At 64.6% G+C, this 171451-nt stretch carries 125 protein-coding genes and 9 tRNA genes; 92 read left to right on the top strand and 42 right to left on the bottom strand.

Annotation, left to right across the window (positions count from 1 at the left end; genetic code table 11):
* Positions 1 to 77: 77 nt before the first annotated feature.
* The 5 genes from tgt to ACTQ1Z_RS04265 all read left to right on the top strand — a co-directional run bounded on the left by tgt (position 78) and on the right by ACTQ1Z_RS04265 (position 9454).
* Positions 78 to 1223 carry a tRNA guanosine(34) transglycosylase Tgt gene (gene tgt / locus ACTQ1Z_RS04285; protein WP_441859004.1) on the top strand — a complete coding sequence of 382 codons (1146 nt, stop codon included), beginning with the start codon at positions 78 to 80 and terminating at the stop codon, positions 1221 to 1223.
* A gap of 248 nt (positions 1224 to 1471) precedes the next feature.
* Complete coding sequence (locus ACTQ1Z_RS04280; protein WP_441858995.1) at positions 1472 to 3025, top strand: SecDF P1 head subdomain-containing protein; 1554 nt, start codon at positions 1472 to 1474, stop codon at positions 3023 to 3025.
* 2 nt (positions 3026 to 3027) lie between these two features.
* Positions 3028 to 6354: a single-stranded-DNA-specific exonuclease RecJ gene (gene recJ / locus ACTQ1Z_RS04275; RefSeq protein WP_441858993.1), complete on the top strand. Its 3327-nt coding sequence runs from the start codon at positions 3028 to 3030 to the stop codon at positions 6352 to 6354.
* A gap of 5 nt (positions 6355 to 6359) precedes the next feature.
* On the top strand, positions 6360 to 8753 hold the full coding sequence (locus tag ACTQ1Z_RS04270) for a RelA/SpoT family protein (RefSeq protein WP_441858991.1): 2394 nt from the start codon (positions 6360 to 6362) through the stop codon (positions 8751 to 8753).
* Between the two features lie 5 nt (positions 8754 to 8758).
* On the top strand, positions 8759 to 9454 hold the full coding sequence (locus ACTQ1Z_RS04265) for an MBL fold metallo-hydrolase (protein WP_441858989.1): 696 nt from the start codon (positions 8759 to 8761) through the stop codon (positions 9452 to 9454).
* 166 nt (positions 9455 to 9620) lie between these two features.
* On the opposite strand, the gene ACTQ1Z_RS04260 is transcribed toward ACTQ1Z_RS04265, so the two are convergent.
* Positions 9621 to 9706: transfer RNA gene (locus ACTQ1Z_RS04260), tRNA-Leu, on the bottom strand.
* Between the two features lie 947 nt (positions 9707 to 10653).
* Between ACTQ1Z_RS04260 and ACTQ1Z_RS04255 the strand changes: the two genes are divergently transcribed.
* Positions 10654 to 11151: a CarD family transcriptional regulator gene (locus ACTQ1Z_RS04255; RefSeq protein WP_320678925.1), complete on the top strand. Its 498-nt coding sequence runs from the start codon at positions 10654 to 10656 to the stop codon at positions 11149 to 11151.
* A 46-nt stretch (positions 11152 to 11197) separates the two neighbouring features.
* Here the strand turns inward: ACTQ1Z_RS04255 and ACTQ1Z_RS04250 are convergent, their stop codons facing one another.
* Positions 11198 to 12283 (bottom strand): methyltransferase domain-containing protein, encoded by a 1086-nt coding sequence (locus ACTQ1Z_RS04250; RefSeq protein ID WP_441858986.1) that lies wholly within the window; start codon positions 12281 to 12283, stop codon positions 11198 to 11200.
* Between the two features lie 552 nt (positions 12284 to 12835).
* On the opposite strand from ACTQ1Z_RS04250, the gene infC reads away from it, so the two are divergent.
* Genes infC through rplT form a run of 3 tightly spaced genes read left to right on the top strand, consistent with a single transcriptional unit; the run spans position 12836 to position 14021 of the window.
* Positions 12836 to 13414 carry a translation initiation factor IF-3 gene (gene infC / locus ACTQ1Z_RS04245; protein WP_320678927.1) on the top strand — a complete coding sequence of 193 codons (579 nt, stop codon included), beginning with the start codon at positions 12836 to 12838 and terminating at the stop codon, positions 13412 to 13414.
* Between the two features lies 1 nt (position 13415).
* On the top strand, positions 13416 to 13610 hold the full coding sequence (gene rpmI, locus ACTQ1Z_RS04240) for a 50S ribosomal protein L35 (protein WP_293813885.1): 195 nt from the start codon (positions 13416 to 13418) through the stop codon (positions 13608 to 13610).
* A gap of 45 nt (positions 13611 to 13655) precedes the next feature.
* Positions 13656 to 14021: a 50S ribosomal protein L20 gene (rplT, locus tag ACTQ1Z_RS04235; RefSeq protein ID WP_320678928.1), complete on the top strand. Its 366-nt coding sequence runs from the start codon at positions 13656 to 13658 to the stop codon at positions 14019 to 14021.
* 518 nt (positions 14022 to 14539) lie between these two features.
* Here rplT and ACTQ1Z_RS04230 read toward each other — a convergent pair.
* Positions 14540 to 15721 (bottom strand): glycosyltransferase family 4 protein, encoded by a 1182-nt coding sequence (locus ACTQ1Z_RS04230; protein ID WP_441858983.1) that lies wholly within the window; start codon positions 15719 to 15721, stop codon positions 14540 to 14542.
* Between the two features lie 709 nt (positions 15722 to 16430).
* On the opposite strand from ACTQ1Z_RS04230, the gene ACTQ1Z_RS04225 reads away from it, so the two are divergent.
* The 8 genes from ACTQ1Z_RS04225 to ACTQ1Z_RS04190 all read left to right on the top strand — a co-directional run bounded on the left by ACTQ1Z_RS04225 (position 16431) and on the right by ACTQ1Z_RS04190 (position 26502).
* Positions 16431 to 16506: transfer RNA gene (locus tag ACTQ1Z_RS04225), tRNA-Ala, on the top strand.
* A gap of 165 nt (positions 16507 to 16671) precedes the next feature.
* Positions 16672 to 17613, top strand: a complete 942-nt coding sequence (locus tag ACTQ1Z_RS04220) for a radical SAM protein (RefSeq protein ID WP_441858981.1) — start codon at positions 16672 to 16674, stop codon at positions 17611 to 17613.
* Positions 17614 to 17772: 159 nt separating this feature from the next.
* A complete protein-coding gene (locus ACTQ1Z_RS04215) occupies positions 17773 to 18087 on the top strand; it encodes a hypothetical protein (protein WP_293813889.1) in 315 nt (104 codons plus the stop codon).
* 75 nt (positions 18088 to 18162) lie between these two features.
* Positions 18163 to 19647, top strand: coding sequence for a nicotinate phosphoribosyltransferase (locus ACTQ1Z_RS04210; RefSeq protein ID WP_320678931.1), 1485 nt, complete (start codon positions 18163 to 18165; stop codon positions 19645 to 19647).
* 146 nt (positions 19648 to 19793) lie between these two features.
* Positions 19794 to 21635: an arginine--tRNA ligase gene (argS, locus tag ACTQ1Z_RS04205; protein WP_441858979.1), complete on the top strand. Its 1842-nt coding sequence runs from the start codon at positions 19794 to 19796 to the stop codon at positions 21633 to 21635.
* A 386-nt stretch (positions 21636 to 22021) separates the two neighbouring features.
* Positions 22022 to 23980 (top strand): transcription termination factor Rho, encoded by a 1959-nt coding sequence (gene rho / locus ACTQ1Z_RS04200; RefSeq protein WP_441858977.1) that lies wholly within the window; start codon positions 22022 to 22024, stop codon positions 23978 to 23980.
* Between the two features lie 423 nt (positions 23981 to 24403).
* Positions 24404 to 25993 (top strand): hypothetical protein, encoded by a 1590-nt coding sequence (locus ACTQ1Z_RS04195; RefSeq protein WP_320678935.1) that lies wholly within the window; start codon positions 24404 to 24406, stop codon positions 25991 to 25993.
* Between the two features lie 125 nt (positions 25994 to 26118).
* A complete protein-coding gene (locus ACTQ1Z_RS04190) occupies positions 26119 to 26502 on the top strand; it encodes a VanZ family protein (protein WP_441858975.1) in 384 nt (127 codons plus the stop codon).
* On the opposite strand, the gene thrB is transcribed toward ACTQ1Z_RS04190, so the two are convergent.
* A complete protein-coding gene (gene thrB, locus ACTQ1Z_RS04185) occupies positions 26462 to 27343 on the bottom strand; it encodes a homoserine kinase (RefSeq protein WP_320678936.1) in 882 nt (293 codons plus the stop codon). The two genes, ACTQ1Z_RS04190 and thrB, sit on opposite strands and share 41 nt — an antisense overlap.
* Entirely contained in the window at positions 27340 to 28824 is a 1485-nt protein-coding gene (gene thrC / locus ACTQ1Z_RS04180; protein ID WP_441858973.1) for a threonine synthase, read from the bottom strand. Before thrC ends, thrB begins: the two co-directional genes overlap by 4 nt.
* A gap of 203 nt (positions 28825 to 29027) precedes the next feature.
* On the opposite strand from thrC, the gene ACTQ1Z_RS04175 reads away from it, so the two are divergent.
* From ACTQ1Z_RS04175 to ptsP, 10 genes are all read left to right on the top strand, one after another.
* Positions 29028 to 30344, top strand: coding sequence for an aspartate kinase (locus ACTQ1Z_RS04175; RefSeq protein WP_320678940.1), 1317 nt, complete (start codon positions 29028 to 29030; stop codon positions 30342 to 30344).
* 3 nt (positions 30345 to 30347) lie between these two features.
* Positions 30348 to 31373, top strand: a complete 1026-nt coding sequence (locus tag ACTQ1Z_RS04170) for an aspartate-semialdehyde dehydrogenase (RefSeq protein WP_441858971.1) — start codon at positions 30348 to 30350, stop codon at positions 31371 to 31373.
* A gap of 217 nt (positions 31374 to 31590) precedes the next feature.
* Positions 31591 to 31667, top strand: a tRNA-Arg gene (locus ACTQ1Z_RS04165).
* A gap of 204 nt (positions 31668 to 31871) precedes the next feature.
* A tRNA-His gene (locus ACTQ1Z_RS04160) sits at positions 31872 to 31947 on the top strand.
* Between the two features lie 14 nt (positions 31948 to 31961).
* Positions 31962 to 32037, top strand: a tRNA-Lys gene (locus ACTQ1Z_RS04155).
* Positions 32038 to 32080: 43 nt separating this feature from the next.
* A tRNA-Lys gene (locus tag ACTQ1Z_RS04150) sits at positions 32081 to 32156 on the top strand.
* A gap of 378 nt (positions 32157 to 32534) precedes the next feature.
* Positions 32535 to 32987, top strand: a complete 453-nt coding sequence (locus ACTQ1Z_RS04145; protein WP_320679774.1) for a PTS sugar transporter subunit IIA — start codon at positions 32535 to 32537, stop codon at positions 32985 to 32987.
* Between the two features lie 231 nt (positions 32988 to 33218).
* Positions 33219 to 34235: a 1-phosphofructokinase family hexose kinase gene (locus ACTQ1Z_RS04140; protein WP_441858968.1), complete on the top strand. Its 1017-nt coding sequence runs from the start codon at positions 33219 to 33221 to the stop codon at positions 34233 to 34235.
* A gap of 186 nt (positions 34236 to 34421) precedes the next feature.
* Entirely contained in the window at positions 34422 to 34685 is a 264-nt protein-coding gene (locus ACTQ1Z_RS04135; RefSeq protein ID WP_293813900.1) for an HPr family phosphocarrier protein, read from the top strand.
* A gap of 114 nt (positions 34686 to 34799) precedes the next feature.
* Positions 34800 to 36506, top strand: coding sequence for a phosphoenolpyruvate--protein phosphotransferase (gene ptsP, locus ACTQ1Z_RS04130; protein WP_441858966.1), 1707 nt, complete (start codon positions 34800 to 34802; stop codon positions 36504 to 36506).
* A 264-nt stretch (positions 36507 to 36770) separates the two neighbouring features.
* Here the strand turns inward: ptsP and ACTQ1Z_RS04125 are convergent.
* Positions 36771 to 36844, bottom strand: a tRNA-Gly gene (locus tag ACTQ1Z_RS04125).
* 6 nt (positions 36845 to 36850) lie between these two features.
* Positions 36851 to 36927, bottom strand: a tRNA-Pro gene (locus ACTQ1Z_RS04120).
* Positions 36928 to 37291: 364 nt separating this feature from the next.
* On the opposite strand from ACTQ1Z_RS04120, the gene ACTQ1Z_RS04115 reads away from it, so the two are divergent.
* The 10 genes from ACTQ1Z_RS04115 (at position 37292) to ACTQ1Z_RS04070 (ending at position 48925) form a co-directional block, all read left to right on the top strand.
* Positions 37292 to 38221: a diacylglycerol/lipid kinase family protein gene (locus tag ACTQ1Z_RS04115; RefSeq protein WP_441858964.1), complete on the top strand. Its 930-nt coding sequence runs from the start codon at positions 37292 to 37294 to the stop codon at positions 38219 to 38221.
* A gap of 329 nt (positions 38222 to 38550) precedes the next feature.
* Positions 38551 to 39906 carry an NADP-specific glutamate dehydrogenase gene (gene gdhA / locus ACTQ1Z_RS04110; RefSeq protein ID WP_441858962.1) on the top strand — a complete coding sequence of 452 codons (1356 nt, stop codon included), beginning with the start codon at positions 38551 to 38553 and terminating at the stop codon, positions 39904 to 39906.
* A 203-nt stretch (positions 39907 to 40109) separates the two neighbouring features.
* Positions 40110 to 40196: transfer RNA gene (locus tag ACTQ1Z_RS04105), tRNA-Leu, on the top strand.
* Between the two features lie 139 nt (positions 40197 to 40335).
* Positions 40336 to 41658 (top strand): trigger factor, encoded by a 1323-nt coding sequence (gene tig / locus ACTQ1Z_RS04100; RefSeq protein WP_441858960.1) that lies wholly within the window; start codon positions 40336 to 40338, stop codon positions 41656 to 41658.
* 175 nt (positions 41659 to 41833) lie between these two features.
* On the top strand, positions 41834 to 42457 hold the full coding sequence (locus ACTQ1Z_RS04095) for an ATP-dependent Clp protease proteolytic subunit (protein WP_293813905.1): 624 nt from the start codon (positions 41834 to 41836) through the stop codon (positions 42455 to 42457).
* Between the two features lie 24 nt (positions 42458 to 42481).
* Positions 42482 to 43837, top strand: a complete 1356-nt coding sequence (gene clpX, locus ACTQ1Z_RS04090; RefSeq protein WP_441859002.1) for an ATP-dependent Clp protease ATP-binding subunit ClpX — start codon at positions 42482 to 42484, stop codon at positions 43835 to 43837.
* A gap of 3 nt (positions 43838 to 43840) precedes the next feature.
* Positions 43841 to 44569: a trimeric intracellular cation channel family protein gene (locus ACTQ1Z_RS04085; RefSeq protein WP_330027537.1), complete on the top strand. Its 729-nt coding sequence runs from the start codon at positions 43841 to 43843 to the stop codon at positions 44567 to 44569.
* 9 nt (positions 44570 to 44578) lie between these two features.
* Positions 44579 to 46213 carry an L-serine ammonia-lyase, iron-sulfur-dependent, subunit alpha gene (gene sdaAA / locus ACTQ1Z_RS04080; RefSeq protein WP_441858957.1) on the top strand — a complete coding sequence of 545 codons (1635 nt, stop codon included), beginning with the start codon at positions 44579 to 44581 and terminating at the stop codon, positions 46211 to 46213.
* Positions 46214 to 46354: 141 nt separating this feature from the next.
* Complete coding sequence (locus tag ACTQ1Z_RS04075) at positions 46355 to 47254, top strand: YitT family protein (RefSeq protein WP_441858955.1); 900 nt, start codon at positions 46355 to 46357, stop codon at positions 47252 to 47254.
* A gap of 264 nt (positions 47255 to 47518) precedes the next feature.
* Positions 47519 to 48925 (top strand): aminopeptidase, encoded by a 1407-nt coding sequence (locus ACTQ1Z_RS04070; protein ID WP_441858953.1) that lies wholly within the window; start codon positions 47519 to 47521, stop codon positions 48923 to 48925.
* Positions 48926 to 49080: 155 nt separating this feature from the next.
* Here the strand turns inward: ACTQ1Z_RS04070 and ACTQ1Z_RS04065 are convergent, their stop codons facing one another.
* Positions 49081 to 49758: an HAD family hydrolase gene (locus tag ACTQ1Z_RS04065; protein ID WP_441858951.1), complete on the bottom strand. Its 678-nt coding sequence runs from the start codon at positions 49756 to 49758 to the stop codon at positions 49081 to 49083.
* Positions 49759 to 49971: 213 nt separating this feature from the next.
* Between ACTQ1Z_RS04065 and ACTQ1Z_RS04060 the strand changes: the two genes are divergently transcribed.
* The 4 genes from ACTQ1Z_RS04060 to ACTQ1Z_RS04045 all read left to right on the top strand — a co-directional run bounded on the left by ACTQ1Z_RS04060 (position 49972) and on the right by ACTQ1Z_RS04045 (position 56650).
* A complete protein-coding gene (locus tag ACTQ1Z_RS04060; protein ID WP_441859000.1) occupies positions 49972 to 52740 on the top strand; it encodes a phosphoenolpyruvate carboxylase in 2769 nt (922 codons plus the stop codon).
* A gap of 298 nt (positions 52741 to 53038) precedes the next feature.
* Complete coding sequence (locus ACTQ1Z_RS04055; RefSeq protein WP_441858949.1) at positions 53039 to 54316, top strand: hypothetical protein; 1278 nt, start codon at positions 53039 to 53041, stop codon at positions 54314 to 54316.
* 115 nt (positions 54317 to 54431) lie between these two features.
* On the top strand, positions 54432 to 55703 hold the full coding sequence (locus tag ACTQ1Z_RS04050; RefSeq protein ID WP_441858947.1) for an SPFH domain-containing protein: 1272 nt from the start codon (positions 54432 to 54434) through the stop codon (positions 55701 to 55703).
* Positions 55704 to 55813: 110 nt separating this feature from the next.
* Positions 55814 to 56650 carry a hypothetical protein gene (locus tag ACTQ1Z_RS04045; protein ID WP_441858945.1) on the top strand — a complete coding sequence of 279 codons (837 nt, stop codon included), beginning with the start codon at positions 55814 to 55816 and terminating at the stop codon, positions 56648 to 56650.
* A 124-nt stretch (positions 56651 to 56774) separates the two neighbouring features.
* Here ACTQ1Z_RS04045 and ACTQ1Z_RS04040 read toward each other — a convergent pair whose 3' ends face one another.
* The 4 genes from ACTQ1Z_RS04040 to ACTQ1Z_RS04025 form a co-directional block, all read right to left on the bottom strand.
* Complete coding sequence (locus tag ACTQ1Z_RS04040) at positions 56775 to 57404, bottom strand: response regulator transcription factor (protein ID WP_441858943.1); 630 nt, start codon at positions 57402 to 57404, stop codon at positions 56775 to 56777.
* Between the two features lie 4 nt (positions 57405 to 57408).
* Positions 57409 to 58878 (bottom strand): sensor histidine kinase, encoded by a 1470-nt coding sequence (locus ACTQ1Z_RS04035; protein WP_441858941.1) that lies wholly within the window; start codon positions 58876 to 58878, stop codon positions 57409 to 57411.
* Entirely contained in the window at positions 58875 to 60653 is a 1779-nt protein-coding gene (locus ACTQ1Z_RS04030) for a histidine kinase N-terminal 7TM domain-containing protein (RefSeq protein ID WP_441858939.1), read from the bottom strand. Before ACTQ1Z_RS04030 ends, ACTQ1Z_RS04035 begins: the two co-directional genes overlap by 4 nt.
* 196 nt (positions 60654 to 60849) lie before the next feature.
* Positions 60850 to 61965, bottom strand: a complete 1116-nt coding sequence (locus ACTQ1Z_RS04025; RefSeq protein ID WP_320679598.1) for an ATP-binding protein — start codon at positions 61963 to 61965, stop codon at positions 60850 to 60852.
* 390 nt (positions 61966 to 62355) lie between these two features.
* Between ACTQ1Z_RS04025 and hypB the strand changes: the two genes are divergently transcribed.
* The 3 genes from hypB (at position 62356) to ACTQ1Z_RS04010 (ending at position 66504) form a co-directional block, all read left to right on the top strand.
* Complete coding sequence (gene hypB / locus ACTQ1Z_RS04020) at positions 62356 to 63129, top strand: hydrogenase nickel incorporation protein HypB (RefSeq protein ID WP_441858937.1); 774 nt, start codon at positions 62356 to 62358, stop codon at positions 63127 to 63129.
* A 174-nt stretch (positions 63130 to 63303) separates the two neighbouring features.
* Entirely contained in the window at positions 63304 to 66093 is a 2790-nt protein-coding gene (locus ACTQ1Z_RS04015; RefSeq protein WP_441858935.1) for an FAD-dependent oxidoreductase, read from the top strand.
* 66 nt (positions 66094 to 66159) lie between these two features.
* Positions 66160 to 66504 (top strand): hydrogenase maturation nickel metallochaperone HypA/HybF, encoded by a 345-nt coding sequence (locus ACTQ1Z_RS04010; protein WP_293813920.1) that lies wholly within the window; start codon positions 66160 to 66162, stop codon positions 66502 to 66504.
* Here the strand turns inward: ACTQ1Z_RS04010 and ACTQ1Z_RS04005 are convergent.
* Both ACTQ1Z_RS04005 and ACTQ1Z_RS04000 read right to left on the bottom strand, forming a co-directional pair.
* Positions 66501 to 67925, bottom strand: coding sequence for an MATE family efflux transporter (locus ACTQ1Z_RS04005; protein WP_441858932.1), 1425 nt, complete (start codon positions 67923 to 67925; stop codon positions 66501 to 66503). The genes ACTQ1Z_RS04010 and ACTQ1Z_RS04005 overlap by 4 nt on opposite strands.
* Positions 67926 to 68103: 178 nt before the next feature.
* Positions 68104 to 69018 carry a LysR family transcriptional regulator gene (locus ACTQ1Z_RS04000; RefSeq protein ID WP_441858930.1) on the bottom strand — a complete coding sequence of 305 codons (915 nt, stop codon included), beginning with the start codon at positions 69016 to 69018 and terminating at the stop codon, positions 68104 to 68106.
* Between the two features lie 216 nt (positions 69019 to 69234).
* Between ACTQ1Z_RS04000 and ACTQ1Z_RS03995 the strand changes: the two genes are divergently transcribed.
* On the top strand, positions 69235 to 70569 hold the full coding sequence (locus ACTQ1Z_RS03995; protein ID WP_441858928.1) for a Na+/H+ antiporter NhaC family protein: 1335 nt from the start codon (positions 69235 to 69237) through the stop codon (positions 70567 to 70569).
* Between the two features lie 289 nt (positions 70570 to 70858).
* Here ACTQ1Z_RS03995 and ACTQ1Z_RS03990 read toward each other — a convergent pair whose 3' ends face one another.
* Together ACTQ1Z_RS03990 and ACTQ1Z_RS03985 are read right to left on the bottom strand one after the other, a co-directional pair.
* Positions 70859 to 73525: an NTP transferase domain-containing protein gene (locus ACTQ1Z_RS03990; protein ID WP_441858926.1), complete on the bottom strand. Its 2667-nt coding sequence runs from the start codon at positions 73523 to 73525 to the stop codon at positions 70859 to 70861.
* An 82-nt stretch (positions 73526 to 73607) separates the two neighbouring features.
* Entirely contained in the window at positions 73608 to 75173 is a 1566-nt protein-coding gene (locus tag ACTQ1Z_RS03985; RefSeq protein ID WP_441858924.1) for an amidohydrolase, read from the bottom strand.
* Between the two features lie 426 nt (positions 75174 to 75599).
* On the opposite strand from ACTQ1Z_RS03985, the gene ACTQ1Z_RS03980 reads away from it, so the two are divergent.
* The 9 genes from ACTQ1Z_RS03980 (at position 75600) to ACTQ1Z_RS03940 (ending at position 88099) form a co-directional block, all read left to right on the top strand.
* A complete protein-coding gene (locus ACTQ1Z_RS03980) occupies positions 75600 to 75947 on the top strand; it encodes an Asp23/Gls24 family envelope stress response protein (protein ID WP_293813926.1) in 348 nt (115 codons plus the stop codon).
* A gap of 124 nt (positions 75948 to 76071) precedes the next feature.
* Positions 76072 to 77736, top strand: coding sequence for a DAK2 domain-containing protein (locus ACTQ1Z_RS03975; protein WP_441858922.1), 1665 nt, complete (start codon positions 76072 to 76074; stop codon positions 77734 to 77736).
* 15 nt (positions 77737 to 77751) lie between these two features.
* Positions 77752 to 79962 carry an ATP-dependent DNA helicase RecG gene (locus tag ACTQ1Z_RS03970; RefSeq protein WP_441858920.1) on the top strand — a complete coding sequence of 737 codons (2211 nt, stop codon included), beginning with the start codon at positions 77752 to 77754 and terminating at the stop codon, positions 79960 to 79962.
* The gene (gene rsmD, locus ACTQ1Z_RS03965; protein WP_343004931.1) at positions 79959 to 80534 is read left to right on the top strand and encodes a 16S rRNA (guanine(966)-N(2))-methyltransferase RsmD; all 576 of its coding nucleotides are present in this window, start codon (positions 79959 to 79961) and stop codon (positions 80532 to 80534) included. The genes ACTQ1Z_RS03970 and rsmD overlap by 4 nt, the downstream gene beginning before the upstream one ends.
* A 3-nt stretch (positions 80535 to 80537) precedes the next feature.
* Positions 80538 to 81053, top strand: a complete 516-nt coding sequence (coaD, locus tag ACTQ1Z_RS03960) for a pantetheine-phosphate adenylyltransferase (protein WP_320679838.1) — start codon at positions 80538 to 80540, stop codon at positions 81051 to 81053.
* A gap of 747 nt (positions 81054 to 81800) precedes the next feature.
* Positions 81801 to 82412 (top strand): MarR family winged helix-turn-helix transcriptional regulator, encoded by a 612-nt coding sequence (locus ACTQ1Z_RS03955; RefSeq protein WP_441858917.1) that lies wholly within the window; start codon positions 81801 to 81803, stop codon positions 82410 to 82412.
* A complete protein-coding gene (locus ACTQ1Z_RS03950) occupies positions 82409 to 84412 on the top strand; it encodes an ABC transporter ATP-binding protein (protein ID WP_441858915.1) in 2004 nt (667 codons plus the stop codon). The genes ACTQ1Z_RS03955 and ACTQ1Z_RS03950 overlap by 4 nt, the downstream gene beginning before the upstream one ends.
* Complete coding sequence (locus ACTQ1Z_RS03945) at positions 84405 to 86267, top strand: ABC transporter ATP-binding protein (RefSeq protein WP_441858913.1); 1863 nt, start codon at positions 84405 to 84407, stop codon at positions 86265 to 86267. The genes ACTQ1Z_RS03950 and ACTQ1Z_RS03945 overlap by 8 nt, the downstream gene beginning before the upstream one ends.
* Before the next feature lie 260 nt (positions 86268 to 86527).
* Positions 86528 to 88099, top strand: a complete 1572-nt coding sequence (locus tag ACTQ1Z_RS03940; protein WP_441858911.1) for a C69 family dipeptidase — start codon at positions 86528 to 86530, stop codon at positions 88097 to 88099.
* A gap of 274 nt (positions 88100 to 88373) precedes the next feature.
* On the opposite strand, the gene mnmA is transcribed toward ACTQ1Z_RS03940, so the two are convergent.
* Genes mnmA through ACTQ1Z_RS03925 form a run of 3 tightly spaced genes read right to left on the bottom strand, consistent with a single transcriptional unit; the run spans position 88374 to position 91401 of the window.
* On the bottom strand, positions 88374 to 89453 hold the full coding sequence (gene mnmA / locus ACTQ1Z_RS03935; RefSeq protein ID WP_441858909.1) for a tRNA 2-thiouridine(34) synthase MnmA: 1080 nt from the start codon (positions 89451 to 89453) through the stop codon (positions 88374 to 88376).
* A complete protein-coding gene (locus tag ACTQ1Z_RS03930; RefSeq protein ID WP_441858907.1) occupies positions 89450 to 90697 on the bottom strand; it encodes a cysteine desulfurase family protein in 1248 nt (415 codons plus the stop codon). The genes mnmA and ACTQ1Z_RS03930 overlap by 4 nt, the downstream gene beginning before the upstream one ends.
* 17 nt (positions 90698 to 90714) lie before the next feature.
* On the bottom strand, positions 90715 to 91401 hold the full coding sequence (locus tag ACTQ1Z_RS03925; protein ID WP_441858906.1) for an HD family phosphohydrolase: 687 nt from the start codon (positions 91399 to 91401) through the stop codon (positions 90715 to 90717).
* Between the two features lie 301 nt (positions 91402 to 91702).
* On the opposite strand from ACTQ1Z_RS03925, the gene ACTQ1Z_RS03920 reads away from it, so the two are divergent.
* Complete coding sequence (locus tag ACTQ1Z_RS03920; protein ID WP_441858904.1) at positions 91703 to 92128, top strand: RrF2 family transcriptional regulator; 426 nt, start codon at positions 91703 to 91705, stop codon at positions 92126 to 92128.
* Positions 92129 to 92142: 14 nt separating this feature from the next.
* On the opposite strand, the gene ACTQ1Z_RS03915 is transcribed toward ACTQ1Z_RS03920, so the two are convergent.
* The 8 genes from ACTQ1Z_RS03915 to ACTQ1Z_RS03880 all read right to left on the bottom strand — a co-directional run bounded on the left by ACTQ1Z_RS03915 (position 92143) and on the right by ACTQ1Z_RS03880 (position 101368).
* Complete coding sequence (locus ACTQ1Z_RS03915) at positions 92143 to 92682, bottom strand: hypothetical protein (RefSeq protein WP_441858902.1); 540 nt, start codon at positions 92680 to 92682, stop codon at positions 92143 to 92145.
* A gap of 466 nt (positions 92683 to 93148) precedes the next feature.
* Entirely contained in the window at positions 93149 to 94081 is a 933-nt protein-coding gene (locus tag ACTQ1Z_RS03910; protein WP_441858900.1) for a DUF4268 domain-containing protein, read from the bottom strand.
* A gap of 4 nt (positions 94082 to 94085) precedes the next feature.
* Positions 94086 to 97235: a type III restriction-modification system endonuclease gene (locus tag ACTQ1Z_RS03905; RefSeq protein WP_441858898.1), complete on the bottom strand. Its 3150-nt coding sequence runs from the start codon at positions 97233 to 97235 to the stop codon at positions 94086 to 94088.
* A gap of 179 nt (positions 97236 to 97414) precedes the next feature.
* On the bottom strand, positions 97415 to 97864 hold the full coding sequence (locus ACTQ1Z_RS03900; protein WP_441858896.1) for a hypothetical protein: 450 nt from the start codon (positions 97862 to 97864) through the stop codon (positions 97415 to 97417).
* Positions 97865 to 97875: 11 nt separating this feature from the next.
* Positions 97876 to 98292 carry a helix-turn-helix transcriptional regulator gene (locus ACTQ1Z_RS03895; RefSeq protein WP_441858894.1) on the bottom strand — a complete coding sequence of 139 codons (417 nt, stop codon included), beginning with the start codon at positions 98290 to 98292 and terminating at the stop codon, positions 97876 to 97878.
* Positions 98293 to 98303: 11 nt separating this feature from the next.
* On the bottom strand, positions 98304 to 98729 hold the full coding sequence (locus tag ACTQ1Z_RS03890; protein ID WP_441858892.1) for a hypothetical protein: 426 nt from the start codon (positions 98727 to 98729) through the stop codon (positions 98304 to 98306).
* A gap of 268 nt (positions 98730 to 98997) precedes the next feature.
* Positions 98998 to 100794 (bottom strand): site-specific DNA-methyltransferase, encoded by a 1797-nt coding sequence (locus ACTQ1Z_RS03885; RefSeq protein WP_441858890.1) that lies wholly within the window; start codon positions 100792 to 100794, stop codon positions 98998 to 99000.
* Between the two features lie 313 nt (positions 100795 to 101107).
* On the bottom strand, positions 101108 to 101368 hold the full coding sequence (locus ACTQ1Z_RS03880; protein ID WP_441858997.1) for a DUF4391 domain-containing protein: 261 nt from the start codon (positions 101366 to 101368) through the stop codon (positions 101108 to 101110).
* A gap of 183 nt (positions 101369 to 101551) precedes the next feature.
* Between ACTQ1Z_RS03880 and ACTQ1Z_RS03875 the strand changes: the two genes are divergently transcribed.
* The 4 genes from ACTQ1Z_RS03875 (at position 101552) to ACTQ1Z_RS03860 (ending at position 106855) form a co-directional block, all read left to right on the top strand.
* Entirely contained in the window at positions 101552 to 102805 is a 1254-nt protein-coding gene (locus ACTQ1Z_RS03875; RefSeq protein ID WP_441858888.1) for a hypothetical protein, read from the top strand.
* Positions 102806 to 102973: 168 nt separating this feature from the next.
* On the top strand, positions 102974 to 104425 hold the full coding sequence (locus tag ACTQ1Z_RS03870) for a cation:proton antiporter (protein ID WP_441858886.1): 1452 nt from the start codon (positions 102974 to 102976) through the stop codon (positions 104423 to 104425).
* Positions 104426 to 104637: 212 nt separating this feature from the next.
* Positions 104638 to 106083, top strand: a complete 1446-nt coding sequence (locus ACTQ1Z_RS03865; protein WP_320678629.1) for a Sapep family Mn(2+)-dependent dipeptidase — start codon at positions 104638 to 104640, stop codon at positions 106081 to 106083.
* Positions 106084 to 106189: 106 nt separating this feature from the next.
* Positions 106190 to 106855 carry a YoaK family protein gene (locus tag ACTQ1Z_RS03860; protein ID WP_441858884.1) on the top strand — a complete coding sequence of 222 codons (666 nt, stop codon included), beginning with the start codon at positions 106190 to 106192 and terminating at the stop codon, positions 106853 to 106855.
* A gap of 155 nt (positions 106856 to 107010) precedes the next feature.
* Here the strand turns inward: ACTQ1Z_RS03860 and ACTQ1Z_RS03855 are convergent, their stop codons facing one another.
* Positions 107011 to 109416: a tetratricopeptide repeat protein gene (locus tag ACTQ1Z_RS03855; protein WP_441858882.1), complete on the bottom strand. Its 2406-nt coding sequence runs from the start codon at positions 109414 to 109416 to the stop codon at positions 107011 to 107013.
* Positions 109417 to 109617: 201 nt separating this feature from the next.
* On the opposite strand from ACTQ1Z_RS03855, the gene ACTQ1Z_RS03850 reads away from it, so the two are divergent.
* Positions 109618 to 109992, top strand: a complete 375-nt coding sequence (locus ACTQ1Z_RS03850; protein WP_441858880.1) for a hypothetical protein — start codon at positions 109618 to 109620, stop codon at positions 109990 to 109992.
* Positions 109993 to 110243: 251 nt separating this feature from the next.
* Here the strand turns inward: ACTQ1Z_RS03850 and ACTQ1Z_RS03845 are convergent, their stop codons facing one another.
* The 4 genes from ACTQ1Z_RS03845 to ACTQ1Z_RS03830 form a co-directional block, all read right to left on the bottom strand.
* Positions 110244 to 110921: a DUF1015 family protein gene (locus tag ACTQ1Z_RS03845; protein WP_441858878.1), complete on the bottom strand. Its 678-nt coding sequence runs from the start codon at positions 110919 to 110921 to the stop codon at positions 110244 to 110246.
* Between the two features lie 81 nt (positions 110922 to 111002).
* Positions 111003 to 112166 (bottom strand): phosphoglycerate dehydrogenase, encoded by a 1164-nt coding sequence (locus ACTQ1Z_RS03840; protein WP_441858877.1) that lies wholly within the window; start codon positions 112164 to 112166, stop codon positions 111003 to 111005.
* A complete protein-coding gene (gene serC, locus ACTQ1Z_RS03835; RefSeq protein ID WP_441858875.1) occupies positions 112166 to 113260 on the bottom strand; it encodes a 3-phosphoserine/phosphohydroxythreonine transaminase in 1095 nt (364 codons plus the stop codon). Before serC ends, ACTQ1Z_RS03840 begins: the two co-directional genes overlap by 1 nt.
* Positions 113261 to 113472: 212 nt before the next feature.
* The gene (locus tag ACTQ1Z_RS03830; protein ID WP_441858873.1) at positions 113473 to 114132 is read right to left on the bottom strand and encodes a helix-turn-helix transcriptional regulator; all 660 of its coding nucleotides are present in this window, start codon (positions 114130 to 114132) and stop codon (positions 113473 to 113475) included.
* Positions 114133 to 114358: 226 nt separating this feature from the next.
* Here ACTQ1Z_RS03830 and ACTQ1Z_RS03825 point away from each other — a divergent pair, with 226 nt between their 5' ends.
* The 12 genes from ACTQ1Z_RS03825 (at position 114359) to xdhC (ending at position 133937) form a co-directional block, all read left to right on the top strand.
* Positions 114359 to 115636, top strand: coding sequence for an amidohydrolase family protein (locus tag ACTQ1Z_RS03825; RefSeq protein ID WP_441858871.1), 1278 nt, complete (start codon positions 114359 to 114361; stop codon positions 115634 to 115636).
* Between the two features lie 884 nt (positions 115637 to 116520).
* Positions 116521 to 117873 carry a putative aminohydrolase SsnA gene (ssnA, locus tag ACTQ1Z_RS03820; RefSeq protein WP_441858869.1) on the top strand — a complete coding sequence of 451 codons (1353 nt, stop codon included), beginning with the start codon at positions 116521 to 116523 and terminating at the stop codon, positions 117871 to 117873.
* A 202-nt stretch (positions 117874 to 118075) separates the two neighbouring features.
* Complete coding sequence (ygfK, locus tag ACTQ1Z_RS03815) at positions 118076 to 121075, top strand: putative selenate reductase subunit YgfK (protein WP_441858867.1); 3000 nt, start codon at positions 118076 to 118078, stop codon at positions 121073 to 121075.
* A gap of 117 nt (positions 121076 to 121192) precedes the next feature.
* Positions 121193 to 121717, top strand: coding sequence for a 4Fe-4S binding protein (locus tag ACTQ1Z_RS03810; RefSeq protein WP_441858865.1), 525 nt, complete (start codon positions 121193 to 121195; stop codon positions 121715 to 121717).
* Between the two features lie 10 nt (positions 121718 to 121727).
* Complete coding sequence (gene xdh / locus ACTQ1Z_RS03805; protein ID WP_441858863.1) at positions 121728 to 124547, top strand: selenium-dependent xanthine dehydrogenase; 2820 nt, start codon at positions 121728 to 121730, stop codon at positions 124545 to 124547.
* A 104-nt stretch (positions 124548 to 124651) separates the two neighbouring features.
* Positions 124652 to 126163 (top strand): ABC transporter ATP-binding protein, encoded by a 1512-nt coding sequence (locus ACTQ1Z_RS03800; RefSeq protein WP_441858861.1) that lies wholly within the window; start codon positions 124652 to 124654, stop codon positions 126161 to 126163.
* 13 nt (positions 126164 to 126176) lie between these two features.
* Positions 126177 to 127292 (top strand): ABC transporter permease, encoded by a 1116-nt coding sequence (locus tag ACTQ1Z_RS03795; RefSeq protein WP_441858859.1) that lies wholly within the window; start codon positions 126177 to 126179, stop codon positions 127290 to 127292.
* Positions 127292 to 128224 (top strand): ABC transporter permease, encoded by a 933-nt coding sequence (locus ACTQ1Z_RS03790; RefSeq protein ID WP_441858857.1) that lies wholly within the window; start codon positions 127292 to 127294, stop codon positions 128222 to 128224. Before ACTQ1Z_RS03795 ends, ACTQ1Z_RS03790 begins: the two co-directional genes overlap by 1 nt.
* Before the next feature lie 258 nt (positions 128225 to 128482).
* Positions 128483 to 129568 carry a BMP family lipoprotein gene (locus ACTQ1Z_RS03785; RefSeq protein WP_441858855.1) on the top strand — a complete coding sequence of 362 codons (1086 nt, stop codon included), beginning with the start codon at positions 128483 to 128485 and terminating at the stop codon, positions 129566 to 129568.
* A 656-nt stretch (positions 129569 to 130224) separates the two neighbouring features.
* Complete coding sequence (gene xdhA / locus ACTQ1Z_RS03780; RefSeq protein ID WP_441858853.1) at positions 130225 to 132567, top strand: xanthine dehydrogenase subunit XdhA; 2343 nt, start codon at positions 130225 to 130227, stop codon at positions 132565 to 132567.
* Positions 132568 to 133449 carry a xanthine dehydrogenase subunit XdhB gene (xdhB, locus tag ACTQ1Z_RS03775; protein ID WP_441858851.1) on the top strand — a complete coding sequence of 294 codons (882 nt, stop codon included), beginning with the start codon at positions 132568 to 132570 and terminating at the stop codon, positions 133447 to 133449.
* Positions 133449 to 133937 carry a xanthine dehydrogenase subunit XdhC gene (xdhC, locus tag ACTQ1Z_RS03770; RefSeq protein ID WP_293835186.1) on the top strand — a complete coding sequence of 163 codons (489 nt, stop codon included), beginning with the start codon at positions 133449 to 133451 and terminating at the stop codon, positions 133935 to 133937. The genes xdhB and xdhC overlap by 1 nt, the downstream gene beginning before the upstream one ends.
* A gap of 289 nt (positions 133938 to 134226) precedes the next feature.
* On the opposite strand, the gene ACTQ1Z_RS03765 is transcribed toward xdhC, so the two are convergent.
* Positions 134227 to 134706 (bottom strand): hypothetical protein, encoded by a 480-nt coding sequence (locus tag ACTQ1Z_RS03765; RefSeq protein ID WP_343004967.1) that lies wholly within the window; start codon positions 134704 to 134706, stop codon positions 134227 to 134229.
* A gap of 207 nt (positions 134707 to 134913) precedes the next feature.
* Between ACTQ1Z_RS03765 and ACTQ1Z_RS03760 the strand changes: the two genes are divergently transcribed.
* Entirely contained in the window at positions 134914 to 136326 is a 1413-nt protein-coding gene (locus ACTQ1Z_RS03760; protein WP_441858848.1) for a uracil-xanthine permease family protein, read from the top strand.
* Between the two features lie 345 nt (positions 136327 to 136671).
* Here ACTQ1Z_RS03760 and metK read toward each other — a convergent pair whose 3' ends face one another.
* Entirely contained in the window at positions 136672 to 137928 is a 1257-nt protein-coding gene (metK, locus tag ACTQ1Z_RS03755; RefSeq protein ID WP_441858846.1) for a methionine adenosyltransferase, read from the bottom strand.
* 595 nt (positions 137929 to 138523) lie between these two features.
* Between metK and ACTQ1Z_RS03750 the strand changes: the two genes are divergently transcribed.
* The 6 genes from ACTQ1Z_RS03750 to ACTQ1Z_RS03725 all read left to right on the top strand — a co-directional run bounded on the left by ACTQ1Z_RS03750 (position 138524) and on the right by ACTQ1Z_RS03725 (position 149108).
* A complete protein-coding gene (locus ACTQ1Z_RS03750) occupies positions 138524 to 141223 on the top strand; it encodes a YhgE/Pip family protein (RefSeq protein WP_441858844.1) in 2700 nt (899 codons plus the stop codon).
* On the top strand, positions 141223 to 143505 hold the full coding sequence (locus ACTQ1Z_RS03745; protein WP_441858842.1) for a YhgE/Pip family protein: 2283 nt from the start codon (positions 141223 to 141225) through the stop codon (positions 143503 to 143505). Before ACTQ1Z_RS03750 ends, ACTQ1Z_RS03745 begins: the two co-directional genes overlap by 1 nt.
* Positions 143506 to 143672: 167 nt before the next feature.
* On the top strand, positions 143673 to 145982 hold the full coding sequence (gene priA / locus ACTQ1Z_RS03740; RefSeq protein ID WP_441858840.1) for a replication restart helicase PriA: 2310 nt from the start codon (positions 143673 to 143675) through the stop codon (positions 145980 to 145982).
* Between the two features lie 158 nt (positions 145983 to 146140).
* Positions 146141 to 146692, top strand: coding sequence for a peptide deformylase (gene def, locus ACTQ1Z_RS03735; RefSeq protein WP_441858838.1), 552 nt, complete (start codon positions 146141 to 146143; stop codon positions 146690 to 146692).
* Between the two features lie 58 nt (positions 146693 to 146750).
* Positions 146751 to 147668 carry a methionyl-tRNA formyltransferase gene (gene fmt, locus ACTQ1Z_RS03730; protein WP_441858836.1) on the top strand — a complete coding sequence of 306 codons (918 nt, stop codon included), beginning with the start codon at positions 146751 to 146753 and terminating at the stop codon, positions 147666 to 147668.
* Positions 147669 to 149108, top strand: coding sequence for an RsmB/NOP family class I SAM-dependent RNA methyltransferase (locus ACTQ1Z_RS03725; protein ID WP_441858834.1), 1440 nt, complete (start codon positions 147669 to 147671; stop codon positions 149106 to 149108). It abuts the gene before it with no gap.
* A gap of 146 nt (positions 149109 to 149254) precedes the next feature.
* Here ACTQ1Z_RS03725 and ACTQ1Z_RS03720 read toward each other — a convergent pair whose 3' ends face one another.
* Positions 149255 to 149509, bottom strand: a complete 255-nt coding sequence (locus tag ACTQ1Z_RS03720) for an FmdB family zinc ribbon protein (RefSeq protein WP_343004976.1) — start codon at positions 149507 to 149509, stop codon at positions 149255 to 149257.
* 246 nt (positions 149510 to 149755) lie between these two features.
* Between ACTQ1Z_RS03720 and ACTQ1Z_RS03715 the strand changes: the two genes are divergently transcribed.
* Both ACTQ1Z_RS03715 and ACTQ1Z_RS03710 read left to right on the top strand, forming a co-directional pair.
* Positions 149756 to 150460 carry an HAD family hydrolase gene (locus ACTQ1Z_RS03715; RefSeq protein WP_441858831.1) on the top strand — a complete coding sequence of 235 codons (705 nt, stop codon included), beginning with the start codon at positions 149756 to 149758 and terminating at the stop codon, positions 150458 to 150460.
* A 5-nt stretch (positions 150461 to 150465) separates the two neighbouring features.
* A complete protein-coding gene (locus ACTQ1Z_RS03710) occupies positions 150466 to 151146 on the top strand; it encodes a thiamine diphosphokinase (RefSeq protein WP_441858829.1) in 681 nt (226 codons plus the stop codon).
* Between the two features lie 213 nt (positions 151147 to 151359).
* Here ACTQ1Z_RS03710 and rpmB read toward each other — a convergent pair whose 3' ends face one another.
* Positions 151360 to 151548, bottom strand: coding sequence for a 50S ribosomal protein L28 (gene rpmB, locus ACTQ1Z_RS03705; RefSeq protein ID WP_293813977.1), 189 nt, complete (start codon positions 151546 to 151548; stop codon positions 151360 to 151362).
* Positions 151549 to 151770: 222 nt separating this feature from the next.
* Here rpmB and ACTQ1Z_RS03700 point away from each other — a divergent pair, with 222 nt between their 5' ends.
* The 11 genes from ACTQ1Z_RS03700 to ffh all read left to right on the top strand — a co-directional run bounded on the left by ACTQ1Z_RS03700 (position 151771) and on the right by ffh (position 165946).
* Positions 151771 to 152262, top strand: coding sequence for a MarR family winged helix-turn-helix transcriptional regulator (locus ACTQ1Z_RS03700; RefSeq protein WP_441858826.1), 492 nt, complete (start codon positions 151771 to 151773; stop codon positions 152260 to 152262).
* Between the two features lie 13 nt (positions 152263 to 152275).
* Complete coding sequence (locus ACTQ1Z_RS03695; protein WP_441858824.1) at positions 152276 to 154498, top strand: ABC transporter ATP-binding protein; 2223 nt, start codon at positions 152276 to 152278, stop codon at positions 154496 to 154498.
* The gene (locus tag ACTQ1Z_RS03690) at positions 154498 to 156348 is read left to right on the top strand and encodes an ABC transporter ATP-binding protein (RefSeq protein ID WP_441858822.1); all 1851 of its coding nucleotides are present in this window, start codon (positions 154498 to 154500) and stop codon (positions 156346 to 156348) included. The genes ACTQ1Z_RS03695 and ACTQ1Z_RS03690 overlap by 1 nt, the downstream gene beginning before the upstream one ends.
* Before the next feature lie 306 nt (positions 156349 to 156654).
* Positions 156655 to 157134: an ATPase gene (locus tag ACTQ1Z_RS03685; protein ID WP_293813981.1), complete on the top strand. Its 480-nt coding sequence runs from the start codon at positions 156655 to 156657 to the stop codon at positions 157132 to 157134.
* 5 nt (positions 157135 to 157139) lie between these two features.
* The gene (locus ACTQ1Z_RS03680) at positions 157140 to 157703 is read left to right on the top strand and encodes a YceD family protein (protein ID WP_441858819.1); all 564 of its coding nucleotides are present in this window, start codon (positions 157140 to 157142) and stop codon (positions 157701 to 157703) included.
* 142 nt (positions 157704 to 157845) lie between these two features.
* Positions 157846 to 158025 (top strand): 50S ribosomal protein L32, encoded by a 180-nt coding sequence (gene rpmF / locus ACTQ1Z_RS03675; protein WP_293813983.1) that lies wholly within the window; start codon positions 157846 to 157848, stop codon positions 158023 to 158025.
* A 153-nt stretch (positions 158026 to 158178) separates the two neighbouring features.
* On the top strand, positions 158179 to 159171 hold the full coding sequence (gene plsX / locus ACTQ1Z_RS03670; RefSeq protein WP_441858817.1) for a phosphate acyltransferase PlsX: 993 nt from the start codon (positions 158179 to 158181) through the stop codon (positions 159169 to 159171).
* A gap of 106 nt (positions 159172 to 159277) precedes the next feature.
* Positions 159278 to 159994: a ribonuclease III gene (rnc, locus tag ACTQ1Z_RS03665; protein ID WP_441858815.1), complete on the top strand. Its 717-nt coding sequence runs from the start codon at positions 159278 to 159280 to the stop codon at positions 159992 to 159994.
* Positions 159985 to 163572 carry a chromosome segregation protein SMC gene (gene smc, locus ACTQ1Z_RS03660; RefSeq protein WP_441858813.1) on the top strand — a complete coding sequence of 1196 codons (3588 nt, stop codon included), beginning with the start codon at positions 159985 to 159987 and terminating at the stop codon, positions 163570 to 163572. The genes rnc and smc overlap by 10 nt, the downstream gene beginning before the upstream one ends.
* Positions 163572 to 164471 carry a signal recognition particle-docking protein FtsY gene (gene ftsY, locus ACTQ1Z_RS03655; protein WP_441858811.1) on the top strand — a complete coding sequence of 300 codons (900 nt, stop codon included), beginning with the start codon at positions 163572 to 163574 and terminating at the stop codon, positions 164469 to 164471. The genes smc and ftsY overlap by 1 nt, the downstream gene beginning before the upstream one ends.
* 71 nt (positions 164472 to 164542) lie before the next feature.
* Positions 164543 to 165946 (top strand): signal recognition particle protein, encoded by a 1404-nt coding sequence (gene ffh, locus ACTQ1Z_RS03650; protein ID WP_441858809.1) that lies wholly within the window; start codon positions 164543 to 164545, stop codon positions 165944 to 165946.
* A gap of 710 nt (positions 165947 to 166656) precedes the next feature.
* Here ffh and ACTQ1Z_RS03645 read toward each other — a convergent pair.
* The 6 genes from ACTQ1Z_RS03645 to ACTQ1Z_RS03620 form a co-directional block, all read right to left on the bottom strand.
* The gene (locus tag ACTQ1Z_RS03645) at positions 166657 to 167481 is read right to left on the bottom strand and encodes an HAD family hydrolase (RefSeq protein WP_441858807.1); all 825 of its coding nucleotides are present in this window, start codon (positions 167479 to 167481) and stop codon (positions 166657 to 166659) included.
* Between the two features lie 54 nt (positions 167482 to 167535).
* Positions 167536 to 168627 carry a P1 family peptidase gene (locus ACTQ1Z_RS03640; RefSeq protein ID WP_441858805.1) on the bottom strand — a complete coding sequence of 364 codons (1092 nt, stop codon included), beginning with the start codon at positions 168625 to 168627 and terminating at the stop codon, positions 167536 to 167538.
* Positions 168627 to 169295 carry a Maf family protein gene (locus ACTQ1Z_RS03635; protein WP_441858803.1) on the bottom strand — a complete coding sequence of 223 codons (669 nt, stop codon included), beginning with the start codon at positions 169293 to 169295 and terminating at the stop codon, positions 168627 to 168629. The genes ACTQ1Z_RS03640 and ACTQ1Z_RS03635 overlap by 1 nt, the downstream gene beginning before the upstream one ends.
* 9 nt (positions 169296 to 169304) lie before the next feature.
* Positions 169305 to 169856 carry a DJ-1 family glyoxalase III gene (locus tag ACTQ1Z_RS03630; protein WP_441858801.1) on the bottom strand — a complete coding sequence of 184 codons (552 nt, stop codon included), beginning with the start codon at positions 169854 to 169856 and terminating at the stop codon, positions 169305 to 169307.
* Between the two features lie 36 nt (positions 169857 to 169892).
* Positions 169893 to 171209, bottom strand: a complete 1317-nt coding sequence (gene rlmD / locus ACTQ1Z_RS03625; protein ID WP_441858799.1) for a 23S rRNA (uracil(1939)-C(5))-methyltransferase RlmD — start codon at positions 171207 to 171209, stop codon at positions 169893 to 169895.
* 7 nt (positions 171210 to 171216) lie between these two features.
* Positions 171217 to 171451, bottom strand: a 235-nt coding sequence (locus ACTQ1Z_RS03620) for a hypothetical protein (RefSeq protein ID WP_441858797.1), incomplete at its 5' end; no start/stop codon positions are given.

Here is a 171451-nt window from a genome sequence, read left to right as displayed (position 1 = left end):
GTGCCGGCCAGCCCGGCGCCGCCCCGCCCAGCCGCGCCCCGACCAGCCGCGCGCCCGCGCCAGACGAGAAGGAACGTATGGATCTGCCTGAGAACCTCTTTAAGTTCGACATCATCGCGAACGACCCGAACACCCACGCACGCTGCGGCGTCTTTCACACCGCCCATGGCGACATCCCCACTCCCATCTTCATGCCGGTGGGCACCAAGGCCACGGTGAAGGGGCTCATGCCCTTCCAGATCCGTGACCTCGGGGCGAAGATCATCCTCAACAACACCTACCACCTCGCGATGCGCCCCGGCGCGGACCTCGTGGAGGAGATGGGCGGCGTGCACGAGTTCATGCGCTGGGACGGCCCCATCCTCACGGATTCCGGCGGATTCCAGGTCTTCTCCCACAACGAGTTCATGAAGCTCACGAACGACGGCGTGCGCTTCCGCGCCGTCGACTACGACGGCCGCTGGGTCAGTTGGACGCCCGAGGACAACATGGCCATCGCCGAGAAGCTCGGTAGCGACATCTGCATGCAGCTCGACCAGTGCCCGGGCTATCCGGCCACGAAGGACTACGTCGCCCGTGCCGTCGAGCTCTCGAGCATGTGGGGGGAGCGCTGTTGGAACGCTCATACGCGCCCTGACCAGGCGCTCTTTGGCATCGTCCAGGGCGGCATGCACATGGACCTGCGCCTGAGGAGCCTCGCTCACCTCGAGGAGTGCGGCGACTTCCCGGGCTATGGCATCGGCGGCTACTCCGTGGGCGAGGACCACGAGACGATGTACGAGACGCTCGAGCCGCTCGTGGCGGAGCACATGCCTAAGAACAAGCCGCGCTACCTGATGGGCGTGGGCAACCCCACCACGCTCGTGCGTGCCGTCGCCTCGGGCGTCGACATGTTCGACTGCGTGCTGCCTACGCGCACTGCGCGCATGGGCACGGCGTTCTCCAGCGAGGGGCGCCTCAACCTCAAGAACGCGCGCTTCGCCCATGACCACGGGGTGCTGGACGAGTACTGCGATTGCCCGGCGTGCCGCGGCGGCTTCACGCGCGCCTACATCCACCACCTCGTGCGCCAGAAGGAGATGCTGGGTGGCATCCTGCTCTCGCAGCACAACATTCGCTATCTCCTCGCCCTCATGGAGCGCGTGCGCGCCGCCATCGCCGAGGGCCGCTACGCCGAGTTCTATCGTGACTGGATGAACTCGCCCGCCGCGAACGACTTCTAGGGCGTTTCGCTTGGCGGCTTGCTGGGGCCAGACCTGCCGTAAGTGACTGCGGGGGGGCGACGTGGAAGCGATTCCGCGTCGCCCCTTTGCGTGATTGGCGATGCCGCCGTCACATGACCTTCCCCGAAGGCCGAGAGGTAACCCTCCTGCAACTGTGCGGCCCTCCTATTAGGTACAATCGAGGGGTTAAACAGACTACGGCCGGGTTTGGCGACGCGTTTTGCCGCTCGGCCACACAAGGGGGACCTATGAAGCGTGACGCCGACGAGGCTCGCGACGATGCCGCGGTATCGAGCGACGAGACTTCCAATTCCGAGAAGGACATGAAGGCGGAGGAGTCCGCGAATGCCGCCGAGCCCGAGGGTGACGCCGAGAAGGATGAGCCCGGCGAGGCCGAGAAGGACGCCGAACCGGACGCCGAGCCCGAGGAGCCCACGGCCAAGGCGGACACCCCGGCGAGTCGCACCGCCCAGGAGCGTAGCCGCCACTCGGGTGTGATGTTTGCGACCCTTGCGCTCACGATTCTGGCGCTCGTGGGCCTGCTCCTGCCCGCGTGGGGCATTCCGCTGGGTTGTGACCTCGGCGGCGCCTCCGTCGTGACCCTCACGGCGAGCGACTACGAGGACGGCACCACTGCAGCGGATGCCCTCGCCGTCCTCAAGAACCGTGCCGCGCTCCTCAGCGAGCGTGACATCCAGGTCACCCAGACCGGCGACGACACCTTCGAGCTGCGCGTGCCTGCGGGCTATGATGCGAGCTCCGTCGCCTCCGCCCTCACGTGCAAGGGACACCTCGAGTTCGCCCGCCTCGACTCCGTGTCTGACGCGGACGCCCTCCAGCAGCTCCAGGCTGGTGCCTCGGGCGTTACCCTCGACGAGGGCACCTACGAGCCCTTCCTGACCTCTGACGAGGTGAAGGGCGCCACCGTGGTCTCCCAGAGCTACTACGGCATGACCTACTACGCGCTTTCCGTCTCGCTCGACTCCGACGGCGCCTCCGCGCTCGCCTCCACGACCGAGGACCTCGCCTCCTCCTCCGGCCAGATTGCCGTGCTGCTCGACGGCGCGGTCATCGCCGAGCCCTCCGTGAAGAACAAGATCGAGGGCAGCAAGATCAGCATTTCCGGTGGCTATACCGAGGACCAGGCCACGGCGTATGCCGCCGCGCTCTCGGGCGGCGAGCTGCCCTGCTCCCTCTCCCAGACCGAGCCCGTCTCCGTCGGCGCTCGCGCTCGTGGACATGCGCGCGAGCTTGCGGCCGTGGCGGCGATTGTGCTCGCGATTGTTGCCGGTGCCGTCGCCTCCGCCAAGCTTGGCCGCGCGGGCTTCCTCGCGGCGAAGCTCTCCGTCGTGGTTGTTGCCATCACGCTTGGCGTGCTGACCATCCTCTATCGCTTCGAGCTCGTCATCCTCGGCCGCGCCGAGCTTCTCGGCCTGGCTACCACCGAGGTCATCTCCATCATCTGCGGCGTGCGCATGGCCGCCCGCTACCGCGCGGCTCGCAACGAGGGCTCCTCGGTGCGGAAGAGCCAGCAGCAGGCGACGGGTCCTGAGCTCGCCCTTCTCGTCAAGGCGGCTGTTGCCGTTCTCGTGCTTTCCGTCGCGGCCGCCTTCTTCGCGCACGGCTTTGCCCGCGAGCTTGCGGTGACCCTTGCTGCCGGCATGGCGTCCCTGCTCGTCACGCTCGGCCTCTTCGCGCCCGCCGCCCTTTGCGTCCGCACGGCTGCGGACGTGTTCGAGACCGTCGGTGACGAGTTCACGGCCGCACAGGACGGCACCGCTGGCGTTACGGACGGCGAGTAGAGATGAGTGGCCTGCGAGAGAGCGGGCGTTGGCATCTGCTGCCCGGCGACGTTGCCGCCGAGCACGAGATTTGCATCGCCTGCGGCGTGTCACCGCTTGTGGCGCGCGTCATGGTGGCGCGCGGCATTCGCGACGCCAAGAGCGCCCAAGAGTTCCTCACCCCGTCGCTTGACAGAGACTGGCATGACCCGCTCGAGCTTCCCGGCCTGCCCGCCGCGGCCGACCGCGTCGAGCGAGCCGTGCGCGGCGGTGAGACCATTGCCGTCTTTGGCGACTTCGACGTGGACGGCATGAGCTCGACCTGCCTTCTTACGCTCGCGCTTCGTGACCTTGGCGCCGAGGTGCACCCCTACATCCCCAGGCGCTTCGGCGAGGGCTACGGCCTTTCCTCCGAGGCGCTCCAGCGCGTGGTCGAGGGCTGCAACCCCGATCTCATCATCACGGTCGACAACGGCGTTGCCGCCGCGGTCGAGGTCGAGATGGTGCGCTCCGAGGGGATCGACGTCGTCGTGACGGACCACCACGAGCCGGCTGACCTCGTGCCCCAAGGCGTCCCCGTCTGTGATCCCAAGCTCGACCATAGCTGTCCCAGCTGCGACCTCGCCGGTGCTGGAGTCGCACTCAAGCTCGTTCACGAGCTGGGTCGCCGCTTTGGCAGATCGGACCTCTGGCGCGAGTACACGGACGTGGCGACGCTCGGCACCATCTCTGACATGATGACCCTCACGCGCGAGAACCGCGCCCTCGTCACGGAGGGCATCGCGCTCATGCGTCACACCAAGCGCGTCGGCCTGGTTGCGCTCGCCGCGGCCGCTGGCTGCGACCTCACCCAGATCGAGGCGAGCGGCCTGCCCTTCTCCCTCGTCCCACGCCTTAACGCTGCGGGTCGCATGGGCGACGTCGACGTGGCGTTTGACCTACTCATCTCCAACGATCCGGACGAGGCGGCCCGTCTCGCCGCCGAGCTCGAGACCATCAACCAGAACCGTCGCGACATAGAGTGCGAGCTCGCCGACGCCGCCATGGCGATGGTGGAGGAGACCTATGACGGCGGCCGTGCCATCGTCGTGGGCGGCGAGGGTTGGCACGAGGGCGTGAAGGGCATCGTCGCCTCGCGCGTCGTGAACCGCTATCACGTGCCTGCGATTCTGTTCTCCATCTCGGACGGCGTGGCGCACGGCTCCGGTCGCTCGGTCGGCTCCGTGAACCTCTTCGAGGCGGTCGAGAAGTGCGCTGATCTCTGCGTGCGCTTTGGTGGTCACGCTGGCGCCGTGGGCGTCACCATCGACGCCGAGAACCTCGACGCCTTCCGCGAGCGCCTCGAGGCTGTCATGGCCGAGCTCCCGGAGGAGCAGTTCGTCGATACGGACGAGGTCGCGGCCATCGTTGGCCTCGATGAGCTGGACGTGCCCACGATCGACTCCCTCTCCGTCCTGAAGCCGTTTGGCCAGGGAAACAAGGTGCCCCTGCTTGCTGCGACGGGCGTGGTCATGCGCGCACGCAGCCGTGTAGGCCGCTCCGGCGAGCACCTGCGCTTCCTTGCCACAGACGGCGTGAACACCGTGCCGGCGATCATGTTCCGAACGCCGGACGTCGAGAGCGCGTGCGACTACGAGGGGGCCGTCGACCTCGTCTTCGAGGCCGTGGCGGAGACCTGGCAGGGCCGCACGAAGCCCAAGCTTATGGTGCGCGACATCATCTATCGTACGGCGGACGCCGCTCCTGCGCCCTCGATCGTCAACGAGATATTCTCCCGCGTTCCCCAGATCCTCGCGTCAGACTCTCGCGAGGGCCTGCTCGCGGCAGTGCCCGCAAGTGACGCCCCCGCTTCGCCCGCGGGCGAAGACCTCACGGCCTCGCTCGTGCGTCGCTTCATCGGCGACCACGACCTGCTCCCCGCGCAGAAGCTCGCTCTCGACTCGCTTGCCGCGGGCAAGAGCACCCTTTGCGTCATGGTGACGGGTCGTGGCAAGTCCCTCATCTTCCACGTGCACGCCGCGCGCATCGCTCTCGCGCGCAAGCAGGCGAGTATCTTCGTGTACCCGCTGCGCGCCCTCGTGGCGGACCAGAGCTTCCATATCGCTGGGGAGCTCGCCGAGCTCGGCCTTTCCGCCCGCGTCCTCACGGGCGAGTCCACGCCGGACGTCCGCGCCGAGGTCTTCTCCGGCCTTTCCGCGGGAAAGGTCGACGTCATCCTCACCACGCCGGAGTTCCTCGCCATCCATTCCCGCGAGTTCGCCCGTGGCTCGCGCGTGGCCTTCGTCGTCATCGACGAGGCACATCACGCCGGCACCTCGAAGGGTGGCAACCGCGGCGCCTACCAGGAGCTTCCCCGCGTGCTCGACGAGCTGGGCAACCCGACGGTCCTTGCCGTGACCGCCACGGCTGCCGAGCCCGTCGCCCGCGAGATCTGCCGCCTGGCCTCGATCGAGAGCGTGTTCGTCGACGACACCTGTCGCGAGAACCTCGTCCTCGATGACTCGCGCGAGCTCCGTGACCGCGATGCGGCGCTCACCGCAATCGCCAGCACGGGGGAGAAGTGCGTCGCCTACGTGAACTCCCGCGAGCAGTCCGTCGTGCTCGCCCGCGCGCTTCGCAAGACGAATCCCGAGCTCGCGCCCCACATCGCCTTCTACAACGCGGGCCTTACCCGTGCCGAGCGCAACCGCGTGGAGAACGCCTTCCGCGCCGGAGAGCTCACCTGCGTCATCTCGACGAGCGCCTTTGGCGAGGGCGTGAACCTGCCCGACATCCGTCACGTCATGCTCTACCACATGCCCTTCGGCGCGGTGGAGTTCAACCAGATGAGCGGCCGCGCCGGCCGTGACGGCAAGCCCGCGACCATTCACCTGATGTTTGGCGCCCGCGACGCCCGCGTGAACGAGCGCATCCTGTCCTCCTACGCACCCGGCCGAGACGAGCTCGTCTGCCTGTGGCGCGCGCTCCGCTCGCTCTCCGCGCGTGCCGCCGCTGCGGGCGAGGGCAGCATCGCGCACACGAACGCCGAGCTACTCGATGCATGTCTCCAGATAACCCCAGGGTGCGGCCTTGAGGAACGGTCGGTCTCCGCGGGGATCGCGATCTTCCGCGACCTGGGCTTTCTGACGGTCGAGGGATATGGCACGCAGCGTCGGATTCGCATGGCGGAATCGCCCGAGCGTATGGAACTTGACCAGTCAATCCGCTACCTTGAGGGCATGAGGTCTGGCGCCGAGTTCCGTGAGTTCCGCGACTGGGTGCTCTCAGCGACGCCCGAAGAGCTGATCGGGCGCATCAACAGGCCCATCGTTCCCGGTTTTGGGACGATGGCGCGCGAGGGAGGGGAGTGAGCCCCATGGCTGACACCAAGCACGAGGCCGCGACGGATGTCGAGCGACACGTTACCGCTCCGCCCGAGGGTGCGCCAGAGGTCGGCGCGGACGATTACCCACTGCTGCGCAAGACCTGCTCGCGCTACCTCACTCCGGAGGAGATGGCCAAGGTCGACGAGGCCTATCGCTTCGCCGCCGAGTTCCACCGCGACCAGAGGCGCAGGAGCGGCGAGCCCTACATCAACCATCCCGTCGAAGTGGCTCTCATCCTCGCGCATGACCTTCACATGGACGAGGACGTCATCTGCGCGGCCCTGCTCCACGATACGGTCGAGGACACGCCCGCCACGCTCTCGGACCTTTCCGAGCTCTTTGGCGAGACGGTGGCCGAGCTCGTCGACGGCGTCACGAAGCTCACGTCCATCGAGGTCGATTCGATGGATGCCAAGCAGGCGCTGAACCTACGCAAGATGTTCCTCGCGATGAGCCGCGACATTCGCGTCGTGATCATCAAGCTCGCTGACCGCCTGCACAACATGCGCACGCTGGCTGCCCTCCCGCCCGATCGCCGCGTCTTCAAGGCTCACGAGACGATGGACGTCTATGCCCCACTCGCGGACCGTCTCGGCATCTCCTCCATCAAGTGGGAGCTCGAGGACCTCGCCTTCTTCTATCTCGAGCCCGAGGAATACCAGCGCATCGCCCGCATGGTGCAGGACTCCCGCGACCAACGCGAGCGTGACACCGAGGAGGCCATCAAGACCCTCACTGACGAGCTTCGCCGCGTCGGTCTCGATGGCATCCAAATCACGGGACGCCCGAAGCACCTGTGGAGTATCTACCTCAAGATGAAGCGCAAGGGCAAGGAGTTCTCGGACATCTACGACCTCATCGCCCTGCGCGTCATCCTCAACACCGTGGGCGACTGCTACAGCGCGCTTGGCGCCGTCCACTCGCTCTGGCACCCGCTGCCGGGCCGCTTCAAGGACTACATCGCCACGCCCAAGCCCAATGGCTACCAGTCGCTCCACACGACGGTGGTTGGCCCGGACGCGCGCCCCATCGAGATTCAGATTCGTACGCGTGAAATGCACGAGCAGGCCGAATATGGTATCGCCGCCCACTGGCTCTACAAGCGTGCCGGCAACTCGCAGGGCAACATGAGCCAGGATGACAAGAGCGTTGACAAGCAGATCTCCTGGATCCGCCGCAGCCTCGACTGGACGGTCGAGGACGACATGGTTGACCCGCATGAGTTCCTCGAGGACCTACGCGTCGACCTCTTTGGCGACGAGATCTTCGTCTTCACGCCGAAGGGCGAGGTCATGAGCCTGCGTGCGGGTTCTACGCCGCTTGACTTCGCCTATCAGGTGCACACCGAGGTGGGCAACCACTGCGTGGGCGCCAAGGTGAACGGCAGCGTGGTCTCGCTCACCACGCCGCTTGCCACGGGTGACCGCATCGAGATTCTCACCAACAAGAACTCCAAGCCCAGCCGCGACTGGATGAACATTGTGGCCACGCCCTCCGCGCGCGCCAAGATCCGCAAGTACTTCGCCGCCTCGACCAAGTCTGACGACGCGGAGTCCGGTCGTGGCGAACTCGCCCGAGAGCTGCGCAAGCGTGGTTATGGCATCTCCACGCCGAGGAGCGTCAAGGCACTCAACCGCGCCGCCGAGGCTCAGTCGTTCAAGACCACGGACGACATGTTCGCCGCCATCGCGAACGGCAAGCTCACTGCCAAGTCCGTTGCCAACAAGGTCGAGGCCATCCTCGAGGAAGGCTCGCCCGAGGAAGTGCTCGCCGCCCAGCAGAAGGCGAACGCCGAGGCCAATGCCGCCCGCCAGCAGTTCTTCGATGCGGACGTGCCGATGGTCGGTAACAAGCAGACGCGCGCCACGCGCGGTCGCAAGCCTGGCGATGGTCGCAAGCGCACGAGCTGTGGCGTCGTCGCCAAGGGCGACGCTGACCTCCTCGTCCACCTCGCGCACTGCTGCAACCCCGTCGCAGGCGACGAGATCGTGGGCTTCATCACGCGTGGTCGCGGCGTGTCCGTCCACCGTGCGAACTGTCCCAACGTGAAGGGCCTCATGGCTCACCCGGAGCGCATGATCGACGTCGAGTGGGATACCTCCGGCGCCACGCAGTTCCAGGTCGAGATCGTCGTCGAGGCGACGGACCGCATGGGTCTGCTCAAGGACGTTACGATCGCCGTGGGCGACGCGGGTGGCAACATCCTCTCCGCCGCGACGAACACCAACTCGCATGGCGTGGCGAAGCTCCGCTTCCTCATCGCCATCAGCGACGCGAACCTGCTCGACACGCTGCTTGCCACGATCGGCCGCGTGCCCTCCGTCTATGACGCGCGGCGCATCATGCCTGGTGAGGGCGCGAGCTCGATTCACGGGAGGAGATAGCCGGCATGGGCATCTACAATGCGGGCGCTATGGGACTGGACGGCGTCGAGGCCGTGGAGTCCGGCAGGCTCAAAGTCATGCTTTTCCACGTCGAGGTCGGCATGCATTCGACCAACTGCTACGCCGTGGTGAGCGAGGGCCGCGCGCTGGTGGTTGACCCTGCCAATGGGGGCGCCACTATCGCCAAGGAGCTCGACGTGCCGGTCGAGCTTGTGGTCGCCACGCATGGACATGTGGATCACGTGGGTGGCGTGCTTGGGCTGGTCGAGGCCACGGGCGCGAAGTTCGCCATCTCCGCGGCTGACGCTGATGTCGCGATGCATGCCAAGCGCGAGCTATCGATTGGCGCGAACTATGACGATGACGCGCCGAAGCCGGATATCCTGCTTAAGGACGGCGACGTCGTAGGCGTTGGCGCGGCGAGGTTCCGCGTCCTCCCGACGCCCGGCCACATCCCGGGTGGCATTCTGCTCGTGGGCGAGGGCGATGCCGAGGGAATCTGCTTTACCGGTGACACCATCTTTGCTGGTAGCGTGGGTAGGACGGATCTTCGCGGCGGCGATATGCCCGCCATGCTCGACTCCCTGCGCCGTGCGGCAGGCGAGATTCCGCCGGAGACGTATCTGCTTCCCGGCCACGGTGACGACACCACGATGAGCTGGGAGCTCGGACACAACCCCTACCTGCGATGGGTGGGTTAGCGGCGGGCGGCTGAGACTGGTTTGCGCCTGGCGCGAACGGGCGGCGAGTACGGCCGGGCGGTTGCTTACGGCGAGCGCGGCCGAGCGCCTGCTTCCGCTGGGCGCGTTTGGGCATAGACACCACGAAAAAGGCCGGCCTCGCAATACGCGGGGCCGGCCGAATACTTGGTGCCCGAGGCGAGGGTCGAACTCGCACGAGGTTTCCCCCAGAGGTTTTTGAGACCTCCGTGTCTGCCATTCCACCACTCGGGCTTAAGCGCGCTGTTCGCGCGACGGACAAGAGTATACAGAATGCCCGGCAGGAATGCCCGACGACACGCTTAAAGCCGCTATGCGTGCATATACGTTGGCGCCGCCTGCCCGCTTCCGCTCGGCAACGTAAGACGACACGCTTAAAGCCGCTAAGCGCGCATGAACGGCGGAGGCGCCTGGTCACCTCCATTCGGCAAGGTAAATCAGCACGCTTAACCTCTCTATCTGCGTATAAAGTGTCTCTGCGGCCGAGCCTCGCGAATCCGTGGCGACTATTTACGCGCATATGGTGCTGCCAATGTGTTTAACCGCGCAAATGGTCGCCACGGATACGCGGTGCCTTTCTCGATGCGTGTATTGGCATGCTTAGGAGCATTATGTGTGTCGAGGGCTCGCCAACGTTTCGATTCCCCGTGATGCGATGGGAGCGCCGTAGAAAACGACATGCATAAGAGCGCTAAGCGCGTTGGATGTCCGCCAACGTTTAAGCTCCTCGTAGCTGGATTGCTTCGTCGTGCAAATCGACTTGCATAAGCGTTGTAAGCGCGCTCGAAATAACGTGGCGTTCTGGTGGTGCGGTAACACTTGTCGCTGAGCCTGATTTGACGCGAAAAAGGCGTGCTTAGGTTAGCCAACTATATGCATAAACTTGCATGTGCTCGCAGCGAGCTCATGGTGGGTCAGTTGGCCCTTTTCGCTGGACCGCGCCGCCCGCGCTGCCCGCGGGCCGCTCCCGCCGCGCCCCGATCTTCGGCGCGGCATCGTACCATCAACCTCTTACGCAGGGGATTCTCATGCCGACTGTGAATTTACCTGCGGTTATACAGAATCGTAGTGATACTATAGGGTTTAACCGATTTAATCGGTTTAGCCGGCCGGGCCGTTTGAATCGGCCGAGCCGGACGCCTGTCGAGGTTAGCGAGTGCGAACCTTTCGTGGAGGTTGATATGTTTGCAATTGGGGAGCGTGTCATGCATCCCGGTCAGGGCCTGTGCACGGTTGTCGGTTTCGAGGATTCGCCGTTTCCCGTACTCGTCCTTGAGGCTGGCGACGGACGCAGCACCACGAAGCTGCTGTATCCCCAGGCCCAGGCAGACAAGCTTCATCCTCCCGTGAGTCGTGAGGACGCTCTTGCGGTCATCGAGGGCTACGACGATTTGACCTGCGACGACTTCACTGATCGCAATTCTGGTCTCGAGGAGAAGCACTTCAAGGCGCTTCTCAAGAATGGCGTGCCGGATTCCGTTCGCGTGGTCAAGACTATGCGCCAGCGCATTGCCGCCGCGGAGGCTGAGGGCAAAAAGCCCAGTACGTTTATGTCGCGTGTGCTGAGGGAGGCGCAGCGTAGGTCCCTCGAGGAGCTCGCCTGCGCGCTCGACTCCACGCCCGATGAGATCATCTCGATGTTCGAGGCGCGTGGCCACGACATGGCGGATGAGGCTTAGGGCAATCGCTCGTCTTGCTAGTTGCGTGCTTGGCCAGCCTACGGGGCTAGCCAAGCTTGCGAATCTTAGCCAAGAAGAATCCCTCGAACAAATCGCTCGGGCACACCGTGAGGGCACCGTCCAACCCGCATGGCAGGGTGGGCACGGAGAACTCCTCTGACCCAAGTACGCCAGCGGGCAAGCCGGCGTCAACCAGCTCGCAATCCTTGTGACGTGAGAGCGCCCAGCTGACCACGTCTTCGTTTTCGCGCGCAAGCACGGAGCAGGTTGAGTAGACGAGCTCTCCGCCGGGTTTGAGTACGCGAAGCGCTTTGTCGATAAGGGCACGCTGCGAACGTTCGACGCCGCTCGCGAGGGCCGGCGTGAGGTATCGCGCCGCGTGGTCGTCCTGTACATGGACGGTGCCGGAGCCCGTGCATGGCGCGTCGAGCAGAATCTGGTCGAAGGAGAACCAATCATCGAGCTTGCTCGCGTCCGTGCGCATGACCTGGACGTTCTTTGCTCCAAGTTTTGCAAGGTTGTGTTCGAGTTTCTCGGCGCGCGGCTTAGAGACCTCGCAAGCCGTCACGCGTGCGGCGCGGACTCCATCCCCACCGGGAGCGAGCGCTGCCATCTGGCTGGTCTTGCCACCGGGGGCCGCGCACATGTCGAGGATATCTGCCCCGGCGCGCGGCGAAAGTGCGAGAGGGGGCAGCATGGAGGAAAGGCTTTGCAGGTAGATCTTGCCCTGCTTATACATATCGAGATCCCAGAGGTCGCGTTCGCGCGCTCCGTCTGCCAAGACGAAGGCGTCTTCGTACCAAGGCACGCGCGTGAAGGCGATGCCAGCCGCATCAAGGTCGCCGGCGACCTGCTCCGCGCTGGCGAGGAGCGTGTTGGCGCGCAAGGTCACGCGACGGCTGCATGCCCACCCCGTCTCGATGCGCGTTGCCTCCTCACCATACTGGCAGCGAACGGCTTCGATGAGGTGGATGGGAAGGCCAAGCTCGGCATCTAGCTCCTGCGGCTCGGGAGTGGCTTTGGGCTCGCGGGGGCGTGCGTCCTGCCTGCCTGCGGACTTGCCGCGCTTGCTGCCACGCCTGCGCGAACCAGTGCCCTGATGTCCGCTCTTGCCTTGATAGCCCTTGGTCATGAATCCCTCGTTCCTCGTAATTCGCCTACGAGGTAGTATGGCAGAGGTTGCGGACAAGATTGCCGCGCGAGAGAACGACGCCTTCTTGGCACGTTGGCGTGCCGTTTTGCAGCGGTGCTCGGTAAGACGTATTGTGGTGATCACACGGCAAATGCGTCGCGGACAAGTCGCTCGTCTCGCGAACGTTCGCCATGTGGAAACCCTCATACCTTCCGCCGTGCGAGTGCGCGCTATGTGGAGGCCTTCACATTTGGGTGCATGCTCAACTTTGTGCTTGCGCGTCTTGTGAAGGCATGGCATACTACATAACCGTTGTGGCCAGACGGCCTCAATTCGAAGTGGGTCAGAGCTTATGGCCCCACCTGAACGGCGCCACGGGCAGCTGTCTGGTCAGACAAAGGAAGATACGCTCAAATCATAGGAGCGATTTACCTGAATCTTGCCGGGGCTGCACATGTCGCAGCTCCGGTTTTTTCGTGCGGTGGCGCCCACAAGGGCCAAGCCGCAACCGCGGCGAGGTGCCCCCACCAGGCACACCGCAACGAAAGGAAGGTGTGTAAGATAGCCAAATCCGATGGTCCCCGTATTAACGGGGAGATCTCCGCTCGTTCCTGCCGTCTTATCGGTGTCGATGGCTCTCAACTGGGTCTTTTCGGCGTTCGTGACGCGCAGCGCATCGCTTCCGAGCAGGGCCTCGACCTCGTCGAGATTGCCCCCAACGCGGAGCCGCCCGTCTGCAAGGTCATGGACTACGGCAAGTACAAGTACGAGCAGGCGATCAAGGCCAAGCAGGCTCGTAAGAACCAGGCCAAGGTCGAGGTCAAGGAGATGAAGTTCCGTCCCAAGATCGACACCGGCGACTACGAGACCAAGAAGGGTCATGTCATGCGCTTCCTCAAGAAGGGCGCGCGCGTGAAGGTGACCATCATGTTCCGTGGTCGTGAGATGGCTCACCCCGAGCAGGGTCTCAACGTGCTCGAGCGCCTGACGGAGGACCTCAAGCCCTACGCCACGGTCGAGAGTCAGCCCAAGATGGAAGGCCGCAACATGCACATGCTCGTCGCGCCGATCAAGGGCGCCTTCGACGAGAAGGCCGCAGTGGCAGACGAGAAGGATACGAAGGAGAACTAGCATGCCCAAGATGAAGACGCACAAGGGTACGGCCAAGCGTTTCCGCAAGACCGGCACCGGCAAGATCATGCGCGCCAAGGCTTTCAAGAGCCACATCCTCACCAAGAAGTCGCCCAAGCGCATTCGCGGCTTCCGCCAGGAGACCGAGCTCGCCCCCGCCGACGTCAAGGTCGTTTCGTCCCGCATGGGCAAGTAGCGCGCAGCGCAAGCCCTGTCTTTTTTCACTAGGAGTTGATCACACATGGCACGAGTCAAGCGCGCTGTCGCCGGTCGTAAGAAGCGTAATACCCTGAAGGAGCTCTCCAAGGGCTACTACGGCACTTCCTCCCGCACTTTCCGCGGCATGAAGGAGCAGGTCCAGCACTCCCTGCAGTACCAGTACCGCGATCGTCGTAACAAGAAGCGCGACATCCGTCGTCTCTGGATCCAGCGCATCAACGCTGCCGCCCGCATGAACGACATGAGCTACTCCACCTTCATGCACGGCCTGAAGCTTGCCGGCGTCGATCTCGACCGTAAGGTCCTCTCGCAGATCGCCTACGAGGACGAGGCTGCATTCGCCGCCCTCGCCGAGGTCGCCAAGAAGGCCATTGCTTACGCCGAGTAAATCACTCGTCTAAAGCACATTGCTCGTCTAAGGTCCGTACGCAACGCGCGTGCGGACCTTTTTTGTGCCGCACGCGCGTCGCGTACGCGAGCCCTTCTTTTTATGCCGTCAAGCCGAGTTGGCTATTGCGCGCACTTAGGGCTTTTAAGCATGTCTCAATGTGCGTTAAACCAGGCAAATGCCAAACGATGGCGACCATTTGCGTACTTAAACAGTCCGCGGCGGTCCATCTGTGTCAATTTATCGCCACGGATTCTGCCGCGGTTGGCTACGACGAACAATCGGCATATATGCAGCTGCTAAGCATGTCGATTTGTGCTCTCTGCGGCTTTTGCGGCTTCACGTTTGAGCCTTGTCAGTCGTTTTGCACGTTTAAGGCCTGCATGTGTGTCGTATCGCTGCTCCACGCCGCCTTCGCGCGCTCACGCGTGTATCGTCGCGGCCAATATACGTGCTTAGGGAAAACATGCGTGTCGATTGCGGCCTCGCGCAGCCGGCGGGCTTCCGTGCAAGCGGTACTACTTATCGTCGTGGTGGAGGAGGTCCGAGATGGCCTCGTGACGCTCTTCTCGGCGTTCTTCGCGATGCTCTTCGCGACGCTCCTGCTCGACTGCGAACGCCGGGTCATCGGGAGTCACGAGTTCGTCCTCGCCGCTCTTCGGGTTGTAGTGGTGAAGCAGCACCGGATCGAAAAGGTGAAGGTGCGCGGCGAATGCGAACGACGCGCCGATAAGGATGCAGAAGACGACGATACGCGGTGCGGTCTCGATCTGCGTCATGATGAGGGACCCCACGGACAGCATTGCCGTCCAGAAGTACATGAGCAGAACCGCCTGCTTCTGGTCATAGCCGTCCTGGATGAGGCGGTGGTGAATGTGGCCCTTGTCCGCTTGGCCCACGCTCACGTGCGCGCGCTTGCGACGGATGATCGCGGAAAGCGTGTCGACGATGGGCACGAAGGAAATGACGAGAGGGACGATGATCGTGGTGAGGCCGGCGACGCGGCGGACGTTCAGCAGCGAGATCGTACCGAGCGAGAATCCGAGCAGCAGCGAGCCGGAGTCGCCCAGGAAAATCGACGCCGGGTTGAAGTTGTAGCGGAGAAAACCAAGCGTGGCACCGGCGACGGCGATGGAGAGCGCCGCGGCGTCGCGTCTGCCGGCGAGGTTCGCGAGCACGAAGAGCGTGCAGCACGAGATGAACGTGATGCCTGACGCAAGGCCGTCGAGGCCGTCGATCAGGTTGATGATGTTCACGTAGGCCACGAGGTAGACGACGGTGATGGGGTAGGCGACCCAGCCAAGAACGAGCTCGCCGGGGCCAATGGGGTTCATGATGGTGCCGACGGTGAGGCCGGCCGCCACGGCGATGCTCGCTGCGAGAACTTGACCCGCGAGCTTCGCGAGGGGTTTCAGCTGGAAAACGTCATCAAGCGCGCCCGTCATGAAAATGACGAGGAATGCGAGGCCGAGCATCGGGTAGTTGTAGATCGAAAAACGACCGGGCATGAAGACGATGGGCCAGTGAAGGTGCATCGTTCCCATGTACTGGAGAATGACGGCTGCGATGAGTGAAAGGAAAATCGCGATGCCACCCATGCGCGGGATGGTGCGCTTGTTGATGCGTCGCTTGCTGGGCTTGTCGACCGCGCCGAGGCGAGTGGCTATGAGCCGGGCGAGCGGTGTGGTTACCAGCGTCACGACGAGCGCCGTTGCAAAGAGCGACGCGTAGGGAATCCACCATCTCACCAAGCGAGTAGCCTTTCAAACCTGCGGGCGGCACGCCGCGCGCGAGGGTATTCGTATCCGTTGCCCGGCAGATCGCCGGGTGCTTCGACCGACGGATGCGCCGGTCACGTTGAAGCGGGGCGGTTGCCGCCCCGCGAGTGCGCCGCAGATTGTTACGGCACAGTAACTACCCATGATACCAGCTCTGCGTTGGCGCGCGTCCCTAAGACGCAATCTCGGAGAGCAGGTTAATCTCATGTCAAGACTGGAACCGATAAATGGCTTCGGTATAGTGAAGGTGTCAGCTCCCCGCAGGGCAAACTGGGTGAACCGACAAGCGTTTCCTGGGAGCCCATATACCAGGCTCAGTACGGGCATCCTCCGTTGTCGAGGAAGGCGGAACAGCCGGTGAGGGCACCCACCTTTTGAGAGGTGGGTTCATTATCGCACCTGCGGGGAGCGACGTTGTTTTTACGCCGCTCATCTATGACAGCATCGCGCACGGATAGAGTGACGTCACGCACGGCGCCTATGCCGCGGATGACTTGCGCCCCATTCGAGATAATCTACGTTGCATGGCGGGGCTCTGCTCGGCCCTCATAACACAATCTTTCATTCTTGCGAGATTCTCGTTTGACAGACGGGACAAGCACGGTACAATAACCAACGCGCAAACGCGCCTGGGGACGTAGCTCAGCTGGGAGAGCGCTGCCGTCGCATGGCAGAGGCCGAGGGTTCGATTCCCTTCGTCTCCACCAGGAATTATCGAGCGGGCCACGATGTGGTCCGCTCTTTTTGTATGCGCACGACATTCGAGCGCGCCTCGTGTGGCGCTCGTCGTTCGATGCCGGTCAGATGCGGGCTGCCACCGCGCGTCGTCCACCGCTCGCGCGGACGCCCGGCATATGACGAGGGGAGAGGCCATGGCTGAGATGCCGCGAGAATACGAGACGTGTCGCCTTTGTCCGCGTGCCTGCGGGGCTCACAGGGCAGAGGGAGCCCGCGGTGCGTGTGGAGCGACCTCGACCCTGCGCGTGGCTCGCTCCGCACTCCACTTCTGGGAGGAACCTCCCGTGTCGGGCGAGGCGGGCAGCGGCGCCATCTTCTTCTCCGGCTGCACCCTGCGTTGCGTCTTCTGTCAGAATGCGGAGATCAGCGCCGGCAACTTCGGCATTGACGTGAGCGTCGCGCGCCTCGCCCAGATGATGTTCGAGCTCGAGTCCCAGGGCGCGCTCAACATCAACCTCGTCACGCCCGACCACTTTGCTCCGCAGGTCGTCGAGGCGGCAAAGGCCGCACGGAAGGCGGGCCTCACGGTGCCCATCCTCTGCAATACCGGCGGCTACGAGACGGTGGAGACCGTTCGTCTCCTCGCCCAGGTCGTCGACGTATGGCTGACGGACTTCAAGTATGCTGACCCGGCGCTCGCCCGTGCGTTCTCTGCCGCTGGCGATTATCCGGAGGTCGCGGCGGCGGCGCTCAAGGAAATGCTCGAGATCACGCGCTCGCGCGGGGGCCGCTCACTCGGCGAGGATGGCAGGATACTTCGCGGCATCATCGTGCGTCATCTCGTTCTGCCGGGTCACGTGGATGACTCGCTCGCGGTCCTCGACCGCGTCTGGGACATCTGTGGCAACGAGGCGGACCTCTCCGTCATGAACCAGTACACGCCCAACGCAGCGTGCCGCGAGCGCGGGGGAGACCTCGCTCGCGCACTAGGCGACGACGAGTACGAGGTTGTGCTCGATCATGCCGACGACCTGGGCTTCGAGCGCATGTGGTGGCAGCAGGGAGGCACGGTCTCGGAGAGCTTCGTGCCCGCTTTCGACGCGACTGGAGTCGAGGGCCCGGAGCTTGCGAGCTAGTGCCCCGCGTCGCGGCCGAGGCCCACGGGTTAGTGCCCCGCGTCGCGGCCGGGGACCGGAGCTTGCTGCCGACAACCGCGGTCTTGCCCCTGACGGACTGAGCCATGCCCAAAAGGGATAGACTCTCTAGGATTGATGATGACTCGCAAAGGAGTTCACATGGCAGACGAACAGGCCCCCCTCACTGACGAGGAGCGCGCCGAGCTCGAGCGCCTTCGCGCCGAGAAGGCTGCGCGCGAGAATGCCGCCCAGGCCGCGGCCCAAAAGGCCGAGCTCGAGCGTCTTCGTGCCGAGCAGGCCGAGGCGGATGCGGATGCCCGCGATGCCGCGAGGCGAGAGCGCGCCCGCGAGTACATGGAGCCTGACGAGGATCTCAAGATGCCCCTCGCCCAGAAGCTCGTGCTTCTCTTCGTGGCGCTGCTTATCGCTTGGTTTGTCGTGCAGGTTGTCGGCGGCGGACTCATCACCAATTAGGGCAACCCTCCGCGCCAGCTGTGGCGCAAGGCTCCAAACCGCGCCGTCAGGGCGCCAGACGAAAGGGGAGGGCGTATGTCTCTCACCGACGTAACCAAGCCCACCGATGTGTCTCTTAACACGGACCTCTATGAGCTCACGATGGCCCAGGGATTCTGGGAGAGCGGCCTCATGGACGCGGAGGCGTGCTTCACCGTCTTCTTCCGTGACGCCCCGTTTGACGGCGGCTATGCCGTAGCGTGCGGCACGGGCCAGATCGCTGAGCTTGTCGAGAACTTCCGCTATACGCCCGAGGACATCGCCTACCTCGCGAGCATCCAGGCTCCCGGCGGCGGCGCGATGTTCAAGCAGGGCTTTCTCGACTGGCTCGCCGAGTTCACGCCCAACCTCGACGTCTGGGCCGTGCCGGAGGGCGAGGTCGTGTTCCCGCGCGAGCCGCTCGTGCGCGTGCAGGGCACCATGGCGGCGTGCCAGCTCATTGAGACGGCGCTGCTCAACCTCGTGAACTTCCAGACCCTCGTTGCCACCAAGACCGCTCGCGTCGTCCAGGCGGCAGAGGGCCATGTCGTGTCAGACTTTGGCCTGCGTCGAGCACAGGGCCCGGATGGCGGCCTCGCCGTCGCGCGCGCGTCGTTCGTGGGTGGTGCCAACTCGACCTCCAACTGCCTCGCCGGCAAGATCTACGGCATTCCGGTCTTCGGCACCCACGCCCACTCTTGGGTTATGGCCTTCCCGTCCGAGATCGAGGCCTTTCGCGCCTTCGCGCGCTCTATGCCGAAGAACTGCGTCCTGCTCGTCGATACGTACGACGTTCGCCAGGGCATCGAGAACGCGATCACCGTCGCCAAGGAGATGGAGGCCGCCGGCGAGCGCCTCGCGGCCATCCGCATCGACTCGGGCGATCTCGCCAAGCTCTCCAAGTACGCGCGCGAGGCCTTCGACGGGGCTGGTCTGCCCTACGTGAAGATCTCCGTCTCGAATGACCTCGACGAGTACACGATTCAGTCCCTGTTCGCCCAGGGCGCGCCGATCGACTCGTTTGGCGTGGGTACAAAGCTCGCCACGTGCGACCCCCAGCCCTCCCTTGGTGGCGTGTACAAGCTTGCTGCCGTACGCAAGGCGGGCGAGGCGGAGTGGCGCCCCACGATGAAGCTGTCCGAGGTCGCCTATAAGCGCACTATCCCTGGCATCCAGCAGGTCAAGCGCTTCGTCGATGGCTCCGGCTGCCCCGTGGGCGACGTCATCTATGACGAGACGATGGCCGGGACCAACTGCGCCCTCGCCGTGAACGTGACCGATTCCGAGGTCAGCTATGACTTTGGTGCCTACGAGGGGCACGACCTACTCGTTCAGATGGTGGAGGACGGCCGTGGTATCGGCGAGAGGCCGACGCTCACGGAGTCTCGTCGCGCCTGTCGCGAGGCGCTCATGCGTCTCGACCCAGCGGTGAAGCGCTTCCTGAACCCGCAGCTCTATCCCGTGGGCGTCGAGGACAACCTCGCCGCGCTGCGCGTGAGGCTCGCACGCGAGGAGCGCATTGCCTCGTCGCCCATTCGCTAGGACGCTGCCTGGCAGGCTGTGTCGAGGACCTCGCGCCTGGTGACGTTCCCCAGGCTCGCTTTTGCTACACTCATAGCCGCTTTACGGCACGAAATGTTAATTCGCGGCCCCGCTCTGGGGCCGCGCGCACGTTGGAAGGACGCATCGTGGTCGAGACGATCGAGAAGCTGGTCAGGGCTGCACTGGCCGAGGCACAGTCTGCAGGCGAGCTGCCTGAGTTCGAGGTGGCGGACCTCGGCCTCGAGCGCCCCGCGGATTCCGCGAACGGCGATTGGACGAGCACCGTCGCCCTCCGCAGCGCCAAGGTCGCCCACATGGCGCCCCGCGCGATCGCCGAGGCCATCGCCGCCCACCTCCCCGAGGCTCCGGAGATCGATCGCGTCGAGGTCGCTGGCCCGGGCTTCGTGAACATCTACCTGTCTGTTGCTGCCGGTAACGAGATCTTCCGCACCGTGCGCGAGCAGGGCGAGGACTTTGGCCGCTCTGACCTCGGTGCCGGCCAGCACGTCCAGGTCGAGTACGTCTCCGCCAACCCCGTCGGTCCGCTGCACATCGGCCACGGTCGTTGGGCCGCGCTCGGCGATTCCCTCGCCCGCGTTCTCGACCACGCCGGTTACGAGGTCGAGCGCGAGTACTACGTGAATGACCACGGCAACCAGATGAACACCTTTGGCAACTCGGTGTCCGCGCGCTATCTCCAGCTCGCCCAGATCATGGACGAGAAGGGCATCGACGCGCACGCCGCCCACGAGGCCCTCATCGCCGACTGGGCCGCCTTCGTCTCTGACGAGGCTGACGAGCACCCTGAGAGCCACCCCTACATGGACGCCTTCCGCGAGTCCCTCGGCGCCGACTCCTACGGCGGAGACTACATCATCGACCTCGCCGCCCACTTCATGGAGGCCGACGGCACCCGCTGGGTCGACGCTGACGCCTCCGAGCGCATGATCTCCTTCCGCGAGCGCGGCTACAAGCTCATGCTCGAGGACATCCGCCAGACCTGCGACGATATGCGCACCAGCTTTGACGTGTGGTTCAGCGAGCGCTCTCTGTACGAGAAGGACGCGAGCGGCACGAGCGCCGTCGACCGCGCCTTCGCACGTCTCCGCGAGCAGGGCTACCTTTACGAGAAGGACGACGCTCTCTGGTTCCGCTCCACTGACTTTGGCGACGACAAGGATCGCGTCCTCGTGAAGGCTGACGGCGCCTACACCTACTTTGCCTCCGACGTGGCCTACCACTGGAACAAGTATGAGCGCGTCGACCACGTCATTGATGTCTGGGGTGCTGACCACCACGGCTACATCGCCCGCGTGCGCGCCGCGACCGACGCCCTCGGCTATGGGGGCAAGTTCGAGGTCCTTCTCGGTCAGCTCGTGAACCTGCTGCGCAACGGCCAGCCCGTCAGGATGAGCAAGCGTAAGGGCACGATGGTCCCGTTGCGCGAGCTGCTCGACGAGGTGGGCGCTGACGCCACGCGCTTCACGCTCGTCTCCAAGAGCTCCAACCAGATGATTGACTTCGATATCGAGGCCGTGAAGCGCCAGGACAACACCAACCCGGTCTATTACGTTCAGTACGCCCACGCCCGCATCTGCTCGATCCTGCGCCGCGCCGCCGGCGTCACTGCCGAGGAGGCCGCCGAGCTCGGCATGGACGAGATTGCCTCTCGCGCCTGCCCGATCGACTGCGACCTCTCCGTCCTCACCGATCCCACCGAGGCCGCCCTCGCGCGTAAGCTCGGCGAGTTTGGCGACCTGGTCGAGAGCTGCGCCCGTGACCGCGCGCCGTTCCGCCTCACGCACTACGCGCAGGAGCTCGCTGGTAGCTTCCACTCGTTCTACACCGCCTGCCAGGTGCTGCCGAGTGAGGGTCGTCCGGTCGACGAGGCCGTTTCGAAGGCCCGCCTTGCCGCGTGCGATGCCGCCCGTCGCGTGCTCGCGCTCACGCTCTCGCTCATCGGCGTCTCTGCTCCGGAGCGTATGTAGCGCGTGACGTTCGCTAGATAGATTGCTTGGCGCCCGCTGGGAGTTGTCCCGGCGGGCGCCTTTGTTTGGGGCTCGCTTGGTTGCGCTTGCGATTCTGCCGCGCGACTGACGCTCAACTCGTGCTTGTGCGGCGACGAGCAACTGGGTGCCGATCGCATCGCTTGGACTCGAACTAATGCCGGACGCCGGTGAAGTAACGTTTTGCTCGCACGATACTGTGGCGAGTGTTATAGTCGAGGAAATCAGGCCTTTAGGCCTACGTTGTGCCGCGCTTTTGCGGCGCCCACTATTTTCCCCAACCTCAGGCTCTACTTTCGCAGGACAATGCCGCGTTAGCAGCGTGGGGTGGGAGGCGACGAGTTCGCCCGATTCGAAGGGTCACCCACGTGACAGAAGAGAACAACGAGATTCCGCAGGCACCAAAGCGCCGCCGTCCTCGCGCGCGCAAGACCGATGCCGTCCAGGAGGCTTCCGCCTCGTCTAAGGGCGACGCTGCTGCTAAGGCCCCTGCCGCTCAGAAGGCTGATACCGCCCCGAAGGCTGACGCTCCCAAGGCCCGTGCCACCAAGGCCGACCCGGCCAAGGGCGAGGCGCCATCCAAGACAGACTCCGCTCCCAAGGCCCACGCCGCCAAAGCTGATGACGCACCCAGGGCCCACGCCGCCAAGGCTGACGTCGCTCCCAAGGCCGACGCCGCGCAGAAGGCGTCTGCCACTCCCAAGACGGATGCCGCTCCCAAAGCCGACGTCGCCCCCAGGGCTGACGCTGCTGGTGACGAAGGCGCGTTCAAGCGTCGTCGTTCGCGCGCCCGCAAGGACCGTGACCAGGCTTCCGCCCCTGCGTCCGATGGAGGCCAGAACGCCTACCCGCAGGCAAGCGGCCAGAACGCTGACAAGCAGCAGCGCAGCTATCAGCGCGACCGCCGTGACGTTCGCCCGGGCCGCGGTTTCGACAAGCAGAACGCGCAGGGCCAGCGTCAGTTCCAGAACAACAACGGAGGCAACAACCGCCGCCGTAATCGCCACAACAACAACGGCAACAACGCGGGCAACAACAACGGCGGCCCCACGCTTTCTCGCGAGCGTGTCGCCTCCATGCTCGTGGCAGAGCTGCGTCGCGAGGCGGTTAACCTCGGCGTTGAGTACGTGGGCATCCGCAAGGCCCAGCTCGCTGAGGCGGTCTACGTTGCCGCCGCGCGTGCCGAGGGCTTTCGCGACGTCGCCGGCGTGCTTGACATCACGGGCGAGGGCTATGGCTTCGTACGTACCGGCAACTACATGGCCGGTGACGACGACGCCTTCGTTCCCCAGCAGATGATCAAGCACATGGGCCTTCGCCGCGGCGACTGGATCGAGGGAACCGTCCGCCCGAGCCGCCCCAACGACAAGTACCCCGCGCTTTACAAGATCGCCACGGTCAATGGCCTCGAGCCCGAGCTTGTCCGCTCGCGCCCGCGCTTCCGCGACCTTACGCCCGTCTATCCCAACGAGCGCCTCCGCATGGAGCATGGCCGTGACTCCATCACCGGCCGTGCCATTGACCTCGTGGCTCCTATCGGCAAGGGCCAGCGCGGCCTGATCGTGAGCCCGCCCAAGGCCGGCAAGACCACGGTACTCAAGCGCATCTGCGAGTCCATTGCCGCCAATAACCCCGAGGTCTATCTCATCTGCCTGCTTGTCGACGAGCGCCCCGAAGAGGTCACCGACATGCAGCGCTCTATCAGGGGCGATGTCGTTGCCTCGACGTTCGACATGCCTGCCGAGAACCACACCATGGTCTCCGAGCTCGTAATCGAGCGCGCGAAGCGCCTGGTTGAGATGGGCCGCGACGTCGTGGTCGTCCTCGATTCCATCACGCGCCTTGCCCGCGCCTACAACCTCGCTGCTCCCGCAAGCGGCCGCATCCTGTCCGGTGGCGTTGACTCCGCGGCGCTTTATCCGCCCAAGAAGTTCCTCGGCGCGGCGCGCAACATCGAGAACGGCGGCTCCCTGACCATCCTCGCCTCCGCCCTTGTCGAGACTGGCTCCAAGATGGACGAGGTCATCTTCGAGGAGTTCAAGGGTACCGGCAACATGGAGCTCAAGCTCGACCGTGAGCTTGCCGACAAGCGAATCTTCCCGGCAATCGATCCGGTTGCCTCCGGCACGCGCAACGAGGACCTGCTCATCGACGCGGATCTCCAGCCGTTCGTCTGGGGCCTCCGTCGCATCCTCGCGAACATGAACAACATCGAGCGTGCCGAGGCCTCTCTCGTCAAGAGCCTTCGTGCTACGGCGACGAACGAGGAGTTCCTCATCCGCTCGGCCAAGAAGGCCCAGCAGTCGGAGTACGTCGACTCGCTGTAACGGCTTGTCGTACCGGGGGTGTGACGTTCCCTGGGCGTGCGCCGGCTGAATCGAGTGACATGCGGTCGCGTTGGCGTTGAAAGCGTCAGCGCGACCGTTTTGCTGTTCGTGGCGTCATGCGGCGGTTGCGCGGACGCGCTTGCAGCTTCCCCTCCAAGAATTCACTGCCTGAGGCGCATTCCCCCGCACTATAATGACTCGCTGATGTATAGTCATTCTACTGGTGCCTACGTGCTGCAAAAGCAGCCTTCGCGCCACGAGGTGCCTATGCACCATGAGGAATAATTGTTCGAGCGACGGTACACGCAGACCAAACACACTAAGCCGTTGCCCGATTGGCCGCCAGATGCCTGGCGGGCCCGTCGTCGCAATCCAGTGGACAATCTGCGTGCGCCGTCGCCTCCGCGAGGGAGGCGTTTGGTCATGACGAGCAGGCACACGAGCCCTGCCATTTGTGCCGGTCTGGCCGGCGTTGCTGCGTGGGCGACCCCCACGTGTGCCAATGCGCTTACGGTTCTGGGCCAAGACGTCTCTAGGATCGATCCCGGCCTTAGCTTTGCTGCCGGATGCATCGCCGGTGCGGTTATCGCCAGCGGCACCTCACTCGTAGTCACGCGCATGGCAGAGACGCGCCGCCGGGCTGCCGTTGACTCTGCGGGTCGTATGCGGGGGGCTAATGGTCAGGCAGCTCCCTCCGCTTGGGACATGTCTGGCCAAGATGCCACCGGGACCCTCTCGTCCGTCGGCGCCGGGGAGACCTCGGCGGCTGTTGCATCCGAGTGCCAGCCTCGTCATGCCGCGCGCAGCACGCAGCGTGGCATGACCGGATCTTGGGAGCAGACGGGCAACATCCGCGTCCAGCCCGCGCCGCACGTGGCCGCAGCCGCGTCAGAGGGCGCGACCGCCGCGCCCGTTGCAAACAACCACGCCGCCCCCGCAGCTTCCGCGTCCGGCCACACCGCCCCCGCATCCGCCACTGCTCAGGGGCAGAAGGGGACCCACTACACCGTTCCCTCGCACTACGGCGTGATGAGCGATGCCGAGGCGGACGCCGCCTGGAACTCCTGGCTGAAGGGCTCGGATTCCGTCGACTACGCCGACGTCGCGGAGGACTATGTCCGCAAGATCACTCTCGCTGAGCGCATGGCCGCGCGTGCAAAGGGCGTTGCCAGCGTTCTCCAGGAGCGCCTCGGAGCTGCGAAGATGGAGGGACTCCCCGTCATCGCGCGCGCCGATGGCAGCGTTGGTGACGTGGGGGAGGCTTGGTGGGACCAGGCGTTTGGTAACGAGGTGCGCCCTGCGACGGCTTCCGTTGCAGGCATGGAGTCTGTGAACGAAGGGTTGGCGGATAACAGCGCCGTGCTCTTCTGCGCCCAGACGCCCGCCGCCGCTGCCGCAGCGAAGGACCTTTGGGTCGCGCAGGCCGCCCAGGCCGCGGCTAGGCAGCAGTCGCCTGCGCCTGCGCAGGCTGCTCAGCCCGCGTCCTCCGCTTCCGCGCAGCCCGCCCAGCCGGCGACTCCGCAGCCCGCGCCTTCCGCTTCTGCGCACCCCGCTCCCGCCGCCGTCGAGCCCAGGCGCGACCGCGAGGTCATCGCGACCCGTCTCGCCGACCCGGCCGAGGCGTTCCCCGCCCAGGGCCAGCGCTGGAGCGACCAGCAGCAGGACCTGTGGGCCGTTGCCCTCGCCGCGCTTGACGAGCGTACCAACGAGGACATCGCCATGGCTGCCGCCAACGCTGTGCCCGCGCCCTCTCCGGCCTCCTTCGACGAGGAACTGGACGAGGTCGATCACCTCGAGCCGGACACCATCTTCATGGCGTTCAAGCCGCAGGCTGGTCGTCCTGACGTTACGGACACCGATAGCTACGTCGACATGCTCGTTGACGAGGAACTTGCCCGTAACGAGAGCAAGAGCGTCCGCAAACTCGCGCATCACAGCATCCGCAAGCGCTTCAAGGTTATCGACGGTGGCACGGCCGATATTCCCGCTCGCCACCTCGCGCTGCAGGGCTAGGGGTGGCTCTTACCGAGCCTGGCGCCTCGCGAGCCGCTGACAGTCGTGACGGTGCCCCAACCAGCAAAACCAAAAGCCACCGCGTCCCCGTTTGGGTGCGGTGGCTTCTCGTCTTTGCATGGGTCTTGTTCATTTGGAGCAGGTCGCTCTTCCCGGGACCAGAATCCACGGCTCAGAGCGCCGTTGTCGTCGACATCCTACGTCCTGCCTTCGAGTCACTTGGCGTCACGGACGCGACCCTCATGTCCTTCCTTGTGCGCAAGGCGGGGCACTTTCTCGAATACGCCCTGCTCGGAGTCCTTCTCGGCAGCACACCGGAGGAAGTTCGTCCCGGGTGGCGTCAGGTCGTCCCGGGCGTGATCGCACCCTCAGCGGACGAAACCCTCCAGCGCTTCGTGCCAGGCCGCTCGGGCCAGCTCTCGGACGTGGCGCTCGACTGTGTGGGCATCGCCTTCGGGATGTTCGTCACTACAGGTATTCGATCTGCGCGCCGCAAGTGTCGCAGGTGAGGATGTGCGTCTCGCACTCGGGGAAGCGCTCCTTGAGGCGAACTTGCAGGAACTTGGCCACGATCGTGTCATCCGTCACGGCCATGAGGGTCGAGCCAGAGCCAGAGATCCACATCGTCTTCGCTCCGCCCGCAAGGCAGGTCTCGCGAATGGCGTTGTAATCCGGGATGAGGGCGCGGCGGTAGGGCTCCTGCAGGCGGTCGTCGTTGGCGTCCGCAATGAGCGAGGCGTCACCTGTCTCGAGGCCGCGGGTCAGGCCCGCGACGCGGCCCATCTGCCAGACAGCGGTCGAGAGCGGGACCTCCTGTGGCACGACCTTGCGCGCCTCGCTCGTGTGAACCTCATAGGGAGGGATCACCGTGACGAAACGGAGGCGGTCGCTCACGTCATAGCGCAGGCAGCGCGGCAGGCGGCCATCAGGGGTGAACGAGCACACGGCTGCGCCCAGGATCGCGGGCGCGACGTTGTCAGGGTGGCCCTCGACGCGCGTCGCCATCGCCACGAGCTCCTCGCGCGTGACGGTGTGACCAGTGAGCGCCGCCGCGGCCATGATGCCGGCGACAACGCAGGTGCTCGAAGACCCCAGGCCGCGGGCGACGGGCACCTCGGTCTGGATGTCGATCGAGACACCAAAGGGCTCCTCACCCCACTCTGCCAGCGCATCGACGAGCGAGACGTAGACGAGGTTGTTGGCGTTGCGGAACTCCTCCGGACAGCCGGTGATTGTGAGCTCGTCGGCACGCTCGAACGTGAAGTGCGAGTAGAGGGAGACCGCCATGCCCAGCGTGTCATAGCCTATGCCGAGGTTCGCGCTGGTGGCGGGGACGGATATGCGGATCATGCGAGGATCCTCGCCGCCGCGTCCTCGACGTAGCCGCTCATCTCGGGAACGCTCACCACGTCGGAGAACCTCTCCTGAGCGTCACGCAGGGCGGAGAGCGCCTCGGGCACCTTGGCTCCGGTGACCTCGAAGAGCGCGTCCATGCACTCGAAGCCGTCCATGTCGGTCGTGTCGTGGCCGAGTGCCGCGAGGACGTTCGCGGAGAACTTGTAGGGGCTTGCCGTGGAGAGGCAGACGCGGGCGACGCCGTCCGCCGGGCGAGCCTCGAGGACGTGGCGGGCGACGGCGGTGTGCGGGTCGAGGATGGCGCCGTGACGCTCCCAGGTCTCGCGGATCGTCTCGCGCGTAGTCGTGTCATCGGCGCGTCCGCACTCGAACGTCTCGTGCAGGCGATCGAGGACATGCTCGGGCACGGTGTAGAAGCCCTGCTCGGCAAGGTCCTTCATGAGGGAGGACACAAGCTCGCAGTCTCCGTCGGACAGGTAGAACAGCAGGCGCTCGAGGTTGGACGACACGAGGATGTCCATCGAGGGTGAGATGGTCTTGTGGAAGGGGCGCCTGCGGTCATAGGTGCCGGTGGCGATGAAGTCCGTCAGGACGTCGTTGGCGTTGGAGGCGACGATGAGCTTGCGCACGGGCAGGCCCATGAGCTTGGCGTAGTAGCCGGCGAGCACGTCGCCGAAGTTGCCGGTGGGCACGCAGAAGTCGATCGCGTCGCCGCTCTTGAGCTTGCCCGCGGCCACGAGCTGGGCGTAGGCGTCGAAGTAGTAGGTGACCTGCGGGACGAGGCGACCCACATTGATCGAGTTGGCGCTCGACAGCACGACGTTCTTCTCCGCGAGGCGATCCCGCAGGGCCGCGTCGGCGAAGATGCGCTTCACCTGGGTCTGGGCGTCGTCGAAGTTGCCCTCGATGGCGCAGACGGCGACGTTCTCGCCGCGCTGGGTGGCCATCTGGAGACGCTGGACGTCAGAGACTTTGCCGTGGGGGTAGAAGACGGTGACGCCGGTGCCGGCAACGTCGGCGAAGCCCTCGAGGGCTGCCTTGCCGGTGTCGCCGCTCGTCGCGGTGACGATCATGACGCCGCGGCCGTCACCCTCGCGGGAGACGCGCATGAGCTGCGGGAGCATCTGGAGAGCGATGTCCTTGAAGGCGCTCGTGGGGCCATGCCACAGCTCGAGCGTCCAATCGTTGCCGCAGGGGACGACGGGCGTTACGGCGGGGGAGTCGAAGTTGGGGCCGTACGCGGCGTCGACGCAGCCGGAAATCTCCTCGGCGGTGAAGTCGTCGAGGAGGTGGCCGAGGACGAGGCGCGCGCGGTCCTGATAGGTGCCGGCGAGCAGGCTCTCGAGCGAAGGCGCGCCCTCGGCGACGTCATCGCGAACGAACAGGCCTCCGTCTGGGGCGATACCCTCGAGAATTGCCTGCTTACTTGTTAAGGATTCGTTTCGCGAGCGTGTGCTGTGGTAGAACGTAGTCACTGCTCTTCTCCTTGCGTGTCGGCGCGTTTGCCCGCGAACCTGTTTCCGCGGGCGCTCAGGACGTTTTCCGCATAATAACGCGGGGAGTGGCATCCGGGCCGCTCAAAGCCCAGCTGAGACCGTTTGGTAACAGGCGGGTTGCCTGGCGGAGGTTTGGAACGGGGCGCAAAGGCGCTCAGGGATCGACCTTGACGAGGAGTCACATGATCAAGATCACCAAGTTCGGCGGATCGAGTGTCGCAGACGCCGGCCAGTTCAAGAAGGTCAAGCGCATCATCGAGGCTGACGAGGGCCGTCGCTTCGTGGTGGTCTCTGCCGCGGGTAAACGCAACTCCGAGGACAACAAGATCACTGACCTCCTCTATCTGGTCGACGCGCACCGCACCTATCACGTCGACTGCACCCCGCTTCTCGCGGATATCAAGCAGCGCTTCGTCGACATCGCGACCGAGCTTGGCCTCAGCTATCCCATGGCCGAGAAGTTCGACGAGTTCGCCGCGCATATCAAGGAATACTCGACCGAGTACATCGTGAGCCGCGGCGAGTACTTCACCGCCCGACTTATGAGCGAGTACCTGGGCCTTCCGTTCGCGGACGCCGCCGAGTACGTGCGCTTCCACCACGACGGGTCTCTCGACATGGAACGCACCTGCGACCGCATCCATGACCTCGTCGTGCGTGAGGGCAGCTTCGTGCTCCCGGGCTTCTATGGCGCCACGAGCGAGGGCGACATCAAGCTCTTCAGCCGTGGTGGCGGCGACATCACGGGCGCCATTGCGGCTCGCGCCCTCAACGCGGACCTCTACGAGAACTGGACGGACGTCTCGGGCTTCCTCACGGCCGACCCGCGCATCGTCAAGCGCCCGCGCGCCATTCGCCGCATCACCTTCGACGAGATGCACGAGCTCTCCTACATGGGCGCGAGCGTCCTGCACGAGGAGGCGATCTTCCCCGTGCGTGAAGCCAACATCCCCATCGCGATCCTCAACACCAACCACCCAGAGGAGCGCGGCACCATCATCCAGGAGCGTGTCGAGCCCACCGAGGACGACCCCGTCATCACGGGCATCGCCGGCAAGAAGGACTTCCTGACGGTCCACATCGCCAAGGCCAAGATGGGCAGTTCCGTTGGCCTGCTCGCCCGCGCGCTCGCGATCTTCGAGCGCTATGGCGTCTCCGTCGAGCACGTGCCCACGGGCATCGACTCGTTCGGCGTGGTCGTCAACGGCGCTGACGTGCACGACAAGATCTACTCGATCGTGGCCGACATCCAGCGCGAGCTCAAGCCCGACGAGGTCAAGGTCATCGACCACCTCGCCCTCATTAGCGTGGTTGGCCGCAACATGTCCAACCGCCCCGGTACCTCGGGCCGCCTGTTCAACGAGTTGGGCGAGAAGGGCATCAACATCCGCCTCATCACCCAGAGTTCCCAGGAGATCAGCATCATCTTCGGTGTGAACGACGCCGACTTCAAGAAGACCATCCGCGCCGTCTATGACGCGTTCCTTGACGAGGAGTAACTTATGGCTGACAAGAAGAACGTAGCGATCCTTGGTGCTACGGGAGCCGTTGGCACGCAGATGCTGGAGTGCCTGGCCGAGCGTGACTTTCCCGTGGGCGAGCTCAAGCTCTTGGCGAGCGCGCGCTCTGCGGGCAAGGTCGTCGAGTGGTGCGGCCGCGAGGTCGTGATCGAGGATGCGCGCCCGGAGGCCTTCGAGGGCATGGACATCGTCCTCGGCGCCGCGGATGACGACATCGCTAAGGCGCTCTTGCCCGAGGCCGTCCGTCGTGGCGCCACGGTGGTGGACAACTCCCACGCCTTCCGCCTCGACGAGGACGTGCCCCTCGTCGTCCCGGAGATCAACCCCCAGGACGTCGCCTGGAACAAGGGCCTCATCTCGAACCCCAACTGCGCCACGATCATCGGCCTCGTCCCCACGTGGCCGCTGCACAAGCTCGGCCACGTCTCGCGCATGATCGTGAGCACGTACCAGGCTGCGAGTGGCGCTGGCGTGCCGGGTATGCGCCAGCTCGAGAACGAGCTGGGGGCCATCGGCCGCGGCGAGGAGCTGCCTGAGCCCACCGCGTTCGTCGACCAGCTTGCGAGCAACCTCATTCCGCAGATTGGCTCCGAGAAGTTCGAGGGCTTCACGTCCGAGGAGATGAAGCTGCAGAACGAGGGCCGCAAGATCATGCATCTGCCCGAGCTGCGCGTGAACTGCACCTGCGTGCGCGTGCCTGTGCTGCGCTCGCACTCCGAGAGCATCACGCTGGAGTTCGAGGAACCCGTTTCGCTCGAGGACGCCCGCGAGGCCCTGGCCGCGGCTCCGGGCGTGAAGCTCGTCGACGATCTCGGCGCTGATGTCGCGCGCGACCGCTACCCGATGCCGCTCTACACGAGCGACCAGGACCTCATCTGGGTCGGTCGCATCCGCCGCGACATTTCCAACCCCGAGCAGGGTCGCGGCATCACCTTCTGGTGCTGTGGTGACCAGATTCGCAAGGGTGCCGCCACCAATGCCGTCCAGGTGGCAGAGCTCCTGCTCTAGGGGCTCAGACTGCGCTCAGGCGTTTTTGGGCGGGGAGGACGTGTTCTGTGCGCTTGCCGCGGGGCCAGCGTTTCTCACCCAGGCCATCATGGCCCTGCCGCCGCGGGGCCTGCGTGTCCCGTCCACTGGGGTCGGCGCTCGAGCTGCGAATGTCTCTTGTCGTAATCGTGGTGTCTTGCGCTAGAATGGGTTGTCCGGCGAGCGAAGCCGGAGTCACGCGCCCTTAGCTCAGCTGGATAGAGCACCGGACTTCTAATCCGACGGTCGAGCGTTCGAATCGCTCAGGGCGCACCATGAGCTAATGAGGCCAGGGGGCAATTTGTTCCCTGGCCTCTTTGATTTTTGATTTTCTTTTTGGGTGAGCCGATGAGAAACACCTGGTCACAAGCCTGGACAACGTTTATTTCGACATAACTTCAAAGAAATCTAAAAAATATCCTTGCATGGATCGGATGTGGTGTGCATAATAGACGAGCTACTTAAAGAGGTGGCCAGATGGTGGGTGTAGCTCAGTTGGCAGAGCGACGGACCGTGGCTCCGTAGGTCGAGGGTTCGAGCCCCTTCACCCACCCCATCTTAGACAAGCACGGACCGTTAGCTCAGCTGGTAGAGCAGGGGACTCTTAATCCCAAGGTCCAGGGTTCGAGTCCCTGACGGTCCACCATGTACTTCCGCTTGCACTCGCCAGGGTGTAAGATACATAGCACGGACCGTTAGCTCAGCTGGTAGAGCAGGGGACTCTTAATCCCAAGGTCCAGGGTTCGAGTCCCTGACGGTCCACCATTGAATGCAAGGCCCCGGTAATCCCGGGGCCTTTTGCTATTTCTATCTACTGTGTTGCGATGCGGCGCCGGGGTTTGGCTACTGCGTTGCGATGTGACTCTGGACTCGTGCTGCCGTGCCGTGATGCGGCCTGGGGTCTGGCCGCTGTGCCGCGATGTGGCCCTGTTGCCACGAGTGCGCCTTGGATGCATATCGCTTGCCTGGTTTTGCAAACAGTCCGGACTGCCATGCGTTTCGCTCCTGCTAACGCTTGTGAAATTTGGTATATCTTTTTGCAAATCGGTTACATCTATTTGCGAGCTGGCTCGCACGTGAGTACCATGCTTCCGGTATGAATGACATCGGCCGGCGGGGGCTGGCCGGGAGAGGGGAGACCCAATGGCACTGCTCGACAATGACCACGTGATTCTTGATTGCGCCGCCACCGCTCGTGACGAGGCTCTTGACCTTGCCGCGCAGAAGGCAGCCGAGCTCGGCGTTGGTGCGGACGCGTCCACGCTCGCAGAGGCCCTCAAGGCTCGCGAGGCCGAGGGTTCCACGGGTATGATGGGCGGCTTCGCCATTCCTCACTGCAAGTGCGCTGAGGTTGCAGACCCCTGCATCGTCGTTCTCCGCTTCGCTGAGCCCGTCGAGTGGGAGACCATGGACAAGGCTCCCGTCAAGGTCGCCGTCGCCCTGTTCATCCCCGATGGCGAGCGTGGCACCGAGCACCTTCGCATCCTCTCGAAGCTTGCCGTTATGGTTTCGGATGCCAACTTCTGCTCCTCCGTCTTTGATGCCGCGGAGGCCTCCCAGGTCGTCGACGCGATCAACGCCGGCCTCGAGCAGTAGGGAGATTTCTCGTTGCGCGGCGGCGTTTCGGGCCGCGCCAGAAGAGTCCCTTACTTCTTGTCGGGTTCGTCCTCCGCGCTGAGGCGCCCGATGGCTAGATTTTTGCTAAAACCCAGCATATGGTCATTAAACGGAGGTCAACTTTTTGGCTGAGTGGCTCCTGAAAGCACTGTCGGGGGCCCTTTCGTGTGTCATACTGGAGTCTGCGAAAAACTGAGGAAGGAGCGCCCCTTGATTTACACCGTTACCTTCAACCCTGCCGTCGACTACGTGATGCACCCCACGACGCTCGACATGGGCTTCACCAACCGTTCCACGAGCGAAGAGGTTCGTTGTGGCGGTAACGGCATCAATGTCTCCAGCATCCTGAACGAGCTCAACGTTGACACCATCTGCCTCGGCATCATCGCCGGCTTCACTGGTGACTACATTCTCGAGACCCTTCAGAGCGCGGGCGTCACGTGCAACTTCGTGCGCCTCGAGAAGGGCTTCACGCGCATTAACGTCAAGCTCAACGGCATCGTGATGACCATCATCAACGGCATGGGCCCCAAGATCCCGAACGACAAGGTCGATGAGATGTTTGGCCGCCTTGACCGCATCAAGGCCGGTGACACCCTCGTCCTCACGGGTTCCATCCCCAAGTGCCTGCCCGATGACATGTACCAGATCATCATGACCCGCCTCGCCGGCCGTGGCATCCGTTTCGTCGTCGACGCTCCGGGTACGCTTCTGCTCCAGTCCCTCGAGTCGAAGCCCTTCATGATCAAGCCCAACCACCACGAGCTCGGCAAGCTCTTCGACGTCTCCCCGGAGACCCCGGAGGAGTGCCTGCCCTACGCGCGCCTGCTCCACGAGCGCGGCGCCCAGAACGTCGTTGTCTCCTGCGGTGGCGAGGGCTCTGCGCTCGTCGCGGCTGATGGCACCGAGTACATCACCAAGTGCCCGCCGTGCCGTCTCGTGAACGCCACGGGCTCCGGTGACTCGATGGTCGCCGGCTTCCTCGCGAGCCTCGACGCCGGCAAGTCCTATCAGGACGCCCTCAACTTCGCGAGCGCCTGCGGTTCCGCCACCGCTGCCAGCAAGGGCCTTGCCCAGCGCTCGACCATCGATAAGTTCTATGACAGCCTCACCAAGATCATGGACGAGGAGCTTGCCAAGAAGGCCACTGCTTCTAAGGAGAAGAAGCCGGCCAAGGAGGCAAAGCCTGAGGCCAAGGAGGCAAAGGGAGCCAAGGACGCAGAGTAGCCGTTTGTCGCAGATTCGATGGTGATGACGAACGGAAGCGTTCTGGTCAGGTATTTAGGTTCCAGCGTGCTCATGGTCTGCTAGACTCGACCTAGGCACGTGGATGAGTCGCGGGGGTATCCGTCGGCTCATAGTGTTTATGGGGTAGGGCTCGCAAGGGCCATAAAGAAAAAAGAGGAGTTCAGCATGGTTTCCGAGAAGGTTACGCTCATCAATCCGCAGGGTCTTCACATGCGTCCGGCCGGCACCTTTGCCTCCGCCATGGGCAAGTTCGCCAGCACCGTGACCATCGTTGCCGATGGCAAGGAGACCAACGGCAAGTCGCCGATGGCCCTCATGGCCGCTGGCCTTTCCTGCGGCACCGAGATTGAGATCAAGTGCGATGGCGCTGACGAGGCTGACGCTCTCGCCGCCGCCGTCGAGCTCGTCAAGAGCGGCATCGGCGAGTAGTATCGCCTTTGGGGCCTTGGCCCCGTGCCACAAATGGCGTGTTAAGGAGGGCGGCGCACTGCGCTGACCCTCCTTTCTATTGCTACTTAGGGTACTTAGATCCAGGGGGGATTCATGTACAAGGGTGTTAACGCGTCTGACGGTATCGGCATCGGCTCTGCCCAGGTTGCCGTCGAGCCGGATCTGTCCTACGTTCCGGCCACGCACCAGGACACTGACGAGGAGGAGCGCGCCCGCTATCAGGCCGCCCTCGATGCCTTCTGCGTCAAGACGCAGGCTCAGGCTGACCGCATGAAGGTTACGGTCGGCGAGAAGGAGGCCGAGATCATGGTGGGTCACATCACCATGGCCAACGACCCCTTCATGATTGATGAGGTCAACAACCGCATCAACGACGGCAAGTGCGCCGAGCAGGCCATCGACGAGGTCTGCGACATGTTCTACGCCATGTTCGACGCCTCTGAGGAGCAGCTCATTCGCGAGCGCTGCGCTGACGTCCAGGACATCCGCACCGGCATCCTCGCCGAGCTTCTCGGCAAGGAACTTGTCGACCTCTCCGTCCTTCCCAAGGACTCCATCGTCGTCGTGCACGACCTCACGCCGTCCATGACCGCCACGATCGACAAGGAGAACGTCGTCGGCATCGTGACCGAGGTCGGCGGCCGCACCTCCCACTCCGCGATCATCGCCCGCGCCCTCGAGATTCCGGCCGTCCTGTCGCTCGAGAACGCTTGCTCCCTCATCAAGAACGGCGACACCGTCGTCGTGAACGGCAGCACCGGTGAGGTCGTCCTCGCTCCGTCTGAGGCCGAGCTTGAGGGCTTCAGGGATCTTGCCGAGAAGGCCGCTGCCGAGAAGGCCGCGCTCGAGGCCTACCGTGGCGTCCCGACGAAGACCGCCGACGGTCTCGAGAAGCTTCTCGTCGCCAACATCGGTAACCCCGACGACGCCAACGTTGCCGCTGAGCGCGACGCCGAGGGCGTTGGCCTGTTCCGCTCCGAGTTCCTCTTCATGGATGCCACCGAGCTCCCCAGCGAGGACGAGCAGTTCGCCGCGTACCAGAAGGTCGCCCTTCGCATGAAGGACAAGCCGGTCATCATCCGCACCCTCGATGTGGGCGGCGACAAGGAGATCCCGTACCTCCACCTCACCCATGACGATAACCCGTTCATGGGCTACCGTGCCGTCCGTTACTGCCTCTCCAACGCCGATCAGTACAAGGTGCAGCTCCGCGCCCTGCTCCGCGCCTCCGCCTTTGGCGACATCAAGATCATGATCCCGCTGGTGACTGACCTTGACGAGGTCCGCGACGTCAAGAAGCTCGTGGAGGAGTGCAAGGCCGAGCTCGACGCCGAGGGCGTGGAGTACAACAAGAACATCGAGGTTGGCACCATGATGGAGACGCCCGCCGCCTCCCTCATCGCCGACGACCTTGCCGCCGAGTGCGACTTCTTCTCCATCGGCACGAACGACCTCATCGGCTACACGATGTGTGCTGACCGCGGCAACGATGCCGTGCGTTACCTTTACACCGTCTATCAGCCCGCGGTGCTGCGCTCCATCAAGCGCATCATCGAGGAGGGCAACAAGGCTGGCATCATGGTTGGCATGTGCGGCGAGGCCGCGGCCGATCCGCTGCTCATCCCGATGCTGATCTCCTTCGGCCTGGACGAGTTCTCCGTGAGCGCCCCGTCGATCCTGCGCACCCGCAAGATCATCTCCCAGTGGACGAAGGCCGAGGCTGACGCCCTGGCCGAGAAGGTCCTCGCGCTCAAGACCAAGGAAGAGGTCAAGGCTGCGCTCGAAGCCGCCCAAAAGTAGTTGGGCGTTTTCTGGTGGCTGCCGGGAGTGTACCGGGAGCTGCTGAGCGTCATGCGTATCGCATGATATAAAGGCGGTCGTCATCGCTGCGTGCGGTGGCGACCGCTTTTTGTGTGCTTTGGGGGATGCAATTGCGGCACCACGGCGTGCAGAGACGTGCGCATGACAGCTGGGCGGATCCGTGTTGTTTGTCATCAATCGTTACGTGAGTACGGAAAACAAAACAGCCCAGAGGCTTGAATGCCTCTGGGCTGCTGTTTTGCATGGAGCGGGTGACGGGAGTCGAACCCGCGTCATCAGCTTGGAAGGCTGAGGTTCTACCGTTGAACCACACCCGCATGCGTTGGTCGGGGCGACTGGATTCGAACCAGCGACCCTCTGCTCCCAAAGCAGATGCGCTACCAAACTGCGCCACGCCCCGGAACGCCGGTTAAGTATAGGCGAGCAGCCCGATTGGGGCAAACGAAAAGTTCTGCGATTAGAAAATGGTGGGCAAACGATGGCGCATCGATGGCCAAGCGATGACCAAACGATGGGGCTGGTCATCTTGCAATGTGGCTTTTGTCGCGTCGGCTTTGCGCTCGCGCCATTTTTGAGTGGCAACCGGGCAGGCACACAGGTTCGAGCGACTGGCGGATGGCGCGCAAGTCTGAACGACCGGTGGACGGCGCGCAAGTTTACCCGCGGCGTCACCGCTCGAACACCCAGGCTCGGCGCGAGTCTGTATTGGGGGATACAATGGAACGCAGCGCCGGCGCAGGGCCGGCTGGATCCTCGGAGGGACCATGGCGTTCTCGCTCGGCCACACGCTCGTCATCGCAAACCCGGCATCGCAGAGCGGCGCCGGTGCCGAAGGCGCGGAGTTCGTTCGTCGCACGCTCGCGGCGTACGAGTCCGCGACGGTCGGGTTCGACGTTCGCCTCACCTCCGGCCCCAAGGCCGCTACGGACATGGCCGCGGCGGCCTCCTCGTTCGACACGGTCCTCGCCCTTGGTGGCGATGGTGTGATCCACGAGGTCGTAAACGGCCTGATGAAGATTGACGACGACTACCGCCCGTGCCTGGGGGTCATTCCCCTGGGATCGGGAAACGACTACGCCCGCACTCTCGGCATGGCGCCGAACGACCCGGACAAGTCCCTCGCGCAGATTCTCCGAGGCACCACGCGTCGCGTAGACCTCGGCCTCGTAAATGGCACGTACTTCGATGAGACGCTATCGTTTGGCGTCGATGCCGCCATCGCGATCGATACCATGGAGCGCCGTCTCGCGACGGGTGCCCACGGTACGCGTCTGTTCGCGGCGTCCGGCATCGACGTCATCCGCCGGGAGATGCGCCGCTGGCCCTTCCGTGCCGTGATCGACGGCGAACCGATCGAAGGCAGCTCCGTTATCTTCACCATCCAGGTTGGCCCCACGTACGGCGGCGGGTTCCGCATCTGCCCGGACGCCGTGTGCGACGACGGCCTGCTCAACATCTGCTATTCCGAGGGCTCGCCCTCGACCATCGAGGCCCTCGGCATTCTCGCGCGCGCCCGCGTTGCGCTTCACACCGGTTCGCGCTACCTGCGCTTCCGCACGGCGTCGAGCATCGTGATCGACTTCGACGGCGAGCCGCCCTGCCAGACTGATGGCGAGCGTTGCGAGGGATCGCACTTCGAGATATCTTGCGCCCACCGCGCGATCGAGGTCATCCACCCCACGAGCCGCGCGTAGGGGAGGGACCACGCGCCCGCCGCGGTCCCCGTCCGCGCCGCGCCCGCCGCGGTCGCTGCGCCCACGCCCGCCCATCGCAGCCGCCGCGCCGCCGGTGCCGCGCGGCCATTGTGAAGACATCGGGTTGAGTTTGTTACAACGGTGCTAATCGTGCTTGCGCGCGTGCTTTGTGGAAACGCCTGAAATGTATTTTATTGAGCGTCTGTCCAATATTTGCCGCGCGCCGTGGGGCACGGTTCGCGACCTGTGGCTTGGCGTATCTGTCACCTGTGTGACATACAATCTGCCAGGTCCGTTTCCGCCAAGATGGCGCATGAGAGGAGACGTCGATGACGTATACCGAAAGGGTTCTCGACGAGCTTAAGACCCGTTACCCTGAGCAGCCCGAGTTCCTCCAGGCGGCGACCGAGATTCTCGGCACCCTACAGCCTTGTATCGACGCGCACCCCGAGTACGAGGAGGCCGCCCTTCTCGAGCGTCTCGTCGAGCCCGAGCGCGTGATCATGTTCCGCGTGCCGTGGGTCGACGACTCCGGCAAGGTCCAGGTCAACCGCGGCTATCGCGTCGAGTTCAACTCCGCCATCGGCCCCTACAAGGGTGGCCTGCGCTTCAATCCCACCGTCACCCTCGGCATGCTCAAGTTCCTCGGCCTCGAGCAGATCCTCAAGAACAGCCTGACCACCCTTCCCATGGGCGGCGGCAAGGGCGGCTCTGACTTCGACCCCAAGGGCAAGTCCAACAACGAGATCATGCACTTCTGCCAGTCCTTCATGACCGAGCTCGCCCGTCACATCGGCCCCAACACCGACGTTCCCGCTGGCGACCTCGGCGTCGGCGGCCGTGAGGTTGCCTACCTGTTCGGTCAGTACAAGCGTCTCCGCAACGAGTGGACCGGCGTCCTCACGGGCAAGGGCCTCTCCTTCGGCGGCTCGCTCGCCCGTACCGAGGCCACCGGTTACGGCCTCGCCTACTTCGTTGACGAGTACCTCGAGAGCAACGGTGACTCCTTCGAGGGCAAGAACGTCGTCGTCCACGGCTCCGGCAACGTCGCCATCTACGCCGTCCAGAAGGTCTCGCAGCTCGGCGGCAAGGTTCTCGCCTGCTCCGACACCCACGGTTGGGTCGAGGACCCCGAGGGCATCGATTACACCGTCCTCGAGCACGTTTACAACAAGAAGCGCTCCGGCCACGACAAGGGCGTCTCCCTCGCCATGTACGTTGATGAGCGCCCCGCTGCCACCTGGCACGAGGGTGACGGCCGCGGTGTCTGGCAGCTTCCCTGCGACATCGCGCTTCCCTGCGCTCGCGAGAACACGCTGCACCTCGAGGACGCCAAGGCCCTCGTCGCCAACGGCGTGAAGGTCGTGGGCGAGGGCGCCAACATGCCCACGACGATTGACGCGACCGAGTACTTCCAGGCCAACGGCGTCGCCTTCATGCCCGGCAAGGCCGCTAACGCCGGTGGCGTGCTCGTCTCCGGCCTCGAGATGAGCCAGAACGCCGAGCACCTCTCCTGGACCTTCGAGGAGGTCGACGGCAAGCTCGAGCAGCTCATGCGCGGCATGTTCCACAACGTCGACGACACCGCCAAGAAGTATGGCCACGAGGGCAACTTCGTCATGGGTGCCAACATCGCCGGCTTCGAGAAGGTCGCCGACGCCATGATGGCTCAGGGCGTCTGCTAGGGAGTCTCCCGTATTCGGGCGTCCACCAATGGGTTGCCGGCTTGCCGGGAGTGACTCGCGAGTCGAGTGCGCCCTCGCGAATCTAGCGCGCACCAACGGCGTCGCGCCCAGGCGGGCTTCGGCTCTTCCTCAGTCGGGCGCGACGTCGCAGATTCTCCATCGTTGACAAGTGCTCACTTAGGTTACTATTGAGCGGTTGCCATGCGGGCGTGGCGGAACTGGTAGACGCGCTGGATTTAGGTTCCAGTGGGGGAGACTTCGTGCAGGTTCGATTCCTGTCGCCCGCACCATTGATTGTTTGAGGAGGTCGTCGTGATTGCGGCGACCTCCTTTTGCGTCTCAGCAGATGCTGTTCTCATTTGCTAGAATCGTTATGTTTGTGCATGGGTGGGTCACTCCCGCCCACGGAATGACCATCCAGGAGGAACGTTGAAGATCACCGTCACCGCCACCGAGCCCAAGGACAACAAGCTCGAGGCCAACATTACCGTCGCCGCCGCTGATGTCGATGCCGCCATCAAGAAGGCTTACAAGGACATCGCCAACCAGTATCGCTTCCAGGGCTTCCGCAAGGGCAAGGCCCCGCGTCCGGTCATCGACGGTCTCGTCGGCAAGAACTACGTGCTCGCCCAGGCTTCCGAGGATGTCCTCCAGCAGGCCCAGCCGCTCATGCTCGACGAGCTCGACATCGTGCCCGTCGGCGAGCCCCACTTCGACGGCGAGGCCAAGCTCGTCACCGAGGGCGCTGACTTCGAGGCTACCCTCGTGATCGACGTTCGCCCGGACTGCGAGCTCGAGAGCTATGACGCCCCCGAGATCAACATGCCTCCCGCGGAGGTCACCGAGGCCGAGCTCGCCGAGCAGCTCGACGCCCTCCTGAGCTATCGTGCCTCCTTCGAGGACGCTGCTGACGATTACGTCGCCGCCGAGAACGACCTGCTCACCATCGACGTCGAGAACGTCGAGAACGGCGAGTCCCTCGCTGGCGAGGACCGTCCGTTCATGCTTGGCTCCACCCAGGTTCCCGCCGAGTTCAACGATGCCATCAAGGGCATGAAGGTCGGCGAGACCAAGGACGTCGAGATCCACGTCAACGGTACCGACGAGGCCGAGGCCAAGACCATTAAGGTCAAGGTCACCCTCAAGTCCGCCAAGAAGCGCGTCCTCCCCGAGCTCAATGACGAGTTCGCCAAGTCCGCTGGCTTCGACACCGTCGACGCCTTCAAGGATGCCGTCAAGGACGAGATCGCCAAGGACAAGGAGACCAGCCTTCCCAACCTCAAGGAGACCCGCGTCATCGAGAAGCTCGCCGAGGCCCTCAAGCTCGACGAGGTCCCCGAGGACTACGTCAAGCAGGTCCACGATGAGATCGCCCAGGACATCCTCGCCCAGCTCCAGCGTCAGGGCCTCACCCTCGACGCCTGGCTCAACGCCCGCGGCATCCAGGCCCACGAGTTCCTGAACGACCTGAACGAGCAGGCCCTCGAGCGCGCCCGTCAGTCCCTCGCCCTCGACGCCCTCGCCAAGAAGCTCGGCTTCGAGGCCTCTGACGAGGACATCCGCGCCGAGTTCGAGGACGCCGGTGTCGCCGACGTCGACGCCTCCCTCAAGGAGTTCAAGGAGGCCGGCCGTATGCCCGCCGTCCGAGAGAGCATCAAGCGCACCAAGGCCGTCGACTGGCTCGTCGAGAACGCCAAGGTCAACATCGTTGACGAGGTTGCCGAGCGTCGTGCCGCTCGCGACGCCGAGTAGCATTTTCCGCCCGTTCGGGCTCTCACTCCCATAAAGGGGTATAAGCGCCGGGCGGGGTGATTTCCCCGCCCGGCTTTTTCTCCCCGAGCGAGCTCGCCAGCATAGGCTGGGAGGCGAACGCTCCCGCAAGACAAGGTGGCCGGCTCATCCGCGCCTGATCACAATGGAGGACCACATGGTCAACCCGGTTCGCAACATCCCCAACATCCCGTATGTCGTCGAGCAGACCCCTCGCGGCGAGCGAAGCTACGACATCTACAGCCGCCTGCTCAACGATCGCATCGTCTTCCTCGGCGAGGAAGTCACCCGTGACTCCGCCAACCTCGTGGTGGCGCAGCTCCTGCACCTCGAGAGCCAGGACCCGGACAAGGACATCATGCTCTACATCGACTCGCCCGGCGGCGACGTCTATGCGGGCCTCGGCATCATCGACACGATGAACTACATCAAGCCCGACGTCTGCACCATCTGCGTGGGTATGGCCGCCTCCATGGGCGCCGCCATCCTCGCCTGTGGCGCAAAGGGCAAGCGCATGGCGCTTCCCAACTCGATGGTCCTCATCCACCAGCCGAGTTCCGGCGTCCAGGGCCAGCAGACCGACATCCAGATCGTCGCTGACGAGACCAAGTGGATTCGCCAGCACCTCAACGAGATGCTGGCCGAGGCCACTGGCCAGCCGGTCGAGCGCATTAACGAGGACACCGAGCGCGATCGCTACCTGCGCGCTGCCGAGGCCTGCGAGTACGGTCTCGTCGACAAGGTCATCACCTCGCGCGCTGACGCCGCCAAGGAGGAGTAACCAGTGCCCCAGTACCATGACCCCATGAGCCCCAAGGACGTGTGCTGCTCGTTCTGTGGCAAGTCCCGCGATCAGGTGCGCAAGCTCGTTCAGGGCGCCAACGGCGTCTACATCTGCGACGAGTGCATCGCCGCCTGCTCCGACATCATTCATGGCACGCCTGGCTACGCCCATGACGTCGACATGGATGACGAGGGCACGCTCGAGGAGCTCCTGCCACTCGAGCAGCTTCCCACGCCGCACCAGATCTATGACGAGCTCTCGCAGTACGTTATGGGTCAGGAGGACGCTAAGCGCGCGATGAGCGTGGCCGTCTACAACCACTACCGTCGCGTGCTCTATGGCATGGAGAACGACCTCTACGCCGAGGAGTACGAGCACCTCCAGCATGTCGCCCACGACACCGGCACCGAGGACGTGCTCGAATCGAACGAGCCCGTTGAGCTTGCGAAGAGCAACATCCTGCTCCTGGGTCCCACGGGCACCGGCAAGACGCTGCTCGCCCAGACGCTCGCGCGCTTCCTGCGCGTCCCCTTCGCCATCGCTGACGCCACCTCCCTCACGGAGAGCGGCTATGTGGGCGAGGATGTCGAGAACATCTTGCTCAAGCTCATTACCGCGGCCGACGGCGACGTCGAGCGCGCTCAGGTCGGTATCGTCTATATCGACGAGGTCGACAAGATCGCGCGCAAGGCGGAGAACCTCTCCATCACGCGAGACGTCTCCGGCGAGGGCGTGCAGCAGTCGCTGCTCAAGATCCTCGAGGGCACCATCGCGAGCGTCCCGCCCCAGGGTGGCCGCAAGCATCCGCAGCAGGAGCTCATCAAGATCGACACGACGAACATCCTGTTCATCTGCGGTGGCGCCTTCGTGGGCCTCGACAAGATTGTTGCGGACCGTATCGGCAAGAAGGGCATCGGCTTTAACTCCGAGCTCGCCAAGAAGGTCACCGAGTCCCAGGATGACCTCATGGCCGAGGTCACGCCCCAGGACCTGCACACCTTCGGCATGATTCCTGAGTTCGTGGGCCGCCTGCCCGTCATCTGCTCCACCAAGCAGCTGACCGAGGACGACCTCGTGCGCATCCTTACCGAGCCGCGCAACGCCATCATCAAGCAGTACGTTCGCATGTTCGAGATCGAGGGCGTTAAGCTCGAGTTCGAGGACGAGGCAGTTCGCGAGATGGCACGCCTCGCGCTGGCCCGCAAGACCGGCGCCCGCGGCCTTCGCGCCATTGCGGAGAAGATTCTGCAGCAGACGATGTTTGATGTCCCGAGCGACCTCTCCGTCTCCAAGGTCATCGTGACCAAGGAGGCAGTCGCCGGTGAGGAGCAGCCTAAGCTCGTGCACACGCACAAGGCCGGGCATCGTTCGGAGTAGCGCATGCCCGTTCTTGACGCTAGCGCCGTCCTGGCGATTCCCTGGGGTATCGATTACGCGTCTGTGGTCGTCGGCGTGCTCACGGGCGCGATGTTCGGCTGCAGGAGCAAGCTCGATGTCGTCGGAACCACCGTCGCGGGCTTTCTCACGGGGTTTGGCGGCGGCATCGTGCGCGATCTGCTACTGGGCGCCTCCAACATCTACTTCATGTCGCACCCGGACCTCATCTTGGTGTCGCTCGCGATCTGCCTTCTGACGTTCTACTTCCGTGGGGTCTTTCTCGACCTCAACCGCTCCATTCTGGTTGCGGACACGCTTTCCGTCGCGCTCTTTGCGCTCGCGGGCTCCTCGAAGGCGTTCGCCTACGGGCTCGACCCGGTCTACGTCGTCATCCTCGGCACCATTACGGCCGTGGGTGGTGGCGCCCTGCGCGACGCGATGGCAGGCGTGACCCCGGCCATCTTCCGCGGGTCGAACTTCTACGCTGTGGCGTGTCTGGGCGGTTCCGTCGCCTTTGCCGCCATGGCGTACTTCGGGCTTCCGCTCGTCGCGGCGGGCTTTGGCTGCGTGGGCGCCGTGCTCGCCTTGCGCTATCTCTCGATTCGCTTCGATTGGAAAACGCGCGAGTACTGCGACTTGACGCCTCGCGTCGTCGCTGCCGCGAAGGGTGCCAGCAGCTTGTCCCATCAACCTGACCGCTTGGATGCGCTCCCGAACGGGCGCGAAGACTAGGGGGAGATCGTGTCGAACGTCCTCGACATCATCGGGCCCGTCATGATTGGCCCGTCGAGCTCTCACAGCGCGGGAGCCGCGAGGCTGGGACTTGTGTCCCGCATGCTGCTGGGGGCGGATCCAAAGAGCGTTCGCGTGACGCTCTATGGGTCATTCGCGAAGACCTACCGCGGTCACGGCACGGACCGCGCCCTCGTCGCCGGTGCCCTCGGACTCCATGCGGATGACGTGCGCCTGCGCGACTCCCTCGACCTTGCGCGCGAGTGCGGGGTCGAGGTCTCCTTTGTGGTTTGCGATGAGGAGGATGAGAGCCTCCATCCCAACACCGCCCTGATTGAGCTCGCCTCTGCGGATGGCAAGCGCGTGGCCGTGCTCGGCAGCTCCATCGGCGGCGGTCAGGTCGAGGTCACTCGCGTCGATGGCATGCGCGTGCGCATCACCGGCCTCAAGCGCACGCTCATCGTGCGTCACACTGACAAGCCTGGCCTCATCGCCTGCGTGACGGACGTTCTTGCCGCCGGAGGTGCGAACATCTGTGACTTCGCGCTTGCTCGCCAGGAGCGTGGCGGCGTGGCGGTTATGAGCATCGAGGTCGAGAACCAGCTTGATGGCGACATCGCCGAGCGCATCGAGCGCCTTGACGGCGTTGAGCGTTGCACGGTGCTCGAGCCCGTTGGCGCCATGGATGCGACCGAGCCCGCCAAGGCCGGGGAGGTACCCGTGACGGACCGCCTTGCGACGGACTTCCTCCTCGGCACGCTCGAGCCCGCCGTCGAGGCAGCGGAGAATGCCGGGGTACCCATCTCCCACGTCATCCTCGCCCAGCAGGCGCGCGTCATGGAGATAGCTCCCGCCGAGCTTTATGCGCTCATGCGCGACCGCCTTGCCGTCATGGACTCCTGCGTGGACCCCGGAAGCGACCCCTCTCTTCGCTCCATGAGCGGACTCACCGGAGGAGACGCCGCTCGCATGCTCGCTCGCGAGGACGCCGGCAGGCCGCTCTGCGGAGGCATCGTTACGGGTGCCGTGAGGCGTGCCCTCGCCGTGAGCGAGCTCAACGCCGCCATGGGCCGTGTCGTCGCCGCACCCACCGCCGGCTCCTGCGGCATCCTGCCCGCCGCCGTCCTCTCCATGCGAGACGAACGCGGATGCTCGGAGGGCGCTTGCGTCATGGCGCTGTTCACCGCCGCCGCCGTGGGTCTCGTGATCGAGCACGCCGCGACGCTTGCTGGTGCCGAGGGAGGATGCCAGGCGGAGACCGGTGCCGCGGCTGCGATGGCCGCCGCGGCCGTGACCGAGCTCGCCGGTGGTACGCCTCGCCAATGCGCCTCCGCTGCCTCGATGGCGATTCAGAGCCTGCTCGGTCTGGTCTGCGACCCCGTCGCCGGTCTCGTGGAGGTGCCCTGCGTCAGGCGTAATGCCACGGGCGTGAGCGTCGCCCTCACCTGTGCGGAGATGGCCCTCGCCGGTATCTCCGCCACGATTCCCTTTGATGAGGCGGTCACGGCGATGAGGCGCGTGGGTGCGGTCATGCCGTCGACCCTGCGTGAGACGGGGGAGGGTGGCCTCGCCGCGACGCCCACGGGACGCGTCCTCGCCGAGAAGGCCTTTGGCGGATGCGCCGCGTGCGGCGCCTGCAGGTAGTGCACGCCTGCACTTCTTGCGGCGCCTGCAGATAGCGCACGCCCGCGCTTTTTGCCCCCCTATACTCCATCGCGCTGGATTGCCTTTGCCGTCTGCGGCGAGGACAATGGATGATTGTCGTTACTACGGGAGGGGAGTTCCATGGCTATCGATTTTGAGGCCATCAGCAAGCGCAACCTGGCACGCGATGGTGCGCTCGTCATCGTGGGAACGCTGCTGTTCGCCGTCGGCCTCAACTGCTTCATGGAGCCCAACGGCCTCGCTCCCGGAGGAATCTCTGGTATCGCGATCATCATCAGGGCCGCGGTCATCGCGCAGGGTGGTCCGGATATCCCCGTCGGCATCCAGACCCTCGTTATGAACGCGCTTCTCATGGTGCTCGCCTGGCGCGCGGGTGGTCCGCGCTACGTTGCCAAGTCGCTCGCGGGCATCGTGTTCTGTTCGGTCTTCATCGACCTCACAGCGCCGTTCTTGCCGGTTCTCGGCAATGGTGACCTGCTGCTTTGCGCGCTGTGGGGCGGCGTTGTCTCCGGCACTGGCCTCGGCCTCGTGTTCCGTGCGGGCAGCAACACCGGCGGCACCGACATCATCTGCCAGATTATCGCGCGCCACTCGATGTTTCCCGTGGGCACGTGGGTCATCATCACGGATTTCATGATCGTCGCGGCTTCTGCCCCGGTCTTCTCGGTCGAGAACGCGCTTTATGCCTGCATCGCCACCTATTTCATGGGCAAGGTCTGCGACATGGTGATTGACGGCCCCAGCCGCGAGCGCGTGGCGTGGATCATCTCGTCCGAGCACGAGGCGATTGCCCAGGCAGTTCTTGAGAACCTCGATCGCGGTTGTACCGAGGTCACGGCGAAGGGCAAGTATACCGGCGAGGAGCGCCCGATGCTCTTCTGCATCCTGAGCAGGTCAGATATCGCCCCGCTCAAGGATATCGTCGCCGAGGTCGACCCGGACGCCATCGTCGTCATTACCGAGGCCCACGAGGCCTTTGGCGAGGGTTTCCGCAAACTCGAGGGCGGAGCCTCGCTGTAGCGTACCGGCGCGCAGCCGGGCGTCTGCCGCGCGCCTGGCGCGCGGACCTCGGGCGCGCCTCGCGCGTGGGCCTTGCGAGTGGGCCGCGCGCCGGCGGCCGCAATCGCCGCCCTTTTCGCCGAGACACGCACTTCTTCGAGATGCTGCGCCCAAAACATCGCAACATCTCGTGAAAGTGTGTGTCTCGGTGCTGTTGTTTGCGCGCCCAACCCGTCGCCAGTTGCCTACAATCGTGTCGTTGATTCGTCTCTACGAGGAGGAAGTATGGAGCGCGAGAACGCCTGGAAGAAGTACACGGACGAGCAGCTTGAGCAACTCGAGGCCCTGAGCTGCCGTTATCGCTCGTTCATCAGCGAGAACAAGACCGAGCGCGAGTGCGTCGCCACCGCTCAGGCCAAGGCCGAGGCCGCCGGATACGTGAGCCTCGAGGACTTCGTCACCAAGGGCCGTGCGCTCGAGGCCGGCGACAAGGTCTTCGTCAACACGCGCGGCAAGGCCCTCACCCTCTTCAACATCGGCACCGTTCCGATGTCAAAGGGCCTCAACATCCTCGGCGCCCACGTCGACTCGCCACGCCTTGACGTCAAGCAGAACCCCGCGTACGAGAAGGCCGACCTCGCCTTCCTCGACACGCACTACTACGGTGGCCTCAAGAGCTCACTGTGGGTTGCCACGCCGCTCGCCATCCACGGTGTCGTCGCCAAGAAGGACGGCACCGTCGTGCCCGTCGTCGTGGGCGAGGACCTGGCGGATCCGGTCTTCTGCATCTCCGATATCCTGATCCACCTCGCCGGCGAGCAGATGAAGAAGACGCATGCCGAGGCCGTCGACCCCGAGGCCCTCGACGTCATCGTCGGTGGCAAGCCCGTTCACCTCGGCGATGCCAAGGAGGAGGGCGCCGACGAGCCCAAGGAGCCGGTGAAGCGCCTTCTGCTCGATCTTCTCGCTGAGCGCTATGGCATCGAGGAGGAGGACCTCCTCTCCGCTGAGCTCGAGATTGTCCCCGCAGGCCCCGCCCGCGACATGGGCCTCGATCGCTCGATGATCCTCGGCTATGGCCACGATGACCGCGTGTGCGCCTACACCTCGCTCGAGGCCATGCTCGACGTCGAGAGCGTCGAGCGCACGAGCGTGTGCCTGCTCGTCGACAAGGAGGAGATCGGCTCCGTCGGCGCCACGGGCATGCAGGCCCACTACTTCGAGAACGCTCTTGCCGAGGTCATGAACCTCGCTGGTGAGACCGGTGACCTCGCGCTGCGTCGCGCGCTTACCGCCTCCCGCATGCTCTCGAGTGACGTTTCCGCTGGCTTCGACCCGGCCTACGCCGGCCAGTTCGAGGAGAAGAACAGCGCCTACCTCGGCCGTGGCCTGTGCTTCAACAAGTACACGGGGTCTCGCGGCAAGAGCGGTTCGAATGACGCTGACGCCGAGTACGTGGCCCTCATCCGCGACATCATGGACGGCGAGGACGTGAGCTTCCAGACCTGCGAGCTCGGTCGCGTCAACGCCGGTGGCGGCGGCACCATCGCCTACATCATGGCTCGCTACGGTATGGACGTCATCGACTCCGGCGTCGCCGTGCTCTCGATGCACTCGCTGTGGGAGGTCGTCAGCAAGGCTGACGTCTTCGAGGCCTATCGCGGCTACAAGGCGTTTCTCCACCGCGCCTAGGGCCACGCGGCCCTAGTGCCGGTATAGCCCCGGGGCGAGCTAACTCTTTGGATAGCGGCTTCTGGGCAGGCTCGCTTTCGGGTGGGCCTACCGCCAGGGGCGAGTAGCGGCTCCCGGGAAGGTCTGCTTTCGGGTGGACCTACTGCCAGGGGTGACTACTGCTCCCCAGATATCAGGGACATGAGCTCGCAGGCGTCGCGCGCGATTACGGTCGCGCCGGCGTCTGCGAGCTGCTTTATGCTGCGGAAGCCCCAGCAGACGGCGAGACAGGGGAGACCCGCGTTAGCGCTCGTGGCGACGTCCACCTCGGAGTCGCCCACGTAGGCGGCACGACCTTCGGCGGCGTCGCGTGCGGCCTCCTCGCCCATCAGGGAGAGCGCGAGGTCGACCATGTCACGGGCGGGCTTCTTGGCAACGCCCTCACGCACGCCCACGGCGACGTCGAAGGCATCCGGGAAGTGCTTGGCCACGAGGCTCGCCACTGCGTAGTCTGTCTTGTTGGAGACCACGGAGATGTGCCTGCCCTCCGCGCGAAGGCGCCCGAGGAGTTCGGGAATGCCGGGGTAGGGGTGCGTGTGGTCGTCACAGTGGACGGCGTAGAACGAGTCGAACTCCGCCTGCATCGTGTCGATCATGTCCGCAGGCGTGCCCCTGGGCACCGAGTTCTCGATGAGGCGGCGGATGCCATTGCCAACATATGCGCGCGTCTCAGCGAGGGTCTGCTCGGGCAGGCCTGCCCAGGTGAGCGTGTGGTTGATGGCGAGGTGAAGGTCCTCGAGCGTGTCGAGGAGTGTGCCGTCGAGGTCGAAGACGACGGTGCTGTAACCGGTCATGTGCTGCCTTTCGTCGTGTCTCGCCCTATCGTAGCGCGCCGCGCGGGCAAGGGTCGCGCGGGCGAGGCATGCTCCGCGCCGCCGAGTCCGCGTCCTCCCTGAGTTTCAGGAACGTAACAACTGCGAAGCGTCCCGATAGCGCTGCTATTATCTATTGATGGCTAAGTTCGCGCGTGAACGCCGCCGGTGCGCATGCGCGAGACCGCATCCTGCATGGTGAGAGCCGAGGAGGCAACCTTGACGGAGAGAGACATCACAAGCAGGCGAGACGCTCTACGCGCGGCAGAGGAGGAGGCGGCGAAGACATTCGCCGGCATCGACCTGCCGGAGAGCCTTCGCGACAACCTCGAGCTGTTTCTGCGCCTTCTGCGCGAGGTCCTGAGCGAGTACTCGCCCGAGCTGCGTTCCACGTTCGACGAGGTCCTCGCAGACCTCATCGCCGCAGACGAGGTTGGCGTGGTCAGCGCCACCGGCGCGTCCACCGAGGACGAGAATTTCCAGGCCGCCTACGAGCTCATGCGCGGCCTCACCGTCGAGCAGCAGACCATGCTCACGCGCGCCCTCACCGCCTACTTCCATCTCGCGAACCTATCCGAGGAGAACTTCCGCGTCCAGACGCTGCACGAGCGCGAGCGCGAGGTCTCCCTCGACTCGGAGACCGACGAGTCCAACGCGCTCGCCATGGCCTACCACCAGCTTGTGGAAGAGGCCGGCGAGCAGCATGCCAACGAGCTTCTCGCGCGCCTCGAGTTCCATCCCGTGTTCACCGCGCACCCCACCGAGGCTCGCCGCAAGGCCGTCGAGGGCAAGATTCGTCGTCTTTCCCGCCTGCTCGAGCAGCATCCGCATCTGGGTGGCTCGGACCTCGCGGAGAACGAGCGCCACATGCTCCAGGAGATCGACGCGCTGCTGCGCACGAGCTCCATCGCGCTCAAGAAGCCCACGCCCGTCGAAGAGGCAGACACGATCATCGACATCTTCGACAACACCCTGTTCGACATGGTGCCGCAGGTCTACCGCCGCTTCGACGACTGGGTGCTCGGCGACAACGCCGGCAAGGTCCAGCCCTTCTGCCCGGCGTTCTTCCACCCCGGCTCCTGGATCGGTTCTGATCGCGACGGTAACCCCAACGTCACGGCCAAGGTGAGCCGCCAGGTCGCCGCCAAGTTCTTCACGCACATGGTGGCCACGCTCGAGGACAAGTGCCGCCGCGTGGGCCGCAACCTCACGCTCGACGTCGACCACACCAAGCCCTCCGCCGAGCTCGTGAACCTGTGGAACCACCAGGTCGAGATGAGCGAGAAGCTCACGGCCCGCGCCGAGCTCATCAGCGAGTCCGAGCTGCACCGTGCCGTTATGCTCGTCATGGCGGATCGCCTGAAGGCCACGATCGTGCGTAACTCCGATACGATGTACCACTCCTGTGACGAGTTCCTCGAGGATCTGCGCATCGTCCAGCGCTCGCTCATTGCCGGTGGCGCCACCCGAGCCGCCTACGGCCCGGTTCAGACGCTCATCTGGCAGACGGAGACGTTCGGCTTCCACATGGTGGAGATGGAGTTCCGTCAGCACTCGCTCGTTCACAGCCGCGCGCTTGCGGACATCAAGAAGCATGGTCGCAATGGCGAGAATGGCCCGCTCGACCCCATGACGCGCGAAGTGCTTGACACGTTCCGTGCGCTGGGTTCCATCCAGAAGCGCTACGGTGCCAAGATGGCCCGTCGCTACATTATCTCGTTCACGAAGAGTGCCCAGAACGTCGCCGACGTTTACGAGCTCAACCGCATCGCCTTTGCTCATGCCGAGGACGTGCCCACCATCGACGTCATCCCGCTGTTCGAGCAGCTCGAGGACCTCGAGAACTGCGTGGACGTGCTCGACGGCATGCTCAAGCTTCCGGACGTCCAGACGCGCCTCGCGGCAACGAACCGCCGCATGGAGGTCATGCTCGGCTACTCTGACTCCTCGAAGGATGCCGGCCCCACCACCGCCACGCTCGCGCTGCACTCTGCGCAGGAGCGCATCGCCCAGTGGGCTCGTCGCAACCATATCGACCTCGTGCTCATGCACGGCCGCGGTGGTGCCGTGGGCCGTGGAGGCGGCCCGGCCAACCGTGCCGTGCTCGCCCAGCCCGCGGGTTCGGTCAACTGCTTCTTCAAGCTCACGGAGCAGGGCGAGGTCATCTTTGCGCGCTACGGCAACCCCGTGCTCGCCCAGCGCCACCTCGAGAGCGTTGCCGGCGCCACGCTCCTTCAGAGCGCCCCGTCCGTCGAGAAGACGAACACCGAGATGACCAAGAAGTACGCGGATATGGCTGCCGAGCTCTATGGCGCGAGCCATGACCACTTCGTCGAGCTGCTGAACACGCCGGACTTCACGCCGTGGTTCTCCACCGTGACGCCGCTCGTCGAAATTGGCCTCCTACCGATCGGCTCGCGTCCCGCAAAGCGTGGCCTGGGCGCCAAGTCGCTCGATGACCTGCGCACGATCCCCTGGGTCTTCAGCTGGAGCCAGGCGCGCATTAACCTTGCTGCCTGGTACGGATTGGGCACGGCGTGCGAGAAGCTCGGAAACCTCGATCTTCTGCGTGCCGCCTACAAGGAGTGGCCGCTGTTCACGACGTTCATCGATAACATCGAGATGTCCATAGCCAAGACCGACGGACGCATCGCCCGCCACTACCTGGCCCTGGGCGACCGCGATGACCTCGCCGAGATGGTTATGGACGAGATGGCGCTTACGCGCAAGTGGACGCTTGCCATTGTGGGAGACGAGTGGCCGCTGCAGCACCGCCGCGTGCTTGGTCAGGCCATTCGCGTGCGCAACCCCTACGTGGACGCCCTGTCCATCTCCCAGGTGCGTGCCCTCACGGCCCTGCGCGAGCACGAGGAAGAGCTCACCGCCAAGGAGCGCGACGCTTACATCAAGCTCATTCTCTCCGCCGTCGCCGGAGTCTCCGCGGGTCTGCAGAACACCGGGTGATGTTCGCTCTGTAGCTCAATCGCAACAATGCCTGCCGGTAGCACTCGCTGCCAGCGGGTGACAAAGGGACAGTCCCTTTGTCAACTTTTCAGGCCTGCCTCGCGTTTCTTGCGTGGGGCAGGCTTTTTTGTCGGCGAGTTTTCAATTTGGGCCATTTGTCCCAAACCGTGGCTCGCAAGGGGCCTTATGGGCATGTGATTGTGCCTTCCTGGGAATCAGAATCCTAGGTGAGAGGGATATGGGCGTTGTGTTCGTGGCATCGCTTTAATCTGTCAAACCTGTAGGCAGGGAGGCAAGTATGGGGCTCGAGAGCGTCAACTACCAGTGTCCGGCGTGCGGGGGTCCGTTGCGCTATGACGGCGGCAAGGGCAAGCTCGTCTGTGACCATTGCGATTCCGAGTTCGAGGTTGCGCAGATCGAGGCCATGTTCGCCAACGCCGAGGCCAAGGCGGAGGAGCGGGCGGCGGGTGCTAGCGCCCAGACGCTTGACGGCGGTTATGTCTGCGCGTCGTGTGGCGCCCAGCTCATGACTGACGGCACCGTTGCCGTCTCTCGTTGCCCCTACTGTGGCAACCAGACCATGCAGGCAGCCACCTTTACGGGTGACTTCAAGCCTGACCTCGTCATTCCCTTCAAGCTTGATCACAAGGCTGCCGTCGCCGCCCTTGACGAGCACTACAAGGGCAAGATTCTCCTCCCGCGCGAGTTCAAGACGGGCAACCATATCGACGAGGTCCAGGGTGTCTACGTGCCCTTCTGGCTCTACGACTCCAACGCCAACGGTAGCGCCACGTTTGAGGCAACCAATACCCGCAGCTATATGCGCGGTGACGACGAGATCATCGAAACTGACCACTACACCTGCGAGCGCTCTGGCTCCATGGCCTTCACGCTCATTCCCGTCGATGGTTCCACGCGTATGCCTGACGGCCACATGGATTCCATCGAGCCGTATGACTACCAGTCTCTGGTTACCTATTCTTCTGCCTACCTTCCTGGCTTCCTGGCGAATCGCTGGGACGAGGACGTCGATGCGTGCCGCTGCCGCGCGGAGCATCGCGTCACCAAGAGCGTCGAGAACGCCCTTGGCGAGACCGTGACCGGTTATGCCACGGTCGACTGCACGTCTTCTAACGTCGACTGCGGCTGGCATGACGAGAGGTGCGCCCTGTTTCCCGTGTGGATGCTGAGCACGAACTGGGAGGGGCAGAACTTCCTGTTTGCGATGAATGGTCAGACCGGTCGCCTCGTGGGCGATCTTCCCATCTCCAAGCCCAAGCTCATCGCTATCTGCGCCGTTGTCTTCGCCGTGCTCTTCGGTGGGTTGTGGGTCGGCATGGACGGCGCCTCCGTCATGGAGTCCGATAACCCGCTTTGGGGCCTTGCGATGATCGTCCTCATTCCCGTCATCATCACCGTCATCGTCGGTGCTGTCCTCGTGGGGCAGATGAAGAGCGCGATTGAGGCTGGTCAGGCGGATAACTACCTCGACCGGAGCACCTTCCAGCTTGCCTCCCAGAGCGATACCTACACGCACACCACGACGCAGGTCATCCACCACGAGAAGAAGAAGTAGCAGCAGCGTCTTTGCGACGCGCATTCGATCGGCTCCAGCACGTACATAACGGCCGTGCCCCGAGGGGCGCGCCAACCGGCTCCACCACGTTCGCCACTTCGAGAAAGGAAACACCATGGGACTTCTTAAGGCTGGTATCGGTGCGGCATCTGGCGTTCTTGCCGACCAGTGGCGCGAGTACTTCTACTGTGAGGCCCTCGATGCTGACACGCTCGCCGCGAAGGGCCAGAAGCGCACGGGTAACCGCAGCAGTAACAAGCATGGCGAGGAGAACATCATCTCTGACGGCTCGATCGTCGCCGTGGCTGATGGCCAGTGCATGATCATCGTCGAGGACGGCGCCATCGTCGACGTCTGCTCCGAGCCGGGTAAGTTCGTCTACGACACTGGCACCGAACCCTCCGTATTCACGGGTAATCTCGGCGAGAACATCAAGAGGAGCTTCCAAGAAGTCGGCAAGCGTTTCTCCTTCGGCGGTGACACTGGCAAGGACCAGCGCATCTACTACTTCAACACCAAGGAGATCATCGGCAACAAGTACGGTACCGCAAGCCCCGTGCCGTTCCGCGTCGTTGACAACAAGATTGGTCTCGACGTCGACATCACGGTCCGCTGCAACGGCGAGTACTCCTATAAGATCGTCGACCCGCTGATGTTCTACAAGAACGTCTGCGGCAACGTCGACACCGTCTATACGCGTGATCTGATCGACTCGCAGCTCAAGAGCGAGCTGCTGACGGCGCTCCAGCCCGCCTTCGCGCGTATCTCCGAGATGGGCATTCGCTACAGCGCGGTGCCGGCTCACACCAAGGAGCTTGCTGCCGCCCTCAACGAGGAGCTCAGCTACGAGTGGCGCGATCGCCGTGGCATCGAGGTTGCTGCCTTTGGCGTCAACACGATCAGTGCCCCTGAGGACCAGGAGCAGATGATTCGTGACCTCCAGAGGGCTGCCGTCATGGCCAACCCGACTATGGCCGCCGCAAACATCGCTGCCGCCCAGAGCGACGCCATGCGCACCGCTGCGGCGAACCCCGCCGGTGCCGCCATGGGCTTCATGGGCATGGGCATGGCGGGCGGCATGGGCGGCATGAACGCCGCGCAGCTGTTTGCCCAGGGTCAGCAGCAGGCGACCCAGATGCCGGCTCAGCAGGCCCCCGCTCAGGCAGCTCCCGGCATGGCGGGCGCGGCTGTCGCCGCCGGTGGTGCTCCTGCCGGTTCCTGGACCTGCTCGTGCGGTGCCACCAACACGGGTAACTTCTGCCCGACGTGCGGCTCTCCCAAACCCGCTCCAGCTGCCTCCCAGGCTCCCGCCGAGTGGTACTGCCCATCCTGCGGCACGAAGAACTCCGGCAACTTCTGCATGAGCTGCGGTACGCCGAAACCGTAGCGGCATAAGCGTCTGCTTTGGGCGCGGGGCGTTCGTACCTCCCTTCCGCACCCGCGCCCGGGCAGGCGCCGAGAGACGACTAGCAAAGCAAGCGGGAGAAAGGACAAGACATGAAGAAGACGGCGAACCTCTGGCGGAGGATGCTCGTTGGCATCGCGCTCGTGCTCACCATGTGCCTCGCCCTTGTGGGCTGCGGCGGCGGTGGTGGCTCCGCTGAGTCCAAGCTTATCGGCTACTGGGAGCTTTCCGGCGGCACACTCGAAGGCGAAGAGCTCGATGACGAGTTTATCCAGATGATGAAGGACTGGGATGCTCACATGATCATCCACTTCGCCGAGGACGGAAAGTGCGAGGTGGACATGTTCGGCGACGTCTACGATGCCACATGGGACGCCAAGGCCAAGACCATGGAATGGGAGGGAGAGACCGTCGAGTTCAAGCTTGATGGCGACACCCTGAGCATCGTTGACGGATCGGATCACATCGAGTTCAAGAAGGGCAACTCGACCGACCTTGCTTCCTTCATCGAGACCGATCGCTCCAATATGACTCGCAGCGGCATCGATTCCACCACGGACCCTGACGTCGAACCTGCCATGGTTCCCCTCGATCCCGTCCAGACCATCGCTGATGACGAGTGGATCACCGCCACGGTCGACGCGAAGTACGCTGACGAGTACGGCTACGTTGGTCTTGTCATTTCCGTCAGGAACAACTCCAACGAGAACGTCACGCTTTATTCGCCCACCGGCATGAACTACGTCGACAACGTCGAGCACGAGGCCTGGTTCAGCTGCAGCCTGACGCCCGGAGAGACCATGACCACCGAGCTCTACTACGACGGCATCACCTCTGTGGATCAGCTCGTCAACATCACCCTCAACCTCGGCCTTTACTATACCGAGTCCTATGACGACATCTGCAGCTATAGTACCGTCGTCATGTAACTCTTCGTGCGATAGCCGTCCGTTCGTGAGCTAAGTCATGAACGAGGGGCCGGGACGCTTCGAGTGTCCCGGCCCCATTTCTATGCGCTGGCGACGCGGTGCCGGCTCCTAGCGGTGTCGGCTCCTACTTGTCGCCGATGCGCGGGACGATGGAACCTTCCGCCACGGCATGCACGGCAAGGCGGAGGATGTTGTCATAGCCCGTCTTGGCGAGGATCTCTCCGATGCGGCGCTTGACCGTGCCTTCGCTCATGAAGAGCTCACTGGCGATCTCCTTGCGGCTCTTGGCCTCGCAGACGAGGCGGAGAATCTGGATCTCCTCATCCGTGAGGGCCGCGCTTCCAGAGAAGACGGAATCCGGAGCCTTGGGGAAGGTCGAGTAGCCGGAGTCCGTAGAGCGCATCACGGAGAGTAGTTCCGAGATGCCAACGTTCTTGTACACGAAGCTGTCGACCCCGGCGTCACGCGCCTGCTCGACGAAGGTGATGTCCGGCATGCCCGTCATGATGACGACGCGCGTCTTGGGGGAGTCACGCTTGATGCGCTTGGCGGCCACTATGCCGCTTGAGTCATTCTCGGTGCAGACGTCCATGAGGGCGAGGTCGACGCCGCCCCTGGCAACGAAGCCAGGTGCCTCGGCGGCATCTGCGAGCGAGGTGACGACATGCATGTCTGGCTGGGAATCGATGGTGGAGACGAGGCTTTCCCTGAGCATCGCCTGGTCTTCGACGATCAGCACGCCAATGGTTTCCATGCGATCACCTCTCGGGAATGCCGACATTGATAACGAAGGGGGATTTGCTCGCGATTTCGAGGAACCCGCCGAGGGACTCGACGGCGCGCCTCATGCCCGCGATGCCTGTGCCGCTCGTGATGTCCGCGTTCTTTGCCATGCCGTCGCCGTCATCATGCGCGACGAGCGTGACATAGCGGGCTCCGTGCGATGCCTCTTTGCGCCCAAGCTGGATTTCGACCGTGTGGGCATGTCCGTGCTTGCAGGCGTTGGTTGCCGTCTCGCGGATGACGTCGACGAGTGTCGCCGCCACCCGAGGGTTTGTGGGCAGCTCGCCTGTGACCTCGATCTCTACGCCCACGAGGGCGAACGCGGAGACGACGGCGGCGAGGGCGGTGCTGGCATCCCCGGTATCCCCGCGCAGGTCATTCATGACCGTGGCGATGAGCTCCTTGAGCTCTGCGACGGAGGTGTCGTCGATGCGCTGTTCCTCGAGATACCGGTGGATAATGGAGAGACGCTGGCCAACGACGTCATGGACGCGGGCTCGCATCTTTAGGTGCGCCTCTCCCTCGGCGACGAGGCCGACGAGCGACATCTGCTCCCGAATGGCCTCGGTTGCATCTTTGAGGTCGAGGTTTGCCCGCCAGAGATTGCGATTGGCAAGGGCGAGGTCGGTCACGTCGAGTGCGAGTGTCATTTGCCTCTCGTCGTTCTCTAATATCTCCCTAGTGAAGAGCTTGTATGTATCGTTGGGAAGGCGAATGAGGAGCTTCTCGTTTCCCTCGTCTGAAAGCAGCGGGATTCCCTGCAAATTCGCGATGGTGCGAAGGGGCTCCGCAATGCGGTCGAGGCGCTCCCACATGTCACTAAGGTCTCCAAGGTCGGTCGGGAGATCGAGAATGCCGAGCGTATCTCGCATGGTGTTGTTCATAAGCGCGAAAGCTGATCTGTGTTCTGTGGCGAGGATGCCCACCGGAATGACGTTGACGGTCTCGATGACGGAGAGCTTCGAGAGCTTTTCCGTGCGACGGATGGCATCGACGCAGATCGCCGCGGTGGTCCTGAAGAGGAAGTACGCCACGTCAAGAATCGCGACGATGGTCCAACTTGGGCCGAGAAGCCTGAGCGCGGGTGGCGTGCAGAGCGCCATGAACGTTATCTCCGGAATCATCACCGGATGTTTCAGGTAGATGCAAAAGGCGATGCCGTATACCACGGTGATGACATTGCCCCAGAGGAAGTGGCCCCATTGGGACGCGAGGATCGTGTCCGCCGCGAAGGTGCCTGTGTTCGAGAGGACGCCAATCATGTAGTCCGCTGCGAGGAAGAGGTGGTTCGCGACGCCTATCTCGTAGAAGAGGCCGATGAGGGCGAGGCGGCGGTTGCGTCCGGCTGCGGTGAGGGGGACGTGGACGAGCTGGAGGCAGCAGCTGATGAAGCTACCCACGAAGAGAAGAAGCAGGGATGTCTCGTTGAAGACGCCGGGCATCATGCGTCACCTCCCAAGCGGACCCTCGCGACGAGCCTGAGCTCGCCGGCGTCACCGGAAAGGACGAAGATCACGTCGCGCGCCTCGAGGGTGCGCTCGAGCTCGACCGCCTGGGATCGAGCCAGGAGGTTGTCATCATCGTCAGACTCGAGCACCGCGCGGAGTTCCGCCGTTCCGTCGGGGCGAGTGCCAAGGTGATAGAGCAGGCTGGGCTTCTTCGTGTCGAGCGCAACGAAGGCGAAGTCATAGATGCAGTCATAGAGCGTGCTCATCTCGCTCGTGGCGAGGGCATGGGGAAGATCGACGGCGGCGGCGCAGTCGATGCCGACCGCGCGAAGGTCGCTCGCGAGCTCGTTGGCGATGAGGACGATGCGGTCTCGGTTGAGCTCGGGGTCCTCGCTGGTCGAAAGGACAAGGGAGCCTTTGCGCTTGCTATAAGCGACGAGCATGCGCGCCCGTTCGACCTCGCGCCGGCGTTCCTCGTCGTGGCCGGGGCCCTCCGGAAGCGTATCCAGGATTCTCGCCGCTCGCGAGAGGGACGTGGCGAGAGCCGCCTCAATCTCATCGACGAGCTTGCGCTCTGCCTCTACGCCGGCGAGGGCCTTGGTAACCTGTACTTGGGCGCCAAGCACCTTGCTGTCGCGGAGGAGCTCCGCGTGGACCTGCTCGAGCTCGGCATGGACATGGTCGAGACCGCTGACGTCCTGCGCGAGAATTGCGGCCCCGCCCGAAATGGGCCAGACCCTCGTGACCTCGTGCTCGCCCGTTCGTATGGAGATGGCCTCGTCACCCTTGTTCTTGGCGAGCTCTTCGAGCAGGTGGCGGATGGTGTCGCGCCGGACGGACTCCGCCTTACTTGTGGCGAGGTAGGTTTTGCCGTCGAGGTCGACGATGCGCAGGTCAAGGGGGATCTTTGCAAAGGATTTATCGAACCTGACCATGGACGGAATGAGCCCGAGGTCGAGTGAGAGTTCGAGGGCCGTCACTACGAGCGAGGCGTAGACGAGCGAGAAGTTGAGGCGCATTGCGAAGGGGAGACGGAACACGTAACAGAGCATGTAGAGAACGCCAACCAGAAAGACGCCCACAATGATGGCGATGAATGTGCGGAGGTGCTTTCGCGACGCGCGGGCGAGGCAGACGAAGAAGCCGGCGTAGCAGAGGACGTTCCAGATCATGAAGAGCCAGTAGCCGCCGCGGTACTCATACTCACCCACTACGCCCGGGTTAGGCGAGTCGAACGAGAAGACGAGCTGATGGAGGTTGTTGGAGAAGACGAGCACGATGAGGGCGCAGGCGAGGGCGATGAGGCCGTTTTTGATGTCGCGGGCGGCGGGGGAGCGGTCGAGGCCCGTGGCGCGCCCGCCAATCAGTAGGGTGAGCAGCGGGATGACCGTCATGGGGACGTAGTAGAAGTACCAGCAGAAAATGCCGAGCCAGAGGCTGTGCGTCTTCCACTTGATGATGGCGTCGAGCATCCAAAATACGAGGAAGATCGCGATGCCAGCGAGGTAGATGCGGTTCTTGCGGTCGAGGCAACGGAGATAGGCGGAGACTCCCCAGAGCGAGAAGGCCGAACTCGCGATGCGCATGTGGACCGCACGGTCTCCCATCCACCTGAACCAGACGTTGCCCTGCGGAATCGGGGGAATGGGCGGCCCCGCAAAGGCCATAGCGGCGATGACAAGGGCGAGGAACACGACGGCAATCGCGCCGCAGACGACGAAAACCCTGCGCTTGCGGGCTAGGTTTCTTGCCGACTTGATTGGACTGGCCATCGTCACCTCCCCCCGGCGAGACTCATGCATCTCCGGTACTTCTAGGATACGCGACCGTGGGTGGGTCACGTGTCCCAAGCTCGCCATTCTCGGCGCGCGGGCAGACAGGTGGGCGTGCGGGTGCGTGCGGGCGGCCGGGCGCTTGCGTGGGTGGGCGTGCGGGTGCGTGCGGGCGGACGGGCGCTTGCTCTCTCTTTTACTCCTCGCGCCAAAGAATCTTCTCGTTAACGAAATCGAGTAGGTGGGGAACACGCATGCGGACAAGGCCATAGCCCGCGGCCTCGATGACGCGCTCGCGAATAAGGCTTGCGCGGTATTTGCTTGCCCATGCGCTTGAACGCTCACATCGCCGAGCGATATCCGCCAGGCGCGACGGCCCTTCCTCGTCCCGGGCCATTGCCTCAATGAAGAGACGCTGTGGACTTCTGAGCCCGTAGTAAACAGGTGCACAAACTGCATCAAAGAAGGCCTCGCGAGCGTCGCGAACACCAAGCTCGACATCAACGGGTTCGATCGTGTCGGATCCACGTTTGTCCGCGGATCGCCACATGTAGTAGCCGACGAGTTGAACAAGGTAAGGATGGCCGCCGGAATGACGTGCGGCGAGCATGGCAGCATCGAAGCCGATTTCCTTGCCCGCGCGGTTGACGGCTTCGACGTACGAATCCCTGACGTCGGGAATCATGACGTCGCCAAGGCGCTCTTTCTGTGCGCGACGCAAGAAGGTAAGGACCTTATTGTCGAGCAGGTCATCCACGGAGGAGGGAAGTGCAGCGAAAACCATGGCGATGCCGCGCTTCTGGTCATCCGGCAGCGGGCTCATATCCTGGTCTGCGATGACGTGTTGCAAGGTGGTGGCGAGGGTGACCATGTCTTGCTCCGACGCCGCTTGTGCCTCGTCGACGGTGAAGACAATGCCGCGACCGGGCTCCATTTCTGCGAGTCGAGCGTTGATGGCATCGCGTAGCGTGAGGGCACGCTCCTCGGGCGCTGTGATGGAAAGGTTGCCGAGACTTGCGCTGACGACACCCCCGATGCTCACTGAAGGACTGATTGAGGCGGCGTCTACCCTTGCCTTCCTGGGGGAGAGGGCTTGGAGGAGACGGTCGCACATGCCTCGTGAGGCTGTTTCCGGGAGAACCGTCCATCCACGCGCAATGGCCTCACGGCGAAGTTCGCCAAGCATGACGGTCTTGCCATAGCCTCGGTTTCCGCTGATGAGCATGAGCCTCCCCGGTGCGCCTGCGCCATTTTCGAGGCCTTCGACGAATTCGTCGATTACGCCTTGGCGCCCGACAAGGACCGGGGGCATCTTGCCTGCCGTAGGTTTGAAGGGGTTCGTAGCCACCGCGTCTCCTTCGGTGCGATGCTGGGCGGTTTGTTCGTCGCCCGTCTGATTGAGCTTTACTAACTTATACCAACTTATACCGAATTATACCAAGGCTACGAAGGTCCTCAGCACCTTAGTGATTAAGGAGGAGGATGGCTTGGAGCTTACGGTTTTCGAAAGCTAGCCTGTATTGATCATCCAAGCTATGCGATATGTTGCCCGCCTCGCGCGTGCGCTGGGCGGGCAATTTATGTCTCTGCCGTCTGGCGATTGCCTGCGGGCGTGAGTCGCCTGCTCCTGTACACTCAATAAGATTATGTAAATCACTCGCCTATGCCCATGGGGATGAGCGTGGCTTACGAGGGGAGAGACATGGAAGATACCGAGAAGGACGCGCGCGAGCGTGAAGTCCGCGTCATCGAGGTCAAACAGAGCGTGTTCGCGAGCAACGGCCGCGCGGCGGACGCTCTCCGCGACGAGCTCCGTGCTCGCAAGACCTTCCTGCTCAACTTGATGAGCAGCCCCGGCTCGGGCAAGACCACAACGCTCGCACGCACCATCGAGGTCCTTGCCGGCGACCTTTCCATCGGCGTCATGGAGGCGGACATCGACTCAGACGTCGACGCACGCGCCATGGCCGCGACGGGTGTCACGGCGATCCAGCTCCATACAGGTGGCATGTGCCACCTCGACGCCGCTATGTGCCGCCAGGGCCTCGCGGAGCTCGAGGCCGCTGCCGAGGCCGCGGACACGGCTCCCCTCGACCTCGCGATTCTCGAGAACGTGGGCAACCTCGTGTGCCCGGCGGAGTTCGATACGGGTGCGAGCGTGAACGTCGCGATCCTCTCCGTGCCGGAGGGCGACGACAAGCCCCTCAAGTATCCGCTGATGTTCGAGGTCTGCGACGTCGTCCTTGTCAACAAGATGGACGTGGCGCCGTACTTCGACTTCGACCTCGCACGCTGCGAGGAGAACGTGCGCCTGCGAAACCCCGGCGCTAAGGTCATCCCGATGAGCGCCAAGACGGGGGAGGGCACAGGCGCGTGGACGGCATGGCTGCGCGCCGCCGTCGCCGCGTGGAAGACCGGCACGTTCGAGAAGGCCACGCCGGCCAACAGCGAGGCCCCGCACTATCCAGGCGAGTAGCGGCGGGCTACGTCATCCGCCGCGTCCGCCGCGCGCCATGCGGGAAGCGCACGCCCGGCTCCCCGCCTCCGCGCACGCCCACGTCCATCCGTACGCCTGTGCCCGTACGCCCGCGCGCACGCGACCGTCCGTCTCCCAGATCCGCCCCTTACGCCCCAACCCAGAGGAGTGACCATGATCATTAACGGCCCCGGCATCTCCTACACCGAGCCTGACATCGGATCCGAGTTCGTCCCCGAGCTTCCGGAGAACCCGCGCCCCAGCATCGTGGCCCTCTGCAAGCACTGCACGAACCGCCTCCTCGGAAAAGACGAGCTTCTGCCCTATGAGTACTGGAGCTTCGCCGAGGCTGCGACTGACGAGCAGGCTGACATGCTCGTCAAGCTCAAGATGCGCCAACCCTACACGCTCGAGGCCGCCGTCAAGGCGACGGGCATCCCGCCGGAGAAGCTCGAACCCATGCTCGACGAGGTCTCCTACGTGGGCCTCCTCGAATACAACTGGGAGAATCCCCAGCATGAGAAGCAGTGGGTTCTCCCCATGCTCGTGCCGGGATCGGCGGAGTTCCTCAACATGCGCTGGAGCCAGCTCGAGGAGCACCCGGTTTTCGCCAAGTTCTTCGAGCAGGCCTCGAAGGGCCCGCTCTCCCGCGCGACACCGCTCGTGCCGCCCGGAGGCGCGGGCATCGGCATGCACGTTATTCCCGTCGAGCGCGCCATCGAGCATGAGAACCAGTCCATCTCCATCGAGCACATCAAGCACTGGCTCGACAAGTACGATGGCAAATACGCCGCCAGCGCCTGCAGCTGCCGCATGAGTCGCCAGCGCATGGGCGAGGGCTGCGGCGATGACTTCAACGACTGGTGCATCGCCGTTGGCGACATGGCGGACTACGTCGTCGAGACGAACCGCGGTCACTACATCACGCGCGAGGAGGCCCTCGACATCTTCCAGCGCGCGGAGGACAACGGCTTCGTCCACCAGATCACCAACATCGACGGCGAGAACAAGATCTTCGCCATCTGCAACTGCAACGTGAACGTCTGCTATGCGCTTCGTACCTCGCAGCTGTTCAACACGCCCAACCTCTCGCGCTCCGCCTACGTCGCCCACACCGATTCTGCCAACTGCGTGGCCTGCGGTCGATGCGTCGAGGTCTGCCCCGCTGGCGCCGTGAAGCTCGGCCAGAAGCTGTGCCAGAAGTCGACTGGCAAGGTGCCTGAGTATCCGCGCCAGGAGCTGCCCGACGCCGTCAAGTGGGGCCCGGAGAAGTGGAGCCCCAACTACCGCAACAGGAACCGCATCGAGACCTACGACACGGGTACCGCTCCCTGCAAGACTGCCTGTCCGGCGCATGTCGCCGTCCAGGGCTACCTCAAGCTCGCGGCGCAGGGCCGCTTTACCGAGGCGCTCGCCCTCATCAAGCGCGAGAACCCGCTGCCTGCCGTCTGTGGTCGCATCTGCAATCGCCGCTGCGAGGACGCCTGCACGCGCGGGCGCGTGGACGAGGCCATCGCCATCGACGAGGTCAAGAAGTTCATCGCCCAACTCGACCTCAACGCCGAGACGCGCTACATCCCGCCCCAGGTCCGCCCGAAGGTGGAGGGCGACTTCGAGGAGAAAATCGCGATCGTCGGTGCCGGTCCCGCGGGCCTCACCTGCGCCTTCTACCTCGCCGAGAAGGGCTACAAGCCCGTCGTGTTCGAGAAGGGCGAGCGCCCCGGCGGCATGCTCACCTACGGCATCCCCGCCTACAAGCTGGGCAAGGACGTCATCCAGGCCGAGGTGGACGTCATCGAGGCCATGGGCGCCGAGTTCCGCTATGGCGTGGAGGTGGGCCGCGACGTGACGCTTGCCCAGCTGCGCGAGCAGGGGTTCAAGGCGTTCTACGTGGCCATCGGATGCCAGGGCGGCCGTCTCGCGGGCGTGCCCGGCGAGGATGCCGAGGGCGTCTCCGTGGCCGTCGACTTCCTGCGCGAGGTCGCGACGGAGCAGCTGACGCGCGGCACGGCGTCACCCGTAAGCGGGAAGGTCGTCGTCGTGGGAGGCGGAAACGTCGCCATCGACGTCGCGCGGACGGCCGCTCGCCTTGGTGCGGAGAGCGTCGAGATGCTCTGCCTCGAATCTCGAGATGTCATGCCCGCCTCGAGCGAGGAGGTTGCCGAGGCAGAGGCCGACGGCGTGCGCCTCTCTTGCGGATGGGGTCCGAAGGAGGTCCTCGCGCGTGACGGCCGCGTGACGGGCATCGTCTTCAAGCGCTGCACACGCGTCTTCGACGAGGACGGCCGCTTCGCTCCCGAGTATGACGAGGATGACACCATCGAGCTTTCCTGCGACCAGGTGGTCATGTCCATCGGCCAGGCCGTCGTGTGGGGAGACCTGCTTGAGGGTAGCGCCGTCGAGCTTGGCCGCGGCTCCGGTGCCGTGGCGGACCCGAAGACCTATCAGACCGCAGAGCCTGACATCTTCGTGGGTGGCGACGTCTACACCGGACCCAAGTTCGCGATTGATGCCATCGCCGCAGGTCATGAGGCGGCGGTCTCCATCCATCGCTTTGTCCAGGGCGGCACGCTCACCATCGGCCGCAATCAGCGCAGCTACGTAGCGCTCGATCGGGACGACGTGGACTTCGGCTCGTATGACACGACGGCTCGCCAGGAGCCCGCGATTGACCACGACCGCGAGAAGGCCGAGCCCTTCGGCGAGTACGTGCGCACCTTTACCGCAGAGCAGGTTAAGGCCGAGACGGCTCGCTGCCTTGGCTGCGGCGCGTCGGTGGTCGACCCCAACAAGTGCATTGGCTGCGGCCTCTGTACTACGAAGTGCGACTTCGACGCCATCCACCTGTTCCGCGAGAAGCCCGAGTGCTCCACGATGGTCAAATACGAGAAGAAGGTGCCGAGCCTGCTTAAGTATGCGGCAAAGCGCCAGATAAAGATCATGTTTGGTGGTAAGGGTAAATAGACCTTGCTGCGCGCCCGCCTGCCGCCCCGCGCCCGGCGGGCGCGCCGTCGTTTGGAGGGGGTGCGCGTGCACGAGCTGGGAATCGTTTTCTACATCATCGATGACGCCAAGAAGGCGGCGACGGACAACGGGCTGACCTCCGTGCGGCGCGTGACGCTCGACCTCGGCGAGGTGTCAGGCGTGGTGCCGGACCTCCTCCAGGATGCCTGGACGTGGGCGTGCAGGCGCGAGCCGATGATGGAGGGGTGCGAGCTCGAGGTCTGCGAGAGGGAGGCAGCGAGCGTCTGCGAGGCATGCGGGACCGAGTACGGAACCGTTGCCCATGGGCGCATCTGCCCCGCGTGCGGCAGCGAACGAACGCACCTGTTGCACGGGCGCGAGGTCATGATTCGCGAGATCGAGGCGTATTAGGCGGCCGCCTTCTCGCGACGGGCGTAGATCTTGCTCGGACGGATGATCATCAGGGCGATGAAGACGAGCACCGTCGTGGAGCCAAGGCTGATGGGATAGATTGCCAGAAGCCTCAGGAACGAGGGCGCGGCGGGTAAGACCACGCTCACCCAGAAGAAGCGCCACCCGCACACGCTTATGGCCGTGATGAGGGCCGGCGGCAGCGAAATGCCAAATCCTCGCAGGTAACCGCTCATGTTCTCGTATGCCATGCTGAACATGTACGACGGGAACAGGACGCACATCCTCAGGTAGCCCAGCTCGACCACCGTGGGGTCGGGGTTGAAGGCCGCCATGATCTGCCTGCCGAATCCCAACAGGATGGCGAGCACGATAAGCTCTGCGACCTCCGCCTCCGCGAATGCGATGAGCAGAATCTTCTTGCAGCGCTTGATCTGGCCGGCACCGTAGTTCTGGCCCACGAAGGTGGTGCAGGCCTGGCTGAACGAGTTTAGAAGGTTGTAGACCACGTACTCGAGCGACAAGACCGCCGAGCTCGCGGCCATGACTTCGGTGCCAAGGCTGTTGATGCAGGCCTGGATGACGATGTTCGCGAGGGAGAAGACCGCGCTCTGGAGGCCCGCAGGCAGACCGATGCGCACGATGCGTCCGAGGACCTGGCGGTCAATGCCGAGCTCGCGGGGGTTCAGGCGGATGGGTGAGTCTATGCGCACGAGGCGCACGAAGAGGATGGCGGCGCTGATCGTGTAGCTGATCGCCGTTGCCGCCGCGGCACCGCCGACTCCCAAGTTCAGCACGGGGATGAACAGGAACACGAGCGCGACGTTGACGAGGGAGGAGAACGCGAGCGCCTGGAGCGGCATCTTCGTGATGCCGACGCTGCGGAAGATTGCCGCCTCGAAGTTATAGAGCATGATGGAGGGCATGCCCAGCAGGTAGACGCGCAGGAAGGTGAGGGCCTGGTCGAGGTTCTCGGGCGGTACGTTGAGGAGGCGGAGGAGGGGCGCGGCAAGCAGCTCTCCTACGAGCGTCACGGCGAGGCCAAAGACGGTGAGCGAGACCGAGCTGTGGACCGCCTTGTGGACGGTGTCCCTGTCGTTCGAGCCGATTGCGTTGGCGATGACGACGTTCGTGCCAAGCGCGATGCCGATGAACAGGTTGAGCAAGAGGCTCGTGATGGGCGTGTTCGAGCCGACGGCGGCCATGGCGGCGGGGCCGGCCTCGCCGGAGAGGTGGCCGACCATCATCGTGTCGATGAGGGAGCTCATCTGCTCGAGGATGCCGGTGAGCGCGACGGGCAGGGCGAAGGCGGGGATCGTGCGCCAGAGCGAGCCGTGAAGCATGTCGAGCCTGCGACGGCTACCGGCGGAGTGCTTCTCGTTCGTCTCTTCGCTCTGAATCGCGCTCGTCTCTACGCCCATGCCACCTAGCCCTCCGCGTGCACCCTGTTCGACAGCTCTAGTCTAGACGCGTCGCGCCTGCGTACGCAACGCTTTTGGGGGACTGAGGGCGGATTTGTAACGGGTGCGCGGCGGCGTGCCTGCATGCGGTGCGTGCGAGCCCGTGCGCGGCCGGCGGTGCGCCCGTGCGCGGCGCACCCTACAGGCAGTCGTAGGCGATATCGGCGAACTCGTCGATGACGTGCCAGCGCTGCGGACTCGCGGGCAGGCAGAGGCTGATCGGGTAGCTTGCGCTCGGGCCCAGGTCATAAAGCAGGAGCTCGCGGCGCTGAAGCCTGCTCGTAATGACGTCGAGCAGGTTGAGGGGGCAGATGCAGGCACCGATTCCGTTCAGGGCCAGCGCCAGCAGCGTGTCCATGTTGCGCGAGCTCGCGCGAACGATCGGCTTGAACCCGGACCTGCCAAATAGCTCGCTCGCGATGATGCCCGTGACGTCCTCCGGTGGGCTCGCTACGAACGGGCATGTGGCGAGAGGGGAGAGGTCTCCCTCGGAGAGTGGCTTCGCGATGCCGTGCTTGTCGATGCCGACGTTCTGTAGGAGCCCCTCGCTCACCAGGAGCGCCGTCTGCTCGCGGTAGAGCGGGGTGGCCTCGATGCCGGGCACGGGGTGCCCCGCGACGCCGATGGCCACGTCGATCTTGCCCTCAGCGAGCGCGACCATGATGCCGTCGTTGTCGTTCTCGAGGATCCTTATCGCGACGTTCGGGTATTTCTTGCCGAGTGCCGGCGCGATACGGGGGAGGACCGCACGTCCGCGGGTGAAGGATACACCGATGCGCAGCGTGCCAGTCTGCTCTGCGGAGTCGCCGGCGAGCTGACGTCTGAGGCTGCGCATCTCCGCGGAGAGCCGTTCGCAGTAGGCGAGGAAGGTGTCGCCCTGGTGCGTGAGCCGCAGGGGGACGGAGCGCTCGATAAGGGTGCATCCGAGCTCGCGCTCGACTCCGGCGATATGCGCGGAGAGCGTCTGTTGCGTCACGTGCAGCCGCTCCGCCGCCTTCGTGAAGCTGCGCTCCTTGGCGATTGCCTTGAAGTATTCCGCCGTCTGGAAGTTCATCTCGTCTCCCCGCCCACGCGACCTGAAAAAGGGACAGTCCCTTTTGCAGGGTTGACAAAGTTGACAAAGGGACTGTCCCTTTGTCAACTCGTGGCCACAAGTATAGATTGTGGCAATCACTAGAAGCAACAGTTTGAACGTGTGGATATCGGGGCGCATAGTGGGGTGTCAAGCGGGCGGAGAGAGACCCGCGGCGACGTGGATGTGGAGGATGCCTTGGCGGAGATCGTGGTTCTCGGGGCGTTTTGTGCGGAGCTCATCGCCTGCGTGGCGCTTGGCGTTCCCATGCCGTTCGCGCTCCTTGTGGGTCTCGTCATGTTCTGCGGCTATGGTCGCTATCGTGGCCATGGCGCCCGCGAGCTCGCCCGCATGTGCGCGGACGGCGTCTGCTCCGCGAGTGGTGTGATCCAGTCGTTCATCCTCATCGGTGCCCTTACGGCGCTGTGGCGCGCCTGCGGCACGGTCTCCCAGATCGTGGTCATGGTGACCCCGCTCGTGACCCCGGCAACCGCGCCCCTTTCGGTCTTCCTGCTCTGCTCGCTCATGTCGTTTCTCACGGGCACTGCGTTTGGCACGTCCGCCACGATGGGCGTGGTTAGCATGACGATGGCGAGCTCCATGGGTGCGAACCCGCTGGTCTGCGGTGGAGCGGTGCTTGCCGGCGCCTACTTTGGAGACCGCTGCTCCCCGATGAGCTCGAGCGCCCTTCTCGTCCGTTCGGTCACCGGCACCAGGATGCCTGACAACTTCAAGGCCATGATGCGCTCCTCGGCGGTCCCCTTCGTGGGTGCGGTCGCGATTTACGCCGCGGCTGGCCTACTCCTCCGCCCGAGCGGTTCGTTTGGCTCCGCCTCTACCGCCACGGCACTGGCCGCTTACTTCGACCAGGACATCGTCGCCCTGCTGCCTGTGGTTCCCGTCATCGTTTTCCCGCTCATGCATATCGGCATGAAGCGCTCGATGATGGCGAGCATCGTGGTCGCGGCCCTCGTGTGCGTTGTCTTCCGCGGCATCGCGCCGATGGATGTCGCCGCTTTCAGCCTGCTTGGCTTCCGCACCTCGAACCCGCTCGTCTCGAGGCTCATGTCGGGCGGTGGCGTCGTCTCGATGCTCAACGTGACCGCGATCGTGTGCCTGGCCTCGTCCTTCGTCGGCCTCTTCGAGGGAACCGGTCTTCTTGATGGCGTCCGTAACCATATGGAGGAGGTCGCGGACAGGATCACCCCCTTCGGAGCAATCCTCGCGGTGACGGTGCCGGCGAGTATGGTTGCCTGCAACCAGACGCTTGGCATCATGCTCGCGAGCCAGCTCTGCGAGAACGTCGAGCCCAACAAGCGCTCACTGGCCCTCGCCCTCGAGGACTCTGCCGTGGTCATATCGCCCCTGGTGCCGTGGTCGATCGCCTGCACCGCGGTCATGACGATGTGCGGCGCCCCCTCGGCCTGCTGGGTCACCGCGGTCTATCTGTGGTTCATCCCCCTCTGGCACCTGCTCTGCAGCCTGCGCTCGCAGCGCACCGGTCGTCTTGTCCCGGCGATTGCCTGCGAGTAGCGCCGGCGGCGACGCAGTGGCGACGCGGCCGATGTCGCGCCGGCCTGCCGCGTGTCGCGTGACGGGCTGCCGCGTATTGCGCCGGGCTGCCGCGTGTCGCACCGCGTGCCTAGAAACGAAAACCTACCTCTTGTAAGGAATCGGGCTCGATTTCGGCCTCGAAACCTGACAAGAGGTAGGTATTAGCGATTTGAGGGACCCGACGCTGGGGTGGCCGCGAACCGCGAGTCCCGCCGCCGCTGCGAAAAGTTGACAAAGGGACTGTCCCTTTGTCAACTCCCGCCGCGCGCTACTTCCTCGGGCGGTAGGCGGGGTCGACCTCCTGCAGCTCGGCGAAGGAGTCGATCTCGATGATGTGCGATGGGTCGCACTCGCGCACGTGCACGTCGTAGTTCTCGGCAAGGACGCGGCAGGGCACGTCGTCCCAGAAGATTTGGCGGTTCTCGTCAGACATCTCGAACGCGACGGGCAGGTCGCGAGCGAGCTTGGCGCCGTCCTCGGCCGTCCAGTAGGAGAGGCCGACCATCTGCCAGCAGTCGCGTCCGAGGTCCTTGGCGAGCTTCGTGATGCGGCCGCTCTCGTCCGTCTCGAAGTACCAGTCGAGCGTCTCGTCAACGGGGAATCCCAGGTAGCTGCTCCGATACTGGTACTTGCTGATGTAGCGCGGGTCCGTGAGGTAGAGGTCTGACTCGAAGGCGTAGGCGTTCTGGAAGCACTCGGGCACGGCCTTGACCGCCGCCACGGCGGAGGAGATGTTGTTCGTCTCGGCGTAGATGGGGTTGTCGATGAAGTGGATTCCGGGGTATTGCTTGAGCAGGACGTCGAACTCGTCCGGCAGGTAGCCGCGGATGACGTAGATCTCCTCGATGCCCGCGGCAAGCACGGCGTCAATCAGGCGCTCGATGAAGCGCTTGCCGTGGACGCGCACGAGTGGCTTGGGCGTGTTGACCGTGATCGGCAGCATGCGCGAGCCAAAGCCCGCTGCGAAGAAGACCGCTCGACGCGCGCGATAGGGCTCGAGTGACATGAAGCCCGCCGTGGTGAGCGAGGCACCCACGCTCGTGCGGTTGACGAGGCCCTCGTCTGCGAGCTGCGCAAGCATGGGGGCGTCCGCCTCGTTGCTCCTCCCTCCTTCGACGGCGACGAGCGCGTCGAACTCGGGGCGCGTGAGGGCGTGGAGGTTCTTGCAGCTCTCGTCCAGCATCTCCTGCGCGGCGGCACTGAATTCCTTCGCGGCGTCATACCAGATGCGCGTCCACTTGCCCACCGGCGCGCCCTTGCACTCCTTGAAGAGCGCCCAGACGTACCAGTACCAGCCCACGACAGCCACGCATGCGGTGCAGTGCAGCAGCTCCTCGTCGGTCGCCTCCCGGCCGAAGTAGTAGGGCAGCACCTCGAGCGCGCGCTTGACGCTATAGCCCGAGCCCTGCGCGATGAAGTTGCCAAAGTCGCAGCCGTAGTCGCCCATGGCCGCGTACTCCCAGTCGATGAGGCAGATGTCGTCACCGGTAACGAGGAGGTTCGGGCCGTAGAAGTCGTTGTGGCACAGGACCGGGGTGCCTGCGCCGGTGCGCATCGGGCCGACGAGCTTGCCGATTTGCTCTGCGAGCTCGTCGAAATCCGCAGGCAGCGGCCAGCCCTCCTCCTCGAGCAGGTGCCAGATCCGCTTCGCCTCGTCGTAGAAGTCGAACTTCCAGGGCGAGGTGGCGCCGGACGCGTGGAGCGAGCGCGCGATCTCGAGCGCGTGCCTGACCTCGTCCTCGTTCTCATAGTCGAGCTCGTGGCAGCCCTCGATGAAGCGGCTGAGCTTCCAGCCGGTCTTGGGGTCCTCGTAGATGAAGCTCGAATCAAGGCCCAGGTCAGAGGCGATGCCGAGGGCGTAGGTCTCCGCCTCGCGGTTGATGATCTCGTCCGTGCCGGCGCCGGGGTGACGGTATACGTAGCGCACGCCCTTACAGGTGAAGAGGACGGACAGGTTCGTGAGGCCCGAGTCGAGCGGGCGGACGTCCGTGATGTCGTCGCGGCCGCAGCTGAGCGTGCGGCAGATGTTGTCGAGGATCGCGGAATCGACGTTCTCCATGAAGGCGGTGTCGAAGGCGCAGAGATCGCCGAGGTAGTCGAACTCGTGGATCGTGTCGCGAGTGAGCTTGCGGGCGAACATGTGCAGTTCGTCGACGTGCTCGATGAAGATGGTCTCCCAGAGCTTGCCCTCGGTCTCGGGGAGGTTGTACTCGTCTTCGAGGATGTCGAGGTAGTCGTCGGCGAAGTCCTGGTCAAGGTAGGCCGGGCCCTCCATGCGCCAGGCGACGTCAGTGTCCTTGCGCGCGGCGACGATGAGGTCGTTGGCGCCGAGGTCGAATGCCTGCTTGGCGCCCTTGCCCTGGGTGCGCACGGCCACGCAACTGGAGCGGTACTCGTACGGGTGGAAGAGGTTTTCCTCGTAATACTGGTCCGCCGGGCAGACGTAGGTGTTGCCAAGGTAGCTGCGCGCGCTCCAGAGCGACGCGTGGTTGTTCCTGGTGGCGTATTCCGTCGTCTGGACGAGCTTTACGCCGAGCTTGTCCTCGAGGTAGTAGAAGCTCTCCTTCATCGGTCCGACGACCACGTGGATGTCCTCGACGCCCGCCTCGCGCAGCTGGCGGATGAGACGTTCGATGAGGACCTCGCCCCTCACGCGGAAGAGCGCCTTGGGACGCTCGAAGGAGAGCGGCGCGAAGCGCCTGCCGATGCCCGCGGCGAGGATGATGGCGCCGCGTACGCGGAACGGCTCGAGCGCCTCGCGCCCGGCGTCGGTGATGGAAAGGTCGCTCGCGACGAGGCCGGCTTCCGTCAGCGCGCGAACGGCCTTGTTGACCGAGCCGAGCGAGATGCCGGCGTTGGCGACGATGTCTCGCTGTGTGGTCGCGGGCTTGGTGGCCAGCGAGGAGAGAACGCGGAACTGGATGTGTGAAATCATTGACGGTCCTTCGTTTGTTGGAAAAGTTGACAAAGGGACAGTCCCTTTGTCAACTTTTTGGGCGTGATGGCGGGCGGGTGGGCTAGCAGGCTCCGTGGCCGAGCATGCCGCGGGCGATCGCGGCGGCTACGCCCTGGTGCTGCGGGCGATACGGGCGGCCTTGGAGGAGGAGCTCCTCGACCTTGATGCGCTCGAGCTCGGCGGTGGGCACCTCGTAGGGGTTCTCGGAGAGAATCACCATGTCGGCGAGCTTGCCGGCCTCGAGAGAACCGCGGTCGCGCTCGTCGAAGGTGACCCAAGCGCCGTTGTAGGTCGCGGCCCTGAGCGCCTCGCGGATGGTAAGAGACTGGCCGGGCGTGCTGTTGTTGCAGGCGCGATGCAGCCAAAGGATTGGGTCGGGGTCCGTGCAGGGCGCGTCCGAGCCGAGGGAGATCACGATGCCGGCGTCCGCGATGTCGCGAAGCGGGTTCAGGCGGCCGACGCGCTCCTCGCCAAGGAGCTCGACGAGGTAGGACTCGGGCTCCTGCGGCCAGTCGATGAAGGAGGACTGCATCGGGAAGTGGATGCCATGGCTCGCGCAGAGGGCGATGCCCTCGGGCGTGGGCAGGTTATCGTGGATGATGCCGTGGCGGGCGTCCTCGCGCGGGAACTCGTCGAGCGCGGTGGCGAGACAGCGGGCCGCCTGGTCGAACGCGGCGTCGCCGATGGCGTGGACCTCGATCTGGAGGCCGGCGCGGTTGGCGGCGCGGCAGAACTCGAGGACCTGCTCGTCGGTGTAGTAGAGGACGCCCTTGTCGTCGGTGCCCTCATAGGGCTCGTGCATCGCGGCGTCCTTCGAGCCAAAGCAGCCGTCGAGCGCGCAGGCGAAGCAGCCGCCGATGCGCGGCAGGTGGCGCTTGGTGGCAACCCTCGGGTCGAGCGACTGCGGGAAGACGCGGATCTGGAAGCCGCTCTGGGCGCTCTTGGCGAGCCACTGCTCGAGCGATATGTCGAGGTCTCCGGTGAACCCTACACCCGAGACATCGTGGACCATGCCGATGCCCCTGCTGGCGAGGTAGTCCATCGCGTGTTGGATGTTCTTGACGAGCTCGGGGATGGAGAGCGAATCGGTGATGAAGTTCGAGACCGCGAAGAAGGCCTCCTGGTTCATCTCGCCCGTGTTCGGGTGGTAGCCGCGGAGGACGGAGACCTTGTCCTCGACCTTCCTGAGCAGGGGAGTGTTGACGACGCAGGCGTGACCGTCGTACTTCACGATCATGAGCGGGCGGTCTGGGCAGACGGCGTCGAGCTCCTCGCGCGTGACGAGGCGGCCCTCCTCGACAGAGTAGGGCGAGGCGCCGAAGGCGATGAGGATCTTTGCGGATGACCTGGCGGCGAACTCGCTCACCATCTCGCAGATCTGGACGTTCGTGCGGGCGTTCATGACGTTGAGGCCGGCGTTGAACGTGGCGAAGCTAGCGAGGTGCTCGTGCGTGTCGACGAAGCTCGGGCAGAGAGTGCGGCCGGCAAGGTCGACGCGCTCGCCGGTGGCGTAGCGTTCGGGCAGGTTATTGCCCACGTAGACGATGCGGCCGCCGTCTTCGACGAGGTAACGCGCCACGTCGTCCGTGGCGTTGACCGTGAGGATGGTGCCTTCGTAGACCTTCATACGTGTGTCCTTACGTGTGGGCACGGGCGTGCCGTGAGGGCTTGTGACATGGGCGCCGCGAGCGGCGTGCGGCGGTCATCCGGCGCTCGTGCGATGGCGGGTGCCGGGCGACCGCTGCCTCATGCGGCCCGCCCCGTGTGGGCGCGAGCCTTTGTTCACGAATAGTGTTCACATGTGTAAGTAGTCTGTAAAGAGTGAACATGAAAAAGAAGCGGCGAACGTGCCGGCTCATTCCCGGAACGGTTCTTTTGGGCGGAGCCGGGCGCCGCTCGGATGCGGACGTGGCGATACGCGGGTCTCGCACAGCTGCCGCGCGCCGTCGCCTGGCTTCGCGCTATACTTCCTTCTACCTATGAAATCTCATGGGCCGCCGGCTTCCCGGTGGCTTGGTGGCCGGTGCAGCCGGCCAAACGAGAGGAGAGACGCATGGCCGATCCCATTCCCGGCACCCTCCGGGTCTCTAACGACGTCATCGCTGACCTCGCCGGTTACGCCGCGTTCGAGTGCTACGGCGTCGTGGGCATGGCCTACACGGATGCCCAGGACAACATCGTTCGTCTGCTGTCGCTCGGCAGCCTCCGCAAGGGCATCGACGTCACTGTGGTGGATGGTCGCGTCAAGGTCGACCTCCACACCGTCCTCGAGCAGGGCGTCAACATGGCGAGCGTCTCCCGCAACCTCGAGAGCGCCGTTCGCTTCACGCTCAAGGAGGTCGCGGAGATCGACAACGCAGACGTCACGGTCCACGTCGAGGACCTTCGCGCCAACAGGTAGCGCCCACTCGGTCCGGGGCTATCTCGGGCCGTACCCTTGGCCCGGGTCATCTCGGGTCGTCGCACGACGCCCGCAAGCGGGCACCAACGCCGCTAAGGCAATCGATATGGAGAGAGTCCCAAACATGATTTCCAACGTGATTCGCTCGTGCTTCCCCGTCGCCACCAAGGCTGTGGTCGACAAGTCGGAAGACATCAACAAGCTCAACGTCTTCCCCGTGCCCGATGGCGACACCGGCACCAACATGTCGCTCACGCTCGGCACCGTCGTCCGCGAGGTCGAGGCGCTTCCCGCAGACGCGGACATGGAGGCCGTTGCCAAGGCGATCACGCACGGTTCCCTCATGGGCGCTCGCGGCAACTCCGGCGTCATCACGAGCCAGATTCTTCGCGGCATGGCGGAGGGCCTCGTCGGTTCTCGCGAGCCCGTCACTGCGGCGGACATCGCGGCGGCATTCCGCAACAGCGTGAAGGTCGCCTTCAAGGCGGTCCGCAAGCCGGTCGAGGGCACGATCCTCACCGTCATCCGCGACATGTCGACGCGCGCCGACCGCTGCGAGAAGGAGAAGATGCCGGTCCCCGAGATGCTCGAGGCCCTCGTCGTCGAGGCGTATGAGTCCGTCGCCCGCACGCCTGACCTCCTGCCCGTCCTCAAGGAGAACGGCGTCGTCGACTCCGGTGCCTACGGCTTCGCCACCTTCGTCGAGGCCTTCGTCAACGCCGCCCTCGGCAAGTCCGGCAAGATCGACTTCGAGACCTCCGTCGCCTCCGCCTCCTCCGCGCACGGCGCCGCTGACGCCCGCGTCGCCATCGAGCTCAACGATGACTGGGAGGGCTCGGAGTACACCTACTGCAACGAGTTCCTCTTCAAGGCCGAGGAGGGCTTCGATCCCGACGCCGCCCTCTCGTACCTCGCCACGCTCGGTGATTGCGAGCTCGTCGTCGGTTCCTTCCCGGACTTCAAGGTCCACGTCCACTCCAACGAGCCCAACCGCGTGCTCGAGTACATGCTCAAGTACGGTCAGGTCTACGAGGTCTTCATTCACAACATGGTGATGGAGGCCCACGATCGCACGGCCAGCATCGCCGCCGACCAGGCTGCCGCCGCTCCCGCGGAGCCCAAGAAGCCCCTCGGCTTCGTTGCCGTCGCCGCCGGTGCCGGTGAGGCTGACATCCTCAAGTCCCTCGGCGTCGACGTCGTGGTCTCTGGCGGCCAGACGATGAATCCTTCCACGGCCGACATCCTTGATGCCGCCGCCTCCGCCAACGCGGAGCACGTCATCGTCCTGCCCAACAACGGCAACATCCGCATGGCCGCGGAGGCCGCCGCGAGCGCCTCTGAGGACTTTGAGATCATCGTCGTTCCTACCAAGACCGTGCCGCAGGCGTTCGCCGCCATGTTCGCCGTCGACGTCGAGGCTAGCGCCGAGGACAACGCCGAGGCCATGGTCGAGGCCATCGCCGAGGTCCGCGACGGCGAGGTCACCCACGCCGTTCGTGATTCCCAGGCCGCTGACGGCACCCCGATCCACGACGGCGACATCATGGGCATCGCCGGTGGCGACATCGCCATCGTCGGCTCTGACGTCGAGCAGGTCACTCTCGACCTCATCGCCAAGATGCAGGACGAGGAGGAGGGCGACACCCTCACCATCCTCGCTGGCGAGGACATGGACGAGGAGCGCTTCGACGCCCTGTGCAGCCGCATCGAGGAGGCCCAGCCTGACCTCGAGATCGACGCTCATCGTGGCGGCCAGCCGCTCTACCCGGTCATCTTCTCGATCGAGTAGCCTTCCGGGGCTCGTGTGACCGGCACCTCCGGCGACCTCGCCCGCGCGGCGGGGACCATTCCAGACATAGGCGAGGCGTCGCTGCGCCTCGCGCGCACGCGGGCGTGGGACGGCGATGTCTCGCGCCTGCGTTTTGCTCGAGGGTCTCGCGCTGAGGCCCTCGAACGCCTTGGCGTGGAGAGCGTCCGAGACGCGCTTCTCCACATTCCGCATCGCTACCTCGACTTCACGCGCATCACGAAGGTCGCCCAGGCGGACGTGGGCGCCGAGGTCACGTGCGTGGGTGTTATCGACAAGGTGACGCTCAAGCGCCCGCGCCCGCGCCTCCAGATCGTCGAGGTCGCGCTTATCGACGAGACGGGCGTGCTCATGTGCGCCTTCTTCAAGCAGCCTTGGCTCGCCGACCAGCTCCATCATGGCGATACGCTCGCGGTTTCCGGCAAAGTTACCTTTGCGTATGGCTTCAAGCAGATGACACCACAGTTCCACGAGGTTGTGGCGCGCGAGGGGGAGGCCGCCTCCCCGTCTGCGTTCGCGCGCCTGCTACCCGTGCATTCCGTTTCCGAGGGGCTGACGCCGGCTTGGATGCGTCGCATCGAGAGCGTCGCGCTCGCTGACTGGGGTGACGCCTGCGACTTCATGCCCGCCAGGCTCGTCGCGGCCCGCGGTCTCATGACCGAGGCGCGTGCCATCCGCGAGGCGCACTTCCCCTGCGCTTCGCACGCCGCCGAGCGTGCCCGCCGTCGTTTCGCCTATGACGAGCTGCTCTGCCTGCAGACGGCCCTTCTCGCGCGTAGACAGATCGAGCTCGCGGGGCTCTCGGCCCATGCGCATGTGACGTCCGGCCCCCACGTCGAGGCCCTGCTCGCCGCTCTTCCGTTCGAGCTCACGGGCGAGCAGCGTGCCGCCGCGGATGAGATTCTCGCTGACATGGCTGCCGCAACGCCCATGAACCGCCTGCTTCTGGGGGATGTGGGCACGGGCAAGACGGCCGTCGCCGCAGTCGCCCTCGCCGCCGTCGCAGATAGCGGCACCCAGGCCGCCGTCATGGCGCCCACGAGCGTCCTCGCGCGCCAGTACGCCGAGAAGCTCGGCCCAGTCTTCGATGCCGCGAACATCACCTGGGCCCTCGTGACGGGTTCGACGCCTTCCGCCGAGCGCTCGTCCACGGCCGTCTCGCTCGCAGCCGGCGACACCTGCGTGCTCTTTGGCACGACGGCAGTGCTCGGCGAGGATCTTGCGTTCGCGGACCTCTCGCTTGTCGTCGTAGACGAGCAGCATCGCTTCGGCGTGGGCCAACGCTCGCGTCTGCGCTCGAAGGGCGCAGCACCCGACCAGCTTACGATGACGGCAACGCCCATCCCGCGCACGCTCGCGCTTTCCGTCTATGGCGACCTTGCCTGCTCGCGCATCACGGAGCGTCCGCATGCGGGGGCCGGCATCACCACGAAGCTCCTCACGCCGGAGAACGCGGATGTCGCCCATTCCGCCATCGCGGAGGCCATCGCCGCGGGTCATCAGGCTTATGTGATCTGTCCGCTTGTCGACGATGCGGATGACGGCTCCGAGCTCGACGACGTGCCTGCCGAGGAGCTCGCGCGCACGGAGGCCAAGCCACACTCCGCGCAGGCGACCTTCGAGCGCCTTCGCGACAGGGTGTTCCGCGGTGCGAGCGTGGGCCTGCTCACCGGCCGCATGACGCCGGCGGAGAAGGACGAGGCGATGGCCGCGTTTCGTTCCGGCGCCACGCAGGTGCTCGTGTCGACGACGGTCGTGGAAGTGGGCGTTGACGTGCCCAACGCCACGGTCATGATGGTGTGGGACGCCGACCGCTTTGGCCTCGCGACCCTTCACCAGCTGCGCGGGCGCGTCGGGCGAGGGAATGATCCGGGCACCGTCTATCTTGTCTCTGCGGCACGCGGCACGAGTCCGGCGAAGAGACGCCTCTCCGCGCTCGAACGGACGAGCGATGGCTTCGAGCTCGCAGAGACCGACCTGCGCCTTCGCCACGAAGGCGAGGTTCTGGGATACCGCCAGAGCGGCGGCGTGACGCTCCGGCACGTGGACCTGATCGCGGACGCTGACCTCGTAGAGGCCGCTCACGCGGACGCGCTCGAGCTCGTCTCGGCGGACCCGTCGCTTTCTGGGTCGAGAAACGCGCCGCTCTCGCGAGAGGTCCGCAGGAGGTTCGGGGCATATTTCAAGGGAGAAAGGGGAGACCAATGAGGATTGTAGGCGGCGAATGGAAGGGGCGCCCGATCGAGGCACCCGAGGGCCGCGACGTCACGCGTCCGACCACCGATCGCGTCCGCGAGGCGGTTTCCTCCATGATTCTGTCCGCGCGCGGGCTGTCGCTCGAGTGCTCTCGCGCGCTTGACGCGTTCGCGGGGTCTGGCGCCCTCGGGCTCGAGATGCTCAGCCGCGGCGCCTCGTGGTGCACGTTCGTTGACCTCGACCGCGACGCCTGCGCGCGCGTTCGCAGGAACGCGGCGTCGCTCGGCGCCGATCCGATGAGGTACAACGTTGTGCGCGGCGACTCCGCGAGGCTCGCCGCTGGTGGCAGGATTGCCGGCGCGCCCTTCGACATCGTGCTGCTTGACCCGCCGTATGCCACTGAGGCCACCGATGTCGCCGCCTTCGTGGAGTCTCTCGATTCCACGGGTCTCCTCACGGAGGACGCTATCATCCTGTACGAGCGCGGCTCGAACCGGCCCACGATCGAACCTTCCGGTTTCGTGCCGCTCAAGCAGAAACGCTACGGGCACACGTCCGTTGACCTGCTGGGAAGGGACAAGTAGCTCATGGAGAACTCTCACGTGAACCGTATCGAGCACGTTGTGGTGCCGGGCACCTTCGACCCCATCACCTACGGCCACATCGACGTCGTCCGCCGTGCGCGCCGCATTGCCGGTCGCGTGACCGTTGCCGTGGCGGCGAGCCTTGGCAAGAACGGCACTGGTCCCAAGTTCACGTTGGACGAGCGCGTTGAGCTTGCCCGTCAGGCCCTGGCGGACGAGGGCGTGAGCGAGGGCGTCGACGTGCGCCCGCTCACAGGACTCCTCGTCGACTTCTGTCATGAGATCGGTGCGGGCGCCGTGGTCAAGGGCCTGCGCGCGATGACGGACTTCGAGTACGAGCTCCAACAGGCGGACCTCAACTCCCGCCTCGCGCCGGACGTTGAGAGTATCTTCGTGATGAGTAGTCCTGAGTACGGGTACGTGTCGAGCTCTATCGTTCGCCAGCTCGCTGGCCTTGGCGCGGACGTTTCGATGCTCGTTCCGCCCTGCGTCGTGGAGGCCCTCCGCGCGAGGTTCTAACCGCCGCGCGAGGTTGCGCGGACGCAGGTGGTGTGCGCGTAGGCGTGCGTGGCACGTGCGGCGTGCGCACGGGCGGCGCGCTCCCGCGTCTGACGACGCCGCCCCGGCCGGCGATGCCACCGCGTGCTGCTGCTTCGCCGAGACACGCAGTTCTTCGAGGTATCGGCGCCGGAACGCGGCCATAGCTCGAGAAGGTGTGGGTTTCGGCGAGCGCGCCTCCGCAGCGAAAGCCAGGCGACACACATTGGGGCGCTATCTGTGTCGAAACCCCGCCAGCGTTTCCCTCTCTGCCGCGCCGCCTCACTAGAACCCACCTCTTGTAACGTTTCGGTCCCGAAAAACGCCCCGAACCCTTACAAGAGGTGGGTTTTCTCGCCCACTCCTCCCGTGAGCCCGCACCCGCCCGCACGGCGACGCGCTTGCGCCATCCCCAGCCCGCGAACGCCGACGCGTTCCGGCCGGCGATGCCCTACGTCTGGCGATGCCGCCGCGCGCTGCTGTGGTGGGGCGCTCCTGCGCCTGGCGACGCCGCCCCGGCCGGCGATACCGCCGCGCGCCGCTGCTTCGCCGAGACACGCAGTTCTTCGAGGCATCGGCGCCGGAACGCGGTCATAACTCGAGAAGGTGTGGGTTTCGGCGAGCGCTGCTCGCGCGTGGTGCGAATAGTCCCGCAATTAGACGTTCAATTGATACGAAATCGGACTATACTGAACCAGAATTGTCCGAAACCGTATGATTTGGAAGCCTATGACGAACGAGGTGCGCTCGAACACGGTCCCCGCCGTCAGCGACGCCACGACCGCAGGCCCCGCCGCCAGCGACGCCATGCCCGCAGGCCCCGCCGCCAGCGACGCCACGCCCGCGGTCCCTGCGGGCCCCATTCCAAGGGATCCGGACGGCCTCATCTCCGTCGGCGCTTGGAACCGCGAGTTCGACAAGCTCTATCGCAAATCCGACCAGCTCTATCACAACCTCGCGCGCGGCTGCGGCCTCTCTGACAGCGCGTATTGGCTGCTCTACGCCATTTACGCCCGCGGCAACGAGGCCTCGCTGCGCGATCTCTGCGAGGCCTACTGCCTCAGCAAGCAGACGCTCAACTCGACCCTGCGCACGCTCGAGTCGAAGGGCTACGTCGAGACGTCGTTCTGCGAGGGCAGCCGAAAGGCCAAGCGCGTCGCGTTCACGCTGGCTGGTCGCGCGTTCGTTGCCGCCAAGATCGTGCCCGCGAGCCAGGCGGAGCGGCGGGCGTTCGAGGCGCTCGCCCCCGAGGAGCAGGACGAGATGATGCGGCTCATCGACAAGTACGTCGGTGCGGTCGAGGAGGAGATCAAGAGGATGGAAGGGGAGGAAGCAAGGTGAGTCAGGACAAGGACACGATAGAAAACGAGCTGCGGAGGCAGGCTCGCGAACGCCGCGATGCTCGCCGTGCGGCAGCTCCAAACGCCAGCGGCAAGGACACCGCCGACAATCCTTCCGCGTCCGGCACCACCGGCAACGACGGTGACCCCGCCACCCCCGCCAACCGCGCCTCTAAGTTCGAGACCGTCAGGCTCCTGGCCAGCCTTCTCGCGCCCTACAAGCGCCTCTGCGCGGGTACCCTCGTGGCAATGCTCTTCGACCTCTCGGGCATGCTGCTCATCCCCACGCAGCTCTCCATGATGATCAACGTCGCCATCACCACGCACGACGCAAACGAGTTCATGACCCACGGTGTCCTCATGCTGGTCGCGGCGCTCTGCGGATCGTTCGGCTACATCACGTCGACGTGGCTCGCCTCCCGTCTGTGTGCCAACGTCGGCCGAGACCTGCGCATGCGCGTTTATCGCGCCTCGCTTGACTTCTCCGCCGGCGACTTCTCGCGCTTCGGCACCGGCTCGATGATCACGCGTACGCTCTCGGACGCAAACGTCGTGCAGCAGACGCTGCTCATGGCCATCCTCATGATCCTGCCCGTGCCCATCATGTGTGCCATCTCGGTGGGGCTGGCGTTCTCGATCGATACGCTCATGGGTTGGGTACTGCTCACCGTCACTGTGGCGACCATCGCCGTCTCCCTCGTGAGCGTCTTCGCCACGGCGCCGATCTTCACGCGTCTCCAGGGCTTCATCGACTCGATGAACGCGCGCCTGCGCGAGGCCATCACGGGCGTGCGCGTCGTTCGTGCCTTTGGCTGCGAGGACGAGACCCGCGAGCGCCTGGACGAGACCTTCTCCGCCTACGCGGACAATGCCATCCGCGTGAACATGGTCTTCGCCGCGACGGACACCCTGGCGTTCTTCCTGATGAACGCCGTGGAGTCGCTCGTCATGTGGCTCGGTGCCAACCGCGTCGGCGTGCACGCGATGCAGATTGGCTCCATCTCGGCCATCATCGAGTACGCGATGCTCATCCTGTTCTTCCTGATGATGGCGCAGTTCGCGCTCATCTCCGTGCCGAGGGCCATGGCGTGCCTCGACCGCGCGTCCGAGGTGCTGCGCTTCGTGCCCGAGATTCGCGATGCCGAGACCTGCGTGGCGCTGCCCGCTTCGCTCGCCAGGCTCGAGCCTGGCGCCAAGGGCGAGGATGCCGCCGGTGCGCCCGTCGCGGCTGGCAGCACCGCCGCCGCGCCCGCTCCTGCCGAGGTCGCCCGCTTCGACCACGTGAGCCTGCGCTTCTCCGACGCGGACGAGGACACCCTCCACGACCTGACGTTCAGCATCCGTCGCGGTGAGGTCGCGGCCATCATCGGCAACACCGGCTCCGGCAAGTCGACGATCGCCAAGATGCTCCTGCGCTTCAACGACGTCACCAGCGGCAAGCTCCTCTTCGAGGGCGTCGACGTCCGCGACGTCGCCCAGGCGGAGCTCAGGAGCCGCATCGCCTATGTCCCGCAGAAGGCGTGGCTCTTCAGCGGCACCATCGCCGAGAACCTTCGCCACGGCCGCGCCAACGCGACGGACGAGGAGCTCTGGCACGCGCTCGACGTCGCGCAGGCGAGCTTCGTCCGCGAGCTTCCCGGTGGCCTCAACGCCCCCGTGACTCAGGGCGGCACGAACTTCTCCGGCGGTCAGCGCCAGCGTCTCGCCATCGCACGCGCCCTCGTGCGCCACGCGGACCTCTACGTCTTCGACGACTCGTTCTCCGCGCTCGACTTCAAGACCGACGCGGCGCTTCGCCATGCCCTCACGACCGAGCTCGCGCACGCGGCGCAGCTCGTGATCGCCCAGCGTGTAAGCACCATCCACGATGCCAGCCAGATCGTGGTCCTGAAGGACGGCTCGATCGTGGGCCTCGGCCGCCACGACGACCTCATGCAGACCTGCGACAACTACCGCGCCATCGCGGAATCCCAGCTCAGGAAGGAGGCCAGCCATGAGTAACGGAGGGGAGCTCAAGCGCCAGACGCCCGAGCCCGAGGAGGAGCTCGAGTACCAGGCACCCGAGCCCGAAGAGGAACTCGAGGTACCCGCAAACGCCGCCGCCACGGCCGTGCGCCTTTGGAACGCCGCCGCCGGTCAGCGTTGGAGGCTCGTCCTCATGAGCGTCTTCGCCGTGACCTACGTGACGCTGCAACTTGGCGCCGTGTCCTACAGTGCCGGCCTCATCGACCTTTTGTGGGGCAGCATCCAGGAGTGCTTCGCGCGCGGCGAGAGCTACGTTGTCGCCTTCGAGAACGGCGGCACCGAGATCCTGACGTTCTTCGGTCTCTGGACGCTCTCCTGGGCCTTCTACACCGTCAACTCCTTCATCATGGCGAGCTTCGCGGAGCGCCTGAACCTCAAGCTCCGCGAGCAGATCGCGGCCAAGCTCGAGCGTCTGCCGCTCGCGTACTTCGACCGCCACCAGCCGGGCGAGACGATCAGCCGTGCCACGAACGACCTCGACAAGGTCAGCGAGGTGCTGCAGCGCGGCCTCATGCAGGTCGTGAACTCCGGCCTGACGTTCCTCCTCGCCGTCATCCTCATGTTCTCCGTGAGTGTCAAGCTTGCGCTCGTCTTCACGGCGTTCGCCTCGGTGGCGCTGCTCGTGACGAGGTTCTTCGCGATGCACACCCTCACGGCGACGGCCTCGAGGCAGGCGTCGCTCGGCAAGCTTACCGGCTGCGTGGAGCAGGCGTACTCCGGTCGCGCCGTCATCAAGGCGTTCGGCCGCGACGAGGCCAGCGTGGCGGAGATCGGCAAGGCGGCACAGGAGCTCGCGACGGCGTCCGCGTTCTCGGACTTCCTGACGCAATCCGTCGGCCCCGCCATCCGCTTCGTCATGCGCCTGTCGCAGGTCGTGATCGCGTTCCTCGGGGGCCAGATGCTGCTTACCGGTGGCTTTACCGTAGGCGTCTTCCAGGCCTTCTTCCAGTACCTCAACCACGCGTCCGAGCCGCTCACGCAGGTTTCGCTCACTGTGAACATGCTGCAGGGAGCCCTTGCCGCCGCGGAGCGCGTCTTCCGCCTACTCGACGAGGACGAGGTCGAGGCGGATCCGGCGGAGCCCATCGAGCCCGTCCAACCGGTCGAGGGCCGCATCGCCTTCGAGCACGTGCGCTTTGGCTACACGCCGGAGAACCCCCTCATGCACGACGTCTCGCTCGTGGCGGAGCCTGGCCAGAAGATCGCCATCGTGGGCGCGACGGGCGCCGGCAAGACGACGCTCGTGAACCTCCTCATGCGCTTCTACGAGGTCGATGGCGGCCACATCACGCTCGATGGCCGCGACACGCGCAAGATGCGCGCCCGTGACCTTCGTCAGCAGTTTGGCATGGTGCTCCAGGACGCGTGGCTGTTCGAGGGGACTGTGGCCGAGAACATCGCCTACGGCTGTCCCGACGCCACGCGCGAGGAGGTCATCGCCGCAGCTAAGGCGGCTCATGTCGACTTCTTCATCCGCACGCTGCCGGAGGGCTACGACACCGTGCTCGCCGGGGACGCGGAGGCCGTGAGCGCCGGCCAGCGCCAGCTCTTCACCATCGCTCGCGCGATGCTGCGCGACCCGGCTATCCTGATTCTCGACGAGGCGACCTCGAGCGTCGACACACGCACCGAGCAGGCGATTGTCCACGCGATGGAGAACCTCATGGCCGGCCGCACGAGCTTCGTCATCGCGCACCGCCTCTCGACCATCGTCGACGCGGACCTCATCCTGGTGATGGACCACGGCAACATCATCGAGCAGGGTTCGCACGACGAGCTGCTCGCCCGCGGCGGCGCGTACGCGGAGCTCTACCAGTCGCAGTTCGCGTAGGGGTGGATCGACCCAACGGGGGTGCGCGGGAGGCCTCGCCATGCTTCATTCGGGTGTCCTTCGGAAAAACCCTCATTTCGCATGGCGAGGCCTCCCGCTGCTTGCTGCGGAGGGGCGATGCCCATGCGGATGGCAGGTGCTCGTCAGCTGCGTGCGGCGGGCAATCGGTGCGTGGCGAGGAGAATCTTTTTCTCGCTCGCGTGGTAGGCTGGGTTTCAGGATATTAATTCCCGCGCACGTGGCGGGGGAGGGAGAAGACCATGGCTTGCACTACGATTCTGATTGGCAAAAAGGCGAGCTACGATGGGTCGACCATTATCGCGCGCAATGAGGATTCCTCTAACGGCACGTTTGATCCCAAGCGCACCGTCGTGGTGATGCCGGAGGAGCAGCCGCGCCACTATCGCTCAGTGCTGTCCCACGTCGAGATCGAGCTGCCGGACAATCCGCAGCGCTACACCGCCGTGCCCAACGCGCTTCTCGATGAGGGCATCTGGGGCGAGGCCGGCTTCAACGAGGCCCAGGTCGCCATGAGCGCGACGGAGACCATCACCACCAACGAGCGCGTGCTTGGCGCTGACCCCCTCGTCACGCTCGTGCCTGCGAAGGGCAAGCCCGGCGAGGAGGGCTATGTGCCGGAGGTTCCCGGCGGCATCGGCGAGGAGGACTTCCTCACGATCGTCCTCCCGTACGTCAACAGCGCGCGTGAGGGCGTGCGTCGCCTGGGCGAGCTGCTTGAGACCTACGGCACGTATGAGATGAACGGCACCGCCTTCTCTGACGCGGACGAGATTTGGTGGATCGAATCCGTTGGCGGCCACCACTGGATCGCCCGCCGCGTGCCGGACGAGGCTTATGTCACGATGCCCAACCAGCTTGGCATCGACGACTTCGACCTCGATGACGCCATGGGTGCCCAGCGTGACTTCATGTGTAGCGCGGACCTCCGCGAGTGGATGGCCGCGAACCACCTCGACCTCACGCTCTCTGACGCCGACCTCGGCCTTGCCGGAAGCGACGAGGGCGCGGTCTGCGCGGACGGCGTGCACACGCGCTTCAACCCGCGCGAGGCGTTTGGTTCCCACACCGGCCGCGACCACGTCTACAACACCTGCCGCGCGTGGATGATGCAGCGCACGCTCAACCCCAGCGATGCCTGGGACGGCCCGGACGCCGAGTGGGGTCCGGAGAGCGACGACATCCCCTGGTGCCGCGTGCCGGAGCGCAAGCTCACCATCGAGGACGTGAAGGACGTGCTCTCGAGCCACTACGACGGTACGCCGTTCGACCCCTACGGCAACCTTGGTACCGATGCCGAGCGTCGCCGTTACCGTTCCATCGGCATCAACCGCAACAACCACCTCGCCGTGCTGCAGCTGCGTCCCTACGCGCCCGCGGCCACGCGCTGCGTTCAGTGGATGGCCTACGGCTCGAATGCCTTCAACACCCTGGCGCCGTTCTTTGCCCAGGTTGGCGACATGCCGGCGTACCTGCGCGACACCACGGACCACGTGACCACGGAGAACTTCTACTGGGCGAACCGCATTATCGCCGCGATCGCCGATGCGCACTTCAACGACAATGTGAACACCATCGACAACTACCGCGAGCGTACGATGGCGTTTGGCCAGCGCGTCCTGCGCGAGACGGACGCCCGGGTCGCCGCGCTCGCGGAGACAGGCGCTGACGCCGCCGAGGTCGAGGGCGTGCTCGAGGAGGCTAACCAGTGCGTTGCCGATGAGCTTCGCGAGGAGACCGACAAGCTACTCGACAAGGTGCTCTATACCTCGAGCATGCTGATGAAGAACGCTTTCTCGCTGTCTGACCACTAGGAACGGCAGCTGCCCGGGCGCGTCCGAAGGGAGACTGCGCCTGAGGATTCGAAACGCAGGGGCGCTCGTCACCTACGTGGCGAGCGCCTTCTGTTATCGCGGGGCGCACGGGGTGCGCGGGGCCGCGCTGCTTCCGGCCCCAATGCCTGGCTGCGCATCAAAACCTACCTCTTGTAAGGTTTTGCCGCCGAAAAGGGGCCTGAAACCTTACAAGAGGTAGGTTTTGGCGAGTCAAGTGGGCGCGCGTTGGCCGCACTAGCCGCGCGAGCGTGCGCTACTCCACGTACTCGATTGTGCCGCCGCCGAGGACTTCGTCGCCGAGGTAAAGCACCGTGGCCTGTCCGGGTGTGATCGCGCGCTGCGGCGCGTCGAACTCGAGGCGCACGCGGCCGTCGGCAAGCGGTGTCGCCACGCAGGGTTGGTCCGGCTGGCGATAGCGCACCTTGGCCGCCGCGCGCACGGGCTCAGCCGGCACGCAGCCGGAGACCCAGTTCCACTCGCCGGCGACGAGCGCGCTCGCCATGAGGCGGTCCTCGTCGCCGAGGGTCACGGTGTTGGCAACGGTGTCGACCTTGCAGACGTAGACGGGCTTGGCGCACGCCACGCCCAGGCCCTTGCGCTGTCCCAGCGTGTAGCGAAGTGCGCCTTGATGGCGTCCGAGGATGTTGCCCTCCGTGTCGAGGATGTCGCCCTCGGGTGCGACGCGACCGGTGCGCTCCTCAATAAAGCGCAGGTGGTCGCCGCTGGGGACGAAACAGATGCCCTCGGAGTCCTTCTTGCTGGCACTCGTGAGGCCATAGCTCGCGGCGATGTCGCGCACTTCGGGGTCCTTGAGCATCCCACCCAGCGGAAACATGACGTGGGCGAGGCGCTCCTGCGTGAGGCCGAAGAGGAAGTAGCTCTGGTCCTTGCGCGCGTCCACGCCCTTGAGCAGGTGCCAGCCGGCGTCGTCGTGCGTGACGCGCGCGTAGTGGCCGGTGGCTACGTGGTCATACCCGAGCTCGAGTGCGAGGTCGAGCAGGGCGCCGAACTTGAGGTGGCGGTTGCAGGCGACGCAGGGATTGGGCGTGAGGCCGGCCTCGTACGCCGCGACGAAGGGGTCGATCACGTCGCGCGCGAACTCGCGTGAGTAGTCGAAGACGCGGTGCCGGATGCCCGCGTTCCAGCAAGCTTGACGGGCATCGGCGATGTCGTCGGTGCTGCAGCAGGTACGCTCGCCTGGGCGGTCGTCCTCGTTGGTGGCGAGGCGCATCGTGGCGCCCGTGCACTCGTAACCCGCGTCGACCAGCAGCCTCGCGCAGACGCTGGAGTCGACGCCGCCACTCATGGCGACGAGCACGCGTCCGGAAGTCATCGGGCGTCACCTCCTGCGGGTGCGCCGGAGGGCGGGTTGGCTGAGACGTGCGGCTGCGCCGGCAGCGTTTCGCCTTGCTTGCGCAGACGCGCGGCGACCGCGGCGATTGCCTCGGCGGCCCGGTCGACATCCGTCTCGTCGTTCTCATCGGCATCAAGGGAGACTCGCAGATACGTGCGTCCTACCTCGGGCGATATGCCCATGGCGGCAAGGACGTGGCTCTCCTCGAGGGCACCCGCCGCGCAGGCGGAACCCGCGCTCAGGCACACTCCGAGCTCGTCGAGAAGGACGAGGGAACGCTGGTGGTCGACTCCGTCGAGCGTGATGGCGACGATTCCGGGGAGGCGAAGCGAGGGGTCCGAAGGGCCGAGCACACGCACGCCCTCGATGCCGGCAAGTCCACGAACAAATCGCTCGCGCAGCGCTTCTACCTGCGATGTATCGGCTTCAAGCCTGTCGAATGCCTCGTCGAGCGCGGTCGCCATGCCGGCGGCTCCCGCGACGTTCGAGGTGCCAGCGCGGTGTCCGCGTTCCTGCGTGCCGCCCAGGACGAGCGACGCGGGGGCCACGCAGTGCGAGCACACAAGCGCGCCCATTCCGCGGGGACCGTGGAACTTGTGGGCGGAGAGCGTGAGCAGGTCGAAGCCGTCGCGCGTGAAGTCGATGGGGAGGTGGCCGGTGACCTGGACGGCGTCCGTGTGGAAGAGCGCACCGCGCTTACGGGCCATGCGGCAGACGTCGCGCACGGGCTGCACGGCCCCTACCTCGTTGTTTGCGTACATGAGGGAGACGAGGCAGGTGTCGGGCCGCATGGCAGCCTTGACGTCGGCCACGCTGACGAGGCCGTTGGCATCCGGCTTCACGAGCGTGACCTCGAAGTTGCCGCCATAGGGGCCGTCGGGCGAGGCCAGGAGGTCGAGCATTCGCAGGACGCTCGGGTGCTCGATGGCGGAGGCGACGATGTGGCGCCTGCCCTCGCGCGCTCCGTATGCGGCGCCCGTGAGCAGGGCTTGGTTGTTCGCCTCGGATCCGCAGGAGGTGAATTCGACCTCGCTGGGGCGTGCGTGCAGGCGCTCGGCGATGCGACGGCGCGAGCTTTCGAGCACGCGGAGCGCCGCGTCGCCGGAGGCGTGCTGGCTCGCGGGGTTGGCGAAGGCGTCGCCGACGTAGACCTCGCGCATGGCGTCGAGCGCGGTAACGCTCGTGCGCGTGGTGGCGGCGTTGTCGAGGTAGATGATAGTCATGAGCTGCGGTTTATTGGCTAGGCCTGCGCGGTGGCGGCGTCTGCGGGCGCGGCATCTGCGGCGGACGAGTTCGCGGCATCGGTGGGCGTGGCTGAACCGGGCGCGTCAGTCGCGCCAGCCTCGTAGCCATCCGCCTCGTCCCCGTGCGGCGCAGAGGGGGAGTGGCGCATGGCTTCGATCGTCTTCTCCATGAGAGTGGCGAGCTCCCAGCCCAGGCGATCAGCGCCCTGCTGGATGACGTCGCGCGAGCAACCCGCGGCGAACTTCTTGTCCTTGAACTTCTTCTTGAGCGACTTCACCGTGAGGTCGTCGACGCTCTTGGAGGGGCGCATGAGCACCGCGGCGCCAATGAGCCCGGTGAGCTCGTCTGCTGCGAAGAGGACCTTCTCGAGGTCGCTCTCGGGCTCATAGGGCGTGCCAGTGAGGCCCCAACCGTGGCTGCAGCACGCACGGATTACGAGTTCGTCGGTGCCGGCCTCGCGCATGAGCTGCTCTTCACGGACGCAGTGCTCCTCCGGCCAGCGCTCGAAGTCGAGGTCATGCAGGGTGCCGACGGTCTGCCAGAGGTCTGCCTCGTCGGCGTGGCCCATGTCCGCGGAGTACCAGCGCAGGACCTCGCCCACGATGCGGCCGTGCGTGAGGTGGAACGGGTCTTTGTTGTAACGCTCGAGAAGCTCGAGCGCCTCCTCCGGAGTGGGAACCATGGTCTCTCCTTCGTCTTGCTTGGGCAACCTGGCTGTGGTGGCTAACGCCAGGTCGGGGCGTTTCTGTGGACAGCGGGAGCTCGTCGATTGTGTGGCGCGCGCGACCGTCGCGCAGATCACGCGTGAAGCGTTTGCGTTGCGAGGCTGTCGGCAGTTTGCAGAGCGTCCGCGATAACCTATTATCCTATAGCAATGATAGGAAATAGCGCGCGACGAACCTTCGTGCTGCGTCACGTGATTGTACGCCCAAGCCTCGGCGCCATGCCGCGCGCGTGCGGGGCTGGGAAGATCTGGGGGAGCCATGCTCGTATCCACGAAGGGCCGCTATGCCCTGCGCGTTATCATTGACCTCGCGGAACGCGAGGGTGAGGGCTATCTACCCCTTCGTGATGTCGCGCATAGGTTGGGCATTTCCGAGAAATACCTCGAGAGCGTCCTCAAGACCCTCGTGCGTGACCACTTGATCGAGGGCATGCGTGGCAAGGGTGGCGGTTACCGACTCACGCGTCCGGCGGCGGACTACACGGTGGGCGAGGTGCTGCGTGCGACCGAGGGCTCGCTTGCGCCCGTTGCCGGCCTGGATAACGAGGAGGCCTTCCGTATTGAGGAGCCTCGATGTCACGGGATGTGGGAGAAGCTCGACGTACTCATCGAGGACTACCTCGATGGCGTCAAGGTGACGGACCTCTGCGTCTCGACGCTCGTGGGCAACGACTACGTGATCTAGGGTTGGCGCTTCGGTTAAGCCTCGCGCACCTCGGACTCGCGAACCCATCCGAGCTCAGAGCATCCGTCTGCGCTGGAAAGCTCGTAGGTTGGCTCGCCGCCGATCTCTCCCACGGCGTTCACGACGCACGGCGTGTCACTCGCCTCGTCAATTACCAAGTCACCGACGTCAAACCGCGCGACGGGACCCGCCGCCGCGGCCTTCGCAGCCTCTTCACGGGCGATGCGCTCCTGAGCCTCGCGACCCGCCTCACGGCCATATCGCTGCTGGTCAGCCTGGTGGGTAAGGTGCCAACCGCCGCAGAACTCGCACTTGTAGATATAAAGCGGCCGCCCTTCGGACTCCTCGCAGAAGCGTGCGGTGGCGCGCGCCCGGTCATACGTGACGTAGCGGCGTTTCTTCGCGCACGAGTTCGCCGCGTGATACATATGCTCGTTGACGAGACGTTCGCGCCTGCGCTCGCGTTCGACGCGCTCGGCACGCGTCTCGCGGCTTAGTCGCTGGTCAGGGCGCAGGGGTGCCTCGCCGGATTTGTAGCGCTTGGTACTGTCCATGTGCCGTCCTTTTGCGTGGTTGCCTGGAACCATGATAGCGGTCGATGGCTAGATGGCTTGCGTGTGGGGCTTGCTAGGCACGCATTCGAAGTCGCTGCGACAGCAGTGGCTTCTCTTCGGCCGCAAAATGCGGCCGAAGATGGGGTATGGAACCGTCTCTTAATTGAAGCGCCAACTAAAAACACGCTAAGTAGGGGGCTGTTTCGGGTTTGGCCGAGTAGACGACCGATATGGATCTTTGCCAACTGGGGTTTTGCGGCGAAAAGGCGGGGGCTACTCGGGTCATCGTGGATTAGCCCCCTACTTAGCGACTTTTTCGTTCGGGCGTCTGAGCGCGTCCCCTAGACGTCGCCCATCGGCATGTGTGATCACTCGAGAAACGACTCAGCCGAGGAGCATTGACCCGATTCTCGTGCTGTCGAGCAAGCCCGCGCTTCCCCCAGCCCCACATCCCGGGCAACGTCCTCTACAGCTCGAGCTCCTTGATGACCTTCTTCATCTCGAGCGCCCAGCCGAGCTGCTCCCTGATGAAGTCGTCCCACTTGTCCTGTTGCGTCCTGACCGCGCGTCCGGTCTTGTAGAGCCGAATGCCCGACGCCTTGGTCGCGTCGAACTCCTTGGCCTTGAGCCCGAGCCTCTGCTCGAAGATGCCCTTGTTCGCGATGGCCTTGTGACCGATTTCCTTGTTATCCGGCACGTAGAACTCGACGCCCGTGCGCCCGCCCTGCGTGTCGATGAGCAGCGCCATGTGGTACGCCGAGCTCCCGCAGCTCAGGGTGGACCAATGGTCCTTCGTCGGCTTTCTGGGACTGAACTCCTTCATGAAATCGGGCGTCGCCTCGGCCACCTCGCGATACCTCGTCCAGTAGGCGAGCTTGATCTTGTCGGTCTCGGACAGGCCCTCGCTCGCCTTGACGGCGCGCGCCCACTCGTTGGGCTGCTCGACCACGTTGAAGCGCGGAGCGGGCAGGGAGTCGCCGATGGACCAAACCTCGATCTCGACAAGGAAGAAGGCTGCCTCGTCGTCCGTGTGGGCATTGAGCCACTCGATGGCCTGACGGTGCTCGTCGCGGGCGTGCCGCACGATCCAGATGACCACCTGGGCGCCCTTGCCCGCGGCGTAGGTGATGATCTTGCCCAGGTGGTCGTGGTTGGTGTCCTCGAGCTGGTTCTCGATGATTACCTTGGCGCCTGTGGCCGTGTCAGCGGCGTAGATTTCCGCGCGGAAGGAGCCGACGGCAGACTCGACTTCGCGAAGCTCGAGGTCCATCCCCACGGCTTGGCTGAGCAGCGCTAAGCTGCTCTCCTCCGCGAGCCACTTGGTGAAGTCCAGCGCCTCGTGGGGCCAGACGGACTTGAGGTCGACCTTCTTGATCGTCCCAAGGTCATAGTGCTTCATAGGGTTACTCCATCCCCTGGATCACAGTGAGCAGGTCCTGGTAGCTGTGGACGACGTTATAGCGCACGTCCTCGCCGGAGAACTCATTGAAGAGCTTCCTGGCGCAGGCGATCTTGCCGCGCTCGATGTCGCGCAGGGTCAGGCTGTCCATGCTGCCCTTGGTCTCCGCAACGAAGAAGACGTGACGCACGCTGCCCTTCTCGAAGGCGATGGCCCAGTCGGGCGCGTAGGAGCCCACTGGCGTGGGGATCTTGAACGTCCTCGGCAGCTTGGCATAGACGGCCACCTTGCCTACGGCGGACTCGAGGTCGCGCGCGAAGTCGCGCTCGCCCTCGGAGTCCCAGATGACGTAGTCCTGCACGCACCTGGAGGTCTCGATGGCGCGGCTCATGTTCTCGGGCATCTGCTCGGCGAAGATGGTCGAGTCGTACTTGTCCTCGAGCTTGTGGTAGGTGATGTGGTCAACCACCATCGTCGCCTTCTCGGCGAGGATGCACCTGGACACCTTTGCGATGAACTCCTCGGGGTTGTCGCGGAACATTCTGAACTTCGCCGGCATGATCCCCTTGAGGATTGCCGCGGCGCTCCTGCGGGTGATCTTCGCCCCGGCGGCAACCTCGCCCAGGAGGTCGTACGTGACGCTGGAGGAGTCCTCGCCAATCTCGTAGTCCTTCCTCGTCATCGTGCCGAAGGACTCGCCACGCTCGAGGTTCTCGCGCGATTGGCTCGCGCGCTGGGTCGCCGTCGTCATGACGTAGGACGCCTTGGCGACGTAGAGCTCGGAGTTGATGCGCTCGATGGCCTTGCGCCTCAGCTCCTCGTCGTCGAAGTCGACGGTGTAGGAGTGCTTGGAGTTGATCTTGTTCCAGAGCTCCTGGAACTCCTCGCGCTTGAAGTTCCGGTTGAGGCGGTTCGTGGTGACCTTCGCGGTGTGTCCGTTCGCGGCGTAGTCGTCGAGGGCGTGCGGGTCGTAGATGCTGCGGACGAGCTTCTGGATGTCCTCGCGGTAGGCGTAGAGATGCTCGGGCAGGTCGTCGTCGGAGACGGTCGCCAGGCCGGATTCCTTGAACTTGGCCGTGGGCGCGCCGTCGCGGTCGATGAGGCGGTTGGTGGTCAGGGCGTACAGGATGTCCTTGCTGTCGGACTCGGTGAGGGTGTAGGCCCTGTCCTCGTTGCCCTGCACGACAAGCCCGGTGAGGAACTTCTCGTTAATGGCCTTCGGGCGCTCGCGCAGCGCGCTCCTGATGTCGGACTGCAGCGCGCGGGTGAACTCGTCGTAGCTCTCGGACGCGATGACCGTGAGCTTGTTCACGCTCTGCACCTCGCTCTCGCCCAGGGCCTCGAGGTCCTGGCGCTCGCCGTCCTGGTTCACGCACAGACGCAAGCCACGGCCGACCTCCTGGCGCTTGCTGGTCTCGGAGTTCGAGTGCTTGAGGGTGCAGATCTGGAAGATGTTGGGGTTGTCCCAGCCCTCGCGCAGCGCCGAGTGGCTAAAGATGAAGCGCACCGGCTCGTCGAAGGAGAGGAGGCGCTCCTTATCCCTGAGGATGAGGTCATAGGCGCTCTCGTCGTCGGACTCGTCCTTGCCGCGCTTGACCTTCGAGTCGACGGAGCGGCCCTTCTTGTCGACGGAGAAGTAACCTGCGTGCGTGGAGTGCGCCCCGATGCCGCGGAGCCACTCGAGGTAGCGGTGCCTCGCCTCGCCGAGGCCGGCGTCCAGCGACGCGTCGAGGCTCTGCTGGCCGCGACCGTACTCGTCGACGGCGCGAGCGTATTCCTCCTCGAAGATGCGCCCGTACTCGCCGAGGCCCTCCTCGCCGTCCTCGTCGTAGACGCGGTACTTCGAGACCTCGTCGATGAAGAAGAGCGAGAGGCACTTGATGCCACGCGCGAAGAGGGCCTCTTCCTTCTCGAGGTGGCTCTTGATCGTCTCGCGGATCTGCACGCGGCGGATGTCGCGCTCGGCGGAGTCTCCCCAGACCTCGCCGCGACGCAGTTCGATACCGTTGAGGAACTTCACGTAGCCGAGCTGCCCGTCGGTGTCGGGGACAATGTCGGCGATGGAGTAGCCCTCACGGTACGCCTCGAGCTCGCCGGATTCGATGTAGATGTCGGCACTGGTCGTGAAGGCCTTGCTGCGCTTGGCAACGTTGCCCGTGGCGCCAAGGCGCTTGAACTCGATCACGGCCTCGGGCGCGCGGTCCTTGGAGACCTTGATGTCTTGCAGGTAGAGGTAGCCGTCCGTGCCGCGCATATTCTTGACCTCGAAGCCTTTGACCTCGATGCGCTTGACGAGACGCTGATTGTAGGCGTCGAGGGCGTCGAGGACATAGACCATGTCGTGCTGGTCCTTGTGGGTGGCGGAGTAGTTGAGACAGGCGAGCGGGTGGAAGCGCTTGATGCCCGCCTGCGTGGCCTTGCCGCCCATCTTCTGGGGCTCATCCTGGATGACGATGGGGTTGTTTGCCGCGATGACGTCGATGGGGCGACGACTGCCAAACTCGTCGCGCTCCGAGTACATGATGCGGGCTTCCTTGGAGCTGCCGCCCTCCTTCATGGAGGTGTTGAACGCCTGCATGTTGATGATCATCACGTTGACGTCGGCGCTCGAAGAGAAGCGGTCGATCTCGCCGAGGCGCGAGCTGTCGTAGACGAAGTAGCGGATCGCCTTGCCGTACTGCTCGAAGAAGTGCTGCTCGGTGTTTTTGAGCGACTTGTAGACGCCCTCGCGGATGGCGATGGAGGGCACGACCACGATGAACTTGGTCCAGCCGTAGAGGCGGTTGAGTTCGAGCATGGTCTTGGTGTAGACGTAGGTCTTGCCCGTGCCCGTCTCCATCTCGACGTCGAGGTTCACGGGGGCGGGGCCCTTGGCGAGCGTCTCGCTCTCGGGGATGCCGTTGGCTCGCTGCACCTTGTGGATGTTGTCGAGCAGCGTGGCGGAGCCGAGTGCGAGCGGGGCGTTGGCGTAGCCCTCGTTCGCCTCGAGCTGCTCCTCGAAGCCCGCGATGGTCTCCATGCCGTTCTTGGTGGCACCGTGGCCGAGGTCGCGCAGGTAGACCGCGGCACCGGAGTTGGGTTGCCCGGCGAAGACGTCCGCGACTGCCTTGGCGGCGGCTGTCTGGTAGGGCTGGATCTTGAATTTGAAGTGCATGGAGGCTCCAAATCGGGGGAGGAGCGCAGGCGTAGGCGCGAGTTCGCCGTCGCCTGCGTTCGTTGGGTGCGCGCAGATAATAGGGTATCGCTTAGCGAGGACACTCGCAGGTCTGACCACCCCTAACGATGTGGGTGGTCATCCGCGCGACGGGGATCCCAGGAACCCTTGCTTGCCGTCTATACGCCGGTGGTGTCGGCGCCTCCGGACAGATAGTCGCGCACGATATCAAGCGGAAGGATCGCGGGGATCATGACCGGGCCTGCCGGCGATAGTCCCGACACGGTCATTATGCAAGTCTTTGCATGACCGTAGGCCATGGAGATGGCATTGGAGAGCAAGTACTCGTCTGCTTGTTCGTCGGTCATGGATGTCGGAAGCGACGCGTGCGCGGAGACGAGCACCTCCACGCTTGCCTGCAGCTTCTCTTCGTCGTCGTGCTCGTGGTCCACAAGCGAGGTCTTAACGGTGAGGTTAAGTGCGACGAGGCCCTCGCTGCCCGAGCGCTCGAGCTGCTTGACCGTGAAATCCAGACCAATCTTTTGGTCCATGTGCTCGGCGGGGCAATCCGCGACTTGGAAAGAGGAACTAACCAGGAACAGGTCGTCGAGCTGAATCGGCGCAATCATTACGGTTTCCATTATGCTGCGAGACCTCCCTTAAAGAGTGTCAGGTGCTTGGCGTTTCCTGCCCCCTGTACTGTGGCGATGCTTTGCCTGGCGCGGTCTTCGCCCCAGCCGCTGGACCTTGCCTCGCTTGACTTGTGCCGATACGGGACCTCGGCGATAAACGACGGGGATGAGTTGAATTCGATGGTGATGCCAAGGGCCAGCTCGAACTGCGCGAGGGTCTTGAGGGTCATATTGGATTGAGTGTTTAGGATGTTGGACAAGCGCTGGGGCGTTATGCCCATTCGCTCTGCAAGCTCCTTCTTGCTCAGTCCCTGCCTCTGCATCTCGTCTGCCGCAAGGTATGCGAGCTCAAGGGCATGGTCATATGCGATTGTTTCTGCGGATTTGGTCTCTTCCATAAACGCAGAGAGATCTACGGTTTCCATGTTGCCTCTCCTCATTTGGCTTTCTCTAGGCGCTCGAGTTGAGCGGAAGCCTCTAGTGCAAGTCTTTTGGCCTGCTTGATTTCCCTATGTATGTTCCCGCTGCCCTGATGTCCTCTAAAACGATGGAGCAGAACGATGTGAGCCGGGTCTTTACAGACTATGTATGCCATCTCGCGAGCCGCTCCGTCAAAGCCCTTTATCTCGTAAAGGCCGGTTTCGGAATCCAGACACCTGAGCTTTTGCGTCTGGCATGACGTAGCGACGCCGTAATCGATTATCTTTCCCAGTTGCAAAAAGAGCTTGTGGCAGGATTCCCTCAGGCGGCTATCTGCCATGGCCTTCTGGAGCTCGGATAGATTGTGAGACGTCTTCTTGAGCTCCCAAAACACGTGGTCTTCGTCGAGCCGATACTCAACCAGTTCGTAGCCATCGTCCATGTCGCCCCTTTCTGCCGTCTCGGTGCATTCCCATTAGGCCACTTCACTTATAAGTGAACTCTACCCAATGGGACCACGAGTGGTCAAGGCCTGCCAGTGCTATGGGGCTTGGGTTTTTGAGAGGGGCGTACCCACGTGGGCCTGACTCCGGCAGTCGTAATAGTCATCCTCGCGGGTCACGTCAGGGAGGCCGAATCTTGCCGCCATATCCCTTTAAAGCGAAGTGGCCCCCTGCCCAATGGACTGAGCAGGGGGCTACCGGATTGCCCTAGATGACCTTGCGGATGGTTTCGGGGCTGAACGTCTTGAAGAGCTCGTCGAGGTTAGCCACGTCGGCGTCGCTGGCGAAGCTGGAGTCGCGGAAGACGGCATAGATCGGCTTCTCTCGCGCGATCGCCTCGAGGGCCTCGGTCGAGACGGCCTCGTCGAAGCATGCGATAAGCTGCCCGTCGTTGACGTCGAAGCACGCCTTGCCGCCGATTTCGCGCTCGGCGATCTTTGCGGAGTACTCGATGCGGAACGCGGGCAGGACCTGGAAGAGCAGGTCGAGCGGCAGGGCGTCCTCGGCGGAGTTGTCGGTGAAGAGGTCGAGCTCGGTCTGCTCATACTGTTCGGGCGTGGTGTACTCGTCCTTCAGGCAGGACTCGTCCACGCGCAGCACGCGGAAGCCGATGTCGGGCACGGGCTTGGGCTCGGCGCCAAGCTCGAGCTGCTCGTTGGCCTTGTCCACCTCTGCTCTGATCTTCTCGCCGGCGCGACGGATGCGCTCCTCGCCGACGTTGCACAGGTTGCCCCAACCGCTGGAGGTCTCCTCAGGCAGTTGGACGAGGATGAAGCGACGATTGCCGCCATCCTCGGCATTCTTTCGCATGACCGCTTCCGCCGTTGTGGCGGAGCCGGAGAAGAAGTCGAGGACGAGGGAGTCCTTGTCGCTCGCAATGGTCAGGATGCGATCGAGCAGGCGCACGGGCTTGGGCGTGTCGAAAGGCGCCGAGCCCTCGAAGAGAGACTTCAGCTGCTTCTTGGCTTCGTCAGTGTGGCCGACTTCGGAGTAGGGCCACAGGTTGGTAGGCATCTTGCCATCCATCTCGTCAAGATAGCGCTTCAGTCGCATGCCTCCTTTTCCGCCGCTAGTAAAGTAGAGCCGAGGCCAATTACCTTCATCAAATCGTTTTTGGGCGGCGGCGTACGTTTCTTCGCAGGGGTTCTTGAGGACGATGGCTTCGACATCTTTCCTTATCTCGTCCTCAGATACGCCGCATATTTCGGCACGCCGTGCTTCATCGTGTAGATTTCTAAACTCATAATCAGCCCATTCACTCATTAGGCGTAGCATGCTGTACCCGCCGAACGGCCGGTGCCGGCCGTTCGGCGGGTACAGCAGCTCGCCTGTGAGTGGATGCTGAATGGCGTATACCATGCCCTGATGAGTTGCTGCCCCGGGGGCGGCAGCATCGCCAGAGGACCAGGGACGAGGATCGCCATCGGGGCTCGAGTAGCGTTCGTCCATCTCGACGGTTCTGGGAAGCCTGCCTGGAACCCACTCAGGACTTTTTGAATACGCGAGGATGTGCTCGACTTCCGCGGGGATGCCCTTTGAATCGTTCCTCGGCGAGTAGGTCTTCTGCCAGGCAATATCGCCCACGAAGCAGGCAGTGCCAAACACCTCATCGCAGATGGCGCGGAGGTTCTTGGACTCGTTGTCGTCGATCGAGATAAAGATCGCACCGTCATCGCTCAGCAGGTCCCTGGCCAGCATCAGCCTGGGATACATCATCGAGCACCAGTCGGAGTGGAAGCGGCCGTTGGACTCGGGGTTGGCAACCAGGCGGCCGCCCTCCTCGTTGTAGTCGCCACTCTCGGCGTCGTATTCCGCGCGCGTCTTGGAGAAGTCGTCGTCATAGACGAAGTCGTGACCCGTGTTGTAGGGCGGATCGATGTAGATTAGCTTGACCTTGCCGGTGTAGGTCTCGCGCATGATCTTGAGTGCCTCGAGGTTGTCGCCCTCGATGTAGAGGTTCTCGGTGGTGTCCCAGTCCTTGGACTTCTCGGGGCAGGGACGCATGGTCTTCTTGGTGGGGCGGCGTGCCTCGAGCTTGGCCTGGCGCTTGCCGGGCCAGGTGAACTGGTAGCGCTCGCGCGGGCCGTCGACGATTACGTCAGAAAGGTCGTCGCGAAGGGCATCGAAGTCGACGGCGAGCGTAACATTGCCGTCTGCATCTATAGCCTCGGTTACGACGTCAGGGAAGAGTGCGGCAATCTTAGCTATGTTCTCCTGCGTGAGATCGGGGGGGGGTCTCCCGGCTGATCCTGTTCATCTATCTCTCCTCGTTACTTAGAACTCTTGGTTGCGTCGGCGAATGGGTGGGATATTGACTTTACTTATCAATCCCGCCCTTCTCCAGTTCCTCGATCTGCTTCTCGAGCGCCCGCATCTGGCGGAACAGCTCGTTTTTGCGGGTTAACTGGCGCTCCTTGCGGCAGCGTGCCTCAGTCTTGTCGCGCTCCTCGCGCAGCGTCTTGAGCTTGGTCGCCTTGGCGAGGCGCTCCTCGACCGTGGCGCCCTCCGCACCCATGTCGCCAAAGGCGACCTGGGAGGCGAGCGAGTCCCACACCTTGTCCATGTTAGCGGCATTCAGGCTGAGGGTAAGCCCTTCCGCGCTACGTCACTCGCCAACGGCGAGCTTGGCGGGCATCGCTGCGAGGCTCCGCCCATTTTTGTCCGTAAGCTCTGCCGCATGCAACCGCTCGCGGAAGACGTCGCGGAGAGCTGTCCGGGGGATGGCACAATCGGAGGGACAATCCGTTGAAAGGTTGCCCCCATGATGTCCTTCAGCATTGATCAGGTGAACTTCCGCGACCTCTATCGCCAGGTCCTCTTCGTCGGCTACTCCCTGCGCGAGCCCCTCGCCGCCGTCGGCGTTGCGGACCTGCCGGAGGACGCGGACGGCATGCTCGCCTATGGCTACATCGACCCGGACGCCGGCCTCAGCTTCGAGGTGCTCGCCCCGGCGCGCATGTCTGACCTCACGGTCTACCCGGAGTTCGACCTCATGCGCAAGCTCAAGTGCACTATGAAGGTGCGCGGCGCGGAGATGTCCGTCCACACCAACGTCGCCTACTCCAAGAACCCCGCCGAGTACTGGGAGACCTACGCGGACCACATCGCCTCGATCGACGAGTTCTACGCCGTCAGCCCCGACCGCGAGGTGACCCGCAAGGACACCGCCATCGACCACCTGCGCCACCCGTGCTACCCGGACGACATCCGCATCAGCATCGTCGACGAGGACTACGGCGAGGAACGCCTCTGGGCGACCCTTCAGGGCTGCACCGAGGACGGCCTCTACTACGTTGGCAAGCTGCTCAACGAGCCTGCCCAGAACTTCGGTGTCCATGCCGGCGACCTCGTCACCCTCGTTCCGGACCGCGGCGCGGACGGCATGGGCGAGCTGGCGTTCCTCACCACGCCCAAGCTCAAGCTCGAGCCCGAGGATGACGAGGAGGACCCCGATGACGAGGCCTTCGAGGTGAAGTTCGCCGTCGCGTGCGAGGTCATGCGCCGCGCTGACCTCCTCAACCTTGGAACCAACGAGAAGCACGCCGCCCCCGCGGACGAGTATGACTTCGAGGCCTTCGTCGCCGCCGACTGCATCTCCGCGGACTCCGACGTCGAGCAGGCGGCCGCGGTGATTGCGAAGATCATCGGGACCTCGTTTGACGTGGAGTGCGACGCGCTCGAGTGCGAGGAAGTGGCCGAGGAGCTCCTGGCCGCCTGGGACGAGGCGGGCGTCGAGCCCGATGACGTCGACTATGACCCGATGCCCCTCGTGGACGAGCACTTCTCGCGCTGGGACGAGGAGAAGGTCCGCTGGGACGAGGAGGCTTCTACGGCGGCTGATGCAGGTGGCAAGCCGGGCGACGCCGGCGTGACGTACCACTTCATCGTCCGCACCTGCTCGCAGGACTGGGACGACGAGGACGGCGGCGAGTACGAGGGCGCTGGCGAGTACGAGGGCGCCGGCGAGGGCGACGCTGCTGGCGAGGGCGACGCTGCCGGCGAGGGCGAGGAGTAGCGCTCGCGGTGCGCGGGGAGTCGCGGCAAATCCGCTTCCCGCGTGCTGATTCTTGCGCCCGCATCTGGGTAAGAATGGGGGAATCCGCGTCGGCGCGCTCACGCCGTGCCGCGTCGCGATACCCGCATTGCTCGCGGCTCCGCCGCGTTCGCCCGGAAGGACCGCCCCATGACCCAAGACCTCATCATGCTCGCCGTGATCCTCGCCGCCGTCGTGGCGTCGTCGTTTTTGGCGAGTCTCATTCCCGGCCGCCCTATTCCGGAGGTCGTCTTCTTCGTGATTGCCGGCGCCGTCTTGGGTCCTCACTGCGCGGGCGTCGTCCACGCTTCAGCTGGCATGTCGCTTGTGAGCCGTCTTGGCATGGGGTTCCTCTTCCTCATCGCCGGCTATGACCTTGACCTCCGCGAGCTCATGGGCCGCGCGGGCAGGCACGGCGCCGTCTGCTGGGCCATCTGCATGGCACTCGCTGTCGCTGCCACGCTCGCGCTTGACCTCGGCCTTTCCTCCACGGGCGTCGCCGCCTTCGCCATCGCGCTCACTACGACCGCCTACGGCACCCTCGTCCCCATCATGCGCGACCGCGAGCTTTCGGGCACCGCGGTGGGCGGCGTCATCGAGTCCTATGGCGCCATGGGCGAGCTCCTCCCCGTCGTGGCGATGTCGCTCATGCTCTCGCCTGCGCGCTCGATGTCGGCGAACGTGGCCGTGCTCGCGCTCTTCGCCGCCGTGTGTGTCCTCGTGGCCCTCCAGGCCGAGCGTGCCCGAGCTTGGGGCTCGCGCCTGTGGAAGTGGGTCGCTGACAACGCCGAGACAAGCTCGCAGGCGACCCTACGCGTCACGGTGCTGCTGCTCGTGACTCTGCTCGCCCTCGCCGCAGCGCTCGACCTCGACGCCGTGCTCGCCGCATTCGCCGCCGGCTTCATCCTGCGCCACCTCCTGCCGGACGAGCGCGGCAAGCGCCTCCTCGACAAGATCGAGATCCTTGCCAACGGGTTCTTCGTGCCGGCCTTCTTCGTCATCTCCGCCACGAGCATCGACTTCGCCGCCGTTGGTGCCGCGCCCGGCCTGCTCGCCATCTTCGTGGGGCTGCTTCTGCTCGTGAGGGCACTGCCCGTGGCCGTCTGCCTGCAGGTCTTCCCCGAGACGCGCGACATGCCCGCTGGCGAGAAGGTCTCCGCGAGCCTCTACTGCACGATGGCGCTGCCGCTGATCGTTGCCCTCACCGAGGCCGCGACGGCGGTCGACGCCATGCCCGAGTCGATGGCGAGCGTGCTCGTGACGGCGGGCGCGCTCACGGTCCTCGTGATTCCCGTGCTCACCAATGCCTCGCGCGTGGCGATCGCTGCGCATCCCGTCGAGGCGGCGCACGAGATTGCCGAGCACCCGGATTCTGTCCGCGAGATCATCCACGAGCACCACGAACACGTGCGCGAGGCGACCGAGCTCTTCCACGAGGAGCGCGCCGAGCTGCGCCGTCGTGGCGTGAGGCTCTCCGCCGCCGACTATCTGGCCCAGGCCGAGCAGATTCGCGAGCGCCACATCGACGACTTGCGCCGCATCAACGAGCATAGCCGCGAGGAGTACGAGGGCCTCCGCGAGGACCGCCGTCACACGAAGTAGGCGATTGCCCGCCGGTGCCGCCCCGCCATGAATTGCACGCCGCCGCCGTTCCGCGCGCCCGCCGTCGCCTCGCGCGCCACGTCGGCGTTTGTTTCCACCAGGTGGCGCTCTGCGTTTCTCGGAGGGTCCCTCCGGCGCGGGGTCGTATTATGGTGGGCGGACAATACGCCACCGCGGGCTAGCCTCGCGGCGCAGAAGCTAGGAGACCCCCCATGGCAGAGAACAACGCCCAGCTGAAGGCAGACATCGAGGAGTTCGTCGACCGCGTGTGGCCGGAGGTCCTCGATGACATTGAGGCTCTCGTTGGCCACTGCAGCGAGGAGGACCTCGAGCATGCCACCGAGGGCGCCCCTTGGGGCCCCGGTCCCCGCGCCGCCCTCGACGAGGCGCTCTGCATCGCCAACGTTTGCGGCCTCGAGGCGCATGATTGCGAGGGCTACCTCGGCTATGCGGACCTCGTCGGCGAGTCCGAGAAGCAGATCGCCACGATCGCGCACGTCGACATCGTCCCGGCTGGGCCGGGCTGGCACACCGATCCCTTCGAGATGGTTCGTCGCGACGGCTGGATCCTCGGCCGCGGCGTCATTGACGACAAGGGCCCCGCGGTGCTCTCGCTCTACGCCGGCCGCTTCTTCGCGGAGCGCGTTGCGGCCACGGGCAAGCGTCTGCCGTACACCCTGCGCGTGATCCTTGGCGCCAACGAGGAGACCAACATGGGCGACGTCGAGTACTACCTCGACCACAACCCCGAGCCGGACTTCCTCTTCACGCCGGACGCCGAGTTCCCGGTGTGCTGCGGCGAGAAGGGCCTCTACGGCGCGACCTTCCGCTCCGCTCCCATCTCCGGTTCCGTCGAGGGTTCCGTGATTCGCGCGATCGAGGGCGGCAGCGCCACCAACGCCATCCCGAGCCTTGCCGCAGCTATCGTCCGCGCGGATGCCAGCACGCTGCCCGCCGCGGCTGACCTCGAGATCGAGGACGCCAGCGAGGACGGCGAGACGCTCGCCCGCATCACTGCGCACGGCATCGGCGGCCACGCGAGCATGCCCGCCGGCACGAAGAACGCCATCGCCATCCTCTGCGCCTACCTGCTCGAGAACGGTCTCTGCTCCGATGCCGAGCGCACGTTCCTCGAACTCGAGGCTACCATCCACGCCTCCACGGACGGCTCGAGCCTCGGCATCGCCGCTACGGACGACATCTTCGAGCCGCTCACCTGCATCGGCGGCACCCTGCGCCAGACCGTAGACGGCCGTCTCGAGCAGACGGTCGACTCCCGCTACCCCAAGTCCACGACGTCCGAGGCGATCGACGCGGAGCTCGAGAAGATCGCTGCCGCCCACGGCTGCGAGTTCGAGCCCGGCCGTGCCGTCGTGCCGTTCTACGTCTCGCCGGATTCCCCCGAAATCCAGACGCTCGTTCGCTGCTACAACGAGTACACCGGCAAGGACACCAAGCCCTTCACCATCGGTGGCGGCACTTATGCCCGTCATTTCAAGAACGCCGCGAGCTTTGGCCCGGAGGTGCCGGGCCTCGAGACGCCGGAGTGGGTTGGGTCCATGCACGGCCCCGATGAGGGTGCGAGCGAGGAGCAGCTGCGTGAGGCGCTGAAGATCTACATCTATGCCATCGCCGAGCTCATGAAGCTCGAGCTTTAGAAACTCGCTCGGGCTTGGCCCTTGCTTAGGCCGCGCCCGGAGCCTGCGTTTGAGGCTTGGTCCCTTGCGTCCGAGCTTGAGGAACTGACATTAGGAGGTATTCCGCGTGGAGCACGCGAAGCAGATTTCCGAGTCCATCGAGATGGGTGCCATCATGGCGCTCGCCGGCGGCTTCATGGACGCCTATTCCTATATCGGTAGGGGAGGTGTCTTCGCCAACGCTCAGACGGGAAATATGCTGCTCGCGGCCGTGAACCTATCGAGTGGTGACCCGCACTCGTCTCTCAAGCACCTGCTTCCAGTCATTGCCTTTGCGCTTGGCATCATGATGGCGGACCTCGTGCATGAGCGCTTTGCGAGTGTGCTGCACTGGCGCCAGGAGACGGTCCTCGTCGAGGCGGTAATCCTGTTCGTCGTGAGCCGTCTGCCGGAGAGCCAGAACCTGCTGGCGAACTGTCTCACGTCGCTCGCGTGCGGCACGCAGGTCGAGAGCTTCCGCAAGATCCACGGGCATGGCATCGCGACGACGATGTGCATCGGCAACCTGCGTTCGGCGCTGCAGAACGTCGATGACTTCATCATCACGCACAACCGTGGCTTCCTGCTTAACGGCCTGCTCTACTTTGGCGTTATCGCCATGTTCATGGCTGGCGCGGTGCTGGGCAACGCGTGCATCGGCTGGTTTGGCCTGCACGCCATCGCCGTGGCCTCCGCCTTGCTCGCGCTGGCCTTCACCGTGATGTTCGTTGACCGCGAGGGCAACGAGGACTAGCTGCGACCAACATAGAACGCAGTTGCGCCCGCAGAAGGGATCTCCTTTCTGCGGGCGCTTTTGCAAACCTGCAAAAGGGAGCCTGAAATGGGGACAGTCCCTTTTTCAGGTTGCGGCGGAAAAGTTGACAAAGGGACTGTCCCTTTGTCAACTTTCTAGCGGTCGGGCTCGTTTTCCATGGAGTTGGCGACACCGTGCATGACGTCGTCGCCGGAAAGCGCGCTGAGGAGTGTCGCGAAGCCGCGGGCGACGGGGAAGACCTCGGCGTCCGTGGCGCCTTGGGCAGCCTCCACCAGAACCTCGACCACGCGCTCGGTGGGTGCGAGCGGGATGTTGGCACGGCGGAGCGTCTCCTCGACGTCCTCTGCCGCCACGCCATCGGAGCTGTTCTCGACACGCAGGCTCATAAGCTCGATATGAGCCGCCATGCTGCAGGCGGAGTGGCTCATGACTGCCTTCTGATAGCACGCATCCGCGACGTCAGCCTCGCCGAGCTTCCACTCGAGGAACGCGAGGCGGTAGTAGCACACGCCCACGCTCTGCGGGTCGAACGCGTACTCGAGCTGCTGGATGAGCTCGTTCGCCGCGGCCTCGAAGTCGTGGTTGAGCTCGAAGCAGCGGGCGGCGCGGAGCGTGCCGGAGACGTCGAACGGGCAGAGGTCCTGAGCGCGGCGGGCGAAGCCAAGGGCTTCCTCCTGGCGGCCAGAGTCGATCAGGGCACTCGCCATGAGGAGCTGAGCGGCGAAGTAGGCGTCTGGCACGAGGCAGACCTTCTCGCCCTCCTTGGCAAGAAGCCTGTTGTAAAGCGCGCGGGAGACATAGCTCGTGAACTCGCGCCAGACAACGCCGTTGCCGTCCGAGTAGGTATCGAGGGCGTCGACCGGGGCGAGGACGTCTGTGAGCGTCTCGATGGCGTCCGCAGACTTGCCGCTCGTGACCTGGTCGAGCGCGATCGCCGTCGCGCGGGAGAGGGCGCCGCCGTTGACGAACTCGTCCACGAAGGCGAGGGAGTCCTTATCGTCAAGACGGCCGTCGATGATCGCCTGGGCGCAGCGCTCGCCGGCCTCGCGCACCGTGGCGTCACGGTCATTCTGCGTGAGGTCGAGGATGCGGCGGACATCCCCCAGCGTGGTGCCGCCCAGCTGTCGTGCGACGGCCTCGGCCACCTGGGAGCGATGCGCGTCCTCGTTGATGCCGAGGTCATGCACGTACTTCGTACCAAGGAGGCTGGCCTCGAAATCCGGCAGGATGCGGCTCGAGAGGTCGACGTTGTCATAGCGACTCGCGGGGCAGAAGCGCTCCGCCTCCGGCACGAAGCCCTGCTCGACCGCGCAGAGGCGGTCTTCCTCGATGCGGAAGTCGACGCCCAGCTCGCGGCAGAGCTCGCGTGCGTCGAAGGGCTTCGAGAGGTCATGCTCGCGCAGGGCCTCTCGCGAGATGTCTGCGCTGACGAGGCACCGGCGTCCGCGCGGGCTCTTGTCGACCACGGCGACGAACGCATGGCAGAGGCGCCTCGAGCTGCGGAAGGCGTGCGCCGCGAGCAGGAGCGTCAGACGAAGGGCGTAGTCCGTCGCCATTTGGTCACGCATCTGGGAGGTCGCCGGGATGATGCGGTCGAGTTCCTCGGAGTAGACGGAATGGGGTTGGCAGAGGGCGTCCCTGTAGGGTGTCTCGATCGCGATGTCGCCGCCCATGAGGTTCACGCGGAAGCGCACGGAGAGGCGGAGCGGCAGGCGAAGGCTCTCGATGCCCGCGGAGAAGGTCTGGCGCACGCCCCACTCGCCGGCGACGTCGAGCATGCTCGCCTGCTTGATTGGCTTGGTGCCGAGCTGCGCTGTGATGGTGCTCGCAAGGCCCTGGTTGAAGGCGTAGCACTCCTCGAGCGTGGCGGTGTGGTCGAGGCCCTTCCAGGCGAAGAGCGCACGATTAAGGGCGCCTTCGAGCGCGATTACGCGTAGGGCCTCGCGTTCCGGAATGCGGCGCTTCGTCGTGCGGAGGAAGAAGCTCTTCGTGCGGTAGGGGAGGACGACCTCGAAATCCGGGATGTGAGCGCCGGGGTCATCGATCCCGGCTTCCTGGAGGCCGCGTGCGAGGTAGAGGGAGAAAGCGTCCGGGTGCGGGGCCGTGGGGTCGTCGTCCGCCGCGCGCTCCTGGGTGAGGGTGTCGCGCGTGAGCGTGCGGAGCTCCCTCAGGGGATTGTCCGCCTCGGCGAGGCGGCGGGAGAGCTCCTCGATGTCGCGTGGCTCGTCGTAGAGCGGGGCTGCGGGGATGTCGGCGTCAGTGGCGTTAGGCGTGCTGCCAGACGCGACCGTTGCGGCGCCGGCGTCGCTGGCCTGCGTGGCATCATCCGCCGCGATGCCGGCAACGGCGCCATTCTCGGCGTCTTTTGCCGTCTCGGCTGGGTGGTCGGTTGCCTTGCGGGGCGGGAAGCTGATGATGCCGTCGCGCGAAAGCCTGCCGAGTAGGAAGCACACGACGCTGACCAGGCCCAAGATGGACCCGATGGCGAAGCCAACCAATACCATGTTCGCGCTGTCGCCCATGAGCTCCTCTCCCAGCACCGAGGCGTCGTCCTTCAGTGGTTCGCGCGTCTGCGCGCCTTTATAATCTGCCTATCTTAGCTAACTATACCCGGCTACGGCGCGGCGGTGTCTCCTGGATATGGCACCCTCGCACACGCACATAAAACCGCACGTTTTTGGCGTGTCGCGGGAAGCCGGAGATCCGCGGTGCCGCACCGTGCCGAATAGAGGAGGAGCCTCATGCCCGTAGACATCAAGAACCTCGCCGCGCAGATCACCGAGGCAATCGTGAACGCCCCGGAGCTCGCGCAGGAGCTCATCGACTCGCCCGCGCAGACCGTCGAGCACATAACCGGCCAGAGCGAGGCGGACCTCACGGAGCTCTTCCAGGCCGTGCTCTCGAACCTCTCGAAGGTGGGCGTCGACCTCTCTGGCCTCGACCTGACGAAGCTTGACCTGACTGCGATCGACCTCTCGAGGCTCGACCTCGGCGAGCTTGCCGGCATGGCGAAGTCCCTCGGCATCAGCTTCGCCGACCTCGCGGGCGCCGCTTCTGGCCTGCTTGGTGGTAGCGGCGTTTCCAGCCTCCTCGGCAGCCTCTTCGGCCGCAAGTAGTCGCTGCGCTCGGCAGTGCTCGCAACCTGCGCACCTCGCGCAACCGGCGGCGCACCTCGCGCAGCCGTCGCCGCGGCGCGCGACTTCGCCATAGCCTACCGCTTGTAACGTTTCGAGGCCAAAAACGCGCTCAATTCCTTACAAACGGTAGGTTTCGTGCTTCGTCCGGCGTAGCGTGCGTGTGCGCAGGCGGCGTCGCGCCCCGTGTTTCGTCCGGCGTCGCGCCCCGTGCCGGGCGAGCGCGTCGCGACCTAGGCGAAGCGGTGCAGTAGCAGGCCGTTTCCGGGCAGAAGCTCGTGCTCGGCGTCCTGTCCGCGTGGGACGAGGAGGGCGAGAGGGTGCAGAATCGGCGAGCGGGTGTCGAGGTTGGGCTTGGCCGCTCGGGCCTCAGCGGCGATGGCCACGGCAGCCTTCGCGGCGGCGAGGTCTCCCGTGGGCGCCACCTCGGTCGCACCAATCGCCGCGCCGATGGCCCCGACGGCATCCTCCCTGCTCACGCGCCACACCACGACCTGCGTGCCAGCCCCGTTCGAGAGGTTGTAAAGCGGCGTGGCCGTCTGTGCGGCCGCGACGATCGTCTGGATCGCGAAGTTGTTCTCGTACGCGAGGGCCACGGCGTTCGCATGAGCGCCCAGGGAGCGCATGCGCGCGGCGATCGAGCCTGACGCGTCCGCGACGCCCCTCTCGGCGTCCTCGCTGGCTACCGCGGCAACGAGTCCGGTGAGCTCGCCGGCGTCGCAGCAACACACGATGCCCTGGCGCACGACATCGCCGTCGCGACGCGCCACGAGGTAGAGTGCGCGTCCCAGGTCCTGCATGTAGGCGCCTGAGGCGACGAGCGCATCGAGCTCGGTGGCGGTCGCGGGCTCGCACATCTCGCCCATGCGCGTCGGGTCGGGTCGGACGCTTGAGAAGGCCTGGATCTGCATCGTGTTCCTCCAAACTGAAAAGCGGCTGGGGGCCAAGGCCACCCAGCCGCGCGGGATCGGGCGAGCGAGCCGTTGCGGCCGCTACTTGATGACTCGCACGCGATAGATCGCGGGAATCGCCTTGAGGGCTTCGATCGTAACATCCTCGAGGTGCTCGTCGGTGTCGAACATGGTGTACGCGTTCTCGCCGGCGCTCTCGTTGACCATGCGCTGCACGTTGGCGTTGTCCTTCGCGAGGATGGCCGTGATCTGGCCGATCATGTTGGGGACGTTTGCGTGCAGGCACGCGATGCGGCTCGCGGCGCGCGCCTTGCCCATCGAGCAGGTGGGATAGTTGACGGAGTTGGCGATGTTGCCGTTCTCGAGGTAGTCCTTGAGCTCGCTGATCGCCATGTCCGCGCAGTTGGCCTCGGCCTCGCCGGTGCCCGCGCCGGAGTGCGTGGTGATGAAGGTGTTGGGCATGCGGACGGTCTTGGGCGTGGCGAAATCCGTCGCGAACCAGGAGAGGCGACCGCCGCGGAGCGCCGCGTCGACGGCGTCTTCGTCCACGATCGTCTCGCGCGCGTAGTTGATGAGGATGGCGCCCGGCTTGAGCAGGCCGAGGACGTCCGCGTCGATCATCGAGATGGTGTCGGCCTTGCTGGGGACGTGGAGGGTGAGGTAGTCGCAGTTGCGGCAGAGGTCCTCGAGCGTGCCCACGCGTTGGACCTCGCGCGAGAGCACCCACGCGTGCTCGACGGAGATGAACGGGTCATAGCCGAAGACCTGCATGCCGAGGTCGACGCAGGCGTTGGCGACCTTCGAGCCGACGTTGCCGAGGCCCACGACGCCGATGCGCTTGCCCTTGAGCTCGTGGCCGACGAACGCCTTCTTGGCCTTCTCGGCGTTGACCAGGATGTTCTCGTCGTCCGCGTGCGCTCGGACCCAATCCATCGACTGCACGACGCCGCGGCTCGAGAGAATGAGCATCGCGAGGACGAGCTCCTTGACGGCGTTGGAGTTGGCGCCCGGCGAGTTGAACACGACGACGCCTCGCTTGGCGTACTCCTTGATGGGGATGTTGTTCACTCCGGCGCCGCAGCGAGCGATGGCACGGACGGATTCCGGCAGGTCATAGCCGTGGAGGTCGGTCGAGCGCATGAGGATGGCGTCTGCGCCATCGGCATCGGGGACGAAGTCATAGCCCTCGCCGAATTCGACGTCGCCGTCCTTGGTGATGTCGTCGATCGTCTTGATGTGACGCATTACGCATGCTCCTTCTCGAACTCGGTCATGTAGTCGACGAGGGCGCGGACGCCTTCGATGGGTACTGCGTTGTAGACGCTCGCGCGCATGCCGCCCACGAGCCTGTGGCCCTTCACGCCGGAGAGGCCGCGAGCGGTGGCGCCTGCCACGAACTCGGCGTCGAGCTCCTCGCTGCCCGTGCGGAACGTAACGTTGGAGATCGAGCGGCTCTCCGGCTGAGCGTGGCCGTGGAAGACCTTGCTGTGGTCGAGAAAATCATAGAGCAGGCCGCTCTTCTCAAGGTTGCGCTCGCGCATGGCCTCAAGGCCGCCCTGCTCCTCGATCCAGCGGTAGACCTTGCCGCACAGGTAGATGCCAAAGGTGTTGGGCGTGTTGAGCATGGAGCCCTTCTCGGCCTGGGTGCGGTAGTCCATGTAGATGGGGCAGCTGGGGATGGCGGGGCCGTCCTCGATGAGGTCCTCGCGCACGATGACGACGGTCACGCCCGCGCAGCCGGCGTTCTTCTGGGCGCCGGCGTAGAGCAGGCCGTAGCGGGAGACGTCGATGGGCTCCGCGAGGAAGCAGCTCGAGACGTCGCCGACGAGCGGAAGCTCGCCGGTGTTGGGGATGTCGTGGAACTGCGTGCCGAAGATGGTGTTGTTCTGGCAGAAGTACAGGTAGTCATAGCCGTAGATCTCTGCGAGCTCGCCAACGCCGACGACGCTGGGCACGCGGTCGAAGTTGGTCCACTCGCTCGTGGCGATGACCTCGGCCTCGCCGTATTTGCGAGCCTCCTGGTATGCCTTCTTGGAAAAGTTGCCAGAGACGATGTAGGCAGCACGGCCTGTTGCCATGAGGTTCATGGGGATGCCGGCAAACTGAAGCGTGGCACCGCCCTGCAGGAAGAGGACCTTGTAGTCGCTGGGGATGTCGACGATGCGACGGAGGGTCGCCTCGGTCTCGTCGAAGATCTGCTGGTAGGTAGAAGATCGGTGGCTCATCTCGAGGACACTCATACCGCAGCCGCGGTAGTCGAGCATTTCCTCGGCGCACTCTGTGAGCACGCTTTCGGGCAGGGCCGAGGGCCCCGCTGCGAAGTTGAAGACGCGAGCCATGTGACCTCCTTGCCGTCGGCGAACCGACGCCTCGTTGCCCCGCGGGATGTTGGGGCTAGTTGCAAGTGTCATTAGGATAGCCGTATCCAGTAGTTTTTCGTGTTAAGCCTTGGTAACGGAGCTCGAAGGTTGGCTGCGCTCGTGGGCGGCGCGTGCGCTGGCGGGCGTCCGGCAGGTGCCGGCGGAGAGCAACGTGGAACCAGTGCCTCCGCCTATGACTCGTCCGTGCTCTTGGCTTCGTCGAGGTAGCTGTAGAGGGTGTACTTCGAGATGCCGAAGTACTTGCAGACCTTCGGACCGCTCTTGGTGATGAGGAAGGCACCCGTGTCGTTGAGGTAGCTGATGGCGCGCACGCGCTCCTCCTTGTTCATGAGGGCGGCTGGCTTGCCAACGAGCGCGACGCTCTGCTCGATGAGGTCATCGAGCAAGTCCGCGACGTTCTTGACGATGGGCTCGGGGTCGCCGGTCGGGTCATCGTTGGGACCGATGCCGGTCAGCGCGGAGAGGGTGTCCGCGGCGGCGGAGATAAGCGTGATGTCATAGTTGATGCCGAGGATGCCGATGGGCGTGCCTTCCTCGTTGCGGATGAAAACCGTGCTAGAACGCAGGATGCGGCCATCGTCCGTCTTGGTGAGGTAGGCGAGGCGGTCGTCGAGCTTGTGGAGGCGGCCCGCCTTGGCGGCCTCGAGGACGACATGGCTGGGGCCGTCGCCGACGGTGCGGCCGGTGACGTGACCGTTCTCGATCGCGACGATCGAGCGACCTGGATCGGTCGTCTCCAGGTCATGGATGACAACTTCGCAGTTCGACCCAAACTGTACGGCAATGGCGTGAGCGAGACGAGAATAGAAGTCGACTTGGGTTGCGTCCATGAGAGGCCTTTCAAAAAGTTTAGGGTGAATCCGCTGGTCTCTCGACCGTTGTACCGTATTGTAAACGGTTGAGCTAACTTAAAGTATGGTACTAGATTACGACACTTAATAAGTAAGGGAGAGCGATGCCGTGCGCGCTGACGGGTGACTGGCCTGTGGCGTCGGCAAGTGGGGCTGCCCGGGCGACGTCTGCTAGTCGCGCCTTTAGGGCCAGAAGGAGCAAATCATGGATGCCAAGTCCTTCGTTCTCAAGGGCGATATCTGCTTTAACGCCACCCCACAGGAGGTCGTCTGCGTGCCATCCGGTTACGCCGTGTGCGTCGATGGCGTCTCCGCCGGCGTGTTTGCCGAGCTCCCGGAGGAGTTTGCCGTGCTTCCCCTCATCGATTGCGGCGACAACCTGATCATCCCCGGCATGACCGACCTCCACATCCACGCCCCGCAGTATGCGTTCCGCGGCCTCGGCATGGACCTCGAGCTGCTCGACTGGCTCGACACTCACACCTTCCCGGAGGAGGCCCACTACGCGGACCTCGACTATGCCGGCCGTGCCTATGACATCTTCGCGGATGATCTGCGCCGCAGTGCCACGACGCGTGCCGTCGTCTTCGGCACGCTCCACGTTGAGGCGACCGAGCTTTTGATGGACAAGCTCGAGGCCTCCGGCATCACCTCCTACGTGGGCAAGGTGAACATGGACCGTAACGGTGGCGTTGACCTCGAGGAGGACACCGAGCAGTCCGCAGCTGACACTCGCCGTTGGCTTGCCGACGTCGACGGTCGCTATGAGCACACGGCGCCGATCATCACCCCACGCTTCACGCCGAGCGTCACCGACGAGCTCATGGGCGAGCTCGCGTCGATTCGCGACGAGTTCGGCCTGCCCGTCCAGAGCCACCTTTCCGAGAACCTCTCGGAGTGCGGTTGGGTCAAGGAGCTGTGCCCGTGGTCGAGCTGCTATGGCGACGCGTATGACCACTTCGGCATGCTGGGAGATCGCACTGTCATGGCCCACTGCGTCTATTCCGACGAGACCGAGACCGAGCTCCTGCGCAGCACTGGCACGTATGTGGCGCACTGCCCGCAGAGCAATGCCCAGCTATCGAGTGGAATCGCGCCCGTTCGTCGTTACCTCGACCTTGACATGAACGTCGGCCTCGGCACCGACGTAGCAGGTGGCGCGAACCTCTCGATGTTCCGCTGCATGGCGGATGCCGTGGCGGTTTCGAAGCTGCGCTGGCGCCTCGTCGACGATGACCTTGCTCCTCTGACGACGCAGGAAGCTCTGTGGCTTGCGACGGCCGGCGGCGGCTCGTTCTTCGGTCGCGTGGGCTCTTTTGCCGAGGGCTACGAGTTCGACGCCCTCGTCCTCGACGATTCCGCGATTCGCACTCCGCGCGAGCTTGACGTTTGGGAGCGGGTCGAGCGCTACGTCTACCTTGCTGAGGAGGGTGGCCGCCTCGTGCACAAGTTTGTTTCCGGCCGCGAGATCAACCTCTCCTAGGAGGGTTGGCGCGGGTCCGTCCAACTGGGCGGGCCCGCGTTTTTTGGTTTGTCTGGCCATCCGTTGTCTCGGCTTTGTCTGGCCATCCGCCGTCTCGGCTTTTGTCTGAACCTACCTCTTGTAACGTTTCGGGGCCGAAATCGACGGCGAACCCTTACAAGAGGTAGGTTTCGGCGAAGTGCCTGCGTCGGCCGTCCGCCGCGCGTCTCGCCGGTCACGCCGTGCGCTGCCCTAGGCCTTGTGCCAGGCAACTCGTCGTGCCACCTGGCTTTTGTTTCACGCTGGCGAGTGCTCCAAACAATCTGTTTGGCTGCGGGCGAATCTGTTGGCCAGTATCGTGCGTTGTTGTCGCTTGTGAGTAACGAAACCCCAGCTAACTCGCGTGGCAATGCCGACTAAAAAAGATACCGTTCGCCGAAACGTCACAAATCGCTTGAATAGCGAACGCGGGGATAAACCTGCAGATATAACAAATAGTTAGGGCTAAAAACATAATGTACGCGCACCGCCGCTCGCCAGAGGAACGGCATGGGTTCGCGGATGAATGGCAACAATGGGTTCAAGTCATGGTCACGAGGCCATGCTGCGCGCGGCGGGGGAGGGCCCGCCGGCGTTGCGCGAAACGGGGACACCCGCCCGCGCCGGGAGACGACAGGTTCCGGTCCCAGCGAGACGGCTAGCCCGTCCGTTCCGGGAGACGACAGGTTCCGGTCCCAGCGAGACGGCTAGCCCGTCCGTTCCGGGAGACGGCACCGCCGCACACCCAGCGAGACGGCACCCGCGTGCGCCACGCGAGGCGGAGCAATCCGTCAGCCGGAGTCCGGCCGCGCTTCCATCAAAGAGTCGCAGGTGACAAACCCCGCCTGCCCGTTGGAGGGAGCACTATGCTGATCGTCGGCAATGGTCGTGTCATTACTCGCGACTCCAAGAACCCCTATCTCGAGCGCGGTGCTGTCGCCATCGATGGAGACACCATCTCCGCCATCGGCGATGAGGAGGAGCTCAAGGCCGCTAACCCTGGCTACGAGTACGTCGACGCCCACGGTGGCGTCATCATGCCGGGCCTCATCAACTGCCACACGCACATCTACTCCGGCCTCGCCCGCGGCCTTGCCATCGAGGGCTGCAACCCCACCAACTTCCTTGAGAACCTCGAGCAGCAGTGGTGGAAGATAGATGACAACCTCACGCTGGACGGTACCCGCGCCTCCGCCTACGCCACGATTCTCGACTCGCTCCGTGACGGCGTGACCACGATCTTCGACCACCATGCCAGCTTCTGCGAGATTCCCGGCTCCCTCTTCGCCATCAAGGACGTCGCCAAGGAGCTCGGCATGCGCTCCTGCCTCTGCTACGAGGTCTCCGATCGCCGCGGCGAGGAGAAGCGCGACCAGTCCATCGCGGAGAACGCCGAGTTCGCAAAGTGGGCCCATGACGCCCGCGAGGCCGGTGACAACATGATCGCCGCGATGTTTGGCGGACATGCCACCTTCACCCTGTCAGACGAGACGATGGACAAGATGGCCGAGGCCAACAACGGGCTCACCGGATTCCACATCCACGTCTGCGAGGGCATGAACGACGTCTGGGACTCCCGTCTCAACCGTGGAGGCATCTCGCCCGTCGAGCGCCTGCTCCAGCACAACCTCCTCGGTCCGGACACCATGCTCGGCCACTGCATCCACGTGACGCCCGCCGAGATGGACATCATTCGCGAGTCCGGCACCTGGCTCGTCAACAACCCCGAGTCCAACATGGGCAACGCCGTTGGCTGCGCTCCCGTCCTCGAGTTCTTCCGTCGCGGCATCCCGGTCTGCATGGGCACGGACGCCTACACCCACGACATGCTCGAGAGCCTCAAGGTCTTCCTGATCATCCAGCGCCACAACGCCGCCATGCCCAACGTCGGCTGGGGCGAGGCCATGACCATGCTCTTCGAGAATAACGCCAAGATGGCCACGAAGTACTTCGGCCGCCAGCTCGGCATCCTCGCGCCCGGCGCCGCCGCCGACGTCATCGTCATGGACTACCCGGTCTTCACGCCTTTCTCGGACGAGAACATCGACGGCCACATGCTCTTCGGCATGATGGGCAAGAACTGCCGCACCACCATCGTCAACGGCCAGGTCCTCTACAAGGACCGCGAGTTCGTCGCCTTCGACGAGGAGCGCATCAACGCCTGGACGCTCGAGCAGTCCAAGAAGCTCTGGGGCGACCTGAACCACCGCACCTACTAGTTAGTTCTCCTTCGGGCCGGCGCAAGGGCGCTGGCCCGTGGGCGTAGCCGGGCTGGGACCTGGCTACGCGTCCTCGTCCGGATGGGGTCTGGACGAGGACAAGGCGGCCTCCGCGGGGCCGTCGCGCGGGCGTAGGCTCGCCCGCGTTATCCACACTCGCCACGTCGCGCGGTCTCGACGGGGCAGGAGAGGAGCTCACACTATGAGCGACGTCATGAGGCCGATCCCGTTCGCACAGCTGATGAACTGGATCATCACCGAACACGCAGACAAGGGCAGCATCTTCGGCATCCGCAAGATTGTGCGTCACGAGGGTGGTGCCGATGCGATCTTCGCCGAGAAGATCGAGACGCCCTTTGGTCCCGCCGCTGGCCCGAACAGCCAGCTCGCCCAGAACATCGTCGCCTCCTACGTGGCCGGCGCCCGCTTCTTCGAGCTTAAGACCGTCCAGGTCATGGACGGCGAGGAGCTTTCTGCGTGCGTCAACAAGCCCTGCATCGTGGCCGAGGACGAGTGCTACAACTGCGAGTGGTCCACGGAGCTCACCGTTCCGCAGGCCATGGACGAGTACATCAAGGCATGGTGGGCCTGCAAGCTGCTCGCCCGCGAGCTCGGCCTTGGCGACCCGGACGGCTTCGTCTTCAACATGAGCGTGGGCTATGACCTCGAGGGCATCAAGAGCCCCAAGGTCGACGCCTACATCGAGGGCATGAAGGACGCCTCCAAGACCGACGTCTGGGCGGAGTGCCAGGCCTGGGCCAGCGCCAACCTCAACCGCTTCGAGAACGTCGACCAGGCATTCGTCGACTCCGTGAGCCCGCGCGTCTCCTCCTCCGTGACCGAGTCCACGCTCCACGGCTGCCCGCCGGCGGAGATCGAGCGCATCGCCACCTATCTCATCACCGAGAAGGGCCTCAACACCTACATCAAGTGCAACCCCACGCTCCTGGGCTACGAGTACGCCCGCGAGCGCCTCGATTCCCTTGGCTTCGACTACATCGCCTTCGACGACAAGCACTTCCGCGAGGACCTGCAGTGGGCGGACGCCATCCCCATGTTCGAGCGCCTCATCAAGCTGACGGTCGAGCGCGGCCTGTCCTTCGGCGTCAAGCTCACGAACACCTTCCCCGTCGACGTCACCCGCAAGGAGCTCCCGAGCGAGGAGATGTACATGAGCGGCCGTTCGCTGTTCCCGCTCACCATCCACCTCGCGCGCCGCATCTCCGAGCAGTTCGACGGCAAGCTGCGCATCTCCTACTCCGGCGGCGCTGACGCCCAGAACATCCGCGAGGTCTACGGTGCCGGCATCTGGCCCGTCACCATGGCCACGACCGTCCTCAAGCCCGGCGGCTACGAGCGCTTCTCCCAGATCGCCGGCCTCCTCGCCGACGTCGCTCGCAAGGATGACGTCGACGTCGCCGCGGTCGCCGCTCTCGACGAAGCCGTCGCCGCCTCCCCGAAGTACAAGAAGCCTGTCAAGCCGATGCCGACCCACAAGCTCGACTGGCCGCTCCCGCTGACGAGCTGCTTCACCTCGCCCTGCCGCAACAACTGCCCGATCGAGCAGGACATCCCTGCCTACCTCGCTGCCGTCGACGAGGGCAGACTCGATGACGCCCTCGCGATCATCGCTGAGCGCAACGCCCTGCCGTTCATCACCGGCAACCTCTGCCCGCACCCTTGCGGTGCCAAGTGCATGCGTGCCTTCTACGAGCCCGAGGGTGCCGCCATCCGCGCGAGCAAGCTGAAGGCCGCCCGCGGTGGCATCGATTCCCTGCTTGCCGCCATCAAGGCCGGTGGCGTCAAGGCCGTCGAGGGTGCCGCTGACCACAAGGTCGCCATCATCGGTGGTGGCCCGGCTGGTCTTGCCTGCGCCTTCTTCCTCTCCCGCGCCGGCGCCGACGTCACGATCCTCGAGCGCAAGGAGACCCTGGGCGGCGTCGCTCGCCACGTTATCCCGGCATTCCGCATTTCTGACGAGGACATCGACCGCGACGTCGAGCTCTGCCTCGCCTATGGCGCCAAGGTCCAGACCGGCGTCGAGGCCACGTCCGTCGCTGAGCTCAAGGCCGAGGGCTACACCGACGTCGTCGTCGCCTGCGGTGCCTGGGCGCCCGGCCACGTGGGCCTCGAGTACGGCGAGGAGATCGACGTTCTCGAGTTCCTCGGTGCCGCCAAGAGGGGAGAGGACCTCTCCGCCCTCGGCACCGACGTCGTCATCGTCGGCGCTGGTAACACCGCCATGGACGCCGCCCGCGTCGCCAAGCGTCTCCCCGGCGTCGAGAACGTCCGCATCGTCTATCGCCGCACCAAGCGCTATATGCCCGCCGACGAGGAGGAGCTGGCCGAGGCTCTCGCCGAGGGCGTCGAGCTCTGCGAGCTGCTCGCTCCCAAGGGCCTCCGTGCTGGTGTCCTTGCCTGCGACAAGATGATTCTTGGCGAGCCTGACGAGTCCGGCCGCCGCAGCCCCGTCGCCACCGGTGAGGTCATCGAGGTCCCGGCCACGTCCGTGATCTGCGCCGTGGGCGAGCACATCGAGGGCTCCCTGTACGAGGCCGCCGGCGTCGAGGTCGACCGTCGCGGTCGTCCGGCCGGCTGCGCCACGGGCGTCGAGGGCGTTTGGGCCGCCGGTGACTGCCGCCGTGGACCCGCTCGCTTCGTTGACGCGATCGCCGATGCGCAGGAGGTCGCCAAGGGCATGCTCGGCGTCGACTTCTCCGCCTATGCCAGCGAGAACGTCCGCTCCGGTCACGAGGACGAGTGCTACGCCCGCAAGGGTGACCTGCGCCTTGGCTGTGCCGGCTGCTCCAAGAACTCCGGCTGCCTCGGCTGCGCCACCGTGTGCGAGGCCTGCTGCGACGTCTGCCCGAACCGCGCCAACGTCGCTATCACCGTGCCGGGCCTCGCCCAGCACCAGGTTGTCCACGTCGACGGCATGTGCAACGAGTGCGGCAACTGTGCCGTGTTCTGCCCGTGGAGCGGCCGCCCCTACAAGGACAAGCTCACGCTCTTCTGGAGCGCCGAAGACATGGGCAACTCCGAGAACCAGGGCTTCCTGGCGCAGCCCGACGGCACGTTCCTCGTGCGCGTTGGCGGCAAGACCGCTGCCTACGACGTCGATGACGCCGCCTGCGGCCTGCCCGAGGAGGTCCGCCTGACCATCAAGGCCACGCGCGACTCCTACGGCTACCTGTTCGCCTAGAAGCGAGATTCGGGCAGTCTCTTTTTAGGACGGTCCGTAAGGTCAGCCAAGTACGTATCGATTCAAGACCTGGGTGGCGCCGGGAGCGTCCGGCGCCACCTTCCGAGGGGAACGACCATGGGTGAGATGACCCCCAAGACAGCCAAGCCAAAGGCCCCGGCCCGTCCGCGCAAGCCGCGTCCCATCGCGTTCGTGCGCTGTGGCGGCGGCAACAAGACCTGCGACGGCGCGCCGTCGTGCGGCCAGGGCTGCATCGGTTGCGGCAGCTGCGTCGAGGCTTGCAAGTTCGGCGCCATCAGCATGAACGAGCACGGCGTGGCCTTTGTCAACCGCGAACTCTGCCGCGGTTGCGGGGTCTGCGTGCGCAAGTGCCCGAAGGGCGTCATCGAGCTCGTCGACCCGGATCGCCCGATCCGCGTGCGCTGCGTGAACACCTCGCACCCACAGACGGCAAAGGACAAGTGCCACATGAGCTGCATCGGCTGCGGTCGCTGCGTGCGCGTCTGCCCGACGGGCGCGATTAGCCTCGACCATGGACACGCCCGCATCGACTACGACGAGTGCATCGCCTGTGGCATGTGCGCAGTCACCTGCCCGCGCGGCGCCATCTCGGACGCCGGCGGCATGTTCGCGGCAGTGTAGGGGAGACGACATGACTACCAACGAGAAGAAGACCGCCGTCGCGGCGCAGGGCGCGCCGTCCGAGGCGTATGAGATCATCGTCAACGGGCGCGTCGAGGTGGCTCGCGAGAACAAGTCGCTCCTCCGCTTCCTGCGCGACAACCTCCACATCACGAGCGCCAAGGACGGCTGCTCCGAGGGTGCCTGCGGCGCCTGCATGGTCATCGTCGACGGTCGCGCCGTCCGCGCGTGCGTCCTCACGACGAAGCTCGCGGCCGGCCGCACCGTGACCACGGTCGAGGGCCTCACCCACGAGGAACAGGAGGCCTTCGTCTATGCCTTCGGTGCCGTCGGCGCGGTCCAGTGCGGCTTCTGCATCCCCGGTATGGTCATCTCCGGCACCGCCCTCGTGCGCAAGAACCCCGATCCCACGGAGGCCGAGGTCAAGCGTGCCATCCGCGGCAACGTCTGCCGCTGCACCGGCTACAAGAAGATCATAGAGGGAATTCTGCTCGCCGCCGCCATCCTTCGCGGCGACGAGGCGATCGATCCCGCTCTCGAGCGCGGCGATGATTACGGTGTGGGCAAGCGTGCCTTCCGCGTCGACGTCCGCCGCAAGGTCCTCGGCTTCGGCAAGTACCCTGACGACCTTGACCAGCGCGACTTCCCGGACATGGTCTTCGCGAGCGCCGTCCGCTCCCGCTTCCCGCGTGCCCGCGTGGTGAAGATCGACTTCGACAAGGCGGCCAAGCAGCCCGGCATCCTCGGCATCCTCACCGCTGACGATGTGCCCGTCAACCAGGTGGGCCACCTCATCCAGGACTGGGACGTCATGATCGCCGAGGGCGACATCACCCGCTGCGTCGGAGACGCCATCGTGCTCGTCGTGGGCGAGACCCCGGCCCAGGTCGAGCGCGCAAAGAAGTTCGTGAAGGTCACCTACGAGCAGCTCGAGCCCGTCCGCAACATCGCGGAGGCCGCCGCTCCGGACGCCCCGCTCATCCATGACGGCTTCCTCGCCTTCGGCAACCAGGTGAAGCTCGAGAACAACATCTGCCAGCAGCGTCACGTCACTCGCGGCGACGCCAAGACGGCGCTCGAGAACTCCGCGTTCACGGCAACGCAGAGCTTCACGACGCCGTTCACCGAGCACGCCTTCCTCGAGCCCGAGTGCGCCGTCGCTGCCCCTTACAAGGACGGCGTGAAGATCTGGTCGACGGACCAGGGCGCCTATGACACGCGCAAGGAATGCGCGCACATGTTCGGCTGGGACGCCACGCCCGAGCGCGTCGTCGTCGAGACGATGCTCGTCGGCGGCGGCTTCGGCGGCAAGGAGGACGTCTCCGTCCAGCACCTCGCCGCGCTGGCGGCGGTGCACTTCGGCCGAGCCGTCAAGTGCCGCCTCACGCGCCAGGAGTCGATTAACTTCCATCCGAAGCGCCACCCGATGGAGGGTACCTTCACGCTCGGCTGCGACGCCGAGGGCAACTTCACCGCGCTCGACTGCGAGATCAACTTCGACACGGGCGCCTATGCGAGCCTGTGCGGCCCGGTCCTCGAGCGCGCCTGCACGCACTCCGTCGGCCCCTACAAGTACCAGAACACCGACATTCGTGGCTACGGCTACTACACCAACAACCCGCCTTCCGGCGCCTTCCGCGGCTTCGGCGTGTGCCAGAGCGAGTTCGCGCTCGAGAGCCTCATCGACATCCTTGCCGAGAAGGTCGGGCTCGACCCGTGGGAAATTCGCTACCGCAACGCCATTGAGCCGGGCGAGGTCCTCCCGAACGGCCAGATCGCGGACTGCTCCACCGCCCTCAAGGAGACCCTCGAGGCCGTGAAGGACGCCTACTACGCGCATCCCGGCCATGCGGGCATCGCCTGCTCGATGAAGAACTCGGGCGTCGGCGTCGGCCTTCCGGACGCGGGCCGCTGCAACATTCGCGTCGAGCATGGCCGCGCCGTGGTCTATGCCGCCACGTCCGACATCGGCCAAGGCTGCAACACGGTCTTCCTGCAGGACGTCTCCGAGGCCTGCGGCCTTCCGCGCGAGCGCATCGAGAACGGCGAGTGCTCGACCGAGAACGCGCCTGACTCCGGAACCACCTCCGGCTCCCGTCAGACGGTGGTCACGGGCGAGGCCGTCCGCGGCGCCTCGTTCCTGCTGCGCGACGCCATGATCGCCTACGAGCGCGACCACACCCTCCCCGAGGGCCCGGTCAGCGCCAAGGGCGACGGCAAGAGCTTCTCGTTCGCGGACGGCACGAGCTTCGAGGTGACCGCCGCCGAGCTCGTCCCCGGCAACACCCGCACGGCGGCCGACCCCGTCGCCGCGCTCGAGGCGCTTGAGGGCAAGGAGTTCTTCTACGAGTATCTCGAGCCTACCGACAAGCTCGGAGCCGACGTCCCCAACGCGAAGAGCCACATCTGCTACGGCTTCGCCACGCATGTGGTTGTGCTCGATGACGATGGCCGCGTGACCGATGTCTACGCCGCGCACGACTCCGGCAAGGTCGTGAACCCGATCGCCATCCAGGGCCAGATCGAGGGTGGCGTCCTCATGGGCATGGGATACGCGCTTACGGAGGACCTGGGGATCGAGGATTGCATCCCCGCCGCCGGCTACGGCAAGCTGGGACTCTTCCGCGCGACGGACATCCCCGACATCCATGCCATCTACGTCGAGCGTGACGAACAGCTGCCCGTTGCCTATGGTGGCAAGGGCATCGGCGAGATCGCGACCATCCCGACAGCCCCGGCCGTCCAGAACGCCTATCGCGCCCTTGACGGTAAACTTCGCCCGAACCTTCCGATGGTCGATACCTATTACTCTCGAAAGAGGGCAAAATAGGACATAAAAGAAGGCATACTGGGTTGGTAAGCTGACAGTAATGGTAGAGAAACAACCCGGGTGGAAAATATCTCTGAAGGAACGCGATTGGAAAGGTGGTAGCTATGGCCGAGTTGCTTCGCATGGACAACATCAGCAAGGCATTCGGCACGTTCTACGCGAACAAGAACGTAAACCTCGATATCGAGCAAGGCGAGGTACATACGCTTCTTGGTGAGAACGGTGCCGGCAAGTCGACGCTCATGAACGTCCTCATCGGCCTTTACCAGCCAACTGACGGGCACATCTTCATGCGCGGGCAGGAGGTGCACATCACCAATCCCGGCGTCGCCGTCGAGCATGGCATCGGCATGGTCCACCAGCACTTCATGCTTATCGAGGACATGACGGGTCTCGAGAACATCATTCTGGGCGACAAGCGTCACAACTCGCCGCTGCTCCAGATCGCGGATGACCGCAAGGCCATCGAGGAGCTCATGGATCGCTACGGTATGGAGATCGACCTTGACGAGAAGGTCGGCGACATGTCCATCGGCATGCAGCAGCGCGTCGAGATTATGAAGGTCCTGTTCCGTGGCGCCGACCTCGTCATCCTCGACGAGCCCACTGCCGTCCTGACGGACCTCGAGGTCGAGGGCCTGTTCGACATCATGCGCTCGCTCACCGCCGAGGGTAAGTCCGTCATCTTCATCTCCCACAAGATGCGCGAGGTCATGCGCATCTCCGATCGCGTGACGGTCCTCCGCCGTGGCGAGACCATCAAGACGGTCCGCGTCGCGGATACCACCGAGCAGGAGCTCGCGGACCTCATGATCGGCCAGAAGTTCACGGAGAACACCTACCAGAAGGTCTCGGACGCCTCCGAGGTCGCCTTCGAGCTCAAGGGAGTCTCTTACCAGCCCGAGGTCAAGCATGGCGGCCTCAAGAACGTGTCGCTCGCCATCCACAGGGGAGAGATCCTCGGCGTCGCCGGCATCGACGGCAATGGTCAGAGCCAGCTCGCCGCCCTCGTCACGGGCCTTCTTAAGCCCGAGTCCGGCGAGGTCATCGGTCCGGACGGGTCCGCTATCGGCCTCTTCAGCCCGAGTGCCTTCATCGAAACCGGCCTTGGCAACATCCCCGAGGACCGCAACAAGATGGGCCTTGTCGGTGACATGACGGTCGCCGAGAACCTTGTGCTCAAGGCTACCGAGGACGAGCGCTTCTCCGCCGGCCACGGCGCCTGGCTCAAGCTCGACGCCATCCGCGAGCACGCCGAGCGCCTGCGCGAGGAGAACGACATCCGCTGCACCTCCGTCGAGCAGACCGCCCGCTCGCTCTCCGGTGGCAACCAGCAGAAGGTCATCCTCGCCCGCGAGCTCGATGCCCACCCGAAGCTTCTCGTGGCCGTCTATCCCACGCGCGGCCTCGACATCGGAGCCACCGAGTTCATCCATGATCAGATCATCGCCCAGCGCGACGCCGGATGCGCGGTCCTTCTCATCTCCGCGGACTTCGACGAGGTGCTGAAGCTCTCGGATCGCATCACGGTCCTGTTCGAGGGCGAGATCATGGGCACGTATCCTGGCGCGAATCCTCCCATCAAGGAGATTTCGCTCGCCATGGCAGGAAAGTAGGAGGGGAGGGACAGTGGCTGACAACAAGAAGAAGGCGGCGCCCTCGAAGAGGGGTGCCCTGAGCGAGGAACAGCTGCGCGAGAAGCGCCTGACGATCATCACGCCGGTTGTGTCCGTGCTCCTTGCCCTCATCATCGGCGCGATCATCATCGCCTGCCTCGGCAAGAACCCGATCACGGGCTATGCCGCGATGCTGAAGGGCTCTCTTGGCGATATCGGCAAGATTGGCAAGACGCTTGAGCGTGCCTGCCCGCTGATCTTCACGGGTCTTGCCGCCGTGTTCGCCTACAAGTGCGGCGTGTTCAACCTCGGCGGCGAGGGCCAGTTCATCATGGGCGCCTCCGCCTCCGCGTACTTCGTGCTGAAGCTTGGCCTCACCGGCCCGTCCGCCATCGCGGTGGGCCTCGTCGTGGGCATCGTCTTCGGTGGGCTGTGGGCGCTCCTCCCGGGTATCCTCAAGATCACCCGAGGGCTCAACGAGATGATCACGACGATCATGTTCAACTACATCGCCCTGTACTTCATGGAGTTCCTCTACAAGAACGTCTACTCCGACCAGGGCCTGCCCCAGACTCCCGCCATGCCCAAGTCCGCGCATCTCTTGGACATCGGCCCCGCGCACTTTGGCGTCCTGATCGCCATTATCCTCGGCATCCTCGTCTGGTATGTGATTTTCCGCACGTCCTTCGGCTTCAAGATTCGTGCCGTGGGCATGAGTCCCACCGCTGCCAAGGTCAACGGCTTCCCTGTCCGCACGCTCGTGCTGCTCGCCTTCGTCATCTCCGGCGCCATCGCCGGCCTCGGTGGTGCCATCGAGCTCTTCGGCAAGACGCCGTTCCGCCTCGCTGACGGCTTTGGCTCCGGCTTCGGCTTCGACGGCGTGGCAATCGCGCTTATCGCGCAGCTCAACCCGCTTGGCGCCATCGTCGTCGCCCTGCTCTTCGGTGTGCTCTCCACGGGCGGCACGATGATGCAGTCCGTCATCGGCGTTCCCACGGCGATCATCGACATCATTCGCGGTCTCATCATCATCTTCGCCGTCGCGGGCATGGCCCTGGTGAAGCTGCCCAAGATCAAGGCGTACATCGCCTCGCTGGGCAAGAACAAGAAAGCTGAGGTGAAGGCGTAATGGATTTCATGGTTGCGCTTCCCACCATCGTCAGGGCGATGGCTATGGGCGCCGTGCCCATCCTGCTCGCCGCCCTGGGCGAGGTCTTCTCCGAGCGTGCCGGCATGGTCAACATCGGCCTTGAGGGAATCATGGCCGTGGGCGCCTTCGTGGCGTTCGCCGTTGGCAAGGTCACGGGCAACCTCTGGCTCGGCCTACTCGTCGGCATGGCCACGGGCGTGCTCATCAACATGATCTACGCGTTTTGCACGGTCACCCTCTGCTCTGACCAGGTGGTTACGAGCATGGCTGTCAACATCCTCGCGCCGGCCATCGCGCTCTTCGGCTACAACCTGTTCGTCGGCTCCAATCCCGAGAACGCCACCGGCGCACAGATGCCCAACATCGCCATTCCCGGCTTGTGCGATCTCCCGGTCATCGGCAACGGCATGTTCAACCAGTCGCTGCTTGCCTACATCGCGTTCCTCCTCGTGCCCGTTGTTGCGTTCTTCTTCAAGCGCTGCCGCGCCGGCCTGTCGTTCCGCTCCGTGGGCGAGAAGCCCCAGGCCGCAGAGACCCTGGGCATCAACGTCATCCGCACCAAGTACGTGGCCTGCATCCTGTGCGGCGCCCTTGCCGCTGCGGGCGGTGCCTTCCTCACGATCTGCTACACGCCGATTTACACGAACGGCATCGTCGCGGGTCGCGGTTTCATCGCGCTGGCGACGGTCATCTTCGGCCGTTGGAGTGCCGTGGGCGTCATGCTCGCGAGCCTGCTCTTTGGCTTCTTCGATGGCGTGAACGTCGCCCTTCAGGCTCAGTTCCAGTCTGCGCCGGTCATGTTCTTCAAGATGATTCCGTATATCTTCACGATCGTGGCCCTCGTGTTCTTTGGCTCGAAGCACGCTGGCCCGAAGGCCAACGGTCAGCCGTATAACCGCGAGATCCGTTAGCGATACAATGAGACGGTGACTCGCGGGGGTGGGTCACCGTCTCGTGTACAGCTTGCATTTAGTGTCAGGTCGAGCGGATATAGGGGTTTCGCTTATCTTGGCGCAAGGCAGGGACGGCATGGGCAGGCTTCGTTGGGCCCATCCGCCTTGCAGATGGCATTACCTGCCGGATTCGGCAGAGGCGTTTAGTTTCATGTGTACGTGCACCAGGCTTTAAACGTGGGGCGCAAAAGAGCCCCGGAAAAGAAGGGAAGCACCATGAGCAAGAACATCAATCGTCGTCAGTTCGTCGCCGGTGGCGCCACCGCCGCTGCGGCCCTCGCCCTCACCGCGTGTGGTGGCTCTGGCTCTGACTCCGCCAGCACTGGCTCCGCCGAGAAGAGCTCCTACAAGGTCGCTATGATCATGAGCGGCATTATTACCGACGGCGGCTGGGACCAGGCCCACTATGAGTCCCTCAAGCGCGCCATTGACTCTCACCCCAACTGGGAGATGCTCGAGCCCAAGGAGAACGTCGCCAACGCCGACGCCGCCACCGCCGCCGAGTCCTACGTTGACCAGGACGTCGACCTGATCGTCGGCAACGGCAACCAGTTTGCCTCCACCTGGGCCGAGGTCGCTTCTGATGCCGCCGAGTCTCACCCCAACGTCCACTTCCTGATCACCAACACCAACCCTGAGCAGGAGCTCGCTGACTACGAGAGCACCGACAACGTCGAGACCGTTCTTCCTGACTTCACGCAGCTCGGCGCCCTCGCCGGTGTCATCGCTGGCCTCATGACCCAGACGAAGTCCATTGGCTTCATCGGTGGCATGAAGCTTCCGAGCACGCTCGCCAAGTACAGCGCCTACCTTGCTGCTGCCCAGAAGATCGATTCCTCCATCCAGGGCCAGTACAACTTCGAGGCCGGCTTCTCAGACGCCGCGAAGGGCACCCAGCTCACTGAGCAGTGGATCAACTCCAAGAACGTCGACGTCATGTGGGGCGACGCCTCCGCGGTCGACAACGGTTCCCGTAAGGCCCTCGAGGCCGCCGGTGCCGACACCCACTTCGACATCGCCCAGCCGATCGACATCCTCGGCGACGATCAGCCGACCGTCATCGCTTCCACGGTGACCGACTGGAAGATCGACCAGGCCATGGACGAGATCGAGGCTGGCACTTTCGGTGGCGGCAAGGCCATCACCGCTAACATGGACAACGGCGGCGTTACCCTCGGCAAGTTCTCCGACAAGGTCCCGTCTGACGTCCAGGATAAGATCAACGAGTATGCCGATCAGATCAAGGCTGGCACCTACCTGAGCGACTCCGAGATTGAGGCCATCCAGTCCACGCTGGGCTAGTCTGGCTAACTTGCGTTTGGGCCGAGGGTCTGGGCGCGGTCGTGACGAAGTCGCAACGCGCGTCCGCGTAGCTGAGACAGTCGACGTGCGGTCGAAGTTGTTGTTGCTCGGCTAGAGCTAAAGACAATCGGCTATTTGGCCGGGATGCCAAGTGCATCCCGGCCTTTTTTGCGGTGCGAACGCGAGATTGCGTGCGGGTTGGGACTCCCCTCGCTGCGTACAATCCGTCCATCAGCGTCTCGCAAATACCAAATTAGTGTCCACAAGGCCTTACCCCCACTGCGAACTCGCCTTGCTTGCAGCGCAATGCAGATATGGCTCCGCGCATCGCGGGGCCGCGCGCATCCGCGGAATCCCATCATCGCACCCTAGCGTTAAACTCGCGTAGCTATAACGACCAGGTCAGAGGGGTTATTTCGTTTTTTGTGCTTCCTTGCCAGCCACCCAGTATTCCTGGCCGTTCGCCGTCCAAAAGTAGGCCCGCGATGCTCACTTGGCTAACCTTTTGTTAGCCAGCAAGACTTCTCATCAGAGAACGTCGCTTGCCATGGGGCGTTTAAGGATTCGCGTTCGCGAGTGCCGCCGCGCCCAGCTATACGGGGCTGAGTCCCTACGCGCGCCTGGGAAGCGCGCAACAATTCCATAAGGAGGACGTCATGGAGACACTGAGGGAGGTCGGCAGGCCGATCCCAAGGGTTGACGCCTACGACAAGGTCACTGGTCGTGCGAAGTTCACGGATGACCTATGTCCCAAGCCTTGCCTTGAGGCAAAGCTTCTCCACTCCACCATCGCAAACGGTCGGGTCACCTCGATTGACACCACGGAGGCACTCAAGGTGCCGGGCGTCGTTGCTATCTACACGTGCTTCGACGTGCCCAAGCATCCGTATCCCGTTGCCGGTCATCCCTGGTATGCCAACTCCGCAGCGGCCAAGCGTGACCAGGCTGACCGTCGCCTGCTTGACGACCGCGTGCGCATCTATGGCGACAACATCGCCGTCGTGGTGGGCGAGGACACCGTCGCTTGTGACCGCGCGCTGCGCCTGATCAAGGTCGAGTACGAGGAATATCCCGTCGTCTACGACGCGATCGAGTCCATGAAGGGCACCGAGGTGCCCGTCCATGAGGCCAAGCCCGACAACATCGTTGCCCACACTTGCGCCGTCACGCCTGAGGACAAGCTCGCCGAGGCCGGCTACAAGACGGTGGAGGAGGCCCTCGAGGATCCCGCCTATCATCACATCGCCATCCATGCGGAGAGCCGCGAGCAGTCTCAGGTCCACATCGAGTCCTGCGTCTCCTACTGCTACATGGAGGGTAACAAGATCGTCTGTGTGAGCTCGACGCAGATCCCGCACGTCGTGCGCCGCGTCATCGGCCAGGCCCTTGGCATTCCCTGGGGCGACGTTCGCGTCATCAAGCCCTACATCGGCGGTGGCTTCGGTACGAAGCAGGACGTCCACTACGAGCCTCTCAATGCGTGGATCTGCAAGCAGCTCGGCGGCCGATGCGTCAGGCTCGAGATCTCGCGCGAGGAGCTCTTCTGGGCCACTTCGGGCCGCCAGCCCAAGACGTTCGACATCGAGTGCTCCTATGGCGACGACATGACCCTCCACGCTCGCAAGATCGTCGCGTACTCGAATACGGGCGGATACGTTCACCACGGTCACGCCCTCGTTCTCAACTCGGTGAACAGCTTCCGCTGGCTCTACCACACCAACGAGGTCGCCACGCACTCCGAGGCCTACACCATCTACACCAACGGTCCGCATACGGGAGCCATGCGTGCCTATGGCGTGCCCGAGGGCAACTGGGCCGCAGAGTGCCTCATGGGCGACATCGCCTATGACAACGGCTGGGATGGCCTCGAGTTCCGCCTCAAGAACGTCTATACCGACAAGTTCGTCGACGAGTTCACGCCCAACGGCGTCATCGCCGCCCATACTTGCGCCATCAGGGAGTGCGCCGAGAAGGGCAAGGCGTACATCGAGTGGGATCGCAAGAAGAGGGAGTACGCGAACGAGACCGGCCCGATTCGCCATGGCGTGGGCGTTGCGTTCTTCGTGTACAAGACCGCCGTCGCTCCGTTCGCGCTCGAGACGGCCACCGCTCAGGTCACGCTCAACCAGGACGGCTCAGTCCAGCTCCAGATGGGCGCCACCGAGATTGGCCAGGGAGCCGACACCGTCTTTAGCCAGATGGCAGCCGAGGCCATCGGCGTCGACACCGAGGACGTCCACATCGTCTCGCAGCAGGACACGGACGTCACGCCCTATGACTCCGGTGCGTACGCGTCGCGCCAGACCTACGTCTCCGGCACGGCCGTGAAGAAGGCCGGTGAGACCCTCAGGAGCAAGATTCTCGACTTCGCGCGTAAGCTCACGCCTGACGCGCCCGGCGAGCTCGACCTGCATGACCATGCTATCTGGGACGGTGAGGGCAACAAGATCTGGAACCTCGCCGACCTCGCCCTCGAGGCCTACTACAACCTCGAAGGAGCAAATCAGCTCTCCGCCCACGAGACCATCAACGTCCACACCAACACCATTGCCGGTGGCGTCACTTTCGCTGACGTCACGGTGGACATGCCTCTTGGCCAGGTCACGGTCAACAAGATCATCAACGTCCAGGACTCTGGCCGCCTGATCAACCCCAAGCTCGTTGAGCAGCAGATTCACGGCGGTATGGCCCAGGGTATCGGTTATGGCCTCTACGAGGAGCTTCAGGTTGACCCGAAGACCGCTCGCGTCCTCAACCCGACCCTGCTCGACTATAAGATCCCGACGACGATGGACCTGCCCGACCTCAAGGCCGACTTCGTCGAGAAGCCGTGCCCGACGGGTCCCTACGGCAACAAGGCGGTTGGCGAGACCCCGATCATCTCGCCCGCATCCGCCATCCGAGACGCAATCCTCGACGCCACCGGCGTCAAGTTCTACGTGGAGCCTATGACGCCGCAGCGTCTGTTCGAGGGCTTCAAGGAAGCGGGGCTGATCTAGATGTACGACATCGAATCGCTCTATGAGGCCACCAGCGTGGCCGATGCCTGCGAGGCCCTTGCGGCCGACCCCTCCGCCGAGGTCATCGCCGGCGGCACCGACGTCCTGGTCAAGCTGCGCGAGGGTAAGGGCGCGCCTGCCCACCTTGTCTCGATCCACGAGCTCCATGACGAGCTCGATGGCGTGCGCCTTCTTGACGACGGCACCGTTTGGATCGGCCCCATCACGTGGTTCCATCACGTGACCACGTCCCCGGTCATCCAGGAGACCGTACCGGTTCTCGGCGAGGCCTGCGATACCCCGGGCGGCCCGCAGCTGCGCGTCTCCGGCACGATCGGTGGCAACGTCTGCTCTGCCGCCACCTCCGCCGACTCCGCATCGACGCTCTTTGCGTTTGGCGCTCTGCTCGACCTTCAGAGTTCCCGCGGAACGCGTACCCTTCCCATCGAGGAGTGGTATGCCGGTCCCGGCTGTAGCCATCGCGAGCGTGACGAGCTTCTCGTGGGCATCCGCATCCCGCGCGACCACTACGAGGGCTTCTCTGGCCACTACTTCAAGTATGGCAAGCGTCGTGCCCTCGAGATCACCACGATGGGTTGCTGCTGCCTGGTGAAGCTTGGCGAGGACAAGCGCACGATCGAGGACATCCGCCTCGCGTTTGGCGTCGCCGGCCCGACCCCGATGCGCGCTATCGCCGCCGAGGACGCCGTGCGAGGCCTCGACGTGGCCGAGGCCGCCGAGCGTATCGGCGAGCTCGCCTGCGCTTGCACCAACCCGCGTGACTCCTGGCGTGCGAGCAAGGACTTCCGCCTGCAGCTTATCAAGGAGATGTCGAAGCGTTCCCTCATCGAGGCCGCTCGAAAGGGAGGGGCTGATATCTAATGGATATGCGAATTCTCAAGTGCACCGTCAACGGTAAGGAAGTGCAGGTTGGCTATGACCCGCGCGAGAGCCTGCTCGACACACTGCGCAACCGCCTCGGCCTCACGAGCGTCAAGCGCGGCTGTGAGGTGGGCGAGTGCGGTGCCTGCACCGTCCTGATCGACGGCGTCGCGACCGATACCTGCCTCTACCTTACCGAGTGGGCCCAGGGCAAGAACATCCTCACCGTCGAGGGCCTTCAGGCTCCGGATGGTACGCTCAACCCCGTCCAGCAGGCCTTTATCGACCAGTTTGCCGTTCAGTGCGGCTTCTGCATCCCCGGCATCATCATGAGCGCCGTGGAGATGATCGACTCTGGCAAAACCTTCACGCGTGACGAGATCCGCAAGAACCTCTCCGGCCACCTCTGCCGCTGCACCGGCTACCAGAACGTGATTGACGGCGTCGAAAAGGCGATCGAGATCGTCCACAAGGAGTGCGGCGAGTAGGCGAGAGACGTCTCTCTACGTGCGTGCGTTAGCAAAGCGGGTCCGCTCCCCACGGAGCCGGACCCTCTATTTGTGCGGTTCAGAACTCTTGATGCCCGTCCAGGTCACCCCAGCAGCCAAGGCCCGCCTCTGCAACGTGGGTCTGCGTGGCCTCCGGACGCGCCCCGAGCCAATCAAGCAGCCAGGGCCCGCCTCTGCAACGTGGACCTGCGTGGCCTCCGGACGCGGAGCGAGGATTTTCTCGAAGAGCACCCGAGCGCAGCGTCCGGAGACCACGCCGGACCTCGTTCTACGCCCAGTTCACGATGATCGTGTTGTTGTCGAGCTTCCCATTGCCTTGGTCAAGACCGTCGCCCACGCAGACGTCATAACCGTTGCGCTGCAGGTCGTTGACGAACTTGGCCAAGCGCGCCGAGTAGGTGTTGAGCAAGCGGGCCGTCTGGATGGGGGAGATGAGGTCCTGGTCGCGACCGTAGATGATGTCGCAGATGGCGTCGGCGACATCCGTGTTGCTGTTGGCAACGAGGTCGTTGTAGAAGGAGTTGCCCACACCGTTGCGGTCGTCGACACCCGGAGCGAACTTTACCGAGAGCTCGTAGTGACCAAACTTCGCGTACATGCGGACGCGCGTGTCCGTGCGGGCGGCGCAGTTGCGGATGGCCCAGTTAATCGCGTTGTCGGAGAGGGTGTCAGCCGCGGCGCGCTCGCGGTTGGGTTTGGCCTCGTCCGCGATGGCGCGAGCCTCTTCTGCCTTGATCATGTCGAGCATGGTACCCTCCGTCTGAAGTCGTTGCGTGCGGTCGAATCGTATCCCAGGCCAACGCCGTGGCCTGGCAATACCGCTGATTCATATAGTAAATTACCGTTCGCGAGGTTATACCCGCCGTTTGCGCTCCACAACGTAAGAACCAAACAAATAGTTTTAGTAACTGAATAATATTTAGCATGTCGTGCGGGACCCAAAGGAGGGGCACGCATGGGAAACACCATGAAGACCGAAGGTAATCTGGACGAGAGGCTTTTCAAGCGCGAGGGAGTTCCACCCCTGTCCTCGCTTGTGCCGATGAGCCTTCAGCACGTGCTGGCGTCGTTCGCCGGCGTCATTACGCCAGCGATGATGATCGCCACCACGTGCAAGTTCACTCCGGAGCAGGAAGCGGCGATCATCCAGGTCGCCCTCATCCTCTCCGCCATCGACACGCTGCTTCAGCAGTTCCCGCTCTTTGGGCGCATAGGCGCGGGCCTGCCCATCCTCACGGGCGCATCGTTCGCCTTCCTTCCCGTCATGCAGGCGGTTGGCGGCGAGTTCGGCTTCTCCGTTGTACTCGGCTCGCAGCTCATCGGCGGCATCGTGGCGGTGGTCTTCGGCCTTTTCTACGATAAGGTAAAGCGCTTCTTCCCGCCGCTCGTCACCGGTACGGTCATCTTCACCATTGGTGTCTCGCTCTATCCCACCGCCATCAAGTACATTGCCGGCGGTGTCGGGACGCCGGGCTTTGGCAGCGCCCAGAACTGGCTTGTTGGCCTCGTCACCTTCGCGCTGACCTTCGGCCTCACCAACTTTACGACGGGCATCACCAAGATTGGCTCGATTTTCTTCGCCATGCTCATTGGCTGCCTTGTCTCGATTCCCTTTGGCATGATCGACGCCTCTGCGATTTCCGGTGCGTCCTGGTTCTCCCTCCCGCAGTTCATGCCCTACGAGCTCAAGTTCGACCCGGCAGTGTGCATCACGGTCGGCATCATCTACGTGATGGTGAACGTACAGCTCATCGGTGACCTTTCCGCTGCGGTTGCCGGTTCGATGGACCGCATGCCCAAGGGTCGCGAAATCAGTGGCGGCATCATGGCGCAGGGCCTCGTCTCCATCATCTCCTCGATGTTCGGCGGCCTCCCGACCTCCGCGTTTGGCCAGAACGTCGGCATCATCGTGAGCACCAAGGTCATCAACCGCTGGGTCTTTGGCGGCGCGGCTCTTACCTTCATGGCGGCCGGCCTCTGCCCGAAGCTCTCCGCGCTCCTGCTCATGATTCCGCAGCCCGTCATTGGCGGCGCCACGATCAGCGTGTTCGGCACCATTACCCTCAACGGCATCCGAATCCTCGTGAAGGACGGGCTTACGCCGCGCACCTGCACCATCTTTGGCGTGTCTGTGGCATTTGGTCTTGGCATCGCGCAGGTCTCCGGCTCCCTTACCGGCACTGGCATGCCTGCCTGGATCAACACCATCTTCGGCACCTCCGCGATCACTCCGTGCGCCGTCATGGCCATCGTGCTGAATCTTCTCATGCCTCCCGAGCCCATCGAGGAGAGCGAGGCGCTTAAGGTCGCCGATTCTGGTGATCATGACGCCGAGGGCGACGACGAGGCCGAGGCTGCCGAGGCGTAGCACGACGCCGAAGGCGACGACGAGGTCGAGGCTGCCGAGGCTGTCGCGCTAATAAGTTTGATTCGCATATTGCGTGATTGCGCGACTCGCTAAGGGCGGGCGCGGCTGGGATGTGGATCCTGGCCGCGCCCGCTGTTCGTAAAAGAAGCGGGTGCGCCCCGGTGAGGGGAGCACCCGCTAATAGCTAGGTGTTTGGTGGCTCAATCATCGCGGCCTCGCGTGTCAGCCAATGCTCGCGCCGCGCCGCCGGTTGCTGCTCACGCCACAGGCTCGCGCGCCACTCATCGCTCGTGTCGCGGCCTCGCGTGTCAGCCAATGCTCGCGTTGCGCCGCTGCTGACGTCCTCTACGCAAGCTCTGCCACGGCGTCCCTGAGCTCGTCGACGCGATTCGTGGCCTCCCAGGTGAAGTCCGGGTCCTTGCGGCCGAAGTGGCCGTATGCGGCGGTCTTCTCGAAGATCGGGCGGCGAAGGTCGAGGTCGCGAATGATGGCGCCCGGGCGCAGGTCGAAGACGCGCTCGACTGCGGCCTCGATCGTGCGGTCGCTCACCGTGCCGGTGCCCTTGGTATCAACCAAGATGGACAGCGGGTGCGCGACGCCGATGGCGTAGGCGAGCTGTACCTCGCACTTGTGGGCGAGACCAGCGGCGACAACGTTCTTGGCAACCCAGCGCGCGGCATACGCGGCGGATCGGTCGACCTTGGTGCAGTCCTTGCCGGAGAAGGCGCCGCCGCCATGACGGCCCATGCCGCCGTAGGTGTCGACGACAATCTTGCGGCCGGTGAGGCCGGTGTCGCCCATCGGGCCGCCAACGACGAAGCGGCCGGTGGGGTTGACGTAGATGTCCGCATTATCCCAGGGGATGTCGACCTCGGCGAGAACCGGCGCGATGACGTGCTCGATGACGTCGTTCTTGATGACGTCCATGCTCTCGACGCTCGGGTCATGCTGCGTGGAGACGACGATGGCGGTCACCTCGGCGGGTCGGTCGTTCTCGTAACGGACGGTCACCTGGGTCTTGCCGTCCGGGCGAAGGTATTCGATCTCGCCGGACTTGCGGACGTCCGCCAGGCGCTTGGCGAGGTTCTGGGCGAGGTAGATGGGCATGGGCATGAGGGTCTCGGTCTCGTCCGAGGCATAGCCGAACATCATGCCCTGGTCGCCTGCGCCGATGAGGTCGAGAGGATCGGTCGTGCGGCCTGCCTGGGCGTCGAAGGACTCGTCGACGCCCTGGGCGATGTCGGGGCTCTGCTCGTGAATCATGCTGATGACGCCGCAGGTCTCGCAGTCAAAGCCGAACTTGGCTCGGTTGTAGCCGATACGGCGAAGCACGTCTCGGGCGATGGTCTGCACGTCGACGTAGGCCTGGGTGCGGATCTCGCCGGCGACGACGACGGTGCCGGTGGTGACGAATGTCTCGCAGGCGCAACGGACCGCAGAAAGGCTGGCGTGGCTGCCGGACGGGCTGACGTAGCCCTCGGCCTCGAGGCGAGCCTCCTTGGCGAGAATCGCATCGAGCACGGCATCGCTGATCTGGTCGCAGATCTTATCGGGGTGACCTTCGGTCACGGACTCCGAGGTGAAGTAGTAGCTCTCTGACATGCGTGCAACCTCCTTGGGCGCAAGGCCCGTACGTGACGCCTTCCGGCGCCCGGAGACGAAAAACGTCCCCATGCCTATATGCAAGGGGACGTCGATGACGCGTGTCATGCTTCCCCCGTCTTCCGGAGAGCGCGGCTCTCCGCCGAGAATTGGCACCCTGCCGGCGGCTGCGGCCGCGAGGTGGGTTGTCGGAGCGTCATAGGGCTCGGTCCCTCGGCTCTACGCGTCTTGGCGGTGTTTGGCCGCTTCGACGCCTCTTGACGAGCGCCCTTTCAGGGCATAGATAGTGTATTGGTTCGAAAGACGTCTGTAAACTTCAGAAATTATGTAAAATCGTCTGCTTAGAGTGCGTATAATGCCCCATCGCGAGGGTATATAGGACAGCCGTGGATGCCGGGCTAGCCTGGCTCCTTACTAAGCACACAAATGAGTGTGCCTAGCGTTGCTGAACGTCCCGCACCACCGCCGGCCAGCAAGACCCGCACCACCCCGGCAAGTCTCCATCGCCGGCCAGCAAGACCCGCACCACCGCCGGCAAGGCCTCGTCGCCGGCGAGCGCAACCGTAAGTCACGTTCTACTGCAGGGAGTCACCACGTGAGAACTGCCTTCGATATCTTCAAGCGCGATCTCAAACGCATCTTCGTCAATCCTGTGGCCATCATCGTTGCTATCGGCGTCTGCATCATCCCGTCGCTCTACGCCTGGTTCAACATTCTCGCCAACTGGGATCCGTACGAGAACACCTCGACGGTCCCCATCGCTGTTGTCATCGAGGACGAGGGCGCCGAGGTGGGCGACAAGGGCTACATCAACGCCGGTGACATGGTCGAGGAGCGTCTCAAGGACAACGACCAGCTCGGTTGGAACATCGTCGATAACGAGGACGAGGCGATCGAGGGCGTGAAGAGCGGCCGTTACTACGCCGCCTTCGTCCTGCCGAAGGACTTCACCAGCTCCATGGGAGACGTTCTCGACGGCGACACCGAGCAGGCGCACATCGCCTATTACGTTAACGAGAAGGTAAACGCCATCTCGCCCAAGGTGACCGATACCGGTGCGACCACCCTCGAGGCGCAGATCGCCAACCAGTTCGTGCAGGTCGTCGGCGAGACGGTTTCCGAGAAGCTCTCCATCCTCTCCGGGAGCCTGCTTGGCGGCATCGACGAGGCCACCGCGAGCGCTACCGAGAGTCTGGTCGAGGTGCAGGGCCTGCTCAACGGCATCGCCGATGGCCTCAACAACGCTGGTGGCACCATTTCTGACGCCCGTGGCGCCGTTAGCTCCGCCCGTTCCATGCTCTCCCAGGTGAGCACTTCCTCCGCCTCGCTCGCGAACACGCTCTCGAGCTCCATGGACTCCCTCTCCACCACCCGTGCCAACGCGGGCGCCCTTGGCGCGCAGCTCTCCGGTGCCCTTGGCACGAGCGTGTCGACCATCTCTGGCATCTCCAGCAAGGCTAACTATGACATCGGCCAGATCACCGGCGACGTGGGCTGGGCCCAGGGCCAGCTCGATGGCGCGATCAACCACATTGGTGCCCTCAACTCCAACACCATCGCGGACCTCACGACCTCCATCCAGCGTGCGTGGGTCACGATTAACGGCCTCGATGACTCAACCCCCAACAAGCAGGAGATTCTCAACGCGCTTTCCTCCGCGGAGTCTGCGCTCAACGAGCTCAAGAACCTGAACGACGGCCAGCTCGCCACCCTCAAGGAGAAGAGCGCCGCCATCAAGAATGCCAACGATGCGATCGCCGGCCTCTCTGATTCCGTGAACGCCGCCGTGCAGGCGACCTCCCAGGGACTTGCCGAGATGCAGGGAACGCTCAACACTACGACGCTCCCGGCCGTCTCTAGCGCGCTCGACGGCTTCGCCGACGCCGGTGGCCGCCTTGTGGGCACCGCCAGCGCACTCGCCCCGATGCTCTCCCAGGCTGACGGCACGCTCTCCCAGCTCGACGGCATCCTCGCTCAGAGCTCTGACGCCATCGCCCAGACCTCTGCCGGTGTTCGTTCCGCCGCGGATGCCGTGGGCTCGCTCGCGACCGATACCGCCGCCATCCAGAGCGCCGAGGCCTTCAGCATGCTCAAGGACGCGCTTGACCTCGACGCGGAACAGGTGGGCGACTTCATCGCCTCGCCCGTCGAGATGGTCTCCCAGCCCGTCTATGCCGTGGAGAACTACGGCAGCGGCGTGGCGCCGTTCTTCACCAACCTCGCTCTTTGGGTGGGCGGCTTCGTGCTCGTCGCCATCTACAAGCTCGAGGTCGATGGCGAGGGCATCGGCAAGTTCAAGCCGTGGCAGGGCTTCTTCGGCCGCTGGCTGCTGATGAACCTCCTGGGCCAGGTTCAGGCCATTATCTGCTGCGTTGGCGACGTACTTCTCGGCATTCAGTGCTTGAACCCGGTGGCGTTCGTCTTCGCCGGCATGGTCGAGAGCTTCGTCTACGTCGCGTTTATTTACTCGATATCCGTGGCCTTCAAGCATATCGGCAAGGCCATTGCCGTCCTGCTCGTGATCCTGCAGATTCCCGGTGCCTCGGGCACCTATCCCATCGAGATGATGCCGGACTTCTTCAAGAACGTTCACCCGTTCCTGCCGTTCACGTATGGCGTCAATGCCATGCGCGAGGCCATCGCGGGCTTCTACGGCAACTATTACGCCACGAACCTGCTCGTTCTTCTCGTGTTCCTGATTCCGGCGCTGCTCATCGGCGTTACCGCGCGTCGCCACCTGCTCAACATCAACGCCTTGTTCGATCGTAAGCTTGGGGACACGGAGCTCATGATCACGGAGCGCACGAGCATGGAGGGCGCGACCTTCCGCCTCTCTACGCTCATTAAGATCATCATGAACTCCGGCGAGTACAAGGCCGCCTTCACCGAGCGCGCCGCAAAGTTCGAGCTCATGTATCCCACGCTCATCAAGCGTGGCTTCGCAGCGCTCATCTGGGTGCCGCTCGTCCTGCTCGCTCTCATGTTCGTCCTGCCCGCGAAATTCGCGATGCTGACGCTCTGGATTCTCTCGCTGATCATCATCAGCACGTTCCTTATCGTGGTGGAGTACTTCCACGAGCGCGTCTCCAAGAAGCTCTCGCTCACTGACATGAGCCGCGAGGAGCTTTTCGCCCTCCTCGACGACGAGCTTCGCCAGGAGTTCATGGCGTTCGCTCCGCTCGACAAGATGCGTCTCGAGAAGGACGAGATTAACGTGTCTGCCCTCGAGGGCCGTTCTGCTCGCAAGGATTCCGATGCCTCGGATGCCGATTCCTCGAAGGGAGGCGAGGCGTAATGCGCAAGATCATCGACTTCATCAAGCGCGACCTGCGCCACATCAAGGGGAACGTCATCGCCCTCGTCGTCATCATGGGCATCATCGTGGTACCGACGTTCTATGCATGGTTCAACATTGGTGGCTTCTGGGACCCGTACAGCAACACGAAGAACCTGAAGGTCGCCGTTGCCAACTCTGACCTCGGTTACACCTCCGACCTCATGCCCATAGAGATCAACTTCGGTGATCGCGTAGTCAATGACCTGCGCGAATCGACGACCATCGGCTATACCGTGGTCTCCGAGGACGAGGCCATCGAGGAAGTTCGTTCTGGCGAGTACTACGCTGCCGTCGTCATCCCCGAGGACTTCTCCGCCGATCTCCTCACAGCCCTTTCTGACAATCCGGTCAAGGCCCAGGTCAAGTTCTATCAGAATGAGAAGGCCAACGCGATCGCCCAAATCGTGACCAACAAGGCATCCGCCGCCATCGAGAAGGACATCGACGAGTCGTTCGCGAGCACCGTGACGACCGTCGGGGCCGGCGTCCTCGACCAGCTTGGCAACTATCTCGATGACGATAAGATCGCGGAGGTTGCCGCCAACCTCGACACCGCCGTGCAGAAGAGCTCCGAGACGCTCACGTCTACCGCCCAGACCATGCGCGGCTTCGCGGACACGCTTGACACCACCCAGGGCCTGCTCGGGTCCGGCTCCTCGGCCTTCGATGCCTCCCTGTCTTCCGCGCTCTCCGTGGGCAACTCGCTCGCGGGTGCGGCGAGTAACGTCCGCGACCTCGGTAACGCCCTCGACGGCACCACGGGATCGATCAACGACGCCATCGCCTCGAGCTCTGCTAGTATCGGCGCGGTCTCCGATGCCATCGATAGCGCGTTCAATGCTGCCGATGGCCCCACGAACGACCTCATCGACGCCCTCACCAAGGCGCAGGGCGTGGCCTCCACGAACCAGGAGCGCCTGAATGACCTCGCGTCGCGCCTTGGCGCCGCGGCTGACAAGATGGACGCAGCCAAGTCTTCCGTCGACGCCCAGCTGAACGCCCTCGACCCGAATTCGCCGCTCTACGGCATTCGCTACTCGACGCTCCACAAGACCTCGATCGCGCTCCAGGACGCGAGGGACTCCGCCCGCGAGCTCAAGGCACACGCCGAGAGCGCCGCCTCCTCGATGGGCGAGCTCGCCCAGATGCTCGGCAAGACCGCCGGAGACATCCAGACGGGCAAGACCGACGCCGCAGCCGCCCGCGCCGAGCTCCAGGGCATCGTCTCGAATGCGAAGGACAGCCTTTCCTCCGTCGAGTCCTTCTACGAGACGAACCTCAAGGGGTCGCTCAACGACCTGGCCAACAACATCGACTCCGCCGCCGGCGATGCCGACTCCATCATGTCGAGTCTGAACGAGACGCTCGGTGCCGTCGGCACCACCGCCTCTTCCGCCGCGGACTCCATCGGTGGCGCTAGCGACTCGCTGAGCCAGGCCGCCGACGTGCTCGACGACTCCGCCCAGAAGCTCGTAGCGCTTCACGGCAAGCTCGCGGCAGCCCTCGAGTCCGATGACATGAACCAGGTGCGCTCGATTCTCTCGGGCGATGTCAACGAGCTCGCGAACTTCATCTCCAACCCCGTCGTCGTCGATCGCAACCCGATCTATGCGATCGAGAACAACGGCAGCGCCATGGCGCCGTTCTACACGACGCTCGCCATCTGGATTGGTGGCGTCATTCTGGCCGCTCTCATGAAGACGGGCGCGAGCGAGAAGGCCATTGAGGAGACGGGCTGCTCGCACGCCCAGGCCTATCTCGGACGCCTTGCCCTGTTTGCGGGCGTCGGCCTGCTCCAGAGCGCGCTGATCTGCGCCGGTGACCTCTACTTCCTCGGCGTGCAGTGCGCCAACCCCGTCCTCTTCTTCCTGGTGGGGTGGCTGGCGAGCTTCGTGTTCGTGAACATCATCTACGCCCTTACCGCGAGCTTTGGCGATGTGGGCAAGGCCATCGCGGTCGTCCTCATGGTCATCCAGGTGGCGGGTTCCGGTGGCACCTTCCCCAAGGAGATGCTCCCTGCCACGTTCCAGGCTCTGTATCCCTTCCTTCCGTTCGTCCACAGCGAGAACGCCATGCGTGCCGCGATGTTCGGTCTTTATGGCAATGACTACTGGATCTGCATGGGCAAGCTCGCGTGTTTCCTCATTCCGGCGCTCCTGCTCGGCCTCGTGCTTCGTCGCCCGATCATCCGTCTGAACGAGTGGGTCGAGGAGAAGCTCGAAAGCACGAAGCTGATGTAGGGGAGGGCCGCTCGTACCTGTGACCGTCTCGGGCCGTGCTCGCCGCCGGGCTACGCCCGCGATGGGTCGAACCTGCGGTCGCAGCGTGTCCGCGCCGCCCCTTCATTGATCGACCGACAACGCCCGAATGCGCCCTGAGAGCGCATCCGGGCGTTACACTTAGGCGCATGAGATACGCAAAGGTCGTCCCGGACATACAGACGCGCGCCATCGATGACGCCTTCGACTACGCAATCCCTCCGGAGCTCGAGCCGCGGTGCCTCGTGGGCGCCACGGTGCTCGTGAGCTTTGGCCATAGGGACGTCGTCGGCTATGTCACTGCCGTTGGAGACCAGCCTGGCGAGGGCGTCTCCCCGGAGCGCGTCCTGCCCGTTGCTCGCGTGCTTGCAGCCCCGGCGTTTGACGAGGTGGGAGCACGTCTTGCGGAGTGGATGGCTGCCGAGTATGCCGCACCCCGCCCCGCGTGCCTTCGCCTCATGATGCCGCCTGGCCAGACGATGCGCGTGAAGCGCGAGGAGGGCGGCGACTGGCAGCTCGTGGTCGAGCGCGCCCAGGCCGTCGATGACCGTTGGGTCTCCCTTACGGGGGAGGGCCGCGCCTACGAGCCCCGCGCGAACGCAAGTCGTCAGCGTCAGGTCCTCGCGGCACTCGTGGCGGGCCCCATGCGCCTGGCGGAGCTCTCCGCCCTCGTGCCGGGGGCTTCGAGCGTTGTCTCGTCGCTCTCGCGCAAGGGCGTAGTTTCCGTCGAGCACAGGCGTCGTGTCCGCGGGTCTGACGAGGGGACGAGCCTCTCGAGCGCCTCCGCGCCCAGGCCCGAGCGCCTCACGGCCGGGCAGGTCTCCGCGCTTGACGCCATTGCTCGCGCGACTGAGGCGTGTGCGGGCGACGTGGTCCTTGTCGACGGCGTCACGGGATCTGGCAAGACGGAGGTCTATCTCGACGCCATCGAACGCGTCCGTGCGCAGGGGAGAGGCGCCATCGTCCTCGTGCCGGAGATTTCGCTCACGGCCCAGACGGTTGGCCGCTTCAGAAGTCGCTTCGGCGACGATGTGGCCATCCTCCACTCCCGACTTTCGACCGGCGAGCGCTTCGACCAGTGGGACATGGTCCGCACAGGTGCCGCGCACGTCGTGGTTGGCGCACGCTCTGCCCTGTTCGCGCCTCTCGCGAACGTGGGCCTCATTATCGTGGACGAGGAGCACGAGGGTTCCTACAAGCAGGACCAGGCTCCGCGTTATCACGCGCGTGACGTCGCGGCGAGGCTCGCTCGCGAGCGTAGCGCGGCGCTCGTGCTCGGCAGCGCCACGCCCTCGCTCGAGAGCCTCGAGCGTTGCCGTGTCGGCTCGTGGCGCGGGTCTCGCTGGACGCGCGTTGAGATGCCCGAGCGTCCGGGCGGCGCCATCCTGCCCGAGGTCCGCGTGGTGGATATGCGCCAGCAGTTCGCGGCGAAGAACGGCTCGGTCTTCTCGACGGTCCTCTCGGAGGCCCTTCTCGGCGTGGCGAAGCGCCGCGAGAAGGCGGTCTTGCTGCTCAACCGGCGCGGCTTCGCGAGTTTCCTCATGTGCCGCGAGTGCGGCTGTGTCCCCACCTGCGAGCACTGCTCGACGGCGCTCACGTACCACGAGCGCACGCATAGCCTCATGTGTCACAGCTGTGGCCGCTCCTGGCCCGTGCGGGCCTATCCGGACCTCTCGACCAAGTGCCCCAACTGCGGAAGCCGCTACCTTGCGCAGTTTGGCCTCGGCACCCAGCGCGTCGAGGACGAGCTCAACATGCTTCTTGCGGGGCAGGGGGTCGACGTCATCCGCATGGACGCGGACACCACCTCGACGAAGGGCGCTCACACGCGTCTGCTCGAGGAGTTCGACGCGAGCGAGTGCGCCGTGCTCGTGGGCACGCAGATGATCGCGAAGGGCCTCGACTTTCCCGAGGTCACGCTCGTGGGCGTGGTCAATGCGGACACGACGCTCAAGCTGCCGGACTTCCGCGCCGGCGAGCGTACGTATGACCTGCTCGAGCAGGTTGCCGGGCGCGCGGGCAGGGGGGGCCGGCGCGGCGAGGTCGTCATCCAGACGTACTGGGCGACGCACCCCGCAATCGCTGCCGTGGCCAGGCATGACCGCTCGAAGTTCGAGGGCTATGAGCTGGGGCAGCGTGAGGAGGCGTACTACCCGCCCTTCTCACGCGTGTGCAACGTGACCGTCTCCGGCAAAAGCGAGCGCCTCGTGCGCGAGCGCACCGACGAGCTTGCTCGCTATGTGCGCGAGGCCGTGCTCGACCTCGACGGCGAATGGGAGGTTCTTGGCCCCGCGGAGTGCGTGCGCGCTCGCGTCAAGGATCGCTTCAGGCGTCATATCGTGCTCAAGTGCCCGGTGGGTGCCGAGCCCGGCTCTATCCTTGCGGCGGCGGCCTCGCGGCTCCCGGCGCGTCGAGACGTGTCGCTTGCGATTGACGTCGACGCGTACGACATGATGTAGAGGTCGGGCGACGCGCGTGCGGTCTGGCCGACTGCGCTCGTTGCCCGTCACCCATCGCGTGGCTATCGCGTGAGGACGCGCCCACGCGGCTTTTCGAGCGCATTCCTGCTGGTATCATGGTCTCTTGCGAAAACTCACGGCAGCCGAGAAGGAGCATCATGAGCGCATCCGAAGACATCGTCCTGACCCCAGATCCGCGCCTCTCCGAGATGTGCGCGCCCATCGAGAAGATCGACGACTCCGTCCGCAAGCTTGCCAAGCACATGCTTGACGTCATGTATGACGCCGACGGTTGCGGTCTCGCCGCGCCCCAGATTGGCGAGCTCGTTCGCCTCGTCGTCATCGATGTGGACTATGTGCCGGGCGATTCATCCAGCCGCAATCCCTACGTGCTGATTAACCCCAAGATCGTCACTGCAGACGGCGATCCGCGCCTCTTCGCCGAGGGCTGCCTCTCGTTCCCCGGTATCTCAGTGGACATCGAGCGTCCGAGCCATGTCATCGTCCACGCGACGGATCTCGACGGCGACCTTCTTCAGTATGAGGCCGAGAACAACCTCCTCGCCGTCTGCCTCCAGCACGAGATCGACCACCTGAACGGCGTGACGATGGTCGACCATCTCTCGCTGCTCGAGCGCGTCAAGGCCCTGCATGACTGCGAAGCTGCCATCTCCGGCGGCGCGCGTCCTGGCGAGACCTCCGCGGAGTAGCAGGCGCGTCGCTTGCTCCTTCCATCCTTTAGACCAGTTCCCTTCTAGGGAGGCCGATATGCGCGTTATCTTCATGGGCACGCCCGATTTTGCCGTCCCGTCTCTTTGCGCCCTCGCGGATGCCTTCGAGGTCGCCCTCGTCATCACGAGGCCCGATGCCGTTCGTGGCAGAGGCAAGCGCCTCGAGCCCAGTCCCGTCAAGGCGGAGGCCGTCTCTCGTGGCATCGAGGTAATCGAAGCCAATCGCATGACGCCCGAGGTCTTGGATGCTATGCGTGCCGTGAGCGCTGATATCATCTGCGTCGCCGCGTATGGCTGCATCCTTCCGGACGCCGTCCTCGAGATGGCGCCTCTCGGCTGCGTGAACGTGCACGCGTCCCTTCTTCCTCGCTGGCGCGGCGCCGCCCCCGTACAGCGTGCGATTCTCGCCGGAGACGAGCGCGCGGGCGTCTCGATCATGCGGGTCGTTTCCGCCCTCGACGCCGGCGCCTATTGCGCGCAGGCCTCCTGCGAGGTCGGTGACATGACCTCCGCCGAGCTCATGGCCAAGATTGGCGAGCTCGGTGCGGATGCTCTCATCGAGTCCCTCCGCGAGATCGAGGCTGGTACGGTCACGTGGGCCGAGCAGGACGAATCCCTCGTCACCTACGCGCACAAGATCGAGAAGGCCGAGATGAAGCTTGATCCGGCGGATGACGCCCTCGAGAACGCCCGCCGCGTTCAGGCCTCCTCGGACGCCGCTCCCGCGCGTTGTGCCGTCGCAGGTAAGGGCGTTCGCATCATGCGCGCCACCATCTGCGAAGACATGAGGACCGCTGCCGGAGCGGTCGAGGTTTCCCATGGCCGCGTCGCCCTTGGTTGCGCCGATGGTGCCATCGAGGTCATCTCCGTCAAGCCCGACGGCAAGCGCGAGATGGAGGCGTCTGCCTGGGCGGCTGGTCTCCGTGGAGACGATATCGCCTGGGAGCGTGTGTAAATGGCGGTCGCAAGTCCGGCTCGCACGACGGCCCTGCACCTGCTTGGCGCTCAGCGCCGCCGCGGGGCCCGCGCGCGTGATCTCATGCGTGGAGCGCGCGAGATGGAGACGCTCGGGCGTAAAGGCCGTGCTTTGGCCACAAGGCTCGTGCTTGGCGTGAACGTCGCCTCCGGAGAGCTCGATCGCCGTATCGATTCGTTTGCCTCTCGTCCCGGCTCGCTTGAGCCACGCGTGAGGGACGCCCTCCGCCTTGCCTCGTTCGAGCTGCTCTATCTCGACACGCCGCGGCAGGTCGCCGTGAGCCAGGGCGTCGAGCTCGTGAGGGGAGTGCAGCCGCGTGCCGCACGCATGGCGAACGCCGTGCTCAGACGCGTGGCCGAGTGCCGTCCTGAGGTTGATGAGGCACGCGAGGCGACGGACGCCGTCGCCGCGGGGGCCCGCATGTCCGTCTCTGTCGACGAGCTCGTGGTTGCCTCCGGCTATCCCGAGTGGCTTGTCGAGCACCTCGTCGCCGCCGTGGGCATGGCTCGCGCCGCCGGGATGTGCGCGTGCGCCCTCGAGCCCGCGCCCATCTACGCAGCAGCCGGCAAGGTCGGTGTCGAGGGAGTCGAGGGACTTCTCGGCAAGGCCGGTCTGGAGCCTGCCGCCACCGAGCTTCCCGGTTGCTGGCGCCTGGGTATGCCTGCAGGCCTCTCGAAGAACGGCCTGCTCGGCACGTGTGACGTCGTTGCCGCTGATATGGCGGCGCAGATGTGCTGTCGAGTCGCGGCTGGGGCCGGCCGCGTGCTTGAGGTGGGGCAGGGCCGTGGCACGAAGTCCCTGTTTCTTGCGAGCCTGGCCTCTCAGCTTGGCGGAGGGGCGCACATCGTCGGTTGCGAACTGGTCGCGTCGAAGGCACGGCTTTCCGCTGCTCGCATGGAGAGCGCCGGCCTTTCGGACGTCGTTTCTTGTGTCGAATTCGACGGTACGCGCCTTGCCGACGAAGACGATCTTCCCGAGGCGCTTCGTTGCCAGTTTGACTCCGTCCTCGTCGACGCACCCTGCTCCGGTACGGGTACCATGCGTCGCCATCCCGAAACTGCTTGGGCGCTTGAGCAGGCGATCGTCGATCCTGAGAATGTGGATTCCCTGCCCAGCCTGCAGCTGAGGCTGCTTCGCGCCGCCGCTTCCCGCGTGGCCGTGGGTGGCTCCCTCGTCTATGCCACGTGCTCGGTCCTTCCGGAGGAGAACTCCTGCGTCGTGGAGCGCTTCCTCGCGAGCGAGGAGGGTCACGGCTTCGTGCGTGGCGACATCCTCACGGCGCCCGCCGTGGCGGCGCTCGACGAGGGGTCTCGCGCGCCGTTCGAGCGCAACCTCAACGAGCGCGGCGAGTTCCAGTCGACTCCCATCCACGACGCTTTCGACGGCCACTTCTTCGCGAGGCTGATCCGCGAGTCATAGTCGGGAAGCGTCGGTGGTACGAGGCCGCGTGGCGTTCGCGAGCCTCGCGCGCCGTCGAGACAGAAAAGCGGGGACCACGCGTCAACGTGGGCCCCGCTTGTATGCCATCGTATGTGTGCGCCGCCGTCCGGCGACGTCAGCTGGCGCTATTTGGAGCAGCTCGAGCAGTCGCCGCCGGAGCAGCCGCCGCAGCCACCAGAGGTGGCGCTCGTCGAGGAACCGCCGCCGCGCTGGTCGGTGTTGTAGAAGCCAGTGCCCTTGAAGGAAATTAATGCGGGCTTGAAGACGCGCTCACACGGAGCGCCGCACTTGGGGCACGTGATAGCGGGGTGCTCGGACATGGAGTGCACGACCTCGAAGACGTTGCCGCAATCCGAGCATCGGTAGTCGTAACGAGCCATCTGAAGAACCTCCGTGTCTGGGCCGCCCACGTGGCGACCATCGTCAGCGCTCTCGCGCGTCATCATATAGAAATACGGCCCTAAGGCCGCAAAAGGTACTTTACCCAATTTCGCAGGTAGTTTCATCCCTAAGATAACCATACTTTTATATGATGGCCGAGTCTCCGCGTCCGTAGCGCTCGGCTGGTATCATTTCCGTGGAAGAATCCGCGGAGGGGCCTTGTTGCCCCGGTATGAGGGGTACTTATGGCTAAGATTTCTGGCGCTATCTTCGACTGCGATGGCACGTTGCTTGATTCTATGTGCATGTGGAACAGCGTCTTTGCTCGTCTTGTCGAGTCTTACGGCATTGATCCCACGCCCGAGCTTATCGCGCAGATCGAGGCGGCCACTCTTCCGCATACGAGCGAGATGCTCCACGAGGATTACGGTGCCGGAGCGAGCTCCCAGGAAGTTCTCGACCACATTCATTCCGTCGTTCTCAACGATTACGTTACGAACGTCAAGGAAATGCCAGGTGCGCGTGCCTTCGTTGAAAGTCTTGCCGCTGAAGGCATTCCTATGATTGTGGCCAGCTCTACCACCTCGAGTGTCCTGCGCCACGTACTCGCGCATTTCGGTTTCGATAAGTATTTCATCGACATCATCTGCACGGCCGAGGTCCGCGACGGCCGCGACAAGGACTTCCCGGACGTCTATCTCGAGGCTCTGTCTCGCCTCGGCACGCCCCTCGAGGAGACTTGGGTCTTCGAGGACGCGCCCTTCGCCGTGCGCGCGTCTCGCCGCGCCGGCTTCCACGTCGCGGGCATCCACAATGACCACGATGGCCGCGACCCCGAGTTCATCCGTGCGTGGTCGGACATCTATTCCGAGAACTATGAGTCCGTCTCGCTCGAGGCGATCCGCGCCTTCGACGACGCCTCGCGTAGGCCCTTACCCGAGGAGGCGTAGGCACGATGCGCGTGCTTCTCGTCGCAGGCTCGCCCGCTCCCAGCTCGTCTGCCCTCGTCTCTCGCCTTTCTGCCGAGAGTGACCTGGTGCTTGCCGTCGACCGAGGTGCCGATGCCTGTCGCGCTGCCGGCGTCGTCCCCGGCGCCTTCTGTGGTGACGCCGACACCGTGAGCGCCGATGGCCTCGCGTGGGTCCGTGACCAGGCGCGCCGGCGTGAGGGCGAGGACGAGATGCCCATCCGTCTCTTTCCTCCCGCGAAGGATGACACGGACCTCTCGCTCGGTTTTTCGTGCGCGCGTGAGCTCGCCGCCGAGAGGGGCGAGGCCCTCGAGGTCACAGTGACGTGTGCGAGCGCCGGGCGTATGGACCATACCCTGGCCGTGTTTGGTGTGCTCACGAAGAACGCGGACCTCGCGCCGCGTCTTGTCGAGGACGAGTTCGAGTGTCGCATCCTCGCGCCCGTGGGTGCTACTACCTGGGAGCTGGGGGAAGGAGCCCTCGGGCACCACTTCTCTTTCGTGGCCCTTGCGGACGACACCTGCGTGTCCGAGATGGGGCTGCGCTGGGAGCTCGACCACTTCCGTGTCGACGCCCTGCGCGATCGCGGAATCTCCAACGTCGTTGATGCCGCTGATGCGTGCGTGACCTGCCATGAGGGAGTTCTCGCGGCGTTCCTCATAAGCTAAGAGCGCTACCGGCATGCGACGCGTGACGGCGAGCTCTGGCGAATGCGTAGAACGTGGCAGCGGATGTTGACGAGTGCGCAGAATGCAGCTCCTGCCAATGCCAGCGCAGAGACACGCCAGCCTACGACCGTGCTAATCACAAAAAAGGGAGCCGTCCGAAGACGACTCCCTTTGATCTTGCTTATGTTGTCGCTGAAGAAGCGACAGCCCCTACTAGGAGCGGGCAACCTTGCCGGACTTGAGGCACGTGGAGCAGACGTTCATCTTCTGCTTGTGGCCGTTGATGACAACGGTGACGTGCTGGATGTTCGGACGGAACTTACGGTTGGTGACGCGGTGCGAGTGGCTGATCGAACGGCCGGCGACAGCGTGCTTGCCGCAAATGGCGCAAACCTTAGACATTGTTGTAAACCTCCATTAAGCGGCGCGTGGTGCAGCCGCCCTCGACACATAGCTGGATAAGGATAGCACACGAGACGGCTCGCGCAAGCGAGTTTCGTCGAGATGTTGTGTCCGTGCTGTGAAGTCTACCCCAATTTGTGGGTTACGCAACCCCCAAAGTCCGATGTGGATATATTGCCTAACGTTAGAAACTAACACTAGAAGGTAGTAGGGGGTCAGGGAATGAGCGCTGAATCGCCCACCGGGGCGTTCGAAGCCTACGCGAACCAACTTATCCGCGCCGGCTTCCTGATGTCTCGCCTAAGGTCAGGCCGGAGCATCGACCAGAAGCTCCGCGGCATGCCCGTCGTCCTGCGCGAGCTGATCATCTCCGGCGGAGCGCTTTCGCCGGGTGAGCTTGCGAACCGTATGGGCGTCTCGGACGCGCGCGTCGCGAACATCCTGCGCGCGCTCGAGGAGCGTGGCCTCGTTACGCGAGCTGGTGCCGCGAAGGACAAGCGCCGCGTTGTCGTAACCATCACGGACGCGGGGCGCATCGCGGCGGACAAGATCCGCGACGAGGGCGTCGAGATGGTCGCGGATTTCCTGAGAGAGCTGGGCGAGGATGACGCCCGAGACCTCGTCCGCGTCATTAATCGCGTGGCCGAGGTCATGGAGGCGCGCAAGTGCGAGGGCCGTCAGGTCCACATCACGTCGTCCGCGCAGGGGGAATAGAGAGGGGAGTGACGTGAGGATCATCAAGCTATTCAAGAAGCACATCCTGGCGCTTGTGTGCGCCGTCGCGCTAATCATCATCAGCTGCAACGCAGACCTCACGTTGCCCACGTACATGAGCGAGATCGTCGACGTGGGCATCCAGCAGGGCGGCATCGAGAGCGCCGTGCCCGCCACCATCCGCGAACAGACCCTCGCGGACCTCGAGCTGTTCATGAGCGACGAGGACGCCGCCACCGTCGAGGCGGCCTATGGCGAGTCTGACGCCGAGGGCGTCCGCGCCTACGTGGGCACTGACGAGGCCCGCTCGGAGGAGGGCGAGCTCGCGAGCATCATGAGCCTGCCGGAGACCGTGACCCTCGCGCTCGAGCAGGGCATCGACGCCTCCGCCACCGGCGCACCCATCCAGGGGACCGTCACCATGGACGACATCCGCAAGGCCGTCTCCATGGGCATGCTCGACAGGGACCAGCTCGTCTCCGGCGCCGAGTCCATGGCTGACCAGATGGGCTCCATGGGCGGCTCGATCGTGCGCCAGCGCGCTATCTCGTTCGTTGGTCAGGAGTACGAGGCCCAGGGCATCAGCCTGTCGGACGTCCAGAACTCCTACCTCGCGTCCATGACGGCAAAGATGTTCGGCCTGTGCGCCGTGAGCCTCGTCGCCACGATCCTCACCGGCGCCGTGGCCTCGCACACCGCCTGCACCATCGCGCGCGACCTGCGTCGCAAGACCTTCGAGAGCGTCATGCGATTCTCTCCGGCCGAGGTAGGCAAGTTCAGCCAGGCCTCGCTCATCACGCGCTGCACGAACGACATCCAGCAGATCCAGATGGCGACCACGCTCGTCATTCGTATGGTGATGATGGCGCCGATTATGGGCGTCGTGGCCCTCATGCGCGTCTTCGCCACCCAGACGGGCCTCGAGTGGACCATCGGCGTTGCCGTCGTGGCCGTGTCCGCGGTCGTCGGCGTCCTCATGGGCCTCACCATGCCCAAGTTCAAGAAGATGCAGCAGTACGTCGACCGCGTGAACCTCGTTGCTCGTGAGATGCTCGACGGCATCATGCCGATCCGCGCCTTTGGTCGCCAGGACCACGAGCTCGCCCGCTTCGACGACGCTAGCACCGACCTCATGAAGACGCAGCTGTTCACCAACCGCGCCATGAGCTTCATGATGCCGCTCATGATGTTCGTCATGAACTGCATCACCGTGCTGATCGTGTGGGCGGGCTCCCACGGCATCAACGACGGCGTCATGCAGGTGGGCGACATGATGGCGTTCATCTCCTACACGATGCAGATCGTCATGGCGTTCATGATCCTCACCATGGTCTCCGTCATGCTTCCGCGTGCCGAGGTCGCCTGCGAGCGCGTCGAGGACGTCCTCAACACGGAGAGCTCGATCAAGGAGCCCGAGCGCCCGCAGCTCCCCGCGGCTGACGGTCCGCGCGCTCAGCTCGAGTTCCGTGACGTCTCCTTCAGCTACCCGGATGGCGACGAGAGCGTCGTCACGGGCGTCAACTTCACCGTCCGTGCGGGCGAGACGCTTGGCATCATCGGCGCCACCGGCTCCGGCAAGTCGACGATCGCCCAGCTCATCCCGCGCCTGTACGACGCGACGGAGGGCACGGTCACGCTCGACGGCATCGACGTTCGCGACATGCCCCTCTCCGAGCTCCGCCGCCGCATCGGCTACGTGCCGCAGCAGGGCATGCTTTTCTCCGGCACCATCGAGACGAACCTCAAGTTCGCGGGTGACACCGTAGGCGACGACGACATGCGTGCCGCTGCGAGCATCGCCCAGGCCACCGAGTTCATCGAGGGCCGCGAGGGCGGCTACGAGTCCGAAATCTCCCAGGGCGGCACCAACGTCTCCGGCGGCCAGCGCCAGCGCCTCGCCATCGCGCGCGCCCTCGCCAAGCGCCCCGAGGTCATGGTCTTCGACGACTCCTTCTCCGCGCTCGACTACAAGACCGACGCGAAGCTGCGCGAGGCCCTCGCGACCTCCGCGTCCGACTCCGCCGTGGTCGTGGTCGCCCAGCGCATCGCCACGATCATGCGCGCCACGCAGATCATCGTTCTCGACGACGGTCGCGTCGTCGGGCAGGGCACGCACGAGGAGCTCCTCCGCAGCTGCCCCACCTACCTCGAGATTGCACAGTCACAGCTGTCCTCCGCCGAACTCGGCCTCACCGACGAGGAGATTGCGGCGGTCATGAAGGGAGGCGAGTGCTAATGGCAGACGAGACGAACAAGACCCAGGCCCCGGCCAGGCGCCAGCGCGGGCCGATGGGCGGTCGCGGGCCCATGGGTCGCGGCGAGAAGCCTAAGGACTTCAAGGGCACCATCCGCAAGCTGCTCGGGTACGTCGGCAGGCACAAGGTCGCCGTGTTCTTCGCCATCGTGTTCGCGATGTGCTCGGTCATCTTCAACATCGTGGGCCCGAAGGTCCTCGGCAAGGTGACGACCAAGCTCTATGAGGGCCTCGTCGCCAAGGTCCAGGGCACCGGTGCGGTCGACTTCGACTGGATCGGCAAGACGCTCTTGCTCCTACTCGGCCTCTACCTCGCGAGTTCCGTCTGCAACCTCATCCAGGGCTGGCTCATGACGGGCGTCACGCAGAAGATCTGCTACCGCATGCGCAAGGAGATCGCCGAGAAGATCGCCGTCGTGCCGATGAGCTACTTCAACGGCCACAGCAAGGGCGACGTGCTCTCCCGCATCACGAACGACGTCGACACGCTTGGCCAGAGCCTTAACCAGTCCGTGACGCAGCTCATCACCTCGCTCACCCAGATCGTCGGCGTGCTCGTGATGATGCTTTCGATCAGCCTGCCGCTTACGGGCGTCGTCGTGGTGACGCTTCCCGCCGCCGTGGTCATCATGGGCGTCATGATGCACTTCTCGCAGCCCTACTTCCGCGAGCAGCAGCAGGTCCTTGGCGCCGTCAACGGCATCATCGAGGAGGACTTCGCCGGCCAGAACGTCATCCAGGTGTTCGACCGCGCCGACGCCGCCGTGAGGGAGTTCGACGAGAAGAACGACCGCCTGTTCATCTCCGGCTGGCGCTCGCAGTTCCTCTCCGGCCTCATGATCCCGCTGATGAGCCTCGTGAGTAACGCTGGCTACGTGGCCGTGGTCGTCGTGGGCGCACAGCTCGCGCTCACCGGAAGCGCCACCCCCGGCGACATCCAGAGTTTCATCCAGTACGTGCGCAACTTCACGCAGCCCGTGCAGCAGCTCGCGAACGTGAGCAACACGATGCAGTCAATGGCCGCCGCCACCGAGCGCGTCTTCGAGTTCCTCGCTGCTCCCGAGGAGGATCTTGCCGCCGACCCCCAGATTCCCGAGAAGAGCGACGGCCTCGTCGAGTTCGACCACGTCAAGTTTGGCTATGACCCCGAGAAGACCATCATCCACGACTTCTCCTGCACGGCCGAGCCGGGCCAGACCGTGGCCATCGTGGGTCCCACGGGCGCCGGCAAGACCACGCTCATCAAGCTACTCCAGCGCTTCTATGACGTCGACGGCGGCAGCCTGCGCGTCGACGGCGTCGACGTCCGCGACTGGAACCGCGCTGCGCTTCGCGAGCAGTTCGCAATGGTGCTTCAGGACACGTGGCTGTTCAACGGCACGATCCGCGAGAACATCCGCTATGGCCGTCCCGACGCCACGGATGCCGAGGTGGAGGCTGCCGCCCGTGCGGCCCGCTGCGACCATTTCATCCACACTCTCGCCGGTGGCTATGATTTCATGATCAACGAGGAGGGCACGAACCTCTCCCAGGGCCAGCGCCAGCTCGTGACGATCGCCCGCGCGTTCCTCGCTGACAGGCCCGCCCTCATCCTTGACGAGGCGACCTCGAACGTCGACACGCGCACCGAGGTCCGCATCCAGCAGGCGATGGACGCGCTCATGCAGGGTCGCACGAGCTTCGTGATCGCCCACAGACTCTCGACGATCAAGGGCGCGGACACGATCCTCGTCCTTCGTGACGGCGACATCGTGGAGCGCGGCTCGCACGAGGAGCTGCTCGCTAAGAACGGCTTCTACGCGGAGCTCTATAACTCCCAGTTCGAGGAGTAGGGGTGCCGCCCCGGGCAGGGGAGCGCACTCGTCTAAGGGCCTGATTCCGGAGCGTCTCCGGGGTCAGGCCCTTTTGCCTTGGGAGCCATGGGGCGGAGGCGGCCGGTCGGAAGGCGGCCGCGGCCTGTCGGCACATATTGGGCTCGCAGGTGAAGATTCCCTTGCGCGCCGTAAGCAGCAATCCATATAGCTGCGGGTATGGTAAAGTAATCGGGATACGCGCATGGAGCGCGCGAAGTACCTGCGATTTTCATGTCCCGCAAGCCCGCGCGTTGGGTCTGGGGCCAGCACGAAAGGAGCCTGCGCATGCAGCCAGGTGAGGAGATCGAGAACTTGGTCAACGAGCTCGAGGACATTATCTCCGATGGCAAGAAGCCCATCATGGGCGGCACCGGCAGCAATCCCAAGATTGTCGACGCTGACGCCGTCTACGAGCTTCTTGACGAGATCCGCAACGTCTTCCCGGAAGAGTTCCAGACCTCCCGTCGTATCCTCAAGGAGGAGGACGAGATTCTCGCCCGCGCCCACCAGATGGCGGATTCCATCGTTGCTGATGCCCAGCAGCAGGCCATGATCCTCGCTGGCGACCAGGAGGTCGTCCGTCTCGCCAACCAGCAGGCCGAGGAGATCCGCGACCAGGCCACGCAGTACGCGAGCGACCTTCGCTACCACATCAACGAGTACGTCGAGAACCTCCTCACGGGCATCGAGGACAACCTCAAGAGCGTTATCGGCACTCTCGAGCGCAACCGCCAGTCGCTCGATGACGGCTCTTCGCGCAGGTAATTCCCATGGAGCCTATTCGCGTTCTCATTGACGAGCGCCTCGAAGGCGCTGGCAGCGTCCTGCCCCTTTCCGGCCACATCGACGAGCCGGGCTACGAGCTTGGCGGCCGCGAGTTCAAGCTGCCTGGGGGCATCGACTACGACCTCGTCCTCACCAACGCCGGCGAGGGCATTCTCGCGTCCGGCATGGTTCGTGCCCATGTCCTCGGCACGTGTGACCGCTGCCTCGAAGACGCCGAGTTTGATGTCGCCTCCGAGGTAGACGAGTACTTCCTGTTCGAGGCTCCCGCAGAGGAAGAGCTCTCCGATGACGAGGATGAGGTGGACTTCTCCCTGGTGGACGAGGACCACACGATCGACGTCTCCGAGCCCATCATGGCTGCCATCCTCATGGAGACGCCGTTCGTGGTGCTCTGCCGCGAGGATTGCAAGGGCCTCTGCCCCACGTGCGGCGCGAATCTCAACGAGGGGGACTGTGGCTGCGCCGCGAAGCGCGAGGCCGAGAAGCTCGCGGAGAGCCCGTTTGCGGCTCTTGCTGATCTAAACCTCGAGGATGATGACGAGAGGTAGCATATTTGCTCTTGACGTGAGAATCCTCCACCAAATACTGTGTATCTCTAGTGCGAACGCTCCATTTCGTGCTATCATTCTAATTCGTCTGTGATAGACCGTCGCGTGCGGTGCGGCGTAAGTTCAGTAAGAGAGGTCAACAATGGCAGTACCCAAGCAGAAGAAGGGCCGCGGCGCGACCCACACCCGTCGCTCGGCCAACAGCAAGCTCGCTATGCCGGCTCGCTCCACGTGCCCCCAGTGTGGCGCCGTGAAGCTCCCGCACCGCGTGTGCCCGAGCTGTGGCTACTACAATGGCCGTCAGGTCATCGTCACCGAGTAGCCGCCATTCCTAGAGTGGCCAGAAGGCCGGCCCGGAAGGGTCGGCCTTTTTTGTTTATCGGGACACGGCAGCCGTGTGCGGGATGCTAAGGTGTTAACATCCTGCGCGGGCAGTGCGCCCCGTGTCGCTTATGTTCGTGAGAAGGGAACCACCATGGTCCGTGTCGTAGTCGATGCCATGGGCGGAGACGAGAAGCCCGAGGTCGTTCTCGAGGGAATCGCCCGCGCTCTCGAGGCCGATGACGACCTCGAGGTAGTCGTTGCCGGTAACGAGGACGTCGTCGTGCCGTTCTGTGCCAAGCACGCTCGCGCCGAGGCCCTCGTGACCACTGAGGCCATCGAGATGGACGAGCATCCCACGGAGGCCGTCCGTCGCAAGAAGGACTCCTCGATCGTGCGCGGCTGCCGCGCCGTCCGTGCGGGCGAGGCGGACGCCTTCTTCTCCGCCGGCTCTACTGGCGCCATCCTCGCGGCGGGCACGCTCATCGTCGGCCGAGTCAAGGGCGTGAGTCGCGCTGCCCTCTGCGCCACCATGCCTGGCGTCGACGGGCACATGACGACCGTTCTCGACCTTGGCGCCAACGCGGATTGCCCGCCGGAGATGATCGTCCAGTTCGCTCGTATGGGCACCGCCTACTCCCAGATCGCTCTTGGCGTGGAGAATCCCACGGTGGGCCTGCTCAACAACGGCACCGAGGAGACCAAGGGCTCCGAGGCGGCTCTCGCGCGCCATGCGGCGCTCGCGGCAACCAAGGGCATCAATTTCTCCGGCAACTGCGAGGGCCGCGACATTCTTACGGGTGACCTTGACGTCATCGTCTCCGACGGCTTCACGGGCAACATTGCCCTCAAGGCCGTCGAGGGAACGGCGAAGTTCATCGTCTCCGCGCTGAAGGCAGCGGCGGGTCAGAGCAAGAAGGTCGCCCTCGGAGCGCTCTTGGTCAAGCCCGCCATGAAGGAGGTCGCCGCGCTTCTGTCCGGCGACCGCTACGGTGGAGCCGCCCTGCTCGGCCTCAAGGCGCCCGTTCTCGTGGGCCACGGAGCCACCAATCCGGACGCCATCATGAACGGTACGCTGACGGCAGCTCGCTGCGTTCGCCAGAACCTGTGCGGAAAGCTTGCCGAGGCGATCGCCGAGGCGGAGTAAACTCTGCGCGATTGGCGGGTAGCGGGTACAATAACCTGATGTGTGTGACGGCGCTCCACGCGGGCGCCGTCGCTGTATCTAGCCGTTGCGACAGATGGGGGAGAGTATGCCCCGCAATACCGCCACCGAGCGGATTCGCCACATCGAGAGCATCTGTGGCCACATCTTCAATAACCGCGACCTCGTAGAGGCCGCCATCACGCACCCGAGCGCCGTCGAGGGCCTGCCGGTATCGGCCTCCTACGAGAGGCTTGAGTTCCTGGGAGACTCCATCCTCGGCGCCATCGTCGCGACCGACCTCTTCGAGCGCTTCCGTGACATGGACGAGGGAGCGCTCACGCGCCTCAAGATTACCCTCGTCTCCGGCAAGACCCTCTCCGCCGTGGCAGACCAGCTCGGTATCGGCGAGTGCATCGTCTTTGGCGAATCTGAGAAGGGTACGGGCTCCCGTGGCCTCCACTCCGCCCTCGAGAACGTATACGAGTCGGTCGTCGGCGCCCTGTACCTCGACGCTGGCTATGACGTCACGCACGAGTTCGTTCAGCGCACGCTTGGACCCCACATGGTTCCCGAGCTCGCGGAGCGTCCCGTGAGCCCCAAGAGCCGTCTCCAGGAGATCACCCAGCGCGAGCTCCGCTGTGCCCCCGAGTACAAGCTTGAGGGCGAGAAGGGCCCCGCGCACAGCCCCACCTTCACCTCCGTCGTCCTCGTTGAGGGGAGGCGCATGGGCCGTGGCACCGGCTCCTCCAAGAAGGAAGCGGAGAGCGCGGCCGCAAGCGACGCCATCAAGCGCCTCGCCGAGGAGGGCGTCAATTGTTCCTGAAGTCCCTCACGCTGAAGGGCTTCAAGTCCTTCGCGGACCGCACCCATATGGTCTTCGACCCGGGCCTCACCGTCGTGGTGGGCCCCAATGGGTCGGGCAAGTCCAACGTCAGCGACGCCATCCTCTGGGTCCTGGGCGAGCAGAGCGCCAAGATGCTGCGCGGCCAGGCCATGGAGGATGTCGTCTTCTCGGGGTCCTCTGCCCGCAAGCCCGTGGGAGTGGCCGAGGTCACACTCGTGCTCGACAACACGGACCACACCCTGCCGGTCGACTTCTCCGAGGTCGGCATCACGCGCAGGATGTATCGCTCCGGCGAGTCCGAGTACCTCATCAACGGCGCTCCGGCCCGTCTCATGGACATCCAGGACATCCTGCATGACTCCGGCCTCGGCAAGGACACGCACTCGATCATCTCCCAGGGCAAGCTCGACTCGATCCTCTCGAGCCGCCCGGAGGAGAGGCGTGTCCTCATCGAGGAAGCCGCGGGCATCTCCAAGCACCGTCGTCGCAAGGAGCGCTCCCAGCGCAAGCTCGCAGACATGGACAAGAACCTCGTCCGAGCCCGCGACGTCGCGCGAGAGCTCAACCGCCAGCTTCGCCCGCTCGAGCGTCAGGTTGACCGCGCGAAGCGCTGGGAGGAGCTTGACCGTCGCCTGTCAGAGCTCACCTGCCAGCTCGCCGTCGACGACGTGAGGCGTCTCCAGCGCCAGTGGACCGAGCTCGAGTCCCGCGCCAAGGAGGCCTCGGCCGCCGTCGAACTCGCGCAGTTCCGCGCGGACGAGAAGAGCCGCGAGCTCGAGAAGCTCCAGAGCCTGCTCGAGCAGAAGGGCCTCTTCGTCGGAGACCTCGGCGAGCAGCGCCGCCGCTGCAGCGACATCCTCGGCCGCCTCGAGAGCGACATGCGCCTCCTCGAGGAGAAGGGCCGCAACATGGTCGATCGCCTCTCTGAGACGCGTATGACGCTCTCGCAGATCGATCGCCAGAAGAGCGAAGCATCGAGCGAACTCGAGGACGTCTCTGGACGCCTGTCTGACACGCGCGTCGCGACCGAGACCCTCGAGGCGGAGGTCAAGCGCCTTGAACCCGCGGCTCGCGAGGCCACGTCCGCTCGCCGCGAGGCTGGCTCGGCCCAGGCGCGCCTCAATGACGAGCAGCGCTCCTGCCAGCGCGAACTTGACGACGCGACGCTGGCGCACGCCAAGCTCACGGATGAAATCAGTAACGCCGAAGTCGAGGACCAGATGTTCGCGAGCCGTCTCGCGCAGATCGACGAGCAACTCGAGACTGCCGAGGCCGCGCTTGCGAGTCGCTCCGACAGGCTCGAGGAGCTTGCCTCGAGCATCGAGGACGCCCGCGCCGCCGCAGAGGCCGCCAAGGAGGAGATCTCTCGCCTCGCGGCTGAGAGGGACACCGCTCGCGAGGCCGCGAAGGCCGCGCGCGAGGCGTTGGGCGCCGCCAAGGCCGCGCTCTCCGGCGCCCAGGCTAAGCTCGAGGCACTTCGCTCGATCGACGCCGGACTCGTCCCGGGTTCCGAGTCCCTCGAGGGACGCGTGCTGTCTGACGGCACGCTCGCGGGTCTCGTTCGCTACCGCCTCGCTGATGTCGTGAGCGCCCCGGCCGAGCTCGACTCGCTCGTCGAGCGCCTTCTCGGCGAGACGCTCTCCGCGCCCGTCGTTTCCGCAGGCGCTGACGTCGCGCGTCTCATGGATGCCGCCGCGGGCGAGGCGTCGGCCGCCGGTTCTCTTACGGTTCTTAATCTCTCCGAGACCGCGCCCGTCGCGCCCCAGGGGGAGGGCCGTCGCCTTGTCGACTTGTTTGACGTCGCCGACGACGCCAGGGGCCTCGTCGAGCGCCTCTTGGGCGATGTCTTCATTGTCGATTCCCCCGAGTCAGCGGTGCGCGCCCACGCCGCGAACCCGGGCCTTACTTACGTTACCGAGTCCGGCGTCGTTGCGACGAGCGACGGCCGCACGCGGGCTGGCGTCTCCGCCGGCGCCGTAGCGGGCACGCTTGAGCGCAGGCGCGAGGTCGCAGCTCTTGAGGAAGGTATGCCCGCCCTTGAGGCAGCCGTCGCCTCGGCCGACTCGACGCTCGCGAACGCCTCCGCCGCCGCGGACGCCGCCGCGGACGCCCTCACCCGGGCTCGCGACGCCTCCGCCGACGCCGCCGGCGAGCTCTCCCGTCTCACTGGCGAGAGGGACTCCCTTAACTCGGAGATCGGCCGGCTGCAGTCTCAGGTGAGCTCCGCTCACGACGAGCGCACGCAGGTCGAGGCCCGCCGCGAGAAGGCGCGCGAGCGCACCCGCGAGGCCCGTCCGCGCTTGGACGAGCTCAAGGCTCAGGCAGATGCTGCCAAGGAATGTCTTGCCAAGTTGTCCCGCGACCTCGAGGAGGCCAACACCCGCCGTCGTGAGGCCTCTCGAGCAGAGGACGAGGCCACCAAGAAGGCCGCGGACGCGCGCCTCAAGCTTGCGACGAGCCGCGAGCGCCTGCATCACCTCGACGAGCGTCAGCGTGAGCTCTCTGGCCGCATCTCCTCCCTCGACGAGCGCGCCCGCGCCGCGGAGGAGGCTACGCGCTCCCTCGAGGTGCTGCGCCTTCGCGTCGACCCGCTCCACGAGCGCTACGAGGCGATCCACGAGGCTTGTAAGACCTGGGCAGAGCGCCTGCGTGACCGCGCGAGCCTCGCCGAGGCGGACTCCGACTCCCTCAAGAAGACCATCGGCGACGCGAAGCAGCAGGTCGCGGACGCCAATGCGGCACTTGAGCAGGCCAAGGGCGCCCAGAACGACGTCAAGGTGGAGAGCGGGCGTCTCGAGGTCCGCGTCGAGCAGGCGATCGCGCAGATTACGGCCGACGGTAGGCACGTCCTCGAAGAGGCGCTGCAGATGCCCGAGCCCGATGACCGCGAGGCCACCGAGCGCGAGGTCGCGTCCCTTCGCCGTCAGATCGATAGCCTCGGCCCCGTCAACCAGGTCGCGATGGACGAGTACACCAAGCTCAAGGAGCGCGCGGACTACATCGGAGCTCAGCTCGAGGACCTCGAGAGGGCCCGTGCCGCGCTCGTCAAGATCACTGCGGCCATCGACCGCAAGATGCGTAGGCAGTTCCTCGAGACCTTCGAGGCCGTGAACGCCAACTTCATCGAGATTTTCGGCATGCTCTTTCCGGGTGGCAAGGCGCATCTCGAGATGTGCGACCCGGACCATCCCGCGGAGACCGGCATCGAGGTCGTGGCGCAGCCCAAGGGCAAGCGCATCGCGAAGATGACGCTCATGAGCGGTGGCGAGAAGTCCCTCACGGCCCTCGCGCTGCTCTTTGCCGTCTATCGCACGCGAACCGTGCCGTTCTACGTCTTCGACGAGGTGGAGGCGGCGCTCGACGACGCCAACCTCGACAAACTGCTCGATGCCATCGAGCAGCTCAAGGAGACGACTCAGCTCATCGTCATTTCGCACCAGAGGAGGACCATGGAGCAGGCCGACGTCCTGTACGGCGTCTCCATGCAGGCCGATGGTGTCAGTCACGTTGTATCCCAGCGGCTTGACCGCGCGACAGGAAAGGTGGTCGATGCCTGATGGGGCTTGCTGACCGCTTGAGGAGCGGACTCGCGAAGTCTCGCGAGGCGCTCAACCAGATCTTCTACATGGGCGGCGACGTCGACGAGCAGTTCTGGGAGGATCTCGAGGACACCCTCGTCATGGGTGACATCGGTCCCGAGCTCGCGATGAGCGTCACGGATGACCTCCGCGAGCTTGCCGCAAAGAAGGGATTGCGTACGGCCGACCAGCTCCGCGAGGCCCTCGCCAAGCGCCTGGCCGAGGCGTTCCCCACCTCCGAGCGCGATCCGTTCGATGACACGCCGAGCTGCGTGCTGTTCGTTGGCATCAACGGTGCCGGTAAGACCACCACGGTGGGCAAGCTTGCCGCGGCTGCGAAGGGCTCCGGCAAGTCCGTCCTCATCGGCGGCGCTGACACCTTCCGCGCCGCCGCAATCGAACAGCTTCAGGTCTGGGGCGAGCGCGCCGACGTACGCGTCGTCACCCGCGAGCGCGGCGCTGACCCCGCGAGCGTCTGCTATGACGTGGTCGAGACCGCGGAGCGCGAGGGCACGGAGCTCATGCTCATCGACACCGCCGGACGCCTGCACACGTCTCCCGAGCTCATGCGCGAGCTCGCCAAGATCGTAAACGTCACGCGCAAGCGCGCGAGCATGCCCGTGACTGTCGTCCTCGTCGTCGACGCGACCACTGGCCAGAACGGCCTCGCGCAGGCGAAGGAGTTCAACGACGCGCTCGATCTCGATGGCCTCATCGTGACGAAGCTCGACGGCACCTCGAAGGGCGGTATCGCGGTCTCGATTGCGAGTCAGCTCGACCTGCCGATCTGGCGCATCGGTGTGGGCGAGGGCATCGATGACTTCCAGTCCTTCGACGCGCTCAACTTCACCCGCGCCCTTGTGGGCGAGACGATCTAGGCTCGAGCTTACCGAGCTGCTCCCGACGTCTAGCCAGTACTGTTCGCAACGAATCCCAGCTAGGAGCTTCGATGTTCAATAGCCTCTCAGACCGCCTCACGGATACCTTTGACAAGCTGCGTGGCAAGGGTCGCCTCACGGAGGACGATATCAACGCGGCAATGCGCGAGATTCGCATGGCGCTGCTCGAGGCGGACGTCAACTTCCGCGTGGTCAAGGACTTCGTGGCCCGCTGCAAGGAGCAGTGCCTCACGGCCGAGGTCCTTACCTCTCTGACGCCTGCGCAGAACGTCGTCAAGGTCGTTCTCGCCGAGCTCACGGAGCTTCTTGGCTCCACTGAGAGCAAGCTCACCCTCATGCCCAACCGCACGCCCAACGTGATCATGCTCGTTGGCCTGCAGGGCTCTGGTAAGACCACCGCGAGCGCCAAGCTTGCCTACATGCTCAAGAAGCAGGGCCACTCTCCGCAGCTCGCCGCGTGCGACACGCACCGTCCCGCCGCGGCTGACCAGCTCGAGACCCTCGGCGGCGAGATTGGCGTGCCGGTCTACCGCGGTGATGGTAAGGACCCCGTCGCGATCGCGCGCGAGGCCGTCCAGGAGGCCGTTGACCACCTCCGCGACGTGGTCATCGTCGACACCGCCGGCCGTCTCCAGATCGACGAGCTCATGATGCAGGAGGCCGTCGACATCAAGAGCGCGGTCAAGCCCGATCAGGTCCTCATGGTCGTCGACGCGATGACCGGCCAGGACATCGTCAACGTTGTTTCCGAGTTCGCCGAGCGCACCGACTTCGATGGCGTCATCATGTCCAAGCTCGATGGCGACGCCCGCGGTGGTGGCGCGTTGTCCGTCCGCGCCGTGACGGGTAAGCCCATTAAGTTCGTCTCCATGGGCGAGAAGCCCGAGTCCCTCGAGGCATTCCACCCTGATCGCATGGCCAAGCGCATCCTCGGCATGGGTGATGTCGTGGGCATCATCGAGACGGCCCAGGCCAACGCCGACGCCGCTTCCGTCGCCGAAGCCGAGAGGATGCTGCGCGAGGGCTTCACGATGGACGACATGCTTGCCCAGATGCAGCAGATTCGCAAGATGGGCGGCATGGGAAAGATCTTGGGCATGCTTCCCGGTGGAGACAAGGCGCTGCGCCAGATGGGCGGCGATAACTCCGAGGAGCAGATGCGCCAGATCGAGAGCATCATCTTCTCGATGACGAAGGAGGAGCGCGCTCGCCCGGGCATCATCAACGGCATGCGCCGCCAGCGCATCGCGCTCGGCTCCGGACACTCCGTGCAGGACGTCAACCGCCTCATCAAGCAGTGGAGCGAGCTCAACAAGATGATGGGCAAGATGCGCGGCATGATGGGGAGCGGCAACCGCAAGCAGGCCAAGCGCCAGATGCAGCAAATGATGCGTCAGATGGGCGGCGGCATGCCGGGCGGCATGGGCATGCCCGGAGGAAAGCTGCCTTTCTAGGGTCGATGATGCGGTGCCATGGTCGTTCCACGGCGCCGCTTTTGTGTTCCCACGTGAAGGTGAGCCGGCGCAGCCCATTGCGCGGGCCCGCGATGGAGATCTTACGCTCGAGGGAAGTCGCCCTGGGATTCCGCTCGCCTAGAGGGCGCCGTGACGTTCAAAAGTGGTGACGACGGGGAAACGGGTGTCCGAAGAGGCATTTGAGGGGGGCGTCTTTCCCTCGCGAATAGTTGGCCGGTGGGTCAAGAGACAATGAATTTGAGATTCTGCGGCTGAAAAGCGGCTTTAGGGTCATGAGAGAATTTGGCCAACTGGGGTTTTATCTGCTAGCGTCTAGCTAGCATATGAGTTTGGGAGTTCAAAATGCTTGAATCGGGCCGCAGAATCTCAAATATGTTGCACGCCCTTGCCGCGATGGCGGGCAGCGAGGGCCCTACGACCCAAGACGACAACTATTGCGTGCAAATTGCCTGGATGGAACGATTTGCATCGGCCTTGCCATGCGCGACGGAGCAAGGAGCGGGCCGAGGAGCGTGGATGTAGGCGACGGCGTAGTCGGTATCGTTGGGACGGCGGTTGCGAAGCCAATAAACGCCGGCGCCGCGTCGGCGCAGTCGTTAAGCGTGGAGCCTACGGCGGCGTAGTCGTAAAAAGACATGGGATCGAGCGTGAGCGCCCGGGCGTATCGAGAAGCGCCCGGGCGGTTCTGCCTAGCGATGCTGGGGCTCGATGATGCGCTCGACTAATTCGGGAAGCGCTCCGTCGAGCCCCGTCGTGTCGAGCACGAGGTCGCAGATGGGGCGCACGTCGTCGGTCACGTTGGCCACGCCCACACCAAGGCCAGCTGCGGCGATCATCTCGCGGTCATTGGCCGAGTCCCCGAAGGCGATCGTGTCCGCGATGTCTACGCCGAGAATCTCGGCAAGCTTCCTGAGGCCCTCGCCCTTGTCGCAGCCTAGGGGGTTGACCTCGAGGTAGCGACCGGAGGAGTAGGTGATCGCTGCTCGTCCGTCGAGCATGGGATCGATGACGTTGGCACCAAACTCGTGAAGCCAGTCGAAGTCCATGTTCATGTAGATCATCTTCGAGACGACGGGTACGCTCGACAGGTCTGGAAGGTCCACTTTCTCGATGCGTCGGAGTGACGCCAAGTAGCGAGACTCGCTTTCGGTCATGCCTTGCACGAGAATGCGACCATCTGGCGTGTAGGCGTGCATGGAGAGCCCGCGCTCGCGCCCAAATCTCCAGAGCTCGTCTGCGAGATCATGGTCAAGGTTGTGGGAAAAGATGGGCTCGGGGTCTCCAAAGCGGTTGATCGAGCCTCCGTTGTAGGAGATGACGTACGTGCCCTCCATGAGGGCGGGGTCGATGTCCTCGAAGTTGTCCATGATGGAGAGATAGCCTCGCCCGGAGCTGGGAACGAAGAGCACGCCCAGCTCGCGCAGGCGCTTGAGTGCCGGGAGGTTTGCGGGCGGAATCTGGTGATGTCCGTCGAGGAACGTCTCGTCCATATCGCTTGCGATGAGCTTGTACATTGGAGCCTTTCCGCTATTCGTTCGTACGGGTGTGTGCGAGCCTGGTGAACGGCCCTAGAGATCCGCGGCACCGGGGAGGCCGTGAGAGGTCTTGGCGCTGCGGGCGCCGTCTGCGATGGCTCGCTCGAGGGCGCGCGTCGCGAGGATACCCACCACGTCGACGGGCATCTCAACCTCACCGGTTGCCATGACGAAGACGGTGTCGCCGTCATTGGTCGTGTGGGTGGGGCGAATTGCGTGGGCGTAGGCATCCGCCGCCATTTGGGCGACCTTCGTTGCCTGAGCCTTCGTGAGCTTGGCGTTGGTGATGACGCAGGAGATGGTCGTGTTCGTGCGCATGGGAGGCTGGGAGCTGCCGTTGTGGCCTGCTTCGAGGGGCATCCTCGCAGCCATGGAGAGTGCGAGGTCACACTCATCCACGAAACCCGCGCCCGTCTGGGAGCGCATGCCGGCGATGACCTCGCCCGTATCCGGGTCGACGACGTTTCCGCACGCATTCACGGCGGCAATGGCACCGCAGACGAGCGTACCCGCCTGTTCGACGTCGGTCCCGAGACCGGACTTCATCGCGAACGTGGGGCCGCCAAGCTTGCCGACGGTACATCCACAGCCGGCACCAACGTTGCCTCTGGGCAGCGGGACCGGCGGGTTATCGAGCGCGCGGGCACATGCCGAGGCTCCATCGCGGGCGGTGGGGCGTACGTGCGGGTTTGCGAAGGCCAGGTCGAAGAGGCATGCGCCAGATACGATGGGGACGACGCCAACCTGCACGTCAAGCCCGATGCCGTGGCGCTCGAGCTCCTCGGCAACGCCAACGGAGGCGGCCAGGCCATAGGCGCTTCCGCCAGAGAGCACGACGGAGTGCAGGACGTCGACCGTCTCCTCCGGGCGGAGGAGGTCTGTCTCTCGAGTGGCGGGGGCGCCCCCTCGGACGTCTACGCCGCCTGTGGCGCCGGCCGGGCAGACGATGACCGTGCAGCCGGTGCCGTTCTCCTCGTCCGTGTGATGGGCAATGCGAATTCCGGGGATTTGGGAGACGTCAGCGATGGTCGTGGCTGGCACCTCCGCCGCATTGGCCGCAAGGTCACGCGGACCTTCGAGCCTCTTGTCGTCCTGCATCGTTCGACCCGAAATTCTCTTTGCCATTAGTCGCTCTTTCCGACGAAAGCCTCAAGTGCGCGCATCGTTTTGGCCACGGGGAGGCCAACCACATTGAAGTAGTCGCCCTCGATTGTACGCACAAGCGTGCGGCCGAGCCCCTGGATCCCGTAGGCTCCGGCCTTGTCGAGCGGCTCGCCGGTTTTAACGTAGGCTTCGATGGTCGCATCGTCTAGCTCATAGAATGTGACGCGCGTGGTCTCATAGAACGAGAAGGACCTGTGTCCGCCCGTTCGCGTGGGAGATAGGAGGCAGACGCCGGTAGACACTTCGTGCGTGCGTCCGGAGAGCGCGTGGAGCATCTCGATGGCATCTTCCTCGGAATGGGGCTTGCCGAGCTCCTCGCCGTCGATGGCGACGATGGTGTCTGCAGCGAGAATGACGTCGCCGGGCTTGGTCTCTTCTCCGAGGGCACTCATTGCCTTGCATTCCGCGAGATGGCGGACCATCTCCTCGCACGTGGGCTCTTCGACGAAATCCTCGCCCAGCTCCTCGTCAAAGCTGTTGGCAAACGCCTCGAGCGCCGCCGCCTCATCGATGTCCTGCGGTCTCACGATGGGGTCGAAGCCCATCTCCCTCAGGAGCTCGACGCGCCTGGGGGAGCCGCTTGCGAGAACGAGGCGATCTATGCGGCTGGGAAGGTCAAACAGCGACAAAACGCGCACCTACCTTTCGATGAGCATGCCGGAGGCGACACCGTCAGCGGTGGCCTTGTCGGTGAGAAGCTCGAGCAGGGCGAGGCCAAACTCGACGGCAAAGCCAGGGCCGGACGCGGTCACGAGGTTGCCGTCGCGGTAGACGCCGTTCTTCTCCGGGCGAACGCCGGCGGGAAAATCTCCCTCGAAGCCCGGATAGCAGGTGGCCGTTCGTCCTTCGAGGAGGTCGAGCTCGGCAAGGATGGAAGGAGCGGCGCAGATCGAGCCTACCTTACGGTTCGCCATGAAGTCACGCGCGAGCTCGCAGACGCGGTCGGTGGCGCGCAGTGTCGTGGTGCCAGGAAGGCCGCCGGGCAGGACGATGAGGTCGCAGGTGGCGAAGTCATAGGTGTCAAGCGTGGCATCGCAGTCGATGCCGACGTTCTGGGCGGAGGTGACGTGCGGCTCGGCGTTTACGGTGACGAGGGCCACGTCCTGGCCGCCGCGACGACAGACGTCTGCCGGGGCGAGCGCCTCGATGGTCTCGAAGCCATCAGCGAGAAGGATTGCGATGCGTGCCATGGTGTATCCAATCTGCCGTGTCGGCGGCTTTGTGGGTTACTTACGAACGAGCTTGGTGACGGTCTCGACGTGGAAGGTCTGCGGGAAGAGGTCGACCGGCGTGACGGAGACAGGCTCGAAGACGCCGATCTCGCGGAAGCGGGCGAGGTCGCGGGCGAGGGTCGCCGGGTCGCAGCTCACGTAGGCGATGGCGCGAGCGGGCTGATCCGAAAGCTGGGACACGACATCGTCTGCGAGGCCGGCGCGGGGCGGATCGACGACGATGATGTCCGCGTCGTCATCCGGGAACTCGCGGCCTGCGTCTCCACCCACGGCGTCGACGTTGTCGAGGCGAGCCTCCTCGAGGTTGCGGCGGAGATCGCGCACGGCGGGGCCATAGGACTCAACGGCATCGACGAAGTCACACCTCTGGGCGAGTGGCAACGTGAAGGTACCGGCGCCGGAGTAGAGGTCCATCGCGATGTCGTCTTCCTGCGGGTCGAGCGCGTTCATGACGAGTTCGACGAGTTTCTCAGCACCCTTGGTGTTCACCTGGAAGAAGCTTGGGGCGGAGAGGCGCATGACGTTGCCGGCGATGCGCTCGCTCCAGGAGCCGGCTCCATCGAGGCGCTCGACGCCGGCGATCTTGCGGGCCTTGGACGGACCCTTCGTCATGACGCGCACGAGGGATGTGGCGTGCGTCGCTTCGAGGACGCGCTTTGCCTGGCCGCGCGGGAAGGCCCCGGCGGGAGTCCAGATCGCGATTTCCATGTCCTTTGTGCGGCTGGAGCGGCGAATGCCCACGCGCTCGATCTCGAGCTCATGAGAGCTCGCGAGATAGGAGAGCGCTCCCGAGACGTTCTTCACGAGCTTGGCGTCGCGCCCTTTGGCGGGAATGTCGAGCAGCGGGAACTCATCAACGCGGATGACCGTCGCGCCGTCTGCGGCGTACATGCCAAGCGTTGCGTGGCGGCCGTCGCGAACGAACGCAAGCTCGGCCTTGTTGCGATAGTGCCAGGCGTCGCTGGGGGCGAGGCAGTCACGAACGAGCTCGTCAGCATCGGCCATGTGGCCCACACGAGCGAGCGCGTCGACGACGTTGGCGCGCTTCGCGGCAAGCTGGGCCTCGCGTTCCATGCAAGCCCAGGGCGCGCAGCCAAGCACCGTCGCAAGCGGCCATGTGGGGGTGACGCGGGCGGGGGAGGGCTCAAGAACCTCGGTGACCTTCGCTTTCGCGAAGGACTTCCCGTCGCTTACAAGCTCCGCCTCGACGACGTCTCCGGCGATGGCACCGGAGACGAACACGCATTTGCCGTCTTCGGTGTGGGCGATTGCGTCGGGCCCGTAGGTCATCCGCTCTATGGAAAGTCTCATGTATGTCCTAGTTCTTCGTGCGTCCAAACAACGTCTTGAAGCCTAACCCAAAAATGGCAAACGCGGTGGCGACACGTCCGCGCGGACGCCTGGCGAGTTGCGTGTCCGCCGCGGCATTGCCTACGCGACGAGACTGGCGCTCCGAAGCGTCTTCGATGAGGGTGGCGGTGACGTGGGCGGGTTCCTCTACGGGCGTGGCCACCGGTGCGGGCGCGGGCGTGGCCACCGGCGCGGGCGCGGCC

The organism is Parolsenella sp. LCP21S3_E11 (genome assembly GCF_052118165.1).
In the GTDB taxonomy this organism is placed as follows: Bacteria; Actinomycetota; Coriobacteriia; order Coriobacteriales; family Atopobiaceae; genus Parolsenella.
Note: the sequence above shows the minus strand (reverse complement) of the source record. Positions and strands in the feature narration are given on the sequence as shown.

What these genes read in the sequence shown, in the direction of transcription:
- ACTQ1Z_RS04045 (WP_441858945.1), top strand. Translation starts at nt 55,814, where the DNA reads ATGAAGAAGACGGCGAACCTCTGGCGGAGGATGCTCGTTGGCATCGCG.
- ACTQ1Z_RS03685 (WP_293813981.1), top strand. Translation starts at nt 156,655, where the DNA reads ATGCAGCCAGGTGAGGAGATCGAGAACTTGGTCAACGAGCTCGAGGAC.
- ACTQ1Z_RS03790 (WP_441858857.1), top strand. Translation starts at nt 127,292, where the DNA reads ATGGATTTCATGGTTGCGCTTCCCACCATCGTCAGGGCGATGGCTATG.
- ACTQ1Z_RS03945 (WP_441858913.1), top strand. Translation starts at nt 84,405, where the DNA reads ATGAGTAACGGAGGGGAGCTCAAGCGCCAGACGCCCGAGCCCGAGGAG.
- ACTQ1Z_RS04070 (WP_441858953.1), top strand. Translation starts at nt 47,519, where the DNA reads ATGGAGCGCGAGAACGCCTGGAAGAAGTACACGGACGAGCAGCTTGAG.
- recJ (WP_441858993.1), top strand. Translation starts at nt 3,028, where the DNA reads ATGAGTGGCCTGCGAGAGAGCGGGCGTTGGCATCTGCTGCCCGGCGAC.
- rpmI (WP_293813885.1), top strand. Translation starts at nt 13,416, where the DNA reads ATGCCCAAGATGAAGACGCACAAGGGTACGGCCAAGCGTTTCCGCAAG.
- plsX (WP_441858817.1), top strand. Translation starts at nt 158,179, where the DNA reads ATGGTCCGTGTCGTAGTCGATGCCATGGGCGGAGACGAGAAGCCCGAG.
- ACTQ1Z_RS03645 (WP_441858807.1), bottom strand. Translation starts at nt 167,481, where the DNA reads ATGTACAAGCTCATCGCAAGCGATATGGACGAGACGTTCCTCGACGGA.
- xdhC (WP_293835186.1), top strand. Translation starts at nt 133,449, where the DNA reads ATGGATATGCGAATTCTCAAGTGCACCGTCAACGGTAAGGAAGTGCAG.
- ACTQ1Z_RS03915 (WP_441858902.1), bottom strand. Translation starts at nt 92,682, where the DNA reads ATGGACAGTACCAAGCGCTACAAATCCGGCGAGGCACCCCTGCGCCCT.
- ACTQ1Z_RS04220 (WP_441858981.1), top strand. Translation starts at nt 16,672, where the DNA reads ATGGCTGAGATGCCGCGAGAATACGAGACGTGTCGCCTTTGTCCGCGT.
- rpmB (WP_293813977.1), bottom strand. Translation starts at nt 151,548, where the DNA reads ATGTCTAAGGTTTGCGCCATTTGCGGCAAGCACGCTGTCGCCGGCCGT.
- ACTQ1Z_RS04145 (WP_320679774.1), top strand. Translation starts at nt 32,535, where the DNA reads ATGGCACTGCTCGACAATGACCACGTGATTCTTGATTGCGCCGCCACC.
- ACTQ1Z_RS03800 (WP_441858861.1), top strand. Translation starts at nt 124,652, where the DNA reads ATGGCCGAGTTGCTTCGCATGGACAACATCAGCAAGGCATTCGGCACG.
- ACTQ1Z_RS03895 (WP_441858894.1), bottom strand. Translation starts at nt 98,292, where the DNA reads ATGGAAACCGTAGATCTCTCTGCGTTTATGGAAGAGACCAAATCCGCA.
- ACTQ1Z_RS03865 (WP_320678629.1), top strand. Translation starts at nt 104,638, where the DNA reads ATGGCAGAGAACAACGCCCAGCTGAAGGCAGACATCGAGGAGTTCGTC.
- ACTQ1Z_RS04025 (WP_320679598.1), bottom strand. Translation starts at nt 61,965, where the DNA reads ATGCCCCCGGTCCTTGTCGGGCGCCAAGGCGTAATCGACGAATTCGTC.
- ACTQ1Z_RS03840 (WP_441858877.1), bottom strand. Translation starts at nt 112,166, where the DNA reads ATGCGTCACATCAAGACGATCGACGACATCACCAAGGACGGCGACGTC.
- ACTQ1Z_RS03885 (WP_441858890.1), bottom strand. Translation starts at nt 100,794, where the DNA reads ATGCGTCCCTGCCCCGAGAAGTCCAAGGACTGGGACACCACCGAGAAC.
- rplT (WP_320678928.1), top strand. Translation starts at nt 13,656, where the DNA reads ATGGCACGAGTCAAGCGCGCTGTCGCCGGTCGTAAGAAGCGTAATACC.
- serC (WP_441858875.1), bottom strand. Translation starts at nt 113,260, where the DNA reads ATGGCTCGCGTCTTCAACTTCGCAGCGGGGCCCTCGGCCCTGCCCGAA.
- ACTQ1Z_RS04095 (WP_293813905.1), top strand. Translation starts at nt 41,834, where the DNA reads ATGGTCAACCCGGTTCGCAACATCCCCAACATCCCGTATGTCGTCGAG.
- ACTQ1Z_RS03765 (WP_343004967.1), bottom strand. Translation starts at nt 134,706, where the DNA reads ATGCTCGACATGATCAAGGCAGAAGAGGCTCGCGCCATCGCGGACGAG.
- ACTQ1Z_RS04000 (WP_441858930.1), bottom strand. Translation starts at nt 69,018, where the DNA reads ATGAACTTCCAGACGGCGGAATACTTCAAGGCAATCGCCAAGGAGCGC.
- ACTQ1Z_RS03825 (WP_441858871.1), top strand. Translation starts at nt 114,359, where the DNA reads ATGGATGCCAAGTCCTTCGTTCTCAAGGGCGATATCTGCTTTAACGCC.
- ACTQ1Z_RS03830 (WP_441858873.1), bottom strand. Translation starts at nt 114,132, where the DNA reads ATGGACGCAACCCAAGTCGACTTCTATTCTCGTCTCGCTCACGCCATT.
- ACTQ1Z_RS03785 (WP_441858855.1), top strand. Translation starts at nt 128,483, where the DNA reads ATGAGCAAGAACATCAATCGTCGTCAGTTCGTCGCCGGTGGCGCCACC.
- ACTQ1Z_RS03680 (WP_441858819.1), top strand. Translation starts at nt 157,140, where the DNA reads ATGGAGCCTATTCGCGTTCTCATTGACGAGCGCCTCGAAGGCGCTGGC.
- ACTQ1Z_RS03630 (WP_441858801.1), bottom strand. Translation starts at nt 169,856, where the DNA reads ATGGCACGCATCGCAATCCTTCTCGCTGATGGCTTCGAGACCATCGAG.
- rpmF (WP_293813983.1), top strand. Translation starts at nt 157,846, where the DNA reads ATGGCAGTACCCAAGCAGAAGAAGGGCCGCGGCGCGACCCACACCCGT.
- ssnA (WP_441858869.1), top strand. Translation starts at nt 116,521, where the DNA reads ATGCTGATCGTCGGCAATGGTCGTGTCATTACTCGCGACTCCAAGAAC.
- hypB (WP_441858937.1), top strand. Translation starts at nt 62,356, where the DNA reads ATGGAAGATACCGAGAAGGACGCGCGCGAGCGTGAAGTCCGCGTCATC.
- thrB (WP_320678936.1), bottom strand. Translation starts at nt 27,343, where the DNA reads ATGATCCGCATATCCGTCCCCGCCACCAGCGCGAACCTCGGCATAGGC.
- ACTQ1Z_RS04170 (WP_441858971.1), top strand. Translation starts at nt 30,348, where the DNA reads ATGGCTGACAAGAAGAACGTAGCGATCCTTGGTGCTACGGGAGCCGTT.
- ACTQ1Z_RS04280 (WP_441858995.1), top strand. Translation starts at nt 1,472, where the DNA reads ATGAAGCGTGACGCCGACGAGGCTCGCGACGATGCCGCGGTATCGAGC.
- clpX (WP_441859002.1), top strand. Translation starts at nt 42,482, where the DNA reads ATGAGCCCCAAGGACGTGTGCTGCTCGTTCTGTGGCAAGTCCCGCGAT.
- ACTQ1Z_RS04250 (WP_441858986.1), bottom strand. Translation starts at nt 12,283, where the DNA reads ATGACCAAGGGCTATCAAGGCAAGAGCGGACATCAGGGCACTGGTTCG.
- ACTQ1Z_RS03810 (WP_441858865.1), top strand. Translation starts at nt 121,193, where the DNA reads ATGGGTGAGATGACCCCCAAGACAGCCAAGCCAAAGGCCCCGGCCCGT.
- ACTQ1Z_RS03870 (WP_441858886.1), top strand. Translation starts at nt 102,974, where the DNA reads ATGACCCAAGACCTCATCATGCTCGCCGTGATCCTCGCCGCCGTCGTG.
- rsmD (WP_343004931.1), top strand. Translation starts at nt 79,959, where the DNA reads ATGAGGATTGTAGGCGGCGAATGGAAGGGGCGCCCGATCGAGGCACCC.
- ACTQ1Z_RS03690 (WP_441858822.1), top strand. Translation starts at nt 154,498, where the DNA reads ATGGCAGACGAGACGAACAAGACCCAGGCCCCGGCCAGGCGCCAGCGC.
- ffh (WP_441858809.1), top strand. Translation starts at nt 164,543, where the DNA reads ATGTTCAATAGCCTCTCAGACCGCCTCACGGATACCTTTGACAAGCTG.
- ACTQ1Z_RS04065 (WP_441858951.1), bottom strand. Translation starts at nt 49,758, where the DNA reads ATGACCGGTTACAGCACCGTCGTCTTCGACCTCGACGGCACACTCCTC.
- ACTQ1Z_RS04060 (WP_441859000.1), top strand. Translation starts at nt 49,972, where the DNA reads ATGGTGAGAGCCGAGGAGGCAACCTTGACGGAGAGAGACATCACAAGC.
- ACTQ1Z_RS03975 (WP_441858922.1), top strand. Translation starts at nt 76,072, where the DNA reads ATGATTTCCAACGTGATTCGCTCGTGCTTCCCCGTCGCCACCAAGGCT.
- ACTQ1Z_RS03875 (WP_441858888.1), top strand. Translation starts at nt 101,552, where the DNA reads ATGATGTCCTTCAGCATTGATCAGGTGAACTTCCGCGACCTCTATCGC.
- ACTQ1Z_RS04035 (WP_441858941.1), bottom strand. Translation starts at nt 58,878, where the DNA reads ATGATGCCCGGCGTCTTCAACGAGACATCCCTGCTTCTTCTCTTCGTG.
- ACTQ1Z_RS03985 (WP_441858924.1), bottom strand. Translation starts at nt 75,173, where the DNA reads ATGAAGGTCTACGAAGGCACCATCCTCACGGTCAACGCCACGGACGAC.
- ACTQ1Z_RS03925 (WP_441858906.1), bottom strand. Translation starts at nt 91,401, where the DNA reads ATGGTTCCCACTCCGGAGGAGGCGCTCGAGCTTCTCGAGCGTTACAAC.
- ACTQ1Z_RS04040 (WP_441858943.1), bottom strand. Translation starts at nt 57,404, where the DNA reads ATGGAAACCATTGGCGTGCTGATCGTCGAAGACCAGGCGATGCTCAGG.
- ACTQ1Z_RS03850 (WP_441858880.1), top strand. Translation starts at nt 109,618, where the DNA reads ATGCCCGTAGACATCAAGAACCTCGCCGCGCAGATCACCGAGGCAATC.
- ACTQ1Z_RS03900 (WP_441858896.1), bottom strand. Translation starts at nt 97,864, where the DNA reads ATGATTGCGCCGATTCAGCTCGACGACCTGTTCCTGGTTAGTTCCTCT.
- ACTQ1Z_RS03955 (WP_441858917.1), top strand. Translation starts at nt 81,801, where the DNA reads ATGACGAACGAGGTGCGCTCGAACACGGTCCCCGCCGTCAGCGACGCC.
- ACTQ1Z_RS04210 (WP_320678931.1), top strand. Translation starts at nt 18,163, where the DNA reads ATGTCTCTCACCGACGTAACCAAGCCCACCGATGTGTCTCTTAACACG.
- ACTQ1Z_RS04005 (WP_441858932.1), bottom strand. Translation starts at nt 67,925, where the DNA reads ATGGGCGTAGAGACGAGCGCGATTCAGAGCGAAGAGACGAACGAGAAG.
- tgt (WP_441859004.1), top strand. Translation starts at nt 78, where the DNA reads ATGGATCTGCCTGAGAACCTCTTTAAGTTCGACATCATCGCGAACGAC.
- ACTQ1Z_RS03725 (WP_441858834.1), top strand. Translation starts at nt 147,669, where the DNA reads ATGGCGGTCGCAAGTCCGGCTCGCACGACGGCCCTGCACCTGCTTGGC.
- ACTQ1Z_RS04195 (WP_320678935.1), top strand. Translation starts at nt 24,404, where the DNA reads ATGACGAGCAGGCACACGAGCCCTGCCATTTGTGCCGGTCTGGCCGGC.
- ACTQ1Z_RS04050 (WP_441858947.1), top strand. Translation starts at nt 54,432, where the DNA reads ATGGGACTTCTTAAGGCTGGTATCGGTGCGGCATCTGGCGTTCTTGCC.
- ACTQ1Z_RS03640 (WP_441858805.1), bottom strand. Translation starts at nt 168,627, where the DNA reads ATGGCAAAGAGAATTTCGGGTCGAACGATGCAGGACGACAAGAGGCTC.
- ACTQ1Z_RS03700 (WP_441858826.1), top strand. Translation starts at nt 151,771, where the DNA reads ATGAGCGCTGAATCGCCCACCGGGGCGTTCGAAGCCTACGCGAACCAA.
- gdhA (WP_441858962.1), top strand. Translation starts at nt 38,551, where the DNA reads ATGACGTATACCGAAAGGGTTCTCGACGAGCTTAAGACCCGTTACCCT.
- xdh (WP_441858863.1), top strand. Translation starts at nt 121,728, where the DNA reads ATGACTACCAACGAGAAGAAGACCGCCGTCGCGGCGCAGGGCGCGCCG.
- ACTQ1Z_RS04015 (WP_441858935.1), top strand. Translation starts at nt 63,304, where the DNA reads ATGATCATTAACGGCCCCGGCATCTCCTACACCGAGCCTGACATCGGA.
- mnmA (WP_441858909.1), bottom strand. Translation starts at nt 89,453, where the DNA reads ATGACTTCCGGACGCGTGCTCGTCGCCATGAGTGGCGGCGTCGACTCC.
- ACTQ1Z_RS03910 (WP_441858900.1), bottom strand. Translation starts at nt 94,081, where the DNA reads ATGAAGCACTATGACCTTGGGACGATCAAGAAGGTCGACCTCAAGTCC.
- ACTQ1Z_RS04215 (WP_293813889.1), top strand. Translation starts at nt 17,773, where the DNA reads ATGGCAGACGAACAGGCCCCCCTCACTGACGAGGAGCGCGCCGAGCTC.
- ACTQ1Z_RS03720 (WP_343004976.1), bottom strand. Translation starts at nt 149,509, where the DNA reads ATGGCTCGTTACGACTACCGATGCTCGGATTGCGGCAACGTCTTCGAG.
- ACTQ1Z_RS04075 (WP_441858955.1), top strand. Translation starts at nt 46,355, where the DNA reads ATGGCTATCGATTTTGAGGCCATCAGCAAGCGCAACCTGGCACGCGAT.
- priA (WP_441858840.1), top strand. Translation starts at nt 143,673, where the DNA reads ATGAGATACGCAAAGGTCGTCCCGGACATACAGACGCGCGCCATCGAT.
- ACTQ1Z_RS03980 (WP_293813926.1), top strand. Translation starts at nt 75,600, where the DNA reads ATGGCCGATCCCATTCCCGGCACCCTCCGGGTCTCTAACGACGTCATC.
- ACTQ1Z_RS04135 (WP_293813900.1), top strand. Translation starts at nt 34,422, where the DNA reads ATGGTTTCCGAGAAGGTTACGCTCATCAATCCGCAGGGTCTTCACATG.
- ACTQ1Z_RS03715 (WP_441858831.1), top strand. Translation starts at nt 149,756, where the DNA reads ATGGCTAAGATTTCTGGCGCTATCTTCGACTGCGATGGCACGTTGCTT.
- ACTQ1Z_RS03745 (WP_441858842.1), top strand. Translation starts at nt 141,223, where the DNA reads ATGCGCAAGATCATCGACTTCATCAAGCGCGACCTGCGCCACATCAAG.
- ACTQ1Z_RS03710 (WP_441858829.1), top strand. Translation starts at nt 150,466, where the DNA reads ATGCGCGTGCTTCTCGTCGCAGGCTCGCCCGCTCCCAGCTCGTCTGCC.
- ygfK (WP_441858867.1), top strand. Translation starts at nt 118,076, where the DNA reads ATGAGCGACGTCATGAGGCCGATCCCGTTCGCACAGCTGATGAACTGG.
- metK (WP_441858846.1), bottom strand. Translation starts at nt 137,928, where the DNA reads ATGTCAGAGAGCTACTACTTCACCTCGGAGTCCGTGACCGAAGGTCAC.
- def (WP_441858838.1), top strand. Translation starts at nt 146,141, where the DNA reads ATGAGCGCATCCGAAGACATCGTCCTGACCCCAGATCCGCGCCTCTCC.
- rnc (WP_441858815.1), top strand. Translation starts at nt 159,278, where the DNA reads ATGCCCCGCAATACCGCCACCGAGCGGATTCGCCACATCGAGAGCATC.
- ACTQ1Z_RS04175 (WP_320678940.1), top strand. Translation starts at nt 29,028, where the DNA reads ATGATCAAGATCACCAAGTTCGGCGGATCGAGTGTCGCAGACGCCGGC.
- ACTQ1Z_RS03890 (WP_441858892.1), bottom strand. Translation starts at nt 98,729, where the DNA reads ATGGACGATGGCTACGAACTGGTTGAGTATCGGCTCGACGAAGACCAC.
- xdhA (WP_441858853.1), top strand. Translation starts at nt 130,225, where the DNA reads ATGGAGACACTGAGGGAGGTCGGCAGGCCGATCCCAAGGGTTGACGCC.
- ACTQ1Z_RS03905 (WP_441858898.1), bottom strand. Translation starts at nt 97,235, where the DNA reads ATGCACTTCAAATTCAAGATCCAGCCCTACCAGACAGCCGCCGCCAAG.
- ACTQ1Z_RS04270 (WP_441858991.1), top strand. Translation starts at nt 6,360, where the DNA reads ATGGCTGACACCAAGCACGAGGCCGCGACGGATGTCGAGCGACACGTT.
- ACTQ1Z_RS04255 (WP_320678925.1), top strand. Translation starts at nt 10,654, where the DNA reads ATGTTTGCAATTGGGGAGCGTGTCATGCATCCCGGTCAGGGCCTGTGC.
- ptsP (WP_441858966.1), top strand. Translation starts at nt 34,800, where the DNA reads ATGTACAAGGGTGTTAACGCGTCTGACGGTATCGGCATCGGCTCTGCC.
- coaD (WP_320679838.1), top strand. Translation starts at nt 80,538, where the DNA reads ATGGAGAACTCTCACGTGAACCGTATCGAGCACGTTGTGGTGCCGGGC.
- ACTQ1Z_RS03920 (WP_441858904.1), top strand. Translation starts at nt 91,703, where the DNA reads ATGCTCGTATCCACGAAGGGCCGCTATGCCCTGCGCGTTATCATTGAC.
- ACTQ1Z_RS04115 (WP_441858964.1), top strand. Translation starts at nt 37,292, where the DNA reads ATGGCGTTCTCGCTCGGCCACACGCTCGTCATCGCAAACCCGGCATCG.
- ftsY (WP_441858811.1), top strand. Translation starts at nt 163,572, where the DNA reads ATGGGGCTTGCTGACCGCTTGAGGAGCGGACTCGCGAAGTCTCGCGAG.
- ACTQ1Z_RS04085 (WP_330027537.1), top strand. Translation starts at nt 43,841, where the DNA reads ATGCCCGTTCTTGACGCTAGCGCCGTCCTGGCGATTCCCTGGGGTATC.
- rlmD (WP_441858799.1), bottom strand. Translation starts at nt 171,209, where the DNA reads ATGAGACTTTCCATAGAGCGGATGACCTACGGGCCCGACGCAATCGCC.
- ACTQ1Z_RS04265 (WP_441858989.1), top strand. Translation starts at nt 8,759, where the DNA reads ATGGGCATCTACAATGCGGGCGCTATGGGACTGGACGGCGTCGAGGCC.
- ACTQ1Z_RS03990 (WP_441858926.1), bottom strand. Translation starts at nt 73,525, where the DNA reads ATGATTTCACACATCCAGTTCCGCGTTCTCTCCTCGCTGGCCACCAAG.
- xdhB (WP_441858851.1), top strand. Translation starts at nt 132,568, where the DNA reads ATGTACGACATCGAATCGCTCTATGAGGCCACCAGCGTGGCCGATGCC.
- ACTQ1Z_RS04055 (WP_441858949.1), top strand. Translation starts at nt 53,039, where the DNA reads ATGGGGCTCGAGAGCGTCAACTACCAGTGTCCGGCGTGCGGGGGTCCG.
- fmt (WP_441858836.1), top strand. Translation starts at nt 146,751, where the DNA reads ATGCGCGTTATCTTCATGGGCACGCCCGATTTTGCCGTCCCGTCTCTT.
- ACTQ1Z_RS03940 (WP_441858911.1), top strand. Translation starts at nt 86,528, where the DNA reads ATGGCTTGCACTACGATTCTGATTGGCAAAAAGGCGAGCTACGATGGG.
- ACTQ1Z_RS03930 (WP_441858907.1), bottom strand. Translation starts at nt 90,697, where the DNA reads ATGACTATCATCTACCTCGACAACGCCGCCACCACGCGCACGAGCGTT.
- ACTQ1Z_RS04030 (WP_441858939.1), bottom strand. Translation starts at nt 60,653, where the DNA reads ATGGCCAGTCCAATCAAGTCGGCAAGAAACCTAGCCCGCAAGCGCAGG.
- ACTQ1Z_RS03760 (WP_441858848.1), top strand. Translation starts at nt 134,914, where the DNA reads ATGGGAAACACCATGAAGACCGAAGGTAATCTGGACGAGAGGCTTTTC.
- ACTQ1Z_RS03845 (WP_441858878.1), bottom strand. Translation starts at nt 110,921, where the DNA reads ATGCAGATCCAGGCCTTCTCAAGCGTCCGACCCGACCCGACGCGCATG.